We start from the raw sequence: 230,686 nt of genomic DNA on the forward strand, positions 1-230,686 counted from the left end.
GCATCATTCAAACCAAAGCCTGCATAGACCGGGGGCATCAAAAGGCGGCGAAAGCGCCCAAGTGGAAAACGGGAAGCGGCGTTAGACATGACACTTGGGTAGCGGTCAGGTTCTTGACCACTTGCTAAGGCCGCCAAGGCATAGCCAGTATACGTACCCATCGCGACACCGTTGCCATGGTATGCAAAACCGGTCAGCACACCAGGCATTCCTGGGACTGGCCCAACATAAGGCACGCGATCCCGGCTCAGACAGACAAGACCCGACCACGCATGAGTTACATCAACATGCGACCATGTCGGAAACATGGAACGGAAATCGCGCACCACTTTTGAACGCGCAGCCTTTTCCGCCTTCGGACCAGAGAGTAACCCGCCTCGCATTCCAAACAGAAACCTCCGATCCGGCATAAGCCTAAAGTAATGAAGCAGATGCCGTGTATCATAGCACATCTGATCGCTGCTCCATCCTTGATCCTGCAGCTCCGCTGCGGTCAATGGGCGCGTTACTATGACAGTTGACTGTGCCGGCATGTAACGCGCGGCCATCCACGGCAGAGTATCTTCGCTCGAATAGCCATTAGTCGCGACGACAATTTGCTCAGCACGGACAACACCTTCCGGAGTTTTCACTGTGCCAGATGTGACGTTCAGCGCAGGACTGTTGTCGTAAATCGCAACGCCGAGCCTGAGACACGCTTTGATCAGGCCATCTAAGTACTTGCGAGGGTTCAAGCCAAATCCGATGGGGATTGTGAGGGCACCATGAAAGGGTCCTGACAAACCAGCCGATGCCAATTCCGACGGAGGCAGCACATCAGGCTCAACGCCATAGTTCTCATAGATTGAAGCCGCTTCTTCTTTGAGTTGCTCAAAGGCACGCGGCTTGTGGGCAAGACATGTTTCGCCGTGCGAGTGCCGATCCACATCAATCGAAAGACTGTTGATTAGCGTCTCAACCAACTCGACTGCAAAACGTTCTGTTTTCCGCCACTCATGACGCGCAGCATGACTGTATTGCCTGTCCAGTGCCGCATCCGAGCTCATGCTGCCCCCAAGGCAACAAAACCCGCCATTGCGGCCCGACGCACCCCAGCCGGCAGAGTTAGCGTCCAGAACAATGACTTTCGCACCCCGCTGGGCCAGGTGTAGCGCCGCCGATAAACCTGTGAATCCAGCACCCACTATCGCAACGTCGCATTTTGTATCCCGCGCCAAAGCTGGTCGGACGCTTGTTTTTACCGTCTCATCCCACCAGCACCCGTCACGAGGTCCATTCCCATAGGTGTACTGCGGGAATATCCGCGTCATACGGCACGCACAGCGGCCTGTTCGTCCCGTTTGGCCCGCACAGCCGCTTGTTTCGACGCCAATGAGGCGGCGATAACCCCCAACGTCACAAGACCAATCAGTATGCTGCTCAGGGCATTGATCTCGGGGCTGACCCCCAGCCTAACGGATGACCATATCTTCATAGGAAGCGTCGTGGCAGACGGTCCCGAAGTGAACGACGCGATAACCAGGTCATCCAGGCTGAGTGTGAATGCCAGAAGCCAACCAGAGACCACTGCGGGTGCAATGATGGGCAGCGTGACGAGGCGAAACGCATCCCAGGGTGACGCGCCAAGGTCCAGCGCAGCCTCTTCAAGTGACTTGTCGAAACTAACCAATCGCGACGAGACAACCACAGACACAAAGCACATTGAAAACGTTGTATGAGCAAGAACGATGGTGAACACACCCCGGTCCAGACCAATCCCAATGAACAACAGCAGCAAGGAAAGCCCGGTAATGACTTCCGGCATCACCAATGGCGCATAAATCATCCCGGAGAACAGCGTTCGTCCAAAGAAGCGCCCGCCGCGCACCAGCACATAGGCTGCCATTGTGCCAAGTATCGTGGCGATAGTCGAAGAAATGACCGCCACGCGCAACGTCACCCATGCAGCGTCCAAAAAGGCCTCGTTCGACAGCAGTTCACCGTACCATTTGGTCGAAAATCCGGCCCACACTGTAACCAGTTTCGATGCGTTGAAACTGTAGATCACAAGGATCAGCATCGGCACATAAAGAAAAACAAAACCAAGCGTCAGCGATACGACATTGAAGGAGGACAGGCGATTCATCCCTCCGCCTCCACCTGTTTCTGCTCGTTCCGCTGGAACAAGACGATCGGAATGATCAGGATCAGCAGCAAGATGACGGCTACGGCGGACGCCACCGGCCAATCACGGTTCGAGAAGAACTCTTCAAAGAGAACCTTGCCAATCATTAGGGTGCCGGACCCACCCAGCAGCGACGGGATCACAAACTCGCCCAGCGCTGGGATAAAGACCAGGAAGCAACCCGCGATGATCCCATTCCGGGACAGCGGTATTGTCACAAGCCAGAACGCCTTGATCCGCGAGCAGCCCAAATCCTCAGCCGCTTCGATCAATGAACCGTCCAGCCGGTCAAGCGCCGAATAGATAGGCAAGATCATGAACGGCAGATAGGTGTAGACGATGCCAATATAAACGGCTGTATTGGTATTCAAGATCGTGAGCGGCGCGTCGACGATTCCGATCCACATCAGGAATTGGTTTAAAAATCCTTCGCCGGACAGGATGCCAACCCATGCGTAGACTCGGATGAGGAATGACGTCCAAAACGGCAAGATCACCAGCATCAACAAGGTGGGACGCCACTGTTCCGGCGCACGAGCCATGGCGTAGGCCATCGGATAGCCAACCAACAGCGTCAAAACTGTTGAAATTAGAGCAATCTGAAGCGAGCTGACGTAAGCTTTCCAATACAGATCATCTTCGGTCAGAAAGATGAAGTTTTCAAAGTCCAACTGGGACAGCATGTTCCAGATGCCATCCTTGGCCGTTGGCGTGTACGGCGGAATGGCCAGCGCGATATCTGACAACGAAATCTTGAAGACCACGGCAAACGGAATCAGGAAGAGCGCCAGAAGCCAGGCGTAAGGGACCGCTATGAGGACTGCCCGTCTCATTCCGCGAGCAACACCCCAGCAGTTTTGGTCCAACTCACCCAAACGGGATCTTCCCACGTGAAATTCCGGCGCGAAACACGCCGCGTGTTGGCAACCTGGGCCTTGATGATGTCGCCCGTGGGCAGTCCGACGTGATAGGTTGACAGGTTCCCGAGATAGGCAATGTCCAACACCTTGCCCTGCAAGGCGTTGTCGGCGTCAGGCTTATCTTTATGGATCGACACTTTCTCCGGTCGTATCGCCAGATGGCAGTCCTGCCCATCCGAGAACGGGCGTCCACTCACTGCTGTCACCGATGTGGATCCCGCCGCTTCGATAACTTCATATGTGTCATCGCCAATGGGCTTGGCCGCACCATGCAGGATGTTCACATCCCCAATGAAATCCGCCACATAAACACTGTCCGGCGCCTCATAGATGCGCTCGGGCGTTGCGACCTGCATCACCCGGCCTTCATCCATGACAGCCACGCGGCTGGCGACAGTCATCGCTTCTTCCTGATCGTGGGTCACGATCACAAACGTGGTGCCCGTCTTTTCCTGAATGTCCATCAGCTCGAACTGCGTGGCCTCGCGCAGCTTGGCGTCCAATGCACCAAGTGGTTCGTCCAGCAACAACAGTTTCGGCGCCTTCGCAAGTGACCGCGCAAGCGCCACGCGTTGACGTTGGCCCCCGGAAATCTGATGCGGTTTCCGACGCGCGAACTTTTCAAGGCGGGTCAGCTTGAGCATCTCTTCGACCCGCGCGGCAATGGCCGCCTTGTCCTTGCTCTCGCGCCGTAGACCAAAGGCGATGTTGTCCCAGACCGACAGGTGTGGGAACAGCGCATAGGATTGGAACATCATGTTCACGGCGCGCTTGTTCGCAGGCACACCGGCGATGTCCTGCCCGGCCAGTTCAATCGCACCTTCGGAAGGGTTTTCGAAACCCGCCAACATCCGCATCATCGTCGTCTTCCCACAGCCCGAAGGACCCAAAAGGGCAAAGAACTCGCGTTCAAAGATGTCGAGGGTCAGATCGTCAATCGCTGTGAAATCGCCAAAGCGTTTTGTGACATTACGAAACCGGATCAACGGTTTCTCGTTCGGGTCGTCCCAGGGGGCGAAAACAGTCTCTGCCAAGGGGAATTCCGTTCAATAGAAAATGGGCGCGAGGATGTCCCCCGCGCCCTGAAGTCGGCCTTAAGTGCCGGACTTGATCTTGGTCCACATCCGCGTGACCGTCCGTTGCACACGGGCAGGATACGGCGTGGTGGTATAGAGGTTCTCGAGCGTCGCCTCGTCCGGATAGATGGCTGGATCGCCGATCACATCTTCGACCAAGAACTCTTGCGAGGCTGCGTTGCCGTTGGCGTAATAAACATAGTTCGACGCCTGGGCCATGTTCTGCGCATCCAGAATGAAATTCAGGAACACATGCGCACCTTCTGGGTTCGGTGCGTCCGCGGGGATTGCCATCTGGTCGAACCACATCAAAGCGCCTTCGTTTGGCGCATTGTACGCCACTTCAACGCCATTCTCGGCTTCCGCAGCGCGATCACGCGCTTGCAGAATGTCGCCGGACCAGCCGAAGGCAACACAGATGTCACCGTTCGCAAGGGCATTGATGTATTCCGAGTTGTGGAATTTCTGCACGTAAGGGCGCACGCCCATCAGAATTGGTTCGGCCTTGGCCAAAACGTCCGGGTCGTGGCTGTCCGGGTCTTCGCCGATATATTGCAACGCTGCCGGGATCATTTCGGTCGGTGCATCAAGAAAATGCACGCCACAGGCTTGCAATTTTTCCATGTTTTCAGGCTTGAACACCAGATCTAGCGATCCCATCGGTGCATCCTCACCCAGGACTTCCTGAACCTTTCCCACGTTCACGCCGATGCCGGTTGTGCCCCACATGTAGTTGATGGAATAGGCATTGTCAGGGTCGTACTGCGCCGTCCGCGCCTCGACCACATCCCACAGGTTTTCGGCGTTCGGCAGTTTGGATGCATCCAGTTTCTGGAAAGCTCCGGCAGAAATCTGACGTTGCAGGAATGTACCCGACGGCACAACGATGTCATAGCCCGAAGACCCGGCCAGCATCTTTGTTTCCAGCACTTCGTTGCTGTCAAAAACGTCGTAAATCAGATCGAGACCGGTCTCTTCCTCAAACTTGGTCAGCAGGTCCTCGTCAATGTAGTCCGACCAGTTGTAAACGCGCACTTCATCCGCGAGCGCAACTCCTGTCACGGCAAAGGCAGCGACAGTGCTCAGCAGTGTAGTCTTCATGATGTACTCCCCGTATCACGCCCGGTGAGCCCGGGTCAGCCGATATGAAATCAACTTTTTCTTCATGCGTCCAGCACGATTGCAGATGGCGGATTGACGGCGCGCCCGCTGCCCATATTCTCGGCACGTTGTTCAACACCCGAGGTTTTCATGCCCGCCATCACAAACCACCTTCCCACGTCCGAGCTTCAGGCACTGGACGCTGCGCACCATATGCACCCCTTCACAGCCGGGGGCGAGCTGGCCGAGAAAGGTGCGCGGGTCATCACCCGAGCCAATGGGGTCTATCTGCACGATAGCGACGGGAACGAAATCCTTGATGGCATGGCCGGGCTGTGGTGCGTGAATATCGGCTACGGGCGCGGCGAACTGGCGGATGTCGCCGCCCGTCAAATGCGCGAACTGCCCTACTACAACACCTTCTTTCAAACGACGCACGTGCCTGCCATCGCGCTGGCTCAAAAGATTGCCGAATTGGCGCCGGGTGATCTGAACCATGTCTTCTTTGCCGGGTCGGGATCCGAAGCCAACGACACCAACCTGCGCATGGTCCGGACCTATTGGGCGATCAAGGGGAAACCCAAAAAGCAAATCGTGATCAGCCGAAAGAACGCCTATCACGGTTCGTCTGTCGGGTCCGGCAGCCTCGGCGGCATGGCAGCGATGCACGAACAGGGTGGCCTGCCGATTCCGGGCATCGTCCATATCGACCAACCCAATTGGTGGGCGGAAGGCGGCGACATGACCCCTGCGGAGTTTGGTGTCGCGCGCGCGAAACAACTCGAGTCTGCAATTCTCGAACACGGCGAAGACAAAGTTGCGGCCTTCATCGCCGAACCCATCCAGGGCGCGGGCGGCGTCATCATCCCGCCAGAAACTTACTGGCCCGAGATTCAGCGCATCTGCAACAAGTACGAAATCCTGCTGATCGCGGACGAAGTGATCTGCGGGTTTGGTCGAACAGGCAACTGGTTCGGTTCGCAAACCCTCGGGATTAAGCCCCACATCATGACCATCGCAAAAGGGTTATCGTCAGGCTACCAGCCCATCGGTGGGTCAGTCGTGTGTGACCAGGTGGCCGAGGTGATAGGCTCGGGCGAATTCAATCACGGCTATACCTATTCCGGCCACCCGGTTGCCGCGGCTGTTGCGCTGGAAAACCTGCGCATCCTTGAAGAGGAAAACGTGCTGGACCACGTCCGAAATGTGGCGATGCCCGCCCTGCACGAGATGTGGCACGGGCTGGCCGATCATCCACTGGTTGGCGAGACGACGATCACCGGCATGATGGGATCACTCGCCCTCACTCCACACAAGGATAGCCGTGCCAAGTTTGCAATGGATGCTGGAACAGCCGGATTCATGTGCCGCGAACGCTGCTTTGCCAACAATCTGATCATGCGGCACGTCTATGACCGTATGGTCATCTCACCGCCGCTGGTCATCTCACCAGATGAGATTGCAGAGTTGGGCCGCCGGGCGCGCACGGCACTGGATGAGTGTTATGCACAGCTCAAGGATGGTGACATGCTCAAACCGGCCGCCTGACGCAAATCAACGGTGCCAAGCTCGAGCGCGTGCAAAGCTTACATCGATGCTGCCCAGCGATGGGACGTGCATGCACTTGTGAAACTCATTCGATCGCCCCATTGATGAACTCTGCTACAAGTTTTAACCGCGTGCGATCTTTGGCGGCGATTGGAAAGGTGTTTCACGGTACCGGCATTAAACGATCCTTTTTGGGACACGATGGCGGTGCCCGCCTAAGGGTCGGCCAATCAGATTTCCGAACGGGCCGCAACGGGGTGATCCCGCCGACAGTAGATGCCGACAGTAGATAGAGTGTCGCGCTTTCGAAGTTGATCCGTTCCCAGTTATCATTCACTGGCGCATCGGTGATCAAGCCGACATCGGCAAGAAGCCTGTGCTCAAGGACGTAACGCTGTATGTTGAAGATGGCGAGCTTGTTTCACCCATCCGACCAAACCTGTCGCGGCAGAGTAATGTTCAGACCAGTCGCCGAAAGCCATGTCTTTGGGCATGAGATGTTCCATAGACCTGATTTGGGAGTGCGCCTGCGCAAAACCACACTTGTCGCACCTGTTTCCAAGCGTGGCATCGCCACCGTTGGTTGCGTCTTTCTCCGGTTGACCTTCAGGCCAACATTTGCCCGCATGACTACCCGGAGGCCTGCCATCTTCACACTTCCAAGAAACGCCAGCAGTGTCTAACGTGTCGCCCATTGGACACGGCGAACTCCAAGAGAGAAAAAGGTCCCCCTACCGCTTTGTAATCAACTCTCTCGGACGATTGCAAAAGCATTCGGCAGGCCCGTCTTCGGTAATTCGGATGCTTTCGGTTATGGCAAGGCCCCACTCCTCCATCCAAAGCCCTGGCATGAAATGAAATGTCATGTTGGGGGTCAAGACCGTGTCATCCTCTGCTCGGAACGATATCGTTCGTTCACCCCAATCAGGCGGATAACTTAGACCGATCGGATACCCGCACCGCGCCGTGCGTTCGATCCCGACCACGCGCAGCGCTCTATTCAACGCGGCGGCGACATCACGTGCCTGATTGCCCGCGCGCGCCGCATCGATTCCGGCTTCCACGCCTTCGATCACCGCCGCCTCGGCTCGTTTCATCTCGTCCGGTGGCTGCCCCAGAAATACGGATCGACACAAAGGCGTATGGTATCGGCGATAGCAGCCTGCAATCTCAAGCGTCGTCGCTTCGCCCCGTCGAAAAGGGTCGCCATTCCATGTTAGGTGAGGCGCGGCAGCATCCGCGCCCGATGGCACAAGTGGCACAATCGCCGGATAGTCCCCCCAGTCACCGCCGACGCCTCGGATCGCATCGCTATATGCAGCTGCGACGACTTCATTCTTCCGGACACCTGGCTCAATTCTCTCCGCCATCCCGTCGATCACCGCTTCAGAAATGCGTGCGGCCTTGCGCATGAAAGCGATCTCCGCATCTGATTTGACCGCACGACACCAGTTCACGAGCGAGGTTGCATCGATCAAGATCAATCCGGCATTTTCCAGCACTGCGTATGCCTTGGCGGAGAAATAGTAGTTGTCCATCTCCACCCCAACACAACCGGAAACCCGCGCCGCAAGGTCTTCCATCGGGTGATGGGCCGACGTCTGGATGTAATGTTCGCCATAGCCGACGGATCCACCCTCGCCCATCCAGGTCGTGCGAACCGCGCCAGCAACGTCTTGCAGACGTCCCCACCAGATTGGATCAGCATCATGCGTAACGATCACACCCTGATGCACATAGAACGACCATCCGTCGTAACCCGTCAGCCATCCCATGTTCGACGGATCCGTAATGAAAAGACAATCCAGGTTGGCCCGCGCCATCGCCGCACGAACCTGCGCCAAACGTGCGTGATACTCTCCAATGTCAAACGCGTATCTCATGATTCCCAGCCATTCAATGTTCCGATCTTGCAGGAACAATGCCCAAAAACGCACATCAGTGCAGTGATTCCGACCGGATTGCGCTACCAATTGTTGTTTTGCGTCATAGTTGGTTGCATTGAACCATCCACCTCGGTTTAGTTTGCAGCGAAGCGGCGGCGTAAGATCGCCAAATGAACGGGGAGCCAGATTTGGCCAACACTGCGACCGAACAGGCGTTCGTCGAATTCGAACGCGTGCAGAAGAGTTATGATGGGGAAATCCTCGTCGTCAAAGACCTCAACCTCTCAATGCCCAAGGGTGAGTTCCTGACGATGCTGGGGCCGTCAGGATCGGGCAAGACAACATGTCTGATGATGCTGGCAGGGTTCGAGACAGCCACGCATGGCGAGATCAAGTTGGGCGGCAAACCAATCAACAACATCCCGCCGCACAAGCGCGGCATCGGCATGGTGTTTCAGAACTATGCCCTATTCCCGCATATGACGGTCGCCGAAAATCTCAGCTTCCCCTTGGAAGTGCGCAAGATCGGCAAGTCCGAACGGGAAGAGAAAATCATGCGCGCGCTTGGCATGGTGCAGATGCAGGATTTTGCAGGCCGTCGCCCGGCGCAATTGTCCGGCGGTCAGCAGCAACGGATCGCGCTGGCACGTGCGCTGGTATTTGAACCGGAACTGGTGCTGATGGACGAACCGCTGGGCGCGCTCGACAAGCAACTGCGCGAAACGCTGCAGTTCGAGATCACACGCCTCGCTCACGATCTGGGGATCACGACTGTCTACGTGACCCACGACCAAACCGAAGCTTTAACCATGTCCGATCGGGTTGCCGTATTTGATGATGGGCGCATTCAACAGCTGGCGCCGCCGGATCAGCTGTATGAAGAGCCGGAAAACAGCTTTGTCGCGCAGTTCATTGGCGAGAATAACACGCTCTTGGGCAAGGTCAGCAAGATTGCGGGCGATCAGTGCGAAGTGACCCTGGATGATGGCGAGATCATAGATGCCAAGCCGGTCAACGTCACCGAGGTCGGACAACGGACCCGCGTTTCCATCCGCCCCGAACGGGTCGAAATGAACAAGGAACGGCTCAGCCCCGATGCCCACACGCTCAAAGCCGAAGTGCTCGAATTCATCTATATGGGCGACATCTTCCGAACCCGGCTGCGGGTTGCCGGAAACGACGATTTCGTCATCAAGACACGCAATGCCCCCGATCAGGTCCGCCTGACACCGGGCACCCAGATTGACATCGGGTGGTTGCCACAAGATTGCCGGGCGCTTGACGCCTGAGCATGAGGAAGAAGGCCAGGGCGACGCCCGTGGTCCGGCCTTCGCACAGATCAAACGGGCGTAACCAATGGGAGTAAGTTCATGAAACTCACCAAGACCCTACTTGCCACAACGGCTTTGACGCTTGCGTCAGGCACGGCATTTGCCGACGGCCATATGGCCAGCGATATGACCCTTGTTAGCTGGGGCGGCGCATACCAGGCCAGCCAACAGAACGCGTATGTCGCGCCCTATATTGAAAACAATCCCGGCGTCAGCGCTGTGTGGGATGAAAGTTCGGCCGAAGCCGTGGCAAAACTGCGCGCCATGAACGAAGCGGGTAGCGTCACTTGGGACGTGGTTGACGTGGTCGCCGCCGATGCCATCCGCCTGTGCGACGAAGGCCTGGCACTGGAAATCGACCCGGACGAAGACCTGGCGGCAGCGCCTGACGGCACATCGGCTGCAGATGACTTCGGCGACCTGCTGGTCAGCGACTGCTTCATTCCGCAGATCGTGTACTCGACCACATTCGGCTATCGCACCGACTTGGTTGGTGACACCGCACCGACAAGCGTTTGCGCTGTCTTCGACACAGAAGCCTACCCCGGCAAACGCTCGCTGGAAAAGCGCCCCATTAACAACATGGAATGGGCGCTGCTTTGTGACGGCGTGGCCAAGGATGACGTCTATGACGTGCTTGCAACCGAAGAAGGTCAGCAACAGGCGCTCGACAAACTGGCCACGATCAAGGACGACGTTATCTGGTGGTCCGCCGGTGCAGACACGCCCCAACTGCTGGCCGATGGCGAAGTGGTAATGGGTTCGACCTACAATGGTCGTCTGTTCGCTGCCATCGAAGAGCAGAAGCAGCCCATCGGAATGCTGTGGGACGCGCAGGTGTTTGACCTTGATGGTTGGATTATCCCAACGGGCCTGAGCCCAGAGCGTGAAGCACGTGCGCGTGACTTCATCAAGTTCGCGACCGACACGCAGCGTTTGGCAGATCAGGCCAAGTACATCTCGTACGGTCCTGCACGCGCCTCGTCTGCGCCACTGGTCGGTCAACATGCGGAACTGGGCATCGACATGGCACCACACATGCCGACCGACCCCAACAATGCCAAGAACACTTTCCTCTACAACTACGAGTTCTGGGCTGACTACCGCGACGACATCGACGCCAAATTCCAGGCGTGGTTGGCACAATAAGTCCAAGTCTGGCGGACGACACGTCCGCCTTACTGCACACCAATCGTAAGGCGGGGGTGTCCCCCGCCTTGCACCAGTAAGGGGGACGACCATGCCCAAAGGCTACATCATCGGCCACATCACCGTGAACGACCCGGAGGCGTACAAGGAGTACGTCGAAAAGGACACGCCGATCCTGCTGTCACACGGCGCGGTCCCATTGGTGCGTGGCGGTGACGCACAGTCTATGGAAGGGCCGGAGTTTTCTCGCCACGTCGTCTTTGAGTTCCCGACATACGAGGCGGCATTGGCCGCTTACAACGACCCCGAATACCAAGAGGTCATGAAGATCCGCCACCGCACTGCGACATCAATGATTGTCGTCGCAAAAGGAACCTGACCCGTGGCCGAAACGATGCTTGCCGCCGACGGCACTCCACTGAAACGCAGCCTCGCCCGTGCCTTGCGCCGCCAGAAATTGCGTGCTCTTGGGCTGATCGCTCCGCTGCTGATCTTTGTCCTGATCACATTTATCGTACCGATCGCATCCATGCTGTTCCGCTCGGTTGAAAACCAGATCGTCGGTGACACGCTTCCTATGACGGTCGAAGCACTGGCAGACTGGGACCCGAACGCGGGCACACCGCCCAGCGAGGACGTCTACGAAGCAATGTATTTCGACATGTTCCTCGCAGCCGAGGCCAAGCGCCACACACGGCTCGGAACGCGCCTCAACTATGAACAAACCGGTGTCTCGTCACTGTTCCGCCAATCCGGTCGGGCACTCGATGACATTGGCAAGGAAACGCAAAAGCCGCTCGAAAAGCTCGACGGCGCCTGGAAAGACGGCGAAACGTGGCACGGTATCTTCAATGCAACAAATGATGCGGACACCGATCTGCTTGATCAGCAGCGCAAACGGGTTGCAGCCCTGACGGGATCATCGGCCAGCGGAGAGGTCAACTTTGCACCGGATGCCGCACTGTCCAACCTGCTGCCCAGAACAACACGTGCCTACACCGCATGGGCCGTCTACACGGCCACGCAGCAGGGTCGCGACCCGGCCACACGCGACCCATGGGAAGCCGTAGCGACCGCTCTTGCGCTTGATCTGAAGACAGCTGACCTGTCAGGCTACACGGGACCGGCTGCCGACTTGCTGACCGAAGCCCAGACCGCTGATCTGCCGGTTCCGGCAATGGCTGGTGCGTTTGAAGACATGGACGAAGACTGGGCCGGAGCAACCGTCTGGAAGACAATTCAAACGCATTCCAGTACATACACCTCCGGATACTTTCTGAATGCAGTTGATGCCCAGAAAACACCTGATGGCGTGGCTTGGCAGCCCGAGGAAAAACAGATCCTGCTGACCCTCTTTGGCCGTACAATCTGGATGTCGCTGCTGATCACCTTCTCCTGCATCGCGCTGGGCTATCCCATCGCGTGGTTGCTCGCCAACCTGCCAATGCGACAGGCGAACCTTCTTTTGATCCTCGTCCTGCTTCCGTTCTGGACCTCGCTCCTTGTCCGCACGTCGGCTTGGAAAGTCATGTTGCAACAACAGGGGGTTATCAATGACGTGCTCGTCTGGGTTGGCCTTGTAGGTGATGGTGATCGTCTGATCATGATCAACAACCAGTTCGGCACCATCGTCGCCATGACGCATATCCTGCTGCCGTTCATGATCCTGCCGATGTACTCGGTGATGCAGACGATCCCGCCCAGCTACCTGCGCGCGGCCAAGTCGCTGGGCGCCACCAACTGGACCGCCTTCTGGCGAGTCTACTTCCCGCAATCAGTGCCGGGCATCGGGGCGGGGTCGATCCTCGTCTTCATCCTAGCCATCGGCTATTACATCACACCGGAAATCGTGGGCGGGACCAAGGGCGTCTTTATCTCGAACCGGATCGCCTATCACATCTCGTCATCGCTGAACTGGGGTCTCGCGGCCGCGCTTGGCACCATCCTGCTGGCCGCCGTTCTGGTGCTCTATTGGGCCTATGACAAGATCGTGGGCATCGACAACGTCAAGCTGGGATAACAGACCATGGGCCTTCCTCCATACGCCACGCTGGGTCAGCGCATCTGGTACTACAGCTTCCGGGTGATCTGCGGGCTGATCTTCTTCTTCCTTGTGGCCCCCATCGTCGTGGTCATGCCGCTATCGTTCAATGCGCAGGATTTCTTTACCTTCACGCCCGAAATGCTACGGCTTGATCCCGAAGGATACTCGCTCAAACACTACCGAGACTTCTTCACCAACCCGCAATGGCAACTGGCACTCAAGAACTCGCTGATCATCGCACCGCTCGCGACGATCATCTCGGTCAGCCTCGGCACGCTTGCCGCCATCGGCCTGAGCCAAAGCCATGTCCCATTCAAAGGGACAATCATGGCCATCCTGATCTCGCCCATGATCGTGCCTCTGATCATCTCCGCCACGGGCATGTTCTTTTTCTACGCCCAACTCGGCAACTGGATGGAGGCCACATTGGGCCTCGACAAGGGCTTTGTGGGCTATGTCAAAGTGGTGCTGGCCCACGCCGTGCTGGGCATTCCCTTCGTCATCATCACAGTCACTGCGACGCTGGTGGGCTTCGACCGCTCCCTGACCCGCGCCGCGGCCAATATGGGCGCAGGGCCGGTGACCACTTTCTTCCGCGTGCAAATGCCGCTCATCCTGCCCGGCGTTATTTCCGGTGGCCTCTTCGCCTTCATCACCAGCTTCGACGAAGTTGTGGTGGTCCTCTTCGTCGGATCCGCCAGCCAGAAAACCCTACCTTGGCAAATGTTCATCGGCCTGCGCGAACAGATCAGCCCAACCATTCTGGCCGTGGCGACGATCCTCGTGGTGATCTCCATCGCCCTACTGACAACCGTCGAACTCCTCCGCCGCCGCAGCGAACGCCTGCGTGGGATGTCACCGGGATAGAGCTTCTTCTGGCCGGAAATACCTCGGGGGAGCCCAAAGGGCGGGGGCAGAGCCCCCTAAAACATAGCGTCGCGAAGCGGCCTTTGGATCAGCGCAAACGTTTCAGCAGGCTCACCGACGCGTATCCATCGGCAACCAAACCCTGCGACTGCTGAAACGTGCGCACCGCTTCCAAGGTCTTTGGCCCAATCCGACCGTCCACACCCTGCGTGCTGAACCCCGCAGCCGTCAGACGGCGCTGCATTTCCTTACGTTCCGAAAAGGTCAAGGCACGATCCTGCAAGGGCCAGTCTGCCTTGAAGCCTGCCCCCCCACCAATCCGGTCGCTGAGATGCCCCACGCCGATGACATAAGCATCAGCTGCATTGTACCGCTCGATCACTTCGAAGTTCTTGAAGATCATGAACGCGACGCCCTGACTGCCAGCGGGCAGCAGGATCGAAGCCGAACCGTAATCGGGCACCGGCTGCCCATCGGCACCAACAACCCCAAGATTGGCCCACTGCGACGGCATGCGGGTCACCTTCCGACTGGCCGTCGCATAGTCAAAGCCGCGCGGCAGCGTCACCTCAACACCCCAGGGCTGGCCCTTGATCCACCCAAACCCAGCCAAATAGGCTGCGGTTGAGGCCAGCGCATCCGTCGGATTATCCGACCAGATGTCACGCTTTCCATCGCCCGTGAAATCGACCGCATGGTCCAGGTAGGACGTCGGCATAAACTGCGTATGCCCCATCGCTCCGGCCCACGACCCGGTCATCTTGCGTGGGCTTGTGTCACCGCTTTGCAGGATTTTCAGTGCGGCGATCAGCTGCCCTTCAAAAAACTCTCCCCGCCGCCCATCATGGGCCAGCGTCGCAAGGCTTCGCACAACGTCGTTCGATCCACGAATGGCGCCATAGCTGCTCTCGAGACCCCAGACAGCAACAACAACCTCCTTGGCGACACCGTAGCGCGCCTCAATGGCCTCCAGCGCATCCCGATGCTCTCGCACCGCCTGTTTGCCGTTGCGCACACGCCGGTCAGACACGGCGCTGTCCAGATACTCCCAGATCGTCTTGGTAAACTCTGACTGGTTTCGATCCAATCGGATCACGTCCGGATCATAGTTCACGCCGTCAAAGGCACGATCAAAGGTCGTGCTACTGATGCCTTGTGCCAATGCACGTGGCTTGAAATCCCTGATCCATCGCTGAAAATCTGCATTCGAAGTGGATGTATCCACCACCGGTGAGGATGGTACCTGCAAAGCAGCTGGGCGCAGTTGCGGGCGCACAACAGTCAGGGTTGCGACCTCCAGTGGAGACAACGTTTGTGTCCGAGTAACTGTATCCGCAACAGGTCGTTCTTCCGGCCTGATCGAAGATGGAATGGCCTGCGAGATCGCCGCTCCGGCAAGAAGAATTGCGCTGCCCGCCGCGCAAAAGGTGACTGCCCACCGCATGTTTTGCCTCATAATCGCTTGTGCCGCGTTTTCTCCAATGTAGCGAAAATCGGCCGTCCGGCAAAGGCTCAGTCGAAATGGGCGCGGTCCTTCGCCACTTCGTGCACCTCGGCCCGGATGCGCGCGAGGTGGTCGCGCAACAACGACACCCGATGCGGACGAAAGCTTTGGTCTGTCACGCACAACTCATCCATGCGGTCCAACCGGAACACACGGAAGTCCTCCCTCAGATGGCACCACGCCAGCAAAACGTTGGTGTTTTCCATATACACGATGCCCAGCGGTTTGACGGTCCGCTCGGTCTGATCGCCCTTGGCGTCCTGATAGGCAAAGTGCACGCTGACCTCGTCCCATGCCGCCTGCCTGAGCGTGCCAACATCAATGCGCGGCGGATCAGGGCGCCAGTACCGCCTTGCATCCAGTACGGCGTGTTTCAATCGGTGCGCCTGTTTCGGCGGTACACGCGCCTGAATTTTTGCCAGCGCAGACGTTGCTGCCTTAGCCAGTGCCGGGTCCGCAATGACCGCAACATCGCGCAAGCCAAGAACCAACGCTTCCAACTCATCGTCTTCAAATCCAAGCGGAGGCAGAGAAGCATCTTCGATGAGCGTAAACCCAAAGCCCGCCTCGCCATCAATCACGGCCCCAAGCCCACGCAGCTCATCAATATCGCGATAGATCGTGCGCAGTGACACATCCATTTCATGGGCAAGCGATTGTGCCGTTATGGGCGGTGTCAAACGGCGCAGCGTCTGCATCAACTGGAAAAGGCGGTGTGTTCTGGTCATGCTTCAGTCATATCACATGTGCTGCCAGTTTCTGACAGCACGGATCAGTATCTCAACCTCAGATTTCATTGAACAGGAGAGAAAGATGCTGACCCTTGTGACTTACCCTCCCGCCTTTGGCCAACCCAGTGGCAGCCCGTTTTGCGTCAAAGCCCTTTACCTTCTCAACTTGTCTGGCCTGCCCTGGCAGCGCAAAGACACGGCTGACCCGCGCAACTGGCCAAAGGGCAAGTTACCCGCGCTTTGGGTGGATGACGAAATCATCGGCGACAGCGACAATATCCGCGCTTGGCTTGAAGAACGCGGCGCTCACTTTGACAAGGGCCTAAGCGATCTGGATCGTGCCACATCGCGCGCCTTCATCCGCATGGCCGAAGAACACATGTACTTCCACGTCGTGATGGACCGCTGGGGGGACAAGGCTGTTTGGCCCCTTGTTAGAGACACATATTTCGCTGCAATCCCTGCGTTTCTGCGCAAGTTCATCACCCGTGGTATCCGTCGAATGCTCTTGCGTGGTATGGATGCGCAAGGGCTTGGTCGCCTGACCGCGGGCGAGCGCCTTGAACGGATTGAGCCCGATCTGTTGGCCATCACGGATCGCCTATGGCACGGCCCCTTCTTGTTTGGACCGAAACCCAGCGCCGCAGACGCCAGTGTCGCAGCGATGCTGGGCGCTATGGCATCGACTCCGGGTGGAACGGCCCTGTCACGCCGCGTCAAACAAGACGTGATGCTGGTCGATTACATGAAAAGGGTCGAAGCAGCGCTGGGTTAGCGCCGCTTGCGGCTCACCTTGCGCTTGGCCTTATCCGCCCGGCGCTTGGCATTGGCAGGTTTGCGGCGTGCGCTGCGGCCTGCCGGGCTGCGACGACCACGCGGCAACGCCTGTCCGTCCAGGGCCAGAAGTTCCAGTGCAATCCCGCCTGTTACCGGAACAACCTCGGACAAGCGCACGGTTGCCCGTTGACCAAGTCCGATGATCATGCCGGTATCAGACCCCATCAGCGTGTTCGCCTCGCGGTCGAAATGGAAGTATTCCGCCCCGATGGACCGCATCGGCACCAAACCATCTGCACCGCTATCATCCAGTTTCACGAAGATACCGAACTTGGCGATCCCGGCCACACGCCCTTCCAACTCGTCACCCACCCGCTCGCTCAGATAGGCGGCAAGGTAGCGATCCGTCGTATCCCGCTCGGCCACCATCGACCGGCGCTCGGTATCCGAGATATGAGTCCCAGTCTTATCCAAATTCTCAATGTCTTCCGGCGTCAGCCCATCCTTTCCCCAGCCATGTGCCGCGATCAGCGCCCGGTGTACAATCAGGTCTGCATAACGTCGGATGGGCGACGTAAAGTGCGCGTAGCTGCGCAGAGCAAGGCCAAAATGCCCAAAGTTCTGCGGGCTATAGTAAGCCTGTGTCATCGACCGCAGGGTCGAGATGTTGATCAACTCCGCATCTTCCGTATCCGCCGCCTGGGCCAAGAGCCGGTTCAGATGCGCGGTTTTCAGGACCTGCCCCTTGGCCAGTGTCAGACCCGCTGCCTGCGCCGTTTCACGGAGGTTATCAAGTTTGTCGGGTGACGGTTCCTCGTGCACCCGGAACAGCAGCGGAGATTTCTTTGCAATCAACGTCTCAGCCGCGGCCACGTTGGCCAGCACCATGAACTCTTCAATCAAGCGGTGGGCATCCAAGCGATCCTTGAACGCAACCGACCGCACAGTGCCGTCTTCGTCCAGAACGATCTGACGTTCGGGCAGGTCCAACTCAAGTGGTTGGCGGCGATTTCGCGCGTCAACCAGCGCAGCGTAAGCCCTGTAGAGAGGCAGCAAAACAGGCTCTAGCAGGGGCAAAGTACGTTCATTCGGATGCCCGTCAATGGCCGCCTGTACCTCTTCGTAGTGCAGCGATGCAGGCGACCGCATCAGCCCCCGATGGAAGCTGTGCCCAATCTTCTCACCATGCGCATCAATCTGCATCCGCACCGCAATACAGGCGCGCGGCACGCCTTCGTGGAGGGAACACAGGTCACCCGACAGCCGGTCTGGCAGCATCGGCACAACCCGATCCGGGAAATAGGTAGAGTTGCCGCGCTTCTTCGCCGCACGGTCCAGTGCTGAACCGGGCATGACATAGGCGGCCACATCCGCAATCGCGACCCAGATGACATGCCCGCCTTCGTTCTTTGGATCGTCATCGGCATGGGCATAGCACGCGTCGTCATGGTCACGCGCATCAGACGGGTCGATGGTAATCAGCGGCATGTCGCGCAGGTCTTCGCGCCCCTTCAATCCCTTGGGCTTTTGCGCATCAGCTTCGACAATCACGGCGTCAGGAAAGGCGTCCGGGATACCGTGTTCGTGGATGGCAATCAGTGACACCGCCTTGGGAGCTGAAGGATCACCCAGCCGTTCAACGATGCGGGCACGCTGCAGGCCAATGCGGTTCTTGGGGCCGGCCTGTTCCGCCTCGACCAACTCGCCGTCTTTAGCCCCATGGGTGGCACCGGCAGGGACCGACCACTCCTTGTCGCTGCCCTTGTCCACGGGCACGATACGTCCACCCTCTGCACCCGCGCGGAACACGCCCAATATGCGGCGTGGGTTGGTGCCGATGCGACGGATCAGGCGCGCTTCGTAGTTATGGTCGTTCTCTTTGACCAAGGTGAGGCGGGCAAGAATGCGGTCCCCCGGGCCAAGCGCGGGATCAGACGCGCGGGGCAGGACCAGAATCTTTGGTTCAATCCCTTCGCCCTGCCATTCCATTGGACGAGCAAATAGATCGCCGTCACCGTCGGGTTCCTCTACCTGAAGTACGCTCACAGGGGGCAGGCGGTCCGGATCCTGATAGGTCTTCTTGCGCTTTTCCAGATGCCCCTCGGCCTCAAGCTCTTTCAACAGACGTTTGAGGTCGATGCGCGCAGCGCCCTTGATCCCGAACGCCTTGGCGATGTCGCGTTTGGCAGTCAGGGTCGGATTTGAGGAAATCCAGTCCAGTATCTCGGATCTTGTGGGAATACGGCTCATCTGTTCGAGGTAGCACGCACATCCGGGGGCGTCATGGCAAATCGTCGACCGTATCGACATCCGCCAAGGTGTCGACCAGAGCGACACAGGGCAAACCAAGAGCGGCGCGGCTGTCATCCAGCGCATGTTCCGTTGACCAGCGCACACCATCCAACGCGGGCTTTCTCAATTTAGAGCCTGTTTTCACGCCAATCAGCCAGTATCCACCATCCGGCGCAGGCCCGAACACAGCGTCATGATTGCCCAGCGCAGCAAACGCCTCCGAAATACGCTTTCGGTCAATGCCTGGAATGTCCGCGCCGATCACACAGACCGGACCACCGGCGCGGCGCATCATGCGGATCATCCGGTCACCAAGATTGCCGCCGCCTTGCGGCCAACGCCCAAACCGACTTGGCCAGACACGGCTCAGTAGACCTTCACGATCCGGCGCCACGGCCAGCACCACCCGCCAGCGCGGGTCCTCGATCCGGCGCAACAATGCGCGCACCTGATGACGAAACCACCAAGCGGCAGCCACCATTCCGATGTCTCGTCCCAAGCGCGTCTTAACACGGCCAGGGCGGGGCACTTTCAACATGACCACCAAAGTGGGCTTCAAAGTGGCCGCTCCATATCGCGGTGTGGAATGCCTGCGTCGTCATAGATCGGACCAAAGGCATCAAAACCAAGCCGTTCATAAAAGGCTAACGCATGGGTCTGTGCACCCAGTTTGGCTTTCGATATCCCATCCTGCTGCCGCGCGACCTCAAGACACGCCTCGATGATTGCAGCCCCAAGGCCCGTGCCACGCGCTTCTTTCAAGACACAAACACGCCCGATCTTGGCGACAGATCCTTGCACCAGAATACGGGCGCACCCCATCGGGGTACCATCGACATGCGCCAAAACATGCAGTGCGTCACCGTCCCGGCCATCCACCTCTTCCGCCTCGCTGACACCCTGCTCTTCGATGAACACGGTACGGCGCAGCGCGTGGCACGTGGCCAGATCGTTGGTCTGTTCAATCTGCCATGTCACTTGAAGTAGTCCTTTAGGATGCGCGTGTAGATGGATTTGAGCTGACGGATATGCGCCACGTCCACATGCTCATCGACCTTATGCATGGACTGGCCGACAAGCCCGAACTCGACAACCGGGCAGTGGTTCCTGACAAATCGCGCATCCGACGTGCCCCCCGACGTGCTCAGAATCGGTTTCACACCCGTCTCAGCCTCGACCGCAGTTGCAACAAGGTCAGACAGCGGCCCCGGTGGGGTCAGAAAGCTTTCGCCAGACACTTTGACTGTTACATCAATCTCAACGCCATAGCTGCTTGCCACCTCGTCCGCCTGCGCCTTCAACCACGTGGTCAGGCTGTCACCAGAATGGATATCGTTGAAGCGGATGTTGACCGCCGAACGGGCCTGCGCCGGAATGACGTTGGTGGCAGGGTTGCCAGTATCAACGGTCACCACGGCCAAGGTTGATGCATCAAAGTGATCCGTGCCCTGATCCAACTCATGGCTCGCCAACTGGTCCATCAAACGCATCAGTGGGGGCAGCGGGTTGTTGGCGCGATGCGGATAGGCCGAGTGCCCCTGCACGCCTGTCACAGTGAACCAAGCCGTCAGCGATCCACGCCGCCCGATCTTCATCATCTCACCCATGGTTTCCGGGCAGGTCGGCTCACCGACTAGGCAGACGCTCATCGCCTCGCCTTCCGCCTCCATATGCGACAGCAAGGCGGTCGTGCCATCAACGGCATCCCCTTCCTCATCCCCAGTGATCGCCAGAATGATCGCACCATCGGGCGGGGTGTCCGTCACAAAGTCGATTGCAGCGGCAGCAAAGGCAGCGACGCCAGATTTCATGTCCGTCGTGCCGCGACCGTACATGACGCCATCACGTTCCTCGGCACCGAACGGGGGCATCGTCCAGTCCTCGGCAGTGCCGATCGGTACGACATCCGTGTGTCCGTTGAAACCAAAAGTCCGCGCATGGCCCTTGGCCCCGAACCGGGCAAAGAGATTGCGAATGCCGCCACGATCCGCCCATGCACATTCAAACCCTGCCGATGACAGTTGATCATGCAGGATATCCAAGGCCCCTGCATCCTCTGGGGTCACCGATGGACAACGCACAAGCTCAGCGGTCAGGGCGACTGGATCAACGGGTTGCATGAACAAATCCTTTTGCAAGCATGTGGCGAAAAGGACGCGTTGCGAACACCTTACGCCAGCCAGACAGTTAACAGGCCGTAAATTCCTGTGCTAGGGTTGTCGCAATAATATGACCCGAGGCAGGGCATCAGCAGTCCGGTCGCCAACGTGCGGCCACCCAAGTGCATAAAAAGGCACACAAGACGCGCGGATCAACCGCGTGCGCTGCGCTTGTTCTGTCCGCAACTATTGGGGTGGGGCAAACATGCCGGCAGCAGAGCTTCCGATTCAAACGGTGCGCGAAGGCGTTGACGCGACCGATATGGCAAACGCGATCTTCGGCGATGGCGTGCAAGTGGTGTCATCGTCCTATACAGGCGACATCGACAGCGCAGGCATCTATTCGAATGGTGACAGTGTCTCGCCCGGGGTGACCCCCAGCGATACCGGCGTCATCCTGTCGACAGGGAATGCCGAGGATTTCACAAATTCCTCCGGCCAGGAAAACCAGGCGACCAATACGTCGACCAACACCTTCGGCCAGAACAACAACGGTCAGTTCAACGCAGCCGCAGGTGCGCGCACATTCGACGCCTCGTATCTGGATGTGGACTTTATTCCGGATGGAAATCTGATGACGATGCAGTTTGTCTTCAGCTCCGAGGAATATCCGGAATTCCAGAACTCAATCTATCAGGACTTCGTTGGGGTTTGGGTCAACGGTGATCTGGTCGAAATGGAAGTCGGGGATGGGGACACTGATCCCGGCAACATCAACACCACCAACAACATCAACATGTTCGTCGACAACTCGAACGACGCCTTCAACACCGAAATGGACGGGTTCACGATCACGCTGACCCTGACCATGGTCGTCAACCCGGATGTCGTGAACTCGATCCGCATCGGGATCGCTGACGTATCGGACAGCCAGTTTGATTCCAACCTGCTGATCGCCGGGGATTCCGTTCAGACATCTTTGGTCGCCGTTGGCGACGACGTGAATGTTTTCCCCGAAGGCGTGACCTCGTTCAACGTGCTCGACAATGACGTTTCGCCAGTGGGCAGCACTCTGACCATCACCCATGTCAACGGCCAGCCGGTCGCGTATGATCCAGTCACCGGGATTGGGACGACAATCACGCTTCCAACCGGCCAGCAAGTTACGATTGGGCCGAATGGCGAACTGACCGTTGCGGGCGACGGTGACGAAGAAGACTTCAACTTCACTTATACAGTCACTGATGGCACCAACACGGATGTCGGGTTCGTCAACGCGACATCCGTCCCGTGTTTCGTCGCAGGCACTTTGATCTCGACTCCGGATGGTGACGTTCCAGTCGAAAGCCTGAGCGAAGGTGACCTTGTCCTGACCCAAGATGATGGCGCGCAACCTTTGCGCTGGATTGGAACGCGCACCGTGCCTGCACAAGATCAGTATGCCCCGATCCTGATTCGGGCAGGCACGTTCGGCCAACATGACGATGTCATGGTGTCTCCGCTGCACCGTGTTCTCATCCGTGACAGCCTGGCCGAGCTTTTGTTTGGTGACCGCGAAGTTCTGGTGGCTGCCAAGGATTTGGTCAACGATCGCTCCGTCACTCGGCGTGAGGGCGGCACCGTTACCTATGTCCACCTGATGTTCGACCGGCACCAAGTCGTTTTCTCAGGCGGGTTGGCCACAGAAAGTTTCCTGCCTGGCCCCCAGACAACCAAGAGCTTCGAGCGCGAGATTGTGGAGGAGATTTGCAGCATCTTCCCTGAACTCAACCCGGACACCGGCGAAGGATACGGCCCTGCCGCACGCCGCACGTTGCGTGGATACGAAGCCGGTTTGTGGCGCAAGTCGCGCATTGCGGCATGAGTTGGATCGGCATCAACGACCACGAAGACGGTCGCTTTTCAAAAACCGGTTTTGACAAGCGCGCGCCCATTCCCAAGAGGGGCCCAATACTGGAACGTGGCACTCTGATGTTCGAAACCCAAGTGGCGGGGCACGAACGCACCCACGAACTGTTGGGAATCGCGCATCCATTCCCGTGGCCGCGTGAACTGTCGTTTCGCGCGATACCGGGCGGCGGCATCTCTATGCTGCACAGACACAATACCGACATCACCCATGCCGCCATTCGCTGGGCCAATGACGGACGCACCCACACACTGCGCGTCACGTACGCTTGGAACGCGCCGGATGGGTGGGGGCGGCTTGCTCTGGAACGGCCCGAAGGCAACAGCATCGTCAGCCGACCCGTTCATATGCCTCGCCCATTCATGACCGACGATCTGCGGGATTTAGTGTTGGCCCATCCCGCCCGAACACTGTCGAAAGAGTTGCTGTTCAGTGCCATCAGCACCGACATCCTTCCGATTGGCCCAATGCCGTCGCTGCACCCGGCCACACCCATTGCAACGCCGAGTGGCTATCGCGCTGCGGAAAGTTTGCAACGCGGTGACACCGTGGTGACGGACAATGGCGACATAGTTCCTGTTCTGCACACCGTCCGCCACACGGTCCCGGCACGTGGCAGCTTTGCCCCGGTGAGGTTGCGCGCACCCTATTTCGGCCTGCAGCGTGATATCATCGTCGCTCCTGAGCAGAGGCTTGTTCTGAGAGGGTCCGAAGTCGAATACATCTTTGGTCAGGAAGCAGTTCTTGTGCCCGCCCGACATCTGGTGAATGGGCACGCTGCGATCTGGAGTACAGCCGGCAACACAGCGGACTATGTGCAAGTGATCCTGCCTGGGCATGAAGTGCTCATGGCAGCCGGTTGCGCAGTCGAAAGCCTTTACATTGGACGTATTCGCCGGGACACAGATCGATTGGATGCGAGTGTTTTGGCCAACACTCCAAGCCGTCTATTGCCAGAGCATGCGCGGCCCATCCATCAGGTCCTTGGCCCGTTCGAGGCGATCACACTGGTCGATCAACGCGCCGCATGAACCTGAATGTTCAACTGGCGTAGTTTGACCCTTCCTCGTCCAGAATGGCCTTCAACTCGGCCAGATGGCGCAAATCCTGCTCGGGATAATCCTCGATCTCTTGCGCTGTCTTTTCGGCAACCTCATCCGGGATCAGACGCAACGGCTTGCCGGTCTGCAACGCCAGCAGATAGGTCTGACAGGCCCGCTCGAAATAGAACATCCGGTTGAACGTTTCAGCCACCGTATCGCCAATCACCATGATCCCGTGATTGCCCATGACTATCACCTTCTTCTTGGGATCATCGAACAGCTTGGCACAGCGTTCGCCTTCTTCCTCGAAGGCGAGGCCACCATAGTCGCCATCGACCACCACGCGATTGTAAAACATGCACCCATTCTGATCGACGGGCGGCAAAGTGCTGTCAGCGAGGGCCGCAAGGGCGGTCGCATAAGGTGAATGCACATGCATTGCGCAGCGTGCTTGGGCACAATGGCGATGCATCCCGCCATGCAGCCCCCATGCGGTTAGATCAGGCGCGTCCGGCCCTTCTATACTGCCCGGGTCATTGGCATCCACCACAATCAGGTCCGACGCCTTGATGCGTGAAAAGTGCATCTGGTTGGGGTTCATCAAGAACTTCGTCCCGTCATCATTGATGGCAAGCGAGAAATGATTTGCCACTGCTTCATGCATGTTCAGGCGCACGGTCCAGCGGAAGGCTGCGGCGAGATCAACGCGTTCCTGCCAATTGTCCATGTTTGGGCGAATCTGTGTGACGGTCATGATGCTCTCCCACTTACTGCGAACAAACCTGCACGGACGACACAGGTTGGATCAACACTAAACCCGTTTTGAAGGAAGCCTATTTGGGTCGAGATGGCACCCAAGCGTAACCGTTCTCACACAGAATGTATGCTTCGCGCAGGCCGTGGGGCTTGTCCGCAGCTTCTGCCAGTATCGTGGCACCTGCCGCTTTTGCCCGCATCACCGCCCCATCTGGGTCCGTGTTGTACAATTGCACTTCGATCCCGGCGCCGCGTGGCGGATTTTCCGGGAGCAGCCCCAATAATGGGTGTGAATGATAGGTACCATCACTATGCAATTGGAACAATTGGTCCCCGTAAGTCATGATGGCAAAATCATTGGTCGGCTGATGGGACTTCATCCCAAAAACAGCTTCGAGAAATGCGACTTGGGCCGCGACGTCTCGTACCAACAGGTTCAAACCTATGCCTTTCAGGCTGCGACCAAAGCTGTCAGCGTCTATCGTATCATAGTCCATAAGGTCAGCCTTGCTGATATACTTTCGTCGGTCAAGTCCCGCTTACTACAGTCCACCCGCTGCACGGTATCTGCGCGATCCCTCTTGCACCTCCCGGAGAAACTTGATCATTTAGGACATGGAATATGACCTTTTCCCTTCTTGGCCCGATGTCGCTCCTGATCTTGTAAATGTTGCTGCCGGTCGTGCACCAGCTGACACTGTGTTGCGTGGTGGTATTTGGGTGAATGTCCACACGCGCGAAGCGCTGCCGGGTCATGACATTGCCATCAAACACGGTCGCATCGCCTGTGTCGTTCCAGATGCGACCGCGCAGATTGGACCCGAGACCGAGATCATAGAGGCCAACGGCCGCTATATGGTTCCGGGCCTTTGCGACGGGCATATGCATATCGAATCCGGAATGCTGACACCTGCAGAATTTGCCGCTGCCGTCATTCCGCATGGCACAACCACGATGTTCACCGACCCGCATGAGATCGCAAATGTGTTGGGCCTCGAAGGGGTCCGCCTGATGCACGACGAGGCGCTGATGCAACCCGTGAACATCTGGACGCAGATGCCGTCCTGCGCGCCATCGGCTCCTGGGATGGAAACAACAGGCTATGAGATCAGCGCAGAGGATGTGGCCGAAGCAATGTCTTGGCCAGGCATTGTCGGCTTGGGCGAGATGATGAACTTTCCCGGCATGGCCAATGCCGACGCCCAAATGTTGGCCGAAGTCGCGGCAACCCAACGGGCAGGCAAAACCGTAGGCGGACACTATGCATCCCCTGACTTGGGTCCCGATTTTACCGCTTATGTTGCCGGCGGCCCTGCAGATGACCACGAAGGCACTTGCGAGGCGGATGCAATAGCCCGGATGCGCCAAGGTATGCGATCAATGATCAGGCTTGGCAGTGCTTGGTATGACGTGGAAACGCAGATTACGGCAATCACAGAAAAAGGGCTCGACCCGCGCAATATGATCCTGTGCACAGATGACAGTCACTCAGGCACGTTGGTCAACGATGGTCATATGAACCGAGTGGTGCGGCACGCCATCAATTGTGGCTGCGACCCGCTCGTAGCGCTTCAAATGGCGACGATCAACACCGCCACCCATTTCGGGTTGGAGCGCGAGATCGGATCGCTTACCCCGGGCCGCCGGGCCGATGTGATCCTGACCTCCGATCTCAAAACGCTACCCGTAGAACAGGTCATCGCACGTGGAAAAACGGTCGCCGTCAATGGCAAGTTGACCGCCGCATGCCCGCATCTCAACTGGCCCGCCAAGGCACGTCAGACCGTGAACATGGGCGCAGTCAAAACCGCCGCTGACTTCGAGATTGCAGCACCCGAAGGCCGCAACTCCGTCACCGCCAACGTCATCGGGGTGGTCGAAAATCAAGCCCCGACCAAGGCCCTGAAACGCGATATGCCTGTCAGCGATGGCAAGGTCGAAAGCCACGGTGACACCTGCCAGATCGCACTGGTCGAACGACACCATGCCACCGGCAGCGTAACCAACGCGCTCGTGTCCGGGTTCAACTACCAGGGCAAAATGGCCATGGCCTCGACCGTGGCACATGACAGCCACCATATGATCGTCGTCGGCACTGACCGTGATCAGATGGCCCTTGCCGCCAACCGGCTGGCCGAGGTGGGTGGTGGCATCACGATCTTCCGCGATGGCGAGGAACTGGCGCTGGTCGAACTGCCCATTGCGGGCCTCATGTCCGACAACCCCGCCCGTGACGTCGCCGCCAAAGCCGACAAGATGGTGCAAGCCATGGTCGATTGCGGCTGCACCCTGAACAACGCCTACATGCAGCACTCGCTGCTGGCACTTGTTGTTATTCCTGAACTGCGCATCTCTGATTTGGGACTGGTCGATGTCCGCACGTTTGATTTCATTCCAGTCCTCGAGCCAACAACATGAGAACATTAGAACAAGCCGGTCACGGCCACACCGAATTTCACGCCCCTCAAGCCGCCGTCGCTCACCTGCGCGAGCTTTATGAAGACGCGGTCCAATTCCTGAGCCAGCAATTCCAGCACGCAATGGAACATGGCGCACCCGAGGGGCGCGTGCGCGCGTACTACCCTGAAATCCGCTTTACCACGTCAAGTTATGCACAGGTAGATACGCGTCTGAGCTTTGGGCATGTGTCGGACCCGGGCACATACGCAACCACCGTCACGCGGCCTGACCTGTTCGAAAACTACCTGACGCAACAGATCGGGCTGCTGATTACAAACCACGGGCAACCCGTCGAAATCGGATATTCGAACACACCCATGCCCGTTCACTTCGCGGTGGCAAACAACCCCAACATCACGGTGCCTCAACAGGGTGCCGCCGCCTTTCCGCTGCGCGACGTCTTTGATGTCCCGGACCTGAGCAACACAAACGATGACATTGTAAATGGAACGTATGAAGCGACTGATGGCATTGGCCCACTCGCACCATTCACTGCCCAACGCATCGATTACTCGCTGGCACGGCTTGCGCATTACACTGCGACCGATGCAGACCATTTCCAGAATCATGTTCTGTTTACGAACTACCAGTTCTACGTGTCCGAGTTCGAGGCCTACGCCCGCACACAACTGGACGACCCCGACAGCGGATACATAGCATTCGTATCGACAGGAAATGCCGAAATCACGGCGGGCGACCAAGAGCTTCCGGCCAGCCCCAAGATGCCGCAAATGCCGACCTACCACCTCAAGCGCGCAGATGGGTCCGGGATCACGCTGGTGAATATCGGCGTAGGACCCTCGAATGCCAAAACAGCAACGGACCACATTGCCGTTCTGCGCCCCCACGCTTGGCTCATGGTCGGCCATTGCGCGGGTTTGCGTAACTCGCAAGCTCTCGGCGACTTCGTTCTGGCCCACGCCTACCTGCGGGAAGACAATGTGCTCGACACCGACTTGCCGCCATGGGTTCCGATCCCGGCGCTGGCAGAAATCCAGATCGCTTTGGAAGAAGCTGTGGCCGAGACCACACAGTTAAAAGGCTACGAACTGAAACGCATCATGCGGACTGGCACGGTCGCCAGCTACGATGATCGCAATTGGGAACTGCGTGACCAGCACGGGCCGGTGCAACGCCTGTCCCAATCGCGCGCCATCGCGCTGGATATGGAGAGCGCCACCATCGCGGCCAACGGATACCGATTCCGCGTGCCTTATGGCACTTTACTCTGCGTTTCGGACAAGCCACTGCACGGAGAACTGAAGCTTCCAGGCATGGCTTCCAACTTTTACAAGGAACAGGTTGCGCGTCATTTGATGATTGGAATCCGCGCAATGGAGCACCTAAGGACCATGCCGCTGGAGCGTATCCACAGCCGGAAATTGCGGTCTTTCGAGGAAACAGCCTTCCTGTGACGGCGAAAAACAGCGGAAAACCCCTTATTTTGGCTTGCCATAAGCCACTATTCGTTGTGTGTTCGCACAACATTCCGTTATATTGCGGATCAGAGGCCCAAGTTGTCGGGCAGACGAAGGAGACCATGAAATGGCAAAACCAATGACAAAAACCCAACTCGTCGCCGCGCTGGCCGAAGAAATGGGGACAGACAAGAAATCCGCAGGCGGCGCACTTGACGCGATCTGCGGCCTGATCACCAAGGAAGTGTCGGGCGGTGGCGCAGTCACTTTGCCGGGCGTTGGCAAGATCTACTGCCGTGAGCGTCCCGAGCGTATGGTGCGCAACCCTGCCACGGGTGAGCAGTTCAAGAAAGAAGCGGACAAGGTCGTAAAAATGACCATCGCCAAAGCGCTCAAAGACAGCGTGAACGGCTAATACCGCGTCTCTCGACGTATTCAGGGTCGCCCACGGGCGGCCCTTTTTTATGGGTTGTACACTGTGGCCGCATCACCAAGGTAGTTGTCCCAGGCAAACCAATAGCTGATGTGGCCTGCGACGCGTTCCAGCCTCTCGCCATCGGGTCCAAACAGCGCATCCTCGGTGACACGCCACGCAGCGCCGGATTGATCCGAAATCTTGCCACCCGTTTGGGTGAACGTCCTGTCCCCACGTTCGTAGGCCCGGACACTGCGTTTCCCGACATCTCCGATCAGCAGCAGGGGTGTATCCGCAATCCCGTCGTTGATGATAGGCTGACCCTCAAACGCATTCAGCGGCCAGCCACGCGCGGCCCCGAACTGACGCACAGCAAAGATGTAGTCCTTCTGCGCATATTGTCGTTGGTCCACCTGTGCTGGGAACATCAGATCAGGCGAAGCGAAATAGTCGTTGTAGACGACGCCCGACCCATAGTCGCGACGATGCCCCGTGTTGACGCTCAGCACTTTTGTCGTGGGATTTGACGTCTTCCAGCTGTCCCACGTGGTGATGACCACCGGGCGCTGCTGCAACTCGATCCCGCTGTCCACCAGGGGCCCAACCACCGGCTTGCCCGTCCATTGGTTCCACAGCGAATGCGTCTCACGGTCGAACATCAGCTTGTTCGAGCGATAGAGGAACCCGGACGACCCAAACACCAGCGGCTTTGACCGCCCCGGGGCATCTGTCTCAAACAGGATGCCTGAGCCGCACAACGTGCAATAGGCCAGTGCCACCGGAACACCGCCAATCACCTCGTTGAACATCTCGTGCCAACCCATGATCCGCAGGGGATAGGCCCGCACATCGCCGTTGATAGACACGCCAAAAACCAGATCGTCTCCACGAAGATATTCGGCGTCGCCGGCGTCGATCAGATCGGGATTGTCCAGTGACGGTATGCCATCCTTCACCACCCCGCCCCAAGCAATCTCCTCCAGCCGAATACGCATCTGGTCTGGCTGGATATGCTCAGGCCGCAGGAACAGGTCGAAATTGTCGTCGATCCGCAGCATCACCTCGCGCTTGTATGTGGGGAAATCGGGGTGAGGTTTGATCTGAGGGTTTTGTTCCTGCCACAGCATCCACTGGAACCAGTCGGTAAAGAAGTCTTCGCCGGTGACGGCCGTCAGCACATCAGCGATCTGCGGACCTCGTGATCGGGAAAAACGCAGGGACGTGATCAATGGGGCTGCCATGTCAGGCGATCCGCGTTCTTTTATCCACGCCAGCGCTTCTTCGAATTCGGTGGTCGGCGCCGACAAAGGTGCGCGCATGGCATCCAAGGCGCTTATACCTTGAGACAAGGCAGCGTTGGGCAGCAAGGCGCCGGACAGGGTCAGGCCGCCAAAGGCACGGCGGGTCAGGGTCATGTCGGTCCTCCATTGCTTCGAGCCCTTTGTGCACCGAAACGCGATCACATACATTGCAAAGGGCCGTGAACAGCGCCTTGCATCCCCGCCCGAATTCCCCGAACGTCCGCGCGGAACAAAAGGGACGGTCATGGACATCCGCGCACTTCTGATGGGCCTGACCTTTGCCCTGATCTGGTCCTCTGCCTTCACTTCGGCGCGGATCATCGTCACCCACGCACCACCGCTTGCTGCATCGTCGCTGCGCTTCTTTATCGCTGGCTGTATCGGTGTAGCCATAGCCCGAATGATGGGCCAAACATGGAACCTGACGCGCGACCAATGGCGGGCCACCCTGATCTTTGGCCTGTGTCAGAACGCAATCTATTTGGGCCTCAACTTCTATGCCATGCAAACGGTCGAGGCGTCGCTGGCCTCCATCATCGCATCGACCATGCCGCTGATGGTGGCCTTTGCGGGTTGGGTCGTGTTCCGTGACAAGCTGCCGCCGCTCGGGATCATTGGGCTGATCCTGGGGATCACGGGCGTCATCCTGATCATGTCGGCACGGCTGGATGCGGGTGTTGACCTTTATGGCGTGGCACTGTGCGTCATCGGCGCAGTCGCCCTGACCATTGCAACACTGTCCATGCGCACCATGTCATCGGGGGGAAACCTTATGATGGTGGTGGGTCTACAGATGTTCGTGGGCGCGGTGGTTCTGGGCATCGCGTCGGCCATGATCGAAACGATCGAGGTGACACCGACACCAGCACTCTATGCCGCCTTCATCTATACCGTCTTCGTCCCGGGTCTTGCTGCCACGTGGATCTGGTTCGCACTTGTCGCCCGCATCGGAGCGACCAAGGCGGCAACTTTCCACTTCCTTAACCCGTTCTTCGGCGTGGCCATCGCTGCGGCACTTCTGGGCGAACGTCTGGGCCCCCAAGACATCCTGGGTGTCGCCATCATCACGGCCGGTATTCTTGCGGTGCAATTGTCACGGCAGACCAAAACCTGACCCCTGCCACTTGCACCCGCGTGCACCCGCAATATTGTGTCCCGAGATTTCAGATTTCGGAGCCCATTTGATGCGCCGCCGCACTTTTCTTCTATCCGCTGCCGCTTGTGCCGTGCCATCGCTCAGCGCGGCCTATCCAGCGCAAATGTTCACGCCTGCGGTGTGGCGCGATCTGCGTCAGACCGACCAAACAGTGGTCATGAATTTTCGGGCACGCTGGTCGCTGACCTGCCAGATCAAATCCGACCTGATTGCCGAGGCTCTGGCCGAAAACCCGGCATATGCGAACCTCACATTCGTTGATGTGGATTGGGATACATTCGGCCCCTCGCAAATGACCCAGCGGCTCAAGGTTGAACGCCGGTCGACATTGCTCGTGATGAAAAACGGCAATGAGGTGACACGCCTTGTGAACGAACCCTATGCCCGCAAGGTCCGCGCGCTTCTGGACGCTGCTCTTGCCGCCTGAGGCGACGACCCCAAGGCGCTACGCCTTTTTGCTTGTTCCCGGCTATTCCCAACTGGGCTTCGCCTGCGCGCTCGAAGCACTCAGCCTCGCCAACCTGCACCCGTCAGGCCAGACATTCTATACGTGGCGCGTGATCGGAGAAACGGGTGATCCCGTGCCCGCGTATAATGGGATCACCACCGCCGTCGATACGGCGCTGCCGGAACTCTCCCGCGATGAAACACTTGTTGTCTGCGCAGGCAACCGTGCAGCCGAGGGCAGCACACGGCCCATCCTCAACTGGCTGCGCCGCGAGACGCGCAAGGGTATGGATTTCGGCGCCCTTTCGTCCGGCACTTACACGCTGGCGCTTGCCGGATTGCTGTCGGGCAAGACGGTGACGACGCATTGGGAATACCGCGATGCGCTGATTGAATTGCTGCCCGACGTGATCATCGAAAACAGTCTCTATTCAAAGGACGGGCGCATCTTCACCACGGCGGGCGGGGCGGCGTCCATGGACATGATGCTGGACCGGATCAAATCGGAATACGGCGTTGATCTTGCGACATGGGTTGCGGACCAGATGGTCTACACCGACCCACGTGCAGCCAGCCACGGCCAACGCCTGTCGCGCCGCGCGCGCCCTGACATGGCGCACGGCAAACTGGGCATGGCGCTACAAATCATGGAGAATAATCTTGAGGACCCGCTGCGCCCGGACGAAATCGCCGATCTGATCGAACTCAGCACAAGGCAATTGGAAAGGGTCTTTGCCAAACATCTGGGCATGTCCCCCAAGCGCCACTACCTGCAACTGCGGCTGGAAAAGGCACGCGGGCTTTTGCGCCAGACCAATCTCAGCGTCACCGACATCTGCGTAGCCTGCGGGTTCCGATCCCTCTCGCATTTCTCCAAAAGCTACCGGGGCACCTTTGGCCTGAGCCCGGGTCAGGAAAAGCGCGGCACTGGATCGATGTGGCCCACGCAACCATGATTGCGGCCTCGCACGGCGCCATGTATCCCAACCCAAAAGGAATGAGGGGCAGATGAACTTCCTGTTTGTGCATCAGAACATGCCGGGCCAGTACCGCGAGCTGATCCAATGGCTGGCAGCACAAGGTGGGCACCAGATCGTCTTTCTGACCCAACGCCAGAAAGCACCGCAATTCGAGGGTGTCCAAACGGTTGTCTACAAGTCGCACCACCAGGCCAAGGAAGACGCCTATGGCCTGTCCCGCACATGGGAAAACGCTTCTGGCAACGGCTTTGGCGCGGTGCTTGCGCTGCGCCAGCTGGTCGACAAAGGCTTCACCCCTGACATCGTCATCGGCCATGTCGGATGGGGCGAGATGTCGTTCTTTCGCGAAGTGCTGCCCGACACGCCAATCATCGGGTTCTTTGAGTACTACTATTCAATCCACGGCGGTCCGGTCGGATTCGACCCCGATAGCCCGATCAGCGATCACGCACCATTCATCATGCACGGCCACAACGTTGTCCCGCAGGTGAACATCAATGTCGTCGATGTGGCCCACAGCCCAACCTATTGGCAGCGCGACCGGTTCCCCAAGCACTTCCACGACAAGATCTATGTCTGCCACGATGGCATCCGCACCGACAAGCTGAAGCCGAGCAAGAAGGCACAGGTGACGCTTGGCCGGATCGGGCGTCCCCTGACCCCCAAGGACGAGATCGTGACTTTCATGTCCCGCAATCTCGAAACGACACGCGGCTATCATCAGTTCATGCGGGCCGTTCCAAAAATCCAGAAGGCGCGGCCAAACGCTCGCATCCTGGTGATCGGCGGCAACGATGTGTCCTATGGCGGCAAGAACAAGCACCCCGGCGGGTTGCGCGGACAGATGGAGGCCGAGGTCGGCCACTTGATCGATTGGGACCGGCTGCATTTTCTGGGGCAAGTCCCCTACGACAGCTACCAGAACATCATCCAGATCAGCTCGTGCCACATCTACCTCTCGATGCCTTTCGTGCTGTCATGGTCCCTACTGGAAAGCATGTCGATGGAGGCAACGATTGTGGCCAGCGATGTGGCCCCGGTGCGCGAAGCGATGGAACACGGCAAGACCGGCCTGCTTGTCGATTTCTTCGATCCCGACGCCATTGCCGCGCAAGTGGCGGATGTGCTGGCAAAGCCGGTCGACTATGCCCATCTGGGTCCGGCTGCGCGACAGCACGTGATCGATACGTATGATTTCAAAACCATCTGCCTGCCGGAACATATACGCCAGATCAACGCGCTGGTCCCGGCGGACAAGCAGATCACGATGGGTTAGGCGATGCGGATCGTAATGCTTGGCGCAGGCGGCAAACTGGGCCAGTTGCTCAAACCGCGCTGGCCGGGCGCTGCCACCTGGACAACCCGCTCCGATGTCGACATCGCTGACCCTGACGCATTGGCACGTGCGCTCAGCGGGGCAGATGCGGTCTTTTGCCTTGCAGGCGTCACGCACGGGTCCAACGCCCCGATGGAATTGAACACAACGCTGGCTCGCCAGACACTGGACGCTGCGCACGGCGCACATGTCTTTCTGTTTTCATCCGCCGCTGTCTACGGCGCTTTGCAGGGGTTGCTGAGCGAAAATGGTGCAACCTCAGCGCAAAGCCAATACGGCATATCCAAGCTCGAGATGGAGCGGATGGCGGCACAGCACCCCAACCCAAGCACATCGCTGCGGTTGGGCAACGTGGCCGGAGCAGACGCGATCCTGGGGGGATGGCAGCCCGGCTTTCAATTGGATCAGTTCCCTGATGGCTCAACACCGGTCCGAAGCTACATCGGCCCGGGGAAGTTGGCAGAGGTGCTGAACACACTCGCGCACAGCAACGATCTGCCACAAGTGTTGAACATCGCAACACCAAACACCGTACATATGGGCGATCTTCTGGACGCCGCTGCGCTGGAATGGACGCCGCGACCGGCAACAGACCGCGCGATTGCAAGCGTACATCTGGACACTGCCGCGCTTGAACGGTTCACATCATTCACTGACTCTGACAGCACGGCCAACGGGATCGTGGCGGACTGGATGCAAGGAACACACACATGACATGGCGCAAGCGCATCTTCGACCTGTTCTTTGCCAGCCTCCTGGTGATCATCCTGGGCCCGATCATCCTGTACCTGATCTGGCTTGTCTGGCGAAAACAAGGCAGGCCCCTGTTCTATGTGGCCGAACGGATGAAGTCGCCAACAGAAAGTTTTGGACTGTGGAAATTCCGCACCATGACCATCGACACCAATGATCAGGGCGTTTCCGGAGGTCACAAACAGACACGGATCACCCCGTTTGGTGCCAAGCTACGGGCCAAGCGGCTGGATGAATTTCCACAGCTTTGGAACATTCTGAAGGGCGATCTGTCCTTTGTCGGACCGCGTCCGCCATTGCGCGAATATGTCGAAAGGTTCCCGGAAGTATACGGTAACGTATTGAAATCACGACCAGGTGTCACCGGTTTGGCCACAATCCGTTTTCACAAACACGAGGACCGACTTTTGGCGCGGTGCAGCACGCCAGAAGAAACGGACAGCACTTATTGCCGCATTTGTGTACCACGCAAAGCGCGCCTCGACCTCATTTATCAGAAGAATCAGACCACCTGTTACGACTTTGACTTGGTCTTTCAAACCATTGGCAACCTCTTTCGACGCGGCCGCTAACGCACGCAAATCGTTGTTTCATCCCGCATTATGTGCAATTAGTGCGTCTGAACGGTTAAATTGTAAGCGTTTTGGGCGCTTTTCCGCCGGGAACTGGGCAGCTTTTCTGCATCTGCAAAATAGTTGCACGATCTCGGGAATTGTTCGTGTTAGCGCTGTTGGCAGCTTGGCAAAGCGACCGACTAAGGGGGCAAAATGCTGGATCTGCTGAAGCTGCTGTCGCGCACGCAGAAACGAAATATTCTGATCGTTATCGACACGATCCTCATTCCCGCAGCATTGGTATTCGCTTTCAGTCTCAACTTATCCGGACAGACGGCGCTCGCAAATTTCCAAGCCTATCTGCCCATTCTGCCATACCTTTTGATCGTGGCGGCTGGCCTGTCGCTTTGGCTTGGCATCTGCTCGACCACACTGAACGAATATGAAGCCGCTTCAATTGGACGGACGGGCGTCTTCGCCGCACTTTTGACCATGACGTCGATTTTGCTGACGACAGCGGCCAATATGCCGCTACCGATGTCGACACAGATCACCTTCGGCATTTCATTCTTTGTCTTCTCGATCATGAGCCGTGCGATCCTTTTGCAAGTGGTACTTGCCATCTACCGCAGCGGCGCAAACCGGTGTCGGGTGCTAATCTATGGTGCGGGCACGACTGGAATGCAGCTTGTCTCTGCCCTTCGCAGTCATGAACTCATCGAACCTGTTGCTTTCGTTGATGATAATCAGGCGCTTCACGGCGTGAACGTGCTGCGGCTGCCCGTCTACAGCCCTGTTCGGATTGCAGAAATCGTTTCCGAAAAGAAAATCGATCGCGTGCTTCTGGCCATCCCATCGCAAAGTCATCCCAAACAGATGCAGATCGCCAGACGCCTGCAGAAGATGGGCCTGGAAGTGCAAACGCTTCCATCGTTCTCCCAGTTGATCGGTGAAGAAGCGCTGATCGAGAAACTGACCCCCATCAATCCACGGAACTTCCTTGGCCGCGATGAAGTCATGGCAGCTCAAGATGGTGGCGACGAAGCCTATGCCGATCGACGCGTCCTAATCTCGGGCGCGGGCGGATCGATTGGCTCGGAACTCAGCCGCCAGGTACTGGAATACCGCCCGCAGAAGATCGTTCTGTATGAGCTGAGTGAACTTGCACTGTATCAGATTCATCAGGAGCTGACCCAGCTGGCCGAAGGCAGCAACATTGAAATTGTCCCGCTCTTGGGATCCGTCACGGACGCACGTCAGGTCCGCGGTGTGTTGAAGGACCATGACATCCAGGTTGTGCTGCATGCAGCTGCCTACAAGCATGTACCTCTTGTTGAATTCAATCCACTTGCCGGGCTGGCCAACAATGCCTTGGGCACGCAAACCCTGGTCAGCGAGGCCGCCGCAGCAGGCGTTGAGCGGTTCATGCTTATTTCGTCGGACAAAGCCGTTCGTCCTACAAACATGATGGGCGCTTCCAAACGTCTGGCCGAGTTGGTGGTACAAGACATCGCTCAACGCATCGCGACGCCAAACGGTTTGAAGTTCTCGATCGTGCGTTTCGGGAACGTGTTGGGCTCATCCGGGTCCGTTGTGCCGCTTTTTCAGGAACAACTGCGTCGCGGCGGTCCTTTGACCGTCACACACCAGGACGTGTCCCGGTACTTCATGACGGTGCATGAGGCAGTTAATCTGGTTCTGCGGGCGGCTTCCATGGCCAAGGGTGGTGAAGTGTTCGTTTTGGATATGGGAAAACCTGTCCGCATTGAACAACTTGCCCGTCAAGTCATTGAAAGCGCAGGGTTCACAGTGCGTGACGCAGACCACCCTGATGGAGATATCGAGATTGAGTTCACGGGGCTCCGGCCGGGCGAGAAAATGACGGAAGAGTTGACACTGAGTGGCACGCGGATCGGTACAGGTCACAAGAAAATCTTCTTCACCGTCGAGGACTGTCTGAGCGAGATTGAAGTGGCCTCCGCCATGCGCTCACTTCGTCAGGCATTGGCATCAAGCGATGAGGAAGAAGCCCGCGCCACCGTCAAACGATGGGTCGAGGGATATCAAAACTCCAAAGATGCAATGGAAACCAACCGCGAAGTTGTCACGCCTGTATCCTGAATGCCGCGCTTCATCGCAAGTTTGAGGCGCGACTTTCCACGACATTGTTTAACCAATGCGCCCATGTTTTAAGGCGCTAACACATAAAAGACCGGACAGTGAAACCTATGCCTCAGCGGATTAGATCGCTTGTTTTGGCCAGTATTGGCAGCCTCACCATCGGATTGATCGCGCCGATGGCACACGCCCAAAACGCGAACACGCAGAAACCCAAGGTGGTCACATCATCACCAAGCCTGAACTTCTATGGTGTACCGGGTTTGATTGATACGCCATCAGCCGAGCCGCTGCCTGACGGGCAACTGGCCCTTGGCGTGTCGCATTTCGGGGGGCAAACACGCACGACCCTGACTTTCCAGCTGGCGCCACGCATTTCAGCCAGTTTCCGATACATCGGCATTCGGGATTGGAACTCTGACGGGTTCGAAACCTATCGCGACAGAAGCTTCGATGTCCGGTATCTTCTGTTCAGGGAAGGGCGCTACCGCCCGGCTGTCAGTGTCGGTCTGCAGGATTTTGCGGGGACGGGCATTTACGCCAGCGAGTATCTTGTTGCAACCAAGAATTTCACGCGCCCTTTCCGGTTGCCGGGCGAGGTCAAGGTGACGGCAGGGTTGGGCTGGGGACGCCTTGGGTCCTCTGGATCAATCGGCACGTTGATTGGTGATACGCGCCCGACCTTCACACCGGGCGATACAGGCGGTGATCTTGCAACGGATCAGTGGTTCCGCGGGCCAGTATCACCCTTTGGCGGGATTGAATGGCAGTATAATGACCGTCTCGGTTTCAAGCTTGAGTACTCGTCAGATGCCTACGAGCCGGAAACATCCCGCGGAGTGTTTGACCGCGATTCCCGGGTAAACCTCGGTGTCGAATATCAATGGACCAATGCATTGCGGGTCGGTGCGTACTACCTTTATGGATCCGAAATCGGGATCAACGCCCAGCTGCAGTTCAACCCTAAACGTCCTGCAACACCGTTTACGGTTGCAGGCCCACGCCCCATCATCGTGCGGCCCACACGCAGTGCCAGCCCCGAAGCCTACGATACAGCTTGGGCCGGCTCGACAAGTTCGTCGGTCTTCATCCGGGACGTGGTCGAACCGGAATTGACAGAAGACGGAATTCGTCTGGAAAGCCTCACTGTTACTGCCAACAGAGCCGAAGCGAGAGTTTCGAGCATCCAGTTCGACAACCTGGCCATCGTCGTTGGCCGCACCGGACGTGCGTTGGCGCGGCAACTGCCGCCCTCGGTGGAAATCTTCGACATCGTATTGGTCAACGAAGGACTGCCGATTTCGAAGGTCACAGTGAACCGCCGGGACTTGGAGACGCTGGAGTTCCGGCCTGATGCGGCGAACACCCTCTTGGCAAAGTCAGAAATTTCTGACGCGGACCCGAGACCTACGGCGGGCGCGGTCGACGGCACCTTGGCCTATCCGCGCTTCAGCTACTCGGTCGGCCCGTTTATCCGCCCCAGCTACTTTGACCCCGACCGGCCCATCCGGTTGGACGGCGGCATTTCAGCCGGTGCACAATATCGCTTTGCGCCCGGTTGGACACTCAGCGGTGAAATCCGTCACAGGTTGGCTGGTGACGTCGAAGATGGACGGTTGTCAAACTCGGTGCTTCCGCGCGTTCGCACAGACGCAGTACTGTATGCTCAAGCTGCAGACACAACGATGGAAAACCTGTTCATCTCCAAGCAATGGAAACCGGGCAAAAACACGTACGCTCGCGTAACCGCAGGCTACCTTGAACAGTTCTTTGGAGGTGTTTCGGCAGAGGTGTTGTGGAAACCCGCGACGAGCCGCCTTGGTATCGGAATCGAAGCAAACTATGCGAAACAGCGGGATTTTGACCAGCGCTTCGGCTTTCAGGACTACGATGTCGCGACAGGTCATGTGTCGGCGTACTACGATTTCGGCGGTGGCTACTACGGACAGATGGACGTCGGTCGATACCTTGCCGGAGATGTTGGGGCGACCTTTACGCTTGAGCGCCAGTTCGCGAACGGGTGGCGTCTTGGCGGATTCTTCACGCTGACCGATGTCAGTTCGGAAGAGTTCGGCGAAGGCTCTTTTGACAAGGGGATCACCATTACCATACCGACAAGCTGGTTTACCGGAAAACCAAGCCGTCAAACCGTCGGTACAACCATTCGGCCCATCCAACGCGATGGCGGTGCACGCCTTGGCGTTCCCGGTCGTTTGTACGGACAAATCCGCGATGGGCATGCCACTGATCTGAACGCGGATTGGGGAAGGGTTTGGGAATGATGAAGCGACTAACATCACTGGCACTCGGGACCGCAATGCTTGTTGCCGGATGTTCGGGTGGCACAGATACACAAACCGATCAGGCCACCAAGTTCAAAAGCCTGTACGATGCATTCCGTGCATCCCGTACGGCCCCGGCAGAGTTGCCCACTCTGACCCCTGCTCTAATTGACAGCCTGACTGTCCCTTCTCTGGAAGTGACAATTGAAAACCGCGACGCAACCGCATTCTTGATTCCGTTTTCAGAACGCCAGGATTCAGGGCCCGGACTCGTACGGACATGGCGCAGCGCGAACGATGCCCAGGTAACATTACGCAAAGGCGTGATTGCCGCAACGCGTGGCATTGGCTTTGACATAGGATCGGTCGACGCAGACCCAGCCGTCCAAGCCATACAGAAACGCACGCCGATTTCTGGGGATCACACGCTGTACATCAAGAACGGCAACAACGGCATTGATGAGATTTCTTTGCAATGTGAGATGCGCAAGGTGGCCGATGAAACCCTAGAAATCGTGGGGAAATCCTTTCCCGTTGTTCATCTGCAAGAGAACTGCACCGGATGGAAAGGCGTTGTTGCCTTTGATTACTGGGTCGACAGACGAGATTCGACCGTGTGGCAAACCCGACAATGGTCCGGGCCTGACCTGGGATACATTCGTACGAGGCTGCTGAAAAAATGATCATGTTGCGGCAACGCAGCACAAATTTATCAGGTTGAATATTCAAGCCCTATTGCTGATTGTGTTTTCACAGAAACTGACCTAACTAATTTGCAGTCGTCATAGGAGTCATAACATGACCAAAGCATTCAAACTGATTTCCACAGCCGCTGTATTGGCAGCAACTTCGACCGTTGCTCTGGCGCAGGGCGTTCCGCTGAACACAACCGTTTCCGGTGGTCAAGGCGCTGAAATCCAAGCTGGCCAAGGCGAAGCAGGAGCTATTGCACTGACACCAGTTGCAACTGCTGGCCTTCTTGCAGCTACTTTGGCGATTGCAGCCGGGGACTCTTCCTCCTCGTCCACAACCGACAACTAAGAAATCTCATCAAAAAAGAGATTTGTGAAGGGCTTGCTTCGGCAGGCCCTTTCTTTTTCACCTGCCAAGAACTTGATCAAACGAACCGGACCAGCGTCCATCAACTTCGAGAAATTCTTGCCGTGCGCGATGTTTTGCAAGCTCTGCACGGGAAAAGTGGCGAGTGTATTCCGGTTTTTGACGATGCCAGACACCTCCCTTGAGACTAGGTATCACTTGCTCGAAACGTGTGTGCCTAAGTTCTCAATGGAAAGGTTTCCAAACAATGATTCGCACACTCGTAGCTGCGACTGCTTTGACAACTGCACTTGCCATCGTGCCAGCTGTTGCCCAAGACGCGCCACCTCCTGGCCCTGCGGCAAATACCGAAACCGCTCCAACCGAGGGTCAGCTTTTCGGAGGTGAGCTTACACCGGCTGCAACGGCGGCTGTTGTTGGTGTTGGAATTGCGATCATCGCACTAAGCTCTGATGGCAGTGACGGAACCACGACTTCGTCGACAACAACCTCCTCGACGACCTCGACAACCCGTTAAATTCACTCACGAAACAGCTCTGCCTCGATCGCGCGCCGAATAGCGGCCGCAATCGGGGTCGTGCGTGAGCCCCATGTCCCGGCTACGGCACCATCCGTACTGATCAGAACTTTGTTGAAGTTCCAGGCCGGGACAAATCCCGCTTCTGCCTTGAGCGCCCTGTAAAACGGATGGGCGCTTGGGCCTTTGATCCGTGTTATGTCTGCCATCGGCAAATCTAGACCAAAGGTTATTTCGCAAAAGGCGCGGACCTCGTCAGCACTGTCCAGCTCTTGTCGGAAATCGTTCGATGGCACAGCCAATACGATCAGACCATCATCGCGATAGGTGTCATAGAGGTCTTGCAGTGCTTCATATTGGCCTGTGAACGCACATTGCGACGCGGTGTTGACGACAAGAATTGGCTGACCTTCCCAGTCGGACAGGTTCAGTACACCGCCGTCAATCGACTCGAACTGCGCATCCCGGACATCCGCCGTCGCCAGACCTGCGAACGCCAAAAACAGACCAAAAAACAATACGCGCATCGGACACATCTCTTTCGCATCACATCATAGTTAGCCCACTGCGATCATCTGTCATGCTCTTTCAATTTCCGGCCACGGCCCCAAGTATAGGGCAACGCAGAACGGAAAATTTGAACATGACCACCTACATGAAGAACCCTGACGTCATCGCCACCCTCTCGCCCGAAGAGTACCACGTCACCCAGGAAAGCGGGACGGAACGCCCCGGCACTGGCAAACTGCTCAACAACAAGGAACCCGGTATCTACGTCGATATCGTGTCGGGCGAACCGCTCTTTGCATCGTCGGACAAGTACGAAAGCGGCTGCGGCTGGCCCTCGTTCACCAAACCCATCGAAAACGTCACCGAACACCACGACTCCAGCCACGGCATGATCCGGACAGAGGTGCGCTCGAAACACGGCGATAGCCACCTCGGCCACGTCTTTCCCGACGGTCCCCGCGACCGCGGCGGCCTGCGCTACTGCATCAATTCCGCTTCACTCCGCTTTGTCCACCGTGACGATATGGAGGCAGAAGGCTATGGTGCCTACCTGAACCAAGTGGAGGATGTCGCATGAACGACCAACGCGCAGTACTGGCAGGCGGATGCTTCTGGGGCATGCAGGACCTGATCCGCAAGAAACCCGGCGTGAAATCCACACGCGTCGGCTACACCGGCGGTGATGCCCCCAACGCAACCTATCGCAACCACGGCACCCACGCCGAAGGAATCGAGATCATCTTTGACCCCGCCATCATCTCGTTCCGCGACCTGCTCGAGTTTTTCTTCCAGATCCACGACCCCACCACGCCGAACCGGCAGGGCAACGATGTGGGCCTCAGCTACCGCTCGGCCATCTACTACGTGGATGATGCCCAGAAACAGGTGGCACTGGATACGATCGCAGACGTGGAAGCCTCAGGAATCTGGCCCGGCAAAGTGGTGACCGAAGTTGAGCCGGTCAGCGACTTCTGGGAGGCCGAGCCGGAACACCAAGACTACCTCGAACGCATCCCCAACGGCTACACCTGCCATTTCGCACGTCCCAATTGGATCCTGCCGAAACGCGCAGCCGAGTAAACGCAGCTACAGGGCGATACCCGGTCGCCCTGTGGCCTCGGTCACCAGCTCTGCCTCGACAAACACCTCGCGGGCTTCGGCTTGGGCCGTGCGTATATCCCGCGCGACCCGTAGCTCAATATCAGATGCGCCAGCGGCCAATGCCGCTGCACGCGCATCTTCACTCAAAACAGTCTCTAACCGGGCCAATGCAGGCTCTGACGCAGCAAAATCCTCGGGCCCCGAGGGTAAATGCACCCGGAACAATCCCTCCGAGGGCGAAGTCACCGTCCCCGTCCGACGCACGGTCACACGGCCCACAACGGCGCCAATCGCATTGGCCACACCGCCATCCTCGGGCAGCTGCATGTCGCACCCCAATCGCGCACCCACCGCAGGGTAATACGCCCGTGCCGACGCACCCAATCCAACCACGGGTACATCCAACCCGGTCGACACCCGCACCAGACCTGTCGCGCCGGACAAACCCCGCTGCATCAACACATGGGTGGCCAAGCCCTCATCCATCCCGTCCTCGGCCAGGGCGGCCTCCAGCAACGCAACGCTGGTCTGATGGGTCAACTGATCCACAACCATCTGTGCAAGCTGTTCCGCCGTGTCAGCCAACCGCTCACCAGCCCCGGTACGACGGCGGCCAAACAGAACACACGCCATCTGTGCCGCCTCAGCATCCCACGCGTCCAAGCGACCCAGCACATGGCTCGCATCTGATGGCGTCAGGCCGGCCACTTGCACCAGCCCACGCCCCACAAGACGTTTGAGCGCCCCATGCTCCATCCGCGTGCGCAAAACATCACCCAGCCCACGCACATCTTCACCAATGCGCGCCAACAGATCGGCATCCCGCGTCGGCAAACCATCCGCCTGCACACCCGGCACCGCGCGCACAAAACGCCCATCATGTTCCCCCGGCGTGGTGCTGCGCATCTGCGCCTCAAGCAGCGGCAACACCACGTCCGGCGTCTCCTGCGCCAGTAAGGACACGGGCAACACCCGGCGCGGCCCAAGGGTGACACCGCCGCGCAAACCTTCCGCCACGAAATGCACCTTACTGTCGCCGCCCAAGCCGCTTGTGCGCATGGCGACTGCCTCAACCATGGTGCGATGCGGACCAACCCGCGCGCCATTCGGATCAATCACGGGCCGACCACCCCGCAACACGGCCACATCGGTGGTCGTCCCGCCAATATCGCTGACCAAGGCATGATCGGCTCCGGTCAGCCAACGCGCGCCTACGATGGACGCTGCCGGACCGCTCAGGATCGTCTCGATGGGCCGCGTCCGCGCCTGCGCGGATGACATCAGCGCCCCGTCACCCCGCACCACCATCATCGGCGCGCGGATACCGATATCGCGCAACTCGGCCTCGGCCCGTCCAATCAGCGCATCAATCATCCCGATCAGTCGCGCATTCAAAACAGCGGTCAACGCCCGTTTCGGCCCACCCAGCTTTGCTGACAATTGGTGCGACGCAGATACGGGCCGCCCGGCCACATCACGTACCAGTTCCATGACCCGCACTTCATGGGCCGGGTTACGAGTGGCAAACTGCCCTGCCACGGCAAACCCGCTCACATCGCGTTTATGTGTGTCTAAAAAGGTCAAAAGGGCCGCTTCATCCAAAGATGCCGCTTCTGACCCGTCGTGCTTGTGTCCCCCGGCCAAAACACAAACCGGATCGCCCCCCAGCGCATCGGCCAGACCCTGCGCCTCCAGATCCTGTTCCCGAAACCCGATATAGATCAGCGCAACGCGTCCCCCCTGCCCTTCAACCAGGGCATTGGTGGCAAGGGTGGTGGACAGGGATGCCATCCCAACCTCTGCCGGATCAACGCGCGCCTCGTCCAGAACGGTGCGCACAGCACGACCGACGCCAACGGCAAGATCATGGCGCGTGGTCAGCGCTTTGGCGCGGGCCAGAACCCGTGCCTCATCCTGCATCAGAACTGCATCGGTATAGGTGCCACCCGTATCCACACCCAGCAAAATGGCCATGCTCGCTCCCCGTTTTCGTGCAGCCCTACAGCGCCTGTTCGCGACCCGTCGCGCTCAATTGCGTCACAGCCCAGCGCGCCGCGTCGGCCACCGCTGCATCCGGGTCGTCCACAAGCGCCTGCACAGCGGGCAACAGGTCCGCACGCCCCGAATTGCCGATGGCATAGGCCACATTGCGCACGAACCGGTCCCGCCCGATCCGCTTGATCGGAGAGCCCGAGAACCACGCGCGAAAGCCCGCATCGTCCAGCGCCGCTAACTCCGCCAGGGGCGGTGCACCGACGGCACCCAGATACCGCATATCGCTGGCCTCAACCGCAAACTTGTTCCATGGGCACACGGCCAGACAATCATCACAGCCATAAATCCGGTTGCCAAGCCCTGGGCGCAACTCTTCGTCCACAGGGCCCTTGTGCTCGATCGTCAGGTACGAAATGCAGCGCCGCGCATCCAGTTGATAGGGGCCGGGAAAGGCGTTTGTCGGACAGATATCCAGACAGGCCCGGCACGACCCACAATGATCGATTTCGGGGGAATCTGCATCCAACTCCAAAGTGGTAAAAACAGACCCTAAAAAGGCCCAGCTGCCCCACTCCCGACTGACAAGATTGGTGTGTTTGCCTTGCCAACCCAACCCTGCCGCCTGTCCCAAAGCCTTCTCAGGCACCGGGGCCGTATCGACAAACACCTTCACTTCGCCGCCCGCTTCTGCAATCAGCCAGCGCGCCAACCGCTTCAGGCGTTTTTTGACGATGTCATGATAATCCCGCCCCTGCGCATAGACGGACACAGCCCCCAGATCGGGCCGCTCCAACACGGCCAAAGGATCATGCTCCGGCGCGTAGCTTTCGGCCAGCATGATGACCGATCGCGCCTCGGGCCACAGCGCCGCCGGGTTGCCACGCCAATGCATCCGCTCGGCCATCCAGCCCATCTGCCCGTGCCGCCCTGCCTCGACAAAAGTCTCAAGCCGCCCTGCGACCTCCGGCACAGCATCCGGTCGGCACACACGCGCCATCACAAAGCCCTCTTCCAGAGCGCGCCCTATGACCCGCTCCTTCAGGTCCATCTCTTCCCTGTTTCAAAAAAATCCCGGGGGTCCGGGGGCTGGCCCCCGGTCCGACGCAAAAGATCAGAAATCCAGATCATTATAATGCCGCGGTGGCGGGAACCCCGGCACCTGATCAGCCAGGATACTCCGAAACGCAGGGCGCGACTTGATCTTGGCATACCAATCCTTGACCACCTCCGAACGGTTCCAATCCACGTCCGAAATATAGTCCAAAGCAGACAAATGCGCAGCCGCTGCAAAATCGGCCAGCGTCATCACATCCCCCGCCAACCAGCGCCGATGGTCCAGCAACCATGTCATGTAGTCGAGGTGATACTTGATCGCCTTTGCCCCGTCCTTGACGTTGCGACTGTCGGGAAAGCCCTGGCCCATGACCTTCTTGTTCACCCGCTCATAGAGCAGCTTCGACGTCACTTCGTGGTGAAACTTGTCATCGAACCACCCCACCAGCCGACGCACCTCCAGCTTGGCCGCCGGATCCGATGGCATGAGCGACGGTTCGGGCCGCGTCTCCTCGATATATTCGCAGATGGCCGCACTCTCGCTCATCATCACGCCATCCAAACGCAGGACCGGCACTTTTGCGGCGGGGTTACGGCGCAGGAAATCCGGGTCCGCCTCCCAATAGCGTTCCTCGACCAGCTCAACCTCGATCTTCTTCTCGGCAAGGCTCAGACGCACCTTACGGCAGAACGGGGACAGGGGAACGTGGAACAGGCGGGCCATGGTCAATCCGGTTTGGTCAAACGTCTGGCATCCATGCACGGCTGGCCCACGATTTTCAACTCTGGAAACACCGCGCACGGCCATCCGCGCGGATCGTGGCCGCCCCATCCAGGATCTGACCGGCCCGTTTGCGCACGAAAGACGACGGCTGACTGGCCGACCGACCCTTGGGATTCGGCAGGATCGCGGCCAGACGGGCGGCCTGCACATTCGTCAACGCATCCGGCCCCACACCAAAGTAATGACGCGCGGCAGCTTCGATGCCAAAAACACCCTCATCGAACTCCGCTACGTTCAGATAGACCTCAAGAATCCGCCGCTTTGACCACAACGCCTCGACCAGCGGAGTCATGGCGGCCTCCATCACCTTCCGCACCCAGGATCGGCCATGCCACAGGTACACGTTCTTCACGACCTGCTGGCTGATGGTGGACGCACCCCGGCTGGCCCCCGCATCAATGGCGCGGCGAATGGCAACCACGTCCAGCCCCCAATGCAGACAAAAATTGGCGTCCTCGGCGGCCACAGCCGCCCGCGCCATGATCGGGGCGATCTCCTCCATCGGGACCCACTCATGGTCGACACCGCCCAAACGGCGGGACTCCTGCATCATGTAAAGGGTCGTGGGCGGGTTGATGACAGACCACAGCAGAGCCGCCACAACGGCCACCAGAAACACCACGCTCACCCCGCGCAATGTCCACCGAAACAGCCAGCGGCCCGGCCGAAACCGACGCTTCACCTTGGCTTTTGATGTGCGTTTACTGCTCTTTCTTGCCATGCGCCCAGCTATAGAACGCAGAACATGCCAAGTGAACTATCGCGCCAGAGATTGGGCAAGATAGGTGCCAATACGACGCGCTCCTGATGGGGAAGGGTGGATGCCGTCAAAGGCATATTGCGACCGAACGGACGGGTCCATCACGTCTTCGCTGTCCACGAAACGCAGGCCCGGGGTCGCATCAGCCAGCCGGGCAAGGCGGGCGTCATATTCCACCAGATAGGGACGGCAGCCAACAAAAGGGCCTGATCGGGGACTGGCATAATAGCCCATCCAGATCACCCGCGCCCCGCTCTGTCGCAGACGGGCCAGAAAGGCCGGCACCTCGCCCGTCAGATCCGGCGCAATCAAACCATCCAGAACAGCGTCACAGGCACTGCACCTGCAATCGCTCAGGAAATCATTGGCCCCGCCATTGATCAGGATCACATCCCAAGCCCCCGCCCGGTACTGCGCACGCACATCAAAGCCCGTAGCACGGCCAAAAGACGAGTCGTTGGAAAAACGCGCACCCGCCACCGCACTGTTTTGAACCTGTGCATTCAGCCTGTCGCCCATGACAGACGGAATGTCCCGCCCGGTCCACTTGTGCCAGGCCAATATGCTGTCCCCGATGGCCAGCACCCGCAAAGGCTCTGCCGATACCGCACCGGCCAACATCCAAAAAACAAGAACAAGCAATCGCATGGGTGTAAGATATGGCAGGCGCATGCGAAGACCAGACCGCAAGACTTCGTTCATCAATTCATCAAAAATTAAACTTAATTACAAAGCGTTAATCACTAAGGCGCGTTAACGATGTCTGCTATTTTTGCCGTGGTGGAGGCACTCAACCCTGCACGGAGATAGGAGATGATCGAACCAACAACCGAGGCCCGCCCGGGGGCCATTGCACAACAATACCGCGTGCTCAACGCAGCCGACGCAGCCCTTGTCTGGGTGCTGAAATGGTCTGGCGATGCCAACCACGTCATTGCAAACAAGTTGGGGACAATGCCCACGCGGGTCGCGGACATCCTTGCTGAAAACACGCATCTGGGCAGCAAGGAACAGGCGGCTAGGATGGTTGATTCACGAAATTGATGCATTCCAAAGTATTACGGTTCTTTGGTCTTCAACAACTTCATAGAGTACTCGGTGCATAGGAACGATGCCTGCCCGATCTATTGCGCGAAGCCAAAATTCACGTCCATCAATTACAGCGTGCCTACTTCCGTAAATCTTTGGATTGAACTCCAGCGCTTTTTCCAACGCTTCCAGAATATCAAAAAGGATGCACTTATCAAACTCACCGCTATCAATTGCGCGAAGCCATGCGCGCTCGTAGAGTACCTCCTGTACGACCCTCCAAGGTCGATGGTTTTCTAGGTCTTCTTTCAGAAGCAATTTCTTGAATAGCCCGATCTGCCCAAATTTCGTGTTCCGGTCTGTCAGACACCGGAATCATGTTTATCGCTAGAGCATAGTCTATATGCTGTCCCATTTCCACACTGTGCCACACAATATCGTGCGAAAACTCACTAATCGATGAAGCAGTGTGGTTACGACAAACAAACTGGATTGTTCTAGAAATTAGTTGGCTTTCATTTGCATTCAGCGCCTTAGAATTCGGTGTCTCTAAGCTAGTATATTCGCTTTTTCGGTATCCATAGTAGTTAGTCGAAGTACAGGTGATTTTTTTACTGTCGACAAGCCGATCCACAGTTTCCAACAATTGCTCGCAAGTCGGACCAAAGGGACGCTTTTTATACGTTGCCCCAGTTAGCGGCCGACCACTATTCAGATATGAAAGCATGTCTGCATAATACAAGCATTTGTGAAGCTTCACTTGTCCAAGTTCAACGGGTTCACACTCATCAATAATGGTGTGAACTATTAGCTCTAGCTTCTTTCTATCAACCTGAAACTTCATACAAGGATTCTATATATATCTGGTAAAGAATCAATGACTTAGCGACCAACAAGACTGTGTGCCGCTAAGTGATTCATTTTATGAAGTTTATTCCGCCGGAATGGCCGCCTCTTCCAGGCTGATCGGGTGTTCGAGCTTGCCCAGCATCTCCTTCGGACAGATCTGAAGGAAATTGTGCTGCTCAACATCCCAGTGCTGCAGGAGGGTGGCCGCCTTGGCGCTGCCTGTTTCCTCCAGATGACGTTCCAGCAACGCTTCAAGCTGCGCCTTCCAATGGTCCACGGTCACCGGGCAGGTCACCAGCGTTTCCATGTTCATCAGCGCCTGTGACTTGCCCTCCGGATCATACAGATAGGCCATGCCGCCGGTCATACCCGCACCAAAGTTGGCCCCGATCTCACCCAGAATGACGGCGATGCCGCCGGTCATGTATTCGCACCCGTTCGATCCGCAGCCCTCGATCACCACCTTGGCGCCCGAGTTGCGCACGGCGAACCGTTCGCCTGCGCGACCCGCCGCAAACAGGTAACCATCTGTGGCACCATACAGAACGGTGTTACCGATGATCGTGTTGTCCGCAGCCACGATGGGCGATGCCATGGGCGGACGCACCACGATGGTGCCGCCCGACAGGCCCTTGCCCACATAGTCGTTCGCGTCCCCCGACACTTCCAGCTTCAGCCCCGGTGCTGCAAAGGCGCCAAGGGACTGTCCCGCCGATCCGGTCAGCTTCACGGTCAGGTGGTCGGGTTGCAGCGTGTTGCGCATTCCGAACTTGCGCACGATGTGGCTGGATGTGCGGGTGCCCACGGTCCGGTGGGTGTTCTGCACCGCATATTGCAGTTGCATCTTCTCACCGTCCTCAAGGAACCGCGCCGCATCGCGCACGATCTGTGCGTCCAGTGTGTCGGGCACCGCGTTCCGTTCGCGATCGCGGTCATAAACGATGTCCGCCGCCCCATCGACCGAGATCAGCATGGGGTTCAGGTCCAGATCATCCAGATGGGCCGACCCACGCGACACCTGCGCCAGCAGGTCCGCCCGGCCAATCACCTCGTCCAAGCTGCGCGCGCCGATTTCGGCCAGCAGCTCGCGCACCTCCTGAGCGTAGAAGGTGATCAGGTTCACCACCTTGTCCGCGTTCCCGGTGAACTTCGCGCGCAGGCTTTCGTCCTGCGTACACACGCCCACGGGGCAGGTGTTCGACTGGCACTGACGCACCATGATACAGCCCATCGCGATCAGCGCCGCGGTGCCAATGCCGTATTCCTCGGCCCCCAGCATCGCCGCCATGACAATGTCACGACCCGTGCGCAGACCGCCATCGGTCCGCAAGGTCACGCGATCCCGCAGGTTGTTCATGGCCAGCACTTGATGCGCTTCGGTCAGGCCCATTTCCCATGGCAGGCCAGCGTATTTGATCGACGTCGCAGGCGATGCACCGGTGCCTCCGTTGTGGCCGGAAATCAGGATCACGTCGGCCTTGGCCTTCGCCACACCGGCGGCAATCGTCCCAACGCCCGAGGACGCCACCAGCTTCACCGTCACCTTGCAGCGTGGGTTGATCTGCTTGAGGTCATAGATCAGCTGCGCAAGGTCCTCGATCGAATAGATATCGTGGTGTGGCGGGGGCGAAATCAGCGTCACGCCCTTGGTCGAGTGCCGCAACCGCGCGATCAGGTCCGTGACCTTCATGCCGGGCAACTGCCCACCCTCACCGGGCTTGGCACCCTGTGCCACCTTGATCTCCAGCTCTTCGCACTGGTTCAGGTACTCGGCGGTCACGCCAAAGCGACCCGACGCCACCTGCTTGATCTTGGCCGACGGGTTGTCGCCATTGGGTTCGGGGTGGAAGTGGGCCGGATCTTCTCCGCCCTCGCCACTGTCCGACTTCGCGCCAATCCGGTTCATCGCGACATTGAGGGTCTTATGCGCCTCGGGCGACAGCGCGCCTAGGCTCATGCCCGGCGTGACAAAACGCTTGCGGATCGAGGTGATGCTCTCCACCTCTTCCAGCGGCACAGGCTTGCCCAGCGGCTTGATGTCCATCAGGTCGCGCAGGTGGATCGGCGGGTTCGACCGCATCTTGGCCGAATACTGCTGCCACATCTGGTAGGACGCCCGGTTACACGCCATCTGCATCATGTGCATCGACGTCGCTTCCCAGGCGTGGGTCTCACCCGATTTCCGCGCCTTGTAGAACCCGCCAATGGGCAGAACGTTGGTGCCGGTCCAGCCCTGCGCGTGAACGTCCTCCACCTTGGACTGAATACCGGTCACACCGATGCCGCTGATGCGGCTGGTCATGCCGGGGAAGAACTCAGCACACATGGCACGGGACAAGCCCACAGCTTCAAAATTCAGACCACCGCGATAGGAGGACACAACGCTGATCCCCATCTTCGCCATGATCTTGAGCAGACCCTGGTCGATGGCATTGCGATAGCGCGCCACGTTCTCTGTCAGCGTGCCGTCCAGCAGCCCGCGATCAATGCGGTCCGCCAGTGAGTCTTCGGCGAGGTAAGCGTTCACGACGGTTGCACCACAGCCAATCAACACGGCAAAGTAATGCGGATCGATGCACTCGGCACTGCGCACATTGAGCGAGCAGAAGGTCCGCAAGCCCTGCCGGGTCAGATGCGAATGCACGGCAGAGGTCGCAAGGATCATCGGCATCGCCACCTTGTCCGCATTCGAATGCTGGTCGGTCAGCACGATGTGCCCCGCACCCGACCGCACGGCATCTTCAGCTTCGGCCCTGATACGCGCCAACCCCGCGCTCAGCGCGCCTTGTCCGGGCTCAAACGTACAGTCAATTTCGACCAGATCGGCATTCAGATGCGTGATCAGCTCATCCCACTGCGCATTGCCCACAAACGGGCTGTCCAGCGTGATGATCTCGGTCTGTGCACTGCTTTCATCCAGTACGTTCTTGAGGTTCCCGAACCGCGTTTTCAGGCTCATCACCCGATATTCGCGCAAGCTATCAATCGGCGGGTTCGTCACCTGGGAAAAGTTCTGGCGGAAGAAATGCGACAGCGGGCGGTACTTCTTGGACAACACGGCAGAAGGCGTGTCATCCCCCATCGACGCCAGCGCCTCTTTCCCGTCCTCGGCCATCGGGGCCAGAATGCTCTCCAGCTCCTCGATCGAATAGCCAGCCGCAATCTGACGCCGGCGCAATGCCTCACCCTCGAACAGCGCCTTCTCGGTCACGCCGGACAGGGCGGCCTCAAGATCGGTGATCTTGCCAACCCACTCGCCAAAGGGCTGAGACGCCGCCAGTTGATCCTTGATCTCGGTGTCGTGGAACAGTTTGCCCTCGACCATATCAACCGCCAGCAACTGGCCCGGGCCCAGCGCGCCCTTTTCAACGACACCAGCTTCGTCCAGCGGCACCATCCCGGTCTCGGACCCGGCAATAACCATCCCGTCATTGGTCACAACATAGCGCATGGGGCGCAGACCATTCCGGTCCAACCCGGCACAGACCCAGCGGCCATCGGTCATCGCCAACGCAGCCGGGCCATCCCACGGCTCCATCACCGAGTTGCAGTAGGAATACATGTCGCGCCACGCCTGCGGCAGCTCCACCGCCTGCTTCGACCACGATTCGGGCACCAGCATGGTCTTGGCCATGGGCGCATTGCGGCCCGCACGCACCAGCATCTCGAACACGGCGTCCAACGCCGCCGAGTCACTCGACCCGCTGGCCACGATGGGCTTGATGTCCTCGGCCATCTCGCCAAAGGCGCCAGACGCCATGCGGATTTCGTGAGATTTCATCCAGTTCAGGTTGCCCTTCAGCGTGTTGATCTCACCGTTATGGGCCAACATGCGGAACGGCTGCGCCAGCCACCACTGAGGGAAGGTGTTGGTGGAATAACGCTGGTGATAGATAGCAAAGGCACTCTCGAACCGCTCGTCCAGCAGGTCGGGATAGAACTCCGCCACCTGCTCTGCCAGCATCATGCCCTTGTAGATGATCGACCGGCACGACATCGACGCGATATAAAGCTCCGGCACCTGCGCAGCAGCAGCGGCCTTCTCGATCCGGCGGCGAATGACATACAGCTCACGCTCAAACGTCTCTTCGTCCACACCCTTGGAGTTTGAAATCAGGATCTGCTCAATCTCGGGCCGGGTGGCATTCGCCTTCTCGCCCAGACATTCGATGTTCACCGGCACATGGCGCCAGCCATAGATGTAATAGCCCATGCGCAGCACTTCGGTTTCCACGATGGTCCGGCAGGTTTCCTGCGCGCCAAAGTCGGTGCGGGGCAGAAACACCTGACCGACGGCAACCATCTGATCGCGATTGGGCGTGTGACCGGTGCGTTCAATCTGATCATAGAAAAACGCTTCGGGGATTTGCACGTGAATGCCCGCGCCGTCGCCGGTCTTGCCATCGGCATCGACGGCCCCCCGGTGCCAAATGGCTTTCAGCGCCTTGATCCCGTTTTCAACAACGGCCCGGCTTTTCGTGCCATCGACGGACACAACCAGACCCACACCGCAAGACGAATGCTCCTCGGCTTCCGAATACAGACCATTCTCGGCCATAAACGTGCGCTTGGCTTCCTCACGGCTGACCCAGTCGGCATCATATTTGGTCATTGGTCGGTTCCTTTCTTCGGGCTTGCGAAACGCGCCAGCGTCGGCTCGCACTCATATAGCGGCGTTTTGGTGAAGAACCCGGGCTCTCCGGGGTACACAAAGTCGATCGGTGAATTGTCCCAAGAGATGGGTTCGTCAGTGTCGGTGCGGGTGTAGTTGCCGCTGATGAAACGGCGCAGACGCGGAATGATGTATTCGTTGCCTTCCAACTCGAAAACGGTGCCGTCGGCCAACTCGCTGCGCATGGAAAACTGCGTCTTCAACAGCGTTTCGCCATCAATCACCACTTCACCCGGCAGAATGCGGTCGAACCCGACATAACGGTTCAGCCCATCAGGTCCCTGCTGCTGGAAATCCAGACTGTCGATGCCCGTCTCAAGCAGCTCTGTCATGTTGGCCGGATCGGCGGGCGGCTCGACCAGAACAAACCGTCGCATCGGAAACAGCTCATAGCTTTCGATCCACTGGGTTTCGTAGTCGATCTTGCCCAGGTTGTTTGGCCCGTTCGCGTCAAAGGTGATGCCCCACTGCTCCCCCTCGGCATCGGCCTCGCATGTGTACATATGCGTCACTTCGCAGCCCCGGCTCTGAACCGTCAGAACCTCGGTGCAGCCCGCAGGTGGGTAGAAACGCGATGCGTCCTGTTGCCCCAAAACAGGGACAGCGGTGACGCTTGCCAATGCGATGGTGATGCCTGCGCGCAGCTTCATGACGCACCTACAGTCGGATTGATCGCAACAACATCATCACGTGTCAGGCGCTTTTGGCCGCTGTCCTCCAGACGCAGGCCAGCCGGGGCGTGATCCACAAAAATCTCGTGGCTCAACGTAAAGGCATCCGGCTCATCAAAGATGCCCAATGGCAGATCGGTGCCGCCAAACCACTTGTCCTGTTTCGTCTGCCGGAAATACAGGTTGGTGCCACATTCCCGGCACCACGCCCGCTCCGCCCAATCGCTGCTGGCACGGGTGGCGATGTGTTCAGTGCCGGTCCAACTCAGGTCATCGGTCTTTATACTCACTTCACACAGGGCCGATCCGGTCCACCGGCGGCAGGACGGGCAGTGGCAGACGCCGAAAGTGGTCGGCACGTTGCGCGCAACAAAGCGAACCGCCCCACACAGGCAGCCTCCGGTCGCTTTATCCAACATGTCGCTCATCTTTAGACGTCCTTAACCTTCCAGGTTATGCGGGTCAGCTATGCTGCCTTATTGCCTTCATCTTTTGCTCAGCTTCCGGCCAAATCCAAAACAGCGCGGTTTGAGCCGGAAAATGTGCAGTTTTCCAAAACTGTCGGGAAACTGCGTGATTTGAGAGATACCAAACTTCGCGGTTTTGGGTCGAAACTTCGCAGTTTACTCCGCTGCGATCACCTGCGTGGTTGCATTGAACTGCTCAAGGATCGCGTCTGCACAATCACGGCCATCGCGGATCGCCCACACAACCAAAGATGCCCCGCGCACGATATCACCCACAGCGTACACACCCTCCAGAGCGGTCTTGCCCGTGGTGTATTCTGCCTTGATCGTGCCCCACCGGTTCACTTCCAGACCATCAGTATCCCACAGTGTTGGCAGGTCCTCCGGTTCAAAGCCCAGCGCCTTGATCACAAGGTCGGCCTCTTCAACATAGTCAGCACCTTCGATCACCTCGGGGGCCTGGCGGCCCGTGGCATCGGGTGCACCCAGACGCATCTTTTGCACCATGACACCAGCCACCTTGTCACCCTCGGTGGTAAAGCCCTTGGGCGCGCTCAACCATTCGAACACGACGCCTTCCTCTTCGGCGTTCTGCACCTCGCGTTGCGACCCGGGCATGTTCGCACGGTCGCGGCGATACAGGCATTTGACAGATGTCGCGCCCTGCCGGATCGACGTCCGCACACAGTCCATCGCCGTGTCACCACCACCGATGACGACAACCCGCTTGCCCTCGGCATTCAAGCGGCCACTGTCAAAGTCTGCGACCTCATCGCCAAAGCTCTTGCGGTTCGATGCAGTCAGGAAGTCTATCGCTTTCTCAATGCCCTCCGCTTCGCCGTTAGGCATTGAAAGATCACGGCTTTTGTAGACGCCGGTGGCGATGATAACGGCGTCGTGCTCAGCCCGGATCGATGTGAAAATGTCTGCGTCCACATCGCAGTTCAGCACGAAGTTCACGCCGCCAGCTTCAAGCTGTTCATTGCGACGCATGACCACGTCCTTCTCCAGCTTGAAGCCGGGAATACCATAGGTGAGCAGCCCACCCGCGCGGTCATAGCGGTCATAGACAGTGACCTGCACACCGGCCCGGCGCAGCACGTCGGCGGCAGCTAGACCGCCAGGGCCTGCTCCGATGATGCCCACGGATTCCGCACGCTCGGTCTTGGGTGTGATGGGCATGACCCAGCCTTCTTCCCAGGCGGTATCCGTGATGTATTTCTCAACCGACCCGATGGTGACGGTACCATGGCCGGACTGTTCAATCACGCAATTGCCTTCGCACAGGCGGTCCTGCGGGCAGATGCGACCGCAGATTTCGGGGAAGGTGTTGGTCGCCTGACTCACCTCGTAGGCTTCCCGCAAGCGCCCCTCTGCAGTCAGTTTCAGCCAGTCAGGGATGTTATTGTGCAGCGGACAATGCGACTGGCAATACGGCACCCCACATTGCGAACAGCGCGACGCCTGCTCCTTGGCTTTGGCGTCGGCATACTCGGCATAAATCTCGTGAAAGTCCTCACGCCGCACCCCCGCCTCACGCTTCTCCGGCATGTCCCGTTCGATCTTCACGAATTTCAGCATCGGTTGTTCAGCCAAAACATATCCTCCAACAAGCGGTCCGAGCCGTTTATGGTATCGTGAGGGGAATTAAAAGTCAGCATTGCTGACTTTGTTTCAGATTTTTTGCGAAATCGTACTGTAGGTTTGGGAAATTTGGCACAAATATACATCCGAGTCGGACCTATATTACTGCTTTACGTTCAGAATCAAAGGCTTGTAACGTCACTATATCATAGGACCAGGCGCAAGATGACTCTTTTTCAACTTCTGATGGTGGCCATCATCCAAGGCATCACCGAGTTCTTGCCTGTGTCATCATCAGGGCACTTGATCTTGTTGCCAACATTGACCGGAACACCAGATCAGGGTCTCGCCATTGATGTTGCCGTGCATGTTGGCACGCTGCTGGCGGTCATCCTGTACTTCTGGGCCGACGTACGAACTGCCGCGCACGGCCTGACCCGCCTCGCACAGCGCAAGGTCGATACCCAAGGCGCATTCCTGGCCCTGTGCCTGATCACGGCAACGATTCCAGCGGTGATTGTTGGCCTTTTCATCAAAGTGACCGGACTGGACGAAGCCATGCGCAGTGCGGCGGTCATCGGATGGACCATGCTGATCTTCGGTCTTGTCCTTTACTGGGCCGACAAACGCGGCCCGACCGACCGCACAGCAGAACGATGGACCATCAAGCACGCGGGCCTGATGGGGCTTGCACAATGTCTGGCGCTGATCCCTGGCACATCTCGGTCAGGCATTACGATCACAGCAGCACGCGCCCTTGGATACGAGCGTGAAGGGGCGGCCAAACTGTCCATGCTGATGTCGATCCCCGTCATCATAGCGTCAGGTGCAGTGTTGAGCATTGACGTGGTAAGCGATGCAAACTGGTCTGTGATGCGCGACGCGATTGTCGCTGCCGCGTTTGCTTTTGTCGCCGCTCTGGGTGCACTCGTTCTGATGATGCGGTTGTTGCGCAGCGTTAGCTTCACACCTTACGTGATCTACCGCGTCGTTCTGGGGATCGGACTGCTGATCTGGGCCTACAGTTAGACGCGCAGGTTCCGCGCGCTTTCCTTGATCGCATCGTATTGGCCAGAGGGGCGGAAGCGCCAAAGATAGTCTGGCAGCACCGAACTCATTGCAATCGGATCAATCCCGAGATCCTCGAAGCCCTTGGCGCCATTGGACACCACGTTGTCATTGCGCAGGTTGCGCACCTGATCGCGCGTGATCTGGGCCGGGACCAGCCCGAGCGTCAGCGCACTCAGCGTGTCAAAGCCGAACCCCATGATGGATGCGGCCCAAAACGGAATGTTCACAACGGCACGGCGGCGACGGATCACCTCGAGCATCAAAGTCATCAGTGCCCGGAATGTGCGCACGTCCGGCCCGCCAAGCTCATACACACCGGCAGGGACATCGGTTGTCAGCGCACGTTCGGCAGCTTTGGCAACATCATCAACATAGACAGGCTGGAACCGTGTATCCGCACCGACGACAGGCAGGATCGGGCCCAAACGGGACATCGATGCAAACCGGTTAAAGAACTGGTCCTCCGGCCCGAAGATGATGGAGGGGCGCAAAATCACCGCCTCCGGCATGTGCTGTAGAACAGCCGCTTCACCTTCGGCTTTGGTCCGGGCATAATCGCTGGCGCTTTCGGCATCCGCACCGATCGCAGAGACGTGGATCATCTTTTCGACGCCCTGCTCAGCTGCGATGCGCGCAATCCGCTCCGCCCCTTCCGCCTGCACGGCATCAAAAGTGTTCTTGCCCTGTTTGGCGAGGATACCAACGCAATTCACAACGGCATCTGCGCCCATCATCACCTGCGCAACAGACGCATCGTCGCGAATGTTGCACAGGACAGGCTCAACCTGTCCCACAACACCATAGGGTTTGACAAAGATCGCCTCATTCGGACGGCGCACGGCGACACGCACACGCCAACCTGCCTTGGCCATCCGTCTTGCGATGTACCGCCCTACAAAACCGGATCCGCCATAGATCGTGACCAGCTGGGACATGTCTTGCTCCTCGCGCACAGGTTCGAAACGGGTCTATCTGCCGCTTGGCGCGCAGACAAGACGCCAAATTGGCACGGCAAAGGCCGGAATTGAGGTTTTTCAAAGCGGTTGCTCAGAAGACCTGTGCCATACTCTGACGATCATACAGAATCGGATTGACACCCCCAAGCACCACGCTTAAACGACGCTCCACCAACCCGTGCCCAGATGGCGGAATTGGTAGACGCGCTAGCTTCAGGTGCTAGTGTCCGTATGGACGTGGAGGTTCGAGTCCTCTTCTGGGCACCAAAATCCCGAACAATATGCTGATGTACGCAAGATGGCATTTCGTCGTTTGACCGGCAATCACATGAACGGTTTTGCCGGGGAACACCTTTAGGGTGAGCCAACTCCCCTCTTCAGGCCATCGTTCGGGAAAAAGCGAACCGATGAATAGACGTCAGCCGCATGCCTATTCGCTAAAAACTTAGGCGGAATGGGGCCATTTGCATAGTTTTTGCACGACTTCGTCAATCACTTCGCTAACGGGTACCTCAGTAAATAGAATGTCCCGCCAAATACCTACTAGTAGGCAGCATGGAGACTGGCATCCGAATACTAGTCGTCGAACCCGACGAAGACCGGTTGCGCGACATTGTTGATGCTTTGCATGATGCAGGTTGGCAGGACGTCAAAGCCCTTGCACAAATCTCTGCCATCGCGCGAACGGTAAAAGAGTATGAACCGGAAATCGTGCTTATTGATCTGGCGAACCCTGATCGTGACACGCTTGAGCATATAACGTCAGCAACCGACACGGGCAAAAGGGCCGTCGCGCTTTTTGTAGATCAAACGGATGCGGCATTGACCAACGCAGCGTTGAAGGCCGGAGTCAGTGCATATGTTGTAGACGGCCTCAAAATGAACCGCATCAAACCGGTGCTGGAAACCGCGATCGCGCGCTTCAAGGTCATCCGCCAGATGCAATCAGAACTGGATGCGGCCAAGCAAGCACTGGAAGATCGAAAAACCATCGATCGTGCAAAAGGCTTCCTGATGCGGCAGCGCAAGATGACCGAAGAGGAGGCCTATAGTCTATTGCGAAAAACGGCGATGGATCAGGGTCGTCGGGTTATTGACGTGGCCCAAGCCCTGGTTACAGCTGCGGACCTCTTGTCATGACCCGTTCTGTGCTGAATTGCGGGTACGTCGCCCTTGTGGACAGCGCTCCGCTGATCATCGCTCAGGAACTTGAGTTCGCGGCAGAAGAAGGGGTTGAGCTCAATTTGGTTCGGCAGCCCTCTTGGTCGGCCTTGCGCGATATGCTGGCTTTGGGTCATCTGGATGCGGCACAAATGCTGTCGCCCATGCCGGTTGCCATGTCTTTGGGTATGGGAAGTTTGCCGGCAAAAATAGATGCGCTGATGGTACTTTCCGTGAATGGAACTGCTTTCGGCGCGTCAAACAGGTTGTCCGCTCGGCTTGATGGAGTCCCCTTTGGTGACCCGGGCGCAATCCTGAAAGCAATCGCCAAACGGGTCAGCGGCCCCATACGCATTGGTGTCCCATTCCATTTCTCAATGCACCGCTTGCTTCTGTCCTACTGGGCCTCGACCTTGCCTGAGTTGCAAATCGAGGAAGTGACTGTGCCCCCTCCCCGGATGGCTGACGCAGTGGCCGATGGGCATGTGGATGCTTTCTGGGTTGGTGAACCTTGGGGCAGCGTTGCTGTGCAGCGCGGTGTGGCACAGCTGCTAATGGCGGGACGAGACGTTTGGCAGTTTGCACCTGAAAAGGTCCTCGCTGCACGTCATGACTGGATTTCGCAAAATGAATTGGAGGCCCGTGCGCTGATGCGTGCGGTTTATCGTGCCGCCGGATGGTTGGATGCCAATCAAAACAAACCGCTGGCTGTCGAGATCCTAAGTCGCAGTGAGCATCTTGATCTTCCGGCTGAACTTATCGATCCGGCGGTCACCGGCCACATCACACCAAAGATCGGCACTGCTCCTGTTCAGATCCCAAGGTTTCTACACTTCCACAAGTTCGCGGCAAACTTTCCGTGGCGCAGTCAAGCAGCATGGATTGCCAGGCAACTCGGGGCTGATGGAGCTGGCATTCAAGGCGCCAAGACCTGCTTTCGAAGCGATCTTTATCGGCGACATCTTTTTGGTGTGAATGCTGACCTTCCCGGCGCGTCGGAGAAAGTCGAAGGAAGCTTGAAGTTTGAAACGGCTGTCGCGTCCACTCGTGGCCATATGATTCTTGCACCTGACGCCTTCTTCGACGGCAGCACCTTCGATTTTAGCTGATTTTTGATGAATTCTTGGGCAATTGCTGCATTGCCGCAAAATTCCGTGCTGCAATGCAGTCATTCTTTTGCATTCGGCTGTCCGTTTGGTGAAAGTGATCTCAACAGGGCATTGGCGTCCTAGAACACGCATCCGCCAGCGTTGGCAGGTGCAACACTTCAAGAGCAAAGCCGCTCGTTTAGAACACGGACCTCCTCCCCCGTGACCTAAACGCGCGGCTTTTTTCATTTGTGCCCCGGAAGGGCGGAAAAAGGAGACCATAGATGAAAACCTTGCGTGCAATCGCACTCGCAACAACCAGCCTGATCGCCACATCGGCTTCGGCTGAACTGTTGGACCTCGAGAAAGAAGACCTCACCTTCGGCTTTATCAAACTGACGGATATGGCCCCTTTGGCTGTCGCATATGAACTGGGCTACTTCGAAGACGAGGGGCTGTTTGTCACGCTCGAAGCGCAGGCAAACTGGAAAGTCCTTCTTGATGGCGTAATCAGCGGGCAACTGGATGGCGCGCATATGTTGGCAGGCCAACCGTTGGCCGCGACGATTGGCTACGGCACCGAGGCTCACATCATCACGCCATTTTCCATGGACCTGAATGGCAACGGTATCACCGTGTCGAATGAGATATGGGAAGAAATGAAACCCAACGTGCCGCTGATGGATGACGGGCGACCACAGCACCCAATCAGCGCCGCCGCCTTGGCACCCGTCGTCGAAGACTACAAAGACCAAGGCCTGCCGTTCAATATGGGCATGGTGTTCCCGGTCTCTACGCACAACTACGAAATTCGCTACTGGCTGGCTGCTGGCGGTCTTGAGCCCGGATATTACAGCCCGCAGGACATCTCGGGCCAGATTGGCGCTGATGTTTTGCTTTCGGTGACACCTCCGCCGCAGATGCCTGCGACAATGGAGGCCGGTACAATTTACGGTTACGCCGTGGGCGAACCTTGGAACCAACAGGCTGTCTTTAAGGGCATCGGCGTTCCCGTGATCACCGACTACGACATGTGGAAAAACAACCCGGAAAAGGTTTTCGGTCTCACGAAAGAATTCGCGGAAGAGAACCCGAACACGACGCTGGCTTTGACCAAGGCATTGATCCGCGCGGCGATTTGGTTGGATGAAAACGACAATGCAAACCGTCCTGAAGCGGTCGAAATCCTGTCCCGTTCCGAATACGTCGGAGCAGATTACGACGTGATCGCAAACTCAATGACGGGTTTCTTTGAGTTCGAAAAAGGCGACGTGCGTCCAGCGCCAGACTTCAATGTCTTCTTCCGTTACAATGCGACGTACCCGTTTTATTCCGACGCAATCTGGTACCTGACACAGATGCGCCGCTGGGGCCAAATCCCGGAGACGAAGTCGGATGATTGGTACTTTGAAACCGCGGCAGATGTGTATCGCCCGGACATCTACCTGAATGCGGCGCGTCTGCTGGTGGATGACGGTCTGGCAAACGAAGCCGACTTCCCCTGGGACAGTGACGGTTTCAAAGCAGCAACACCCGCGACCGACATCATCGATGGTATTCCCTATGACGGTCGTACCCCGAATGCGTACATCGACAGCCTGCCCATCGGCCTGAAGTCAGGGCAGATCATCGTGGACAGCGAAATCCAAGGATAAGTCACCTGTTCCTGCCCTGCCTTAATGGCGGGGCAGACACCTTACCTACTCAGAACGCACAGACTGGACATTCATCATGACCGCGATTGGCTCTCACACTTACGACGCAGAAGCACGCCGCGCGCGAAGTTTTGCCCGCATAAACAAAGCCGACGCATGGTTCCGCGTGCTGGGCCTTGCTTGGCTGACCCCAATTCTAAAGGCCGCCGCTGGCGACAATCCGAAAGCGCAAATCGGTGAGATTTGGCGACTGCTGGGGGTTCCGCTCGCCGCGATTGCCGCTTTCCTGATGTTGTGGGCCTCGCTGGCGCCACAGGTTCAGACATCGCTTGGCGCAATTCCCGGTCCGGTCGAGGTCTGGGAACAGGTTGGCGAGCTGCGTCAGGACGCGATCCGGGAAGGTGAAAAAGAGATCGCATTTTATGAGCGCCAGGAGGCGCGGAATGTCGAACACATCTCAAATGGTGATACCGATAAGGTTCGCAATCGCGTCTACACAGGCAAGCCAACCTACTACGACCAAATCTGGACATCGATCAAAACCGTCTTCTTTGGCTTCCTCATCGCGTCCGTTGTTGCAATACCCTTGGGCATCGCGGCGGGCCTGTCAGTGACAGCGAACGCCGCATTGAACCCGTTGATCCAAGTCTTCAAACCGGTTTCACCGCTGGCTTGGCTGCCGATCGTGACCATGGTTGTGTCTGCCGTTTACACAACAAATGATGGAATGTTTTCGAAGTCTTTCCTGATCTCTGCCATCACGGTGACGCTGTGTTCGCTCTGGCCAACGCTGATCAACACCGCGCTTGGCGTCAGCAGCATCGACAAGGATCTTGTGAGCGTCAGCCGAGTCCTGAAAATGAACACCTACACAAAGATCACCAAGCTGGTTTTGCCGTCCGCGCTGCCACTGATCTTCACCGGACTGCGCCTGTCTCTTGGCGTTGGATGGATGGTGCTGATCGCCGCGGAAATGCTGGCCCAAAATCCCGGCCTTGGCAAATTCGTCTGGGATGAATTCCAGAATGGGTCGTCCCAATCTCTCGCCCGCATCATGGTGGCTGTCTTCACCATTGGCGTCATCGGCTTCCTTTTGGACCGCGTGATGTACGCGCTGCAGTCGATGTTCACATTCTCAAACAACCGGTGATCTGAATGAGTTTTCTGTCCTTCAAAGACGTCTCAAAGAACTACGGGGATACGCCGGTTCTGAACGGCATCAATTTGGATGTTTCAGACGGTGAGTTCGTTGTCATCCTTGGATTCTCCGGCACCGGTAAGACCACTTTGGTCAATCTTATGGCTGGTCTGGAAATGCCGACATCTGGAACCATCAGCTACAAGGGTGAGCCGATCACTGAGCCCGGGCGCGAACGCGGGGTGATCTTCCAAAGTTACTCGCTGATGCCGTGGCTGACGGTAAATGGAAATGTGGCGCTCGCCGTCGACACGATGTTCCCCAACTTGTCGAAACAGGAACGTGCGGACAAAGTTGACCACTACGTCAAGATGGTCGGCCTGAGCCACGCAACCTCGCGCCGACCTACGGAGTTGTCTGGCGGAATGCGCCAACGGGTAAACGTGGCGCGCGCACTGGCCATGGATCCGGAGATGCTGTTGCTGGACGAACCATTGTCCGCGCTTGACGCACTGACCCGCGCCAATCTTGCTGATGAAATCGAAGCAATTTGGGACAAAGACAAGAAAACATGTGTTCTCATCACGAACGATGTAGACGAAGCGATCATCCTCGCTGACCGTATCATTGCGCTGAACCCGGACGGTACGCTGGGCGAAGAATTCGCGGTGTCGATCCCCCGCCCTCGCGACCGGATGGAGATGAACAATAACGAGACCTTCAAACGCTTGCGGCGCGACGTGACAAAATACCTGATGGATGTGGGTATTGAAGCCAAGGTCGAAGGCTCTCGCTCACTACCGGATGTCACGCCGATCCATGGAATCCCTGCGGCAGTTGCCGACGCACAGAAAGGAATGATCCAAAACCGGTTCCTGGATTTTTCTCAGCTCGACAAGGTCTATCCCACACCCAACGGCCCGCTGACGGTGGTCGAGAATTTTGACCTCAAGGTCGATAAGGGTGAATTCATCTCTCTGATTGGCCACTCAGGTTGCGGCAAGTCCACCGTCCTCACAATGGCCGCCGGGCTGAACGAAATCTCGAAAGGGGGCATTCGTTTGGATGGTCGCCATGTCGAGGGAGCGGACCCGGAACGCGCCGTGGTGTTCCAGTCTCCCAACCTCTTTCCATGGCTCACGGCCAAGGAAAACGTCGCCATCGGCGTGGACAAGGTCTATCCCAAGGCATCGCAAGCCGAACGCCAGGACGTCGTCGAATTCTATCTTGAGCGCGTAGGTCTTGCGGACAGCATGGACAAGTCCGCCAACGACCTCTCGAACGGGATGAAGCAACGTGTCGGTATCGCGCGCGCTTTTGCCTTGTCACCCAAACTGCTTTTGCTCGATGAACCTTTCGGCATGCTGGACAGCTTGACCCGTTGGGAACTGCAGGAGGTTCTTATGGAGGTGTGGTCGCGCACCAAAGTGACAGCAATCTGTGTGACACATGACGTTGACGAGGCGATCCTGCTTGCCGATCGCGTCGTGATGATGACGAACGGCCCGCAGGCAACGATTGGCAAGATCGTTGACGTTGACCTGCCGCGACCACGCACGCGCAAGGCGCTGCTCGAACATCCGGATTACTACAAGTACCGGCAGGACGTGCTCGATTTCCTTGAGGAATACGAACACGGCGCAAAGCCCAAACCATCACCCAAAGCCATAGCAGCGGAGTGAATGACATGACTAAGAAACTGATTGTCATCGGCGCTGGTATGGCCTCGGGCCGCGCGCTCGAACACTTGTTCGATGCAGGTGGCGACTATGACGTTACCCTGTTCAATGCAGAACCCCGCGGCAACTATAACCGCATCATGTTGTCACCCGTGCTGGCGGGCGATCAGACGTACGAAGAGATCGTGACACATGATGACGCCTGGTATGCCGAACACAACGTGACCTGCAGGTTCGGCGAAGCGATCACACGGATTGACCGTGACAAAAAGACAGTAACCGCGGCAAACGGCGACGTTCTGCCTTATGACAAGTTGCTTTTCGGCACCGGTTCGAACCCGTTCATCATCCCCCTTCCCGGCCATGATCTGGAAGGTGTGATCGCCTACCGTGATCTTGATGATACCGAGCGCATGATGGCGATGGGGCCCGACAACAAAGTCGTCGTCATTGGCGGTGGTCTGCTGGGCCTGGAGGCAGCCGCAGGAATGGCTGCGCGGGGCGCCGACGTGACCGTCGTGCATATCATGGGCCACTTGATGGAGCGTCAGCTTGACGAAGCAGCCGGCTACCTGCTTCGCAAGGCGCTGGTCGACAAGGGCATCACCGTGCTGTGCCAAGCAAACTCGAAAGAGATTGTAGGCGATAACGGCCATGTCAAAGCGTTGATCCTTGATGATGGCACCGCGTTGCCCTGTGACCTCCTGGTGATGGCGGTGGGCATCCGTCCAAATGTGGCCTTGGCGCAGGACGCTGGATTGGCCGTTGGAAAAGGCATTCATGTAGACGATCAGATGCTGACCTCCGATGAACACGTACTGGCCGTCGGGGAATGCGTGGAACACGACGGCGCAGTCTTTGGTTTGGTCGCCCCGCTTTACGATCAGGCCAAAGTTGTCGCGAAAACTCTCATGGGTGAACAAGGCGCCTTTATTCAGAAAGAGTTGTCGACCAAACTGAAAGTCACAGGGTGCGACCTGTTTAGTGCGGGTGACTTTGCCGACGGAGACGGAAGAGAAGACATTGTTTTCCGCGATCCAGCGCGTGGCGTCTATCGCCGCTTGGTGATCAAAAATAACGTAGTCATCGGTGCGGTCATGTACGGCGACACGACGGACAGCAACTGGTTCTTCGGCCTGATCAAAGACAAAGCCGATATCTCCGATATGCGTGATACGCTCATCTTTGGTCCGGCTTATCAAGGGGGGACCCCCCTGGACCCTTTAGCGGCTGTTGCAGCCTTACCGCCTGAGGCGGAGATCTGCGGCTGCAACGGAATCTGCAAAGGTGACATCGAAGAAGCGATCACAGCAGGCGCCACGGATCTCGGCGCCATCAAAGCCACAACAAAGGCGTCCGCCTCTTGTGGCACTTGCACAGGCCTCGTCGAACAGGTGTTGGCCGTGACTTTGGGTGATGATTTCACAGTCCCCACCACGCAATCCATTTGCGGCTGCACGGATATGACGCACGAAGACGTGCGCCGCATGATCAAGAGCCAAAAGCTGACCTCTATGGCCGCTGTTTGGCAGGAGTGCGGATGGAAGACCTCTTGTGGCTGTCACGTTTGCCGTCCAGCTCTGAACTTCTACCTGCTGGCCGATTGGCCCTTGGAATACCAGGACGACCCGCAAAGCCGGTTCATCAACGAACGCAAGCATGCCAACATCCAGAAGGACGGCACCTTTAGCGTCGTGCCTCGCATGTGGGGCGGGATCACAACGCCAAACGAGCTTCGCGCCATCGCCGATGCTGCCGACAAATACATGGTACCGACAGTGAAGGTCACCGGTGGCCAGCGCATCGATCTTCTGGGTGTCAAAAGCGAGGATCTGCCGGACATCTGGGCAGACCTGAACGCGGCAGGCATGGTTTCTGGCCACGCCTATTCCAAAGGTCTGCGCACGGTCAAAACCTGCGTCGGCACCGATCATTGTCGCTTCGGCACCCAAGACAGCACTGGTCTTGGGATCAAGCTGGAAAAAGAGCTTTGGGGATCCTGGACACCGCACAAGCTAAAGCTTGCCGTCTCGGGCTGCCCGCGCAACTGCGCTGAGGCGACTTGCAAAGACATCGGCGTCGTATGCGTCGACAGCGGTTTTCAAGTCAGCATTGGCGGCGCTGCCGGAATGGATGTGAAAGAGACAGAGCTTCTGGTGCAAATCCCGACGGAAGAAGAAGCCGTTTTGGTCATTAAGGCGGTTACCCAGCTTTATCGCGAAAACGCCAGATATCTGGACCGCATCTACAAATGGATGGGGAAGGTCGGGCTCGACTGGATCAGAGAGCGCATTGTCGAAGATCTGGACGAACGGGCTGAATTGGTTGCGCGGTTCGAGCTGAGCCAATCCATCTATCGCAAGGACCCTTGGGCCGAGCATGCCAATACCAAGGCTGACCGATATCGCCCGCTTGCAAACTTGGCGCTGGAGGCTGCGGAATGAGCGTTTGGATCGATATAGGCGCACTGGAGGATGTACCCCTACGTGGCGCGCGGATGATAAAGACGCCGATGGGCTGTGTCGCTGTGTTTCGCACCAGCGAAAATGAAGTCTTTGCTCTGGACAATGCCTGTCCACACAAGGCTGGTCCTTTGGCCGAGGGCATTGTGCACGGGAAATCCGTGACCTGCCCACTGCATAACTGGGTCATCTCGCTCGAAACAGGTGAAGCACAAGGCGCAGACGAAGGTCGCGTTGCAACCTATCAGGCACGCGTAGAAAATGAACGCATCCTGCTGGACCGCGCCTTTCTCAGGGCCCGGGTCGCCGCATGAAGTGGACCAAAACCACATGCCCGTATTGCGGCGTTGGATGCGGGGTCCTTGCCGCGGCAGACGGCTCAATCAAGGGCGACCCTGAGCATCCTGCCAATTACGGGCGTTTATGTTCCAAGGGATCCGCTTTGGGCGAAACCATAGACTTGGAAGGGCGCCTGTTGCACCCCAAGGTCCATGGACGGAAGAAAGATTGGGACACGGCACTGCACTTGGTCGCTCAAAAATTCAGTGCCGCAATCGCAGAGCATGGTCCAGACAGCGTTGCCTTCTACGCATCCGGTCAATTGCTGACGGAAGACTACTACGTCGCCAATAAGTTGATGAAGGGCTTTATTGGATCGGCCAATATCGACACGAATTCGCGGCTTTGCATGGCGTCCTCGGTCGCCGGACACAAACGAGCATTTGGCACTGATACTGTGCCCGGTTGCTATGAGGATTTGGAACAAGCGGATTTGATCGTACTCGTCGGGTCAAATTTGGCATGGTGCCACCCGGTGCTGTACCAACGCATAGCAGCAGCAAAAACAGCACGCCCGGAGATGCGCGTTGTCAATATCGACCCGCGCCGCACTGCCACGAATGAGCTGACAGATCTGCACCTACAGATAAAACCAGACAGCGACGTGGCGCTTTTCAACGGACTGCTGACACATCTGGCGGATCAGGGATACGTTGATCATGTGTATGTTGACGCCCATGTGAACGGGTTCAAGGACGCAGTTTCAAAGGCCAGACAATCAAACCCGGCTGATACCAATGTTGCAGATACTGACCTGGCCACATTCTACAGCCTATGGGGACGCACTGAGAAAGTCGTAACTGTCTACTCGCAAGGTGTGAATCAATCCAATTGCGGCACTGATAAAGTCAATGCGATCCTAAATTGCCATCTCGCCACGGGACGCATTGGCAGACCTGGCATGGGTCCTTTTTCCGTTACCGGTCAGCCGAATGCCATGGGCGGCAGGGAGGTTGGCGGTCTGTCGAACATGCTGGCCAATCACCTTGAGTTGGGCGACCCGGATCACCGACAGGCAGTGCAGGGTTTTTGGGACAGCCCCGCCATGTGCTCGAAACCGGGCCTCAAGGCGGTTGATCTGTTTGATGCCTGTGCAAAAGGCGAGATCAAGGCGCTGTGGGTGATGTCCACCAATCCGGCGGTGTCCTTGCCCAATGCAGATGGAGTAGCCGCCGCCATCCGCAACGTGCCTTTTGTCGTGACGTCCGACATCATCGAAAAAACCGACACGAATGATTTGGCACATGTATGCCTGCCCGCAGCTGGATGGGGCGAAAAGAGCGGCACAGTGACCAACTCGGAACGTCGCGTGTCGCGCCAACGTGCTTTCCTACCTGCGCCCGGCAATGCACGACCAGATTGGGACATCATCAGCGATGTGGCCAGACGCATGGGATTTGGAGACGCCTTCAAGTACCGATCGCCCAAAGACGTCTTTGCTGAATATATCGCCTTGGACGCTGCGGCTTCCAGATTTCATCGGGATTTGGACCTGAGCATCTTTGCAGATGCCGATTACGCAGAGTTGATCCCGACCCGGTGGCCACAAAACGACAAACGCTTCTTTGCGGACGGTCAGTTTTACCACGCAGACCGCAAGGCCAGGATGATCCCGGTGTCGCAATCCGCCCTAAACAATTCGCGGTTTGAGCTGAACACAGGCCGAAATCGCGACCAGTGGCACACAATGACGCGCACCGGCAAATCACCTCGCCTTGGTGCGCATCTGGCCGAGCCTTATGTCGAGATCAATCCGCAAGACGCCATGGCGCTCAACGCCCGTTTGGGTGATCTGATCAAGGTCGAAAGCACCTTTGGTACCGCGCTTTTGCGGGCGCTAATCACGCCGCGGGTCAGCCCCGGCGCGCTTTTTGCGCCCATGCATTGGACGCGGCAACAGGTCGGCCGAGGCACGGTCAACAGCGTCACGATCCCTTCGACAGATCCTGTTTCCGGACAACCCGCGTTAAAGTCTTCGGCGGTCAAAGCCACGGTCTACCGCGCCAAATGGTATGGCTTTATCGCAAGCGCGGCCCACATGATCCCTCAAACACCCTACGCCGCAATTGCACGCAGCCAAACTGGCTGGCAGGCGGAACTTGCCGGTGGGAAAATCCCAGAGGATTGGGTGAAGGAAGCCCGTCAACTGAGCGGTATTCAAAACGGCGATGCCACATTGTTGGAGGACCCAGTCACAGGACTTCATCGCGTCGCGATTGTCGTTGGAAAACAAATCGCGGCCCTGTTTTTTTCTGGACGCAAACCTGTGGTTCTATCACGCCCCGCCGCCATTTCATTGATCGGTACACAAAGCTCGGCATTGGGCGCTTTGGCAGGCCGCGCACCGGCGGATCAACCCGATCCCGGCGCGACAGTCTGTGGCTGTTTCAACGTTGGGCAAAACACACTGCTCGACGCCATTGCCCAAGGCGCTCGGACCGTTACGGCATTGAGCGAGGCAACATGCGCAGGCACGAATTGCGGATCATGTCGTCCCGAGCTCGCAGCGCTCTTGTCCAAGATTCACAAACCCATGGCGGCGGAATGAGCCTGGCGCCCTTCATCCAGATCGTCGCCAGGGGCAAAGGGCGCGCCAGGACGATGAGCTTTGAAGAAGCCGAGGCAGCCATGGCCATCATCCTGAGCGGCAATGCCGCCCCAGAAGCCATCGGCGCTTTGCTCATGGTCATGCGGCTGCGCGGGGAAACCGCCGAAGAAATCGCAGGTTTCACATCGGCCCTACGAGCCCGTGAAAAAGGCACCATGCCACGCGCTGATCTTGATTGGCCGGTCTATGCAGGAGGTCGCAGCCGAGGTGCTCCTTTGTTTCTAGTGGCCGCGAGGCTTGTTGCACAAGCAGGCTACACTGTCGCGATGCATGGCTGGAACTCCCATCACTCGGACCATTGTTCGATACGGACGGTATTAAAATGGGCTGGCCCCGGGGTGCACTACTGCCCACTTGAGACTCTCTGCCCCGAGGCTTTCAGCTTGTTGAAGTTGCGCAGTGTTCTGGGCCTACGATCTTGTTTCAACACTGTCTTACGCATGTGGAACCCAAGTGCAGCGCCCGTGACCGTACAGGGCGTATTTCACCCTTCGTACAGAAGCCTTCAAGCGCAAGCTGCCCGCATACTGGGACAACAAGACCTGACTGTCATCAAGGGCGGTGGAGGAGAATTTGAACGCCACCCCGGCAAGGATATCGCCGTATTTGGGTTGCGCAACGGCCAGCACGTTGCCGAAACCGCACCCGCCGTTCTGAATGACAAGCGACGCTTGCATGACGTGAATGCGGAGCTCGATCTTGGTGCACTTTGGCGCGGGCAATGCGTTGATCCATTTGCGGTCGCCACAATCACCGGCACAGCAGCCATTGCCCTGTGGTCACTGCATGACACGCAGACCTTGCCAGAGGCCGAGACCAAAGCTCGCATGCTTTGGCAAACACGTCATTCCACCGAAAGCCTGAGCGCATGAAAACATTCCCTATGTTCCTCCAAATGGCCGATCGCCGCGTTGTTATCGTGGGCGGAGACGAACAGGCTGCTCAAAAAGCACGCTTGATCTTGAAGACCGAAGCGGATGTCACGTTGCTGGCCCCAAAGCTGGATGCCGAATTGTCAGGTCTTGTGGCAGCTGGCCGCGTGAAACACGAGATGGGCAATATATCTCCTGCCAGTTTTAGGAACACAGCCCTAACCTTCATCGCAACCGGATGCCCCGGCGCAGATATGGCCCTACATGCCTTGGCCAAAGAAGGAGGTGCAACTGTCAACGTTGTCGATCAACCCGGCCTTTGTGATGCACTCACCCCTTCAATCGTGGACCGTGACCCAGTCATCATCGCGATAGGTACCGAAGGCACTGCGCCTGTGCTGGCACGGCAGATCAAAACCAAGCTTGAAGAGGTCCTTGAACCGCGCCTAGGGGAACTTGCCGCATTGGCGGGACGTCTACGTACCGCTGCTGCAGCGAGGCTTGGACCGCGCAAGCGCCGAGATCTTTGGCGTTGGGTATTCAATGAAAGACCGCGCCAACTGTACAAAAAAGGTTCAGAACGAGAAGCGGCAAGGCTGATCAAAACGGCCATCCAAACTGGCAACTTCGGCGACAAGACGGAAGGGACCGTGAGCCTGGTTGGTGCCGGACCGGGTGCGAAGGACTTGATTACCTTGCGCGGTGTGCAGCGTTTGCAAGAAGCCGACGTGATTTACTACGACCGCCTCATCGATCCGGACATGCTGGAATTGGCACGACGAGATGCCGAACGAATTTATGTGGGTAAGGCACCCGGATGTCATTCGTGGCCGCAAGAAAAGATAACACGAACGTTGGTTGCAGCCGCTCAGCAAGGAAAACGCGTCGTACGATTGAAATGCGGCGACCCCGGGATTTTTGGGCGCGCAACGGAAGAGACTGATGCTCTGAAGAAAAGTGGTGTTCCGTTCGAAATCGTGCCCGGCGTCACAGCTGCATGTGCGGCCGCCGCAAGCGTTGGGAAAGCTTTGACGGAACGTGGTGCAATTGACACGTTGGTATTCTCAACTGGCCACAATCGGAATGGCCATGTGGTACCTGATGCCGTACGCCATATTGCACCCGGGACTTGCGTCGCACTTTATATGGCGGTCGGATCGGCATCGCGGTTGGCAAAAGAGGTCGAAGCATCCAATTCGGCAAGTCAGATAAACGTTCAGGTCATCACGAAAGCCGAACGCAGAGGCCAATGCGACTTTGAATGCAGGCTACAGGATTTGCCGGAAACACTCGCGCGAAACGGCGTCAAAGGAGAAACCATCATTCTGCTTCGGAGACCTTCGGAAACCAGTCAATCCATCGTGAAAACTGCATCAGTGCAACGGTTACAGCAAGTCGCAATCTAACGACCACGAAAGACCCACTACTCGTCGAAATAGGTTCGATGCGTTGTATAAATCGCGTCGATGATTGGATCGAGACGGTTCAGGTGTTGGCGAAGAACCAGTTCCGCAACCCCTGCATCCTCTTCCTGCAACGCTTGAACCAATGCCTTGTGATCTGCGTACAGCGTCTCCATCGCTTCGGTGCTGGTGAGAGACAACACACACAGTCTGTCAACCTGGGCTTTGTTGGTTGCGATTAGGTCGAAAGCAAAAGGACGGCGCGCGGACAGGCAGAGCAAACGGTGAAAGTCGTAGTCCAGATCGTGAAACGCCTTTGTGTCCTCAGCCGCAATTGCATCCTGCTGGGCACGCAGGCTCGACTTGAGATCGGCGTCGACTGCCACGTCTCGTGACTGGGCGGCGTTGCGCACCACTTCAAGTTCAATTGCCGCGCGCACGAAACGGGCGTTTGCAATCAAATCCCGCGAAAATGGACGAACAATCGTGGCCCGCTGCGGGCGGATAAGTAGCAAGTTCAGATTTGCAAGGCGAGTGAAGGCTTCGCGCACCGGTTGGCGCGAATATCCAAAGGATTTCGCAACATCTGTTTCGGAAATCTTCGTACCGGGAAGCAGATCAAGCCCAACGATTCGAGCATACAATTCCTCAAAGATGCGGTCTGTGCTGGTAACGCGATCGACGGTCTCTGTGGATGCCATTGGTATTTGTCTTTCCGATATTCGATTGGCGCATTGTGCCAAAGATACAAGGCTTGGGAACCCCCAGATTTTGCATACTAGGCAACAGTTGGTACGGCGCCCCACACTGCTAAAAATAGCCTTATATCATCAAAATGTAAACTTTCTTGTTGACTAGTATGCAAGTTTTCGTGTTGCCTATCCGCACTTCAGGAAGGGACAGGATCATCAGGTTGACAGGGGTGACGATCAACGGGGTTTCGCAATGGCTGAAGGTAGACAGCCAGGATTTTTCTCCATGATCACGCTCCCGACCCGTCGGCCCAGGCCTTCCACCATGGTTTCCGTCTGAGGAGGGCGGCAACCACACAACAAGACCAGAACATGAATGGGAGGTTCACATGTTTAACTTTTCACTGAAGGCAGCGACTGCTGCCGCTGTCCTGATCGGTGGCGTTTCCATCGCGCAAGCCGATGTCACCCTGCGGGGCGCGAGCATGTTCGATGAAGAGCACGCGTTTACCCAAACCCTGCGCCAATTCGAACAGCTGGTTGCCGACAAATACGACGGCGAGGTTGCTTTTGATCTGCGCCTCAACGGGGAACTGGGTGTCGAATCTGATTATGTGACGTATCTCAACCAGGGTGTGGCCGTTGACTACACGATCCTGGCGCCGTCCAACATGGCCGTTTTTTCGGAATCGATCCCGTTGATGGACATGCCTTTCCTGTTCCGGGATCTCGACCACTGGAACGCAGTTCTGTCATCTGACGCGCTGCAACCGCTTGAGGATGATCTGCGCGAAGCAGCCGGAATTGTCATCGTTGGGTATCACGGCGGTGGGGTACGCAACCTCGCTTCAGCCGAACCGATCACCAATATGGAAGAACTGGCCGGACACCGGATGCGGGTGATGGGCGCGCCAATTCAGGCTCAGACGTTCTCGGCAGTAGGCGCCGCTCCATCCGCCATCGCCTACAACGAGGTCTATAATGCTATCCAGACCGGTGTGATTGCAGGCTTTGAAAACGAAGCGGCATCCATCCAGAACCTGAAGTTCTACGAGGTCGCTCCGCATATCTCATTGACGCAGCACACCATCACCGTGCGTCCAATCGTGATGTCGGCCAAGATCTTTGACGGTCTGCCCGCCGACCTTCAGGCCGCCATCATGGAGGCAGGGGCCGAGGCTGGCGCTTTTGGCCGTGCCCTTGAAAGCGGGCAGGACGGTGAAAAACTGCAGGCGATGGCTGATGCTGGCCAGATCAAGGTTCACGACTTTGCCGGGCGTGAAAAGATGCTCGAACTCGTGCAGCCAGTACAGGATGCCTATGCCGCAGAGCTGGGCGCAACCGAACTGCTTGAGCGCATCCGCGGGATGTAATGTCTTGATGGCGGGCGGCAGCTTTTGAGGTTGCCGTCCGTTGCTTCATTGACCCGATTTCGGGACACTCCGGCATAGGACAGAACATGGTTGGACGATTTCTGGACCGGTTTTGCATCGGCCTTCGCATCTTGCTCGGCGTGCTGATGGGCGTTTTGGCCGTCCCGGTCGCGATGCAGGTGATCTCTCGCTACACCGGCCTGATCCCCACGTATCTGTGGACCGAAGAACTTGCGACATTCATCTTCATATGGATCGTCATGATTGGATCAATGGTAGCTGTCTGGGACGGTACGCATTTCGATGTGCGGGTGATCCCGGATGCGCAGCGGCCTGTGCTGCGCCTGATCCAAAACGGGATTGTGCATCTCGCGATCCTCGTATTCGGGCTGCTGTTTGCAATCTACGGGATTGAATACGCCGAGTTCGGCAGCAACCAGCGGTCTGTGATGATGCGCGCCAATCTCCTGATCACCCACATTTCCTTGCCAATTGTTGGTGTGGTCTGGTCGATATTCGCCAGCTACCGGCTTGTGCAGGAGTTCGCGGTGTTCCGCCAACCCGCCGGAGACACCCAATGATCCTTGATACTGCCACGGCAAGCCTCATGCTCATTTTGGGCTTCCTTATCCTCATCCTGATCCGAATTCCGGTGGCCTTTGCGCTTGGCTTGTCCACGGTACCGGTCGTGTTGATTGAGCTGCGCCTCACACCCTTCATCGTGCTGGACCGAATGTTCCAGTCCTACAATTCTTTCATCCTTCTGGCCGTGCCGTTTTTTCTTCTTGCGGCAAATCTGATGAACAGCGGCAAAGTCACCGATCGTTTGATAGAATTGGCCCGCGTTCTCACTGGCTGGCTGCCGGGCGGACTTGGGCATGTGAACGTGGCCGTGTCCATGTTGTTTGCCGGCATCTCCGGGTCCTCGACGGCTGATGCTGCCGGGATTGGCAAGATCCTGATCCCCGCCATGCAGAAAGAGGGGTATGACACGCGCTTTGCCGTTGCGATCACCGCCTGTTCATCCGTGATGGGGGTGATCATTCCGCCGTCCATCTTGATGATCGTCTGGGGCGGGGTGATGCAGGTCTCGGTCGGAGCACTGTTTCTGGGCGGTGCCGTGCCGGGTCTGATGATCGGACTAGCCCTGATGGCAACGGTCTATGGCTTTGCGAAGGTCCGCGGTTATCCGGTGACGGCGCGACCCGACTTGCAAGAATTCCTCGCGGCTTGGAAAGGGGCGGCACTTGCGCTGCTCACACCGATTTTCGTGATTGGCGGCATCGTGGGTGGCATCGTCACACCAACCGAAAGCGCCATCATCGCAGCAGGCTACGCCCTGATCCTTGGCATGTTCGTTTATCGAACGGTCAAGCCGCGCGATCTTGGTTTCATCCTGTACGATACCGCTCGGTTTGCTGCCATTTCTCTGTTCGCCATCGGGACAGCAACGGCTTTTGGTTGGCTCTTGTCCTTTTACAACGCCCCGCGCCTGATCGTCGGTATCCTGACCGCGTGGGAATTCGGTCCGTTTGGCACCGCGCTCGTCATTGCAGCGCTGTTCTTGATCTTCGGGCTGTTCATCGATGCGATCCCGACAATCATCATTCTTGGCACAGTTTTGATGCCGGTGGCACAGGCTGGCGGGGTCGATCCAATCGCGTTCGCGATTATCGGGATCGTGTCGCTGGCATTCGGATTGGTGACGCCACCCTACGGGCTGTGTCTGTTGATCTCATCAGCCATCGGGGGCCTGAACGTGGTACAGGTGCTGCGCGAAGTGGCGATCATACTCGCCCCGATGCTGGCGATCCTGATCCTGCTTGCGGCCGTTCCTGACATCATATTGTGGCTGCCCAGAATCCTCATGCCCGGAGCATTCCCGTGATCCCGGAAACATCATTCATCCCGAACCCCCGGGCTGCTTAGCGCCCGCCCTGACAGGAGAGAACTTTATGAAACTTGCAGGCAAAACCGCCATTGTAACCGGAGGTGGCCGCGACATTGGCCGGGCCGTTGCTGTGAAACTGGCCTCCGAAGGAGCCAATGTCGCCATCAACTATTTTGCCAGTTCAGAAGGTGCAGAAGAAACAGTGGCGCAGGTCGAGGCGATTGGCGGCAAGGCCATTGCGATTCAAGGCGACCTGAACGAAGCGGCAGATGTGGACGCACTGGTGGCTAAGACGGTCGAGACCTTTGGCGGTTTGGACATCCTTGTAAATAACGCCGGGGGCCTGATCGCGCGCAAGACCATTGCAGAGATGGATGTAGATCATTGGAACGCTGTCATGTCCCTGAACCTGACAAGCACTTTCTTGATGACGAAGGCGTGCATTGCCCACATGTCGCAAGGGGCCATTGTCAATCTGGCCAGCCAAGCAGGACGTGACGGGGGTGGACCAGGTGCCGTGGCCTACGCCACGTCCAAGGGGGCCGTCATGACCATGACGCGTGGTCTGGCCAAAGAATTGGGGCCCGACATCCGCGTCAACGCGCTTTGCCCCGGTATGATTGACACCGATTTCCACAACATCCACACACCCGACGCTGGCCGACGTGGGTTCGAAGCAAACGCCCCGCTCAAGCGGCAGGGCCATGTGGATGACGCGGCGAACCTCGTGCTTTTCCTGGCTTGTGATGACAGCGCTTTCCTGACCGGAACAAACATCGATATCAACGGTGGAATGTTGTTCTCATGACGCGTTCGGACAGCCACCCGGTCGTCGAGACAGGCGAAGGCGTCACACGGCAAGTGCTGGCGGATCACCCCGAGATGATGGTCGTGGCCTTCCGTTTCTCGGCGGAAGGCGCCATCGGCGCGCTGCATGATCATCCTCACGTGCAATCCACCTATGTTGAAAGCGGGTGGTTCGAATTCACACTCGGCAACACCAAACGCATAGTTGGCCCGGGTGACAGTTTCGTCATTCCATCGGGGCAGACACATGGCTGCGTCTGCTTGGCGCCCGGAACGCTGATCGACGCCTTTACGCCTCGGCGCGACGATTTCCTGTAGCGTTCCTGCGCACGCCTCGCATCCCTTCGCAAAATCCGGGCTGTCGCATCAGAGCGTTGGTGCGCCACCCAGGTTCGAAACATCCCACCAATGACAAATTCATGCGGAAAACGTGAACCGTTGATACGCGGTATGGCGCAGCCCAAGAGAGCCCCGCGCGACGCCATTTAGGCAGTCAGGGAGCGGAACTGTAACAATTCTTGACACCAAAAAGTTTGTCAGAACACGTTTTGCGGGAATACTGTCGCGTGTAGACAATCTGGGGGATTGCTGATGTTCCGGGCAAGTGTTTTCGTTTTTGCATTGCTTCTACTGCTGCCGACGGTCAGCGCGACCACAACATTCGCAGCCGGCGAACCGACCAAGTCCCAACCTGCCGATCTTCCCCTACCATCCAGTCTTCCGCTTATCGATTACGAAAAGGTGCTGTTCCCGTGGATCGCCAAACGCGAATATGTCGGCTTGGGTTGGAAGCGTGACAAAAGCTGGAGGGATACCGGCCCGTTTGTCTTCAACATGAGCTTTGGCATCCATCCTGCTGTGCGCATGTACTACTCCCCCGAAATCATGTCTTGGCTGGAAAACGGGCGTGAGGGGGCAATTGCGGACGGAGCAATTGTTGTGAAGGAAATGGTGAATCCACCTTCGGTCAGATACAATGAACACCGCGAGGCGCTTGTCGAAAAGTACAAGGACGACCCCGAAAAAGTCGCTAAGGAAATGGCCAATTATGCGTACGATACCGGCGGGCTGAATTGGACAGTCATGGTCAAGGACAGCCAGCTGTCGCACGGCGGATGGTTCTTTGCCTCGGTCTATTTCGCTGACAAGGACGACATGAAGGCGCGCAAGCCGGTCATCGACAATTTCGAGCCACCCTATAGCCCGCCACTCGGAGCAGGCGGCGATGGGATGTGCATGCGCTGCCACGCATCCGCTGCCGAAGAGCTGATCTTTTCCGCACTTGAGAACATCGAAGGGTACCCGGATGAGCCAGTAATCTTCCGCGTCGACGAAAGCTGGCGTGACCTGCCCAAGCAGCAGAAACCTGCGTTCGGTGTGGATCTGACGACGTTGATCGAAGCCTATTTGAACGACCCCCACGATCCGGCTGCCATGCGCGCCGCACACGTGGCTGCAGCAACTGCCTCTCCCGTCGATCAGAACCCTGACTTCACCGCCACGTTCCCCGGCACAGGTGGGGTCGATATCACCCGGGCCAACTTGCAGACCCTGCCAAGCGAATGGTTGGATCATGTGCCCGCCCGGCCCAATGACACGCAACATTTCCTGACCTCCGACAACTGTCTTGGATGCCATGGTGGCCTGGGTGGTGCGCCTTCAGGCGTGACCATGTTCATCAAGAACGGCCCGGACTATGGCGACGGTTACAACATCTCGGAATATGGCGAATGGCGCTGGTCGCCGATGGGTCTGGCCGGGCGCGACCCGATTTTCTATGCGCAACTGGAATCGGAGTTTGTACTGCTGGAAGAGGCCGGTGTTGGCGACTTGTCTGGAAACCTGGATACGACATGCCTGTCCTGTCATGGTGCTATGGGACAACGTCAGCTCGAGATTGACGCTCATGACAATCCCGCGCTCGGACTGGATGGCAATAATTTCAAGCCTGAATACGTTCTGTTGCACGACCCGCTGACGCTGGAGGAAAAAGACCGGCAGATTGCGGATGGCACCTATCCTTATCATGAATACGGGAACCTCGCGCGCGAAGGTATCTCTTGCGCGGTGTGCCATCACATCGCGCCACCAGAGCGCGCGGATGGACAACCAGATTACAACAAGCTCGACACCTACTTGATGAACGGCACGACCGGCGTGTTCCGCATGAACGCTGCGGATGAGCTGATCGGTCCCTATTCTGATGTCCGAGAAAAACCGATGCAGAACGCAATGGGCATCACACCGCTGCACAATGACTACATCAAAGACAGCGAGATGTGTGGCGCCTGCCATACGATCAACTTGCCCAACGTGGATGCCGCGACGGATAGGCCATTGCCCGGCTTCACCTCTGCGGAACAGGCCATCCTGAACGACTCTGCCGAAAATGCGGTCGCGTTCCTAAAGGACGAATTCGGCGTCACCTATCGCGAACCGTTGGTGCAGTTCCAACACTCGGTTGAGCAGGCGACATTCCTCGAATGGCAAAACAGCGAATTCGCCGACGCAGGAACGGCGCAGTCCTGTCAGGATTGCCATATGAAAAGCAGCTTCGAAACGCTGGATGGAACGGTGAATATCGAAAGCCTCACCACGCAAATTGCATCAATCCAGGACACCAACCTGCCAGAGGTGCCCAACGCGTTGCCGCATGAAGAGATCGATGTGCCGTTCCGCGACACTTACAAACGTCACAACTTTGTCGGCCTCAACGCCTTTATGGTGAAGATGCTGTCGCAGTTCGACGAGGAGATGGGATTGGGGCCGAAGGACCCCATGACTTACGCCACAAACGGGGCGCAACTGTCGCTCGATACGATGGCGCTGCAGGCGCGGGATGAAACCGCAGATGTCGCGATTGAAAGCCTGACGGAAAGCAACGGTACGCTCGAAGCCGTGGTCAGTGTCGACAACAAGACCGGTCACCGTTTGCCATCCGGCGTCGGCTTCCGCCGCGCATTTCTTGAAGTTCGGGTCACAGATATGAGTGGCACTCAAGTATGGTGTTCCGGCTGCACAAACGGCGCCGGGGTCATCATCGGTCCGGACAAACAGCCCTTGAAAACTGAGTTTCTGGACTTTGTACCCGAAGGTGCGACCGAGGCGCTTTATCAACCGCATTACGATCTGATTGATGACGAGACACAGGTGCAAATCTACGAAGAGTTGACACAGAACGCCAAAAAGGAATTCACAACCAGCTTCGTACATCGGGTTTACCACCCCAAGGACAACAGGTTGCTGCCATGGGGAGCGGCGGAACCCGGCACCGAAGCGTTCATCGAGCGGTTTGGCACATCAGAAGTCACAGCTGCCTTCATGAAAGCAACAATGCCCGAAGGGCGGGCAGAACATGATGAAGGCGTAAAGGCTGGCAAAGACGAACTGACCTACATGATCGCGCTGCCGTCCAATGTCGACGCCAAGGATGTGACTGTTTCGGCAACTCTCTATTCTCAGGCCATTCCGCCCTACTACCTCAAGCAGCGCTTTGAAACGGCGCCGAATGGTCCAGCGACGCAACGCCTGTATTATCTAGCCAGCCGCCTGAAAACCAAAGGTACGCTGATCGAAGACTGGAAGCTGAAAATACAGGGGGACAGTACAAGCCTACGCTGATCCGCGTGACGGTTCAAAAGACCAATACCACCCGGCCAAAGACTACACCTATTGCGAAAGTTGATACATCTTATGGTTGATTTTACCTGCCGTTCCGTAGACGATCGTGGCGAAGGATGTGTTTTTTAAGAGGTGTAGTGTGTCAGATCGTTCAGAATTCAAATCCCGTCGCCAATTTCTTGGCATGGCTTCTAGTGCAGCTTTGATTGCAGGCGCGCCTTGGCCCGCTCGAGCAAATATTAATACACAGAACGTCTATGACCTTGCAGCATCTGATGCCGCTGTAGCTAAAGTGCGAATTTATCCCGCGTTGGGGATTTGTCGCGTGGGTGGTTCATCCAAGTGGTTCTATGCGCCGGAAGTGCCGGGACTGCCGCCGCAACCCGAGGACGGCAATTTCAAAGACGGGCTTGAGACGATCAAAAAACAAGTCCAGCGCTTTCGGGTCTATGCCTTTGACGCGGACGACAAGATCATCGGAGAAGTCACGGGCGAGGACATCACATGGGGTGTTCAATTGGCCAATACAAAAGCCAATTGGTATGGTTTCAACAACCCGCTCGACAATGGCGATCTTGCCCCCGGCTTGCCTTCCCAAAAGCGCAATCAGTACTTCGTCTCGGACTCAGACCGAGAAGAGAACCTGATCATCGACGGCGGTGCGCTAGAAATTTCGGGGATTGATACCAATCAGTCCGGCACTGACCCCGACTATCAATTCGAAGGGACGTTCTGGGGCGGGCAGGCTGACGCAATCTCGGTCGGTTTGGGGCAGCTTCGCACTGACGACGCAGGGCGCTTGCTGGTGGTGCCGCCGGATGGCGTGTCCAACTCGCCCAGCAATGCCGCAATCACCAGCTTCGCAGACAACAACGCGTGGCACGATGATTGGTGCGATGGTCCCGTCACTGCACAGGTACAAATTGGCGATCAGGTGCTGGAGGCTGAACCGTCTTGGGTGGCTTGTGTCGGTCCAAACTTTGCGCCTGAAATTCCCCCTATCACGACGCTGTATGACTTGGTGTCAGACTTGAACGTGCAGGAAGGTTGGTCTGATGCGCCAGCGCTTCCGATCTCATTCATGACGTATATCTACCCAACCTTCAGACGGGTTGCATTGATGGAGTGGGTGACCCAGGCCGCAAACTTGCGTCAAGGCTGGATGGCGATTGGGGACCTCAGCGACCCTGCCTATGTGGCGCAACTTGCTGACCCGTCGCCGGAGAATGCCGCATTCAGGCAGTCAATATTCGATCTGTTCCGCGACCCGTACAACCTGACCGACACGTCCTACATCGAGGAACGACTGAAGATCCCCTACATGCTGGGCGACGGCGTGAATTACGACGGCAGTCCCTTGCAATGGTTCCAGTTCCCCAAGTTGCAGTATGACTATCTGGCAGCTTGGGCGGCGGGCGACTTTGTCGACGATTATGACGGACAATCCGCAGAGGATCCGATAGCAGACTACCAAAGCTTCGACGAAATTCCGCTTGAACTGCAACCGGGCGCGCTGACTCAGGCGGCACTCGAGCCATGTTCCGGAGGGGCGTTTCACCCCGGTGTGGAGCTGACCTACTACCTCCGGCTCAAAGAGATGTATGCCCGCAACTACGATGACACAGCCGAGCCGTTCCGCATTGCGCACGGGGATCGGCCAAGTTTGAACCAGAACCTTGGTCGGTTGCTGACACCAGAGGTTGCGTTCAACGGGTTCGAAGATACTCCACCCGCGATCGGACCACAGATGGCAGGCGACCTTACGCGGTGGATGGGCCTGCCCTGGCAGTGCGACGCGTTCAGTTGTCAACAGGTGCTGCTACAACAAAACTATCCGACAGCAGTGTGGTGGCCAGCCTTGCTGCCCATCGATGTGTTGCCCGAACCATACTACACTGCCAGCCTTGATGAGTCCTTGACCGAGGCCGAGCGGGACAAGTTCCTTACAAGCCGTGCAAGTTGGTCAAGAGGTGTCGCCGGCATCGGGTACCATGCCAACGCGAGCTATTGGGACGGGATCACCAATATGATCACCGTATGGCAACGTATGGGTTTTGTTGTCAGAATGCCGTCACCCCAAGGTGATGTCTTTGTCGAGATGCAGCATGCCGACAACATGGAAACCCGGTTCGATTGGAATCCGAGCCAAGGGATGTTGCCCAATTGATCCACCCGGTTGCCGTCCTCGGTGGCGGGATTGCTGGGGCGGCGGCAGCATTGCGTTTGGCCCAGGGCGGTATTCGTCCCGTTTGGATTGCACAGAACCGACAAGATGCGTTCAAGCCGGGCGAACATCTCAGCGCGGCTGCCACTCCGCTACTGAAGACACTCGGATCGGATGCGATGCTGCGGTCCGAAGTGCACCGGCATGCCCACAGCACCTATTCAGCATGGGGCAGCGACACGCTGGTCGAACGCAATGCGATCATTCATCTGGAAGGTCCACCGACCGTTCTGGATCGCGGCGCGTTTGAGGATGCGCTGACTGCGCAGGCCATCGCAGCAGGCGCGCTGCGGATTGATCAGGACGTCGGTGACCTGCGTATCGCCGACGGTCTTTGGCACCTTGATACCCGCGAAAATCGGATCGAAGCCGGTTTCGTATTCGATGCCACGGGACGGAAGGCAATTGTCGCATCCAAGTTTGCAACCCGGTTTCAAGCCGACAAACTGAGCTGCCAATACGCCCTTTTTACCAGCGCGGACCAGGACAGACCCAGACCTGTCACATTGATTGAAACCGAAGCGCGCGGATGGTGGTACATGTCGGTCTTGGCCGACCAGCGCGTCATCGTGAACTTCTATTCCGACGCGGACCTGCCCGGTTTTGCGAACGCAGAGCTTGAGGAAAACACGCAACAAACCAAAGCCATATCTGCTTATCTCTCTGACTATGGTTACAAGATCAGCGGCAAGACCAAGCGGATCACGGCGAACAGCAGTTGGATCGCGCCAGCCATCGGCGAAGGATGGGTTGCTATTGGAGACGCCTCTGCTGCCTTTGATCCGCTTTCATCGCACGGTATGACAACAGCGCTTTGGTCCGCTATTCAAGCCGCCGACGCCTTTGTCGCAAAAGACCGGAGTAGAATGTTCGCCTATGCCGACAACCTTGCAAAGGGCGTCGAAGACTATCGCACGGCGCTTCATCGCGTTTACGCTTCGGAGAAAAGGTGGGCGAATTGCCCGTTCTGGGCACGCAGAATAGAAGCAAGTACCAAAACAGACTGACCACCATAGACGCAGAATGCTTTTTGATTTTCTCGGCCCGCCGGGTAAACGAACCCATGGGCAGGTCATCTGCCAGTCTTGAAACAGCTTTCAGGTGCCACCATGCGCGCTGCCGTTGTCCGAACTTTTGGCGAAGACCTTTCCATCGAGACGGTTGCAGATCCAGTATGTCCCGACAACGGCGTCGTGCTTGAGGTTGCGGCCTGTGGTGTCTGTCGGTCCGACTATCACGGATGGACAGGCGAACATCCTCGTGTTCTAGACGGCTCGATCCTCGGTCACGAATACTGCGGCACTGTGGTAGAGGCAGGACCAAAGGCGAAACACGCACTGGGCGACCGGTTGATCGCACCATTCATCCTGTCTTGTGGTGATTGCCCGGCCTGCCACACCGGCGTGTCCAATACCTGCGAAAACCAGGTTGTGCCAGGTTTCGGCGAGCCGGGCGCCTATGCGGAATACGTGGCCGTGCCATTTGATCACAACCTTGTTCATCTGCCCGATACGATGACACCTGCGCTGGCCGCCGGGCTGGGATGCCGGGTAACTACAGCGTGGCACGCGCTGACGGATCGGGCCAATGTGCGGGCAGGTGAGTGGGTCGCCGTGCATGGCACAGGGGGCATTGGCCTTGCCACGTTGCTCTTGGCCAAGATGCTTGGGGCACAGGTGGTTGTCGTGGATGTGGTGGATGAAAAGCTGACCCACGCCAAATCCCTTGGCGCGGATGCAGCAGTGAACGCGGCCAACACGGACGCAGCCGCGGCGATCCGGGACATCACCGGCGGCGGTGCGCATGTATCTGTTGAAGCACTTGGAATCGAAGCGACCACCAATGCATCAGTCGAGTGCCTGCGCACCCTAGGTCGCCACGTGCATGTCGGCATGCCGGCAGGCTCGGGCATGATGCAGGTGAACATGCGGGCCATCTATACCAAGCAGCTGTCATTCTTCGGTACACGTGGCATGCCCGCCTGGAAGTATCCGTCACTTCTGTCGATGATCGAACGAGGCGACGTGGACCTAAGCCCGATGGTTGCGCGCGAGGTGCCTTTGTCAGGTACCAGCGCGGAATTGCGGGCGATGCACGGCCCGACCCCGCCAGGCACCGCTGTAATTACCGACTTCCAAGTCTAGCGGTCTAGTCGACGCAAAAGCCCTGTTTGCGAAGATACGCGCCAAAATCAGCGCGCTCCGACTGGCTGTATTGGCGCACCTTGTCGTCTGACCAGCCGTATGCTTCCGCTTGCCCAAAGAATTCGACAAAACGCTGCGTGGCGTAAGGCTGCACTTTGGCACGATCAGCGTCATAGTTTTTGACGGCGTCGCGCAGACCATCCTCCTGATACCGATCCATATGGCACGTGACGCTCAACGGCAGTCGTTTTGCAATCTCGGGCGCCTCGCTCGGATACCCTAGCGCAAGTCCTGCGAAGGGGAAAACGTGATCCGGCAGCCCAAGCAGATCTGACACGGCTTGCGCTTCGTTCCGCACGGCGCTGATTGGGCAGCACCCCAGGCCCATCGCCTCGGCGGCGGTGACAAAAGCTCCAAGGGCAATCGCCGCATCCGCCGTCGGGTTGATGACAGCGTCCATATGATCATTGGCAAACGGCACGTCATGCCAAGTGTGCAACAACCGCTGACGCCGGTTGTTTCCGCAAAAGACAAGGAGCGTGGGCGCCTGCGCAACCCACGCTTGGCCGGACACAAGCTTTGCAAGCTCTGAACGCACTCCGGGCGATTTCATCACAATGATGTCTCGCTGCTGCAAGTCGCTTTTTGTTGGCGACGCGAGCGCAATGGCGCAGAGCATTTGCAAGAGGTGGTCCGGAACTGGCGTCGCTTCAAAGGTGCGGCACGAACCGCGGCTGGCCATCAATTGCAGTAGGGGCTCCGCTACTATCCCAGTATCGGGCGCGTCGGAATAACGTTCAGCCAATGCCGAGTTCAGGTCTGGTTTGGAGATGTGCGTCATCCAGTCATCCGGATCGAAAAATTGTAAGCGTTACTAACAGGATGGTTCAGAAATTATCGCGTTCATTAAGCATTCCTGTAAGCTACACTCTGACATGAAACATCCAGCCCGGGAAAGCCCCAGCCAATCATGAAAGCGCATATGCTCAAGGTCACCATTGAACGCGGCCCGGACTCGCGGGATGTGTTTGACGTTCCGGCACATGAAAGCCAGACGGTGCTCGATGTCGTGTCGTGGGTGCAGCAGAACGCCGATCCAACGCTCAGCTACCGGTTTGCGTGCCGCGTCGGCATGTGTGGCAGTTGCGCGATGATGGTAAACGGGGTGCCTCGCTGGACCTGTCGCACGCACATGTCCAAAGTCCTCAAGGACAACGCGGTGACCATTGGCCCTTTGCGCAACCTGCCGGTGGTCAAAGATCTGGTCGTCGATATGGACCCGTTCTTTGACAAGTGGGTCGGGGCCGAAGGCGTGCACCATGGCAGCCTGACCCGCGACGACCCGATTGCGGCAATCGATGAAACCAGCGAAACACGGGTTGAGGCAAATGCGGGAATCGAGTGCATCAACTGTTCGGTTTGCTATGCGGCCTGTGACACCGTTGCGGGCAACGCTGACTACCTTGGCCCAGCCGCGCTGCAACGCGCATGGACCCTGCTCAATGACGCAAAGGACGAAGGGCGTGTTGCCATTCTCGACGCCGTCTCGGGCAGCGGCGGCTGCCACAACTGCCATTCAATGGGGTCCTGCACCACCTACTGTCCGAATGATCTGGACCCGATGACCGCCATAGCCGGTCTGAAACGCGAAACGGCCAAATCATTTTTCCGGAGGGGCCGTTGATGCTGAGCCTGCGCCTTTACATGTTGCAACGGATCACCGCCCTTCTGATGGCACCGCTCGTTCTCGGCCATCTCGCCGTGATGATCTACGCAATCCAGGGCGGGTTAAGTGCGGCAGAAATCCTGGGGCGAACCCAAGGGTCCGTGGCGTGGCTTCTGTTCTACGGCCTGTTTGTCATCGCTGTGTCGATCCACGGCGCCATCGGTCTGCGCACAGTCGCGCATGAGTGGGGCGGTTTGAAAGGCACAGCGCTGGACGTTTTCATGTGGGCCATGGGCTTCGGCCTGTTCGTGTTGGGGGCACGCGCCGTCTGGGCCGTGACATTCGCATGAGGGCAGCAGGGATCACATCACGGGCGCACCCCCTTTGGCTCGCCTACATCCTGCATCGGCTGTCGGGGCTCGGCCTCGCCCTGTTCTTGCCCTTCCACTTCTGGATCCTGTCGCTGGCCCTGACAAACCCTGCACGGCTGAATGGTTTTCTGGCCTTCACCGATATCGGCGCGGTCAAACTGGCAGAGTTCGGCCTTGTTTTCCTGCTGGCCGTCCACATGTTCGGTGGCTTGCGCCTCATGGCGATGGAATGGCTGCCGTGGACACCGCCACAAAAAACACTGGCGGCGGGTGCGACAGCCCTGTCCTTCCTGATTGCAACGCTCTTTCTGATGCAGGCGGTGTGACATGAAACTGAGCGATATCGAACGTCACGATACAGACATCCTGATCCTCGGCACCGGGGGCGCGGGTCTGTTCGCGGCGCTGCACGCGCAACAGACCGCTCCTGAAGGCACCAAGATCACAATCGCAGTCAAAGGGTTGATCGGCAAATGCGGCTGCACGCGCATGGTGCAAGGCGGTTACAACGTGGCGCTGGGCGGTGGCGACACGGTCGAGCGGCATTTCATGGACACGATCAACGGGGGCAAATGGCTGCCGGATCAGGACATGGCATGGCGGTTGTGTGAACAGGCGGTCGTGCGCATCCGGGAGTTGGAAAACGAGGTCGGATGTTTTTTTGACCGCAATCCCGACGGGTCGCTGCATCAAAAAGCCTTTGCCGGCCAAACTGCCGACCGCACTGTGCACAAGGGCGACCTGACCGGCATCGAGATCATTAATCGCTTGATGGAAAAGGTGCTCGCCAGCGGGGTTGAGAAACTTCAGGAACACCGCGCCGTGGGTCTGATCCCGACCAAAGACCGCTCGGCATTGGCAGGTGTGCTGATGATTGACATGCGCACGGGCCGCTTCCGTCTGGTGCGCGCCAAGACGGTACTGATGGCCACGGGCGGAGGCCCGACCATGTACAAGTATCACACGCCATCAGGTGACAAGACGATGGATGGCCTTGCCATGGCCCTGCGGGCGGGCCTGCAATTGCGCGACATGGAGATGGTGCAATTCCATCCCACAGGTCTCCTGGCGGGTGAACATACGCGCATGACTGGAACGGTGCTTGAAGAAGGGCTGCGCGGCGCAGGCGGGCAGTTGATCAACCACGCCGGTCAGCGCTTCATGTTCGATTATGACGGCAAGGGTGAACGCGCCACCCGTGATGTCGTCAGCCGCGGCATCTATGCCGAGATGCGCAAGAACAACAATCCGGATCAGGAGGGTGTGTTCATCTCAATGTCCCACCTTGGACCGGACTGGGTGGCGCAGAAATTCAAAGGCATGGTCAAACGCTGCGCCGACAGCGGTTTCGATCTTGCTGCGGGCAATGTCGAGGTCGTGCCAACCGCCCACTACTTCATGGGCGGCGTTATCGTCGATGTGGATACGCGCACGGCGGTGGAAGGGCTGTATGTCGCGGGCGAAGACGCAGGTGGCGCGCATGGCTCGAACCGGTTGGGTGGCAACGGGGTCGCCAACTCGACCGTCTATGGCGGCATCGCGGGCGACACGATGGGCCGCGATGTGGTGGGCATGACCCTGCGCGACCCGGACGAAAACGTACTGGCCGCCGAATTCGAACGCGCGACCTATCCGCTGACCCGCAAACCCGACCTTATCTTGCCGCTGCGCAAGCAACTGCAGGACCTCATGTGGGAAGAGGTTGGCGTGATGCGGACCGCGGCGGGGATGAAACGCGGGCTGAGCGGTATCACACAGGTGTCGGGCGCTCTGATGGACGTGGGCGTGGACGATGGCAACCTCGCCTTCAATCTCACCTGGCACGATTGGCTGAACCTGCGATCACTCTGTGATGTTTCCGAGGTGATCACCAAGGCCGGGATCGCCCGCGAGAATTCCCGTGGAGCGCATTTCCGCGAGGATTTTCCCGAAGACGGTGGGCTAGAGAACAGCGATTTCACAGTCGCGACGCAAGACGACGAAGGCGTCAAGGTCACCCGCGAACCCGTGCAGTTCACCATCGTCCGTCCCGGCGAAACGATCTTGCCGGAGGGTGAGCCAGACACGTTGGTGGCGGCGCAATGAACAAACGTAGCTTTGCCAAAAAACCTTTGTACCGACAGGTGAACACTCGAACGCATGGCGTCCGCCATGGCGGTGGCCATGCGCGATGGGATCGAAACACAAAGGCTGCGGGCAGCGCACATGCCAGTAAAATGAAGTCCGGTGTCCGCCATGGGCTAGACTACACACCACTGTACAAGTTTCTCTTGAAAAAAGTCGGCCAACCTTGGTCAGAAGTACATTCAGAAGCGGTGTCGCGACTGCCCGACGAAGACCCTATTTGGTACATTGTCGCATCGGCAGGCAGTGTGCGCGAACCAATTTATCGAACCGGCGAAAGCAGTTACTTGAGCGGGCTGTACCTAAATGAAACGGCACACCTTGCCCTGGTTGTACCAAGTCTTTCAAACAACATGCTCTGGCCCAAATGCGCTTGTTGCACGCATTCGTTTAACGGAACTCCTTTCGTGAACTCATTCGACCCCTCTCGTGCCGACGATATGTTCAGAGTGTTATCTGAATGGCACCGAACCGGAGCGATACGGACATGATCCCCATCTCCCTCATCCAATCCACCGCTGAGGTCCTCATGGACAAGGCCGCAATCGAGATCCCCCAAGACTACCTGGACGGTCTTCAACAGGCCGCCAAGACCGAGGACGGCGACCTGTCCTCCTTCGTTCTCAAGGCCATGCTCGAAAACTACGAAGCGGCCAAGGAAGACCGCCGCGCGATGTGCGGCGACACTGGCGTGCCGCGCTGGTTCGTCAAAATGGGGAACGAGGCGCGGGTCGAGGGTGGCATGGTTGCCCTCGAAGCCGCCTTGCGCCGCGCTACGGCCAGTGCCACCAACGGCGTGCCTTTGCGCCCCAACCGCGTGCACCCGCTCTGGCGGACCGATCACGACAACAACGTGGGCATCGGCGCGCCCGAGATCGAATACGGGTTTGAGCCGGAAGGCGAGTGGATCGACCTGATCACGGTGCACAAAGGGGGCCTCTTTGGCACGGACTACCGCATGCTGTTCCCGAGCGATGGCATCCAGGGGATCAAACGGTTCTACCTCGACAGCCTCATGGCGTTCGGCAAACGCGGCCTTGCGTGTCAGCCCGCCATTATCGGCATTGGTCTGGGCGGGTCCAAGGACATCTGCATGACACTGGGCAAACGCGCATCCACCTTGCGCATCGTGGGCAGCCGCAATTCCGACCCGCGGATTGCCGAGATGGAGGATGAGTTCAAGGAACTTGGCAACTCCATCGGCATGGGCGCGATGGGCTTTGTGGGCAAGAACATGGTGATCGATTGCAATATCGAGGTCGGGTACTGCCACACGGGCGGGATGCCGATGTCGGTCCACGCCTTTTGTCTTTCCTCACGCCGCGCAGCCGCCCGCATCCATGCGGACGGTCGGGTCGAACACCGCACCGACCCGGACTGGTTCACCGATTATCAGCGTCGAGAAACGGTCGAATGGGAACCGCAACGGGAGGCTGCGGAATGACTGAAGCCACTAACCTCGCCCTGTTCAGCGAAGCACTCAAAGCGCGATTGGCTGAAGATGAGGTGCACGCCTTAGAGCATCTGAACAAAGCCTTTGAAAACATGCACCCGAAAGTGCGCAGGTTGGACGTCTGCATTCACATGGACCAAGACGCAGAAGGCGCAATATCGCTTATGCTACACCCTGAAGGCCCCGATGTCTTTGTTCTGGACAAAGCAATCGCAGAACATCGCAACACTTTTGATGCGTTTGTACCAACTGGCCTCGAGCCCGACATGCCATTCGAACGAACCGAAGCAACTGTGGCTCAGGTCATAGAAATTTGCGGCGCGTGGGTCTCGGATCTTTGGCAAAAACTCCCCACAACTGCTCGGCAGCTTCCCGCAACCGTGGTATTCAGAGAAGCGGCCTTGGCCGATCCCATTCCGCGCTGGTTGATGAGCCCAGGGCAACACGACGATCTAGCTTCGTAAATCTCCGCCCGTGTTGCGACACGATGTGCCTAAACCGTCCCAAAGGAACAGCTCCTGTGACCATCCGCGAAGTCCGCCTTTCAACCACGCCAAGCGATGAATCGATCGCTGATCTGCGTCTCGGCGACATCGTCTATCTTGACGGCCTCATGTATACGGCCCGCGAGGGCGTCTATATGCGCGCGCTTGACGACAAGGCGAACATCCCCATGGAGTTGCCCAGTCAATCCGCGGCGAACTTCCACTGTTCACCTGCCGCCCGCATCAACCCCGATGGCAGCTTTGACATGGGAGCAGTGACGGCAACCGCCTCCTTCCGCTTTGCCAAATGGCTGCCCGAATGGATGGCAAAGACCGGGGCCAAGCTGATCGTGGGCAAGGGCGGTATGTCGTCTAGGGACTACAAGGAATACTTCGTGCCAAACGGTGCCGTATACCTGTCCACTGTTGGCTATGGCACCGGCGCTTTGCTCGGTCGCGGTGTGGAAAATGTCGAAGCGGTTCACTGGAACGAGGAACTGGGACTTGCCCAGGCTATGTGGGTCATCAAATGCAACGGCATGGGTCCGTTCATCGTAGCGTCCGACCTGAACGGCGACTGCCTGTTCGAACGTGAAAACGCCAAGATTGCCGAGAATGTCGCGCGGGTGTACGAGGGTACGAAACCTGCCGTCCTCAAGCGCTACGGCGAAAGTGATGACCGCACGGACGAGGTAATCTGAAGCGTCTATGCCCGACCTGTCCCTGATTGCGTTCGCAAGCGCCGTTCTGCTGCTGGCAGGTACGGTGAAGGGTTTCATTGGGTTGGGGATGCCCACGGTGGCCCTGACCCTTCTCACTTTTCAGCTTGATACCAGGTCGGCTGTATCATTGGTCGTAGTCCCCATGCTGCTCAGCAATGTCTGGCAGTTCTGGCGCGGTCCGGACATGTTGGGATGCGCCAAACAGCATTGGCGGTACGCGGCGATATTGATCCTGTTTGTTGCTGCAACCGTCTGGTTCAGCCAATCCGCGCCCGACGCTCTTCTGCGTGCGGCGTTGGGTGTTTTCGTTCTGGCCTTCTGCTTCTTTAGCTGGCGCAACATGGTGCCTCCTATTCCACCTCATCGCGTGCGCCTGTTCGAAGGGTTGAGCGCCATAGTCGCCGGCTTGATCGGAGGGTTGACGGCCGCATGGGCTCCACCTTTGGCAATGTATCTGACTGGCCTCCGGCTCGATCGCGATGCCTTTGTGCAGGCACTTGGGTTCCTGATCACTGCGGGCAGTGTGTCGATCTTTGTTATGTTCATCGCGGTGGGGCACAGCTCCGGCCCTGATCTTGCAATCTCAACTTTCTTGCTGATCCCTGCGCTTTTGGGTTTTTCGGTGGGTGAGCATTTGAGACATCGCACGGACCCGGAGAAATTCAGGGTGCTCTTTCTGGGCGCGTTTTCGATCTTGGGTGCAAATCTGGTGTTGGGCACGCTTATGAAGTGAGATGCCTAAGTCATTTCGCTCAATAACAAACCCGCCCCCATCGCAAGGGTTAACAGGATCAATAAACGACGAAAGCCAGTATCGCTCAGCCGGCGAAAAACTATGATCCCAACCTGTGCAGCGATCAACCCGCAGGGAATTGTGATCATTAGCGCGTTCAATGCAGTCTGATCATAAGCTCCCTTCAGGAAAAGCAGCGTGACTGTGGTGGATAGAATGACCATGTTCAACGGTTGCATCACGGCGCGTGTCTCGGATTTGCTCCATGGCCGCACAGATAGCCACATGGCGGGCAAGGCACCTGACACGCCTGCCGTGCCACCAAGAACTCCGCCCAGAAACCCAACAATCACATCAATAACAGGCGTTTTGCGTGAGAATGACGGCAGAGCAGCGCGAAATCCAAAATATCCGCCGTAGACAATCAGAAACATCGCAATCCCGGTGCGCAACGTCCCGGTGTCAATGACATCAAGTAACGACAAGCCAAGCGGCACGCCCACAAGCCCGGGCAAGATGAAACGTGCCAAACGGTCCGGGCGCGCAAAGATAGATGCACGTACAATCCACAAACCCTGCAGCCCGACCAGGACGGACATCAAGGCCACAATGGCAACTGACGTCGTGGGCGGCAGAACAACGAGGTAAAAGCCCAATGCGAACAATGCGGTACCAGTTCCGGACAAACCGTTGATAAACCCGCCGGCGGCAGCCCCCAGCACAAGAAACAGGATCATGTCAGTGGTCATGATGTGGTGTCTGTACTCTGTGGTTGCGCAGCCCCAATGACCCCGGCCAGGGCGTCGAAAATCTCGTCAATGGCGCGCATCTTGATCTGATCCTCGGGGAAGGCCAGCCCCAGCACTCGGGTCGGCGCATCTGCACCAAGATTCAAGCGCTTAACGGGTACCGTGTCCAGTGGCTTCACAGCAAGATCAGGCACAATCGACACACCCAGATTGGCGTGTACCATGCTGACAATGGCTTCGGGTGTGTCCAATTCCATCGCTTCGGTCACGCGAATGCGGTTTGAACTGATCCAGTTGTCGATCAAGCCGCCCAGCACTGCGTTCCGGTTGAATCGGATGTATGGTTTGGTCGCAAGAAGCAACATTGGGTCTTCTTCCGGCTCTTCGAGGGAGGCAATCAATTGCATCGGTTCTTCGATCAACGGGCGAAACGCGATGCCCATGGGCATGAGGTGAGGTTTGGTTATGATCGCGGCATCCAGATGACCGCGTTCAATATCGGCGAGCAATGTGCCTGTCAGCCCAGGCCGGATGTGCAAGCCAACCCGTGGAAAGCGGCCTTTGAATATGGCCATGGCCTTTGGGGTTAGCCCCGTCAGCGTCGTACCCAATGCGCCCAGTTTCAGCACACCGCTCAACCCGCCATCGGCCAGCACAGATGGGACAAGGTTGTCGTAATCTGAAATCAACTTGCGCGCCTTCGCCACAACTTCATGCGCAACAGGTGTCAGCTCGGGGGTGCGCGTTGAGCGGTTGAATAGGGCAAGACCAAGTTCAGCCTCTAAAGCGCGCATTTGCTGACTGACTGCCGCGTGGGTGACGTGAACGGCATCAGCCGCAGCGCTAAATGTCTTGTTGTCCGCAACCGCAACCAAGGTACGCAGCAATCGAATGGTCATTTTTACACACCGTCTGACGGCCAGACTTACAAAACTCATGGCTAACGCGGGAATGGCACAAGATCAAATTTCAAGACGGCTGCCCTTGTCCGGGTGATCGACCTGCCTGCGAGGTATGAAGTTGTTACCGCACAGTAGTCCGCCAAAAACACGACTCGAATAAAAGGACATCGAACGAATGCCATCTGTTTTGGAATTAGTTTCTTTTGAAGCAGATTCGACACTCGTATTTCGGGAATTACGTGGACTCGCACGTGGTTTTTCACAAACCTCTGGTTGAACTTAATTTGGATAAACCGGAACACGAAAAGAAATCCTTTCAATACACGCCGTGTGTTGCTTACTCTCCAAAACATAGTGCGGCTCCGTATGTTCCGTCTCAATTCGGTTAACAGATTACTTTTGGAAGGTTCTAGATATGCCAATTACCCAGGCTCAACTTGACGCGTATCTCGCTGGCAACTCCGTCGACTTTAACTTGACACCCGACCCGGGGCCGACCAGCACAAACGGTATATTTTTTCAGAATGTCTTTTTCGACACAGCGACAGGTGACTCCAACTCAACACCGCAAGGCCTGGCAACGCTGACCGCTCTGAACGACATCAGCAACTTCAACCAAGACGACACCAGTTTCATTGTCCGCAATGCAATTGTGAATGTCGGAGATGACTTCGGCACTACATTCGGAACGGACAGCATTCTGTCGATCTCGGGACCGTCGGCTGTTCTGAACATGACCGGCCAGCCTGGCAACTCCACACGCTTCCGCATGGCATCTGAGGATGGGAATACAACGACCGCGACCGCTTATATTAGCGACGGCGCACAGGTAACCATCGATAACGCAGATCCAAATGCGGGTCGCGGTTTTCAAGTCGGCACCAACTTTGGTGCTTTTGACGACAATGGCTTGGTGCGACCCGGCGGCCAAAGCGTAAGCGCAACTTTGGTCATTGAAGGCTCAAATACAGTAGTGTCTGTTTTGAATACCGCAGGCGGGGATCGCGGCAGCCTTGATATTGGTCGTGTGTTTCGGCCAGATGATGGCGTGATCGACACGACAACAAATCGCTCGGCTGAAGGGCGCGTTATCGTGAGCGACGGAGCAGAGTTAAATGTTCACCAGTTCATCGGAATCGGCACAACGGATGGCATTGCCGGAGCGACTGCTGAGGGTGCCTTGGTCGTCGAAGGCGCAGGCACCGTTGTGAACGTCGGAAACTCAGACGGATCTGGCGAAAACGGTTTCATGCGCGTGGCCGAAGAAGGCGGCACCGGTTTTTTCATTCTGCGCGATGGCGCCGAGTTCAACATGTTCAGCGGCACATTTGATGCCGGTATTCAGTTTTCCGGGGGAGGAGATCGGGAAGGTGGCGATGCTACTGGCATCGTAACAGGTACTGGCACCCGTTTGTTCGTCGAAAATGGCTTTATTGAAGTCGGTCGCAACATTGGCACCGCAAGTCTGACCATTTCTGATGGGGCCGAAGTCGAAACACGTGGAATGGCCGTTGCTCAGGCAGGCACTTCCGACGTTGTTGTTGAGGGGACAGGAACACGCCTCATTCTGGCCAGTGGGACCGAAGGGTACCTCGACATTGGGACATTCGGCAACCAATCCAACTTTATCCCTTCAACAACCGGAACAATGACCATTCGCGATGGCGCGGAAGTAAATGTGCGCCAATTTGTTGGTATCGGCGATACCCAGGGGAGGGATGGCGCAACCGCGACCGGGACATTGATTGTCGAGGGTGCGGGCACGATCGTCACGGTTGGTAGCGAAGATCGCACGGGTCCCAATGGCTTCATGCGTATTGGCGATCAAGGTGGCACAGGGTCGTTCATCCTGCGCGATGGCGCGACATTCCAGCTGCTCGCCGGTGACGAGTTCGGTGGCGGCATCCAAATGTCAGGCAGCTCCGAAAACGAAAATACAGGAGGGTCCGCTACAGCGTTGATTACTGGTGCGGGCACGCATCTGATCGCGGAACAGGATGTGATCTTTGTTGGACGCAATGGTGGTACGGCGACCATGACGATTTCCGACGGGGCGACTGTCGACGCCTTGTTTTTTGATGCCGGACGTGGAGGTGAAGGTCACGTCATCATCGAAGGCGAAGGCACAACCGTTAACCTGTCCGGGGCGCAGGTCACCCCGGAGTTTGGGGCGTTTATGACCGTCGGTCGAGATTCCGAAGGCACAGTGACGATCCGTGATGGTGCAGATATGACAATCACCGGAGACGGGGGACAGTTTCCTGGCTTCCAGGCCGGTCGCAATGATGGCTCGAATGGCACGGTTACTGTCACCGGCGCGGGCTCAAGCATCACAATCGAACGCGGCGGAAACACAAATGTGGACGGGGGAGAAACCGGGTTTATCCGCGCAGGGCGCAGCAGTGGATCCGAAGGAACGATCAACGTTTTGAATGGCGGCGTCGTGACAAACGACAGCGAAGGCCTGCTGATTGTTGCAGAAAACGAAGGCTCGCAGGGTTTCGTGAATGTCAGCGGATCAGGCAGCATTTTTGACTTCGGTGCAACCGCGTTGCTGTCGCAAGATGCACCGGGCATGCGCGGCAATTCCGTGGTGACTGTGAGCGATGGCGGGCTTCTTCGCGGCGGTGAAATCATCAATAACGGCATACTCGACATCACGAGTGGTGGGATGGTTGAGGCTGACCTTGTTCAGGACAACATCATTCGCAGCTCGACGGGTGTTGAGGACGTGGCGATTGACGGGGACCTAACCGTCAGAACCGCCGGCTTCGGTCTGGATGTTCTGGGTTCAGGACTGTCGCTGTTGCATGACACCTATTCTGCAACTGGCCATGTGTCTTTGGAAGGTTCTATCGCGATCCTTGGAACATCCCTGGACGCTCTGAGAGGGCTGAACCTGGAGCTCATTTCCGGGTCAAGCCTGTCGGTCAGTGGCGAATTCACGGTACGTTTTGTGGAATTCGACGCGAATGGACTGACGCAAGTTGACGCTGCCGATCTCCTTGCTGCTGACGCCACCGCGGTCAGCTTGAGTTTTTTCACAAGTGCTACCGGGTTGATCGTCGATTTCGGGTTCTTTGAGCAAATCGGCAATGGAGCGAATGAAACCATCACTGGCTCGGCTCTGGATGATTTGATCTCTGGCCTCGGGGGGAACGACAGTATTGCAGGTCTGGATGGTGCTGACAGCCTCCTCGGCGGCTTTGGCGCCGACACGCTTGATGGTGGTGTGGGTGCAGACACCATTGAAGGCGGGTCCGGCAATGACAGTGTTGAAGGTGGAGCCGGGAACGACAGCCTGGATGGCGGTGTTGGTTTTGACACGATCCGAGGTGGTGCTGACAACGACACGATCAATGGTGGGGATGGCGCGGATTCGTTGTTTGGCGATGATGGCGACGACCGCATTGTGGGTGGGCAAGGCTTTGACCAGCTGTTCGGCGGTTCGGGCAACGACACATTGCTGAGCGGCGACACGGCGGACCGTGTTTTTGGCGGTGATGGCAATGACGTGATCCGGGGCGGGTCCAACGTGGGCATCACGGTGGATGGCCTGTTTGGCGAGGCCGGTGATGACACGATCTTTGGCGACGGTGGCTTTGACCTGCTGGACGGCGGCGACGGCAATGACAGCCTGGACGGTGGCAACCAGGCCGACAACCTGTTTGGCCGCGGAGGCGAGGATACGCTGATCGGGGGCCAGGGCTTTGACCGGCTGTTTGGCGGTGCCGAGAACGATGTGCTGATCGGCGGCCAGGGCACGGACGGGTTGTTCGGCCAGCAGGGCAACGACGATCTGAACGGAGGGACGGAGAGCGACCGGCTGTTTGGCGGAGCGGGCAACGACACGCTTGAGGGCGGCGCGGACAATGACGTGCTGTTTGGCGGGGCCGGGTTCGACACGCTGTTTGGCGGCCTGGGGGATGACACGCTTGAGGGCAACTTCAACGCGGATCTGTTTGTGTTCACGGACGGTCACGGCGCGGACACGATTACGGATTTCGCGGCGACGAACAACTTTGAGCGGATTGATTTCTCGGGCCTGTCGACGATCAACAGCTTGGCGGATCTGAACCTTGGCAGCGCCACGCTGGGGGCGGCCACGCAGGTGGGCGGCGATGTGCTGATCGACACGGGCGGCGGCAACAGCATCCTGCTGTCAGGCGTCAGCCTCGGCGATCTGGATGCTTTTGATTTTGTGTTCTAGACGGAGTTCCTTGAATTCCAATGTATTGCTAGTGTCACCGCGTCCAAAAATGCGGTGACTACCAGTGCGCTTCACTGTGTGAGTGGTTGGCAGGGAGACATCTCGAGCCAAGTACCTCGAATCCCACCATAAGCATCACGTTGGGAAAAGACTGTGCGCGAACGATATCACGTTTAATTTCAATGTTTCAGATGTGCTTTGCACCGAAGGGATACGGCACGCATAAGAAAAGTCTGCGCGGACAAGCATAGCATACGACAAGAGCATCGACGCGCCGTTGATTTTCAGTTTGTTGGCAGACCATGTTAGGGGAAAAGCCAAAATAGTTGGCTTTTACAACTAGCAAGCCAACCTTGCAGGGACAATCATTTGTCAGTTCCTCATAAGAGTGCGGCTTTCCCTTTCCCTATGAGATTTGTAAGAGGTAACTATCTGAAGGAAAGTAAGAAAATGGAGCCGCGCTGATTGTGTACTCATAAATCTGCTGAGCTTACCGATAACCCTGCAAATCCGTGTCACGAACCAGTCGAAGTCCTTTACTATTTGTGAACTCTTATACCGTGAAAATGCTGGCTTTGAGCTCGGCTGCACCTTAGTCAGCTCGCCCAGAATGCGTGGCTGTTCCTCTAACCTGTCAAAACTCGATGACAGCACTCAAAACAGGATTCAAATTTGCAAGGGGCAGTTCTGAGAGCGCTTTTCCATGACACTCCTGCACCTACCAAGCAAGCGTGCGGGACTCTCGGAAACCATCGATTTTCGGATAGAAGTTCATATGCACATCAGAGCGCTAGCTGCATCAAAAAAGTAAGAAGCGGAACCGCGGGACTACCGGAGAAAGCTTAAAAACTGGGCTAGCATGCCCACACAACACAGGCGCCTAATCTGTTTCGATCGACTAAATTTCGACGTAAGATGTGCATGTCTAGGCAGGCAAATCGCAAGCATCAAGAACATGACCCGTCGCCAACAAAAAGGCCTTGAGCCTTATAAGTTGGGCAGGACTCCAGGCCTTCGGGTCCCTCGCGTGAAAAGATAGGAGCCATAGAGTATGTAGAAACGAAGCCATTGCATACTCTCGCTTTGACCCATTCTCATGATTCAAAAGATAATACTGTCTCAATAGGTCTACGAGATCGTCGCCCGCAAAGCTCAGATGACTGCGAGAAAAATGCCGGAAACGCTTCCACCGATCAATTTCTAAACTAAATAGTTCACTAAAATCATCGCCTGTCTCTTCAATGGGCTGCAGGGTCCGAATACTGCCTTCAAGTGAACAGAAGTCTCTTGCAATATGATGATAGCCAGTGTGCCTAAAATCAATAAATGAGAACTCTGAGGAGCCTTCAGCCACTAAGATATTTCCGCCATTGAGATCACCATGAGAAAGACAAAGACGCGTCTCATTTACATCATCAATTTGAAGCACGCGAGTTAACATATCGCCCATTTGAACACTAAACCCCGCTACCTCTAATCGACCATCATCAAATCTTCCGATAGGGACGCATCCGTCGAAATTAGAGACCTCTTCTAGAATTTCCTCAACGGTTTCCCTACGAGCAGTTTCATTGGACTGCTCGGTGAAATAAGGCGGATTTTCGAGAAAGTACGATGCTAAAGGTTTGTTTTGAATTTCTTGCTGGCTGTACCAAGCTTGGCTATCAGAGTCAAAAACTTGAGCAAAAACTCTTTTTACTCGTTCACGCTCCACCTCGCCTTTGGAAATGAGCGAGTTCAGTGTCAGCGGGTCCCCAGAACCTCCATGAGCAAACGAGTAGCAAACCGCCCCAAAGGTATCCGTTTGTCCGGTTCCGATAAGGTCGACGCGCCACCTGTAGGGCAGTACCCATTTTGCAAATTTCGCATGATGGCGTGCTTCCAGAATGGCGTCTTTGCTTCCCATTATTTTCAGTACAGCAGGGACCTTGTACTCACTGAATTCGGTCTTTAGGTACATTAGGGAGACTGCAGCACCTGACTTGCCACCAATCAATCGAGTAAGCCGAACACCGTTGACAACGTTTTCACTAGGCAATCCGCCAGTATAACACACCTGCTCGATAAGTGATCGAATTTCCCATTCAGATGGAGCGCGGCGCTTCTTGTACACATCTGGGACCTGTAGACGCTCCAACGCCTTTCTCGAACCGGACACATCAATCTGATCTACACGTGCCCTCGTAAGAAATTTTGATATCTCGCCGTAAACCCATTCACGATAAGGCCCATCTGATTGAGAAAACCCACGCTTTTCTATGAAGATATCAGCTTGAGGGAACTGAGATCGTAACGATGGTCCAGAGATATTTAACTTAGTCAAAAGTATGAAAACTGAATCAGGAAATTCGATCTTGAGCTCGGAAATTCTCTCTTGCCCAAACATTCCTCGGGTTGATCCAGATCCAAAACTATTGTCGAACACAATAATTTCCGGACGGTACTTTCTAATTTCCTTTATGTCTTTTTCTTCCCAGCCCTCAATCAGACGTGGCTGAACATCTACAGTCTCTCCTCGAGCTTCGAAAAGGTTCCGAAAAGCTTCTTCTGCCGAATCTAGTTCGTCTTGTTGGTCATCAAACAAGAATATTTTGATTGCATGCATTCAATTGACTTCCATAGACACCGGTAGAGCGATCACGAGTTGCAGTCTGTGCAATTTCGCACCAACTTCCCCACCGTGTTGTACATACAAAAGTCCGTTAGCAGACCTCACCATCTCACCTAACAGGAAGGCACCATATCGGACCCCCCCATCCTTTTCTATGGGCACACTCCCGAAGGAGCGAAGGATCGATGCCTCCACGTTGGGTACATGAGACGTGTAGCGGACAAAGACAAATGGCCGCCCCCCGCGAATCAAACCTCTAACTTGTATAGTACCACGATTTAGCCCAGTATGTTTTCCCGCGTTAGCTACGAGCAATTCAATGATGGCCGATAGGTTTGCTATCTCTGCTGCTGAGGCAGTGAACGAGCCGTTGTCATCCGCAAAAAACACACTCACGTTACGCTGGAAGGCATCTCGATTCCATTGGCCAAACGCCTCAAGGATCCTGGTGGGTACGTACTCGACTAGATCAATCCCGTCCTGATTAGGACTCTGTAGATTTACAGGAGTTCTGAAGTTTGAGACATACGTCTGCCACCCTTCAATGATTTTCTGTTCAGCGATCGGACGATCTATTTTCATAGCTTCAAATTCAAGTGGATCCGCATCTAAGGTCCCATGAACCGAATATGCCAGCGTAGCCAACTGAGATATGGCTTCGCTGGGTAGCAACGTAGCGACATCTCCAAACAACTCGGAAAGTTGTACAGACACACTCCCGAGGAAATCTCTCATGTTTTCGATTATTCGAGTTGAAATGCCTTCGACGTTCATTGTTCCGAATGGCACACCTGCTTTCCAGATCGAAAAGCAGCATTCCCAGTTTGACCTTCTCGGGTTAAGTGTTAAGTCGCCCGCCTTTCGCAAGTCGACAAATTTACTCTCGCCAACAGGAAGCTCCTTAAAAGCTTGAACATTTACCGACTTTGTATCTGATACACTGATGTCACTTGAGAAGCCTCTATCTCTAGCCCCCCTATCCGTATAGCTCTCGCAAAAAACACTGAGGACCTCTTTAAACGGGTCGTAAGTTCTAATTGTCAGGCTATGAGCCCCAGCGATTCTCCTAACCCGCTCAATTACTTCCGGCAAATTCTGAGACAGAAAATGACTGCGTTCAAACTCAGTTCGTAAGGTTCCGTTTCTAGTTAGAGATACCAATTTACGGCGAAGGGTTAAGATTTCTCGCGAAATTGCTCGTTCTTCAACGGCTATCAACTTCTCACCGACCTCGCGAGCAGAATACTCAAGAAACCTTAGTGCACGCGAATCTATCCCTGCCATACGAGTAATGAGCACGATGCCGGCATTACCTCTTTCATCAGTCAACTGCTCATCAAAAGCTTCTGGGGTGGGCACGATAGCAAAGTGGGTAGGTTGTCCATCTAGGTTTACAAAGCCATCTGTCGTTCGATTCCAACCCAAGGACTTTAAGAATGCATTGGCTATGGCTGGCGGCAAGCTGCGCCAACCCCCACTAGAGTTTGCTCCTATACCCTCAACGACAGACTTCTCTTTGTTCTGCCGCCTACGAATAAGACTTACCTCGACCCGCCCATCGAAGTGTCTAGCTAGGCTCTTGGCAAGACCGACAAAGCTTGGCTTTTTTGAAAGATCAAGAACATTTCGCGAGAACTTTCGAGCGGCAGAGTACTCAAGGTGCGGTAAAATTAGAGACCGGAAAGCTCTAGAAAGCGGTTTTACGATCTTCTCTACCATTTCCATTTCTGCTCGGTTCAAATTTCCCGCCGCCAATACGACGACATTCTCCACTTCGTGCACGACTTCCTGTTCACTTTTGGCGCTGGCCTCGATTTCCTCGAGGTCTTCAAACCTTTCAACTTCTCCATCTCGCAGCCGGAAGGAAGGATGGGGCAAATACAGTCTCCGACTGTTTTCGGCGTCGAAGAAGGAATTTTGATAGAAAAGAAAATCGCAGTTCCCCATGAACCCAGCAATGCTAGCGATCCTATGTATGACGAAATCGAAGCCGACCCTTTGGGAGGCAGTCGTGGATATTTCGTCTAGTTCAAGTGCTAGTTCGCCAACTTCTCTTGGGATGCTCATAAATCGCTCAATGACTGTTACTATCAGGGGACCCTACTCGATCACTGGGCAAGGCAAAGAGTTTTTTCTGAGCAAGAGAGACGTCGGAGCTTTCGATGCTAGCAGAAGCGATCGCAAGCGTCTTAGAACACTTTGCTATTCCGCTAGCATGACATTGATTAGAGAAGCTAGAGAGCATCTTTTCCCTTTCTTAGCCACGCGGACAGTATGGCCTCGCGGTCAAAGTACTTCTCATACTCGTTGATCGAGAACGGAGATATTCGTGGACTTAATTCCTGCGTTTCGGTGAATGCATGGCAAAAGTGTGCAGACGTTATGGAGGCCTCCTTTGCAGAGACAGCTTCGACCAGCGCGTCAAAGAGAAGATTGATGACCAGGCCCCACCGGTTGGAGCATGCAAAGGCCAATCTGCGAAAGAAATCTGAGTTACTCAGATCAGTGAAATCCACTTCGACCCGGTCAGCATAGGCGAAACATAGTCTGTTGAGCTCAAGTAAATCTTCTTCGCTGCTCGGGTCGATCTCATCATAAGTAACGGTCTTGACCAGAAACCGAAGCTGCTCCTCCCTCATGATAAATTCTCGAAGCTCTTTCACGCCGGAGAAGATCAACATAAGCGGCCAACTGGGCTTCTTGAGCAGAGACTTGAAACTATCAATGAGAATGTTCTGGGCCTCGGCGGACTTGTCTTTGAAGATATGTTGGCACTCATCGTAGTGAATACACACCACGCCGTGTTCTTGGGCATGTTTTGCAACTAGGTTCCAGATCAAATCTTGATTTGCGTTTTGCGGAACCTGGATTGGAAAACCAAGTTCGGTCAGCGTGCTCGAGCCGAGCATTTTCCAGGTCACGAGGCCGCTTAGAGTCACCTTGATCATCTTTGCTGTTCTGCCATCGGGCAGCACGATTTGAGCCGAATTGAACTCTCTGCTCAGTTGTTCGAGGTCAGCCGTTTTCCCGACCCGAGAAGGCCCAATCAGCAGTAGTGCGAACGCCTCAAATCTCTTTCCACCTTGCTCCCGAATGCCTGCCCGCGTCAGATAATCGGTCACAATATGTGTAAACACTCGCTCCAAGCGACGAGTTCTCGGGAACTCATAGTGAACCGAAGCAAGTTTCTTTAGGATCGCAGCCCTTTCATCATTGACGAACTTCACTTGAGGTTGCCTTGAGATTTAGGGCGGCCAAAGTGCCTCTTCTCGGTGGCCTCCGACGTCGCGGGTGGTTCATCTTTGTCAGAGTCGATTGGCCCGTCGAACCCAGATCCAACCTTGAATATGCCACCTGTGGGAGACAGCGCGGAAACCTCGCCAGGCGATGCTGTACCAGACAGTGGTTCGTGCCGAGCATTTCGAACCTGAATGATGGTTTGAGCCTTTGTCTCTGCTTCGGCGATCGTCATGAAGCTTCTTGGCAGCTTCTTTTCGAGACCCTTCCTTTTAACATCGTCGTGGCGCCTCTTGCGCGCTTTCAAAAGGCGCGTCTCGTAGTCAGCTGCGCCATCGGTCGGTTCCGAACAAGCGTAGGCCTGAAACTCTATAGCCTCTGCTACCGTTAGGTCACTCATCATTGTCCAAGTCAGCTCACCAAGTACTGGCGTGTCATTTCCCTCCTGCAAAACAGTCACTTCGTTAACGCAATCGGGATCAGAGAAGACGGTAACCTTCCGATTCTTGCTTTCTGCTATGACCTGTATCGCTTCGGACGAGTAAGGAAGACCAAAGACCCTCACGCCCTCATGAGTGACCGTAGCTTCGGAACGCCACCCCAAATGAATCCGACGTGTCATCTCGGGGATTTCTGCCACGCACCCGTAATTGTCATTGGCATAGTTGTAGGCTTCAATCGGACGCATACCGCGCATCGTTGAACCGCCATGTCGCCGGAAAGGGTATTCGTCTACGAAGTAGCGGGTTATGATCCCAAAAAGCTCATCCGCGTCAAATACGGCGTTCTTTATCGGATCATAGCCCTTCAAATGACCCGCTTTCCGGCCCGTATATCCATGAATGAGGTTGAAGACCTGGCTTTCATTAGAACCGAAGAAGCGTTCAATGTAAGGTCGGTCTCCAGAATGATAAGATCGACAGTCGACTGATTGAGCTAAGATCCCCATCGTCGCCATCTTTACCGGTCCGTTTCGCAGGCCTGCGCCATTATCCGTCTTAACTGCGAGGAGACCCACTGCAGGCGCCGGATCAGACTCGCAGTCGTACAAAACTTTTTCTTTCGTCTTGTCTCTTGTGGCCATTCGCAGAACGTCTAGCGTCGCCTCGTGACCGGGGTTGTCGGTTAGGGTCCACCCCAAGGGCAAGCGGGTAGCAACATCGAATGCAACGATGAGCCAAAGCCGGGTCGCCAAGACCTTCTCAATCTCCTCGACTACGCATTTCTCTTGTTTTGAAAATTTCTCCCACCAGCCTTTCTCTTTGCACACTGTCATCAATGAGAGACGGCATTCGTCAAGTTCAATCTGTTCGCCAAACTTGAGAGCATGTGTTTCAGTCAAGCCCCGCAAATGGTCGTTTTGCGCGGCTCGCTTCCCATCGCGGGCAACAGCGCGGGCAGTTGGACTTATTTTCTTGATCTCCCGACGTACCGTTTGCTGCGATACCATCTTGAACGACGCCAGACCGATTTGCTTGCGTCTTTCGTTTTCATCCATGAAAAGCGTTTCCAAGTACGCATATACCGCAGCTGGGGATGCACCTTTCTTGTCCATGTAAATTTCGTCGACGGCCTGTCGGATGAGCTCCCACATGCGGGGGCTGACGCCGTGATTTGAACGATTACCCTTTAGATGATCTTTGTCCGCCAGTACCAATTCGTCGCAATCATGGTCGTAATAGCGTTCGCGGTACTTCCAAATTGTGCGGCCACCAGGCACGAAGTTGGCGTCTCGGCGTGATCCTCCTCTTACCTTTGACTGTTCAGTTTGCAGCCAGACGATTGGACGGGTCGTGTAGATCTTCTCAGCAAATTTGATGACGCGATGCACTACCTCTTTCTTGTCTAACGCAGCTTGATAAATGGCGATGCCTTCAGCTTCGACGGCATCGACCCCCAAGATGAGTGCTTTGCGAAAATCAATCTGATCACGACAAGCAGGCGACAACGTGTCTTTATAAAGTCGCTGTCCAGCTCGAAGCGCGGTTGCGGCACCAGAGACAGACTGAATAAGCTGCGCTGCTGCTACGCCCGGCATCTTTAAGAAGCTCAGAACTTCGTTGATGTTCCAGATGCAGTGTGTCCCTGCAGTTTCGTTGAAGACGTCGTATGTTCCATCGCTGCGGCGCTCAATACTCCTCGTCTGTCCAGCAAGAATGAGCTGCGTACGATCTTCAATCGTGTAGTTTGGTTTCTTCATGCTGAAGCCTTCCAAACTCTGGAATGGTGACAAATAACATTGTCCAGATTTGCGCCTAACTGCCCGTTGGCGAGCAATCTCAAACAAGTATCGAAGATTCGGGCTCTCGACAGGTCGACGACCTTGCTGATGTCGGACATGCGCCAGAGTGCAGAAATGTCCCACAAAGCGTCCGTGACGATTTGATCTGCAATAGGGTCCGGTTCGAAGCAAACGGCCCGGTGCATACGGCGCAGGTTTTCGCGACGCGGTCTTGAATAGGCGTCCGCCTCTACGACGGCAAATTCGTGTGCCTCGGATGGAGGCGTCGCCAACCAAATTGCTTCGATCTCTTCCTGAGTTTCAGGCTTCCGCAAGCTGGCGCGGTTCCTCACAAATACGAACCGCCGTAGGCCGTTCCTGAAAGTCAGACGCAGGTCAATCGTATGCTTACGTTTCCGACCAGCAGGATAACTATACTCGAACTCAACCGGCTGAAACTCCACATCGTAAATGTCAGGTGAAATCAACGCTTCTTCGGCTACTGCCGCCTCAGCGGCACTCTCCGCAGCGCCAACTCTTGGCATCCAGTTGTTTGCCTCTGTTTTGTAGGGAAGCATGACCTTTTGAGAGGTGCTACTGACGGAGATTGGATTCCGGACCCCCGTAAATGGCAGCACGCCATGGATGGGCCCCAACTCGATCTTACCGGCTGATCTGGTCTTAGGTAGACCGTATGCCCAAGTATCATGATCGATTGTATTTTCATCAATCATCGGCGCTCTCCCGAAAGGTTGGGCTGCGTCAACAATTGAGGCCGAGAGGTGGTCCGAAGCTCGTTGTCGAGCCGCGTCATCATCGCTTCGAATTGTTGATTTCCTGATCTGATCCTGAAGCCGCAATCAGCGATGTCAGAGCGATGATAGATGAGGCTGTACTTTGGGCTTTGGGTGAAGGGGATCAGGTCTAATCCTCTAAGCTTGGCGTAAATCGCTTGGCCTTGAACACCTTCATCAGCTGCGATCAGGCCGAGCGTGACATAACCCTGTACAAACTGTTTCAGCGAGCCGATTCCGACCATCCCGATAGCGCGCCTATGGCGACTTCGCTTGATGGTTTTCATTTCAAGAAATCCCTCTTCGACGAGAAGTTTCACAGTGCTGTCGTTGATCCGTAGAAGCGCTTTAAGTTCCGTCTTCGTGATACCGGTCCACGGATCAAACGGGAGCGCTTCCCAGACCTCTTCCGGATCCGCAAATATGCTTCGGAATCCTCTGTCCGATGCATCGCTACAAAGCGATTGGATCTTGCCGCTAGCCACCAATGCTTGCAGTTCTTCGATCGGGCATTTGGTGCGAATACAGAGCGCCAGTAAGTCTTCATAGTTGCTGGAGATGCCAGAAACTATCTTCGCGTGGCGTTTGGTTTGATTCAGAAGTTCGAGGATGTCGGAGGGGTGGTAGCACGGGGCAATCCCAGGAAGTTCAAACTGAGGCCGTAGCTTTTTTGACCGGTGCAGACGCTTGAAGGCATCATAGCCGATTCCAAGTCTGGCGGCCGCCTCCTTGGCCGAAAGGCACTCCGCAAACCTTTGAATTTCTGAGCCATAGCGGTCTATCGGAAAAACCATCCCTTTACCGATCGAGTCCTGAGGCAAGTCATTGGCTCGAAGGAACCTTTTTAGCCGAGGGCTATCGACACTAAACTCACGCGCTGCGCTAGAAAGTCGATGGATCTTACGCGTAGTGCGCTTGCGCCCAAACACTGCCTTGTCGGCAGGGATCGGGTAATGCGCAAAGGCAAAGGCTGACAAAGTATCCAGCAATACAGCCAGCCTCGGACTGCGGTGATCCACCCTCGACAGCCAAGCAGAAATAGCGCCGAAGTCCTTATGGAAGTTTCGCCGGTCCGTTTCTGATCTGAGCGCGATCTCTTCAAGTAAGTCATAGAAATCTGTGGCAGATCTGCCTGCTGCATCAAAGGCAACCTCTTCGCAGATCGCAAGCTCATCATCGCCAAGCTTGGAAAGACGGGCGTCTGAGCCATGCTCAAGAACCGCACCTGCGGCCCGAAGGAACTTTAGCGCAACATCCAAATCGAGTTGATCAATCCAACGGTTGGGAACCGCGCCTTCCAAGCGCTGAATGATGTAGTTTTCAATCTCAAGGCTAGCGCCTTCCTTCGCCTCACAATGTGATTTCGGGTCGCACCAAACTCTGTGGTCGAACAACCTACCTGAGAAATCGTATGGCGACCGGGGGTACGCTGCCCGCGGCAGCGTGATGAGATTGAGCTTATGGACAGGGCAGACACGAAAACTCGAGAGCTGCCATTCAGCACGACCGTATGCTCTGTGTTTGCCATTGCTGAGATCTGCCGCAATGCACGCCGGACACACCCTTTGATCATAGCGCTTTGCAATTTCTGACGAAAGGACTTGGCCATTCACACGGTAGATATGATGACTGTCCAATCTGACGGCAAATTTGCCTAACCGTTTTGCATCGACACCACAAAGGTCTGAAAGCGCATCAATGGATGCTGGATCACCATTCACTAGCGAAATCCATCTCATATCGAAGAACCGGCAGAGGTCCTGAGCGTATTCTAGTCCGTTTCGCTTGGTCAGGCGTGAGACGTAAGACTGTAGAGTTTCGCGGTCATAGAGCGGTACCGTAAGCGCCAGTATGCGACTGCTCGGTTTAATCGTCCCCGTCGGCGACTGGCTATGTACGCCATCATGTGATGCCGGTTTGAGCTGCGTGTTCATTCTCATCCCCAATGTCTTCATCAGGCGTTTCGGCAGCCCAAAAGGGCAGCCAAACACTTGACTGCGTCTGCGAAAACGGGGATGAAGGACTAGACAAAGCGGCGTCCTTGATGCCCCGACTATGTTAAGAACTCAAAGGTTGCCGCCTTTGGGTTCTTTTCGTTTCGGTCTAACTTGTTATTGGTCCTCCTCTGCGGTCCGGTAGCGCTCTGGCCACAGGTCGCTTGGCTCGCAATCCAATTGCCTGGCGATCTCGTTCTCGACCAATGCGCTTTTGGTCCGTCCTTGACAGGTTGCTGTGACGTGGGACTTCGACTTCTTCAGTGTACGGCTGATCATTCCAAGAGAGACGCCGCGCTCATGTAAGCGCTCAATGATCTGCTTATGGCGGTCTATATTTAGTACCAGCAAGGTCAAATACTCCCCAAGAAATGCCGTTCAGCTACACACCTGAATTCTTGATTGCATGGAGATGATTCGTTGCGCAAGAACTTTCTGTATTGGGTTCCCAGTTCAACAAAGACAGCATAAGTTAATAATAAAAACAATAATTTACGCTATGTCTGGCATGGCCAAAGTAGCGTATCTTTTTCCTGGCGGAATACTCGCTACCAACCCATTGAATCTCTTCGGATTGTTCATCGCATGATCAGCCCGGACGCGAACCAATAAAGGATGTAGCACTATATGCAGTAGCTGACCTTCATCACCTGTCATCGAGTTACTGCGAACCGTCAGAACTTCAGTTAGCGATTCTCGACATTCTAGAATTAGCCCAGAAGGGATGTAGATCAGATAGGTATCGAATGGAGCGTAGCTTTCGCGGAGCAGGAGTTGACTGTTCTTCCGTAGAGGACAAGAGCTGATAGTGCGGATCGCGCTTGGTCGAGACTGATACGTTTGTGCCAAAGGCAAAAAAAAACCTGATCTCGAACCAGAGATTGGCTCCTGGAACACAAGCCAAGCTATAAAAACAACTCTTTGGTCTGCTGTCGAGACAGTTCTACACCGATTGATGCTGCTAGCTTGGTGTTTAAATCTACGTACGCCGGGAGCAGTATCTGCCTACGATATGACGGTTCGAGCTCTTGGGGAAGTCTCTGGGAAATCCACTCTCGGCGTTTGTCTTCTTCCATAAAATACCTCTGCCAATCTTCCGGCAGCGAAGTATGTTCTTGAGCATATCTACGCGGATCACCCCTAAGGCGTGGAGAAGTGTTTCGGCCAGACTTGGTTTGAAAGCAAGCGTCGATGAACTCTTGATAGGCCGTCATTACTTCGGACCCCCAAATTGGAAGAGCTTCGATCATTGCCTGGTCTACTCTGCGTTTGGCCTGTAACACCTGGTCTGGGCCAATAGATCGCCAATTACCGACTAAATAGCAGGACAAAAAGATCTGATTTACATCGCTCTTGATGTCTTCAAAGAGCTTTGCACGAAGATCAGCAACTCTCTCCTGACTCTTATTTGCGAGCTCTATGACCTTAAGGCTTTTATTAAATCTGCTCGATAAAAGAAGAACCAAGATAGTGATGAGACTCGAAACAAGCAACGAAACTATAGACATTGCAATTGACCAAAACCAGTATTGTTCCTGATGCAAGGCGTCCACTATTCCACTCCAATCTCATCCCAATCAAATATCTGGATAGGTGTCTTTCTCATCAACCCACGACGAACGCCGATCTTACGTACTAAGCCCTGTACGTCGTTCTTCCATCCTTTAGGGCAGATGATATGATCAATGATAGAGTAGATATTAAGAGAACTTGAGCTCGCCACGACATCTAAGCCCCAATGCATCCAGAAATTTGAAAAATCAATTGGAGACTTACAGCCTTTATTTCTATGATCAGCAACCTTGCAGACGTGAGATCGAGCCTTTTCGGAGTACTTCTTGTTATAGAAGCCGCGGACGCTATACGGATCACGCTGTAGGTCTAGACAGCTTATGATAGTTCGATCCGATATTGAGCGTACTAAACGCCACTCCTGCTGATCATAATAGTGAAATGGCACAGAGCGCGACGACGCGCTTATACTCTGAAAGAGGGATTGGATGATCTCCATTTTTCCCGCAAGGTCATACATGGACTCACGATAAAGGTCCGTAACGTCAATAATGAATTTCGCATTTTCCGGAGATAGAGATAGGGCGTATTGGACTAGTGAATCATCGCCTTTCTTTACTGGGTTTTTTATCTGAAAAATTTCAGATGTTAGTGCGTCTAAGGACGAAATCTCCTGCCTTACATTTTTGGGCTGCGCTTCTCGTGATTTTGACTCAACTATTGCAAGTATACGTAGAATGTCTGTTACTTGTGTGAACTGTGCATTCACTGCACTAATCGTGCCCAGGAGGTCGTGCTCGGCATCATCCTTTCTTTGATCATACCCAAGATCAATATCGTCGTGAGAGTAGAGGCACGGATGCATCCCTAGCATCTTTGCTAGATGAGTTGGAACGGCGACAGCAATATCCCCAAAGAGATCGCGATGCGATTGACGAAGAACGGGGTAATCTGAAGTTAAACCTCGTGCATCCGAAAGCGTAAATGAGCAACGGCATTGCTCATAAAACTGCACCACGTCTTCCTCGGCCGTACCCGACAAGTGAACTCTTAGCATTTTGTCTTCAGGCCGAAGTAAGAAACCAAACTCGAGTACTCCCTGAAGAACCAGCGTACACAGCTCTTTGTACCAATCGTCGCCTGTTCTATCGGCGCAACCAATCTCCGTTTCTTCATCCCTAGATAACCTGCTAAAGCAGTGGTACATGAACCTCATGGTTCAATCATAGTTGTCAACATGAACGTTCACAGCGTCAACAAGTGGTCCATATTGCTGAGAGGACCAAGTCCGAAAGATTGCAGCGACGGCGAATGCTCTCAGTGCTCGGACGCTAATTTGTTCACTATCACTGTCAACTAGGCTAATCGGAAACGATTCACAGACAGCAAAGATATGCGGCAGTTGGCCCTCGGTTCTGCGCCAGCGGTAGCGCTGCGGCTGCCCTTCCACAACATAAAACTGCTGTTCTGAAGGACTAACTCCGATGACATACCGCTCATCAAAGTCGATGTTTACCCAACTCTGTCGATATTCGGAGGAGGCGCTGGATCTGGGGTCAACGGTTGTGATTCCGTACTCAACATTGAGTTCGGCTGCCCGTCTCAAGGAGCATGTCGACTGATCGAAAGACCCCCAATTGAAGTCTATTAGTCGCATCATCTCAATAAGTTCGGTGCTGTTCAAAGATGTATGGATAAAATTGTTCCCGCAACCGAATTGGAGTTCTCGCCCAACATCGATAAGGCCATCTGCAGTCAAGATTTTCTGAATCCTTCTTGAATCCGCCGTCTTGTCTACACGGGTGCAAGAGAAGGCACGCCACGTGCCTTGGGCCACCCAGTGCGCTATGCGCACCGCGTTCTCTAAGCTTACGCCAAGAGACCAACAATTTTCTTCGATTTGGATACATGCCACGCCATTTCTATCTGAAATCGAAGCTTTGCTGAAATCCAAGGTGATTTGTGCCGAGTTTTCAGCATCCACAAACTCGCGTACGAGTCCCTGAATTCCAATACCAAGTGTAGAATCGACCGCATCAACACTTTGGAAGAACTCCTCATTGGAAATGCGTTGCTCGGGAGAGACAGCGCTCCGCGCCAGTCGTGTGAGAGCTGATGCACTTGTAGCAACAAGAATAAGTGCCAGAATTGGAAGAATGGCTTTGGCCAAGAAGTTCATTCTCATTGGACCTCCAATAATAATTTCGGGTATGCCGAGCCCATACAGGTACGCGCTCCCTTCACCACATCAATGATGTTTATACGTATCAGAAAATCGAAGGCCGAGCCACTATCAGTGCTTTGTTTAGGCAAAAGAGATAACACGCCTCACGACTTCCTTTGCTCTCGTTCCGAATTGCAGGCTTCCGCCTCACAAATCTGCCACGTGGTGAACGCGGGAGAGGGCGAGGCAACCTCATTCGGTGGCAGTGGTGCAGCCCGCAGCGCGTGGGTTCGGTGCCGTCGAATGGGTTCATGCCACGACACAGAGAGACAGAGCCGGTCTCGATCATCATCCGCTCCATCAGCTCAAGAAGAATCCGTGAAACGGATACTGCAAGTGCAGCATGGCTTTAGGACCTGCGCCGCCAGTGCAGTTTTCTAACAGTCTCAGTCAATAAATTGCCTTAGAAGGCCGCCCAATTAGCCTGATTCAGCATGAATTAGATTTGAACAGCAGACCTATTTTGTGTGCCTCGGGAGCTCGCAAAACCGTACATCCATCTGATGCTCGGAAAGCCTTGAGTTCAACTGTATTGCGTTGTTAGGGTTGAGTAACGATATCTACACAAACTGTACGAACAGTCCTTTTTGATACTGAGATTTTTACTGAGAATTAACAATGAAAAATTTGGTGTTTTTTGCTGATGGCACATGGAACAGTAACGACAACCCTGCGCGTTTGACGAACGTCAATTTACTATGGAAGTTGTGCAAATCAGCTAATGTGCCTGAAGCCGACCAGATGATCGAATATCAAACCGGCGTTGGAACGACAGGCGGATTCGTCTCTCGATTGACCGGTGGGGCATTTGGCAAGGGCCTCGATGCGAACATTGTCGACGCCTATATTTGGCTGGCGAAGAACTACCGCCCAACTGATCGCATTATGCTCTTCGGCTTTAGCCGAGGCGCGTACACAATTCGGAGCCTTGTCGGAATGATCAATGCTGCGGGTTTGCTTGATCTATCCTCGGGCGATCTTACGAAATACGAGCGACGGGAATGGTCTGAAGTTGCTTTCTCGCGTTACAGGGACAGGGGCATTGATCAATCGAAAATTGCCAACGTCCCTACCCATCCGACGCCCGATATCCAGTTTATGGGTTGTTGGGACACTGTGGGTGCCCTCGGTATTCCAGATGAGGTGCACGTCATCCGGAAGTGGTTCAAACCCGAGAAACACCAGTTCAACAATACGACACTGTCAGACAATGTGCGGGTTGCACGGCATGCATTGTCCATCGATGAAATGCGCCGATCTTATGCACCGACCTTGTGGGACGAGACCCACGGCAACGCAGATAGGGACATGAAACAGGTTTGGTTCCCAGGGGTGCATGCCAATGTTGGCGGTGGGTACCCTATTCGTGATCTGTCTGATGTTACTTTGGAATGGATGATAAGTGAAGCCAAGGCCGCCGGTCTGCTACTTAGTCCGTCTTACAAAGACACCTTGAGCCCTCGCCCTGTAGGACAACTCGAAAACTCCCGCAAAGGGTTTTTCGGAAGGCTCAAGTCGCGTCCGAGGGCGGTCCCAAATCTTCTACGTGCTGCAACAAATGAAAGAATCAGTGATGCAGCTCGTATTCGGCACATGTCCAATCAGGGTTACTGGACCACTACACATTTGGCCACGGGCGAAAGCATCCTGTTGGAGGTGACATCCAAACAGCAGTGGGTTCATACCAACCTATTTATCGAAGACGGCGAAACCTACCGGTTCACAGCCGATGGTCAGTGGTTTGATGCAAAGGTGGCTCATGGGCCCAGCGGCACTCCTCAAGACAAACGTCAAACAGGACATAAGGTTGGTGATTGGTGGTCCAAGCTGGAGCAAAAATGGGCGAGCAATCCACCTGAGCCAAGCACGTATTCACCCGCTCGTAGATTTGAGAACGCAAACTGGTTTTCGTTGATCGGTGTTATTGCAAACGGTTTTGGCGTCGATGGAGTTAAAAAGGAAATCAACGAACACGAAGCATTCCTGATAGGGGATGAGAGAACTAAGCAGATTGAATCCGGCGGCTATCTATATTGCTACGCCAACGATGCATGGAGGTTTTACTTCAACAACAATGGCAGCGTGACCCTTCGAGTAGAACGTTTGTCCTAAGTGTTTTGGGGGGAGATTTAACATGGCTATCTTCAGTAGAAAGACTTGGCGCGCACGCGAAATGAACCTCCCGACCATGACAGGAGCGGCCCGCAGCAGGCGCCCCGGAAAATTGATTAAATTGCGCCATGGCTATACACACTATCAATTAGATGAAGACACAGACCTACCCATACTGATATGCGCCCATGGTTGGTCGACATCAAGCTATGTTTGGGACCAGCTGAAGCCGTTGCTACGCGAACGAGGCTACCGTCTTCTGACTTACGATCTCTATGGCCGCGGGTTCTCGGACCGCCCTGATACGTTGCAAACACCGGGATTTTTCACTCAGCAATTGACCGAGCTATTGTCGCGACTGAACCTGAGCAATCAGCGATTGAATATCTTGGGATACTCGATGGGTGGTGCTATCGCGGCGCACTTTGTCAGCCAAAACGTCGATGCAGTAGACAGGATGCTTTTGGTGGCACCTGCAGGAATGATCGTTCGTTTCCCAATCACACGGCGTGTCGCGCACAGTTTTCCTAAGGTCTTTGACCCTCACCTGCTAGCGGTCTTGCCTAAAGTGTTGCCGAGCCAATTCGACAACGAAGCTCAGGGATTTGCACATCTCCCAGAAGTGGCACGCGTTGTTCAAAGCCAAAAGCGTGAACTCGTGTATCGTGGTTACATCCCATCACTTGTGTCTTCCCTAAATGGCGTTTTGGCCTCGAATATGAAAGCGGAGCATCGCAAGATCGTCCGCTCGGAATTGCGAATAAGGGCGGTGTTTGGAGCCGACGATTCTACCATTCCATCGCCTTGGGCTAAACGGCTGTTTGATCATTGGTATCCGACCGGCACCAGCGTGGAAATCAGGGGCGCTGGACATGGGCTGACCTATACGCACTTTCACGAAGTCATGAACGAACTGGATGAAGTGCTGCTGCAATGAACTAAAAATAGTTCCATTGTGAGGTAAGCTATCTCCATCTGAAGACAATTTAGCGCCCCTTCCAAATTGCGATCTTGAGCAGCCCAAAGCTTCCCTTTGGATTCTACAGCACGCCGCAGCGTGGCTTCCCCAGATCAGTCATTCGTGCTTGCCGCAGATAGTTGCGCGGTACAATGTATTCCATGTGATTTGAGGCGCCTCCTCTAGGCGCAAGTGGATTAAAAGCAATGACTATTAAGTACAAGAAAGATGGGTCGGGATGGCATCGGTGGGATCTCCATCTTCACGGGCCGGGCACCAAACTGGCAAATGGCTACGGCGATACCAGTGAGGAGAATCTCCGCGCCTATCTCGACGTTCTAGAAAAGTCGGACGTTCAGGTATTTGGGATCACAGACTATTTCTCCTTTGACTCTTACTTGGCCGTTTCACAGGCGTATGAGCGCTTTTACCCAGACGGCACAAGGATCTTTATCCCGAATTGTGAGTTCCGGCTCACGGAAACCGTGAGTTCGGACGGCCGCAATGTTCACACCCATGTCCTGATCGACCCGGCGCTTGCTTCCGAAACGAAGCTGCGCACCTTGCTCAGCGATCTGCATACGCACAAAACTCGGGAAGGTCTGCGCCTTCGCTGCAGCGAGCTCACCTCGCGCGAAGAATACGAACAGGCCACAATTAGCCTGTCCGATCTTCAAACGGCTCTCCAGAAGGTGTTCCCCGACGAGACGGCCTATATGATCGTCACGGCGGCCGGCAATGATGGTCTGCGCGGCGTTGACACGAAATCTGCCCGCAGCAAATCGATCTCGGATGAGCTAGACAAGGCCAGTCACGCTTTCTTCGGGTCAGACAAGAGCACGGGCTACTTCCTTAGTACGAATCGCTACGAGGACGGCCGCCCTTCCGAGAAGAAGCCCGTTTATTCAGGCTCGGACGCTCATGCGATGGCCGATCTTGTCAGGCTCTCCGGCGACGAGACAGGATACCCGCCGACCTGGATCAAGGCCGATTTGACGTTTAGAGGACTCCGGCAAACGCTTTTTGAACCAAAGGGTCGCGTGCATATCGGTGAGCGTCCCAGCGTTTTGGAACGGCTCAATCAGGATGCAACCCGTTTTGTCGCGGGGCTGCACATTGATCAGATTGCGGGATATGCAGGAGCCAACGGCTCTTGGTTCAGGAATGTTGCGATACCCTTCAACCCTGAGCTAACTGCTATTATTGGCAACAAGGGGAGCGGCAAGAGCGCTATCGCCGACATTCTTGGGCTCCTCGCGGAGTCGCGCCAACAAGAGCATTTCTCGTTTCTGACCGACGAAGCCCGCAACCGAAAATTCCGCCAAAAAGGCTACGCCGAAAATTTTACGGCAACTCTGAAATGGGCGAGCGGAACCGAGCGCACGAAAAAGCTCGATGAAGATGTTGATGCGCTCCGGCCAGAAGCCGTCAAGTACCTTCCCCAGAACTATTTCGAAAGCCTAACGAACGAGATCGAGGTCAAAGCGTTTCGCAAGGAGATAGAAGAGGTTGTTTTCTCGCATGTGGAGGAATCCGACCGCATGGGGAAATCAACGTTTTCAGAACTCGAAGACCTGAAGACGGCCCAGAGCAAGAGCGACATTAGCGCCCTAAAGGTGCGTCTGCGCGAGCTAAACATTGAAATCATTGAACTTGAGCAGAAAGCAGATCCCTCGACCAGCGCCCGGTTGAAAGAGCAGCTGAATCAACGGCGCGAAGAGTACCACGTCCTTGAGAAATCGAAACCAGCGGCTGTCGAAAAGCCGGAGGAAGAAACGCCCAAACAACGTGCCGTATCCGAGGAGATAGAACGAACGCGAGCCCTTCAAGCGACCGTCACGGAACGCGGCAAGCAGGAAGTCGACCGACTATCGGCCATCAAGACTGACCTAACTTCGCTCGGATCGCTCAAGGAGTCCATCAACGCTCTCGACGCTCACGTGAAGCAAGGCAAAGAAGAGCTTAGGCCCAGCTGTACACGCTTTGGTCTGGATATTGACCTCATCGTTTCCCACAAGATCAGCACAGCAAGCATCGATGCCAAGGCTACCGAACTTGCCGCCGAAGTGAAGGCGTTGGAGGCCGAACACGCCGGCGAGTTTACCGAGGGCACGGACTTTGCTGCGGTCACCAGCGTTCCCTCTTTACGCAAAGCCCACCAGTATCTCGCCGATAGACTGAAGGACTTGCAGGAAACTCTTTCCGCGCCGCAGCGCCGCTATCAGCGCTACCTCCAGACCATTTCGGAAATCACGAAAAAGATGGAAGAAGTCATGGGGGAAGATGAGAGCCCCAAGCCTGGCACCGTCAAAGACTTGGAGGCCCGTATTCGCTACATCGAGGAAGACCTGCAGGCGCAACTTGATACCCGTTATTCCGACCGCGACGATCTCGCGCGTTTGATTTTCAGCGCCAAGGAAAAGGTGCGCTTTTTCTACGAAGGCCTGAAATCCAGCGTCGAGGAGAAGCTGGCAACCGTTAGTTCGGAGGCATTTGATGTATCGATCAACGCGTCATTTGTTCCGTCGCAAGATTTTCCTGGGCGTTTTCTGGAACTCGTGACCCAGACGGCACGCGGGCCGTTTCGCGGTGCCGTAGAGGGGCGCAGCGATCTGGAAAAGCGCATGACAGACGTGAACTGGAATGATGTTGAAACCATCCTGAGCTTTGCCAAGACCATCATTGCCGACATCAAAGCGGAAGATATCTCGAAACAGATCAAGGATATTAAGCGTCTCTACGATCTGCTTTTCTCTCTGGAATACTTCGAGCCGCGCTATGAGCTTCGATTGGGCGGAAAAAACTTGAACCAGCTTTCCCCAGGCGAAAAAGGTCTATTGCTGTTGGTGTTCTACCTGCATCTCGACAAAGAAAAAACACCGCTGATCATCGACCAGCCGGAAGACAACCTCGACAATGATAGCATCTTTACTGTGCTCGCGCGTTGCATTCGCGAGGCAAAGAAATCTCGACAGGTGGTATTGGTCACTCACAACCCAAACCTTGCAGTCGGGGCCGATGCCGAGCAAATTCTTTACGTGACGCTCGACAAGGCCAACAACTACAAATTCACCTATGAAAGTGGTTCGATTGAAAACCCGCGTATCAACGATGCCATCGTCAGAATTCTGGAAGGCTCCAGACCCGCGTTTGTTCAGCGACGACTGAAATACCAGATAAAATAGAGTGTCCGCATAAATGCGTTGATTTGATGCTTCCACGAAAGTCCGCGTTGTAACCGTGCTGCAGAGGCAACGCGGCATCGCCGCACATAGAGCACCAAGACCGCCCTAGTTGATGACACGCGTCAAGATTTGCGAGATATTGGCCAAGCCGATTAGGGAGTTCAAGAATGCGAGATGTAAGGAAGACTATGAACCACGTGATAGGGCCCGCTTCTGTGGTCCTTTTCATGGGGTCATCGATACCCGCAGCTTCGGATCACTATACAAGCGGGTGCAATTTTGACAGAAGGACCAATATTTCGATTGTCTTTGATGATGTTAACGAAGAAGGGCATTCATGTCTAAACGTCGAATTGAATGAAACGAACGAGGAAACGGGCGAGTTTAAGCTCAAAGATGGCGTGACCTTGGTCTGTCAAAAGCTCGAATTTGATGGATGGTTCAATGCGAACGATAGGAGGTTTGAGCTCCACATCGAAAACGGTCACTGGGATGACGATTCACTGGTACTAACCGTCGAACAATGCATCGTCACGAGATAGCTTCAGGTGATAAAGAACAAGTCGAGTACGATTGCTAGCATAACCGTTATTGGGCAGAGCAAAGATAGGATTGCTGACGTCCAGAGAACCCAAGTTTTCTGAGAAGAAATTTTGTGTCCCGTTTGTTCAAGACGAATTTTAGCCGCCTTTGCAGCTTCAGAGGTCACTTGGTCGCCATCGCTCATGAGATCAGCTTCTATGTCGGTAAGCAATGCTACGTTTTGGTGCAGAGTCAGGAACAGGATTTGTTGATGGGCATCTTTTGCTACCAAGTCGGACCTGACATTGACCCAATGGAATAGACTAACAGCAGATATTGCTATGAAAACAAATAGCGCCAATAGGACATCACCTCCTTCGGAAATGGAGATTTTTGCGCCAAAGACTTGAACTTGCGACACATCAAAAACGTAAAACGCAACTGCCAAAAACGTCGCTAGGAGCATCATGTTCCTACTTTTTTCGACGTCTTCTCCTAGAAGCTCACCAACATTCATCTGTTTGATGTCATTCAAAGCGTTGCTTTGAATTTCATGGACTCCCTGGGGGCCAATTCGTCCTTTTCTATCTATGTCTTGCGACAATTTCTGCGCCTCCCGAGAATTCTCCAAAGCAGAATCGGCTTCTTGAGAAATTCTAGCCTCAATTAAGAAGCATTGTTAGCAGTGTTGCGATTGGTTATCCGCACGAGCAAAAGGGTAGGCAAGGACACTACATCCGCTTTCGCAAAGAGGTTAAACTGAAAATTTTTCGAGTTGTGGATCTCCCAATCGACGTAGGGAACCGCGCTGTTACACAGGAGCAAACTGAAGAGTTTTGGACGTTTCAACAACTTGCGGTGAATTATATCGCCACAAAGCATTTGGAACTTGCAATGTCCACTTCGTAGTCGGTTCTCGTTGACAGTGCGATTACAACGAGTGACCGTTTTCTTGAAAAGTGTCCCGAAACAGGAAGATGCTGCAACATCGCCTATGAAGGTCCGCTTTCACGTTCCTCGCAGGTTCATGTTGCATTGCAGCGAATTCACACTTCCCGCACCTCACGTTGGCTCTACGTCATTCCAGTGTAAGTTCTCAGGCAACTCCAAGGCTCTAGCAGCAACATCATCGAATTGCACAGGCGCAAAATCCCAAACATCGACGCCGAGATTCACAGAATTTCTCGAACCAAACCAGTTGTTGTGAACGTGACCGAACATTTGAATAGCGCTACGTCGGGCGTGGTTCCATGTAATCATTGGATAGTGGCAAAGCGTGTTGGACTGCTTGAGCGGGCCGTCACGGAGCTCAACAAGTGGAGACACAGTATCCCACGGCAGCATTAAAGTCGGTTCGCGATCGTGATTCCCAACGATCAAGTGCTTTCGAGCGCCCGGCAGCTGATCGAATATCCCTTTAAGGTAGGCAGCATCCTTTGACCTTGGGCCGAAAGCGAAGTCACCAATGATCCAGAGATCATCGTCCTCGTGAACCCTTTCGCACATGTTCGCGATCAAGGCGGCATCCATCTCCTCCACGGAGGAAAAGGGGCGATCACAGAACTTCATAACGTTCTCATGACCGAAATGCGTATCGGCAGTGTACCAGTGCGCCATAGCTGCTATCCGAGTTTCCCTGATTTTTTCGTAGGATAGCCGGTCATGACCACGCCGCAACATCGGCGATGTCCGTTCACAACGCTATCTTCAGCGATAGTGGCCAAAGCGCCCAATCTGCACACTTATGCGTAAATCCGCACTCTTATGAGTAAATGACATCATTTGGTGCAGTGGTGAGCCGTGCAGGGTTCGAACCTGCGACCCACTGATTAAAAGTCAGTTGCTCTACCAACTGAGCTAACGGCCCACTAGGCGGCCTATCTAGAAAGGGTCGGCCAAAGGGTCAAGCCGATTCTTGGATGTTTTTCTGCGACATACTGGATTCCGTGAAAGCCCGGCTTTATATGCGCGGCATGGCGGATATGGCGACCACTCACTGGCCCTTCATGAAAATGCACGGGGCGGGCAACGACTTTGTCGTAATTGACGGTCGCGATACACCTGTTGACCTGACAGAATCGCTGGTGCGCGCACTGGCAGACAGGCATCGGGGCGTCGGGTTCGATCAGCTTGCGCTGATCACTGAAGGATCTGACCTGACGATCACCTTTTACAACGCGGATGGCTCACAGTCAGCGGCCTGTGGCAACGCAACCCGGTGCATCGCCGCGCGCGAGCTTGCACAGCGCGCTGCAGATCACCTGGAAGTCCATGTGACCGGGCGCGGCATGCTCAGTGCGGTGCGCAATACTGATGGCAGCACAGCGGTCAATATGGGCCATCCACAACTCGGCTGGCAAGACATTCCCTTGTCAAGGGACGTGGACACGCTATCGCTTCCCATTGACGGCGACCCGGTTGGCACCGGCATGGGCAACCCGCATTGCACCTTCTTCGTCGATGAGATGTCGACACTCGACCTCGCCACCATCGGCCCCAAGATCGAACATCACCCACTCTTTCCAGAACGCACCAATGTGCAGTTTGCGCAGATTGTCGGACCTGACCATATCCGCATGCGCGTCTGGGAACGCGGGACCGGAATTACCTTGGCGTCGGGGTCATCCTCCTGCGCAACGGCAGTGGCGGCTGCCCGGCGCGGCCTGACAGGGCGCAAGGTTCAGATCGACCTCGATGGCGGCACCCTGCACATCGACTGGCGCGACGACGGCGTCTGGATGTCCGGTCCGACGGCCCATGTGTTTGACGGCACTCTGACCGCAGAGTTCCTGCAAAGCCTATGAGCGCGCCTGTCTTCTCCAATCACGGCTGCCGCCTGAACGCTTACGAGACCAAGGCGATGGAAGAACTCGCCGCTCAAGCGGGTGTTGAGAACGCCGTTGTGGTCAACACCTGCGCCGTCACGGCCGAGGCCGTGCGCAAGGCGCGGCAGGACATCCGCAAACTGCGGCGCATCCACCCGGATGCCAAGCTGATCGTCACGGGCTGCGCCGCTCAGACGGAACCCGACACCTTCGCCAACATGGACGAGGTCGATGCCGTCATCGGCAACACCGAAAAGATGCAGGCGCAAACCTGGGCCGGGCTCGCAGGCGACTTCGGCACCGAACCGGTGCAGGTCGACGACATCATGTCGGTCACTGAAACTGCCGGACACCTGATTGACGGGTTTGGCACCCGCAGCCGGGCCTATGTGCAGGTCCAGAACGGCTGCGACCACCGCTGCACCTTCTGCATCATCCCCTACGGGCGCGGCAATTCCCGCTCGGTGCCTGCCGGCGTCGTGGTGGACCAGATCAAACGGCTGGTAGACCGGGGTTTCAACGAAGTGGTCCTGACGGGCGTCGATCTGACTTCATGGGGCGCTGACCTGCCCGGTGAGCCGCAACTTGGCGACCTGGTGATGCGCATCCTCAAACTTGTACCCGACCTGCCACGCCTGCGCATCAGCTCCATCGACTCGATCGAGGTGGACGAGGCGTTGATGCAGGCCATCGCGACAGAACCGCGCCTGATGCCTCACCTGCATCTGTCGCTACAGCATGGCGATGACCTGATCCTCAAACGGATGAAACGCCGCCACCTGCGCGACGACGCCATCCGCTTTGCGCAGGAGGCACGCAAGCTGCGACCGGACATGACCTTTGGCGCGGACATCATCGCGGGCTTCCCGACCGAGACCGAAGCGATGTTCGAAAACTCACTCAAGCTGGTGGAAGACTGCGACCTCACATGGCTGCACGTCTTCCCCTACTCGCCTCGCCCCGGCACACCCGCCGCGCGGATGCCACAAGTGAACGGCAAAGCGATCAAGGAACGGGCAGCGCGCCTTCGCTCCGCGGGGAGCGCACAGGTGACCAAACACCTTGCGGCGCAACAGGGCAAAACCTATCATGTCCTGATGGAAAACCCACACATGGGCCGAACCGAACAATTCACTGAAGTGCAGTTCGACACGCCGCAAACCGAGGGTCAAATCGTCACTGCGCGTATTTCCGGCACGCGGGGCAATCAGCTGGTGGCCTAGGCCTTGCGGCCAACAAACAGGCTCAGCAACGTCACCGCCGCCGGGATCGCCTGAGCATACAGGGTCAGCGGCAAAGTCAGCGCGCCATACAAACCGGCGGCCAGAACACACAGCATAAAGTAAATCGCGATATTCCGCTGCCATTGAACCGAGGGCACAAACAGCGCCCAGATCAATCCACCCGCCAGAAACAGGTTGTATAGCCCCTGGTTGGCCGCCAGATCCTTCGTGGGTGCGAACAACTCCGGCGCGAGGAAGGTAAACACCTCTGGTCCGCGCGTTTCCCACGCATACATCTCAACAAAGCAGAAATACACATGTGCAAGCGCCACCAGCGCGACGAGGATTTTTGAAATCGTGGACATGTATCCTCCAGCGGACATGAATAGTTGAAACCTGCGAGGACTTCTTGGTCGTTATCAAGGAAATTCTGCACAAAGAAAAAAGCCCCACCAAAAGGCGGGGCTCTAACTACTTAGTAAAAGAGGAATTACTTCTTCTTGTAGCGTGCCTTGACCGGCGCCCACAGACGCTTGTTGGTCAGGTACAGCATGACCGACAGGATGGTCAGGAAGATCACGCCGACAAAGCCCGCCTGCTTGCGGGCCATCATCTTGGGTTCCGCCGTCCACATCAGGAAGGCCGCAACGTCCTCGGACAGGTGATGCAGGTCAGTTGCATGGCCGTCGTTGAACTCAACGTCATCCCCATACAGCGGCGGCGCCATGGCGATCCAGCCACCAGGGAACGCCGTGTTCTCATACAGAACGGCACCCGCCTCTTCCTTTTCCTCACCCGTGTAGCCGTTCAGCAGGGCTACGATGTATTCGGCACCGCCAATACCCTTGAACAGCTGGTTGATGCCCAGACCGTAAGGACCATGGAAACCGGCACGTGCCTTGGCCATCAGGCTCAGGTCAGGTGCATTTTCAAGGGCCGAACCGGGGAAGTTGTCCGAAGGACGTGCGGCACGGAAATCATCGATCTCCGCGTCGAACACTTCGTAGAACTCGGCATAGGCGCGCACCTGATCTTCGGGCAGGCCGGGGCCGCCATCGTCGCTCAACGTCCGGATCGGCACGTATTGCAGGCCGTGGCACGATGCGCAGATCTCGGTGTAGATCTGCAAACCGCGCTGCAGCTGGTTCTGGTCGAACGATCCGAAAGGTCCGTCAAAGGAAAAGTCGACATCCTCAACATGACCGGCACCGCCAGCGGCGAAGGCTCCGGTGGTCAGCGCGAACGCTGCCACCATGCTTGCTGCAAGTTTCTTCAACATCTGCAGTCTCTCCTTATTCCGCGGGCTGAGCCGAGGGGGACGCCGAACCGGCCTCACCCTTGCTCGCCTTGGCGGCAAAGTCTTCTTCGATGGTCGCAGGCTGCGCATCCGGCTTCTCGATCACGCCGAGCAGAGGCAGGATTACGAGGAAATATGCGAACCAGTAGGTCGACCCGATCAGGGCGATGTAGGGATAGATCCCCTCGGCAGGCATAGCACCCACCCACATCAGAACAAAGAAGTTCACGACAAACAGCCAGAACCACCATTTGAACATCGGACGATAGCGACCGGAGCGTACCGAAGACGTGTCGAGCCAAGGCACCAGCGCCATCACAACGATGGCACCGAACATCGCCAGAACCCCAAAGAACTTGGCGTCGATGATGCCGCCCGTCAGGGTCGATGCGATGATCACCACCCAGACGTCGCCGTCAAAGGCACGCAGGATCGCGTAGAACGGCAGGAAGTACCATTCCGGAACGATGTGCGCCGGCGTCGCAAGTGGGTTCGCCTCGATGTAGTTATCGGGGTGGCCCAGGTAGTTTGGCATGAAGCCTACGATGGCAAAGAACACCACCAGGATGACCGCCAGCGCGAACAGGTCCTTGATCACGAAGTAGGGCCAGAAGGGCAGCGTGTCTTTCTCGGCTTCTTCCTTCGACGTCCGGCGCACTTCAACACCGGTCGGGTTGTTGTTGCCTGTGGTGTGGAAGGCCCAGATGTGCACGATCACCAGACCGGCGATCACGAAGGGCAGCAGATAGTGCAGCGAGAAGAAGCGGTTCAGCGTGGCATTGTCCACGGCAGGCCCGCCCAACAGCCACGTTTGCAGTGCATCACCGATGAACGGGATCGCACCAAACAGGCCGGTGATCACGGTCGCACCCCAGAAGGACATCTGCCCCCAAGGCAGCACGTAGCCCATGAACGCTGTCCCCATCATCAGCAGGTAGATGAGCATACCGATGATCCACGTGATCTCGCGCGGGGCCTTGTAGGACCCGTAGTAGAGACCGCGGAAGATGTGGGCATAGACCGCGACAAAGAACAGCGACGCGCCGTTCATGTGCAGATAGCGCAGCATCGCGCCACCGTTCACGTTGCGCATGATATGCTCAACACTGGCAAAGGCCAGATCGACATGCGGCGTGTAGTGCATCACCAGAACGATGCCGGTGATGATCTGCAGCGCCAGACAGAAGGTCAGAACGATGCCCCAGATCCACATCCAGTTCAGGTTCTTGGGTGTCGGGATCATCAGCGTGTCATAAAGCAGGCCAACAATCGGCAACCGCTTGGCAAGACCCTTTTCCCAGGCCGCCTTCGGTTCATAATGGTCGTGAGGAATTCCAGCCATCAGGTCTCTCCCTTAACCCAGTAGGATCGTGGTTTCGTCCACGAATTCTGCAACAGGAACCGGCAGGTTGGTCGGGGCGGGCCCTTTGCGGATCCGACCAGACGTATCGTAGTGCGAGCCGTGGCAGGGGCAGAACCAGCCGCCAAAGTCCCCTGCTCCATCGCCCAAGGGCACACAACCCAGGTGGGTGCAAACACCCATCATCACCAGCCACTCGCCCGCTTCATCCATCGCGCGGTTACTGTCCGAGGCGTCAACTTCGCCCAGGTTGTCGTTGCGTGCGATGTCGTCGGGCAGGTCCGCCAGATCAACGTCGCGGGCCGCCTGAATTTCTTCTTCCGTGCGACGGCGAATGAAGACGGGCTTGCCCAGCCATTTCACTGTCAGCTGCGTGCCCGGCTCGATGGCGCTGACATCAACGCGGATCGACGACAGGGCCAGAACGTCCGCCGACGGGTTCATCTGGTTGACCAACGGCCAGATCGCTGCACCCGCGGTCACGGCACCAGCACCGGCCGTGGCATAGTACAGAAAATCGCGCCGGGTGCCTTCGTGGTCTTCTTCTACGTGGGACACGGGGGACTTCTCCAGTTTCCAGCGACCCCGAAGGGCCAAATCAAATGACGACACAGGCCACGCGCACGCGCAGCCACTTTGTCGCGCTATCTAGCTGGGTCACCCGCCCACGTCCAGCGCGCAATCTGACACACGTGGTCGCAGGTGGGTTGAATTAACCCATTGATAAGATTCGAGACCGCACGGTCCGTTAACCACGCCTTTGGCGCATGGACGGTGTACGGGGGGTGCACAGGGGGTGTACGGATGTCACCGCCCTCATTCGCCTTGATTTGCTGGCGTTAACCCCGATTCGGGCACGTTTGGTGCAAAACACCCACCGAACGTTGCGCAAAATCAGGCTGCGGGGGCCGTCGCCTCCATCGACGGTCGGGCGGCAAATGCCTCATACCAGCCCGCCAATGCATCCCGGCCCTTGCGCCAGTCCCGATCGCCATGGCGGAAATCCAGATAGCCCAGCGCACAGCCCACACCGATATGGCCAATGTCCATTTTTCCGGCCAGATGCCCCATCCAGCGGGCGTTCAAAGCGTCCAACGCGCCTTCAACCTTGCCCCACTGCGCTTCGACCCACTTTGACGATTGCTCTGCCTCGTCCCGGAACCGCTTTTCGTAAACCATCAACACGGCCGCTTCCATCATCGCATCCGCCGTGGCCTCCAGCACCAGCGTCTCCCACCCTTTTTCGGGATAAAGACCCGCCTTGGCCCGATCGTCCAGATACCGGCAGATGACCTTGCTGTCATAGAGCGTCGGCCCCTCATCCCGTACCAAGGCCGGGATCTTGCCCACAGGGTTGGCCGCCTTCAGCGTCGCATCAGCGCCACCGGGCGCCGCCGTCACCTGCACGGTTTCAACATCGTCCGCCTGCCCTGTTTCATGCAGCAAAACCAGAACCTTACGCACAAAGGGGCTGGGCCCCGCCATCAACAGCTTCATCGCGATTCTCCGTGTGAGTTCGGGCGCAGCCTAGGCCCCGCGCATCAGGGCAGCAAGGATGCGCGTCTCTTGCCCGATTCCATAGGCGTCCACGTAGTCAGAGGCGCGCAACCTCACCTCATCCGGCTTGTTCTGGTTCAGCTTCCAGGTGCCATCGACCGCCTCAATCGTCATGCGACACGGCACGATCTGGCGCATCATCTTGTCCAGCACCTCGGGCGTCATTTTGTCGGTCTTCCACGGGATCTTGGGCAGCAGTTGATCCTCGAAATGCTTCGATTGCCGGTCCAGCATGTCGCGCATCTGCTCTTGCGGCAGCCGCTCAAGCGTGCCAGTCAGATGGACGGCGATGTAGTTCCACGTGGGCACCTGATCATCCACGCCATACCAGTCGGGTGAGATGTATCCGTCCGCCCCGCTCACAGCGATCTTGGCCTTCATCGGTGCCTTCAAAGCCCGCGCAATCGGATTCGACCGTACAAGGTGCAGATCAACCTGCGCGCCCCGTTCATCAATCAGAAAGGGGATGTGCGACATCATCGGCCCATCTTCTCCGTTCACGGCCAACACGCCAAAGGCACGTTCGCGCACAAAGGCGATGTTCCGGTCTTCAGCCTCGGTATGAAAGATCGGGTTCGGGTGCATGAGTCTGGTCCGTGATACGTCGCGTTCCTCTTGCCTTGGGTGACTTCACTTGGCAACCTGACGCTGTTCTCAGGGCGGGGTGAAATTCCCCACCGGTGGTATGCGGGCCCAATCCGCGAGCCCACGAGCGCCAAGATTATTCGTACGAATAATCTTGGGTCCAGCAGATCAGGTGAGACGCCTGAGCCGACGGTTACAGTCCGGATGAAAGAGAACGTGCATCGTCAGCGCCCAAACGGGTGCATATGGCGCTGTGCGCAATCGCCTTGGGTGACGTGTCTCGGGGGAAACCGGCTTAGCCAGAATATCTTCCGAAAATCGCGTTCGAGCGCATGCGAGAGGCAGTGATTTTCGGTGCTGGTTTGCCGGTTTCTCCCCAACGTAAAGGAGATTGATATGACACACACCCGTTTCGCCTTTGTCAAAGCCCAGTGGCACGCCGCCATTGTCGATCAAGCTTTGCAAGGTTTCACCGAAATTATCGCATCAAATCAAGTGGATGTCTTTGATGTGCCCGGTGCGTTCGAAATGCCGTTGATGGCCCAAACGCTCGCTGAAACAGGCCGGTACAACGCTATAGCCTGTGCAGCCCTGGTCGTCGACGGTGGCATCTACCGCCACGACTTCGTTGCGTCCGCCGTCGTGGATGGGCTGATGCAAGTGGGCCTGAAAACCGGCGTGCCGATCCTGTCGGTGTCCCTCACCCCACACCACTTTCAGGAAACCCCGCACCACATAGGCATCTACGCCGATCACTTCGTGCTCAAGGGACGCGAAGCAGCCCAGGCCGCGCTTGGCATCGTGGATACGCGACAAAGCCTGCGCTCAGCGGCCTAGATAGGCACGCAGCGCTTCGGGCGGATTGGCCATAACCTCAGCCACCGGCCGGGGCGCCTCTGCCCGGCCCCCATCGACAAAGATCAGATCATCCGCCGACCGTTCCGCATCCTCGGGCGCGTGGGTGATCATCAGAACCGTCGCCCCGGCATCCCGTGCCACCTCTGACGTCAAATCCAGCATCTCCGCGCGCAGGGCAGGGCCCAACGCAGCAAAGGGTTCATCCAGCAAGAGCAAAGGCTTTGCTTGCACCAGCACCCGTGCCAGTGCGGCCCGGCTTTGCTGTCCGCCTGACACATCCCCGGGCTTCCGATCCGCGAAGTCGCGCAACCCGACCCGGCCCAGCGCATCCATGACCCGATCTGTTTCAGCCTCGCTCAACCGCAGCGCAGGCCGTATCCCCAGCCCGACATTCTGTGCCAAGGTCAGGTGCGGAAACAGGTTCCCATCCTGAAACAGCATCGCGATGCCACGCCGGTCAGGCGGTGCATTGGTCACGTCCTGCCCATCCACCTCGATCCTCCCAGCGGCAATGTCGATATACCCACCGAGGGCGTTGAGCAGCGTGGACTTGCCCGCTCCTGACGGCCCGATCACGGCGACCCTGCGCCCGCGCAGCACCTCGAACGCCGCGCTTAGGGCAAAGTCCCCCTGCGTGATCCGCAGTTCCTCAACTCGCAACATGCCGTCGCCCCCACGCATCACATATCCAGAACATCCCAAACGCCAACGTCACCAGAACCAGCGCCGCGCCCGACGCCGCCTCGGTCCGATAGGCACCCATCAAACGGTACATTTGCAACGGCAACGTCGCCACATCCGGGTCCGCGAACAATGCAACCACCCCAAGATCCCCAACGCTCAACGCTGCGGTCAGCCCAGCCGCAAAGCCGATCTGCGGACGCAACCGGGGCGCCAACACGATACGCCACAGCATCACCCCGCGCAGCCCGACACCCATGGTCAGACGACCATAGTCTGTGAACACCTGCCGCATCGGCGGCAGCAGGATGCGCACGGCAAAGGGCAGCGCCATCATCGCGTTGATCAAGGCCGTAACGGGCAGCGCAAAAGCGGTTGGAGACACGTAGGGATAGATCAGGATGAACCACCCCGTCCCGATCATCAGGGGCGATGCGACAAGCCCCAACAACGTCAACGCCTCGGCTCCACCCCACTTGGCCTGCGCCAGCCACGCCGCCATCGGCAGCGCAAGCACCAGCAAAACAGCGGTACTGACGCAGGCAACCCAAATGGTTGTCCATGTCGCAGTCAGCACGGAAAGTGGCATGTAAAACAGACCGACAAGACCGGACAGCGCAATGGACAGAAGCGGCAACAACAGGAACCCGGCGGCGAGCGTGATCCAGAACGTATCCCCCCACGGGCTTGGCACATCCCACCGGCGCACCACCCGGTCGCGCCCGGTTTGCAGGGCGATGGGCGGCAGAATCCACAGGGCCAGCACCGCTGCAGCCCCAGCTACAGCCAGTTGCAGCAGGCTCAGCACCGCCGCGCGCCCAAGGTCGAAATCGAATTTGAATGCCTGATAGATGGCAAGCTCAATCGTCGTCGCGCGCGGCCCACCGCCAAGGGTCAGCGCAACCGCAAAACTCGTCAGACAAATGACAAAGATCAGGGCAAAGGCCCCCGGCACCACCTGCCGCAGGATCGGCCATTCGATGATGCGAAACACCATGCGGGGCGACAAACCAAGCTGCCCCACCATACGAAATTGCTCAGACGGAACAGATTGCCAGCCCTGCAGGATCAGGCGCGTGGCCAGCGGCATGTTGAAGAACACGTGAGCTAGAACAACACCATGCGCGCCATAGATCGACACATCCGGCAGCCCCAACAGGTCAAGCCCTGTGTTTAGCCACCCATTGCGACCGAAGATGGCAAGCAACCCCAGCACAGCGACAATCACCGGCAAGATGAACGGCGCACCCAGCAAAGTCACCAACAACGTATGTCCTGGGACCCGCCGTCGCGCCAACGCCCGCGCCACCGGCACGGCCAACAACATGGAAATCAGCGCTGACAAGAAGGCCTGCCAGACGGTAAAGCGTACCGCCTGCCATTCGGCAGCGCGCAGGCCAGTGGTGCTCTCAATCCGCTGGCTGATGCCGACAAAGGCGGCAATCACCACCGCGACGATGAAACCCGCCGCGATGATGCCAACCCAAGGGCTTACTGGCTGAGCGCGGCGCGCCATGTCTCAATCGCGTCCGCTTGCAGGTCCGCCGCTTCCGTTTCCGAGTAGAACAGAACCTTCTCGGGCAGCGGCAATTCCGACCACCCTTCGGGCCAATCTGCCTGCGGCAATGCCGATGGCAGCGACCAGTTGGCGGTTGGAATGATGGTTTGGAAATCACGCGACATTACAAAGGCCAGGAACTGGTCTGCCAGCTCAGGCTGGTCCGTTCCCGCAATCTTGCCCACGGTTTCGACCATGAAATAGTGACCTTCGGGGAAGATCGCCGCCTTCTTGGTGAAATCCTCTTCGGCGAACATGTGGTACGCGGGCGAGGTGGTGTAGCTCAGGACCATATCCGCCTCACCATCGGTGAAGAGGCCGTAGGACGACGACCAATCCTTCGTTACGGTCAGGATGTTGTCGGACAGGCTTTCCCATACTTCAGCGGACTTGTCGCCATAGACAGCCTGCACCCACAAAACCAACGCGAGACCCGAGATCGACGTGCGCGGGTCCTGAATGACGATCTTCACATCATCGGGCAGTGCCAACAGCTCCTCAAAGCTCGCGGGGGGCGCGTCCATCGTCGTCTCGTTGTAGATGAACGCCGTGTGGCCGTAGTTGAAGGGCAGGAACGTGTCGTCCGTCCACTCAATGGGCAGCGTCAGCGCGCTGTTGTCCTGCCCATGCGGCGCGAACAACCCGGTTGCGCGTGCCTTGGCCGTCACATCCGATGTCAGACCAATCACGACATCCGCCTTCGTCCGCTCACCTTCCAGCAACAGCCGCGGAACCAAATCGCCGGTGGACCACTCCAGATCGCACGCACAGATCTTTTCAAACTCCGTCTCGAGCGTCGGGCCAGGTCCCCACTCGGACGTAAAGTAGTCACCTGCATAAACAGTCAGAACGGGGGTGTCGGCCAGCGCCGTCGTAGCACCCAGCGCAGCGGCCAAGGTCAAAGCGTATTTCATCGCATCCTCCAATCAGAGAGGCGGCGGGATAAGGATCTTGGGATAAGCCAAACCTTCCCTCCGCCGGTGTTAACCGGTTCAGGTTCAACGGGTTCGCTTCTTGCATCTCAGCCCTGTCGGACACCCCGAGGTGAACGCAGGTATAGGAGGGCACCCGCCAAGTGGCAAGCGCCCTCACGTTTCAGTCACGTTCTCTGAAAGTAGTGGTCTCGCCAACTGCCGTCATACCGTCCACTGCGCAGGCAACAGCGTTTGAACCGTTTGCCCGAACCGCACGGACACGGATCATTGCGACCAAGCTTCTCACGAAGTTCCACATCGCCCATGCACCGTGCGATCACCGGTCTTGACCTGAGTCTCGGACGGGAACGAACGTCTGCGTTTAGAGATCACCTCGAAATGAGGGGCGGTCCTGGGGATCAATGCGTTTTGCCATGTCAGCCTCCATCGGTTTTGCGTGGATCGCTCTGTTAGAATGGCGCGGCGTTCAAAACAACAGATTTTCAATGGACTTGGCATCGCATCCTACGCGGCGTATGTCCCCGTGAACCTTGTTGGAGCAGTCCCATGTCAATCAACAGTTTTGGCCATCTCTTCCGCGTGACCACGTGGGGCGAAAGCCACGGACCGGCGCTCGGCGCAACTGTTGACGGGTGCCCGCCGGGCATCGAGGTCGACGAAGCGATGCTTCAGCACTGGCTGGACAAGCGCAAACCGGGCCAGAACAAGTATACAACCCAGCGGCGCGAACCGGATGCCGTGAAAATCCTGTCTGGCGTGTTCGAGGGCAAGACCACCGGCACCCCGGTCCAGTTGATGATCGAGAACACGGATCAACGCTCAAAAGACTACGGCGACATCGCAGAGAAGTTCCGCCCCGGCCATGCCGACATCACCTACTGGCAGAAATACGGTATCCGCGACTATCGCGGTGGTGGCCGATCGTCGGCCCGCGAAACGGCGGCGCGTGTTGCTGCCGGTGGTCTGGCGCGTGCGGCCCTAGACACCTTGGTGCCGGGGATCGAAATCAAAGGCTACATGACCCGTATGGGTGCCCATGAAATCGACCGCGCACAGTTCGATTGGGAGCAGATCGACCAAAACCCGTTCTGGGTGCCTGACGCCAAAGCGGCAGAGACATGGGCCGACTACCTCGACGGGCTGCGCAAGTCCGGCTCGTCTGTTGGCGCTGTGATTGAGGTCGTCGCGCGCGGCGTGCCGACCGGCCTTGGGGCCCCCGTGTATGGCAAGTTAGACACTGATCTGGCCGCCGGGATGATGTCCATCAACGCCGTCAAAGGGGTGGAGATTGGCGAAGGCATGTCCGCCGCCATGCTGACAGGCGAGCTGAACGCCGATGAAATCTCGATGGGACCTGATGGCCCCGAGTATTCATCCAACCATGCAGGTGGCATCTTGGGTGGTATCTCGACCGGGCAAGACATCGTTGTACGTTTCGCCGTCAAACCCACATCGTCGATCCTGCAAACCCGCAAGACCATCACCAAGTCGGGTGAAAAGGCTGAAATCATCACCAAAGGCCGTCACGACCCATGTGTCGGCATCCGCGCCGTGCCGGTGGGCGAGGCCATGATGGCCTGTGTGATCCTGGATCACCTGCTGCTCGATCGCGGTCAGACGGGTGGCGTGCGCGGCCCCATCGGCTAGGCCAGCATCACACCAACCGAACGCACGATGTTGTGCAGCGTGTCGTGATCGATGCGCGCGCGCGCCATGGTGCGCAACCCGACATATTGCGCAAGAACCATATCGGCCAACGCACCGCGTTCGGCTTCGCTCAATGTCGCATGTCGTGGCGATGCGCCTAGCGCCACGTAAATACCGTCACGCAGTGTGCCCAACCCGCGTGAGACAGACTTGGCAATCTCTTCATCATAGTTACAGGGCCCCGCGGCAGCCGTGCACAACAGGCAACCGCGCGCGTCACCCTCGACCACGTTTTGGTACGAACCCTTGAACATGGCCATGATACGCTCAGCGCCGTTGGGAGCAGTTGAGTCGCTCAGCATTGCAACACCTGCTTGCACAGCTTGGGTTTCATACCGCTCCAACACTTTGAGGAAGAGTGTCTTCTTGTCAGTAAACGCTTTGTAGAGACTGCCCCGCGTCAGCCCCATGCCATCCAGCAAGTCCGGCAGCGATGCGCCTTCATAGCCACGCTCCCAAAAAACATGCATCGCCTTTTCAAGGGCGTCATCTGTGTCAAAGGATCTGGGGCGTGCCATGTGAAATCTCCGGTGTCTGACCTTCTATATAGCATTCGGAACCAAATAGTCCAGAACTCACGCTTTCGTGTTTTGTACCATTCAGTTCCCAATGCTATCGCTCAGTTAGGAACCAATCAGTCCAAAACGGAGATCAACATGTATAGCGTACTCAAATCATTTGCCCTGACACTCGCGATCGTCATTGGCTTTGCCGCCGCACCCGCATCTGCCGAAACAGTTTCTACCGGCACATTCACCGGCGCATCGGACCACATCACGACCGGCGCGGTCGAAGTGATCAAGAACGCAGACGGCAGCCATACCATTGTATTGGGTGATGACTTCAGCCTCGACGGTGCACCCGATCCACGTGTCGGCCTGGGCAAAGACGGCTTTTACAACGGCAACACCGACTCGGGCGTGCTGGGCAATCTGACCGGCGCACAATCCTTTGTCGTTCCGGCAGGCGTGGATGTGTCCGAGTTCAACGAAGTCTACATCTGGTGTGAAAAGTTCAGTGTTCCGCTTGGTGTCGCCAAACTGAACTGATCGGCTTGCCATTCCTCTCCCGACCCGACAAGGATCGGGGGAAATGAAAGCTCCCACAACTCAGAACAAACCCGGCACCGCCATCGCCTTGAAGCTGATGGCGGTGTTTTTGTTCATGGTGATGGCGGCCATGATCAAAGTAGCGACCCAAAGCGTGCCGGCAGGCCAGGCGGTGTTCTTCCGCTCTCTCTTTGCCATGCCAATCATCATCGCCTGGATCTGGAACACGGGTGAAGTGCGCGAGGCCCTGACCCCCAAGAACCTGACGGGTCATATCTGGCGTGGGTTGTTTGGCACGACAGCCATGGCTCTCACCTTTGCCGGGCTGGCGCTCTTGCCGCTGCCCGAAGTCACGGCAATCGGCTATGCCACACCGATGTTCACGGTCATCCTGGCCGCAATCATGCTGGGCGAAAAGGTACGCCTGTTCCGCATCTCGGCCGTCGCCCTAGGTCTGGTCGGCGTTATGATCGTGATGTGGCCGCGTTTGTCAGTCGATCCAGAAACGATGGGGGCCGCCGGAACAATTGGCGCGCTGATGGTTCTGGGGGCATCTATCTTGCGTGCGTTGGTGCAAATCCACATCCGTACACTGGTCAAAACCGAACACACGGCAGCAATCGTCTTCTATTTCTCGCTGACGGCCACAGTTCTGAGCTTGTTCAGCTTGCCGTTCGGATGGATCATCCCATCGCGGCTGGATCTGATCTTGCTGATCGGCGCGGGACTGATCGGGGGCATTGCACAAATTCTGGTCACATCCAGCTTCCGCTTTGGTGCAGCCTCGATGCTGGCGCCGTTTGACTACGCATCGCTCATATTTGCAGCCCTGATCGGCTACGTCATTTTCTCGGAGCTGCCGACGTCAGCGACCGTGGTTGGTGCCTCACTCGTGGTGCTTGGCGGTGTGATCATCATCTGGCGTGAACGGCAGCTTGGCGGTGGCCGCAATCGGGCACGGTCAGTGACTGACCCCAAGGGGTAGCGCGCCGGAAAACCGGCGCGCCCCTGGATCAAAGGCTGAGGCCCTTTGGCTCAAGCGTCACGCGATACAATTCCGTGTCAGCGCGATCCATCAGGCGCACCGTCATCTCCTGCGTTGCACCATCAATGTCGACAAGACCAAAGAATTGCAGACCAGCACTCGGCGGCAGGTTCACCCCCTGCTCCTCGGTTGGGGCCTTTACGAACTTCACTTCGGGGCCAAAGGTGCCATCCAGCGCGTTCGGGCCAAATGTACCGGCATGTAACGGGCCCGATACAAACTCCCAAAACGGCTCAAAATCGCTGAATTGTGCTCTGTTAGGGTCGTAGTAGTGCGCTGCTGTGTAGTGCACATCGGCGGTGAACCACACAGTGTTGGAAATGTTCGCCGTCTTGATGAAGCGCAGCAACTCAGCCACCTCCAGCTCGCGCCCCTTGGGTCCCGCACTGGTGCCATCCGCCATTCCTTCGGACCCGGCCTGTTCGCGGAAATTGTCCCACACGATCAACCCGATGGGCTGATCCGCTGCGATCACCTTCCACGTCGCTGTGCTGTTCGCCAACTCCCGCTTCAGCCACGCCATCTGCTCGGCCCCGATCACGCGCGTGCTATCATCCAGCGTGTCGCCCTGCGGGGCGGCGTTCGGGCCGCGGTAGCTGCGCAGATCGAGGAAGAAGACATCCAGCATTGGACCGTAGTTGATCTTGCGATAGACCCGGTTCGGCTCAGACGGTGTGATGCGCAACGGTGTCATCTCGTGGAAGGCGCGCGTGGCGCGGGCCTGCAGGACATGCACGGATTTCTCGGTGTACCGGTCATCGCCCACCAGGTCCTTGCTGTCCGACCAGTTGTTGGTGACCTCGTGATCGTCCCACTGCATGAAGGTTGGGACAGAGGCGTTCAACGCCTGCACATGGGTGTCCATCATGTTGTATTTCCACTGATCGCGGAACTCTTGCAGGCTTTCGGCCACCTTGCGCTTGGCATCGATCAGCGTGGTGTTTTGCCAGATCACTGACCCATCCTTTTCCACCGAATCCTCCATCGGCCCATCGGCATAGACCGTGTCGCCCGAGTGGATAAAGAAATCGGGCTCGTGCCCGGCCATGGTGGCGTAGGTCAGCATGCCCTCGTCATCGATCCCCCATCCCTGACCAGCGGTGTCACCAGACCACGCAAAGCGGATGTCGCGGCGCGACGCGGGCGCGGTGCGAAACCGCCCAACCAGCGGCTCAGAGGTCGCATTGATGTCTGACAGGTCCATGGCGGTGAAGCGATAAAAGATGTCCTGATCAGACGGCAGCCCATCCACCAGGCGCTTGACCGACAGATCGCTGCCGGGGATCGCATCCATCGGCGCAAGACGGCGCGCGTTGGCAAAGCTCTCAGTCGTCGCCACCTCCATCTCGATCCGGGCGGGACGATCGGTGCGGGTCCAGATCATGCCCGATGTCGTATCGACATCGCCGGATTGCACTCCGTGGGTGAAGACTGGCCGATCAGCGGCGCGACTGATCGCGGGTGCCGCCAGAAAGGCGGTTGTTGTCGCCAGAAAAGCGCGGCGGGTTGGGCGAATGAGTGGCATGGTGTGCTCCCTGTTGGTCGAATGCCGCCAGACAACAGGGTTTGGGTGACGTGCGATTGGCGTGCACGTAACAGAACAGGCAAGGTTTTATGACGAGCGGGAATGCGCCGAGGTGCTAGGCCCGCCCCTGTGGCTTGTGACACGCAGATGCCTCAACCACCAAGCCGTCTGGCCCGAATCGCAACGTCTCTGCTGCCAGCACATCACGTTGGTTGCGGTAAGTGATCACCAGCATACCGTGCCCGTGCAACACGTCCACCACCACAAAGGACAGGTCAGGTTGAGCTACCAGCGCGCGGCTCCAATAGTCGCGCAACGCCGCCTTGCCCCTCAATTCACCATACCCGACCAAACGCATCGCCTTGGTCGATCGGAAAATCACATCCTCGCTGTAATGCGCGAGGATGCGATCAAGGTCGTGAGAGTTCCAGGCGGTCTCCCACTCAACGGCAAAGGCGTCGAAGTCCACGCTATGCGCGTACCATCTTTTCGTAGCTTTCCGAAATCTCCCGGGTGATCGCGCCAACTTCGAAATTGTAGTCGGCAATTTCACCAACCGGCGTGACCTCGGCCGCAGTGCCGGTCAGCCAGCACTGTTCGAATCCTTCCAGCTCATCAGGCATGATCACACGTTCATGCACCTTGATCTGGCGATCTTCCAACATGCCGATGACAGTTTGCCGTGTCAGACCATTCAGGAACACATCTGCCTTGGGTGTATGCACCTCGCCATCCTTGACGAAGAAGATGTTGGCGCCTGTGCACTCCGCCACGTAGCCACGGTAATCCATGAACAAAGCGTCCGAACATCCTTTGGCCTCTGCCGCATGCTTGGATGTGGTGCAGATCATGTAAAGACCCGCCGCCTTGGCATGGACCGGGGCCGTCTCGGGCGAGGGCCGCTTCCACTTGGCGATGTCGATCTTGGCGCCCTTGTACTTGGCGTCGCCGTAGTAGTTGCCCCACTCCCAGGCCGCGATGGCCAGATGAACCGGGTTCCTGGCAGATGCGACACCCATATCTTCACCTGCACCGCGCCAGGCCACAGCCCGTACATAGGCGTCGGTCAACCCGTTCATGGTCAGCACTTCCTGCTTGGCCGCTTCGATTTCATCAACTGTGTAGGGGATTTGGAAATCCAACTCACCAGCCGAGTAGTGCAGGCGCTCCGAATGCTTTCGGCTCAGAAAAATCTTGCCATCATAGGCGCGCTCGCCTTCGAATACAGACGACGCATAGTGCATGGCATGCGTGAGAATATGGACATTCGCCTGCCGCCAGTCGACCATTTGGCCGTCCATCCAGATTTTCCCGTCGCGATCATCGTAGCCAGCCATGGCACCCTCCGAATTTGCATTTGTTGCGCGACTAGGACCGATGCGGTCATAAAGTTGCGCAAAACCTGCGATTCGATAGCCCTTCACCCTTGGAATGTCAACAAGGCTGACTTAAACTGCCACAAAAGACGACCAGAGATGGGGACGGGCATGGCCGACGGACGCGGAACTGCTACTGCGGGTGGAGAGAACCTGCTTTTCCTGACGGACGAACAGTTGCGTCAGGGGATCGAGGCAATGTTCTTTGCCTATCGCGGATTTACCGCCGACCCCGATCGCATCCTGTCGGACATGGCGTATGGCCGCGCGCATCACCGCGCCATTCACTTCATAAACCGTGCGCCCGGCACCACGGTTAACAACCTGCTCAACATCCTTGGCGTGACGAAACAATCCCTGAACCGGGTGCTGCGGACGCTGATAGAAGACGGGCTTGTGGAAAGCCGGGTCGGCAAGACCGACAAACGGGAACGGCACCTGTATCTGACCGAAGATGGCCATGCGCTCGAAGGGCGGCTGTCTGATGCACAGCGCGCGCGGATGCGCGCCGCTTTCCGCGATGCAGGCCCCGAAGCAGTGGCAGGCTTTCGCACCGTGCTCGAGGCAATGATGGACACGGAAATGCATCGCACCTATCAAAGACTGAAGGAGAGCGGTGCATGACTGAATTCGACACCCACCTGCTGATCGTCGATGACGACGAACGCATCCGTAGCCTCTTGCAGAAGTTCCTGGTGCGAAATGGCTTTTTGGTGACAGCGGCGCGTGATGCCGCCCACGCACGCCGGGTCCTGTCCGGGCTCGATTTCGACATGATCGTGCTGGATGTGATGATGCCAGGCGAAGATGGTCTCAGCCTGTGCCGCAGCCTGCGCGAAACCCATGCCACACCCATTCTGTTGCTAACAGCAAAGGGCGAAACCGAAAACCGGATCGAAGGGTTGGAGGCCGGAGCCGACGACTACTTGCCCAAACCGTTCGAGCCCAAAGAGCTGCTCTTGCGTATCAACGCCATCCTGCGGCGCGTGCCCGATGTCGCTCCGGAAGAGGCGGCTCCGAAAATCCTGACCCTCGGTCCCATCCGCTACGATATGGAGCGGGGCGAGATGTGGCAGGGCGAAGACCTCGTGCGGCTAACCGCCACCGAAATGCAGTTGATGAAAATCTTCTCGGCTAAACCCGGCGAAGCCATCAGCCGAGCCAAGCTGGTCGAAGACCTTGGCCGCGATCGTGGTCAAGCACAGGAACGCGCCGTGGACGTGCAGATCACGCGGCTTCGGCGCAAAATCGAAAGCAACCCAAAACAGCCCCGCTACCTGCAAACCGTGCGCGGCGCAGGCTACATGCTGGCGCCGGATTGATAGCATGCGCTTCGTAAGCTGTTTTACGATTGTTCCTTTGGTGCGCTTGAACCTACACATGGCACGCATGCATCCCGTTGCCCTTGACTTGCTGCTTGGTGATAAACTGGCTGGCTTTCGTCCAGACCGCACCAAGCGCGGCATCAGCCTCAACAGCCTATCCTGTCTCCAAAACGCATGTTTCGACCCGAGACTGTTTCCCGTTCATGTTTTGGCAGATGAATTCGTCGTGAAACATATCAAACACGTGCGCCGCAATCTGTTTGTGGAGTTCTTCGCATTTCTTGGCATCGTCATCCTTCAGTAAACTGGTGAAAATGCAAACAGCCCTCCTTACCCATTCAGACGGCCTCCTGCACGTCACGCCCCCCGGCATGCCCGAACAAGTTGCGCGGCTCGACTACATCCAGCGCGCGCTCGCCGACCTCGACCTGGTCCGCGTCGATCCGCCATTGGCCGATGACGCATCCATCGCGCTGTGTCATCCGCAGGACTATATCGACTTCGTGCGCACCAAAGTGCCTGCCGACGGCTTTGCCGGTTTGGACCGCGAAACCGACGCCGAAACCTTCCTTTCGCCCACATCTTACAACGCAGTCTGGCGCGCTGCGGGCGGTGCGGTCAAAGCCGTCGACATGGTGCTGGACGAGGAAGTCACGAACGCCTTCGTCGCTATGCGCCCACCTGGGCACCACGCAGAACAGTCTCTACCTATGGGGTTTTGCATCTTTGGCAATGTCGCCATCGCTGCTAAACATGCACTCGAAGTGCATGGGCTTGAACGGGTCGCCGTGGTCGATTTCGACGTGCACCATGGCAACGGCACCCAAGCGCTGCTCCAAGACGACCCGCGCGCACTCGTCATCACCTCACAACAGATACCGCTTTGGCCAGGAACAGGACAAGCTTCGGATCGTGGCCCACACGGCACCGTCCTGAACATCCCGCTTGCTCCGCATACAGATGGCAACCACGCCATTGCCGAATACGAGCGGCAGGTGATCCCGGCCCTGATCAAACACCAGCCCGAACTCATCCTGATTTCTGCCGGTTTCGACGCCCACCAAGACGACCCGTTGGCCCAACTCAACTGGACGGCAGACACCTACACCAGCCTCACCGACATGCTTGCGAAAACTGCACGAGACCTGTGCAAGGGCCGGGTGGTGTCCGTTCTGGAAGGGGGCTATGATCTGGACGCGCTGGCCGCTTGTGCCCGCGCCCACGTGCAATCGCTGATGAAGGCCTCCACATGACCGACCGCCCTGTAGACGAAATGAGCTTCGAAGAAGCAATGGCCGAGCTGGAACAGGTATTGGGCCAGCTGGAGCGGGGCGACGTCGCACTGGACGATTCCATCAAGCTTTATGAGCGCGGCGCTGCACTCAAAGCGCGTTGCGAGAAGAAGCTGAAGGAAGCTGAAGAGAAGGTTGCCGCCATTACCTTGGATGGCGATGGAAATCCGACCGGACTGAAACCAGCAGGCGATCTGTAATCCATGTTCCGCGACCGGCTGAGAGACGCGGCTGTCGCCATACAGGCGCATTTGGATACCGAGTTGAAAGGCTTGGAACCGATACCCGTCGTTGACGCTATGACGCACGCGACAAACGGCGGCAAACGGATACGCGGCTTTCTGGTGCTGGAAGGTGCGCGTCTGCACGGAATAGACCCTAAAAAGGCAATTTGGCCGGCCTGCGCTATCGAGGCCGTACATGCCTATTCCCTTGTTCATGATGATCTGCCCTGCATGGATGACGATGACCTGCGCCGTGGAGTGCCGACGGTGCATATCAAATGGGATGAGGCGACGGCGGTGCTGGCAGGGGACGCACTGCAAACGCTCGCCTTCGAAATGGTCGCGCATCCCGCGATTGGTTCGGGTGATGTGCGCGCAGATCTTGTCCAATCACTCGCAATGGCGTCAGGTGCACGTGGAATGGTACTCGGTCAGGCGCTCGACATTGCAGCCGAGACCGCGGCGACGCCGCTGACACTTGATCAGATTATCGCATTGCAGCGCGGCAAAACCGGTGCGCTATTCGAATGGTCCGCCACCGCTGGCGCACGACTGGCACAAGCCGACATCACGCCTTTGCAAACGTACGCCCGCGCCCTCGGCCTCGCCTTCCAGATTGCCGATGACGTTCTGGATGTAACCAGCGATGCCGTCACCATGGGCAAGGCGACGGGCAAGGATGCCGATGCGGGCAAGGCCACCTTCGTGTCGCTGCTTGGGCTAGACGAGGCGAAACGCCGCGCTGACCAACTCGTGACCGAAGCTTGCGATGCCTTACATGTATATAATGCGGACGCCGACGTATTGCGGGACGCCGCCCGCTTTGTCGTGACCCGCACCAGCTAGAGAGCCAATGTCAGATCGCCCCAACACCCCGCTTCTTGACACCGTGCATCGTCCTGCGGACCTGAAACGCTTTTCGGACGCACAACTCCGGCAAGTGGCCAACGAAGTCCGCGCTGAAACAGTGTCAGCGGTGTCGGTGACAGGCGGACACCTTGGTGCAGGGCTTGGCGTGGTTGAACTGACCGTCGCTTTACATGCTGTTTTCGATACGCCACGGGACAAGCTGGTGTGGGACGTTGGGCACCAATGCTACCCCCACAAAATTCTGACCGAACGGCGCGACCGCATCCGCACACTGCGGATGAAAGATGGTCTCAGCGGCTTCACCAAACGCAGCGAGTCCCCCTACGATCCCTTTGGCGCCGCGCACTCCTCGACCTCAATCAGCGCTGCGCTCGGCTTTGCCGTCGCACGCGATCTGGGTGGACAACCGCCAGAAGGGTCCGGCGACGCCATTGCTGTCATCGGCGACGGATCGATGAGCGCAGGCATGGCCTATGAGGCCATGAACAACGCCGGACACTTGGGCAAACGTCTTTTCGTAATCCTGAACGACAACGAAATGTCCATCGCGCCTCCCGTCGGGGCGATGTCGTCCTACCTGTCACGGCTCTATGCCCAAAACCCCTTTCAGGATCTCAAGGCCGCGGCAAAAGGGGCCGTCAGTCTGTTGCCAGAACCCTTCCGCGAAGGAGCGAAACGCGCCAAGGAGATGCTCAAGGGCATGGCCGTCGGCGGAACGTTGTTCGAGGAGTTGGGCTTTAGCTATATCGGTCCCATTGATGGGCACGACATGGACCAGCTTCTTCCGGTTTTGCGCACCGTCAAGGAACGCGCAACAGGCCCCATCTTGATCCACGTTCTGACAAAGAAGGGCAAAGGATACGCTCCCGCCGAAACCGCCCGCGACAAGGGGCATGCGACAGCCAAGTTCGACGTGATCACCGGCGAACAGAAAAAAGCCCCCAGCAATGCGCCCAGCTACACCAAGGTGTTTGCCGAACACCTGATCAAGCAGGCCGAAGCGGACGACAAGATTTGTGCTGTGACGGCCGCCATGCCCGATGGCACCGGCCTGAACCTCTTTGCGGAACGGTATCCCAGCCGCTGCTTTGACGTGGGCATTGCCGAGCAACATGGCGTGACCTTTTCAGCCGCTCTTGCCGCCGGGGGGGTGAAACCCTTCTGCGCAATGTATTCGACCTTCCTGCAACGGGGCTACGACCAGGTCGTGCACGACGTCGCAATCCAGCGCCTGCCCGTCCGCTTCGCCATAGACCGCGCAGGCCTCGTGGGCGCCGACGGAGCGACGCACGCAGGAGCCTTCGACGTCGCCTATCTGTCAAACCTGCCCGGCTTCACCGTCATGGCCGCAGCGGACGAGGCGGAACTGGCCCACATGGTCGCCACCGCAGCCGCCCATGATGAGGGCCCCATCGCCTTCCGCTTTCCACGTGGCGAAGGCACAGGTGTCGACATGCCCGAACGCGGGGAGCCGCTGGAAATCGGCAAGGGCCGCATGATCCAAGAGGGCAAAGGCATCGCCCTCCTCTCTTTCGGCACCCGACTGGAAGAAGTGCAGAAGGCCGCGGAAAACCTCGCCGCTAAGGGGATCACCCCCACCATCGCAGATGCCCGATTTGCCAAACCGCTCGACCGCGACCTGATCCTTGAGCTTGCCGCCAATCACGAGGCTCTGATCACAATCGAAGAGGGCGCAGTGGGCGGCTTCGGCAGCCACGTCGCCCAGCTTCTGGCCGAGGAAGGCGTGTTCGACACCGGCCTCAAATACCGCTCCATGATCCTGCCCGACATCTTCATCGACCAAGCCAGCCCAGCAGACATGTACGCAGTTGCAGGCATGAACGCCGAACAGATCGAGGCAAAGGTGCTGAACGTACTTGGCGTAACGTCAATCGGCGAAGCACGCGCCTAAGGCTTGCTTTGAAAGGCCCGCGTCGGCCAGTGTCAGAGCCACATTTTGAAAGGCTTTGACCGATGGACATCCACAGCCGCCCCGTCCTGCTGTATCGCTGGGTCGTTTTCCTTCTCGCGGCAGGCTACTGCCTGTACCAACTGATCCTGGGGTCATGGGGCGGTGTGGGCGGACCGTTTCGCTACCTGACCATCTGGGCACTGTTCCTGTCCTTCTATTCCGCCAGCCGGATGCTTGCGCTTAGCGAACACCGGATCACCCGCAAGCACGAGGTGACAGCGATGTGCGCTGCCGTCCTGAACGTCATGGTCGTGTTTCTCTACTGGCGGCTCTACCTCGCTGACCCTTCCCTGGTGAACGGCGGAAACCCGATCATCTGGTGGCTTGAGTACTACCTGCATGCGCTGGGACCCCTCCTGCAAATCATCGACGCCCTGTTTATCGGTGCCGTGTTTCGCAAGGTGTGGCGGGCGGCGTTGCCAATGGTGGCCATCATCGCGGCATATGTGGCCTGGTCCGAACTGTTCGTGCAGCGGTTCAACTCCAAACCCGAAGGCACCGTGACAAGTGGCCTGCCCTACCCCTTCCTCAATTCCATGGAATGGCCGGACCGCGTGAACTTCTACATCGCGAATGGTGCCATCGCACTGGGTCTGCTGGTGGTCTTCGGCGTTTTGGGCGCTGTGCTTTACCGGATTCGTCGCTCTCAGGCCGCCTGAGCCAGCCATAAAACGGCCAGAACCTGTGCGGCTACGGCGATGTGGCCGGCCAGCACATACATCCCGTCATGTGTCAGCAGGCCAAAGGCCATCAAGGCCAAGGCACCCGCGCCAAAGGACGTGACAAAGGGAAAAAACTCAAGGAATGGCCACTGCAACGGCATGGCCATGCATAATATCAGGGTCACGAGACGCAGCGGGTGGCGCGTGAGGATACGCAGACGCGGATGCGAATGGCGGTCGATCCAGCCCGCAGGGCGGCGCAGCCATCCGGTGGCCACATGCAACCTCTCGGCCCGCACGCGTCGGTTCCGCAGGAACGGTGGCAGCCAAAGCTGTTTGCGCCCAACGGCCGCCTGCAAGATCAGGATCAACAGAACCAGTGACGACAAGGTCGGCATGCCCGGAATGCCAGACAGCGGCGACACCAGCAGGATCGACACGACCAGCACAATGGGCATGATCGACTGCTCGCCAATCTCATCCAGAATGTCCTGAACAGACACGACCTCACCCGCGCCAGCCTCGTCGACCGCATCCAGCAGATGCGTCAGCGTGCGAGGATCATCCCCCGTCATTCCGATTGCTTCAGCAAAGCGGTCAGACCAACCTTGTATGTCGGATAGATCAGCTCCACACCCAGCTCATCCTTGATGCGATCATTCCGCACCCGCTTGCTTTCGGCGTAAAAGCTGCGGGCCATCGGCGTCATCTCGGCGGTCTCAAAGTCTTCGGCTGGCGGCGTCGGCAGACCCAACAGCTGCGCCGCATACTCAATGACATCCTGCGGCGGGGCCGGATCATCATCACAGACGTTGTAAGCTGTGCCCGGCGCAGGCTGTGCAATCGAAGCCGCTACAATCTGGGCAATATCTTCCACATGGGTACGCGAAAACACCTGGTTCGGCTTGATGATCCGCCGCGCCGTGCCCGCCCGCACCTTGGCAAAGGGGCCGCGCCCGGGGCCATAGATGCCAGCCAGCCGAAAGATATGCAGGGGCAGTCCGGGTATCGCCTGCCACGCCGCTTCGGCCTCCTTGCGCCACTGCCCACGGCGGGTGGAGGGGGCCAGCGGCGTGTCTTCGTCCACCCAGTCCCCACCATGATCGCCATACACGCCCGTGGTCGACAAATAGCCGACCCATTCAAACTGATCCGCACGGGCGCGTATCTGATCCCCCACTGCGCGCAGAACCGGGTCGCCGTCCGCATCCGGCCCGGCCGAAATCAGCAGATGCGTCGCCGTTTTGATAGCGTCGCTCACGTTGTCTCCGGGAAAGATCAGCGGCTTCACCCCGGTCGCGGCCAGTGCGGCAGCTTTGTCCGCGCTGCGGGTGGTTCCGATCACCCGCCAGCCCTGCGGGATCAGCAGTTCGGTCAGTGCCTTAGCCGAATAGCCGTGGCCAAAAGAAAGCAAAGTCTTGGTCATGCCCCATAGGTGGCGCGCACGCGGCCCGCACACAAGCCCCTTGCCAAGCATGTCGCAGCGCCGCCTAATCGGCAGATGGCAGACGATCCATCCCTCGACAGCGCCTATGCGCTCGAAACACCCGAAGACTCGGTGCAGCTATATTCCGCTTGGGCAGACACCTACGACAGCGATTTTGCCCGTGTTAGTGACTATATCCTGCACGAACAGGTAGCACGTCACTTCGTGAATATCGGCGGCTTTGGCCCTGTTTTGGACGTGGGCGCGGGCACCGGCCTGTGCGGCACGGCATTGGCTGCACGCGGGGTCGAGCCGATAGACGGCACCGACATCTCGGCCGACATGCTAAAAATTGCAGCAGCCAAGGACATCTACCGCACCACGCGGGTCGAAAACATCTTTGACGGGCTGGCCACTCCAGATGGGCTGTATCAGGGGGTCGTCAGTTCCGGCACCTTCACCAAAGGGCATGTGGGTCCAGACGGGATTGATGCGGTGATCGCAGCGGTACGTCCACGCGGTTGGATCGTGCTGTCGGTAAACGCCCAGCACTTCGCCGCATCTGGCTTCCACGAAAAACTGACTGCGTTAGAGAATGATATCGAAGGCCTCAGCCTAACCGAGGTTGCAATCTACGGCCCCAACGCAACCGGCGATCATGCAAAGGATACAGCACTCCTGATCGCGTTCCGCCGGGTCTAGCCCTTGTCAAAAAACGGCGTAACCTGCGCGACAATCACAGCATTCTCATCCAAGGCCCGCTGCATCAACGCACGCTCTTCGCCCTCAATCTCATGCCCTTCGGCCAACCGCTCATCCAGCGTGCCATAGCCAGTCACATCCAGCGGCGCAGTATCCGCCTGCTTGAGCAGCGCCACCGTCTCGCGCACGGCCTCCGCCTCGTCCACACCGCTGGCAAAACACATCAACGCCGCCCCTGTCGCACCATCCGGCAGGCCATCCCCATCTTTGCGCCCAATCTGCACCAACAGGGTATAGACCTGCTGCGGTTTCTTTGGCTTGGCGGTTTTTGGTTTGGACTGCGCCATGATGATCCCCTGCTCAGACCGCAATGACCTACACCGGACAGTTGCAAAACAGAAGCAACAACAAACTGCAAATGGGCCGCACATGCGTCCCGACTTGGCGCAGCCCTGCATCTAACCTAAGCCATGGAACCAACGTTCAAAAGATGGCGGATGGATATGCGCACGCTTCTTCTTTCGATCTTGATGACCCTGTGCCTGGTCTTGCCGGGGCTGGCACAGAACAGAACACTGGTCTTCGCAACCGTCGAACGACCTCCTTTCACGTTCCAGAACGAAGGTCAGGTCGACGGATTCAGTGCGGACTTGATCCGAGCCATCGGGCGCGAGATTGGCACCGACATCTCATTCGAGATGCAATCGAGCTTCCCCGAAATGCTGCGAGAGGTCGAAGACGGCGCTGTCGACGGCGCAATCGCCAACATCTCGATCACTGGCGCACGGGAGGCGGTGATGGACTTTACCCTGCCGATCTTTCGCAGCGGGTTGCAGATCATGGTTCCCACCGTCGACAACGCGCCCAGCTTGTGGTCCGCCATTCTCAACCGGGATCTGGGGATCGCCATCCTTGGGGCACTCGGCTTGCTGATGGTGATGGGCATGCTCATGTGGGTCTTTGAACGCAAACGGCAGCCCTATTTCGACCGCCCGCCGGGCAAGGCCATCTTCCCGGCCTTCTGGTATGCACTGAATCTGTTGGTACGGGGCGGGTCTGAACAAAATGTCCCGAAATCCGGATTTGGTCGGCTCTTTGCCGTGATCCTGGTGGTATCCGGATTGTTCATCGTTTCGTTCTTTGTCGCCAACGTGACAAGCGTGATGACAATACGGGCATTGGGTGAACGCATTGACAGTGTCAGCGATCTGGAAGGGCGCGAGGTTGCGACGACCAGCGGCTCGACCTCCAGCGAGTTTCTGGTTCAACGCGAAATTTCCCACAACACATTTGTCGACTTCAATGCCTTGCTCTGGGCGTTTGAAGACGGAGAGTTGGACGCTGTCGTCTTCGACAGTCCGGTCTTGGCCTACTACGTCAAAACCGACGGGCGCGGGAAAGCGCGCCTCGTCGACCGTGTGTTTCGGCCCGAAGACTACGGCATCGCTCTGCCTCAGGGCAGCGACTTGCGCGAACGCATCAACTTGGCACTACTGAACCTGCAGGAATCGGGTGAATATGACACCCTTTACCTGCAGTGGTTCGACCGGGGCAGTTAGTCGCGCAACAGCTCGTTGATCGACGTCTTGGATCGGGTCTTTTCGTCGACGCGCTTCACAATCACCGCGCAATACAGGTTCACACCGTTCTTCGAAGGCATCGACCCTGCGACGACAACGGAGCCGCTTGGCACTTCACCATACATGACCTCGCCCGTCTCGCGGTCCACGATCTTGGTCGACTGGCCGATGAACACGCCCATGCCCAGAACCGACCCCTCGCGCACGATGCAGCCCTCAACCACCTCGGACCGTGCGCCAATGAAGCAGTTGTCTTCGATGATGGTCGGCCCCGCCTGCATCGGCTCCAACACACCGCCGATGCCAACGCCGCCAGATAGGTGCACGTTCTTGCCGATCTGCGCGCAGGACCCAACGGTGGCCCACGTATCAACCATGGTGCCCTCGTCCACATAGGCGCCCAAGTTCACAAACGACGGCATCAGCACCACGCCCGGCGCGATGAAGGCCGACTTGCGGACCACACAGTTCGGCACCGCACGGAAACCGGCGGCTTGCCACTGGTTGTCGCCCCAGCCCTTGAACTTGCTGTCGACCTTGTCCCACCAGCCGCCGCCTTGCGGGCCGCCATCCTGCTGTTCCATGTCCTTGATGCGGAAGCCCAGCAACACAGCCTTTTTCGCCCACTGGTTCACATGCCAGTCGCCGCTGTCCTGCCGCTCGGCCACGCGCAGGGTACCACTGTCCAGCGCATTCAGCGTATCCTCGATTGCCTCGCGCGTCTCGCCCGTGGTGGCGGGCGTGATGGTGTCGCGGGCTTCCCACGCGGCTTCGATGGCAGTTTCAAGCTGAGCGTTGGACATCGGAATCTCCCCTGATTGATCGCGGCGCTTAGACAACAAACCGGGAGGCCTTGCAATCATATCTGGGCAATGCCCCTATGGCACGCTACGCCTAGTCGAAGCCTGACAGGAGCAGACAGAATGAAAGACGACCACCGCAGCCCGTTCCGCGACGCCTATACCGACCGCAAGGCGGCAGAGGGCGCACCAGACACAGCACAAACGCGATCGCCCGCCTATCCATTGGCCTTTGCCGATCCTGAATTTCTATGCCGCGACGAACTGCGCCCGGTGCGGCTGCAGCTTGAACTGCTCAAACCCGAGATGTTGATGAACGAACAAGGGATCGAGTCGACCATCGTCCTGTTCGGCGGCGCCCGCATCCCTGACCCGGTGAACAAAGACAGCGCACGCACCCAAACGCTCGCCGACCTGTCGTCGTTCTATGACGAGGCACGCACCTTCTCACGGCTGATGACGGAAAAGTCGCTGGAAAGCGGTGGCCGTGAAAACGTGATCGTCACCGGCGGCGGCCCTGGCGTGATGGAGGCCGGAAATCGCGGCGCCGTTGACGCAGGCGGGCACTCTATCGGGCTCAACATCGTTTTGCCCTTCGAACAGGCCCCCAACCACTACGTGACACCAGATCTCAGCTTCAACTTTCACTACTTCGCCATCCGCAAGATGCACTTCCTGATGCGTGCACGCGCGATCTGTGTCTTCCCGGGTGGCTTCGGTACGTTGGATGAGCTTTTTGAATCCCTTACCCTGATCCAGACAGGCCGCATGGAACGCGTGCCCTTCCTGCTGTTCGGCAAGGCGTTCTGGGAGAAGATCATCAACTGGGATGCGCTATCAGACGCCGGAACAATCTCGGCCGACGATCTGGACCTGTTCCGCTTCGTGGACAGCGCGCAGGAAGCGATGGAAGTCATCGACAACTGGGGCCCGACAACCAAGCGCGGCGAAGTCCCCGGTCGGTAACACCGGCCTTGGCCGCGCAGCACGCGACCAATATCAAAAAGTATCTGGCGGTCAGGCCGCCAGTTCAGCAGGCAATTTGCACACAGCCACACGATGCGGCAGCGTTTCCACAACGTCACCCGCCTCGGTTTCACGAATGCAATAGCCGTATCCGGCCAAGCGGTGCATCCACTCACGCCGGGACAGCGCCTGGCTGCGTTCGCGGTTCACCAGGTCCAAAACCTGCGCTTCAACAAAGCTGTCGTTTCCAAAAATCATCGACATAACAGTCACTCCATTCCCTTTTCCCTGAGCCTGTCATGCAGGCGCACCATGGCGCTATTGGTGCGCAAACAGGAAAAGATTGTGACCATTTCGCGAACAGTGTGCCGCTAGTACTTGATCAACTCGTCGATTTGGCGGTGCAATTCCTTGATCTGTTCTTCAACATCGCTGCCGTCATAGGTGCCAAATTCACGCAGCTCCTTGATGTGTTTTTCGATGATCTGAACCCGACGCTTGGCCTCTTCACGCTGCAACTGCCGACCACTCGGACCGGACAGGTTCACGCGCACGCTGTCATAATACCCCACCCGGCCCAGATAATATTCGAACTTGCCGCTCTCCAGACAGAACCCCCATGTGGCCGAATGGAACGAGGCGCTCATCGGCACCAGCAGAAACACATCACCCGGCAGTTGCGTCCCCTGAATCGTCAACCGATAGGCCGCCATGACAGGATCGACCGTCACATCGTAAAGCTGGTGGCGGTTATGGTTTTTCTGGATCTCAGCCCATGGCACCGGAATGCGGTCAAGGCCCAGCGCCTTGCCAAACGCCTTGTCCAGATCGGGCGGTGACTGGACGCCAACGGCCTTCGCCAGTGCCTTATATGTTTCAACAATGCTTTTCTTGCTGGGACGCTGCGACGCCGTGCCCTTGCCATAGATCACAAGGATCGGATCCAGCGCCAGCCGACCCGAGGCATCAATCCTGCGCCGCTTTTCGCTTTGGGTGCGACAATCATATTCATAGATGACCCAGTTTGTCTGTGCATGCAGGGCCTTGGCAGCCAGAAAGTCAGGGCTCGCGGGCGACGGGGCTGGAACAAATCCCCCCATCCCCAGAAAACCTGCATCAAAGGGTTGGGTATCAATAGTCGCCTGTCCAACGTTCACGGTGCATCCTTTCACATAAATCTATGTGACCCAGAATTGCTTTGATCTGTCGGATACAAAAGGCAGGAATTCCTGCCTTTTTCGCTTATTGAAGCCCAGCTTCCGCCGCGATCTCCTTGCGGCTCTTGCGCGCCCGCTCGGTGGCCGACTTCAACTGTCCGCAGGCCGCCAGAATGTCCTCGCCCCGCGGGGTGCGGATCGGGCTGGCATAACCGGCTTGATAGATGATGTTGGCAAAGGCCCGGATACGGTTGTTCGATGACCGCTTGTAAGGTGCACCGGGCCATTCGTTGAACGGGATCAGGTTCACCTTGGCCGGAATGCCCTTCAGCAGCTCCACCAGCCGGTGCGCATCCTCATCCGTATCATTCACCCCATCCAACATCACGTATTCAAAGGTGATGCGCTCCGAGTTGCGGCCCCGCGGATACGCCTTGAGGGCCTCCAACAGCGCTTCGATGTTCCAGCGCTTGTTGATCGGGACCAGCGTGTTGCGCACCTCGTCCGTGGTGGCATGGAAAGACACGGCAAGCTGACAACCAATCTCGTTGGCCGTCCGTTCGATCTCCGGTACAACGCCGCTGGTCGACAACGTGATCCGACGGCGGGACAACTGAATGCCCTCCTCATCCATGCAGATCTTCATCGCGTCACGGACGTTCTCAAAGTTATACAGCGGCTCACCCATCCCCATCAGAACGATGTTGGACAGCAAACGCGTCTCGTCTTTCGGCGCACCGGGCACCGGCCACTCGTCCAGATCATCCCGCGCCATCATCACCTGACCAACAATCTCGGCAGCGGTCAGATTGCGCACCAGCTTCTGCGTGCCAGTATGACAGAACGAGCAGGTCAGCGTGCAGCCGACCTGGGACGACACGCACAGCGTCCCACGATCTTCCTCGGGGATATAGACAACCTCAACCTCATGCCCGCCAGCAATACGCACCAACCACTTGCGCGTGCCATCAACGCTCACTTGCTTGGACACGACCTCGGGGATTTCGATAACAAACTTCTCTGCCAGCTCTGCACGATAGACCTTGGACAGGTTCGTCATCGCCTCAAAATCACGCACGCCCCACTGATAAATCCACTGCCAGATCTGCCCGACGCGCATCTTCGCCTGCTTCTCGGGCGTGCCATGGGCGATCAACACCTCCCGCAACTGCGGGCGAGTCAGACCCACAAGGTTCACAGGTCCCTCCGGCAGTTTCCGGGGAATCGTCAATACATCCTGCGTGATCGGCGCGTCAGCCATGGCTCAGTCCATCGTTGGGGTGATGCGCCCCTATATAGGAAAAGCCGAGGCAATCAAAAGGATTCGGCCCAAATGAAAAAGAGCAGCGGTCCGAACCACTGCTCTTTCTTCTGGCTGAAAATACCTCGGGGGTCTGGGGGCTGGCCCCCAGTCCAACGGCTCACTCAGCAGCGACAGTCTTTTTGGGTTCCCATGCAAACGGGGCAAAGGCCGCGTCAGTGGGCGTCTCGAACAACGCGTTGGTGAAGTTCGACATGACCTTCTGCGCATAGATCAGAATGGTATCGAGGATGGCGCGCTCACCGTACCCGGCAGTTTCAAACGCGGCGATGGCATCCGCACCGGGCCGGCCATGGGTGTCACGGATTGCCAGCGTGAAGGTGCGCAAAGCTTCCAGCTTCGCAGGCAACGGCGTCTCGTCCCGCAGCGCGTTCACGATGTCTTCGTCGATCTTTTCCATCTTGGCGATGCCAGTATGTGCAGGCACACAATAATGGCAGGCATTGGCGACATTCACGGTCATCCAGACCACGGTCCGCTCCTCGGGCGTAAAGGCGGTGCCGTTGATCGCAAGGCGATGCAGTTGCTGGTACCCTTCCAGCAAGCCGGGGCTTTCTGCCATCACGCCATGCAGGCTAGGCAGGCGACCAAAGGCCTTGATCGAGTTTTCCAGCAAGGGTTTCGAGGCATCCGGGGCGGTCTCAAGTGTGTGGACTATGGTTTTGGCCATGGGTATCTCCTTTTCGCGTTGGGACGCATTGGGAGATAGTAAGGTACCATGCAGTTCCAAACTGCGGAGATAGCCAAAGGGGCCGTGCATCACTGCACAGCCCCTCTCGGTCTTGTGAATTGCAATCGGGCGGAAAATCAGCCGCCGCAGCGTGCCTCGGCATCCTCAACCGCGGCGGTGAATCCAAGCAAGGAAAACGTATCCTTTGTTGTGGTGCCACGGCTGGACAGGCCCGTCAGAACCGCCTCGGCACCGCGCTTCATAGCGGTGACAATTTTCGCATCATCTGCAGCCGTCGCGGGCCATGCCCATTCACCTTCAGTGAACAGTTCAAACTCGTTGCCACTGATGTTCACGTTCACGGTCGACCCGGACCGGAACGGATACCCGCCGGTAAACGCCACCTGACCCTTGGCCTCGGCACTGGGACGATAGAACACCATCAAAAGAATCTGTCCGCGCGTCGCGGCGACAACGCGACCCTCACGGGTGTTCACCACTTCCTTGGGCGTTGCCACGCCCCAGCATTCTGTCGGGTTATCCTCGACAAACACGCTCCAATCGGTTTTTGCCGCAACGCGGTTCGTGCTCTGATCCTGCGCAACGGCCATTCCCGCCATAAGCGAGAGCGCGCCGACAAAACCAATCACTGTCTTCCTAAATGCCATAACCACAGCCTCCAAGCTGTCCGAAACCTCAATACCTGCACCGTCCCCCGGGCGCACCGTTTTTGGCGCATTCTCTTGCAAGGGCGGCGTTTCTTCTCGACAAGTGGCACATTAGCGCGAAACGCGCGACGCAGGAAAGAATAATTGGCATGAAATCGCCAAGATGTGAGGGAAAAGATGACGCATCCGGCACATGGGGCTGTCACATTGGCAGAAATCTGGCGCGGTCCCTTCCTTGAAAGCGCGCACCAAGGCCATGCCGTGATCTGCGATGACACTGGCCAGATCGTCGAAGCCTGGGGTGTGCCGGAAACGGTTGTGCTGCCCCGCTCATCCGCAAAAATGATCCAGGCTCTTCCGCTTCTGGAAAGCGGCGCGGCCGCAGCGCACGCCCTGACACCGGAACATCTCGCGCTCGCCTGTGCCTCGCACCAGGGCGCGAAAATCCACACCGACAAGGTTGGCGCATGGCTCCAAGCAATCGGCAAAGATGATGATGACTTCAAATGCGGGCCGCAAGAATCGCGCGACAAGACCGTGCGCAACGCGATGACCTGCGCGGGCGAATCCCCCTGCCGCATCCACAACAACTGCTCGGGCAAGCACACCGGCTTCCTGACGCTTGCCAAACATCTCGACGCAGGCCCCGACTATGTTGACCCAAACCACCCAGTGCAAAAAGCGTGCCTCGAGGCCTTCGAACGCACAACACAGGAAACCTCTCCGGGCTTCGGCATCGACGGCTGTTCCGCCCCGAACTTCGCCTGCACCCTGCACGGCATGGCGCGCGCCATGGCCCACTTTGCCGCCGCACCGTCAGACAGCCCGGAAGCACAACTTCGACATGCCATGGCCACCCACCCCGACCTCGTCGCAGGCGAGGTGCGCGCCTGCACAAGGCTGATGCGCGCCATGAACGGCAAAATCGCAATCAAAACCGGGGCCGAAGGGTTTTTCATCGCCATCCTGCCAGACCAGAAAATGGGCGTGGCGCTCAAGATCACAGATGGCGGTACGCGCGCAGCCGAATGCGCCATCGCGCAAATCCTCGTCCGGTTGGGCGCACTCGATCCCAACCACCCCGAGGCGCTGGCCTACACCAGCGCACCCATCAAAAACTGGGATGGGCTTGAAACGGGCCACATGCGCGCCGCGCCCGCCCTGCTCTAGGGCGGACGACACGTCCACCTTACAGTTGGTTTTGCGCTGCTCAGGCGGAGGACACCTCCGCCTTACATCTCAACAATCGGTGCCACTTCCACGGATCCGGTGCCATCCGCCACCATTGGGCAGCCTTTGGCCAGCTCACACGCAGCCTCAAGCGTATCGGCCCGCACGATGGTGTAACCGGAAATGGGGTTGGCCCCACCATCGCCAGCCACGCCACCAGCTGTCACAGTCATTGACTGGCCTACCGGGTTACCACCGTTAACAACGGCCGCGCCCATGTCCTCGAACCACTTCCCCCGGCCGCCATGGCCTTTTCACCCTCTTCCTGGGTCTCGGGGATCGTCCCCCCATGATAGGCAAAAATGAAATCCGGCATCTGCGGTCCCCTACTGTTTGCTGACCCCGGACTACCACGATTCGGCTATCCCGTTTCTTCTGACCGAAAATACCACGGGGTGAGGCCGCAAGGCCGAGGGGCAGAGCCCCTCAGGCGTTCACAAATTCAGACCGCGCATAACCCTGCAGGTACAACAGCGCGGTCAAATCCCCAAAATTCACCCGCACATCGCACTGTGCAGCGACAGCAGGCTTTGCATGCAATGCCACGCCCAGCCCCGCACGCCCCAGCATCTTGAGGTCATTTGCCCCATCACCCACGGCCAGCACATCCGCCTCCGCAATGCCCAACCGCGCGGTGATCTCCTCCAACGCATCCACCTTGGCCTGCTGCCCCAGGATCGGCATACCAACCTCGCCCGTCAGCACACCACCGGTCGCCAGCAACGTATTGGCACGGTTCTCATCAAAGCCCAACTTGCCCGCCACAGCAGAGGTAAAGGCGGTAAACCCACCCGACACCAACGCGGCATATGCGCCATTGGCCTTCATCGTCGCCAGCAAAACCGGCCCGCCGGGCATCAGGGCAATCCGCTCCTCCAGCACCTGCCCGATGACGGCTTCAGGCAGATCTTTCAACAGCCCAACCCGCTCGCGGATCGCGGCCTCGAAATCCAACTCGCCATTCATGGTACGGGCTGTGATATCCTTCACCCGATCACCGACACCGGCGACATCGGCCAGCTCGTCGATGCACTCCTGCTGGATCATGGTGCTGTCCATATCCGCCAGCAGCATCTTCTTGCGGCGTCCCTCCTTGGGCAGAATGATCAGATCAACCCCCAGCTTCTGCAGATCGGCCCACACATCCCACCGGTTGTCCGGCACCGCCTCCAGTGAAAAAGCCGCCGCCTCATCCACGGCCAACCACTGCACATCACCACCACCCCACGCATTGCGCAGATTGTCGATCAGGGCAGGCTCCAGCGACGGGTTCGCGGGGTCCGTTAACAGGGTACAAACAAACATGGGGGTCCGTTTCCGATACGCGACAGGAATGTCGCAAATAAATGTTCCAGCGGCGCTATAGCCCCGGATTCCCGGTTGCACCACCCCACCCGCACCCGTAAATGCGGCGGTGGGACACCCTTCCCCAACGAAGGGCGCATATCTGTAAGGATAACATCAGATGGCTACTACTGCTCCGGCCACGCGGCCGGCAAATCCGCGTTTTTCGTCTGGCCCTTGTGCCAAACCCCCAACCCATACACTCGCCGCCCTCGCTGACGCGCCCTTGGGTCGCTCGCACCGCGCCGCCGAAGGCAAGTCCAAGCTCAAGCAGGCGATTGAAGAGACGCGCGAGATCCTCGGCGTCCCCTCTGACTACAAAATTGGCATCGTGCCCGCTTCTGACACCGGCGCCTATGAAATGGCGATGTGGTCTCTGCTGGGCGAACGCCATGCCGAGATGGTTGCTTGGGAAAGCTTCGGCGCAGGCTGGGTCACGGACGTGGCCAAGCAGCTGAAAATCGAACACACCGTCCACACCGCGGACTACGGGCAAATCGTGGACATGGCCGCCCTAAACTACGACCATGACGTCTGCTTCACCTGGAACGGCACCACGTCAGGTGTGCGGATGGCTAATGGCGATGCGATCCCGGCAGACCGCGCAGGTCTGACGCTCTGCGACGCAACCTCCGCCGCCTTCGCCATGGACCTGCCCTGGGACAAGCTCGATGTGACAACGTTCAGCTGGCAAAAGGTGCTGGGCGGCGAAGCGGCCCACGGCATGCTGATCCTCAGCCCCCGCGCCGTTGCACGGCTGGAAAGCTACACACCGCCATGGCCGATGCCCAAAATCTTCCGCCTGACCAAAGGCGGCAAACTGATCGACGGCATCTTCGAAGGGGCAACAATCAACACTCCGTCCATGCTCGCGGTCGAAGATTACTTGTTCTCGCTTGCATGGGCCCGCGAAGTGGGCGGCCTCAAGGGCCTGATCGCCCGCGCCCAGGCCAACGCCCAAGCGGTGTTCGACTTCTGCGAGGCGCACGATTGGATCGACAACCTCGCCACTGATCCAGCGACACGGTCCACAACCTCCGTCTGCCTTAAATTCACCGATGACCGGATCACTGACGGCGCAGCCTTCGCCAAGGCCATCGCCAAACGGCTCGCGGATGAAAACGTGGCCCTCGACATCGGCGCTTATCGCGACGCCCCTCCAGGCCTGCGCATCTGGTGCGGCGGGACCGTTGAAACAAGCGATATCGAAGCGATGCTGCCCTGGTTGGCATATGCGTTCGACGCGGAAATCAGTGGTTTGTCGGACGCAGCCTGATGGCCTTCGACGATCCGTTGGTCCAGCAGTTGGTGGCCTTTGTGGAAAGCATCGGACTCAAGGTGCGTGCCGAGGACATGCCTGATGGCACTTTCCTTCCCGGCCTTGACGTGCGCGGTGGTGCGCTTTGCATCGACACCGGACGCTTGGCATATCCCGGTGACATCCTGCACGAAGCCGGTCATATGGCCGTCGCCGATGAAGATCGGCGCATGCAGCCGGATTTCAAGCCGACAAAGGCCGAGGAAATGGCAGCAATGGCTTGGTCTTATGCCGCTATTCGCCATCTCGGCCTGCCACCGGAAACCGTGTTTCACGGCGACGGCTACCAAGGTGGGTCCGGCAACCTAGTCGATGCATTCGAGCAAGGCAACGGACCGGGCGTCCCCGTACTTGCCTGGCTGGAACTGACAACTGATCCGAACGGCCTCGATACCCAAGGCAAACGCTGCTTTCCCAAAATGGACCGCTGGGTCCGATGATCGCTGCATCGCAATAGCAATCGACCCGCTAAAGGGCCGAAACATATTTCCAATGCGCGGCAACGTCCGCAAAAAACCTGGAGCCTCAAATGCCCAAAGTACTCATCTCCGACAAACTCTCCGACGCCGCCGTCCAGATCTTTCGTGATCGGGGGATCGATGTGGATTTCGAACCCGATCTCGGGAAAGACAAGGAAAAACTGGCCGAAGTGATCGGCCAATATGACGGCCTCGCTATCCGCTCCGCGACCAAGGTGACACCGACGATCCTGAAGCACGCCGACAAGCTCAAGGTCATCGGCCGCGCAGGCATCGGCACCGACAACATCGACAAGGACGCGGCCAGCAAAAAAGGCGTGATCGTCATGAACACGCCCTTCGGCAACATGATCACGACAGCTGAACACGCCATCGCCATGATGTTCGCCGTCGCCCGCCAGATCCCCGAAGCGTCGGAATCGACCCATGCCGGCAAATGGGAAAAGTCCAAGTTCATGGGGACCGAGCTGACGGGCAAAACCCTCGGCGTCATCGGCGCAGGCAATATCGGTGGCATCGTCTGCGACCGCGCACGCGGGCTCAAAATGAAGGTCCTCGCCTACGACCCCTTCCTCGGCGAAGAAAAGGCCGACAAGATGGGCGTCGAAAAGGTCGAGCTTGAGGACCTGATAAAGCGCGCCGATTTCATCACGCTACACGTGCCCAAGACCGAGCAGACAGCCAACATGATCACCGCCGAACGCATCGCCATGATGAAACCGGGCGTGCGGATCATCAACTGCGCCCGTGGCGGCCTCGTGGACGAAGACGCATTGGCCGAGGCGCTCAAATCCGGCCACGTCGCTGGCGCTGCCTTTGACGTGTTCGCCGAAGAACCAGCCAAGGAAAACGCGCTGTTCAACCTGCCCAACGTCGTTGTCACACCGCACCTTGGTGCTGCCACAACCGAAGCGCAGGAAAACGTGGCCCTCCAAGTGGCCGAGCAGATGTCGAACTACCTGCTCACCGGTGCTGTCGAAAACGCACTCAACATGCCCTCCGTCACGGCGGAAGAGGCCAAGGTCATGGGCCCTTGGGTCAAGCTGGCCGGTCACCTGGGCAGCTTCACCGGCCAGATGACGGACGAACCAATCAAGGCGATCAACATCCTCTATGACGGCGTCGTCTCGGAAATGAACCTCGAAGCGCTGAACTGCGGTGTTATCGCGGGCATCATGAAGCGGGCGAACCCCGATGTGAACATGGTCTCCGCCCCGGTTGTCGCCAAGGAACGCGGCATCCAGATCAGCACCACGAACCAGGAAAAGTCCGGCGCGTTCGATGGGTACATCAAAGTCACCGTTGTCACAGACAAACGCGAACGCTCCGTCGCAGGCACAGTCTTCTCCGATGGCAAGCCACGTTTCATCCAGATCAAAGGCATCAACATCGACGCCGAGATCGGGGCCAACATGCTCTACACCACGAACGAGGACGTACCGGGCATCATCGGCCTCCTGGGCAATACGATGGGCAAGAACGGTGTCAACATCGCGAACTTCACCCTTGGCCGTGCGACCATCGCGGGTGAAGCGATCGCATTGCTCTATGTCGACGATCCGATTCCCACGGACGTGCTGAAAACGCTCGAAGGGACAGGCATGTTCACGCAAGTAAAACCGCTGGCCTTCGACGTGGTTTAATCCAGGCCTGACATGCGAGGCGGAGGACACCTCCGCCTTACGATTGTCACCGAACTGAACTAAAGGCTTGGGCGATCCACGATTGGAAACGCCCATGCCACCGCCAAACGCCTACATCCTGTGCACCAGCCCTCGCAGCGGCAGCACTTTGCTCTGCGCCTTGCTGCGCGACAGCGGCGTGGCAGGCCACCCGAAATCTTATTTCCACCAACCCGACCTCGACAAATGGCGCACCGGTCTCGGCCTTGCACCGAACACACCGCGCCCTGACATCTTTGCCGCCGCCATCACACAAGGGCGCGGCGATACGCCCATCTTTGGCTTGCGCCTCCAACGTCACAGCGCGCCGTTCTTCCTTGATCAGTTGCGCGACGCGCACCCAGACGCACCAACGGACAAAGCCGCTGTGGAAGCGCAGTTTGGCCCAACGCGCTTCATCTACCTGCACCGCGCCGACAAGGTGGCACAGGCCGTATCACTGGTGCGGGCCAGCCAAAGCGGGCTCTGGCACCGCAACGCTGACGGGTCGGAACTGGAACGCTCCGCACCCCCGCAGCCGCTGCACTATGATCATGCGGCTATCGCGAAAGAGGTCGAGACGGTCAAAGCCTATGACACAGCGTGGGAGGATTGGTTCGCGGAACAGGCCATCACGCCCCTGCGCCTCGACTACGACACGCTGTCCGTAGACCCTGCCACGACGCTCACACAGACACTCGCCTATCTCGACCTGCCGCAAGGCGCACCGGTCCAACCCGCGGTATCCAAACTCTCCGACAGCATCAGTGCCAACTGGATCGCCCGCTTCAAATCCGAAACCCACACCTGAGTGGCTTGCACAACGAAGCCCAGCGCCTAAGGTCATCTCATGCCCGGTTTCGACACACTGCTCGCCTTCATCATCGCCACCGCGATCTTTGCCTACATTCCCGGCCCTGCCATGCTTTACGCCACAGCGCAAACGCTGGCCCGTGGGGCCCGCGCCGGACTGATGGCGGCGCTGGGCATCCATGTCGGCGGCTATGTGCATGTGCTGGCAGCAGCCTTCGGCCTTGCCATCCTGTTCGATCTGGTGCCGCCGCTCTACATCGCACTCAAACTGATCGGAGCTGCGTATTTGATCTGGCTCGGGCTCCAGATGATCCGCACCCGCAATGCCCGGGTGAACGCCGTACCACAAGGCGGCCGCGACCCGGTGCGCGCCTTCCGGCAAAGCATGACGGTCGAAATCCTGAACCCGAAAACGGCACTCTTCTTCGTGGCGTTCCTGCCGCAGTTTTCCGATCCCACAGCCGCACTGCCGATCTGGGCACAACTCCTGATCCTCGGCACTGTGGTCAACATCGTGTTCTCCAGCGCCGACCTCGTCTGCGTGGCCCTGGCCCACCGCATGTCACGACTTCTGACGCGCACGGGCCAAGCGACGGCACGCGCCAAAACGCTAGGCGGTTCCATCCTTGTCGGCCTCGGCTTGACGGTTGCCCTCGACCGCTAGGCTCAAACCGAAACCCCGTAAGGCGGAGGTGTCCTCCGCCCCTCCCGAAAGGCTGCCCATGACCCCCATCTACGCCATTGGCGACATCCACGGCCAAAAGGCCGAACTGGACCGCGTCCTGTCGCTGATCGAAGCCGATGGGGGAAGGGACGCAGATGTCGTCTTTCTGGGGGACTATACAGACCGGGGACCCGACAGCCGTGCCGTGCTTGATACCCTGATCGAGGGACGGGACGCAGGCCGGAACTGGACGTTCCTCAAGGGTAACCACGACCGCATGTTCGAATGGTTCATGGCCGACCCCATCCGACACGATCCGTACATGATGGTCGAACTCTACTGGCTGCACGACCGGCTGGGCGGCAACACAACACTGGCCTCGTATGGTGTCGATGCCAGTGGAATGCGCCGGGAAAAGGACGTACAGGCCGACGCGCGCGCCGCCGTCCCGCAAAGCCATCTGGATTTCCTGCGCGACCTGCACCTCAACCATATCGTCGGCAACTTGATGTTCGTCCATGCTGGCATCCGCCCAGGTGTGGCCCTGGAACTGCAAACCGAAGAGGACATGCTCTGGATCAGGCAGGAATTTCACCACTGCACCGACCCGCACCCGAAGCTGATCGTGCACGGTCACACACCCGTCGATGCGGCAACGCATTGCGGCAATCGGATCAACCTGGACACTGGCGCGGGATATGGCAGACCCCTGACGGCGGCTGTGTTCGAAGATGATACAGTTTGGCTTCTGACCGACACGGGGCGCCTCCCGCTCACGCCGTAAGGCGGACGTGCCGTCCGCCCTGGCGCATCAAGATGCGCCTTACGTCCAGTCCAGAACAACCTTGCCCGAAGACCCCGATTTCATCGCCGCAAACCCGGCCTCGAACTCCGATGCCTTGAACCGATAGGTGATGACCCCGGACACATCCAATCCGTTCTGCAACATCGCGATCATCTTGTACCACGTCTCGAAAATCTCGCGGCCATAGACACCCTTGATGGTGATCGCCTTGAACACGATACGCGACCAATCCACCGGAGATTTTCCGGGCGGAATCCCCAGCATCGCAATGCGCCCTCCCATGGTCATCGCCTCGACCATCTGGTCCAGCGCAACCTGGTTCCCTGACATCTCAAGGCCGACATCAAACCCCTGCGTCATACCCAGTCCCGACACAACCTCGGCCAAATCCTGATGCGCGACATTCACCGGGACGACATCCGCTACATGAGTGGCCAGACGCAACCGGTCCGCATTCACATCCGTAATCACCACATGCCGCGCGCCTGCATGCCGGGCCACGGCAGCGGCCATGATCCCGATGGGGCCTGCACCCGTCACCAGCACATCTTCTCCGATCAGATCAAAGGACAGGGCGGTGTGCACGGCGTTCCCAAGAGGGTCCAGTATAGCGCCAATATCGTCATCAATTTCATCCGGCAAAGGCACCACGTTGAAGGCAGGCAAGCGCAGGTATTCAGCAAATGCCCCCTGCTCGTTCACACCAATCCCCCGCGTGGCCGGGTCCAGATGAAACTTGCCCGCGCGGCTCTGGCGGGATGTCTTGCCGATCAGATGCCCTTCACCCGAACAGCGCTGACCAAGGGCCAGACCATCCACATTCCGACCCATATCCACGATCTCACCTGCGAACTCATGGCCGGTGATCAACGGCGTCGGCACGGTGGCCGAAGCCCACGCATCCCAATTCCAGATGTGAATGTCTGTCCCGCAAATCCCGGTCTTCTTGACCCTGATCAACACATCATCCGGCCCGATCTCGGGCACTGGTGCCGAAACGCACCACAGCCCTTCACCGGGGTGCGTTTTCTCCAGTGCCATCATACGGTTCATGCCTGCGCTCCCTTCTCGAGCACCAACCAGGTCCACGTCACACCAGCCGCTGTGTTGGCTTCTTGAAGCGACCCTGTTTCCTTGCGCCGCAGCAGGCGCAAACCCAGACAAGCGGCATCGGAAACGGTGGCATCCACGTTAATCACCGCAACCGGGCGATCAGGATGACCCGGGCCATGACGCAGGGATAGAACCATGCGCCCGCGCTCAGCCAGCAAACCGGCCAATCGGGCCAGCGCTTCGGGTCGGTCAGCTGTGTCAATATGCTGCCAAACGGCATTCACCAGGATCAAATCGTACTGACCCCGCACCGACCGCAATCGTGGGAGGCGATCCCGAAGAATGGTCGCTGCGGGTGCCCGACGCATCGTCTCGGCAACAAAGGCAGCAACGGGATCCACGGCAGTCACATCATACCCGAGGGCCGCGCACCACTCCGTATCGCGCCCGTTCCCAGACCCCACGTCCAGCACCCGTACCGGTGCTACCGGAAACAGGTCACGTACAGGGGCGTAGATCGTGTCAGAGGGCACATTGTCATATTGCGCAATCAGCGCGGGCGCCTGGGCTGCATAGCCACGCTCGACATTACCGGAAAGTGTCATGCCAACACTCCCACCGCCTTACCGGCGACTTCAAACGCCTCAAGGCCCCGGTCCAAATCAGCGCGTGTTAGGGCCGCATTCATCTGCGTCCGAATACGTGCCTGCCCACGCGGCACAACGGGAAAGAAAAAGCCCGAGACATAGACGCCCTCGTCAAACAACCGTGCCGCCATGTCCTGTGCCAACTGCGCCTCGCCCAGCATGACCGGAATGATCGGGTGCTCGCCGGGCAGCAGCTCGAAGCCCAACCGCTCCAGCCCCGCCCGCCAATAGGCGGCATTGTCGAACAGCTGCGCCCGCAAATCGTCACCGTCTTCTACCAGACGGATCGCCTCAATCCCGGCAGCCACAACAGCGGGCGGCAGGGAATTGGAGAACAAGTAGGGCCGCGCACGCTGTCGCAACAGGTCAATCACCGGCTGGGGTCCCGCGATGTAGCCACCGATGGACCCGCCCAGCGCCTTGCCCAAAGTGCCCGTCAGAATATCCACGTCCACGCCTGCATGGGCCGGGGTCCCTTCCCCCTTCGGCCCCATGAAACCCGTCGCATGACAATCATCCACCATCACCAGCGCACCAAAGTTCCGCGCCAACGCGGTGATCTCGGGCAGTTTCGCCAGATATCCATCCATGGAAAACACGCCATCGGTCGCAATCATGATGTGCCGCGCCCCATCGGCCTTGGCGGCACGCAACTGTTTTTCCAAAGAGTCCATGTCGCTGTTGGCGTAGCGATAGCGTTTCGCCTTGCAGAGCCGTATCCCGTCAATGATCGACGCATGGTTCAGCGCGTCCGAGATCACCGCGTCCTCCGGCCCCAAGAGCGGCTCGAACAACCCGCCATTGGCGTCAAAACAGGCAGCAAACAGGATCGCATCATCCTTGCCCAGAAAACGGGCCAGACGCTGCTCCAGCTCCCGGTGCAAATCCTGCGTCCCACAGATGAACCGGACCGAGGCCATGCCGAATCCATGCGTGTCCATCGCACCCTTGGCAGCGGCGATCAGATCGGGGTGATCGGCCAGCCCAAGGTAGTTGTTGGCGCACAGGTTCAGCACTTCAAGCCCACCCACGTCGATCCGACCACCTTGGGGCGAAGTGATCTCGCGCTCGCGCTTCATCATCCCGTCCGCCTCGATCTGGGCCAGGGTATCGATCACATGGGTGAGAAACGCGTGGGTCATTTCGGATGCTCCTTTGCAGGAAAATCTAACATACCGGAGATGATTCCGGTAGAGCGGATTTCATAATTACGGACAAAAATCCGTGAAAGCGGATTTACGCCTAGGCGTCCTGCACCACCAGGAATGCGCGTGCGGGCCGATCCGCCTCGATCCGGTGTGGGACATCGGCGGCATAGCGGGCGGTGTCGCCCTGGCCCACCTTCTCGGATGCGCCACCGCTGGTCACACGCAGCTTGCCCTCGATCACGGTCAGATGCTCGCGCGCACCACGGGCATGCGGCTGGCTGTCCAGCACCCCACCTTCAATGAAACGCAGCTCATAAACCTCGTGACGCCCGGCCTCTTCCGGTGGGCTGAGAATACGGATGGTGCAGCCCGCGCCCCGATTCTCGATGCTTGGTACATCCGCCGTGCGCAGCACTTCGATCCGCTTTGCCGCGCCCTCGTCCAACAGGCCCGCAAAGTCCACCTGCAAGGCGCGGGTCAGGTTCCAAAGCGTCGCAATCGTGGGCGAGGATTCGCCCCGTTCAATCTGGCTTACCATCGACCGGGACACGCCCGACAGTTTCGCCACCGCGTCCAAGGACAGCCCCTGCGCCCGCCGCGCATCCTTCAGGCGCGTCGGCAAAAGCGACAATATAGCGTCAGTATTCTCCGTCATGACGGAGTAGTGCCAATGCCGTTGCGTCCAAGTCAAGCCCGGGGGCTGACATGGGGCGGGCGCGTCGTCATATCAGGAGGCAAAGGGAGGATCATCATGACCCAAGACATCGTACTTCTGGATGGCGCACGCACGGCCATCGGCACCTTTGGCGGATCGCTGGCAGGTACCACGCCCATCGATCTCGGTACCGTCGCTGCCAAGGCAGCGCTCGAACGTTCGGGCGTCGAAGGTGGCCAGATCGATCACGTCGCCTTTGGTCATGTGATCAACACCGAACCGCGTGACATGTATCTGAGCCGCGTCGCGGCCATGCAAGCAGGCGTGCCAGACACGACCCCGGCCATGAACGTGAACCGACTGTGCGGGTCTGGTGTGCAGGCCATTGTGTCGGTGATTCAGTCTCTCATGCTTGGCGATGCGGAGTTTGGCCTTGCTGGCGGGGCCGAGAATATGTCGCGTTCACCCTTCATCATCCCCAGCCAGCGCTGGGGCGCCAAGATGGGCGACGTGAAAACACTGGATATGATGCTGGGTGCACTGAACTGCCCCTTCGGCACCGGGCATATGGGCGTAACGGCCGAGAACGTGGCGGCGGAACATGGTATCTCTCGTGACGATCAGGATAGCTTTGCCATGCAAAGCCAGGAACGTGCAGCAGCGGCCATCGCCGATGGCCGCTTTGTCAGCCAGATCGCGCCGGTCGAGGTGAAGGTGAAGCGCGACACCGTTGCCTTTGAAGTCGACGAACATCCCAAGGCGACCAGCATGGAGGCGCTGGCTGGGCTGCGGCCAGTGTTCCAGAAGGACGGCTCGGTCACGGCGGGCAACGCCTCGGGCATTAATGACGGCGCCGGTGCCATGGTGCTGGCAACTGCGAACGCTGCCGAAAAGGCAGGTTTGAAACCCAAAGCACGTATATTGGGCTATGCTCATGCGGGGGTTCGCCCGGAAGTCATGGGCATTGGCCCCATCCCAGCCGTCCGCAACCTGCTGGATCGTACGGGCCTGTCGCCCGAGGACTTCGACGTTGTCGAATCGAACGAAGCCTTTGCCGCGCAGGCCTTGGCCGTGTCAAACGACTTGGGCTTTGATCCAGCGCGCGTGAACCCCAACGGTGGCGCAATTGCTTTGGGTCACCCTGTGGGTGCGACCGGTGCAATCATTACTGTGAAAGCTTTGTATGAGTTGGAGCGGATTGGCGGATCCAAAGCGCTGATCACCATGTGTATTGGGGGTGGTCAGGGGATCGCATTGGCGATTGAACGGATCGCTTGAGGCATGTGCGGGACTGGGGGCCAGCCCCAGTCCCCCGTGGTATTTTCGGCCAGAAGAAGACTAGAGCAGCGTTTCAATCAAGAGGGTCAGACCGCCCCCAGCCAAAAGGCCAATGACCGCCGCCAGTATGATCCAGCGCCAGAAACCGTTGCGCTTTTCCGGGGCAGGATTTGATTGTGCGATGAGCGCCTGCTCGACAAGGCGCGGCAAACGCGGACCAAAGCGGGACAGGACGCGCGCGGTGTTGTACAGATCTTTGACCACCGCGCGCGGGCCTATGGATTTCTGGATGTAGTCCGTCACCACGGGCGACGCGACCTGCCAGATGTTCATGTTGGGGTTCAGGGATCGTGCGACCCCTTCAACCACAACCATGGTGCGTTGCAACAGGATAAGCTCGGTCCGAGTCTCCATCCCGAAGCGTTCTGTCACCTCAAACAAATAGGCCAGCAGCCGGCCCATCGAGATCTTGGACGCGTCCATGCCAAAGATCGGCTCACCCACCGCGCGCAGGGCACGAGCGAATTCATCGACATCCTTGTCGGCTGGCACGTAGCCCGCTTCGAAATGCACCTCGGCCACGCGTTTGTAATCCTTGCGGATGAAGCCAAAGAGTATCTGGGCATAAACACGGCGGGTATATTCGTCGATATGGCCCATGATCCCGAAATCATAGGCAATGATGTCCCCGTTTGGCGCGACCTTGAGGTTGCCCTGGTGCATGTCCGCGTGGAAATAGCCGTCGCGGAGAGCGTGCAGCAGGAACAATTTCAGGACTCGCTCGCTGAGGTCCACGCGGTTGTGACCGGCGGCATCCAGAGCGTCGTTGTCCCCCATGGGGACACCGTCCGCCCATTCCAGGGTCATCACCCGGCGGCCTGAGTACTCCCACCGGATCTTGGGCAGCGCGAACCCTTCGTCCTTTTCGGTGTTGGCGGCAAACTCACCCGCAGCCGAGGATTCAAGACGCAGGTCCAATTCGCCCTGCACAACACCATCAAAATGCTCGATCACGTCCATCGGCTTAAGACGTCGTGCACCGGGGGCAAACAACTCGACGATCTTGGCGGCGAAGTAGAAAGCGTCGATGTCTTTCTGGAATGCCTTCTCAATACCAGGGCGCAAGACCTTGACCGCGACGAACTTGTCTTCGTCCGCCAGCTTCGCCTTGTGGACCTGCGCAATAGAAGCGGCAGCAACAGGTTCGCTGAATTCAGAGAATAGCTCGTCCGTTGGCACCCCCAATTCGCGGGCGACTTCGGCCTTGGCGTCGCTGGCAGGGAACGCAGGCAGCTGATCCTGTAGGACCCGCAATTGGACAGCCAATTCGTCTCCGACCACGTCGGGTCGGGTGGACAGGATCTGACCAAACTTGATGTAGGCGGGGCCCAGCGCAGTAATTGCGCGGATTGCAGGAGGCATGGACGGATCGCCCTTATAGCCAAGCCAGCGGAAGGGTTTGGCCAACGCTTTGGCCACGATGCGCAGGGCAGGCGGCGCTTCGAAAGCGTCAAGCACGACATTCATGGCCCCGGCCCGTTCCAGGGTCGCGCCTGTTCGGATCAGGCGGATGATATTGTGCGGCCCTCTCACGCGACTGTCCCCGCGGGGACAGGGCGTTTTGAAAGTGTCCCCGCGGGGACACTTGCGCTTAACGCATTTTTAACCACAAGATGTTGAAAAATCATCAGATTTTCCACCCGGAGTGCAGGCAAGCCACGCCCATCGTCAGATTGCGGTACTTGGCATTCTCGAAACCGGCATCGCGGATCATGGACAAAAACGTCTCTTGATCCGGGAACTTGCGGATGGATTCGACTAGGTACTGGTAGCTGTCGCGATCATTCGCGATCATCTGACCCATGCGCGGGATCACGTTGAAACTGTAAAGGTCATAGAGCTTCTGCATGCCTTCATTCGGCAGCTGGCTGAATTCCAGCACCATGAGGCGTCCACCGGGTTTCAACACGCGGTAGGCCTCGGCCAAGGCATCCTGCGGGCGGGTCACGTTCCGGATGCCGAAGCTGATCGTGTAGACGTCGAACGTGTTGTCCTCGAACGGAAGAGCCATCGCATCGCCAACAACCCAATCGAGGCTGTCGGCCATCTTATCGGCTTCAGCCCGTTTGCGGCCTTCGACCAGCATGGGTTCGGTCAGGTCCAATACGGTGGCATGGCCATGGCCCGCACGTTTCAAGAACTTGAACGAGATGTCGCCGGTGCCGCCCGCCACATCGAGCAGCTTTTGCCCGGGGCGCGGGGCCAGCCAGTCCATCATTGCCTCTTTCCAGATGCGGTGAATGCCGACACTCATCACGTCATTCATGATGTCGTATTTGGAGGCGACGGAGTTGAAGACCCCTTGCACGCGCCCCGCCTTTTCCCCTTCAGGCACGGTTTCAAACCCGAAATGCGTGGTTTTGTCATCGGTCATGAGAAGAGGCGTCTTTCTGTTTTTTCAGGCCTTGTTATAGGCCGCTCGCAGGCATACACAACGTAGCCCAATTGCCGCAGGGAGCCGCACACATGCCCGAACTGCCCGAAGTTGAAACTGTTCGCCGGGGATTGGCCCCGACGATGGAAAGGGCCGTAATCGCGCGGGCGGATGTGAACCGGCCTGATCTGCGGTGGCCATTTCCTGAGAAGATGGCAGAGCGATTGACCGGGTGCCGTGTGCTAGGGCTGAGGCGGCGATCGAAGTATATTCTGGCCGATCTGGGCAGCGGTGAGACGTTGTTGATCCATCTGGGGATGTCGGGTCGGATGCTCGTGTCGGGCGATCCGCTGGGGCAGTTTGTGCACGAGCATCCAGCGCCTGAAAAGCATGACCATGTTGTTCTGCACATGGACAATGGGGCGCGCATCACCTTCAACGATCCGAGGCGGTTCGGGGCGATGGATTTGCTGGACACAGCCACAGCGGATCAGCACAAACTACTGGCCGTGCTGGGGCCGGAGCCTTTGGGCAATGCGTTTAATGAAGATCACCTGATTGCTGCCTTTGAGGGCAAGAACACACCCGTGAAATCGGCGCTGCTGGATCAGAGAATCGTCGCGGGATTGGGCAACATCTATGTTTGTGAGGCATTGTACCGGGCTGGCATCTCGCCCACGCGCAAGGCGGGGCGGATTTCCAGGCAGCGTGTTGCGGCCCTTGTGCCGATCATTCGGGACGTGCTGGCCGAAGCGATCGAGGCCGGTGGGTCGAGCCTGCGCGATTTCCGCCAAGCCGATGGAGAGCTTGGGTATTTTCAGCATCGGTTTGATGTTTATGGGCGCGAAGGGGAACCGTGCCGCACCGCGGGCTGTTCGCATGAGGTGACGCGTATTGTGCAGTCAGGACGGTCGTCTTTCTACTGTAGGTCGTGCCAATCTTGACTTGAAACAGTCCCCGCCCGTGATAAGCGTTACCAACTGAAACATAACAAACCAAAGGCAGACCCATGGCCTATGAGACGATCATCGTCGAAGTAGAAGACCACATCGCGAAGGTCACCCTGAACCGTCCCGATGCGCTGAATGCCCTGAATGATCAACTTCTGTCGGAATTGTCAGACGCACTTGGCGGCTGCCAGACCAATGACAAGGTGCGCTGCATCGTCATCACCGGGTCGGAAAAGGCGTTCGCCGCCGGGGCCGACATCGCGATGATGAAGGACAAGTCGTACACCGAGGTGTTCACCGAGGATCTGTTTGGCCCGGAAACCGATGCGATTGTGCGGGTCCGCAAACCTGTTATCGCGGCGGTCAGCGGTTATGCGCTTGGCGGTGGCTGCGAGTTGGCGATGATGTGCGATTTCATCATTGCGTCGGACACTGCTAGGTTCGGTCAGCCCGAGATCAACCTCGGCGTGATGGCCGGCATTGGCGGGACACAGCGCCTGACCCGCGCCGTGGGCAAGGCCAAGGCGATGGACATGAATCTGACCGGTCGCTTCATGGATGCGGAAGAGGCCGAACGGTCCGGGTTGGTCAGCCGTGTGGTGCCCGCCAAAAAGCTGATGGATGAGGCGATGAACGCCGCCGCGAAAATCGCAGAGAAGTCGATGATTTCCGTCATGGCGGTCAAGGAAGCGGTGAACCGGTCATTCGAGACGCCGCTGCGCGAAGGGCTGTTGTTCGAACGCCGTGTGTTCCATTCGCTCTTTGCCACTGAGGACCAGAAGGAAGGCATGACTGCATTCCTGGAAAAACGCGAAGCGCAATTCCGCGACCGGTAAGCACCGTGCAGGAGGCGGTTACAGCACCCTGCACAAGCTGTCGTTTCAAAGTGCGCGTTATTTCTGGTTGGCGCCCCTGATCAGGCGAATCGATGCACGGACTTTGCGCCAGTCTTGCGCCTCGTTCATTTTGCCGGCTTCGATTGCAATCCGTTCGCGTTGCGCGACCTCGGCTTCGGCCTTGTCACCATGGGCGCGATACAGGGCGTGCGCGTATTGAGAAGTGGCCAAGGGTTGTGTCATGTCTTCCTCCGTCAGATTCTCGCTATGGTGGACAATACCACATCGTGACGACGTTTTCTTGATTCAAAGCAAGTGCAGCCAACAGGCCGTTGACTCTGGTTGGCAAAGGGCCTATCTGCGCGGCTTCTGAAACTACCGCACCAATAGATTGGGACGAGATAACATGGCAAATTCGCCTCAGGCCAAGAAGCGGGCCCGTCAAAACGAAAAACGCTTCCAAGTGAACAAAGCGCGTCGTTCGCGCATCCGCACTTATCTGCGCAAAGTCGAAGAGGCGATTGCCTCGGGTGACAAGGACGCAGCGTCGGCAGCCCTTAAAGCTGCGCAGCCCGAACTAATGCGCGGTGTCACCAAGGGCGTGTACCACAAGAACACTGCATCGCGGAAAATGTCGCGCCTATCTGCACGGGTAAAAGCACTGGGATAATTCCCCTAGTGCACGAAGACACGAAGCGTCGCAATTTTGCGGCGCTTTTTTTGTTTTTCCTATGAAAACAAGGGGTGCAGAGATTCTTTTTTCAGAATCTCTGAGTCAAGTTTTAAGTTCTGTGGACGGCGCGCTTACGAACTTGCTACCAACCTTAGTGCGAGTCGTAAGACCGCCTTGGGGGGACAGGCCAGAGACTGATGTGCATGGTACGCACATGGTATCTGGGTAGGGGACGACACAAGTTGTCTGATCCGATTTTGAGCATGGTGTCTGCCATGCCCGACCTGTCAGAAATATTTGGTGTGCGGACGGCACGTGCGGAAAACCCGGTTAACACGGGAACGGCATGTGCCAAATCTGTAAATATCCGAATGGATCAAAGCTACGCCGTTGGCAGTGGCCAGGTTTTGATCATCCTGAGACTTGGTGCGGGCTGAGCCGGCGGGCCGAAGATCGCCGGGGCATGAAATGGCAGAAGGGACGGTTGGTAGCGTATGACACAAGAAAAATGGGGACAGCTGAGACAACGGCTGCTCAAGACGGTAGGCCAGAATAACTATAAAACATGGATCGAGCCGCTGCAGTTCCGAGGGCTGCAAGACGGTATAGCCACATTCGATGTCCCCACGAACTTCATGGGGAATTACGTGAGCCAGAACTTCTCTGACCTCATTCTCCACGAGTTGAAATCCGAGGATGACAGCATTCGCCGCCTGAGCTTTGCTGTCCCAGCCAATTCTCAGAGCCGCCCTTCAGCCGTGGATGCACCAATGACCGAACCCACTATGCCCACCGCCGGGAAATCAACCCGCGCGGCCCTGTCCGCTGCACCGCTGGACAAACGCTTTACCTTTGACAGCTTTGTTGTCGGCAAGCCCAACGAGCTGGCCCATGCCGCCGCCAAGCGTGTCGCCGAGGGTGGCCCCGTGACCTTCAACCCGTTGTTTCTGTACGGCGGCGTAGGTCTTGGTAAAACGCACCTCATGCACGCCATTGCGTGGGAGTTGCAGACCCGCCGTCCTGACCTGAACGTTCTGTACTTGTCCGCTGAACAATTCATGTACCGCTTCGTGCAAGCCCTGCGCGACCGCAAGATGATGGATTTCAAGGAAATGTTCCGCTCTGTCGACGTGCTGATGGTGGACGACGTCCAGTTCATTGCCGGTAAGGACAGCACGCAGGAAGAATTCTTTCACACGTTCAACGCCCTTGTGGACCAGAACAAGCAGATCATCATCAGTGCCGACCGTGCCCCGGGTGAAATCAAGGATCTTGAAGAGCGCGTGAAATCCCGCCTGCAATGCGGGTTGGTCGTTGACCTGCACCCAACCGACTATGAACTGCGTCTTGGCATCCTTCAGTCGAAGGTCGAGCAGCAAATGGCCACCTACCCTGACCTCAAGGTCGAAGATGGCGTGCTGGAATTCCTGGCCCATCGCATTTCAACCAACGTGCGTGTGTTGGAAGGGGCGTTGACCCGTCTGTTTGCCTTTGCCTCGCTTGTGGGCCGCAAGATCGACATGGACCTGACCCAGGATTGTCTGGCGGATGTTCTGCGCGCCTCTGAGCGCAAGATCACGGTCGAAGAAATCCAGCGCAAAGTATCCGAGCACTATAACATTCGCCTGTCCGACATGATTGGCCCCAAGCGCCTGCGCGCCTATGCCCGTCCGCGTCAGGTAGCAATGTACCTCGCGAAACACATGACCTCGCGCAGCTTGCCCGAGATTGGCCGCCGTTTCGGAGGCCGAGACCACACCACTGTCATGCATGGTGTGCGCCGCATCGAAGAACTGAAGCAGTCGGATGGTCAGATTGCCGAAGATCTGGAACTGCTGCGCCGGTCACTCGAAGCGTAAAGTTACCCAATTTGCAGTCATGGGGGCGTCCTTTGAGGACGCCCTTTTTTGTTTTAGAGATGACGGTCTTCCTCACCCCTCAACGCGTCAGAGACGAATTCTTCCGGGTCTACCGTAAAGGCCTGATAAAGCTTGAAATGTGACGTACTGCGATAGTCGATCTCAGCAAAACCATGGCGCGCCACTTCCAATACGCGCGCTTCGGGAACTGCCATCAGGATGGGTGAGTGCGTAGCTATGATCACCTGAGAAGTCGCAGAGCGCTGCACCCCGTCCAAAATACGAAGCAACTCCAGTTGGCGCCGCGGCGACAGTGCGCTTTCCGGCTCATCCATGAAATAGATGCCCTGGCGTGCCATGCGTTCTTCAAAAAAACGTACAAAGCCTTCACCGTGACTCCATGACAGAAAGTCCGGCGGGGCGCCTCCGCCTTCTCGTGCAACGTCATCCAAGTAGCGGGCGACGGAAAAGAACGACTCGGCCTTAAAGAACCAACCATCCGTGACCTTGGGCAACCAGCCCGCGCGCAGGACATCGGCCAGCAACGCGCCGCTCTTGTCGATTGCATTGGCATGATCGACGGGACGGTATCCCTTGCCGCCACCAGCTTCATCATAGCCGCTAAGCGCAGCAATCGCCTCGATCAACGTTGATTTTCCAGTGCCGTTTTCACCGACAATGATGGTCACGGGCGTGGTGAAATGCAGCTCAAATTCTTCCGCATCCAACCAGGGGATGTTAAACGGATATCCCGCTTGCCCATCCAGCTTTTCACCCAAAACGGTCAGCCGCTGCAAAAATGGCGCGGGTAGGTTGGTTTTGGGTCTTCGTCTCGCCACGTGCGCGTCCGATGTTGTGCTGCTCTGTATTATCCAGAAAATGTGGTCAGAAACCGACACAAATGTGCATCGCGGACAGATTTTGACACCACGCCCGTGGGCACGGCTTGACGACCCCGGCGTTCCAACCGACAAGCAATAAAATGCTTGTGAAGTGCTGTGGTTGGGCTAGTCTGCCCGTCCCGGTGCCAAGGTGGGGAGACAGACCATGAAGATCAGTGTCGAACGCGGTGTGCTGCTGAAAGCGGTGAGCCAGGCCCAGTCCGTGGTCGAGCGTCGCAACACCATACCGATCCTTGCCAATGTGCTGATCGAGGCCGAAGGCTCTGATGTCACGTTCCGTGCGACCGATCTGGACATCGAGGTGGTCGACAAGGCCCCCGCCCAGGTTGAACGCGCCGGGGCGACCACGGTTGCGGCGACGACGTTGCACGAGATTGTCCGCAAACTGCCTGATGGCGCGCTTGTCACCCTGACGGCCGATACGGCCGCTGGTCGTTTGACGGTTGAAGCGGGCCGTTCGAATTTTTCACTCGCGACCCTGCCGAAAGAAGACTTCCCGGTCATGGCGTCGTCGGAATACGCCTCCAACTTCTCGGTCGAAGCGCCCAAGCTGCGGCGCCTGTTCGACAAGTCGAAATTCGCGATCTCGACGGAAGAGACGCGGTACTACTTGAACGGTGTCTACATGCACATCGCGGATGGCGATGACGGCAAGGCGCTGCGTTGCGTGGCGACCGATGGCCACCGTCTGGCCCGCATTGACAGCGATCTGCCCGACGGCGCCGCCGACATGCCGGGTGTCATTGTCCCCCGCAAAACCGTGGGTGAGCTGCGCAAGTTGCTGGATGATGACGACATGAAAATCGCCGTGTCGGTGTCCGAGACCAAGGTGCGCTTTGCGACCCCGGACATCACGCTGACATCGAAGGTGATCGACGGAACGTTCCCCGACTACACGCGCGTTATTCCGGTGGGCAACACCCGCAAGCTGGAAGTGGACGCGTCTGATTTTGCCAAGGCCGTGGATCGGGTTGCAACCGTGTCGTCCGAACGGTCCCGCGCAGTGAAGCTGCAACTGGATGAGGATCGGCTGGTTCTATCCGTGAACGCGCCGGACAGCGGTGCAGCCGAGGAAGAGCTGGCCGTCGCCTATGGCGACGAACGACTCGAGATCGGGTTCAACGCAAAATACCTGCTCGAGATCGCATCACAGGTGGACCGCGAGAACGCGGTGTTCATGTTCAACTCTTCAGGCGATCCGACCCTGATGCGCGAAGGCACGGACCAGTCGGCGGTCTACGTCGTCATGCCGATGCGCGTCTAAGATTTTTCGGCGAAAAATCTTGCCTCCGGCGGTGGTATTTTCAGTCAGAAGAAGTGAGGGACAGTCGTGATGCTGTCCCTTTCTGCTTTGACCCTGTCGCATTTTCGATCGCACAAGATCGCTCGGCTGCAACTGGATGCGCGGCCCGTCGCGATCTTTGGGCCCAACGGTGCGGGCAAGACCAACATTCTTGAGGCCGTGTCCCTGTTTTCGCCAGGTCGTGGGCTGCGCCGATCCTCCGCCGAGGATATGACACGGCGGCCCGAAGCTGTTGGGTGGAAGCTGTTCGGTGTTCTGCATTCCTTGCAGCAGGTGCATGAAGTTGAAACCTGGTCCGAGGGGGGGGCGGCGCGGCAGGTGAAGATCGATGGCAAGGCTGCGCCTCAGACAGCGTTGGGCCGTATTGCGCGTGTTCTGTGGTTGATCCCGTCGATGGACCGCCTTTGGATCGAAGGGGCCGAGGGTCGGCGGCGGTTTCTGGACCGGATGACACTGTCCTTCATTCCCGATCATGCGCAGGTGTCCTTGGAATACGAAAAGGCGATGCGCGAGCGGAACCGCTTGCTCAAGGACATGGTGCGTGATCCGCATTGGTATGCCGCCCTTGAACAGCGCATGGCCGAAACCGGCACTGCAATTCATGCCAACCGATTGCAGGCTTTGGAGGCTTTGGCGACGGCTCAAGCCGATGCGCAGACTGCTTTTCCGGCGGCGGACCTGTCTTTGCAACCCGGTGAGCTGGGGATGCCCAAAACTGCAGAGGATATGCGCGGTGCACTGGCGGACGGGCGTGCCCGTGATCTGGCGGCGGGACGAACATTGATTGGACCACATCGGGCGGACCTGTATGGCATCTACGCAGCCAAGGGTGTTCCGGCCAAGGAGTGTTCGACCGGGGAACAAAAGGCGCTGCTTGTGTCCCTGATCCTCGCCAATGCGCGCGCGCTGGCGCAGGATTTCGGGGCGCCGCCGCTGTTGCTGCTGGACGAGGTGGCCGCGCATCTGGACGCGAACCGGCGGGCAGCACTCTATAACGAGATTTGTGCGCTGGGCGCGCAGGCGTGGATGACCGGGACCGAGACGGAGTTGTTCGACAGTCTTGGGGATCGCGCGCAATATGTCGAAGTGACCGAGGCGGAAGGTGTTAGCACGGTGAGCGGGCCGTGACGCTGGGCGCTTGGGACCTTGCCCTCTATGCGGGCGCGCTGGCCGTGTTGTTCCTGACGCCGGGGCCTGTCTGGGTCGGGCTGATTGCCCGTAGCTTGTCTGGCGGATTTCAGGCGGCTTGGCCCTTGGCGCTAGGCGTCGTAGTCGGTGACGTTCTGTGGTCGCTTTTGGCGATCTTTGGCGTCACGTGGATTCTGTCTATCTATGGCGGTTTCCTGGGTGTCCTGAAGTGGGTTGCGGCGGGAATTTTCCTGCTGATGGGCGCATTGGTCATACGCGCAGCCGACAAAAGCATTGGAACGGACAATCGCCTGACCCGGCCCGGCATGTGGGCAGGATTTTTGGCCGGGCTGGCGGTGATCTTGGGCAATCCCAAGGCTGTTCTGTTCTACATGGGCATGCTGCCTGGGTTCTTTGATCTGACGCGGCTGACCGCGTGGGATGTGCTGATCATCGTAGTTCTGTCGATGATCGTGCCGCTGCTTGGCAACCTCACCATGGCGCTGTTCATCGACCGTGCGCGACGGATGGTATCGTCGCCCGATGCGCTGCGCCGGATGAACCTGATTGCAGGTGCCTTGCTGATCTGCGTCGGCCTGATCATCCCCCTGACCTGACACGCAAAATCTTGTGCCACTTGCGTGACATCCCCCCCGAAAAACGGTATATTTTGCGGAATGACTTAAGGGGCCCATAAATGGCAGATAACGAGCAAACCCCCGAAGATTACGGCGCGGATTCTATCAAAGTTCTCAAAGGCTTGGAAGCAGTACGGAAGCGTCCGGGCATGTATATCGGTGACACCGATGACGGCAGCGGTCTGCACCACATGGTGTACGAGGTTGTCGACAACGGCATTGACGAGGCTTTGGCAGGTCACGCAGACGCAGTGACGGTCACGATTCACGCGGATTCTTCGGTTTCTGTCAGCGACAACGGGCGCGGGATTCCAGTGGGGATTCACGAGGAAGAGGGCGTGTCCGCGGCCGAGGTCATCATGACCCAATTGCACGCGGGCGGTAAGTTTGACTCGAACTCGTACAAGGTGTCCGGCGGTCTGCACGGTGTGGGTGTATCGGTGGTGAACGCGCTGTCGGTTTCGCTTGATCTGCGCATCTGGCGCGATGGCAAGGAACACGTGGCGCGCTTTGCCCATGGTGACACGGTCGAGCATCTGAAGGTGGTTGGCGATGCAGACGGGCGCACGGGCACCGAAGTGCGTTTCCTCGCCTCGACCGACACGTTCTCGAACCTCGACTACTCGTTCGACACGTTGGAAAAGCGCTTGCGCGAACTGGCCTTTCTGAATTCGGGCGTGCGCATCATCCTGATCGATGAACGGCCTATCGAACATTTACGGTCCGAACTGTTCTACGAGGGTGGCGTCAAGGAATTCGTCAAATACCTCGACCGTCACAAATCCTCGGTCATGCCTGAGCCGATTTTCATCACCGGCGAGCGGGACGAGATCGGCGTCGAAGTCGCCATGTGGTGGAACGACAGCTACCACGAAAATGTGCTGCCCTTTACCAACAATATCCCGCAGCGCGATGGCGGCACACATATGGCGGGCTTTCGCGGTGCGCTGACGCGGACGATTAACAACTACGCGCAATCCAGCGGTATCGCGAAGAAGGAGAAGGTGAACTTCACCGGCGACGATGCGCGTGAGGGGCTGACTTGTGTGCTGAGTGTCAAAGTACCGGACCCCAAATTCTCGTCCCAGACCAAGGACAAGCTGGTGTCGTCCGAAGTGCGCCCCGCGGTCGAAGGATTGGTGAACGAAAAGCTGGCCGAGTGGTTCGAAGAGAACCCGAACGAAGCCAAGATCATCGTTGGCAAGATCATTGAGGCCGCTCTGGCCCGTGAAGCTGCACGCAAGGCGCGGGAACTCACGCGGCGCAAGACGGCGATGGATGTGAACTACCTTGCCGGCAAGCTGAAGGACTGTTCCGAGAAGGACCCATCCAAGACCGAAGTGTTCCTGGTCGAGGGGGACAGCGCCGGTGGCTCTGCCCAGACAGGTCGGGACCGGTTGACCCAAGCCGTTCTGCCGCTGCGTGGCAAGATTCTGAACGTGGAGCGGGCGCGCTTTGACCGGATGTTGAGCTCTCAGGAGATTGGCAACCTTGTCATGGCGCTGGGCACCGGCATTGGCCGGGACGAATTCGACATCTCGAAACTGCGCTACCACAAGATCGTCATCATGACGGACGCCGACGTGGACGGCGCACACATCCGCACACTGCTGCTGACCTTCTTCTACCGGCAAATGCCGGAACTGATCGAAGGCGGCTACCTCTACATCGCGCAACCGCCGCTTTACAAAGTGAGCCGGGGCAAGTCCGAGGTTTACCTAAAAGACCAGATGGCGCTGGACGATTATCTGGTCGAGCAGGGCACGGATGGTGCAATGCTGCGGCAGGGCAATGGCGAAGAGATCGTGGGCCAGGACCTTGTCCGCGTGGTCGAAGACGCGCGCCAATTGAAGCGCGTACTGCAAGCCTTCCCCACCCATTACCCGCGCCACATTCTGGAACAGGCGGCCATTGCGGGTGCCTTTGTTCCCGGGGCCGTCGATGCCGACCTGCAAGGTGTGGCCGACAAGGTGGCCGAGCGGCTGAACCTGATTGCCCTTGAATGGGAGCGTGGCTGGCAGGGTCGGATCACGCAGGATAAGGGCGTGCGTCTGGCGCGTATCCTACGCGGCGTCGAAGAAGTGCGCACGTTGGACGGGCCGATGCTGCGGTCGGGTGAGGCGCGCAAGACCGGGTCGTTCACCCAAGGGCTGCAGGATGTCTATGGCACCCCCGCCACGCTGATCCGCAAGGACCGGGTGCAGTCGATCATGGGCCCGATGGACCTGCTGAACGCCATTCTGGAAGAGGGCGAGCGCGGCCTGTCCCTGCAACGCTACAAAGGTCTGGGCGAAATGAACCCCGATCAGCTTTGGGAAACCACTTTGGACCCCGATGCGCGCACCCTGTTGCAGGTGCGGGTCGAGGATATGACCGAAGCCGATGACCTGTTCACCAAGCTGATGGGCGACGTGGTAGAGCCACGCCGCGAGTTCATCCAGAAAAACGCTCTGAGCGTGGAAAACCTGGATTTCTAATTGCAAAGGGCATCGCCTGACCTCGGGTGGGCGTGAAGCGTCCTCCCGTGGGGGAGGTCGGGCGCTGCCCGGCGGAACCGCCGGGCGGAACATCTGAAAGGACAGCACCCATGTTCTCGAAGGACAAGCTGGAATACCGTCAACTTCCCCTACCGGATCGTCAGCATCTGGATGATGCCGAAATGCTGAAGCGCGTGGAGGAATTTCGCGACTTCCTGGCTCAGCGCCACACGGTGCGGGACTACTCTACGCGACCGGTGGCCCAACAGGTGATCGAGGCCTGTGTCGCTGCCGCAGGTACCGCCCCGTCCGGTGCCAACCACCAGCCCTGGCATTTCGTGGCCATCAGCGATCCGGCGATCAAACGCCAGATTCGCGAAGCGGCAGAGGAAGAAGAGCGCAAATTCTACTCCGGCGGTGCCAGCGATGAATGGATCAAGGCGCTGGAGCCCATTGGCACCAATGCCGACAAGCCACATCTTGAGGATGCGCCGTGGCTGATCGTAGTCTTTGCCCAGCGCTATGGCACCTTTGACGACGGCACGCGTTACAAGAACTACTACGTGCCCGAAAGCGTGGGCATTGCAACGGGGATGCTGCTGACTGCCCTGCATACGGCGGGTTTGGTGACGCTAACCCATACACCGAACCCGATGAAGTTTCTTGGCGACCTTCTGGGTAGACAGGAAAGCGAAAAGGCCACGATGATCATCGCAGTTGGCCATGCGGCAGATGATGCAACCGTGCCCGCCGTTGCCAAGATCAAGAAGCCATTAGACGAAATTCTGTCCGTCCGCTGACGGCGCCATTCTTGTTTCGTTAACCTGCCCCATTTCTGCCGCTAATTCGCGTCAGGATAGAAACCATTGATTTATCTAGAGGCTTTTCATGGCACAGGGACATGACGTATTTGCAGCACGGCTTGCTCGGCTGAACGAAACCCACGCAGAGCATCAGGCGCGACAAAGCGCTACCGCCAAGGCTGCACGCGGTTCGACGCCGGATTGGGTCCGCAACCTTGTCTATCCGGGATCCATTGTCGGCGCGCTGTTTGTTGGCATCCTTACCGTGGTGTTATCCCGCTACGTGTTCTTCCACATAAACGGTGCACCAGACCCGAACGCTGACGCTGACCTGACGATGATCATGGACGGGGGTCTGGCCCTCGCCATTGCCTTTGTCCTGCGATCAGCTTTGCACCTGACAGCCAAAGAGCATCTGGCAGCAAAAACCGCCGGTATCTGGATCGCTTTGACGTGCATGCACAACCTGGTCCATGCCTATCCGGCTGTTTGGGCCACAGCCTTTTCCCCGGAATGGGTGGAACGCACCACAGCAATGACAGAACCGCGGTCATTCTTCATACGTGGGATCACTTTCACGTTCGATGACATCGGGGGTGCTGACAAAGCGGACGGGTCCAGCAATTCCGAAGCTGCTTCGAATAGCAAACCTGAGATCAAGATCAACCGCTACTGATTCATATGTCGGCAATCTTTTGACGGGGAAAAACATATGAACTTTTTCCTTTGTTTTGGCACCCTTGCTGCACTAACCTCCCGTCCAAGGTCATAAATGGTGGCCAAGTCCAACTGGTGGGAGACAAGATATGGGCAAACGTGACGATCTGATCGCGCAATATGCAGACGATCTGAAGAACAAATGTGGCATGACGCCGGACATGGATCTGCTGACGAAAGTCACGATTGGGTGCGGCCCGTCGATCTATGACGCCGATGCGTCCACCGTTGCAGCCAGCCAACCGGCTGAGCTTGAAACGGTCAAAAACAACTTCCTGATCAAGAAGCTGGGCCTTGCAGATGGTCCCAAGCTGGATGAAGCGATTTCTTCCGTCATTGAAACATACGGTAAATCCGAGCGGAACAAATACCGCGCAGTGGTCTACTACATGCTGACCAAGCACTTCGGCAAAGAGTCCGTTTACGGTTAACGCTGCACCCACAGCGTTTATCAAAAGGACACCCGCGTTAAGCGGGTGTTTCTTTTTTGGATCGAATCTCACCTACTATGGATTTGAGATTGTGGGTCCGGTCTGCTAATTGTTGAGACATCCGACCAGAAGGTCAGACCCGATATTCAGTTTACTTGTGGTGGCTCTTGGGAGTGTCCGCCGGGGTGAGGAAGGGTTCTGACCAAACCGGGTCAGAACCCTTTTTTCTTAGAACAGCGTCAGAACGGCCCCGATCACGGTGCAGCCAAAGGTGGCATATCCGCCGTCGATCAGGGTCAGGCGAAATGGCCGCGCGCCAAAGGCATAGAATGTGGCGATCCAAGGCGTCACCAGAAACAGCCCGATGCCGAAGCCCGAGACGAGCCCCTCACCAAAGCTGTCGATCCCGCTCAGCACAAATGCGTGGCGCATCATGCCGGCCACCAGAATCGCACCAACGATACTGGTGATATACGGCAAGGGGTCCTTCTGATTGGCTGGCGCGTCACCTGCTTCGTTCAGCGCCACACCAGACGCCGCCATCCACGGCTTGGCCAACACAGTGTACCAGATCGCGCCAAACATGAATCCAGCGACGCCCGCCACCAAAACTGCCAAAAATCCCATGTGTCCCTCCACTTTCGGCTATTTGTGCCGCCAGCCTGCCAGAGGATGGGAAAATTCCAAAGCGTTTAGGTGCTCACACCGGCCATCTCGCAAACCACGGCCCATTCAGCATCGGTCACCGGCTGAACCGAAAGGCGTGAACTGCGCACCAGCGCCATCTCGGCCAGACGCGGATCGGCCTTGACCATTTCGAGGGTCACGGGCGTTTGCACGGGGCCAATGGCCTTGATGTCCACGCATTCCCAGCGCGGGTCATCAATGGTGCTGTCCGGGTGCGCCTCTGCGATCACTTCGACAATGCCAACTACGGCCTTTTCTGTTTGCGAGTGGTAGAAGAAACCGCGATCCCCCACCTTCATCTCGCGCATGAAGTTACGGGCCTGATAGTTGCGCACACCATCCCATTCTTCGCCTTCATCACCCTTGGCAACCTGCTGGTCCCAGCTCCAAGTCGAGGGTTCGGATTTGAACAGCCAGTACCTCATGCCCCGATCACCTGCTTCCACGCCTTGATCTGGACGTCCTGAAACAGGCCCGCTTTGGCATAAGGATCATTGTCGGCCCATGCTAGCGCTGCGCCTAAATCTGCCACATCCAACACGATCAGTGACCCGCACGGATTGCCGTCTGCATCCAGGAACGGCCCCGCCTGTTTCACCACACCGGTGCTGTCGAGGTAGTCGAGATGGGCCGGGCGGTTCTCCATCCGCACGTCCAGCGCGCCCTCTTTATCATGGGCCATCAGGGCAAAAAGCATGTCATTCCTCCTTCAAAGGGCGGGCCATCAGGCGGGTCATAGCGCTTGGCACATCCACCTTGCCATCCACTAAGTCCGCCACCGTGTCACAAATCGGCAAGTCGAGGGCGTGCTTCGCCGCCACTTGCCGCAATGCGCGGGCGGTCGCGGCCCCCTCGACCGTTGTGGCGGCATCAAATTCCGTTCCCGCGCCAAGGGCAAGCCCAAGACGGTAATTGCGCGACTTGTCCGACGTACACGTTAGCGTCAGATCGCCCAAACCGCTGAGACCCATCAAGGTTTCGGGCTGCGCACCCAAAGCCATCGCAACACGCTGCATCTCGGCAAAGCCACGGGTCAAAAGCGCGGCGCGCGCGCTGTCGCCCAACCCAGCGCCCATCACAGCACCGCAACCGATGGCGATAACGTTCTTGAGCGCACCGCCCAGTTCGACACCAGCCACATCCGTGGTGCGATACAGACGCAACAGCGGTGTCGACAACACATCCTGCAACGCGCGGGCGGCATCGGCGTTTGCGCAGGCCAGCGTCAGCGCAGTGGGCAAGCCGCGCGCAATATCGACGGCAAAGCTGGGACCGCTCAGGACCGCTGCATTCCGTGCACCGGAGAGGATGGCAGACGGCCCAAGGCCAGTCGCCACCTCAATCCCCTTGCAGCAGGCCACCGCGTCGTGATGCGACAAATCCCGATGATCAATCAGGTGGCGCAGGCTTTGCATTGGCACGGAAAACAACAGCGTGTCGCAGGCAAAAGCGGTCTCTAAATTGGCTGAAACAGCGATACTGTCCCGCAAATCAACGCCGGGCAACCGGCGGTCATTCCGGCGCTTTGCCTGCATGTCGTTCGCATGATCGGCGTCTCTCGCCCATAGGGTAACAGGCTGATGCGGGGCAAGGGCCACCGCCAAGGCCGTACCAAAGGCACCTGCGCCGATAACGGCCACGCTCATGCCTTGGCCCCTTTTTTGCCCGATCCCAGCATCGCGGCACTCTTGGTATCAAGCGGCATACGCGGGCGCGCCGACAGGCCCATTCCATCCGGTGCGCGCAACGGCATCTGCTCAATCCCCGCAGCGGCGATCATCGCAGCATTGTCGGTGCAGAGCGCCAGTGGCGGTGCATCAAAAGCCACATCAGCCTTGGCACAAACAGTCTCTAATGCTACTCGAATGGTCATATTTGCTGCGACACCGCCCGCAACACAGAAGGTCGGTGTGGTTGGCGCAAGATCAAGATATGCCTCCAGTGCGCGTGTGGCCTTGCCCGCCAGGCTATCTGTTACCGCCGCTTGGAAGGACGCAGCCAGATCGGCCTGATCCTGCACCGTCAGACCGCCACGCTCGACCACTATTTCATCCCGCGCCCGCAGCACCGCTGTTTTCAGCCCCGAAAAGCTTAGGTCACAGCCCGGTTTGTTGGACAGCGGCCGGGGAAAGGCAAAGCGCTTGGCATCTCCGTCCCGAGCGATCTTTTCAATCGCGGGCCCGCCCGGTTGGCCAAGGCCGAGCAGCCGCGCGACTTTGTCAAAGGCCTCACCCGGGGCGTCATCAATCGTGCCACCCAGCCGGGTGAAATCGTCCGACCCACGTGCAATCAGGAACTGGCAGTGCCCGCCGGACACCAGCAGCATCAGGTAGGGAAAGGAAACACCCGACGACAACCGCGGCGTCAGCGCGTGTCCGGCAAGGTGATTGATGCCATAGAGCGGTTTGCCCGTTGCTGCCGACAACCCTTTGGCGGTCATAACACCGGCAACAACGCCGCCGATCAGACCCGGACCGCAGGTGGCGGCGATTGCATCAATATCGCTCAGCCCGATACCAGCCTGCTCCAAAGCCTGCGACACACTCACATCCAGACGCTCGGCATGGGCACGGGCGGCAATCTCGGGCACGACACCACCGAAATCTGCGTGCAGGTCAGATTGCCCGAAGACCACAGATGACAGCACGTCCATGTTGCCCGGCATACCTCGGACAACAGCCGCCGCGGTATCATCGCAACTGCTTTCAATTCCCAGAACTGTGGCGACCTGTGTCATGACCCATCCGTTGCACCAAAGGCGCGTGCGGGGTAACAGCATAAGCCGTGGCAAACAATGCATCTCACCCACCGGTCACTCTGCTAATGACCAGACCGCGCGCAGCAGCAGAACGGTTCGTGGCAGACATGCCAGATGCTCTGAGAGCGCGGGTCAATCCAATCTACAGCCCATTGTTGTCCATAGTGCCCGTGTCGCATTCAGACCCAATCACCGATGATGAAACGGCAATTTTTACCTCATCCTATGGAGTGCTCAACGCGCCCAAAGGTGCAGGGCGCAGAGCCTATTGCATCGGCACTGCAACAACAGAACGGGCAAAGCAGCACGGGTGGTTGGCACAAATGGCAGGCCACACAGCAGATGAAGTGGTCGCCACGCTGACCGAGCACCCGGTTGATCACAAACTGGTGCACATTCGCGGGCAACATACGCGCGGGAATGTAGTCGCCCGCCTACAGGCTGCGGGAAAACGGGTGCGTGACTGTGTTGTGTACGAGCAGCTTCTGCTCCGGTTGTCAGACGCAGCCCGCAACGCAATTTCGCGGGAAGAGTTGACCATTGTTCCCCTTTTCTCACCCAGAACCGCCGGGCAATTTGCCAGCGAGGTATCGCGCACCACATCCATCCATGTGGTCGCACTAAGCGATTCTGTTGCCGAGGCAGCCAAACCTGTGCACTCAAGCAGCGTTGCGGTGCGACCTGACGCCACGGCGATGTACGAAGCGATAGAGCAAGCCATTGGTGCGGGTTGAGGGGCGCGGGGGCGCAGGTTAGAGTTTAGCGCGGTGCAGAAACCGCACAGAAGAATCGGAAGGGGAATTCCTTGGCCAAACGCAAATTTCCGGAGAAGGGCCAAAAAGACGACCCCAAGGCCGAACCCCCCGTTGTGCCAGACCCAGACGCCACGGAACTGGACACCGCGGAACCGGTTCAAAATACGGTATCCGAAACCGATGACGCGCTGGCGCTTCCTGAAGAAGCGCGGGTCGACGAAGATGAGTTGGACGCTCAGGCCGTAGAGCCAGAGCCAGAGCCAGAGCCAGAGCCAGAGCCAGAGCCAGAGCCAGAGCCAGAGCCAGAGCCAGAGCCAGAGCCAGAGCCAGAGCCAGAAAGTGCTGCACCGCCCGCACCGACGCAACCCGCGCCTGAACAACGCAGCGTCGTTCCCATGATCTTTGCGGGGATCATTGCTGCATTGGCGGGGTTTATCGCGGCACGGTCCGACATCCTTGAACCGATCTTCCCTGGCCTTGTCACACAGGCAGGCGCAGACCCTGAGCTGGTTGAGCAGTTGAATGGAACCGTCGCAGATTTGACCGCGCGTCTCGACCAATCCACGGAACAGATTGCAACACTGACAGCCCAAGTCGAAACCCTGTCCCAAGCTGACGCGCCGACGGACCTGGGACCGCTGGAACAACAACTTGCTGCCTTGTCCGACCGCATTGATGGCATTGGGTCACAAACAGGCACGGCAACCGTTGTGCCGGATGAAGCGATCGACGCAGCCCTGTCGGACCTGCGCGCCACGGCATCTGCGCAACAGGCGGAAATCGACAGGCTTCTGGCTGATGCGAGGCTTGCCCGTGAAAACGCCGAAGCATCTGCCAGCGCGACATTGGCGCGTGCCGCGATCAATCGGGTCCTCGCTGCCGTTGACAATGGCGGGCCATTTGCGGCCGCGCTTGGCGATCTTGAACAGGCTGGGGTGTCCGACATTCCCGACGCGCTGCGTTCGGCGGCCACCGACGGGGTGCAGCCGTTGTCAGAGCTGCAGGCATCTGCGCCCGACGCGGCCCGCAACGCGCTGGCCGCAGCCCGCAACGCGGAAGAGGGCGGCGGGCTGGGCGCCTTCTTTGAGCGTCAGCTGGGCACTAGGTCGATTCTGCCAACCGAAGGATCAGACCCCGATGCTGTCCTGTCGCGCGTCGAGGCAGCCGTGCGGGATGGCCGCTTGAACGACGCATTGGCCGAAGCCGAAACATTGCCCGAAGCGGCACAAGAGGCGCTCGCGCCCTGGTTGGAACAGGCGCAACAGCGTCACGAGGCGGTCACCGCCGCAAACGCATTGGCGCAACGCCTGTCGGCACTCTGAAGGGGCCTTTCATGATCTGGTCATTGGTAAAAATCATTATTTTTGTTGTTGCGGTCGCTGCCCTCGCGCTTGGCGCTGGTTGGCTTCTGGAAACCGAAGGCGGCATCCAAATCGTGGTCGCGGGCAAAGAATATACGCTGGGACCGCTGCAATCTGTGATCGCATTGGTCGCATTGGTCATCGCTGTCTGGATCGGGTTAAAGCTGCTCGGCTTGCTTATCGCTACATGGCACTTCTTGAATGGCGACGACACGGCCTTGTCCCGTTACTTCGAACGGCGCAAATATGCGAAGGGTTATGATGCTCTGGCCGAGGGCATGATGGCCTTGGCCTCGGGCGAAGCGCGCACAGCGCTTGCCAAAGCGGAAAAGGCAGACCGCTATCTTGATCGTCCTGAACTCACCAGCCTGCTGACGGCACAAGCCGCTGAAATGGCAGGGGATCGGAAAAAGGCTGAAGAAACCTATCGCAAGCTGGTGGAAAACGATGCGACCCGCTTTGTCGGTGTACGCGGGATCATGAAGCAGAAACTGGCCGACGGAGACACCGATACCGCCCTCAAGTTGGCGGAAAAGGCCTTTGCGATCAAACCGAAACATGAAGAGACGCAAGACATCCTTCTCAAGCTTCAAGCAGAGAAAGAGGATTGGACAGGCGCGCGCGAAACACTGAGCGCCAAGTTGAAACATGGGTCATTGCCGCGCGATGTACATAAACGGCGCGATGCCGTGCTCGCCCTGAGCGAAGCCAAGAAAGTTCTGGGTCAGGACGAAACAATAGAGGCGCGCGAAGCCGCCATCGAAGCAAACCGCCTGTCGCCTGACCTGATCCCTGCCGCAGTCATGGCCGCGCATGGGTACATTGAAAAGGGTCAAAAGCGATACGCCACACGTATCCTCAAGAAGGCTTGGAATGCCCAGCCACATCCAGAACTTGCGGCCGCCTTTGCGGACATCGAGCCAGAAGAGGACGCAACCGCGCGTCTCAAGCGTTTTGCAGGTCTGACCAAATCCAATGCGGACCACCCGGAAGCACGCATGTTGCTGAGTGAACTGAACATCGCGGCCGAGGATTTCCCGGCCGCTCGGCGTGCCTTAGGTGATCTGTCCGAAAGCGATCCAACCACACGATCCTTGACGCTCATGGCCGCAATCGAACGAGGCGAAGGCGCAAGCGATGCGGTGGTGCAAGGCTGGCTTGCCCGTGCATTGACGGCACCCCGTGGACCGCAATGGGTGTGCGACAATTGCCATAACATTCACAACGAGTGGGCTCCCACATGTGGCAATTGCGGTGCCTTCGATACGCTTGCGTGGAAGCGCCCTCCGAACGCTGAACTCAGCTTGCCCGGCGGGACTGAAATGCTGCCGCTTCTGGTAGGCTCTTCTGCTGAAAAAAAAGACGGTGAAATTACAGTTGTAGACAATGAAAATGTGATTGAGGCAGAGGATTTAGGCAATCCAGCCACTCAAAACACATGATCTGGTGTGAGTTCCTATTGTCATCGGGCAACGTTTTCGGCAATTGACCGCCCGTGGCAGAGATTTCTTTGTGTTCCGCCGATGTTTCCGGCTAAACGTGCTCTGAATACGCTGCCGTTGTCGGCCCAGGGGGACATATTGTGCGACATCCAATTCGCTTCTTAGCGTCTTTGTTTTTTATTGCGGCGGTTTCCGCTTGTTCACTGCCCCGCGGTGCTGCCGTCGAAAGCGAAATTATTCGCAACCAGAATAATGAGGATGCGGCCTTTTCCGTCGTGCCCATCACACAGGAAAACGTGGCACAGCTTGCCACTTGGCCCGCTACAGGTTGGGCGGGGCACTACCATTGGTTCACCCGGAATCCCGGGCCCAAATCCAACGTCATCCGACCTGGCGACCAGATTGACCTGGTCATCTGGGACAACCAAGAAAACTCACTACTGACCGGCGATCTTCAACAGAATGTCGCACTGCCTGGCATTACAGTCTCACCAAATGGCATGATTTTTGTGCCTTATATCGATCAAGTGAACGTCGCCGGATCAACCCCCGACGCGGCCCGTCGGCAGATTGAGGACAAGCTGCGCGTTGTGATCCCTGACCCGCAGGTGCAGTTGGCCGTCGTGTCCGGTCCGGACAACTCGGTTGACGCTGTCCGAGGCTTCAATGCACCGGGCAACTACCCTTTGCCCAATCGCAATTATTCAATCCTTAGCCTGATTTCGACCGCCGGTGGCATCGCGCCATCTCTGCAGAACCCGCTGGTGCGCGTCATCCGCGGCGGCAACTCTTATGAAATCCGGGCCGGCGACTTGTTCGAAAAACCTTCGGCAAATGTCATCTTGCGCGGCGGTGATCAGATTATCGTGGAAGAGGATGAACGGTATTTCGTGGCCCTGGGCGCAACCGGTTCTGAGACCATCGTGCCATTCACCAAGGAACGCATCAACGCCATCGAAGCGCTGGCGCTTGTGGACGGCATCGATGATGGACGGGCAAACCCCAAAGGTGTGCTGATCCTGCGCGACTATACCCGCAAGGATTTACGGGCTGATGGTTCTGGACCCGAAAAGACACAAGTGGTGTTCGCGGTAGACCTCACTTCAGCGGACTCACTCTTTGCCGCACGCAAATTTGACGTGAACCCCGGCGACCTCGTGATGGCAACCGAAAGCTCGGTCACGTCAATCCGCACCGTGTTTGGCTTGGTTGGATCAATCGTCGGTGTCGGCAACGCACTCGACAACAACTAAAAAAGGGCCGCGCATCGCGCGACCCTTTTGCAAGCGACAGGGCGGGGAAATCCCCGCCCTTTTTTTGTTAGTAGCGATAGTGCTCGGGCTTGAACGGACCCTCGGGCTCAACACCGATATAGGCGGCCTGTTCGGGGTCCATTTGCGTCAGCTTCACACCAATACGGTCAAGATGAAGGCGCGCCACTTTCTCATCCAGATGCTTCGGCAGGATGTAGACCTCGTTCTTGTACTCGTCGCCCTTGGTCCACAGCTCGATCTGCGCCAGCACCTGGTTGGTGAAGGATGCCGACATCACAAAGGACGGGTGGCCCGTGGCGTTGCCAAGGTTCAGCAAGCGACCTTCGGACAGCAGAATGATGCGATTGCCGTTCGGCATCTCGATCATGTCCACCTGTTCCTTGATATTGGTCCACTTGTGGTTCTTCAGGCTGGCCACCTGAATTTCGTTGTCGAAGTGGCCGATGTTGCCGACGATGGCCATGTCCTTCATCTCGCGCATGTGCTCGATGCGGATCACATCCTTGTTGCCGGTTGTGGTGACAAAAATGTCTGCCATCCCTACCACGTCTTCCAGTGTAGTGACCTGGAAACCGTCCATGGCCGCCTGCAGCGCGCAGATCGGGTCCACTTCGGTCACGACCACGCGAGCACCGGCACCTGCAAGCGACGCAGCTGATCCTTTGCCCACGTCACCATAGCCCATCACAACAGCGGTCTTACCTGCCATCATAGTGTCCGTGGCGCGGCGAATGCCGTCCACCAGTGATTCCTTACAGCCATACTTGTTGTCGAATTTCGACTTGGTGACGCTGTCATTCACGTTGATAGCGGGGAAGGGCAGCTGCCCGTCACGCACCAGCTGGTACAAACGGTTCACACCGGTTGTGGTCTCTTCCGAGACACCCTTGATCTGGTCGCGCATCTTGGTGAACCAGCCGGGGCTTTGCTGCATTCGCTTGGCGATCTGCTTCTTGATCACCTCTTCCTCTTCCGAGGTTGGGACCGGAATGATGTCTTCGCCCGCCTCAGCACGTGCACCCAGCAGAACATACAGGGTCGCGTCACCGCCATCGTCCAGGATCATGTTTGGGCCATCAGGGAACTGGAACGACTTGTCCAGGTAGTCCCAGTGCTCTTCCAACGATTGCCCCTTGATCGCAAAGACAGGCGTGCCGCCTGCGGCGATCGCCGCCGCTGCGTGGTCCTGCGTAGAAAATATGTTGCACGATGCCCAGCGCACATTGGCCCCCAACTCCACCAGGGTTTCGATCAATACAGCGGTCTGGATTGTCATGTGCAGCGAACCGACGATGCGGGCACCGCTTAGCGGTTTGCTCTCGCCATACTCCGCACGACAGGCCATCAGCCCGGGCATTTCTGTTTCGGCAATATCCAGTTCCTTGCGGCCATACTCAGCCAGCGCAATATCCTTAACGACGTAATCCTTTGCCATCCGTTTTGTCCTTTCAAATCGGGTTGAACCGCAGATAGCATTGCGCCCCAAGATGGGCAATCACGGTCAGAGCGCGCGCAGCGTGGGAGAATGAAAGATTCCCCAGATAAGAGAAAAGTCGCCTACTCCGCAACCAGGCGTTGCCTGCCTGCCTTCAAGGAAACTGCAGCATTCACACGGATGCTTTCAAGCGACCCATCACTGCGCTAGGACAAGGCAACACCGGAGACTGAAATGCCCAAACAACCCCGTGCGTGGCAGCGCATGCTGTCGGGCCGCAGGCTGGACCTGCTGGACCCAACCCCCATGGATATCGAGATTGAGGACATCGCCCATGGTCTCGCTTTTGTTGCGCGCTGGAATGGGCAAACCGCAGGGGACTATGCCTATTCCGTGGCAGAACATTCTCTACTGGTTGAAACGCTTTTTGGACGCATCGCCCCCAATGCGCCTTCCAAGTGGCGGTTGGCCGCACTTTTGCATGACGCGCCTGAATACGTGATAGGCGACATGATCTCGCCCGTGAAAGCGGCGGTTGGTCCGGGGTACAAAGTGCTGGATGAACGGTTGGAAGCGGCGGTGCATATTCGGTTCGGCCTGCCGGCAAAAGTGCCACAAACGATCAAGCGGCAGATCAAGAAGGCCGACAGGATCAGCGCCTGGATGGAGGCCACCCAGATCGCCGGGTTTACCGAAGGAGAGGCCAGCAAGTTCTTTGGAAAGCCGGATCAGACCTTGATCGACGGGCTGCAAATCGTACTGCGCCCCCCCGTAGACACCCGCAACGCGTTCACTGCCCGTCACACAGAACTGCTTGAGAGCTGCACATGATCAACGTCCGTCCCGCCATCGCCCTTGATGCGCCATCCATGGCAGCCCTCCTGAACGCCATCATCGAAGAGGGCGGAACGACAGCTCTGACAACCAAGGTTTCAGGCGATGATCTGGCCGATTGGATGGCAGCGAATGATGGGCGCGCGGCATGGCATGTCGCCGTAAACGCGTCCGAACAGGTCGTGGGTTTCCAATGGATCGAAAGTGCCAACTACCTGCCGCCCGAAGCCGCCGAAATCGCCACCTTCGTACAGATGGGTCAGACCGGCCTTGGCATTGGGTCAAAATTGTTCGACGCAACGCGCAAGGCGGCCAAAGACATCGGCTATGTGTGGATCAACGCCAATATCCGCGCCGATAACGAAGGCGGGCTGATCTACTACCAGTCCCGCGGGTTTCAGGATTATGGTCGGATCGACGGGTACGAGATGGCAAACGGCCAGATCGTCGACAAGATTCTCAAGCGCTACGACCTCTGAATCCGTTAACGCTTCGTTACCCCCCCCTTGTACGGCGGGGGTGTACAGGGGGTGCACGCATGGTGCACGGGGGGTGATAAGCTGGAATCTGGTTTCAGATTTCAAAAAATCACAAGAGGTTGCCCGGCGCAAAAACGCACCGGTCAACCCTTCTCTGTTCCAAAAAATCCTCGGGGGTCTGGGGGTGGAAAACCCCCAGTCAAACACCTCAACGCGGCGAGCGTTTCGCCAGGATTCGCTGCAACGTCCGCCGGTGCATGTTCAACCGTCGCGCCGTCTCTGACACATTGCGATCACACAGTTCATAGACACGTTGGATATGCTCCCACCGCACCCGGTCTGCGCTCATCGGGTTCTCTGGTGGGGGTGGCAGATCATCGCCCTTCGCAAGCAGCGCGTTAGTGATATCCGTCGCATCGGCTGGCTTTGACAAATAGTCAGTCGCGCCGATCTTGACCGCCGCAACCGCTGTGGCAATTGCACCGTAACCGGTCAGAACCACAACACGCGCATCGGGTCGTTTGTCACGCAGCACCTCAACCACGTCGAGCCCATTGCCATCTTCAAGTCGAAGATCAACGACGGCATAGGCTGGTGGGCGCGCAGTCGCGATCGCTTTGCCCGCCGTCACACTCTCCGCTGTTTCGATCTCGAAACCACGCTTTTCCATAGCCTTGGCCAGACGTCGCAAAAACGGTTCGTCGTCATCAACCAGCAAGAGCGATTTATCCTCGCCCAGCTCCGGCAGTGCTGCATCCGGCATCAAATTCTCCAGTTCCCGCTTAATATTCTGGCTGCAGTGGAATATGGCCCGTGCGGTTCATGGGGTCAAATTATTCCCGGATATCAGGCGTTTTCAACAAAACAAGCAACACGGTCGGCCATTGTATCCGCACTCACGTCGCGGCGAAAAAACTCCACAAAACCATGCTCGGGCAACACAAGATAAGTGAACGTTGAATGATCAACGAGATAAAATTCATCCGACTTATCATGTGCTTTGTAGTATGTGCGGTATGTTTTGCTGGCCGCATCCGTTTGTTCCAGCGATCCCGTCAGGCCGATCATCTTCTCGTGCAAGTTATAGGCGAAGTCGCCGACAATCTCCGGTGTGTCCCGCTCGGGGTCAACGGTGATAAAGACTGGCGTCACCGAAATGCCGCGCTCGGCCAATACATCTACTGCCTCAGCGTTTCGCGCCGTGTCCAGCGGGCAAACATCCGGGCAGAAGGTATATCCAAAGTAAATCAGGCTTGGTTCCGTGATCACATCCTGATCCGTGACTGTTTGTCCCTCGGCATTGACCAGTTCAAACGGACCGCCGATTCCATTTTCGTCACCAGCAACCTGCGTCGCATTGCATTGAGCAAATGCGCTATCCTCGCTCCCACTCTGGCTGATCCACCAAATGCCTCCCATAAAAAGGGCAGCGACAATGGCGGCAACGGGTGCAATGATACGTGTCATATTCAGCCTCCGGGTTGAGTTGGTTCTTAGCTATCAATCCCGGACGCGAGTTCAAGAAACGAAGAAGTGACACAATGGCGCAACCTGACATTGGCCTGCTGACGGGACAGCAACGATCGAACTGGATTCGTTTGCGGACAATGATCCTTTTGCGCTGGGTCGCCATTGTTGGACAGCTTGTGGCACTGACAGTTGCGCAGCGTCTCTATGGCCTGCAACTTGAACTAGGCTTGTGTTACCTGGCTGTCGGTGTGTCTGTGATCGGCAACCTTATCGCGATCTTTATCTTTCCTGAAAACAAGCGGCTGAACGAGTTTCAGAACCTTCTGATGGTTCTGTTTGACGTTCTGCAGCTTGGCTTTTTGTTGTTCCTGACCGGTGGGCTGAACAACCCGTTCGCTCTCTTGCTTCTGGGTCCGGTTACTATCTCGGCTGCCGTTTTGACCACGCGGTCCACGTTACTGGTAGGTGCCACGGCCATCGTCATCGTAACCATCTTGTCCGACTATCATTTCCCGTTGCGCACCCAGAACGGGTTCATTCTTCGGATTCCGGATTTGTTCGTATTTGGCAACTGGATCGCCCTGGTCATCGCGATATGCTTCATCGGGCTTTATTCCCGTCGGGTCACGTCGGAAATCCATTCAATGGCAGATGCTCTGTCTGCCACGCAGCTGGCCCTGTCGCGCGAGCAAAAGCTCACCGACCTGGGCGGCGTAGTCGCTGCCGCCGCGCATGAGTTAGGAACGCCATTGGCGACAATCAAATTGACCAGCGCGGAATTGATCGAAGAATTGGACGATCGCCCGGAGTTGAAGGAAGACGCCGCGCTGATCAGAGAGCAAGCCGATCGTTGCCGCGATATTTTGCGTGACATGGGCCGTGCAGGCAAAGATGACTTGCACCTACGCCAAGCGCCGCTGATGACGGTTGTGCAGGAAGCCGCGGAACCGCACACACATCGTGGAAAGCTCGTACAATACACGCACGATCCGGCTGCGGGTGATGAAATCGACCAGCCCGCGATCTTGCGTAAACCGGAAATCATACATGGGTTGCGCAACCTGGTGCAAAACGCGGTCGACTTCGCCCGATCGACCGTGTGGATTGAAGCGCACTGGACAAACCAGCAGATCACCATTCGCATCATGGATGATGGCCGCGGATTCCCCCCTCAGCTTCTGGGCCGTATTGGCGATCCATTTGTCCGCCGCCGGAGATCGTCCACAGACCATGCCCAACGGCCAGAATACGAAGGGATGGGCCTTGGCCTGTTCATCGCCAAAACGTTGCTGGAACGGTCAGGCGCGGAATTGACCTTTGCCAATGGGGCCGATCCTTATGCCACGTGGGAACAGCGGGAAAACCATATTGGCGCCATCGTTGAAGTTGTTTGGCCCAGAGAAAAAGTGGATGCACGGAGCGGTGAAAATGCAGTGTCCTTGGGCCGAAATGAACAAATCAGGGTATGAAACCACCTTGTGTTAAGGCGGCGTTAACCCTCTGCGCCAAATAGTTCCGTGGGTCAGGGAAGGGTCGTGCAATGGCACTGTTGGAAGTGGTCGTGATTTTCGGTTCGGCTGTGTGTGCAGTGACCGCGGGCATTTTCTATCTTGGCCGCGCACCCATACATAGCACCGTTCATGCCATGGACCCCGAGACAGAGGGGCTTTCTTTCTTGTTTGATGGCGTCGATCTGGAACACGCTTCACAGCATGCTGAAGCAGCGCTGAAGCGCGAGCAGGGGGCAACAGATTGGCAGGCCCTGAAAGCTGGGCTGAGTTCAAGGTTTCCCGGCCTACCTGATGCTGACGATATCCAGTCCGTTGAAACACTGACCCTACAAGCAGCACGCAAGGATGACGGTGCTGTTTTGCGCCTTCATCGGGAGGCGGGTATGACTCGTGTTGAGATTGAGGACCAAGCTGACGATGATCCCAACACAAAGCACACAATCCAGTCACTGGAAGCTGAACTGGAAAAACTACGTCTGGCCGCAACGGCCGCGCCATATCCGATCTGGCTGGCTGACGACACCGGGTCAATCATGTGGCGAAACGCGGCGTATGAGGCGCTCGAAAGGGCGGCCAAGCGTAGTGATGCAGGTGCTCATAGCACATCCGCAATATTTCAGTTCAATCCGGACGATCTATCAGGCAAATCCTCGGTCCGGGTGCCGGTTCAGATTGATGGGAATGGAACACCTGAGTGGTACAGCGTGACAACCACGCAAGCTGGGAATGCGACTGCGTATCATGCGGTGGACATCAACGCTGTCATTCAGGCCGAGGTAGCACAACGCAACTTTGTTCAGACGCTGGCCAAGACATTTGCACAATTGTCCATCGGATTGGCGATTTTTGATCGCAATTGCCAATTGGCTTTGTTCAACCCCGCCCTTGTCGACCTGACCTCGCTGCCAGCAGAGTTCCTGAGTGGGCGCCCCGATATGCTGTCGTTTTTTGATAGGCTGAGGGACAACCGTGTGATGCCGGAGCCCAAAAATTATGGGTCATGGCGGCAGGAAATTTCCGAGATGATCAATGCCGCTTCGCATGGCAGTTATCACGAAACATGGACACTGGACACCGGCCATACGTACCGGGTGACCGGACGGCCTCATCCAGATGGTGCCATCGCCTTTTTGATCGAGGACATCACCGCCGAAATCTCGTTGACCCGCAACTTCCGTGCAGAGCTTGAGCTGGGTCAGTCGCTGATGGACACACTTGAGGATGCGTTGGTTGTGTTTTCGTCAGCCGGTGTTCTGACTTTCTGCAATGCTGCCTATCGGGATATGTGGAAACTGGACCCAGACAGCAGCTTTGCCGATGTCACAATCGTGGATTGCCTGCAAGCTTGGCAGGAGCGATGTAATCCTGACCCGGCTTGGGGCGACATGCGCGACTTCGTCATGAAGTTGGGAGAGCGCGCGCCTTGGGAGGCTGAGGTACAGCATAAGGACGCGGGCGCAATCCGTGCGCAAATCTCTCCCATCGTGTCGGGCGCCACCGTGATCCGATTTTCAGAGTTGGTTAATCAGCCTGCCGCCACGGATACTGTGTCTTCCTGACCATTCATGCTTGCGGCGCACAAGGATGCCGGTAGGTTGACGGGATGACGTCTGCCGCCCTCACCTTGCATTGGCCAACTGCTGCAGAAACCACACGTGCCGGAACGACACTTGGACCCTGTCTGCGCGCGGGCGATGTGGTGTTGCTGGAAGGTGATGTGGGCGCTGGCAAAACCCAGTTTGCACGTGCGCTTATTCAGTCGGTTCTTCTGGAACCTGAAGACGTGCCATCGCCCACCTTCACATTGGTGCAGGTTTACGAAACTGAAAACGGCACGCTTTGGCACGCGGATCTGTATCGCATATCTGCAGATACCGAGATAGATGAGTTGGGCCTGTCGGAGGCTTTTGAAGATGCGATTTGCCTGGTTGAATGGCCGGATCGATTGGGTCCTTTGACACCCGAATCTGCTTTGACCATTAAGATGAAACCGGATGGAGCAGGCCGGTCAGCAACCCTGCATTGGACCGATCCACGTTGGCCGGATCGATTGGAACAGGTTGTGGCCAATGCTTGACCGCGCGCACCTGAGAACAGCTTTCATCGGCCGTTTGGGTTGGGCCGCAGCCACATCTGAGCTGGTCGCCGGGGATGCATCAAACCGAAGGTATGATCGTCTCACCATGGATGGTGACACGCGCATCTTAATGGATGCTCCGCCGCATAAGGGTGAGGATGTTCGTCCGTTCGTAAAAATCACAAACTACCTGAGAAGCGTTGGTCTTTCAGCGCCGCGCATCTATGGTAACGACGCCACGCACGGTTTCCTGCTTATCGAAGACCTGGGTGATGACTTGTTTGCCCGGCTGATCGCTGCGGACAAGGCCCGCGAAACGTCATTGTATGAAGCTGCGATTGACGTGCTGCTGCATTTGCACAGCGCACAACCGCCAGATCTGGCACGTTATGATGCGCGGTTTATGACCGATGTCGCCTGTTTGAGTTTTGACTGGTACCAGCGCGGCGCCATTGGATCAATCGATGCAGACGCACGCGCCGCGTTCGATACAGCGATGTGCGCGGCCCTCGAACCTTTGGAATCTGAAGAACCCGTGCTGGTGCAACGGGACTACCACGCCGAAAACATGATCTGGCTGCCCGACCGTGAAGGCGTGAAACATATTGGCCTTCTGGATTATCAGGACGCGATGCTGGGCCATCCTGCCTATGATCTGGTTTCGGTACTGCAAGACGCGCGCCGCGACGTGTCACCGGAAGTACAAAGCAGGATGTTGGACAGATATGTTACAGCGGCATCCGTCGACCCGACAGCTTTCCATGATGCTTACGCCTTGCTGGGATTGCAACGTAACTTGCGTATTCTGGGCGTCTTTGCACGGCTTTCACTTGCCCGTGGCAAACCACACTATATTGATCTGATCCCACGGGTCTGGGGCCATATCGAAACCGGCCTGTCACACCCGATCGCGGGTGACTTGGCACCTATCATTCGGAAGGCATTGCCAGCGCCAACCCCCAACATCCTGCAAAGCCTCAAAGACCAATGTCAGACGATTCCCCAGCCGTGATGATTTTTGCGGCCGGGTTTGGGACGCGAATGAAGCATCTGACCCGGTCACAGCCCAAACCGATGATCTCCGTTGCGGGCAAGCCGTTGATTGATCATGCGCTCGATCTTGCGAACGCTGTCCAACCGCAACGGGTGGTCATCAACCTTCACTATTTGCCGGCCGTATTGGAGGCGCATCTCGATGATCGACCCGTTACCACGTTGCGTGAACATCCCGACATACTTGAAACGGGTGGGGGATTGCGCAACGCCTTACCCCTCCTGAAGAGTAATCCTGTTCTGACGTTAAATCCCGACGCTGTATGGGCCGGGCCAAACCCATTGCGCTTGTTGCTGGACACCTGGGACCCGATAAGGATGGACGCACTTTTGACATGTGTGCCGCTCTCAAGGGTCCACGGCCGGGACAGCCGAGGAGATTTTCACCTGGACAAAGATGGCCGCCTACATCGCGGCGGTGACATGGTCTATGGTGGTGCGCAACTTATGAAGACAGAATTGCTGAACAATGTTGAGGACAATGCGTTTTCACTCAACGTTCCATGGAGCATGATGGCAGAACGGGGACGCCTTTTTGGTTTGCCCTATCCAGGTCACTGGTGTGATGTGGGCCACCCCGCAGGGATAGTGATCGCTGAAAATATGCTGCGGAACCACAATGTTTGATCCGGTGGAGCCGTACCGACTGTTCGGATGCGCCCCCGGCGTCGACTTTCCCCGTGCCGTCATGCGTGGGCTCGAAGAGCGGTTGAATGATGCGCCGCCCGAAGCGTGGGCGCGCGTGACGTTGCTGGTCAACACAACACGGATGGCAAGACGTCTGCGCACGTTGTTTGATGAGGGGCCTGCGCGATTGCTGCCACGCATTCGCATGATCACCCAACTGGACGAGTTGTTGCCCGATACACCTTTGCCTGCCGCCGCTCCGCCTTTGCGACGCCGGCTTGAACTGGCGACGCTGATACAGAATCTGATCGAACACCAACCTGACCTTGCGCCCGACGCCGGACCCTTTGATCTTGCCGACAGTCTGGCCACCCTCATGGACGAGATGCAGGGCGAAGGCGTAAGTGCCGCTGATATCGCGCGTCTGGATGTGTCGGATCAGTCTGGGCATTGGGCCCGGGCGCAACAGTTCATCGCCATTGCGCAGGACTACATCGACGCCAGCAGCAGCGCGCCAGACCCCGAAGCCCGACAGCGCAAAACGGTTCTCCGGTTGGCAGATCACTGGCGAAACGCACCGCACGCCGATCCCATGATTGTTGTCGGTTCGACCGGTTCTCGTGGCACGACCCTGTTGCTCATGAAGGCCGTGGCCGCGCTTCCACAGGGCGCAGTTCTGTTGCCTGGTTTTGATGACCAAATGCCTGACGATGTCTGGAAGGCACTGGATCAAGACCAAACTGCCGAAGATCATCCGCAATTCCGCTTCCTGAAACTCTGCCGCGCGCTCGATCTGCATCCGTCGGACGTCAAGCCTTGGACGTTGTTGCCTCCTCCCTCGGCGTCTCGCAACGCGCTCGTGTCTTTGGCGCTGCGCCCAGCGCCGGTGACCGACGCATGGCGGGAGGAAGGGCCAAAACTGACCGAGCTTGGCCGCGCCACGGACGCTATCACGCTTGTCGAGGCGGACACCCCACGCGCCGAAGCCATCGCCATCGCAATGCGCTTGCGTCAGGCGGCCGAAACTGGAGAAAAAGCGGCCCTCATAACACCAGATCGCATGCTGACGCGACAAGTTACCGCGGCACTGGACCGCTGGGACATTTTGCCAGATGACAGTGCCGGCACACCGCTACACCTGTCCCCGCCGGGACGGTTCTTGCGTCATGTCGCGGGTCTGTTCCAATCTCCATTGGACGCCGAAGCATTGCTGACCCTTCTTAAGCATCCGCTGTCGCATTCAGGCGCCGATCGAAACCTGCACCAGTTGAACACGCAAAGACTGGAACTGCGGATTCGAAAGGATGGGCTGCCCTATCCGAACGCAGACAGCTTGGTGCGCTGCGCTCTGAAAGCCGCCAAGCAAGTAGAAGAAATCGAGCCTTGGGCGGCATGGATCAGCAACCTTCTATGCGCGCGAGACTCTAGCGGAACACAGACACTTGAGGCATGGGTTTCGCTGCATCGTACGCTTGCTGAAACGCTGGCACAGGGTCCAAACGGTGCAGATGCCGGCGAGCTTTGGCAAAAGAAAGCTGGTCAGGCAGCACGAAGCGTGATGGATGGTTTGGTCGAACACGCCAGCTTCGGCGGTGAAATGTCTGCCCGTGACTACGCCGGTTTGGTCGACACAGCCTTACGCCAAGGCGAGGATGTAAGGGATCGCGACATGCCTCACCCGAACATCATGATTTGGGGCACGCTCGAAGCGCGCGTCCAAGGGGCTGACTTTGTCATTCTGGCGGGTTTGAACGATGGTACATGGCCCGAACCGCCGACACCTGATCCGTGGCTGAACCGAAAGCTGCGTTTTGATGCGGGTCTGTTGCTGCCCGAACGGCGCATTGGCCTATCCGCACACGATTTTCAACAAGCGATCGCAGCCCCAAGTGTTTGGCTGACCCGGTCCATCCGAACAGACGATGCGGAAACCGTCCCATCGCGCTGGGTGAACAGACTACGCAATCTTCTGCAAGGATTGGCAGGACAAGGACAACCCGATCACTGGGACGCGATGAAATCCCGGGGCGCGCACTGGCTGGCCCTGTCTCGAGAGCTCGAAAAGACCGAAGAAACGCCAAAGGCACAGCGCCCCTCACCTTGCCCACCGGTGTCTGCCCGTCCTCGCCGATTCACCGTGACGGAAATCCAGACACTGATCCGCGATCCGTACGCCATATACGCAAAGCATGTGCTGCGCCTGCGGGTGCTGCGGCCCTTGGTACAAACACCGGATGCGCTGTTGCGTGGCATTCTTTCCCATGACGTGATGGAACGCTTCGTGCGCGAGACTCTGACTGACAAAACGGCTTTGACCGTTGATGCGCTCATGGCACATGCCCGCGAAGTATTGAATCGGGACGTCCCTTGGCCTGCCGCCCGTGCGCTTTGGCTGGCACGGTTTGGGCGGGCAGCCGAATGGCTTGTTGAGACCGAGAGGGTGCGGCAGTCCATCGCAACGCCTACATTGTTCGAGAATGAGGCGATTGGAAAACTCACCCTGCAAGCAATCAGGACCGAGTTGGAAGGGCGCGCGGATCGGATTGATATGGATGATACGGGGTCGGTCCTTTTGTATGACTACAAAACCGGTGCGCCTCCGACAAAGGACCAGCAAAAGCATTTCGACAAGCAGTTGTTAATCGAAGCGGCAATGGTCGAGGAAGGCGGCTTCCAATCGCTTGGCCCATGCCCCGTGAGGGCAGCGCAATTCATCGGGATGGGCAACAATCCCAAAACCGAAGACGCGCCACTGGATGTTGAGACACCACGCCAAATCCTTGCCGAACTCGTCGGGCTATTGGGTGCGTATCTTGAGGGTGACAAAGGCTACACCTCGCGTCGCGCGCTCTACGAGGATCGCGAGGTACGCGACTATGACCAACTCGCGCGCTTTGGTGAGTGGGATGTGACGCAAGAACCGGCACCAGAGGTGCTTACATGACGGCAATGGCAAACGAAGCCACCCGCCGTCAGCAGGAAGCGGCACAGCCCATGCAATCCACATGGCTGTCGGCCAATGCGGGATCGGGCAAGACGCGCGTTTTGACCGACCGCGTCGCGCGCTTGTTGCTGGAAGACGTGAAGCCGCAGAACATCTTGTGTTTGACGTACACCAAGGCGGCCGCATCCGAGATGCAGAACCGGTTGTTTCAGCGTTTGGGTGCGTGGGCCATGCTGGACGACAAGGCGTTACGATCGGAGTTGGCAGAGTTGGGTTTGGCGCACATCCCCAATGCGCAAGAGTTGAGCCACGCACGTACCCTTTTCGCAATGGCAATCGAAACACCCGGTGGGTTGAAAATTCAGACGATTCACTCGTTCTGTGCGTCTCTACTAAGGCGCTTTCCGCTCGAAGCAGGGGTGAGCCCGCAATTCACAGAGATTGAAGATCGCGCCGCTGACCTTTTACGAGCGGAGCTTGTGGATCAGATGGCCGATGGTGAAGACGCTGACCTGCTTGTCCGGCTGGCCGCACAGTACAAGGGTGAAGATTTTCTTTCGCTCACCAAGGAAATCGCAGGCAAGGCGGCGAAGTTCGACGATCTTACGACTGGGGAAACGCTTTCTTTGCTTGGACAACCCGGTGATCTGACACGCGACAGTATTGTCGATGCCACATTTGCCCCCGGCGATTGGGAGATGTTGCAGGACCTGTTGCCGATTCTGGCAACGCAAGGTGTGACTGACCAAGCTGTTGGTGAAACGTTGAAGGAAATTGTTGCCCTCGACACCGAAAGCCTTTCGATTGCGGAGGCTGCGTTTCTGACCCAAGCCGGAACCCGAAAGAAACGCTTTCCCACGAAGTCGACACAACAACGGGCCGCACATCTTCTGCCGCAGCTTGAGGCCCTGATTGAACGGGTCGAAGCGGCCCGCGAGGCGCGCCTGGCCCTTGATGCGACTGAACACACCGTCGCCCTGCACCAGTTCGCTCGGCGATTTTCCCAACGCTACAGCGATGCAAAACAGCGCCGCGGCTGGTTGGATTTCGATGATCTGATCCAGAAAGCGCAGCAACTGCTGAGCGACGACAGGGTGGCAGCGTGGGTTCTGTATCGGCTCGACGGCGGTATCGATCACATCCTCGTGGACGAGGCACAGGATACCAGTCCGACGCAATGGGACGTGATCCGGCGACTTGCGGAAGAGTTTTCGAGCGGCGAGGGTGCGCGGGCAGATGTGACCCGCACGATCTTTGTTGTGGGGGACAAGAAGCAATCAATCTATTCCTTCCAAGGCGCTGACCCGCGCGAGTTTGACCGGATGCAATCAGAATTCGGCTCCAAACTGGCGGAATCGGATCAGAAACTGTGGGGTAGAAGCCTCGATTTTTCGTTCCGGTCATCGCCTGCGATCCTGGATTTGGTTGACAAGGTCTTTGAAACCGAAAAGGGTGCCGGTTTCGGCGATGGTCAGCATATTGCTTTCAGCGCTGATCTGCCTGGGCGCGTCGACTTGTGGCCCTTGGTACCAAAACCGGAAAAGACATCAGAACGGGAATGGTATGATCCCGTGGACCGGCGCAGCCCCGAACACCAGTTTCGAACGCTGGCGATGGCAGTCGCTGGGCAAATCAAGCAAATGCTGAATGAAGGCACGTTGATTCCGGACAAAGGCGGGCCAAGGCCAGTGCAGCCACGGGATTTTCTGATCCTTGTTCAACGACGTGGCGGCATCTTTCCCGATATCATCCGCGCGTGCAAAGAACTTGAGCTCCCCATCGCCGGAGCGGATCGCCTCAAGGTAGGGGCGGAAACCGCTGTGCGTGACCTTGGCGCACTTCTGTCGTTTCTTGCTACACCAGAGGACAGCTTGTCTCTGGCGACTGCACTCCGATCCCCTCTATTCGGGTGGTCCGAGCAAGATCTGTACACCCTCGCGCATCACCGAACCGAGGATGAATTATGGCGCAGTTTGCGCACAAAAACTGACGCCTACCCCGAAACGGTTTCGGTTCTGAGGGACTTGCGCGACAATGTCGACTTTTTGCGTCCGTATGATCTGATCGAACGGATGCTGACCCGGCATCGTGGGCGTCAGCGGATGCTAGCACGGCTTGGTACTGAAGCTGAGGATGGGATAAATGCGCTTCTGTCTCAGGCGCTATCCTACGAACGCAGCGAAGTGCCCAGCCTGACCGGCTTCCTGACCTGGATGGAAACAGACGACCTTGAGGTCAAACGTCAGATCGACAGCGCATCGAACCAGATCAGAGTGATGACGGTGCACGGATCAAAGGGCCTTGAAGCCCCTATCGTGATCCTTCCCGAATGCGGAAAACGCGACTTTCAAGTCCGCAACACTGTCATCGACATCGATGGCACGCCGGTTTGGAAGATGCCATCGGCCATGCTGCCGGCACGGATGATAACCCGACTGGACGATATGAAGGCCGCTCAACGGAAAGAATCGCTGAGATTGCTTTATGTAGCTCTAACACGAGCAGAAAAGTGGTTGATCGTGGGCGCATCCGGTGAGCTCGAAAGAAACGGTGATGATTGGCATCAACGTGTTCAGGCTGGCATGGAGGCAAACAAAGCAGCGCCGCTGGACACACCGGTGGGTTCGGGTTTGCGTTTGCAACATGGTGATTGGGCGTTTTCGGCCAAGGGCACGGACGGGACAGAAACCGAAGTCGCTACGCCCCTTCCGGGCATTTTCAAGTCCATAGCGCCGAGTCCAACCACTCTGCAGGAAACGTTGTCGCCCTCAGACTTGGGTGGTGCCAAAGCATTGCCGGGAGACGGGGTTGACGAAAACACTGCGAAAGCCTTCGGAACACTGGTCCACGCGCTTCTTGAGTCAACGGAGACAGGTGCGCGCGCATTGCACGAAGCTGACCTGCAAGATGACCTAAAGGCACAAGCAGTTGCGCAAGCACGCCGCATTCAAGCTGATCCTGCACTTTCATGGATTTTCGCTGAGAACATACTGGCCGAGGTACCGATAACGGCGCAGCTTGGTACACGCCGAATGCACGGAACGATCGACCGACTGCACTTAAATGCCAAGACGGTGCACATAGTGGATTTTAAGACAAATCGAGTCGTGCCGGAAAAGCCGGAACAAACGCCGGAAGGTGTTTTGCGCCAGATGGGTGCCTATGCCCATGCAATGGCTCAGATTTATCCGGATCGCGAAGTGGAATTAAGCATTCTATGGACACATACAGGGGTGCTGATGGCCATTCCGCACGATATCGTGACGTCCGCGCTGGAAAGCACGCCATATCTTGACGATGTTGTGGGGGGTACCTAGGTTGCCAGCCTACGCTTGAGCCTGGCAGGAGAACTCACATGGCAACCGTGGCAGTCACCGACGCGACTTTCGACGCCGAAGTTAAAAATTCCGATGTCCCCGTAGTGGTGGACTTTTGGGCCGAATGGTGCGGTCCATGCAAACAGATTGGCCCGGCTCTTGAGGAGCTTTCGGCCGAAATGGCAGGCAAAATCAAGATTGCCAAAGTGAACGTGGACGAAAACCCGAATTCCCCCGCTCAGATGGGTGTGCGCGGTATTCCGGCCTTGTTCATCTTCAAAAACGGCGAAGTGATCTCGAACCGCGCAGGCGCTGCTCCGAAAGCCGCTCTGCAAAGCTGGATCGAAGAAAGCATCTGAGCCAAACGACATTTTGACGTTGCAAACGGTCCCGCATGCGGGGCCGTTTTTATGTTGTACCACACGCCGATCTGGCCAGCGCAGTGATGTTTTCCAATCGGATACTTTGCCGCCAACTGCGATTGTCTGGATCCACTGGGATCGCCCGCCAGTCATTCAAAAGCTGCACGTAGGGCAAAAACCGCACTGCGGGATCGTCGCGACCGAGGACAGTGTAACCATCAAAAAAAGCGTCGAGCGTATCCTGCGATAACAGGTTTCCGTTCGGAAGTGGCTGAAACAGTTCTGCGTAGTCCATGAGAAACCGCACAATATCAAATCCCACCGGCGCCGAGCTGTGTGGCTTGAAATCCAGTCCTGTTTCGCCATTTGGACCAAGAAGGATGTTCCGAATGTTGAAATCACCATGCTTTGTCGCGGACAGGGTTTGCTGCCCCTCGGCCGCTTTCGCAAGCCTTGGTATTTCCTCGCAACACGCGATGAAGAGCTCAGGTTCTGCAACATGTGCAGGAACGTCCCTTATCTTTTGTAAAACGCGTTCGACATGCTCAACCATGAACCGAGGTTGATATGTCCGTACTTCGAGCGAGCCGCTGGAATGAAAGGCCGACAGCCATGCACCGGCGCGCTTCAGCATGGGACCATGTGCCCGGCCTTTGTTCAGGTGATCTTCAAATGTCCGTCCGGTTGCTTCGGTCATCACAATGAAATCACCGCTTTCGCTAGAAAAAAGAACCTCTGGCGCATGTGCTTTGTCATGATCGCGTAGACGCAGATGTGCGTCGCGCAGCGCATCCACCGTTTCTGTAAGTGACTTACCCGATGACGCCAGGGTGACCTGCTTGATGATCAAGACCGGTGTACCCTTCATCCGCAAGACAATATGGCTGCGGCTGGGTTCGTCCTTTTGCCAAATCAACTTGTGGCGATACGCATCCGGATCCAATCCAAGTGTCGGCGCAACCAGGCGCCAACGCTCCAATGCCTGCTTCACTCTTGGATCTGCCTGACCGAAAACCATGATCCGACAAGACCACAACGTGTGCACGGATTGAAGCCACCCGATGAACGTCGCATATAAGGCGCAACATCAAGGAGATGTCATATGGCCAATTCTGAATTTCCCGGATGGCACGGGACTACGATCATCGGTGTGAAGAAGGGCGGCGAAGTCGTCATTGCCGGGGATGGTCAGGTGTCTCTTGGGCAGACGGTCATCAAGGGGACCGCACGCAAGGTGCGGCGACTAAGCCCCGGTGGCTATGAGGTCGTCGCCGGTTTCGCTGGATCGACAGCAGACGCTTTTACTCTGCTCGAGCGGCTGGAAAGCAAACTGGAAGCCACGCCCGGCCAACTGGCTCGCGCAAGCGTTGAGCTGGCCAAGGATTGGCGCACTGACAAGTATCTTCAAAAGCTTGAGGCGATGCTTATCGTGTCGGATGGGGTGGATATGTTCGTGATCACCGGCGCAGGTGATGTGCTTGAACCCGAGCACGATGTAACGGCGATCGGATCTGGCGGAAACTACGCCCTTGCTGCAGCAAGGGGCATGATGGACAGCGACCGGACGGCCGAAACCGTGGCACGCGATGCGATGCAAATCGCGGCTGATATCTGCGTTTACACCAACGGCAACCTGACAGTGGAGACGATCAGCAAATGACCGAGATGACATATACGCGTCTGGGCAACAGTGGTTTGATTGTGAGCCGCATGTGCTTTGGTACCATGACCTTCAACCACGGGTCGGACTGGATTCCCGGTGTTGCCAAGGTCGGTCAGGATGCCGCGAATAAAATGGTGAGCCGCGCCCTGGATGCCGGCGTGAACTTCTTTGACACAGCCGATGGATATTCGAGTGGTGAATCGGAAGACATCCTTGGGAAAGCGCTAGGAAATCGCCGGAACGAGGCAGTGATTTGCACGAAACTTGGCTTTCGTCAGACAGATCAGGTGGGCGATGCCGGTCTGAACCGCAGCCATGTTCTTAAACAGATCAACGGCAGCCTAGACCGTATGGGGATTGATCACATCGATCTTTTGGTGCTGCACAAAACCGACTTCACAACGCCGATGGAAGAAACGCTGGCCGCACTCCAAACCGCAATTGAAGCAGGCAAGGTGCGCTATGTCGGCGTGTCGAACTGGCCCGCATGGCACATGGCCCGTGCCGTGCAGTACCAGCGCGACCACAGGATGACGCCCTTCGTCGCCGGACAATATCTGTACAATCTTGTAGCACGGGATATCGAACTCGATGTCTTGCCCATGATGGCGGAGATGGGCGGCGGGCTTATGGCCTGGTCACCTCTGGCCGGAGGTTTGTTGTCCGGCAAGTATGACCCGGAGAAACTTGAGGAGGGCGACGGACGGTTGAGTGAAGGCGGCGATTTCCTTGGCATCGACACCAGAACCGCCCGCACAATGATTGAAACGCTTGCCGGTATTGCAAAGACTCACAATGTGCATCCAGCGACTGTAGCCTTGGCTTGGTTGTTGGCCCAAGACCGCAGCCACAGCGTGATCTTTGGTGCATCGAAGATGAGACATTTGGATGCAGCCCTCGCCGCACCAAAATTGAAGCTAGCTGATGAAGAGCTGGCCAAGTTGGCCGACATTGCGCCCCCAGCGAAACGCTATCCGCACTGGTTCGATACGATGATGACAGATGAGCTGAACACTAGAATTCTGTCATGAATGAAAAAGGCCGCTGTTTTCGCAGCGGCCTTCCTCTTGAAAATCAGCCAGATCAGTTCAGTTTGGCAACGCCTAGCGGCACGTTGAACTTCTCACACCAGACCCAGACTTCGTTGTAGGTGGCTGCATCGACGCCAGCAGGAACATCGAACGTTTGCTTACCTGCATTGGCTTTCAGCGGGCCCATTAGCGTGTCGCTGTCATAACCGTCTCGGCCCAGCGCAACCTTGGGATCGGGGGCACCGTCGAACCAGAAATCATCCAGAAGGATCACCTGGCTTTTGCCATTCTTGGTCACCACTTCGGCACGGCCTTTGGTGACGTGATTGCTTTTGCCGGTGAATTCACCGATGCGGCCATGGCCACCGGCCAGCGCAAAAGTTGGCAATGCAGTGGACGCCATCAAGGCGGCAGACCCAATTAGGAATGAGCGGCGGTTGGTCATGGGACAGTCTCCGAGGATTCAATTCGATGGCGCCAAGGTACGCCTAAGCCGCGACAAAATAACCCAACCTCTCGCGCAAGTGATGCTGTGTTGATGAAATGCCCGTCAATCGTTGCGTTTCGCCAGTTTTCGCATAGGTAAGGCGGGAAACTTGTAACAAACGGGCCGCTTGTGACTGACCTGACCCCCCGCGAAATTGTCTCTGAACTTGATCGATTCATCATTGGCCAGAAAGATGCCAAGCGCGCCGTTGCGGTTGCGCTGCGGAATCGCTGGCGCAGAAAGCAGCTGGATGATGATCTGCGAGACGAGGTTTATCCCAAGAACATCCTGATGATCGGCCCTACCGGCGTGGGCAAGACAGAGATCAGTCGCCGTCTGGCCAAGCTGGCGCGCGCACCATTCCTGAAGGTCGAAGCAACCAAATTCACCGAGGTTGGGTATGTCGGCCGCGATGTAGAGCAGATCATTCGTGATCTCGTGGATGCTGCCATCGTGGAAACACGGGAATACATGCGGGAAGACGTGAAGGCCAACGCACACCAAGCGGCCGAGGACCGGGTCATCGAGGCCATCGCTGGCACAGATGCCCGCGACGCAACGCGCGAGATGTTCCGCAAAAAGCTGAAGTCAGGCGAACTGGACGATACCCTGATCGAACTGGACGTCGCCGACACCAGCAACCCGTTCCCGACCATGGACATTCCCGGCCAACCCGGCGGCGGCATGGGGATGATGAACCTGGGCGACATCTTTGGCAAAGCGATGGGCGGACGTACCGTCCGCAAGAAGCTGACGGTCGCGCAAAGCTATGACGTTCTGATCGGCGAAGAAGCGGACAAGTTGCTCGATGACGAAACGGTGACCAAAACGGCTTTGGAAGCCGTGCAAGAGAATGGCATCGTTTTTCTGGATGAGATTGACAAGGTGTGCGCGCGCACAGATGCACGTGGCGGGGATGTCAGCCGCGAAGGTGTGCAGCGTGACCTACTGCCCTTGATCGAAGGAACAACCGTCAGCACCAAACACGGACCAGTGAAAACCGACCACATCCTGTTTATCGCGTCAGGCGCCTTCCATATTGCAAAGCCGTCCGACCTGTTGCCAGAGCTGCAAGGTAGACTGCCCATCCGCGTCGAACTGCGCGATCTGACCGAAGATGATTTCGTGCGGATTCTGGAAGAAACGGACAATGCGCTGACGTTGCAATACACCGCTCTAATGCAGACCGAAAAGGTGACGGTGACCTTTGAACCCGAGGGGATTCGCGCATTGGCCCGTATCGCTGCAGACGTGAACAAGAGTGTCGAGAACATCGGTGCCCGCCGCCTCTACACCGTGATGGAACGGGTTTTTGAAGAGCTTTCGTTCAACGCTCCCGACCGGGCCGGAGATGAAATCACGGTTGATGCGGACTTTGTCGAAACACATCTCGGCGAACTTGCGCGATCCACAGACGTTAGCCGTTACGTGCTCTAGCTGTTTGCTTCCTGCTCCGGTACATCCCGTGGGATGATCGGGCAGGGGTATTTGATGCGCGCGATTCTATTTGTTCTGGTTTTTATCCTTGCTGCATGCAGCGATAGGACAGCTGCGCCCATTTTGCCCGAAGCCAAGCTTGTCGGGAAAAACCGCGATGTATTTATCGGCACCACGCGCAGTATGAACGCGGCTGGTGAGTTTGGGATTGGCCGATCTGCTTCGCTGAATTTGGTGCAAGCCACGGTATCGCTGCCGCCCGGTCGCGCATTGGGCAGCGTATCAGACGGGCAAGATCGCCCCAAACCGGACCGCGATTTTGCTCTCGCCGCATTGAACATCTACGAGTCAAACGATGTGTTTCGCCGCGCCCTGATGGCCGATTTGGCATCACATCCAGAGTCCGAGCGCGAAGTGACACTGTTCGTGCACGGTTTCAACAACAGCTTTACCAACTCTGCCTTCCGGATCGCACAAATGGCAGAGGACCTTGAGGTCCCAGGTACGCACGTCAGCTACTCTTGGCCCAGTCGCGGCAATCCTCTGGGGTATGAATATGATCAGGATAGCGCGCTATTTGCCCGAGACGGCCTTGCCGATCTGATGCGCTTGATCCGATCTGCGGGCCAGCCAGATATCGTCCTTGTCGCCCATTCGATGGGCAGTGCGTTGGTGATGGAAACCCTGCGGCAGCTCGACATCGCAGAGCCTGGGTGGGTCGGAAGGAACATCAGCGGTGTGATCCTTTTGTCCCCCGACATCAACGTCGATGTGTTTCGCAGTCAGTTTTCCCGGATCCAAACGGCACCGGATCCTTTCGTTGTGATGGTGTCGCGCAAGGATGCAATCCTGCGCCTGTCATCACGCCTGCGCGGTGAAAGAACCCAGTTGGGCAACATTCAAAATACGGACGCTGTTGCGGACCTGCCTGTTACCATCGTCGATGTGACCGCATTCAGTGATCGGAAGTCAGGCAATCACTTTGTTGCAGCCGGATCGCCCGCCTTGATCCAACTCCTTCGCCGCTCATCCGAACTGGACAGTGAATTCCTGCGTGGTCGGGCCGGGTCGGTACTGACCATTCTGGGCGCGCGGCGCATCCAGTCTCCGCCACGTCGGACATCCACAAGTGCAATCCGCAGTGAGGCCCGCTAGTGGCGATGCTGTCCGGGTCGGAGCCCCTGGGTCACTTTCTGAAGAGCAATCAGCAGTGGCTGGCCGCAGGTGCACTGCTCACCCTGCTATCGTCCTTTGGACAGACATTTTTCATCTCGATCTTTGCGGCCCAAATCCAAGGTGACTATTCCCTTTCCCACGGCGATTGGGGCGCAATATATGGTCTTGGAACTGCTGCGTCTGCGGTTGTTATGATATGGGCAGGCGGCCTGACGGATCGTTTCCGTGCGCGGAGCTTGGGCGTGGTCGTGCTTGTGTTGCTTGCTGGGTCGTGCCTGTTGATGGCCATAAATCCATACGCTGCGCTTCTTCCCATTGTGATCTTCGCACTGCGTCTAACGGGGCAGGGAATGACAAGCCACATCGCGATTGTCGCGATGGCGCGATGGTTCGTGGCGTCTCGGGGCCGGGCTCTTGCCGTTGCCACTTTGGGCTTTTCCTTGGGGGAGGCCGTTCTACCCCTGCTCTTTGTTGCGTTGATGGCGTTTCTGGATTGGCGTGTTCTGTGGCTTTTGGCGGCTGCCATCGCGCTATTGGGCGTACCCATCCTGTGGCGTTTGCTAGGAGAGGAGCGCACGCCGCAATCCATGGCTGGCGAAAACCAGAGCTTCGGTATGAAAGCTCGCCATTGGACACGCACAGATACGTTGGGCCATCCACTGTTCTGGTTCATGGTGCCTGCCTTGGTTGGCCCCGCCGCGTTTAACACTGCATTCTTTTTCCAGCAGGTCTATTTCGCTGAAATCAAGGGATGGTCACACCTGTCCCTTGTGGCTTTGTTTCCCATTTACACCGTCGTAGGGATCGCAGCGATGATCCTATCCGGCATCGCATTGGATCGGTACGGCACGGCACGGTTGATCCCCTTTTTCCAGCTGCCAATGGTTGTGGCCTTCGTCACCTTTTCAGTGGCTCAATCGCTGGCTGCAGCAGCCATCGGTTTCGTGTTTCTGGCCCTGACAACCGGTGCAAATTCAACATTGCCCAACGCGTTCTGGGCGGAATTCTATGGCACCCGTCACATTGGGGCGATCAAGGCGATGGCCGCCGCGGTCATGGTGTTGGGGTCAGCCATCGGACCAGGCCTTACCGGCGGGCTGATCGATTTCGGTGTCGATCTGAACGTACAATACATGGGTGTCGCGGCTTATTTTCTGCTAGCAACTGCATGCATGTGGATTGGCATTCAACGAGCGCGCGGAGACCTAACGCAGACGACGTAGATACACGTAATATGCACCGCCGCCGCCATGGCGGACATTGGCCTGACTGACCTGCAACACGACCGACGACAGCGGCGGCATGGACAACCATTGCGGCACCTGATGGCGCAAGACACCGAAACGCACGGGTATGGGGCCATCATCGTCGCGGTTCTTGCCTTTGCCCGTGACAACCAAAACCAATCGCTTTCCTTGAGACTGCGCAGACAGGATGAACCGCGTAAGTGCCGGATGCGCACGATCAAGCGTCATGCCATGTAGGTCCAGCTTGCCCTCTGGCTTGAGCTTACCGCGTTTCATCTGGGTGAACGCCTTACGATCCATCTGAACCGGCTGGGTCGCGACCTGATCCACAATCGACGGCGTCAGGTTCACGGAAGTGGATGGCTTGGATGAAGACTGTCTGCCTGTAACCGGAGCAATTTTGAATGCTGGTTTCGCGCGGGGTTTTGGAGGCGGTGTTGTGACAAAATCATCTGGATGAAACGGTTTGTTCGGATGCAACCGCTCCGTCTTGTCCGCCACTTTTCGCCACAGCTCTTCTTCGTCCGGGCGCAACTTGCGGCGTGTCATATCGCGCTCTCAGGCAGCAGGGCATAGGCGCGTTGGATTGGCATCAACACCATCATCCGGCCCGGGTCTTTCAAACGCCCGGCCTCACGGCCCGCCTTGTCGCCAGTACCAAAGAACACGTCGGCGCGCTGCGCACCCTTGATCGCTGATCCGGTATCTTGCGCGATCATCAATCGCCGCAAGGGTCCATTCCCGTCTTTTTCGATCCATACTGGTGCGCCCAGAGGAACAAAGGCCGGATCGACAGCTATGGACCGCATCGTTGTGATAGACCGGTTCATTGCACCCAACGGTCCACGATCAGCTGGAACTTCGCTGACTTCACGGAAGAACACGTAGGATGGGTTATGATACAGCAGCTCTTCGCCAACCACCGGATTATTGCGAACGTAGTTTCGGATAACCTGTGCACTGACCTGATGAGCAGCGTAAGTGCCACGGCGCACCAGCTCAGCCCCGATGGATCGATACTTGTGCCCATTGGCACCGCCAAACCCAACACGCATCATCTGACCATTGGGCAGACGGATACGACCGGACCCCTGGATTTGAAGAAAGAATAACTCAACTGGATCATCCACCCAGGCAATCTCAAGGCCCCTCCCTTGCATCACCGGCCCTTCAAGGATTTGGCGACGGGTCAACCAGGGGCGTATGTGCCGCGCTTCCGGGGGCATAGCATAGACCGGGAAACGATAGCGCGCACTGCGACGGCGTGATCCGTCCAACTCCGGTTCAAAATACCCGGTGAACAGCGCTGGCGCGCCGTCTTCGATCAGGACAGGACGAAAGAAAAGTTCAAAAAAAGCACGCGCATCCGGCACATCACCAGCCAAGGCGCATAGAGATCTCCAATCGGGGTCATCCATATCCCGACATGTATTGCGAAACGTGGTCAGTGCTGCGGCGTGATCATCCTGCGCCCAACCATCCAACGCATCAAAGCCCAGCACCGTGTACTTCAGATCAGAGGCAGCGGCGGTCATGGTCCAGAAAATCGCGCAGAATGATAAGGCGCAAAAGCGTACTACGCGTCTGTAGACACCAGTAGCCAATTCGGGTCGTCCGCCCCCATGGTTCTTGCAAAGGCCCATGTGTCTTTCTGCCGCTTCACCTCAGTCAAGCTACCTTCTACGATATCTCCGCCCTGATCGCGAACAGCAGATTTCAGTTCTGCAACATAACGGATGGTCAACTCACCTTCGCCCGTCTCGGGATCATAGGTGGCGTCCATCAGTTTCAGCTCCCGGACACCGATAAATTCGGCCTCGATGGTCAGACCTTGATCCTCGCGAGCGGCAACTCCGTCCACGAACGACTCATAAATCTCTTCCGACAGGAAAGGTTGGATGTCGGCCAGATCGCCCTGTTCATATCCCATTACAATCATCTCGTATGCGCCACGGGCACCTTGCAGGAAGTCAGACACCTGGAATGACGGCTCCACCCGTTTCATTTCTGCCAATGCCTTGGCGGCGTCGCTATCTTCATCGACATGATCGGTGATATCCAAATCAGGGCCACCTTCAATCACTTCGAAGTCATGTCGTCCCGAACGTTCGGAAACTTGTTTGGGCACGGGAGGCTGTTCGAATCCTTCGCGTGTTCCCAGCACGTTTTTCAGGCGCAGGATCAGGAAGACAGCGATGCCAGCAAGGACTAGTAACTGGATAAGCGGAGAATTCATTCATGCCTCGTCATTCGGGGTCGGGTGGCAACAGCCTTGTCGGACCCTTATGTAGGTGCACGGGGGGCGCAAGTCCACTGTACGGCCCCTTGTGGAAACGAAAGGATAACGCGGATGTGGCTGTTTCTGGCCTTTCTTCTGGTCCCATTGATCGAGATTGCCCTGTTCATACAAGTTGGCGGTGCCATCGGTTTGGGCTGGACCCTGCTGATTGTTGTCATCACGGCTGTTTTGGGCACCATGCTGGTACGTGCTCAGGGCATTCAGGCGTTGGGGCAGGTCAAATCCTCCTTCAACCAGATGCGCGATCCAAGCGAAGCATTGGCGCATGGCGCCATGATCCTGTTTTCCGGCGCCCTGCTGCTGACCCCGGGTTTCTTCACGGATGCGGTCGGGTTTGCACTGCTTGTACCGGGTGTTCGGCTTGCTGTTTTCCGTTGGGCGCGAAGCCGCATCAACGTCACCACATTTTCGACCCACGGGCAAAGACCCCAGCGCCCGGATATTGTTGACGGTGAATACACCGAAGTTGACCCCGACCGGCGTGAAGTTCGGGGGCCATCAGGCTGGACCAAGCATTGAGGCCAGTGGCCCAAGCTGATACGAAGCGCGGGATTTATAGTTTCCCTCGGAGAAAGAGCTGATGGCCGAAGAACAAGCCACACCACCCGCCGCACCGCAAATGCGCGTGCTGGGCCAATACATTCGCGACATGTCATTTGAGAATATCGTGTCGCAAAAGGGCGCAGCGCCGGACGTGCAGCCCGATGTACAGGTGCAAGTCAATCTGGACGCTAAGAAACGCGGTCAGGAGAACCAGTACGAAAGCGCGATCAAGCTGAACGTGACTTCAAAGGCAAAGGAAGGCGACACTGTCCTTTTTGTTCTTGAAATCGACTATGTCGGGATGTTCCACATTGAAAATGTGCCGGAAGATCAGCTTCATCCGTTCCTTCTAATTGAATGCCCCCGGATGATATTTCCGTTCCTGCGTCGGGTCGTCAGTGACATCACACGCGACGGTGGCTTCCCACCCCTCAACCTGGAAAACATCGATTTCGTATCGCTGTATCGGAACGAAATCGCGCGCCGCCAGAAAGAAGCAGCGCCGGCTGAGCAGCCAATCAACTGATATCTTTGAAACTATGGCAAGGCCCGGTCTTCGTACCGGGCCTTTTCATTTTGGCCACAGGGCGTCATCGCCCAGCTTGGCCACAAACCCCGCATGTGCCTCTTGCTCTTTGGCAGTAATGCGACTTGGCAAAGCTCGCGGGCGAGGTGGCAGTGTCCAGCTTTCAATCTCAACCGCGCTTGGGCCAGCTGAATTGTTTGTTGAAAGTGCAAAGTCGGGCTGACGTCCACCAATCAGTTCAAGATAGACTTCCGCCAGAATTTCGCTGTCGAGCAAGGCGCCGTGCAAGGTTCGAGCTGAATTGTCGATCCCGAAGCGGCGGCACAGTGCATCCAGTGAAGCCGGTGAACCGGGAAAACGGCGCCGCGCAATGTCGAGGGTGTCGATCGCACGATCAAAGGGGATCTGAGGTAAACCCATCCACTTCAGCTCGGCATTCAGAAACTTCATGTCGAAGGCAGCGTTGTGGATCACCAACTTGGCATCGCCAACAAAGTCCAGAAACTTTTGGCCTAGCTCAGCAAACTTTGGCTTTCCACGCAGAAAATCATCGCCCAGCCCGTGCACTTCAAATGCTTCCTGAGGCATCGAGCGTTCTGGATCGATGTACTCGTGGAACACGCTATCGGTTGGAACGTGACCGAGCAATTCAATCGCCCCAATTTCGACAATTCGGTCTCCGCTTTCCGGGTCGAACCCAGTCGTTTCCGTGTCGAGAACGATTTCACGCATGTGACAATCCGCTTTTGATCTGCTGAACTACAGAATGAACCTGAGTACGGGCATGTTCAACCGTGTCAGTTTCGATCACGAAGTCGGCCCGGTCACATTTTTCAGCACTTGGCATCTGCTTTGCCAGGATTGTTTGAAATTGGGCCTCGGTCATCGTTCCACGTGCAAGGACACGTGCCCTTTGCGTTTCCGCATCGACATGAACAACCGCAACGGCATCCATCGCCGCTTCGCCGCCTGTTTCAAAAAGAAGCGGGATGTCAAAGACAACGATATCTGGGTCTGTCGCCGCTACAAAACGCGCTCGATCATCCGCGACCAGTGGGTGCACAATGGCTTCAATTCGGGCCAGAGCGTCTGCGTTCTTCGAGATGATGTCACGCAATGCATCGCGAGAGAGGGCTCCGCCCACGACAGCGCTTGGGAATATTTTTCCAATCGGGCCGACCGCTGCGCCACTTTGGCCGTATAGACGATGCACAGCTGCATCCGCGTCCCAAACTGCGCACCCTTCGTCCTTGAACATCTGGGCTGTTGTGGATTTGCCCATACCAATGGAGCCGGTCAGCCCAAGTTTAAACGTCATCTCAATGCCGCCGCGCGGGTTGCGCTGTCCACGACAGGCCGATGCCCAAACCATCGCTCGAAAGCGGGTACTGCCTGATGCAGCAGCATACCTAGCCCGTCAACGGTCACACAGCCTGCTGCCTCGGCGGCGGCAAGTAGGTCAGTCTTTAGAGGTGTGTAGACAAGATCAGTGACGAGGGTGCCGCGCCGCAAACCGTCCAAGGGGATGCGCATTGCCGGTTTACCGATCATGCCAAGTGACGTTGTGTTGGTCACAAGGGCAGAGTCTTCGAGAATATTCCCGGCTTGAACCCAATCAACAACCGACACCTTCTTTCCGAAATCGTCAGCCAACTTTTCCGCCCGAACGCGGGTACGGTTGGTCAGTAGAATTTCTGGAACGCCAGCATCGAGAAGCGATGCAATGACAGCACGCGCTGCACCTCCAGCGCCCAGCACCGTTGCCGGACCTGCATGAGGATGCCAGTTCGGCGCGCCCGCTTTCAGGTTCTCGATGAAACCATACCCATCCGTGTTGTCCGCATGAATCTGGCCATCCTTGCGAAAGATCAGAGTGTTTGCGGCCCCAATCAGCGTTGCGCGATCCGTGACAAGATCGGCAATTTCCAATGCGGCCTCTTTGTGGGGAATGGTAATGTTCACCCCGACAAAACCGGCTTTGGGCAAGGTCCGCAAAACTGTCTCCAGATCCTGTGCCGACACATCCATGGGGATGTAGTCACCGCGCAACCCAAGCGTCTTGAGCCAGTGCCGATGCAATTGCGGTGACTTGGAATGTGAAATGGGGGATCCGATGACCCCCGCCAAAGGAATTTTATCGCTCATCCCGCATGCCTTTGATTATCCGTCGATCACGCCGCGCAGCGTCAGGAATGCCAGAAGCTCCAGCAATGGCATCCCAAGGACATTGAAATAATCCCCTTCGATGCTGTGGAACAGGCGCACTCCCTCTGCCTCTAGTTGGTATGCGCCAACTGAGTGACGAATGTCATCCCAATTCCGGTCAATGTATCCATCAAGATACGCATCCGACACATTTCGCATCCGCAGACGGACCTGTCCCACGTGGCGCCAGATGGGTTTACCTTCATGATAAATGATGGCGGCTGATAGCAGCATGTGGCGCTGCCCACGCATGGCACGCAGTTGTTCGGCAGCGTCCATTGGGTCAATCGGCTTCGACAGAAGATCGTTGTCGAAAGAAAGAACCTGATCGCATCCAATGATCATAGCGCCCGGCACCTTGTCAGCCACCTTGCGCGCCTTCATTTCGGCCAGCGCATCGGCAATGTCACGCGGTGAGGCTTCTTCGGCGATCAAGGCTTCTTTAACCGCTTCTTCATCAATTCGAGGCACCATGACTTCGAATTCTATCCCTGCGTTTTGCAGCAGCTGGGCCCGAATGCTGGAACCCGAAGCAAGAACGATGGGGGTGTTCATGTGGATATCCTTGTGTGTCACGCCTTGTGAACTGAGGGATCAAACACGTGAAAGCAAGCCGGATGTCCGGTTCATGTGATGCACCTCGCGTCACGAGCCGGTTTCACCGTGATCCTTCCCAAGTGCGAAAGAACAAATACTGTGTTGAGTGCAACAAATGTTGTTCGGTGTTACCCACAGATTAGTCCACTCCTTAAATTGGTTTATTGAAATCTAAATATTTGTTTTAAAACGATTTTTATAATAGGTTGGCAGCTTTACATATCTGGGGAAAAACCTGTCACGCTGTGCACAACCCTTTGGGAAAAACAGTAATCCACAGAAATCGGTCACCCTACAAAATCATCATCCTTTTTCTTTCTTATATTTATTTATAAGGGTGGATCGGAACAGTAAGGGCCCAACTATCATGGATATCTTGATAACCTTCTATCCGTGGATCAAGGCATTCCATATCATGTCGGTGATCGCTTGGATGGCAGCCTTGTTCTATCTACCCCGTCTGTATGTCTACCATTCAGAAAGTGTCGGGCTGCAGGGCGATACACATGCCCTCTTCCAAACCATGGAATACAAGCTGCTTAAGGTGATCATGAACCCTGCCATGATCGCAACATGGGTGTTCGGTCTTCTCCTTGCCTTGATCCCTGGTGTGGTCGATTGGAGTGCAGTGTGGCCCTGGACCAAACTGTTTGGGATTCTGGCCATGTCTGGTTTCCACGGTTGGCTGGCTGCGCAACGCAAGGCATTTGTTGCGGGTGGCCCAATCAAAAGCGGACGACAGTACCGAATGATGAATGAAGTGCCGACGCTTCTCATGGTTCTGATTGTTCTGTCGGTGGTTGTGAAATTCTGAAACCGTTGACTTAGGGCGCAACAGCCCCTATCTGCGATGTCGCACCCCGTCCGGGGACCGCATACAGCTTTTACAATTGACTGGACGCGCACCGCTTGAACCAAGCGGGCCAAGAGTATTCCCATGACCGCAGAACGCCTCGCCCTTGCTGAACTCAAGGCGAAAAGCCCCAAAGACCTCCTTGCCATGGCAGAGGAGCTGGAAATCGAAAACGCCTCGACTATGCGGAAGGGCGAGATGATGTTCCAGATCTTGCGCGAACGCGCGGATGAGGGATGGGAGATTTCCGGCGATGGTGTGCTGGAGGTCCTGCAAGACGGTTTTGGTTTCCTGCGCTCGCCTGAGGCGAACTATCTGCCGGGTCCTGATGACATCTATGTGTCGCCAGAAATGATCCGCCAGTATTCGTTGAGGACTGGTGATACGATCGAGGGCGTGATCAAGGCTCCGGACGATACGGAACGTTACTTTGCGCTGACAAACGCGACGAGGATCAACTTTGAAGAACCGGAGAAGGCCAAGCACAAGATTGCCTTTGACAACCTGACGCCGCTCTATCCGGACGAGCGCCTCAAGATGGAGCTTGATGATCCGACCACCAAAGATCGCTCGGCTCGTATCATTGATCTGGTCGTACCGATCGGGAAGGGGCAACGTTCGCTGATTACCGCGCCTCCACGGACGGGTAAGACCGTACTGTTGCAGAACATCGCGGCGAGCATCGAAAAGAACCACCCAGAATGCTACCTGATTGTGTTGCTGATCGATGAACGTCCCGAAGAGGTGACGGACATGCAGCGTTCCGTGAAAGGCGAAGTTATTTCGTCCACATTTGATGAACCTGCGACACGCCACGTAGCCGTGTCGGAAATGGTCATCGAAAAAGCAAAGCGATTGGTCGAGCACAAACGAGATGTTGTTATTCTGCTCGATTCAATCACAAGACTTGGTAGGGCGTTCAACACAGTTGTTCCTTCGTCGGGTAAAGTTCTGACCGGTGGTGTAGATGCTAACGCATTGCAAAGGCCCAAGCGGTTCTTTGGTGCGGCGCGGAATATCGAAGAGGGCGGATCGTTGACGATCATCGCAACGGCCCTGATTGATACAGGTAGCCGGATGGACGAAGTCATCTTTGAAGAGTTCAAGGGTACTGGTAACTCTGAAATTATTCTGGATCGCAAGATTGCGGATAAACGCGTGTTCCCAGCGATTGACATCCTCAAGTCCGGTACGCGGAAAGAAGACCTGTTGGTCGACAAAGTGGATTTGGCAAAAACCTTTGTTCTGCGCCGTATCCTGAACCCGATGGGAACAACGGATGCGATCGAATTCCTGATCTCGAAACTCAAGCAGACCAAGACGAATAGCGAATTCTTCGATTCCATGAACACCTGATCTGCCAGGCGGAGGTAAGGGGATGGATACAGTCTTTGCCCTTGCCACGGCGCAGGGTCGTGCGGGCGTTGCCGTCGTCCGTATTTCAGGGTGCGAAGCCAAGTCTTGCGCGGAAAAACTGTGCGGATCACTTCCAGAAGCCCGTAGGGCTGCCACGCGAATTCTACGCGATGACGCGGGCGGAATGCTCGATCACGCATTGATCCTCGTTTTTGATGGCCCGGAAAGCTTTACGGGTGAGGATGTGGTCGAGTTTCATCTACACGGAAGCATTGCCGTGATCTCGGCTGTTTTGCGTGAACTAGCCAAAAGTAACGCTCGAATGGCTGAACCAGGCGAATTCACGCGTCGGGCGCTCGAAAACAACAAGATGGATCTTGCGCAAGTCGAGGGTCTTGGTGATCTGATCGAGGCGGAAACTGAAGCACAACGACAACAAGCCTTGCGCACCGTATCGGGTGAGTTGGGTCAACGGATTGAAAGTTGGCGCAGCAAGTTGATCCGGGCCGCGGCGTTGATCGAGGTAACAATAGACTTTGCCGATGGAGAAGTTCCGGTAGACGTTACACCGGAGGTTCAAAGCCTTTTGTCGGACGTGATGCAGGACGTTTCGGATCAGTTGAGTGGGTTTAACTCGGCGGAAAGAATTCGGACTGGTTTTGAAGTTGCGATCGTTGGTGCGCCAAATGCAGGAAAGTCTACTCTGCTAAATGCCCTTGCTCGTCGTGATGCTGCTATCACTTCCGAAGTTGCAGGTACGACAAGAGATATCATTGAAGTCCGCATGGACCTTGGTGGACTGCCTGTCACTTTGCTGGATACAGCAGGGCTGCGGGAGTCTGATGATCAGATTGAGGCAGAAGGGGTCTCCAGAGCGATTTCGCGCGCGAATTCTGCGCAGTTGCGTATCTTTCTTGTGGAACCGGGAGAGCGTTTAAGTGTTCCGGTTGTGGAAGGTGACGTCGTTCTTGCCCCGAAGGCAGATGAAAGAAACGACAACGTGCCTGCAATTTCAGGCCTTACTGGACAGGGCGTTGACCAACTTGTTTCGGATATAACCGCCGCTTTGTATGAGCGAACACAAGATGCCGGACTGCTCACGCACGAACGGCACAGAGCGTCAATGTCGAACGCTTCATCGACTTTATCGTCTGCGTCAAACATGGTTGGTGCGGGGCCAGAGCACTATGATATTGCGGCAGAGGAAATCAGGGCTGCGATTCGATCTCTGGAGGCAGTTGTCGGCCGGGTAGATGTAGAAAACCTGCTAGACGAAATATTCTCCAGTTTTTGCCTGGGTAAGTAATGGAGTGTTTCACGTGAAACATTTTGATGTGGTTGTTATCGGCGGTGGACATGCGGGGACAGAGGCTGCCCATGCCTCTGCAAGAATGGGCGCTTCGACTGCGTTGATCACCATGAAAGTCTCGGGAATTGGTGTGATGTCATGCAACCCAGCGATTGGCGGCCTGGGGAAAGGTCACCTTGTTCGTGAAATTGATGCAATGGATGGCGTTATGGGGCGTGTTGCTGACGCCTCAGGGATTCAGTTTCGTTTATTGAATCGTCGTAAAGGTCCGGCAGTGCAAGGCCCACGCACACAGTCTGATCGCGCTGTGTATCAGGACACCATGCTTCGTTTGATGCAGACAACCCAAAACCTTACAATCATAGAAGGTGAGGTTGTTGATCTGAAAATGAAGGGGGATGTTGTTGAAGGGGTTTGTTTGGCCGACGGATCGGAAGTTTCAGCAACTACCGTGATCCTGACAACAGGAACATTCCTGCGCGGTACGATCCACATTGGTGACACTTCGTACGACGGCGGTCGAATGGGTGATGATGCCTCCGTTCCGCTAGCTGACCGGATTGATGGCTTTGATCTGCCGACCGGTCGATTGAAAACGGGTACGCCGCCACGACTGGATTCGCGAACGATCAACTGGGAAGGGCTGGATCAACAAGGCGCGGATGATGATCCTTCGCTCTTTTCTTTCATGTCAGAGCGAGCGCCACTGCGCCAGATTTCCTGTGGTATAACACACACCAACACCAAAACGCATGATATCATACAGAAGAACCTCCACAGATCTGCCATGTACGGTGGCCATATCGACGGCGTCGGCCCAAGGTACTGTCCGTCCATCGAAGACAAGGTAGTGCGTTTTGCCGACAAGGACTCACACCAGGTGTTTCTTGAGCCTGAGGGGCTAAACGACCATACAATTTACCCAAACGGAATCTCTACGTCTTTGCCGTCTGAGATACAGGCTGAGTATGTTCATTCGATGACTGGGCTTGAGAATGCAAAAATTCTTCAGCCAGGATATGCGATTGAATATGACTATGTTGATCCCAGGGCGTTGAATGCGGATTTGTCGGTCCGTGATGTGCCGGGCTTGTTTTTGGCCGGGCAAATCAACGGAACCACCGGATATGAGGAGGCAGCCGCTCAGGGCTTGGTTGCTGGCCTTAATGCAGTGAGACGAGTGAGGGGCGAAGCGCCTGTATATTTCCGCCGCGACCAAAGTTACATCGGTGTGATGATTGACGACCTTACGACGCGCGGCGTTGCCGAACCATATAGAATGTTCACGTCTCGGGCTGAGTTTCGACTTTCTCTTCGCGCTGACAATGCCGACCAACGCTTGACTGAGTTTGGTCGGGATCTGGGATGCGTTTCGGATGAGCGCATGTCAGTGTTCGCCCGCAAGAATGAGAGGCTTTCTGCTGCCAAGGAATGTTTATGCGCGTCGGAATTCACGCCAAAGGAAATCGCCGCACAAGGCATTCGCATCAATCAGGATGGTACCAAGCGCACGCCGTTCCAAGTGTTGGCATTTCCGGATGTGACATTCGAACAGGTTGGGGGCCTTGTTCCTGAAGCGCTGCAGTTTTCTAAAGAAATCCAGGAACAAATCGCTCGTGATGCGCTCTATGCAAACTACATCGCTCGTCAGCGGAAAGATGTTGAGAAACTGCGTAAGGATGAATTGTTGCAAATCCCGGCAGATTTCAAATACTCGGAGATTTCGGGTCTGTCCTCTGAGTTGCAAAGCAAGCTCAATCGTGTTCGACCCTCAGACTTGGCGCAAGCGGCGCGTATTGATGGTATGACACCCGCCGCGCTCGCGCTTGTTCTTGGCCGTATCAGGTATCTGGAAAAGAAGCTTGCATGATGGACCTTCCGGATTGGTGGGAAACGAGTGTTTCACGTGAAACATTCGACAAACTTGAAACCTATGCCGATCTGATCCGAAAGTGGACGCCAAGAATCAATTTGGTATCGAAGTCGACACTTTCCGATTTGGAGACCCGTCATATCTGGGACTCCGCTCAGGTGTACATTCCACGATCCGGACTTTGGGCGGATCTGGGAAGCGGTGGGGGGCTTCCCGGGGTTGTTGTTGCAATTCTTGCACAGGGAAATGGACTAAGCACATCCTTCACGCTGGTCGAAAGCGATCAAAGAAAGTCGACTTTCTTGCGCACTTGCGCACGTGAACTTGAATTGCCCATAAAAATTATGGCGTGCCGCATTGAGGCGGTTGAGGCGCTGAATGCTCAAACCATTTCCGCACGAGCGCTGGCGCCTTTGGATTCGCTTTTGTCTTTGGCCTTACCACACCTCACTCAGGACGGAATTTGCCTCTTCCAGAAGGGTGCGCAATGGCAGGATGAAGTTGTTGCTGCAAAGCAAAACTGGCGGTTTTCTTATGAAGCGATGCCAAGTAAAACAAATGCCGAAGCAGTTGTCCTCAAAATCAAGGATATTTCGCGTGTCTGATCCGACGCGCCCGTCCGGGCCCAAGATTATTTCCGTCGCCAATCAAAAAGGGGGGGTGGGCAAAACAACCACCGCCATAAACTTGGCCGCGGCACTTGTTGAGATTGGGAATCGTGTGCTTGTCGTTGATCTCGACCCGCAAGGCAACGCATCTACCGGTCTTGGGATCGAAATGGAGGATCGTGAGCATACGACATACGATCTTCTATTGGATGACATCCCACTAAAAGACGTCATTCTTGCCACGGACATCGATGATCTTGCCATTGTTCCAGCCACGGTCGACCTGAGCTCAGCAGATATTGAGTTGATTTCGAACGAGAAGCGCAGCTTTCTCTTGCATGATGCGTTACGGCAGACGGCCATGGACGCGTATGGGTTTGACTTCATCCTGATTGATTGCCCGCCGTCTCTGAATCTTTTGACTGTCAATGCAATGATTGCGTCGGATTCTGTCCTTGTTCCGCTTCAGAGTGAATTCTTTGCTTTGGAGGGCTTATCGCAACTGATGCTAACGGTTCGAGAAGTGCGGCAAACGGGCAATCCGAATCTACGGATCGAAGGCGTCGTGCTGACAATGCATGATGCGCGGAACAACCTTTCGCAGCAGGTGGAACAAGATGCTCGGGACAATCTGGGCGATATCGTTTTCAAGACGCGTATCCCGCGCAATGTCCGTGTGAGTGAGGCACCGTCCTTTGCGATGCCGGTTTTGTCTTATGACGCCACCTCAAAAGGGGCGGTAGCCTACCGTGACCTGGCTAAAGAGCTGGTCGCCAATAACGCAGCAGTGGGAGCCTGACATGGCAAGCAACGACAAGAAACGTGGTTTGGGGCGCGGGCTTTCTGCATTGATGGCAGATGTTGCGGAACCTGCTTCAACAAGCACCACATCCGGTGTCGCAGGCGAGCAACGCATCCCGATTGAAAAGATCAGGCCAAACCCTGACCAGCCACGGCGTCAATTTGATGTCGGGCCATTGGAGGATCTTGTAGCGTCGATCAAGGAAAAGGGTGTCCTCCAGCCCTTGATTGTCCGGCCAGCCGGGGACGAGTACGAAATCGTCGCTGGTGAGAGGCGCTGGCGAGCGGCGCAACAAGCACAGCTTCATGACCTTCCTGTTCTGGTGCGTGATTTCTCGGATACAGAAGTCCTGGAAGTGGCGATCATCGAAAACATCCAGCGTGCGGACTTAAACCCGATCGAAGAAGCAGCTGGGTACAAGCAACTGATGGACCGTTTCGGCCATACACAAGAGAAGATGGCCGAGGCGTTGGGCAAATCGCGCAGCCACATTGCGAACCTTTTGCGTCTGCTGCAGCTTCCCGATGACATTCAAACCTTCGTCGTTGAGGGGAAGTTAAGTGCTGGACATGCGCGAGCGTTGATCACTGCAGATGATCCCAGTGCGCTTGCGAGAAAAGTGATCGCCGGAGAGCTTTCCGTTCGGGCAACCGAAGCACTGGTTAAGAAAGCATCGGAAGATGTGGGCGATAACATCTTCAAAGGATCACCCAAACCCAAGGCACCAGCCAAAGATGCTGACACACGCGCGCTTGAAGATGATCTTTCTGCAGCTACAGGTGTCAAAGTGTCTCTGACGCACAAGCCGGATGGTGAATCCGGCACGCTGACACTGCAATACGAGAGTTTGGACCAGCTTGACGACCTGTGCCGACGACTGAGTTCCAGCTAGTCGTTCAAGAGGCTACGTAATACGGCGTTCAACAGGCTAAACCCTTGATTTGTAACGAATAAGTTCCGACCTTTTTGCGTAACGAGACCTAGATCGGCAAGCTCTTTTATCTTGGTGTCGTCCACGGATCGATTGGCGAGCCGAGTGTACCGATCCAGGTCGACACCTTCCGTCAAACGAAGGCCCATCATCAGGAATTCAACGGCTTGATCCGCGCCTGATAGTGCCTCTTCCTGCGTCCTATCGTTATCAAGCAACCAAGCTGTTGGCATTCGCAGTTGTTCTGTCGCGTGCCGCTGACCTTGCAATGTCAGTCGCCCATGTGCTCCGGGCCCAATCCCGGCATAATCACCGTACCGCCAATAAATCAGATTGTGCCGAGATTCCGCACCGTCCTTCGCATGGTTCGACACTTCGTATCGCGGCATCCCGAATTCGGCGCACACATCTTGCGTCAGGGCATACATGTCAGCCGACAAGTCATCGTTTGGCAAACC

At 57.1% G+C, this 230,686-nt stretch carries 215 protein-coding genes, 2 tRNA genes, 2 pseudogenes and 2 riboswitches (2 of these 221 only partly in view); of the genes and pseudogenes, 124 read left to right on the top strand and 95 right to left on the bottom strand.

What is annotated here, in order from left to right; all coding sequences use genetic code 11:
* The 5 genes in view from IE087_RS00815 to IE087_RS00835 are tightly spaced (at most 60 nt apart) and all read right to left on the bottom strand, a layout consistent with a single transcriptional unit that may run on beyond the window.
* A protein-coding gene (locus IE087_RS00815; protein WP_189367033.1) for an NAD(P)/FAD-dependent oxidoreductase crosses the window boundary here: on the bottom strand, positions 1-1,310 show its 5' portion. It extends 10 nt beyond the left edge of the window; 1,310 of the gene's 1,320 nt are visible here — the first part of the coding sequence; it begins with the start codon at positions 1,308-1,310; its stop codon lies beyond the left edge, outside the window.
* On the bottom strand, positions 1,307-2,125 hold the full coding sequence (locus IE087_RS00820) for an ABC transporter permease (RefSeq protein ID WP_189367034.1): 819 nt from the start codon (positions 2,123-2,125) through the stop codon (positions 1,307-1,309). The genes IE087_RS00815 and IE087_RS00820 overlap by 4 nt, the downstream gene beginning before the upstream one ends.
* Positions 2,122-2,997 (bottom strand): ABC transporter permease subunit, encoded by an 876-nt coding sequence (locus tag IE087_RS00825; protein ID WP_189367035.1) that lies wholly within the window; start codon positions 2,995-2,997, stop codon positions 2,122-2,124. The genes IE087_RS00820 and IE087_RS00825 overlap by 4 nt, the downstream gene beginning before the upstream one ends.
* A complete protein-coding gene (locus IE087_RS00830; protein WP_189367036.1) occupies positions 2,994-4,118 on the bottom strand; it encodes an ABC transporter ATP-binding protein in 1,125 nt (374 codons plus the stop codon). Before IE087_RS00830 ends, IE087_RS00825 begins: the two co-directional genes overlap by 4 nt.
* A gap of 60 nt (positions 4,119-4,178) precedes the next feature.
* Positions 4,179-5,261, bottom strand: a complete 1,083-nt coding sequence (locus IE087_RS00835; RefSeq protein WP_189367037.1) for a polyamine ABC transporter substrate-binding protein — start codon at positions 5,259-5,261, stop codon at positions 4,179-4,181.
* 150 nt (positions 5,262-5,411) lie between these two features.
* Between IE087_RS00835 and IE087_RS00840 the strand changes: the two genes are divergently transcribed.
* Entirely contained in the window at positions 5,412-6,809 is a 1,398-nt protein-coding gene (locus IE087_RS00840) for an aspartate aminotransferase family protein (RefSeq protein ID WP_189367038.1), read from the top strand.
* Positions 6,810-7,540: 731 nt separating this feature from the next.
* Here IE087_RS00840 and IE087_RS00845 read toward each other — a convergent pair.
* The gene (locus IE087_RS00845) at positions 7,541-8,692 is read right to left on the bottom strand and encodes a M24 family metallopeptidase (RefSeq protein WP_189367039.1); all 1,152 of its coding nucleotides are present in this window, start codon (positions 8,690-8,692) and stop codon (positions 7,541-7,543) included.
* 191 nt (positions 8,693-8,883) lie between these two features.
* Here IE087_RS00845 and IE087_RS00850 point away from each other — a divergent pair, with 191 nt between their 5' ends.
* The 5 genes and pseudogenes from IE087_RS00850 to IE087_RS00870 all read left to right on the top strand — a co-directional run.
* Complete coding sequence (locus IE087_RS00850; RefSeq protein WP_189368290.1) at positions 8,884-9,984, top strand: ABC transporter ATP-binding protein; 1,101 nt, start codon at positions 8,884-8,886, stop codon at positions 9,982-9,984.
* 81 nt (positions 9,985-10,065) lie between these two features.
* Positions 10,066-11,175, top strand: a complete 1,110-nt coding sequence (locus IE087_RS00855) for an extracellular solute-binding protein (RefSeq protein ID WP_189367040.1) — start codon at positions 10,066-10,068, stop codon at positions 11,173-11,175.
* Positions 11,176-11,266: 91 nt separating this feature from the next.
* Positions 11,267-11,554: a DUF1330 domain-containing protein gene (locus tag IE087_RS00860; protein WP_189367041.1), complete on the top strand. Its 288-nt coding sequence runs from the start codon at positions 11,267-11,269 to the stop codon at positions 11,552-11,554.
* 15 nt (positions 11,555-11,569) lie between these two features.
* Positions 11,570-13,195 carry an ABC transporter permease gene (locus IE087_RS00865; RefSeq protein ID WP_189368291.1) on the top strand — a complete coding sequence of 542 codons (1,626 nt, stop codon included), beginning with the start codon at positions 11,570-11,572 and terminating at the stop codon, positions 13,193-13,195.
* 12 nt (positions 13,196-13,207) lie between these two features.
* Positions 13,208-14,086 (top strand): annotated as a pseudogene (locus IE087_RS00870) (ABC transporter permease); the annotation flags it as partial.
* A gap of 88 nt (positions 14,087-14,174) precedes the next feature.
* On the opposite strand, the gene IE087_RS00875 reads toward IE087_RS00870, so the two are convergent.
* Positions 14,175-15,530: a lytic murein transglycosylase gene (locus IE087_RS00875; protein WP_189367042.1), complete on the bottom strand. Its 1,356-nt coding sequence runs from the start codon at positions 15,528-15,530 to the stop codon at positions 14,175-14,177.
* A 68-nt stretch (positions 15,531-15,598) separates the two neighbouring features.
* A complete protein-coding gene (locus tag IE087_RS00880) occupies positions 15,599-16,318 on the bottom strand; it encodes a helix-turn-helix transcriptional regulator (RefSeq protein WP_189367043.1) in 720 nt (239 codons plus the stop codon).
* Positions 16,319-16,403: 85 nt separating this feature from the next.
* Between IE087_RS00880 and IE087_RS00885 the strand changes: the two genes are divergently transcribed.
* Positions 16,404-17,096 carry a glutathione S-transferase family protein gene (locus tag IE087_RS00885; protein WP_189367044.1) on the top strand — a complete coding sequence of 231 codons (693 nt, stop codon included), beginning with the start codon at positions 16,404-16,406 and terminating at the stop codon, positions 17,094-17,096.
* Here the strand turns inward: IE087_RS00885 and rnr are convergent.
* Genes rnr through dapE form a run of 4 tightly spaced genes read right to left on the bottom strand, consistent with a single transcriptional unit; the run spans position 17,093 to position 21,510 of the window.
* Positions 17,093-19,348: a ribonuclease R gene (gene rnr / locus IE087_RS00890; protein ID WP_189367045.1), complete on the bottom strand. Its 2,256-nt coding sequence runs from the start codon at positions 19,346-19,348 to the stop codon at positions 17,093-17,095. The two genes, IE087_RS00885 and rnr, sit on opposite strands and share 4 nt — an antisense overlap.
* A gap of 31 nt (positions 19,349-19,379) precedes the next feature.
* Positions 19,380-19,949: a TIGR04282 family arsenosugar biosynthesis glycosyltransferase gene (locus IE087_RS00895; RefSeq protein ID WP_189367046.1), complete on the bottom strand. Its 570-nt coding sequence runs from the start codon at positions 19,947-19,949 to the stop codon at positions 19,380-19,382.
* Positions 19,946-20,368 (bottom strand): GNAT family N-acetyltransferase, encoded by a 423-nt coding sequence (locus tag IE087_RS00900; protein WP_189367047.1) that lies wholly within the window; start codon positions 20,366-20,368, stop codon positions 19,946-19,948. The genes IE087_RS00895 and IE087_RS00900 overlap by 4 nt, the downstream gene beginning before the upstream one ends.
* Entirely contained in the window at positions 20,365-21,510 is a 1,146-nt protein-coding gene (gene dapE / locus IE087_RS00905) for a succinyl-diaminopimelate desuccinylase (protein WP_189367048.1), read from the bottom strand. The genes IE087_RS00900 and dapE overlap by 4 nt, the downstream gene beginning before the upstream one ends.
* Before the next feature lie 244 nt (positions 21,511-21,754).
* On the opposite strand from dapE, the gene IE087_RS00910 reads away from it, so the two are divergent.
* Both IE087_RS00910 and IE087_RS00915 read left to right on the top strand, forming a co-directional pair.
* On the top strand, positions 21,755-23,353 hold the full coding sequence (locus IE087_RS00910) for a Hint domain-containing protein (RefSeq protein WP_229801219.1): 1,599 nt from the start codon (positions 21,755-21,757) through the stop codon (positions 23,351-23,353).
* Entirely contained in the window at positions 23,350-24,429 is a 1,080-nt protein-coding gene (locus IE087_RS00915) for a Hint domain-containing protein (protein WP_189367049.1), read from the top strand. The genes IE087_RS00910 and IE087_RS00915 overlap by 4 nt, the downstream gene beginning before the upstream one ends.
* A gap of 10 nt (positions 24,430-24,439) precedes the next feature.
* Here IE087_RS00915 and IE087_RS00920 read toward each other — a convergent pair whose 3' ends face one another.
* Together IE087_RS00920 and IE087_RS00925 are read right to left on the bottom strand one after the other, a co-directional pair.
* Complete coding sequence (locus tag IE087_RS00920; RefSeq protein WP_189367050.1) at positions 24,440-25,195, bottom strand: class II aldolase and adducin N-terminal domain-containing protein; 756 nt, start codon at positions 25,193-25,195, stop codon at positions 24,440-24,442.
* Positions 25,196-25,274: 79 nt separating this feature from the next.
* A complete protein-coding gene (locus IE087_RS00925) occupies positions 25,275-25,694 on the bottom strand; it encodes a VOC family protein (protein ID WP_189367051.1) in 420 nt (139 codons plus the stop codon).
* 118 nt (positions 25,695-25,812) lie between these two features.
* On the opposite strand from IE087_RS00925, the gene ade reads away from it, so the two are divergent.
* From ade to IE087_RS00940, 3 genes are all read left to right on the top strand, one after another.
* Positions 25,813-27,615 carry an adenine deaminase gene (gene ade / locus IE087_RS00930; protein WP_189367052.1) on the top strand — a complete coding sequence of 601 codons (1,803 nt, stop codon included), beginning with the start codon at positions 25,813-25,815 and terminating at the stop codon, positions 27,613-27,615.
* Positions 27,612-29,072 carry an AMP nucleosidase gene (locus IE087_RS00935; protein ID WP_189367053.1) on the top strand — a complete coding sequence of 487 codons (1,461 nt, stop codon included), beginning with the start codon at positions 27,612-27,614 and terminating at the stop codon, positions 29,070-29,072. The genes ade and IE087_RS00935 overlap by 4 nt, the downstream gene beginning before the upstream one ends.
* A 130-nt stretch (positions 29,073-29,202) precedes the next feature.
* A complete protein-coding gene (locus tag IE087_RS00940) occupies positions 29,203-29,490 on the top strand; it encodes an HU family DNA-binding protein (protein WP_039684873.1) in 288 nt (95 codons plus the stop codon).
* A gap of 47 nt (positions 29,491-29,537) precedes the next feature.
* On the opposite strand, the gene IE087_RS00945 is transcribed toward IE087_RS00940, so the two are convergent.
* Complete coding sequence (locus IE087_RS00945; protein ID WP_189367054.1) at positions 29,538-30,905, bottom strand: DUF3179 domain-containing protein; 1,368 nt, start codon at positions 30,903-30,905, stop codon at positions 29,538-29,540.
* A gap of 130 nt (positions 30,906-31,035) precedes the next feature.
* Here IE087_RS00945 and IE087_RS00950 point away from each other — a divergent pair, with 130 nt between their 5' ends.
* The 11 genes from IE087_RS00950 (at position 31,036) to IE087_RS01000 (ending at position 41,993) form a co-directional block, all read left to right on the top strand.
* Entirely contained in the window at positions 31,036-31,905 is an 870-nt protein-coding gene (locus IE087_RS00950; RefSeq protein WP_189367055.1) for a DMT family transporter, read from the top strand.
* Between the two features lie 70 nt (positions 31,906-31,975).
* On the top strand, positions 31,976-32,374 hold the full coding sequence (locus tag IE087_RS00955) for a thioredoxin family protein (protein WP_189367056.1): 399 nt from the start codon (positions 31,976-31,978) through the stop codon (positions 32,372-32,374).
* Positions 32,328-33,350: a GlxA family transcriptional regulator gene (locus IE087_RS00960; protein WP_189367057.1), complete on the top strand. Its 1,023-nt coding sequence runs from the start codon at positions 32,328-32,330 to the stop codon at positions 33,348-33,350. The genes IE087_RS00955 and IE087_RS00960 overlap by 47 nt, the downstream gene beginning before the upstream one ends.
* 52 nt (positions 33,351-33,402) lie before the next feature.
* Positions 33,403-34,650, top strand: coding sequence for a glycosyltransferase family 4 protein (locus IE087_RS00965; protein WP_189367058.1), 1,248 nt, complete (start codon positions 33,403-33,405; stop codon positions 34,648-34,650).
* Positions 34,651-34,653: 3 nt separating this feature from the next.
* Positions 34,654-35,424, top strand: coding sequence for an NAD-dependent epimerase/dehydratase family protein (locus IE087_RS00970; RefSeq protein WP_189367059.1), 771 nt, complete (start codon positions 34,654-34,656; stop codon positions 35,422-35,424).
* Positions 35,421-36,035, top strand: coding sequence for a sugar transferase (locus IE087_RS00975; protein ID WP_189367060.1), 615 nt, complete (start codon positions 35,421-35,423; stop codon positions 36,033-36,035). The genes IE087_RS00970 and IE087_RS00975 overlap by 4 nt, the downstream gene beginning before the upstream one ends.
* A gap of 195 nt (positions 36,036-36,230) precedes the next feature.
* On the top strand, positions 36,231-38,138 hold the full coding sequence (locus tag IE087_RS00980; protein WP_189367061.1) for a polysaccharide biosynthesis protein: 1,908 nt from the start codon (positions 36,231-36,233) through the stop codon (positions 38,136-38,138).
* 176 nt (positions 38,139-38,314) lie between these two features.
* The gene (locus IE087_RS00985; protein ID WP_229801220.1) at positions 38,315-40,417 is read left to right on the top strand and encodes a YjbH domain-containing protein; all 2,103 of its coding nucleotides are present in this window, start codon (positions 38,315-38,317) and stop codon (positions 40,415-40,417) included.
* Positions 40,414-41,100: a YjbF family lipoprotein gene (locus tag IE087_RS00990; RefSeq protein ID WP_189367063.1), complete on the top strand. Its 687-nt coding sequence runs from the start codon at positions 40,414-40,416 to the stop codon at positions 41,098-41,100. The genes IE087_RS00985 and IE087_RS00990 overlap by 4 nt, the downstream gene beginning before the upstream one ends.
* A 115-nt stretch (positions 41,101-41,215) precedes the next feature.
* A complete protein-coding gene (locus IE087_RS00995) occupies positions 41,216-41,458 on the top strand; it encodes a hypothetical protein (RefSeq protein ID WP_189367064.1) in 243 nt (80 codons plus the stop codon).
* Positions 41,459-41,723: 265 nt separating this feature from the next.
* Positions 41,724-41,993 carry a hypothetical protein gene (locus IE087_RS01000; protein ID WP_189367065.1) on the top strand — a complete coding sequence of 90 codons (270 nt, stop codon included), beginning with the start codon at positions 41,724-41,726 and terminating at the stop codon, positions 41,991-41,993.
* Between the two features lie 2 nt (positions 41,994-41,995).
* Here IE087_RS01000 and IE087_RS01005 read toward each other — a convergent pair whose 3' ends face one another.
* The gene (locus IE087_RS01005; protein ID WP_189367066.1) at positions 41,996-42,520 is read right to left on the bottom strand and encodes a glutathione peroxidase; all 525 of its coding nucleotides are present in this window, start codon (positions 42,518-42,520) and stop codon (positions 41,996-41,998) included.
* A 116-nt stretch (positions 42,521-42,636) separates the two neighbouring features.
* On the opposite strand from IE087_RS01005, the gene msrB reads away from it, so the two are divergent.
* Complete coding sequence (msrB, locus tag IE087_RS01010; protein WP_189367067.1) at positions 42,637-43,080, top strand: peptide-methionine (R)-S-oxide reductase MsrB; 444 nt, start codon at positions 42,637-42,639, stop codon at positions 43,078-43,080.
* Positions 43,077-43,583, top strand: a complete 507-nt coding sequence (gene msrA, locus IE087_RS01015; protein WP_189367068.1) for a peptide-methionine (S)-S-oxide reductase MsrA — start codon at positions 43,077-43,079, stop codon at positions 43,581-43,583. Before msrB ends, msrA begins: the two co-directional genes overlap by 4 nt.
* Positions 43,584-43,589: 6 nt before the next feature.
* Here msrA and IE087_RS01020 read toward each other — a convergent pair whose 3' ends face one another.
* From IE087_RS01020 to IE087_RS01040, 5 genes are all read right to left on the bottom strand, one after another.
* The gene (locus tag IE087_RS01020; RefSeq protein ID WP_189367069.1) at positions 43,590-45,578 is read right to left on the bottom strand and encodes a hydantoinase/oxoprolinase N-terminal domain-containing protein; all 1,989 of its coding nucleotides are present in this window, start codon (positions 45,576-45,578) and stop codon (positions 43,590-43,592) included.
* A gap of 25 nt (positions 45,579-45,603) precedes the next feature.
* Positions 45,604-46,647 carry a tRNA epoxyqueuosine(34) reductase QueG gene (gene queG, locus IE087_RS01025; RefSeq protein WP_189367070.1) on the bottom strand — a complete coding sequence of 348 codons (1,044 nt, stop codon included), beginning with the start codon at positions 46,645-46,647 and terminating at the stop codon, positions 45,604-45,606.
* 63 nt (positions 46,648-46,710) lie between these two features.
* A complete protein-coding gene (gene fzlA / locus IE087_RS01030; protein WP_189367071.1) occupies positions 46,711-47,376 on the bottom strand; it encodes an FtsZ-binding protein FzlA in 666 nt (221 codons plus the stop codon).
* Positions 47,377-47,431: 55 nt separating this feature from the next.
* Entirely contained in the window at positions 47,432-48,157 is a 726-nt protein-coding gene (gene mtgA / locus IE087_RS01035; RefSeq protein WP_189367072.1) for a monofunctional biosynthetic peptidoglycan transglycosylase, read from the bottom strand.
* Positions 48,158-48,193: 36 nt separating this feature from the next.
* A complete protein-coding gene (locus IE087_RS01040; protein WP_229801221.1) occupies positions 48,194-48,868 on the bottom strand; it encodes an SGNH/GDSL hydrolase family protein in 675 nt (224 codons plus the stop codon).
* A 141-nt stretch (positions 48,869-49,009) separates the two neighbouring features.
* On the opposite strand from IE087_RS01040, the gene IE087_RS01045 reads away from it, so the two are divergent.
* Complete coding sequence (locus IE087_RS01045) at positions 49,010-49,240, top strand: hypothetical protein (RefSeq protein WP_189367074.1); 231 nt, start codon at positions 49,010-49,012, stop codon at positions 49,238-49,240.
* 214 nt (positions 49,241-49,454) lie between these two features.
* Here IE087_RS01045 and IE087_RS01050 read toward each other — a convergent pair whose 3' ends face one another.
* The 5 genes from IE087_RS01050 to IE087_RS01070 form a co-directional block, all read right to left on the bottom strand.
* Positions 49,455-50,069, bottom strand: a complete 615-nt coding sequence (locus tag IE087_RS01050; protein WP_189367075.1) for a Panacea domain-containing protein — start codon at positions 50,067-50,069, stop codon at positions 49,455-49,457.
* A gap of 87 nt (positions 50,070-50,156) precedes the next feature.
* The gene (gene gltB / locus IE087_RS01055) at positions 50,157-54,686 is read right to left on the bottom strand and encodes a glutamate synthase large subunit (protein WP_189367076.1); all 4,530 of its coding nucleotides are present in this window, start codon (positions 54,684-54,686) and stop codon (positions 50,157-50,159) included.
* Entirely contained in the window at positions 54,683-55,396 is a 714-nt protein-coding gene (locus tag IE087_RS01060) for a hypothetical protein (RefSeq protein ID WP_189367077.1), read from the bottom strand. The genes gltB and IE087_RS01060 overlap by 4 nt, the downstream gene beginning before the upstream one ends.
* A complete protein-coding gene (locus IE087_RS01065; protein ID WP_229801222.1) occupies positions 55,393-55,845 on the bottom strand; it encodes a GFA family protein in 453 nt (150 codons plus the stop codon). The genes IE087_RS01060 and IE087_RS01065 overlap by 4 nt, the downstream gene beginning before the upstream one ends.
* A 195-nt stretch (positions 55,846-56,040) precedes the next feature.
* Positions 56,041-57,480 (bottom strand): NAD(P)-dependent oxidoreductase, encoded by a 1,440-nt coding sequence (locus tag IE087_RS01070; RefSeq protein WP_189367078.1) that lies wholly within the window; start codon positions 57,478-57,480, stop codon positions 56,041-56,043.
* 213 nt (positions 57,481-57,693) lie between these two features.
* Between IE087_RS01070 and IE087_RS01075 the strand changes: the two genes are divergently transcribed.
* Positions 57,694-58,497 (top strand): undecaprenyl-diphosphate phosphatase, encoded by an 804-nt coding sequence (locus IE087_RS01075; protein WP_189367079.1) that lies wholly within the window; start codon positions 57,694-57,696, stop codon positions 58,495-58,497.
* Here IE087_RS01075 and IE087_RS01080 read toward each other — a convergent pair.
* On the bottom strand, positions 58,494-59,474 hold the full coding sequence (locus IE087_RS01080; protein WP_189367080.1) for a complex I NDUFA9 subunit family protein: 981 nt from the start codon (positions 59,472-59,474) through the stop codon (positions 58,494-58,496). The genes IE087_RS01075 and IE087_RS01080 overlap by 4 nt on opposite strands.
* Before the next feature lie 201 nt (positions 59,475-59,675).
* On the opposite strand from IE087_RS01080, the gene IE087_RS01085 reads away from it, so the two are divergent.
* The 11 genes from IE087_RS01085 (at position 59,676) to cysG (ending at position 73,903) form a co-directional block, all read left to right on the top strand.
* Positions 59,676-59,762: transfer RNA gene (locus IE087_RS01085), tRNA-Leu, on the top strand.
* A 288-nt stretch (positions 59,763-60,050) separates the two neighbouring features.
* Entirely contained in the window at positions 60,051-60,635 is a 585-nt protein-coding gene (locus IE087_RS01090; protein ID WP_189367081.1) for an ANTAR domain-containing response regulator, read from the top strand.
* Positions 60,632-61,765 carry a CmpA/NrtA family ABC transporter substrate-binding protein gene (locus IE087_RS01095; protein WP_189367082.1) on the top strand — a complete coding sequence of 378 codons (1,134 nt, stop codon included), beginning with the start codon at positions 60,632-60,634 and terminating at the stop codon, positions 61,763-61,765. The genes IE087_RS01090 and IE087_RS01095 overlap by 4 nt, the downstream gene beginning before the upstream one ends.
* 263 nt (positions 61,766-62,028) lie before the next feature.
* The gene (locus IE087_RS01100) at positions 62,029-63,399 is read left to right on the top strand and encodes a CmpA/NrtA family ABC transporter substrate-binding protein (RefSeq protein WP_189367083.1); all 1,371 of its coding nucleotides are present in this window, start codon (positions 62,029-62,031) and stop codon (positions 63,397-63,399) included.
* A gap of 76 nt (positions 63,400-63,475) precedes the next feature.
* On the top strand, positions 63,476-64,549 hold the full coding sequence (locus IE087_RS01105; protein ID WP_189367084.1) for an ABC transporter permease: 1,074 nt from the start codon (positions 63,476-63,478) through the stop codon (positions 64,547-64,549).
* 5 nt (positions 64,550-64,554) lie between these two features.
* Positions 64,555-66,219 carry an ABC transporter ATP-binding protein gene (locus IE087_RS01110; RefSeq protein WP_189367085.1) on the top strand — a complete coding sequence of 555 codons (1,665 nt, stop codon included), beginning with the start codon at positions 64,555-64,557 and terminating at the stop codon, positions 66,217-66,219.
* A 5-nt stretch (positions 66,220-66,224) separates the two neighbouring features.
* Positions 66,225-68,660, top strand: coding sequence for a nitrite reductase large subunit NirB (gene nirB / locus IE087_RS01115; RefSeq protein WP_189367086.1), 2,436 nt, complete (start codon positions 66,225-66,227; stop codon positions 68,658-68,660).
* Positions 68,657-68,992, top strand: a complete 336-nt coding sequence (nirD, locus tag IE087_RS01120) for a nitrite reductase small subunit NirD (protein WP_189367087.1) — start codon at positions 68,657-68,659, stop codon at positions 68,990-68,992. Before nirB ends, nirD begins: the two co-directional genes overlap by 4 nt.
* Positions 68,989-71,565 (top strand): nitrate reductase, encoded by a 2,577-nt coding sequence (locus IE087_RS01125; protein WP_189367088.1) that lies wholly within the window; start codon positions 68,989-68,991, stop codon positions 71,563-71,565. The genes nirD and IE087_RS01125 overlap by 4 nt, the downstream gene beginning before the upstream one ends.
* Positions 71,562-72,497, top strand: coding sequence for a glycosyl transferase family 3 (locus tag IE087_RS01130; RefSeq protein ID WP_189367089.1), 936 nt, complete (start codon positions 71,562-71,564; stop codon positions 72,495-72,497). The genes IE087_RS01125 and IE087_RS01130 overlap by 4 nt, the downstream gene beginning before the upstream one ends.
* Positions 72,494-73,903 (top strand): siroheme synthase CysG, encoded by a 1,410-nt coding sequence (gene cysG, locus IE087_RS01135; protein WP_189367090.1) that lies wholly within the window; start codon positions 72,494-72,496, stop codon positions 73,901-73,903. Before IE087_RS01130 ends, cysG begins: the two co-directional genes overlap by 4 nt.
* 17 nt (positions 73,904-73,920) lie before the next feature.
* Here the strand turns inward: cysG and IE087_RS01140 are convergent, their stop codons facing one another.
* Entirely contained in the window at positions 73,921-74,601 is a 681-nt protein-coding gene (locus tag IE087_RS01140) for a GntR family transcriptional regulator (RefSeq protein ID WP_189367091.1), read from the bottom strand.
* A gap of 380 nt (positions 74,602-74,981) precedes the next feature.
* Between IE087_RS01140 and IE087_RS01145 the strand changes: the two genes are divergently transcribed.
* From IE087_RS01145 to IE087_RS01185, 9 genes are all read left to right on the top strand, one after another.
* Positions 74,982-75,965 carry a TRAP transporter substrate-binding protein gene (locus IE087_RS01145; RefSeq protein WP_189367092.1) on the top strand — a complete coding sequence of 328 codons (984 nt, stop codon included), beginning with the start codon at positions 74,982-74,984 and terminating at the stop codon, positions 75,963-75,965.
* Positions 75,966-76,051: 86 nt separating this feature from the next.
* Complete coding sequence (locus IE087_RS01150) at positions 76,052-76,546, top strand: TRAP transporter small permease (RefSeq protein ID WP_189367093.1); 495 nt, start codon at positions 76,052-76,054, stop codon at positions 76,544-76,546.
* Positions 76,543-77,853 carry a TRAP transporter large permease gene (locus tag IE087_RS01155; RefSeq protein WP_189367094.1) on the top strand — a complete coding sequence of 437 codons (1,311 nt, stop codon included), beginning with the start codon at positions 76,543-76,545 and terminating at the stop codon, positions 77,851-77,853. The genes IE087_RS01150 and IE087_RS01155 overlap by 4 nt, the downstream gene beginning before the upstream one ends.
* Before the next feature lie 67 nt (positions 77,854-77,920).
* Complete coding sequence (locus IE087_RS01160) at positions 77,921-78,664, top strand: SDR family NAD(P)-dependent oxidoreductase (protein WP_189367095.1); 744 nt, start codon at positions 77,921-77,923, stop codon at positions 78,662-78,664.
* Positions 78,661-78,981, top strand: a complete 321-nt coding sequence (locus tag IE087_RS01165) for a cupin domain-containing protein (RefSeq protein ID WP_189367096.1) — start codon at positions 78,661-78,663, stop codon at positions 78,979-78,981. The genes IE087_RS01160 and IE087_RS01165 overlap by 4 nt, the downstream gene beginning before the upstream one ends.
* A 273-nt stretch (positions 78,982-79,254) precedes the next feature.
* Positions 79,255-82,284, top strand: a complete 3,030-nt coding sequence (locus IE087_RS01170; RefSeq protein ID WP_189367097.1) for a hypothetical protein — start codon at positions 79,255-79,257, stop codon at positions 82,282-82,284.
* Positions 82,285-82,423: 139 nt separating this feature from the next.
* Complete coding sequence (gene goxA, locus IE087_RS01175) at positions 82,424-84,451, top strand: CTQ-dependent glycine oxidase GoxA (protein WP_268244626.1); 2,028 nt, start codon at positions 82,424-82,426, stop codon at positions 84,449-84,451.
* Complete coding sequence (goxB, locus tag IE087_RS01180) at positions 84,448-85,515, top strand: glycine oxidase maturase GoxB (protein ID WP_189367099.1); 1,068 nt, start codon at positions 84,448-84,450, stop codon at positions 85,513-85,515. The genes goxA and goxB overlap by 4 nt, the downstream gene beginning before the upstream one ends.
* Before the next feature lie 102 nt (positions 85,516-85,617).
* Positions 85,618-86,652, top strand: coding sequence for a zinc-binding dehydrogenase (locus tag IE087_RS01185; protein ID WP_189367100.1), 1,035 nt, complete (start codon positions 85,618-85,620; stop codon positions 86,650-86,652).
* 4 nt (positions 86,653-86,656) lie between these two features.
* On the opposite strand, the gene IE087_RS01190 is transcribed toward IE087_RS01185, so the two are convergent.
* The gene (locus IE087_RS01190) at positions 86,657-87,493 is read right to left on the bottom strand and encodes a nitroreductase family protein (RefSeq protein ID WP_189367101.1); all 837 of its coding nucleotides are present in this window, start codon (positions 87,491-87,493) and stop codon (positions 86,657-86,659) included.
* A 129-nt stretch (positions 87,494-87,622) separates the two neighbouring features.
* Here IE087_RS01190 and IE087_RS01195 point away from each other — a divergent pair, with 129 nt between their 5' ends.
* The 8 genes from IE087_RS01195 to IE087_RS01230 all read left to right on the top strand — a co-directional run bounded on the left by IE087_RS01195 (position 87,623) and on the right by IE087_RS01230 (position 94,206).
* A complete protein-coding gene (locus IE087_RS01195; RefSeq protein WP_189367102.1) occupies positions 87,623-88,336 on the top strand; it encodes a succinate dehydrogenase/fumarate reductase iron-sulfur subunit in 714 nt (237 codons plus the stop codon).
* Entirely contained in the window at positions 88,336-88,668 is a 333-nt protein-coding gene (locus tag IE087_RS01200; protein WP_189367103.1) for a succinate dehydrogenase/fumarate reductase transmembrane subunit, read from the top strand. The genes IE087_RS01195 and IE087_RS01200 overlap by 1 nt, the downstream gene beginning before the upstream one ends.
* Positions 88,665-89,015: a succinate dehydrogenase, cytochrome b556 subunit gene (gene sdhC, locus IE087_RS01205; RefSeq protein WP_189367104.1), complete on the top strand. Its 351-nt coding sequence runs from the start codon at positions 88,665-88,667 to the stop codon at positions 89,013-89,015. Before IE087_RS01200 ends, sdhC begins: the two co-directional genes overlap by 4 nt.
* Before the next feature lies 1 nt (position 89,016).
* Positions 89,017-90,774: an L-aspartate oxidase gene (locus IE087_RS01210; protein ID WP_189367105.1), complete on the top strand. Its 1,758-nt coding sequence runs from the start codon at positions 89,017-89,019 to the stop codon at positions 90,772-90,774.
* A 526-nt stretch (positions 90,775-91,300) separates the two neighbouring features.
* Entirely contained in the window at positions 91,301-92,257 is a 957-nt protein-coding gene (locus tag IE087_RS01215; RefSeq protein ID WP_189367106.1) for a fumarate hydratase, read from the top strand.
* On the top strand, positions 92,254-92,730 hold the full coding sequence (locus IE087_RS01220; protein ID WP_189367107.1) for a DUF6389 family protein: 477 nt from the start codon (positions 92,254-92,256) through the stop codon (positions 92,728-92,730). The genes IE087_RS01215 and IE087_RS01220 overlap by 4 nt, the downstream gene beginning before the upstream one ends.
* 23 nt (positions 92,731-92,753) lie before the next feature.
* Complete coding sequence (locus IE087_RS01225; RefSeq protein ID WP_189367108.1) at positions 92,754-93,452, top strand: fumarate hydratase C-terminal domain-containing protein; 699 nt, start codon at positions 92,754-92,756, stop codon at positions 93,450-93,452.
* Positions 93,453-93,459: 7 nt separating this feature from the next.
* Positions 93,460-94,206 (top strand): sulfite exporter TauE/SafE family protein, encoded by a 747-nt coding sequence (locus IE087_RS01230; protein WP_189367109.1) that lies wholly within the window; start codon positions 93,460-93,462, stop codon positions 94,204-94,206.
* Between the two features lie 5 nt (positions 94,207-94,211).
* On the opposite strand, the gene IE087_RS01235 is transcribed toward IE087_RS01230, so the two are convergent.
* Positions 94,212-94,955, bottom strand: coding sequence for a sulfite exporter TauE/SafE family protein (locus tag IE087_RS01235; protein ID WP_189367110.1), 744 nt, complete (start codon positions 94,953-94,955; stop codon positions 94,212-94,214).
* Entirely contained in the window at positions 94,952-95,854 is a 903-nt protein-coding gene (locus tag IE087_RS01240) for a LysR family transcriptional regulator (RefSeq protein ID WP_189368294.1), read from the bottom strand. The genes IE087_RS01235 and IE087_RS01240 overlap by 4 nt, the downstream gene beginning before the upstream one ends.
* Positions 95,855-96,272: 418 nt before the next feature.
* Here IE087_RS01240 and IE087_RS01245 point away from each other — a divergent pair, with 418 nt between their 5' ends.
* Positions 96,273-100,067 (top strand): calcium-binding protein, encoded by a 3,795-nt coding sequence (locus IE087_RS01245; protein ID WP_189367111.1) that lies wholly within the window; start codon positions 96,273-96,275, stop codon positions 100,065-100,067.
* 925 nt (positions 100,068-100,992) lie between these two features.
* Here the strand turns inward: IE087_RS01245 and IE087_RS01250 are convergent.
* The 10 genes from IE087_RS01250 to IE087_RS01295 form a co-directional block, all read right to left on the bottom strand.
* Positions 100,993-102,672 carry a protein kinase family protein gene (locus IE087_RS01250; protein ID WP_189367112.1) on the bottom strand — a complete coding sequence of 560 codons (1,680 nt, stop codon included), beginning with the start codon at positions 102,670-102,672 and terminating at the stop codon, positions 100,993-100,995.
* Positions 102,673-104,745, bottom strand: coding sequence for a hypothetical protein (locus IE087_RS01255; RefSeq protein WP_189367113.1), 2,073 nt, complete (start codon positions 104,743-104,745; stop codon positions 102,673-102,675).
* Between the two features lie 167 nt (positions 104,746-104,912).
* Positions 104,913-105,905 carry an AAA family ATPase gene (locus tag IE087_RS01260; protein WP_189367114.1) on the bottom strand — a complete coding sequence of 331 codons (993 nt, stop codon included), beginning with the start codon at positions 105,903-105,905 and terminating at the stop codon, positions 104,913-104,915.
* Positions 105,902-108,115, bottom strand: a complete 2,214-nt coding sequence (locus IE087_RS01265) for a TnsB C-terminal domain-containing protein (protein WP_189367115.1) — start codon at positions 108,113-108,115, stop codon at positions 105,902-105,904. The genes IE087_RS01260 and IE087_RS01265 overlap by 4 nt, the downstream gene beginning before the upstream one ends.
* Positions 108,112-108,870 (bottom strand): Tn7 transposase TnsA N-terminal domain-containing protein, encoded by a 759-nt coding sequence (locus IE087_RS01270; RefSeq protein WP_229801223.1) that lies wholly within the window; start codon positions 108,868-108,870, stop codon positions 108,112-108,114. The genes IE087_RS01265 and IE087_RS01270 overlap by 4 nt, the downstream gene beginning before the upstream one ends.
* Positions 108,867-110,864 carry a TniQ family protein gene (locus IE087_RS01275; protein WP_189367116.1) on the bottom strand — a complete coding sequence of 666 codons (1,998 nt, stop codon included), beginning with the start codon at positions 110,862-110,864 and terminating at the stop codon, positions 108,867-108,869. Before IE087_RS01275 ends, IE087_RS01270 begins: the two co-directional genes overlap by 4 nt.
* A gap of 177 nt (positions 110,865-111,041) precedes the next feature.
* The gene (locus tag IE087_RS01280) at positions 111,042-111,281 is read right to left on the bottom strand and encodes a helix-turn-helix domain-containing protein (protein ID WP_189367117.1); all 240 of its coding nucleotides are present in this window, start codon (positions 111,279-111,281) and stop codon (positions 111,042-111,044) included.
* Positions 111,282-111,829: 548 nt separating this feature from the next.
* Positions 111,830-112,432 carry a hypothetical protein gene (locus IE087_RS01285; RefSeq protein ID WP_189367118.1) on the bottom strand — a complete coding sequence of 201 codons (603 nt, stop codon included), beginning with the start codon at positions 112,430-112,432 and terminating at the stop codon, positions 111,830-111,832.
* A gap of 44 nt (positions 112,433-112,476) precedes the next feature.
* A complete protein-coding gene (locus IE087_RS01290; protein WP_189367119.1) occupies positions 112,477-113,652 on the bottom strand; it encodes a hypothetical protein in 1,176 nt (391 codons plus the stop codon).
* A 3-nt stretch (positions 113,653-113,655) separates the two neighbouring features.
* The gene (locus tag IE087_RS01295) at positions 113,656-114,615 is read right to left on the bottom strand and encodes a hypothetical protein (protein ID WP_189367120.1); all 960 of its coding nucleotides are present in this window, start codon (positions 114,613-114,615) and stop codon (positions 113,656-113,658) included.
* A 663-nt stretch (positions 114,616-115,278) separates the two neighbouring features.
* On the opposite strand from IE087_RS01295, the gene IE087_RS01300 reads away from it, so the two are divergent.
* The 3 genes from IE087_RS01300 to IE087_RS01310 all read left to right on the top strand — a co-directional run bounded on the left by IE087_RS01300 (position 115,279) and on the right by IE087_RS01310 (position 120,915).
* Complete coding sequence (locus tag IE087_RS01300; RefSeq protein WP_189367121.1) at positions 115,279-116,772, top strand: T6SS phospholipase effector Tle1-like catalytic domain-containing protein; 1,494 nt, start codon at positions 115,279-115,281, stop codon at positions 116,770-116,772.
* 22 nt (positions 116,773-116,794) lie between these two features.
* Positions 116,795-117,709 (top strand): alpha/beta fold hydrolase, encoded by a 915-nt coding sequence (locus IE087_RS01305; RefSeq protein WP_189367122.1) that lies wholly within the window; start codon positions 116,795-116,797, stop codon positions 117,707-117,709.
* Between the two features lie 227 nt (positions 117,710-117,936).
* The gene (locus IE087_RS01310; protein WP_189367123.1) at positions 117,937-120,915 is read left to right on the top strand and encodes a TrlF family AAA-like ATPase; all 2,979 of its coding nucleotides are present in this window, start codon (positions 117,937-117,939) and stop codon (positions 120,913-120,915) included.
* A 544-nt stretch (positions 120,916-121,459) separates the two neighbouring features.
* Here the strand turns inward: IE087_RS01310 and IE087_RS01315 are convergent.
* The 3 genes from IE087_RS01315 to IE087_RS01325 all read right to left on the bottom strand — a co-directional run bounded on the left by IE087_RS01315 (position 121,460) and on the right by IE087_RS01325 (position 123,304).
* On the bottom strand, positions 121,460-122,041 hold the full coding sequence (locus IE087_RS01315) for a hypothetical protein (protein ID WP_189367124.1): 582 nt from the start codon (positions 122,039-122,041) through the stop codon (positions 121,460-121,462).
* Positions 122,042-122,499: 458 nt separating this feature from the next.
* The gene (locus tag IE087_RS01320; protein WP_189367125.1) at positions 122,500-123,054 is read right to left on the bottom strand and encodes a metallophosphoesterase; all 555 of its coding nucleotides are present in this window, start codon (positions 123,052-123,054) and stop codon (positions 122,500-122,502) included.
* Positions 123,055-123,228: 174 nt separating this feature from the next.
* A tRNA-Lys gene (locus IE087_RS01325) sits at positions 123,229-123,304 on the bottom strand.
* A gap of 97 nt (positions 123,305-123,401) precedes the next feature.
* On the opposite strand from IE087_RS01325, the gene dapF reads away from it, so the two are divergent.
* Both dapF and mtaB read left to right on the top strand, forming a co-directional pair.
* Entirely contained in the window at positions 123,402-124,241 is an 840-nt protein-coding gene (gene dapF / locus IE087_RS01330) for a diaminopimelate epimerase (RefSeq protein ID WP_189368296.1), read from the top strand.
* Positions 124,238-125,485: a tRNA (N(6)-L-threonylcarbamoyladenosine(37)-C(2))-methylthiotransferase MtaB gene (gene mtaB, locus IE087_RS01335; RefSeq protein ID WP_189367126.1), complete on the top strand. Its 1,248-nt coding sequence runs from the start codon at positions 124,238-124,240 to the stop codon at positions 125,483-125,485. The genes dapF and mtaB overlap by 4 nt, the downstream gene beginning before the upstream one ends.
* Here the strand turns inward: mtaB and IE087_RS01340 are convergent.
* The 6 genes from IE087_RS01340 to IE087_RS01365 form a co-directional block, all read right to left on the bottom strand.
* Entirely contained in the window at positions 125,482-125,850 is a 369-nt protein-coding gene (locus IE087_RS01340) for a DUF1304 domain-containing protein (protein WP_189367127.1), read from the bottom strand. The genes mtaB and IE087_RS01340 overlap by 4 nt on opposite strands.
* Before the next feature lie 125 nt (positions 125,851-125,975).
* Positions 125,976-126,764 carry a cytochrome c1 gene (locus tag IE087_RS01345; RefSeq protein WP_189367128.1) on the bottom strand — a complete coding sequence of 263 codons (789 nt, stop codon included), beginning with the start codon at positions 126,762-126,764 and terminating at the stop codon, positions 125,976-125,978.
* A 13-nt stretch (positions 126,765-126,777) separates the two neighbouring features.
* Entirely contained in the window at positions 126,778-128,124 is a 1,347-nt protein-coding gene (gene petB, locus IE087_RS01350; protein WP_189367129.1) for a cytochrome b, read from the bottom strand.
* Positions 128,125-128,136: 12 nt separating this feature from the next.
* Positions 128,137-128,700 (bottom strand): ubiquinol-cytochrome c reductase iron-sulfur subunit, encoded by a 564-nt coding sequence (gene petA / locus IE087_RS01355; protein WP_189367130.1) that lies wholly within the window; start codon positions 128,698-128,700, stop codon positions 128,137-128,139.
* A gap of 336 nt (positions 128,701-129,036) precedes the next feature.
* A complete protein-coding gene (locus tag IE087_RS01360) occupies positions 129,037-129,639 on the bottom strand; it encodes a glutathione S-transferase (RefSeq protein ID WP_189367131.1) in 603 nt (200 codons plus the stop codon).
* Between the two features lie 30 nt (positions 129,640-129,669).
* Complete coding sequence (locus tag IE087_RS01365; protein WP_189367132.1) at positions 129,670-130,284, bottom strand: FMN-binding negative transcriptional regulator; 615 nt, start codon at positions 130,282-130,284, stop codon at positions 129,670-129,672.
* A 61-nt stretch (positions 130,285-130,345) separates the two neighbouring features.
* Positions 130,346-130,504: riboswitch (FMN riboswitch) on the top strand.
* 176 nt (positions 130,505-130,680) lie between these two features.
* Here IE087_RS01365 and IE087_RS01370 point away from each other — a divergent pair.
* Complete coding sequence (locus tag IE087_RS01370) at positions 130,681-131,121, top strand: 6,7-dimethyl-8-ribityllumazine synthase (protein WP_189367133.1); 441 nt, start codon at positions 130,681-130,683, stop codon at positions 131,119-131,121.
* On the opposite strand, the gene IE087_RS01375 is transcribed toward IE087_RS01370, so the two are convergent.
* From IE087_RS01375 to IE087_RS23760, 4 genes are all read right to left on the bottom strand, one after another.
* Positions 131,110-131,805 (bottom strand): thiamine ABC transporter ATP-binding protein, encoded by a 696-nt coding sequence (locus IE087_RS01375; protein WP_189367134.1) that lies wholly within the window; start codon positions 131,803-131,805, stop codon positions 131,110-131,112. The two genes, IE087_RS01370 and IE087_RS01375, sit on opposite strands and share 12 nt — an antisense overlap.
* Positions 131,792-133,339 carry a thiamine/thiamine pyrophosphate ABC transporter permease ThiP gene (locus IE087_RS01380; protein ID WP_189367135.1) on the bottom strand — a complete coding sequence of 516 codons (1,548 nt, stop codon included), beginning with the start codon at positions 133,337-133,339 and terminating at the stop codon, positions 131,792-131,794. Before IE087_RS01380 ends, IE087_RS01375 begins: the two co-directional genes overlap by 14 nt.
* Positions 133,315-134,295: a thiamine ABC transporter substrate-binding protein gene (locus IE087_RS01385; protein ID WP_189367136.1), complete on the bottom strand. Its 981-nt coding sequence runs from the start codon at positions 134,293-134,295 to the stop codon at positions 133,315-133,317. Before IE087_RS01385 ends, IE087_RS01380 begins: the two co-directional genes overlap by 25 nt.
* 38 nt (positions 134,296-134,333) lie before the next feature.
* Positions 134,334-134,433, bottom strand: a riboswitch (TPP riboswitch).
* Between the two features lie 47 nt (positions 134,434-134,480).
* The gene (locus IE087_RS23760; RefSeq protein WP_373296485.1) at positions 134,481-134,621 is read right to left on the bottom strand and encodes an SEC-C metal-binding domain-containing protein; all 141 of its coding nucleotides are present in this window, start codon (positions 134,619-134,621) and stop codon (positions 134,481-134,483) included.
* A 241-nt stretch (positions 134,622-134,862) separates the two neighbouring features.
* On the opposite strand from IE087_RS23760, the gene aroC reads away from it, so the two are divergent.
* Positions 134,863-135,963 (top strand): chorismate synthase, encoded by a 1,101-nt coding sequence (gene aroC / locus IE087_RS01395; protein WP_189367137.1) that lies wholly within the window; start codon positions 134,863-134,865, stop codon positions 135,961-135,963.
* On the opposite strand, the gene IE087_RS01400 is transcribed toward aroC, so the two are convergent.
* Complete coding sequence (locus IE087_RS01400; protein ID WP_189367138.1) at positions 135,960-136,541, bottom strand: TetR/AcrR family transcriptional regulator; 582 nt, start codon at positions 136,539-136,541, stop codon at positions 135,960-135,962. The two genes, aroC and IE087_RS01400, sit on opposite strands and share 4 nt — an antisense overlap.
* A 138-nt stretch (positions 136,542-136,679) precedes the next feature.
* On the opposite strand from IE087_RS01400, the gene IE087_RS01405 reads away from it, so the two are divergent.
* Together IE087_RS01405 and IE087_RS01410 are read left to right on the top strand one after the other, a co-directional pair.
* Complete coding sequence (locus IE087_RS01405; RefSeq protein ID WP_189367139.1) at positions 136,680-137,072, top strand: DM13 domain-containing protein; 393 nt, start codon at positions 136,680-136,682, stop codon at positions 137,070-137,072.
* Positions 137,073-137,115: 43 nt separating this feature from the next.
* Positions 137,116-138,057 (top strand): DMT family transporter, encoded by a 942-nt coding sequence (locus IE087_RS01410; RefSeq protein ID WP_189367140.1) that lies wholly within the window; start codon positions 137,116-137,118, stop codon positions 138,055-138,057.
* Between the two features lie 28 nt (positions 138,058-138,085).
* Here IE087_RS01410 and IE087_RS01415 read toward each other — a convergent pair whose 3' ends face one another.
* The 3 genes from IE087_RS01415 to IE087_RS01425 all read right to left on the bottom strand — a co-directional run bounded on the left by IE087_RS01415 (position 138,086) and on the right by IE087_RS01425 (position 140,979).
* Positions 138,086-139,642: an alkaline phosphatase D family protein gene (locus tag IE087_RS01415; RefSeq protein WP_189367141.1), complete on the bottom strand. Its 1,557-nt coding sequence runs from the start codon at positions 139,640-139,642 to the stop codon at positions 138,086-138,088.
* 115 nt (positions 139,643-139,757) lie between these two features.
* A complete protein-coding gene (locus IE087_RS01420; protein WP_189367142.1) occupies positions 139,758-140,111 on the bottom strand; it encodes a nuclear transport factor 2 family protein in 354 nt (117 codons plus the stop codon).
* Between the two features lies 1 nt (position 140,112).
* Positions 140,113-140,979 (bottom strand): branched-chain amino acid aminotransferase, encoded by an 867-nt coding sequence (locus tag IE087_RS01425; protein WP_189367143.1) that lies wholly within the window; start codon positions 140,977-140,979, stop codon positions 140,113-140,115.
* Between the two features lie 150 nt (positions 140,980-141,129).
* On the opposite strand from IE087_RS01425, the gene IE087_RS01430 reads away from it, so the two are divergent.
* From IE087_RS01430 to IE087_RS01465, 8 genes are all read left to right on the top strand, one after another.
* Positions 141,130-141,642, top strand: a complete 513-nt coding sequence (locus tag IE087_RS01430; RefSeq protein ID WP_189367144.1) for a MarR family winged helix-turn-helix transcriptional regulator — start codon at positions 141,130-141,132, stop codon at positions 141,640-141,642.
* Positions 141,639-142,340, top strand: a complete 702-nt coding sequence (locus IE087_RS01435) for a response regulator (RefSeq protein ID WP_189367145.1) — start codon at positions 141,639-141,641, stop codon at positions 142,338-142,340. The genes IE087_RS01430 and IE087_RS01435 overlap by 4 nt, the downstream gene beginning before the upstream one ends.
* Before the next feature lie 4 nt (positions 142,341-142,344).
* Positions 142,345-142,647: a hypothetical protein gene (locus tag IE087_RS01440; RefSeq protein ID WP_189367146.1), complete on the top strand. Its 303-nt coding sequence runs from the start codon at positions 142,345-142,347 to the stop codon at positions 142,645-142,647.
* A 10-nt stretch (positions 142,648-142,657) separates the two neighbouring features.
* Positions 142,658-143,596 (top strand): histone deacetylase family protein, encoded by a 939-nt coding sequence (locus IE087_RS01445; RefSeq protein ID WP_189367147.1) that lies wholly within the window; start codon positions 142,658-142,660, stop codon positions 143,594-143,596.
* Entirely contained in the window at positions 143,593-143,835 is a 243-nt protein-coding gene (locus IE087_RS01450) for an exodeoxyribonuclease VII small subunit (RefSeq protein WP_189367148.1), read from the top strand. Before IE087_RS01445 ends, IE087_RS01450 begins: the two co-directional genes overlap by 4 nt.
* Positions 143,836-143,838: 3 nt before the next feature.
* The gene (locus IE087_RS01455) at positions 143,839-144,705 is read left to right on the top strand and encodes a polyprenyl synthetase family protein (RefSeq protein ID WP_189367149.1); all 867 of its coding nucleotides are present in this window, start codon (positions 143,839-143,841) and stop codon (positions 144,703-144,705) included.
* A 7-nt stretch (positions 144,706-144,712) separates the two neighbouring features.
* The gene (gene dxs / locus IE087_RS01460; RefSeq protein WP_189367150.1) at positions 144,713-146,641 is read left to right on the top strand and encodes a 1-deoxy-D-xylulose-5-phosphate synthase; all 1,929 of its coding nucleotides are present in this window, start codon (positions 144,713-144,715) and stop codon (positions 146,639-146,641) included.
* Positions 146,642-146,703: 62 nt separating this feature from the next.
* Entirely contained in the window at positions 146,704-147,360 is a 657-nt protein-coding gene (locus IE087_RS01465; protein WP_189367151.1) for an androgen-induced gene 1 family protein, read from the top strand.
* Here IE087_RS01465 and IE087_RS01470 read toward each other — a convergent pair.
* Together IE087_RS01470 and IE087_RS01475 are read right to left on the bottom strand one after the other, a co-directional pair.
* Positions 147,348-147,938 (bottom strand): exopolysaccharide biosynthesis protein, encoded by a 591-nt coding sequence (locus IE087_RS01470; RefSeq protein ID WP_189367152.1) that lies wholly within the window; start codon positions 147,936-147,938, stop codon positions 147,348-147,350. The genes IE087_RS01465 and IE087_RS01470 overlap by 13 nt on opposite strands.
* Positions 147,935-148,789 carry an SDR family oxidoreductase gene (locus tag IE087_RS01475; protein WP_189367153.1) on the bottom strand — a complete coding sequence of 285 codons (855 nt, stop codon included), beginning with the start codon at positions 148,787-148,789 and terminating at the stop codon, positions 147,935-147,937. Before IE087_RS01475 ends, IE087_RS01470 begins: the two co-directional genes overlap by 4 nt.
* Before the next feature lie 75 nt (positions 148,790-148,864).
* Between IE087_RS01475 and IE087_RS01480 the strand changes: the two genes are divergently transcribed.
* Positions 148,865-149,491 (top strand): class I SAM-dependent DNA methyltransferase, encoded by a 627-nt coding sequence (locus tag IE087_RS01480; RefSeq protein WP_189367154.1) that lies wholly within the window; start codon positions 148,865-148,867, stop codon positions 149,489-149,491.
* On the opposite strand, the gene IE087_RS01485 is transcribed toward IE087_RS01480, so the two are convergent.
* Positions 149,488-149,838, bottom strand: coding sequence for a DUF8846 family protein (locus tag IE087_RS01485; protein ID WP_189367155.1), 351 nt, complete (start codon positions 149,836-149,838; stop codon positions 149,488-149,490). The genes IE087_RS01480 and IE087_RS01485 overlap by 4 nt on opposite strands.
* A 156-nt stretch (positions 149,839-149,994) precedes the next feature.
* On the opposite strand from IE087_RS01485, the gene IE087_RS01490 reads away from it, so the two are divergent.
* Complete coding sequence (locus tag IE087_RS01490) at positions 149,995-151,050, top strand: transporter substrate-binding domain-containing protein (RefSeq protein ID WP_229801225.1); 1,056 nt, start codon at positions 149,995-149,997, stop codon at positions 151,048-151,050.
* On the opposite strand, the gene dapD is transcribed toward IE087_RS01490, so the two are convergent.
* Complete coding sequence (gene dapD / locus IE087_RS01495) at positions 151,047-151,874, bottom strand: 2,3,4,5-tetrahydropyridine-2,6-dicarboxylate N-succinyltransferase (protein WP_189367156.1); 828 nt, start codon at positions 151,872-151,874, stop codon at positions 151,047-151,049. The genes IE087_RS01490 and dapD overlap by 4 nt on opposite strands.
* Positions 151,875-151,994: 120 nt before the next feature.
* Between dapD and IE087_RS01500 the strand changes: the two genes are divergently transcribed.
* Positions 151,995-152,837, top strand: a complete 843-nt coding sequence (locus IE087_RS01500) for an LOG family protein (protein ID WP_189367157.1) — start codon at positions 151,995-151,997, stop codon at positions 152,835-152,837.
* A 51-nt stretch (positions 152,838-152,888) separates the two neighbouring features.
* Here IE087_RS01500 and IE087_RS01505 read toward each other — a convergent pair whose 3' ends face one another.
* From IE087_RS01505 to IE087_RS01525, 5 genes are all read right to left on the bottom strand, one after another.
* Positions 152,889-153,101, bottom strand: a complete 213-nt coding sequence (locus IE087_RS01505; protein ID WP_189367158.1) for a hypothetical protein — start codon at positions 153,099-153,101, stop codon at positions 152,889-152,891.
* A gap of 107 nt (positions 153,102-153,208) precedes the next feature.
* Positions 153,209-153,994: a hypothetical protein gene (locus IE087_RS01510; protein ID WP_189367159.1), complete on the bottom strand. Its 786-nt coding sequence runs from the start codon at positions 153,992-153,994 to the stop codon at positions 153,209-153,211.
* Positions 153,995-154,079: 85 nt separating this feature from the next.
* Complete coding sequence (gene rlmN / locus IE087_RS01515; protein WP_189367160.1) at positions 154,080-155,255, bottom strand: dual-specificity RNA methyltransferase RlmN; 1,176 nt, start codon at positions 155,253-155,255, stop codon at positions 154,080-154,082.
* 160 nt (positions 155,256-155,415) lie between these two features.
* Positions 155,416-155,985 carry a carboxymuconolactone decarboxylase family protein gene (locus tag IE087_RS01520; protein ID WP_189367161.1) on the bottom strand — a complete coding sequence of 190 codons (570 nt, stop codon included), beginning with the start codon at positions 155,983-155,985 and terminating at the stop codon, positions 155,416-155,418.
* A gap of 137 nt (positions 155,986-156,122) precedes the next feature.
* Positions 156,123-156,653, bottom strand: a complete 531-nt coding sequence (locus tag IE087_RS01525; RefSeq protein ID WP_189368298.1) for an invasion associated locus B family protein — start codon at positions 156,651-156,653, stop codon at positions 156,123-156,125.
* A 177-nt stretch (positions 156,654-156,830) separates the two neighbouring features.
* On the opposite strand from IE087_RS01525, the gene IE087_RS01530 reads away from it, so the two are divergent.
* The gene (locus IE087_RS01530; protein WP_189367162.1) at positions 156,831-157,823 is read left to right on the top strand and encodes an asparaginase; all 993 of its coding nucleotides are present in this window, start codon (positions 156,831-156,833) and stop codon (positions 157,821-157,823) included.
* Positions 157,824-157,885: 62 nt separating this feature from the next.
* Here the strand turns inward: IE087_RS01530 and IE087_RS01535 are convergent.
* Positions 157,886-158,199, bottom strand: a pseudogene (locus IE087_RS01535) (YciI family protein).
* A gap of 110 nt (positions 158,200-158,309) precedes the next feature.
* Entirely contained in the window at positions 158,310-159,188 is an 879-nt protein-coding gene (serB, locus tag IE087_RS01540; RefSeq protein WP_189367163.1) for a phosphoserine phosphatase SerB, read from the bottom strand.
* Between the two features lie 160 nt (positions 159,189-159,348).
* Here serB and IE087_RS01545 point away from each other — a divergent pair, with 160 nt between their 5' ends.
* The 6 genes from IE087_RS01545 to IE087_RS01570 all read left to right on the top strand — a co-directional run bounded on the left by IE087_RS01545 (position 159,349) and on the right by IE087_RS01570 (position 164,946).
* Positions 159,349-160,503: a phosphoserine transaminase gene (locus IE087_RS01545; protein WP_189367164.1), complete on the top strand. Its 1,155-nt coding sequence runs from the start codon at positions 159,349-159,351 to the stop codon at positions 160,501-160,503.
* Positions 160,503-160,985 carry a hypothetical protein gene (locus IE087_RS01550; protein ID WP_189367165.1) on the top strand — a complete coding sequence of 161 codons (483 nt, stop codon included), beginning with the start codon at positions 160,503-160,505 and terminating at the stop codon, positions 160,983-160,985. Before IE087_RS01545 ends, IE087_RS01550 begins: the two co-directional genes overlap by 1 nt.
* Before the next feature lie 89 nt (positions 160,986-161,074).
* Complete coding sequence (gene serA / locus IE087_RS01555) at positions 161,075-162,667, top strand: phosphoglycerate dehydrogenase (protein WP_189367166.1); 1,593 nt, start codon at positions 161,075-161,077, stop codon at positions 162,665-162,667.
* Between the two features lie 94 nt (positions 162,668-162,761).
* Complete coding sequence (locus IE087_RS01560) at positions 162,762-163,496, top strand: Stf0 family sulfotransferase (RefSeq protein ID WP_189367167.1); 735 nt, start codon at positions 162,762-162,764, stop codon at positions 163,494-163,496.
* 39 nt (positions 163,497-163,535) lie between these two features.
* Positions 163,536-164,162, top strand: coding sequence for a LysE family translocator (locus tag IE087_RS01565; protein ID WP_189367168.1), 627 nt, complete (start codon positions 163,536-163,538; stop codon positions 164,160-164,162).
* A 58-nt stretch (positions 164,163-164,220) separates the two neighbouring features.
* A complete protein-coding gene (locus tag IE087_RS01570; protein ID WP_189367169.1) occupies positions 164,221-164,946 on the top strand; it encodes a metallophosphoesterase family protein in 726 nt (241 codons plus the stop codon).
* A gap of 39 nt (positions 164,947-164,985) precedes the next feature.
* On the opposite strand, the gene tdh is transcribed toward IE087_RS01570, so the two are convergent.
* The 4 genes from tdh to IE087_RS01590 form a co-directional block, all read right to left on the bottom strand.
* Positions 164,986-166,011 (bottom strand): L-threonine 3-dehydrogenase, encoded by a 1,026-nt coding sequence (tdh, locus tag IE087_RS01575; protein ID WP_189368299.1) that lies wholly within the window; start codon positions 166,009-166,011, stop codon positions 164,986-164,988.
* Between the two features lie 5 nt (positions 166,012-166,016).
* Positions 166,017-166,625: a class I SAM-dependent methyltransferase gene (locus IE087_RS01580; protein WP_189367170.1), complete on the bottom strand. Its 609-nt coding sequence runs from the start codon at positions 166,623-166,625 to the stop codon at positions 166,017-166,019.
* Entirely contained in the window at positions 166,622-167,809 is a 1,188-nt protein-coding gene (locus IE087_RS01585; RefSeq protein WP_189367171.1) for a glycine C-acetyltransferase, read from the bottom strand. The genes IE087_RS01580 and IE087_RS01585 overlap by 4 nt, the downstream gene beginning before the upstream one ends.
* Positions 167,810-167,909: 100 nt before the next feature.
* Positions 167,910-168,470, bottom strand: a complete 561-nt coding sequence (locus IE087_RS01590; RefSeq protein ID WP_189367172.1) for a helix-turn-helix domain-containing protein — start codon at positions 168,468-168,470, stop codon at positions 167,910-167,912.
* 96 nt (positions 168,471-168,566) lie between these two features.
* Here IE087_RS01590 and IE087_RS01595 point away from each other — a divergent pair, with 96 nt between their 5' ends.
* Positions 168,567-169,748: an acetyl-CoA C-acyltransferase family protein gene (locus tag IE087_RS01595; protein WP_189367173.1), complete on the top strand. Its 1,182-nt coding sequence runs from the start codon at positions 168,567-168,569 to the stop codon at positions 169,746-169,748.
* Between the two features lie 60 nt (positions 169,749-169,808).
* Here the strand turns inward: IE087_RS01595 and ubiB are convergent, their stop codons facing one another.
* Both ubiB and ubiE read right to left on the bottom strand, forming a co-directional pair.
* Complete coding sequence (gene ubiB, locus IE087_RS01600) at positions 169,809-171,341, bottom strand: 2-polyprenylphenol 6-hydroxylase (RefSeq protein WP_189367174.1); 1,533 nt, start codon at positions 171,339-171,341, stop codon at positions 169,809-169,811.
* Between the two features lie 94 nt (positions 171,342-171,435).
* Complete coding sequence (ubiE, locus tag IE087_RS01605) at positions 171,436-172,182, bottom strand: bifunctional demethylmenaquinone methyltransferase/2-methoxy-6-polyprenyl-1,4-benzoquinol methylase UbiE (RefSeq protein ID WP_189367175.1); 747 nt, start codon at positions 172,180-172,182, stop codon at positions 171,436-171,438.
* 92 nt (positions 172,183-172,274) lie between these two features.
* On the opposite strand from ubiE, the gene mutM reads away from it, so the two are divergent.
* A complete protein-coding gene (gene mutM, locus IE087_RS01610; RefSeq protein ID WP_189367176.1) occupies positions 172,275-173,126 on the top strand; it encodes a bifunctional DNA-formamidopyrimidine glycosylase/DNA-(apurinic or apyrimidinic site) lyase in 852 nt (283 codons plus the stop codon).
* Between the two features lie 65 nt (positions 173,127-173,191).
* Positions 173,192-173,968, top strand: a complete 777-nt coding sequence (locus IE087_RS01615) for an enoyl-CoA hydratase (RefSeq protein WP_189367177.1) — start codon at positions 173,192-173,194, stop codon at positions 173,966-173,968.
* A 57-nt stretch (positions 173,969-174,025) separates the two neighbouring features.
* Here IE087_RS01615 and IE087_RS01620 read toward each other — a convergent pair whose 3' ends face one another.
* On the bottom strand, positions 174,026-174,211 hold the full coding sequence (locus tag IE087_RS01620; RefSeq protein ID WP_189367178.1) for a hypothetical protein: 186 nt from the start codon (positions 174,209-174,211) through the stop codon (positions 174,026-174,028).
* Positions 174,212-174,374: 163 nt separating this feature from the next.
* On the opposite strand from IE087_RS01620, the gene rpsT reads away from it, so the two are divergent.
* The 3 genes from rpsT to dnaA all read left to right on the top strand — a co-directional run bounded on the left by rpsT (position 174,375) and on the right by dnaA (position 176,500).
* Positions 174,375-174,638: a 30S ribosomal protein S20 gene (rpsT, locus tag IE087_RS01625; protein WP_147109894.1), complete on the top strand. Its 264-nt coding sequence runs from the start codon at positions 174,375-174,377 to the stop codon at positions 174,636-174,638.
* 245 nt (positions 174,639-174,883) lie between these two features.
* A complete protein-coding gene (locus tag IE087_RS01630; RefSeq protein ID WP_189367179.1) occupies positions 174,884-175,078 on the top strand; it encodes a hypothetical protein in 195 nt (64 codons plus the stop codon).
* A gap of 57 nt (positions 175,079-175,135) precedes the next feature.
* The gene (dnaA, locus tag IE087_RS01635) at positions 175,136-176,500 is read left to right on the top strand and encodes a chromosomal replication initiator protein DnaA (protein ID WP_189367180.1); all 1,365 of its coding nucleotides are present in this window, start codon (positions 175,136-175,138) and stop codon (positions 176,498-176,500) included.
* Positions 176,501-176,553: 53 nt separating this feature from the next.
* On the opposite strand, the gene IE087_RS01640 is transcribed toward dnaA, so the two are convergent.
* Positions 176,554-177,339 (bottom strand): AAA family ATPase, encoded by a 786-nt coding sequence (locus IE087_RS01640; protein ID WP_189367181.1) that lies wholly within the window; start codon positions 177,337-177,339, stop codon positions 176,554-176,556.
* A gap of 208 nt (positions 177,340-177,547) precedes the next feature.
* Here IE087_RS01640 and dnaN point away from each other — a divergent pair, with 208 nt between their 5' ends.
* From dnaN to IE087_RS01675, 7 genes are all read left to right on the top strand, one after another.
* Positions 177,548-178,666, top strand: a complete 1,119-nt coding sequence (dnaN, locus tag IE087_RS01645) for a DNA polymerase III subunit beta (protein ID WP_189367182.1) — start codon at positions 177,548-177,550, stop codon at positions 178,664-178,666.
* A gap of 69 nt (positions 178,667-178,735) precedes the next feature.
* Positions 178,736-179,833: a DNA replication/repair protein RecF gene (gene recF / locus IE087_RS01650; protein WP_189367183.1), complete on the top strand. Its 1,098-nt coding sequence runs from the start codon at positions 178,736-178,738 to the stop codon at positions 179,831-179,833.
* Positions 179,830-180,450, top strand: coding sequence for a LysE family translocator (locus IE087_RS01655; RefSeq protein WP_189367184.1), 621 nt, complete (start codon positions 179,830-179,832; stop codon positions 180,448-180,450). Before recF ends, IE087_RS01655 begins: the two co-directional genes overlap by 4 nt.
* Positions 180,451-180,530: 80 nt before the next feature.
* Positions 180,531-182,948: a DNA topoisomerase (ATP-hydrolyzing) subunit B gene (gene gyrB / locus IE087_RS01660; RefSeq protein WP_189367185.1), complete on the top strand. Its 2,418-nt coding sequence runs from the start codon at positions 180,531-180,533 to the stop codon at positions 182,946-182,948.
* A gap of 110 nt (positions 182,949-183,058) precedes the next feature.
* Positions 183,059-183,748, top strand: coding sequence for a nitroreductase family protein (locus tag IE087_RS01665; RefSeq protein ID WP_189367186.1), 690 nt, complete (start codon positions 183,059-183,061; stop codon positions 183,746-183,748).
* Positions 183,749-183,836: 88 nt separating this feature from the next.
* Positions 183,837-184,427 carry a hypothetical protein gene (locus IE087_RS01670; RefSeq protein WP_189367187.1) on the top strand — a complete coding sequence of 197 codons (591 nt, stop codon included), beginning with the start codon at positions 183,837-183,839 and terminating at the stop codon, positions 184,425-184,427.
* Between the two features lie 130 nt (positions 184,428-184,557).
* The gene (locus IE087_RS01675) at positions 184,558-184,899 is read left to right on the top strand and encodes a DUF2853 family protein (protein WP_189367188.1); all 342 of its coding nucleotides are present in this window, start codon (positions 184,558-184,560) and stop codon (positions 184,897-184,899) included.
* A 228-nt stretch (positions 184,900-185,127) separates the two neighbouring features.
* Here the strand turns inward: IE087_RS01675 and IE087_RS01680 are convergent, their stop codons facing one another.
* The 5 genes from IE087_RS01680 to tsaD all read right to left on the bottom strand — a co-directional run bounded on the left by IE087_RS01680 (position 185,128) and on the right by tsaD (position 188,323).
* The gene (locus tag IE087_RS01680; RefSeq protein ID WP_189367189.1) at positions 185,128-185,526 is read right to left on the bottom strand and encodes a DUF1761 domain-containing protein; all 399 of its coding nucleotides are present in this window, start codon (positions 185,524-185,526) and stop codon (positions 185,128-185,130) included.
* A gap of 65 nt (positions 185,527-185,591) precedes the next feature.
* The gene (locus tag IE087_RS01685) at positions 185,592-186,011 is read right to left on the bottom strand and encodes an EVE domain-containing protein (protein WP_189367190.1); all 420 of its coding nucleotides are present in this window, start codon (positions 186,009-186,011) and stop codon (positions 185,592-185,594) included.
* On the bottom strand, positions 186,008-186,283 hold the full coding sequence (locus IE087_RS01690; RefSeq protein ID WP_189367191.1) for a YciI family protein: 276 nt from the start codon (positions 186,281-186,283) through the stop codon (positions 186,008-186,010). Before IE087_RS01690 ends, IE087_RS01685 begins: the two co-directional genes overlap by 4 nt.
* Before the next feature lies 1 nt (position 186,284).
* Complete coding sequence (locus IE087_RS01695; RefSeq protein WP_189367192.1) at positions 186,285-187,232, bottom strand: NAD(P)H-dependent glycerol-3-phosphate dehydrogenase; 948 nt, start codon at positions 187,230-187,232, stop codon at positions 186,285-186,287.
* Complete coding sequence (gene tsaD / locus IE087_RS01700; protein WP_189367193.1) at positions 187,229-188,323, bottom strand: tRNA (adenosine(37)-N6)-threonylcarbamoyltransferase complex transferase subunit TsaD; 1,095 nt, start codon at positions 188,321-188,323, stop codon at positions 187,229-187,231. The genes IE087_RS01695 and tsaD overlap by 4 nt, the downstream gene beginning before the upstream one ends.
* Before the next feature lie 86 nt (positions 188,324-188,409).
* Here tsaD and IE087_RS01705 point away from each other — a divergent pair, with 86 nt between their 5' ends.
* From IE087_RS01705 to IE087_RS01720, 4 genes are all read left to right on the top strand, one after another.
* Complete coding sequence (locus IE087_RS01705) at positions 188,410-189,078, top strand: uroporphyrinogen-III synthase (protein ID WP_189367194.1); 669 nt, start codon at positions 188,410-188,412, stop codon at positions 189,076-189,078.
* 71 nt (positions 189,079-189,149) lie between these two features.
* Positions 189,150-190,421, top strand: coding sequence for a COG4223 family protein (locus IE087_RS01710; RefSeq protein WP_189367195.1), 1,272 nt, complete (start codon positions 189,150-189,152; stop codon positions 190,419-190,421).
* Positions 190,422-190,432: 11 nt separating this feature from the next.
* Positions 190,433-191,902 (top strand): heme biosynthesis protein HemY, encoded by a 1,470-nt coding sequence (locus IE087_RS01715; protein WP_189367196.1) that lies wholly within the window; start codon positions 190,433-190,435, stop codon positions 191,900-191,902.
* A 275-nt stretch (positions 191,903-192,177) separates the two neighbouring features.
* Positions 192,178-193,155, top strand: coding sequence for a polysaccharide biosynthesis/export family protein (locus tag IE087_RS01720; protein WP_229801226.1), 978 nt, complete (start codon positions 192,178-192,180; stop codon positions 193,153-193,155).
* Between the two features lie 67 nt (positions 193,156-193,222).
* Here IE087_RS01720 and ahcY read toward each other — a convergent pair whose 3' ends face one another.
* Positions 193,223-194,611, bottom strand: a complete 1,389-nt coding sequence (gene ahcY / locus IE087_RS01725) for an adenosylhomocysteinase (RefSeq protein ID WP_189367197.1) — start codon at positions 194,609-194,611, stop codon at positions 193,223-193,225.
* Positions 194,612-194,845: 234 nt separating this feature from the next.
* On the opposite strand from ahcY, the gene IE087_RS01730 reads away from it, so the two are divergent.
* Together IE087_RS01730 and IE087_RS01735 are read left to right on the top strand one after the other, a co-directional pair.
* Positions 194,846-195,442, top strand: coding sequence for an HD domain-containing protein (locus IE087_RS01730; protein ID WP_189367198.1), 597 nt, complete (start codon positions 194,846-194,848; stop codon positions 195,440-195,442).
* Positions 195,439-195,924 carry a GNAT family N-acetyltransferase gene (locus IE087_RS01735; protein WP_189367199.1) on the top strand — a complete coding sequence of 162 codons (486 nt, stop codon included), beginning with the start codon at positions 195,439-195,441 and terminating at the stop codon, positions 195,922-195,924. Before IE087_RS01730 ends, IE087_RS01735 begins: the two co-directional genes overlap by 4 nt.
* Before the next feature lie 208 nt (positions 195,925-196,132).
* Here IE087_RS01735 and IE087_RS01740 read toward each other — a convergent pair whose 3' ends face one another.
* Together IE087_RS01740 and IE087_RS01745 are read right to left on the bottom strand one after the other, a co-directional pair.
* On the bottom strand, positions 196,133-196,687 hold the full coding sequence (locus IE087_RS01740) for an ActR/PrrA/RegA family redox response regulator transcription factor (RefSeq protein WP_189367200.1): 555 nt from the start codon (positions 196,685-196,687) through the stop codon (positions 196,133-196,135).
* Between the two features lie 83 nt (positions 196,688-196,770).
* Positions 196,771-197,391, bottom strand: coding sequence for an SCO family protein (locus IE087_RS01745; RefSeq protein WP_189367201.1), 621 nt, complete (start codon positions 197,389-197,391; stop codon positions 196,771-196,773).
* 74 nt (positions 197,392-197,465) lie between these two features.
* Here IE087_RS01745 and regB point away from each other — a divergent pair, with 74 nt between their 5' ends.
* From regB to trxA, 8 genes are all read left to right on the top strand, one after another.
* On the top strand, positions 197,466-198,863 hold the full coding sequence (regB, locus tag IE087_RS01750) for a sensor histidine kinase RegB (protein ID WP_189367202.1): 1,398 nt from the start codon (positions 197,466-197,468) through the stop codon (positions 198,861-198,863).
* Positions 198,864-198,934: 71 nt separating this feature from the next.
* Positions 198,935-200,464: a PAS-domain containing protein gene (locus tag IE087_RS01755; protein ID WP_189367203.1), complete on the top strand. Its 1,530-nt coding sequence runs from the start codon at positions 198,935-198,937 to the stop codon at positions 200,462-200,464.
* A 44-nt stretch (positions 200,465-200,508) separates the two neighbouring features.
* Positions 200,509-200,982 carry a tRNA (adenosine(37)-N6)-threonylcarbamoyltransferase complex ATPase subunit type 1 TsaE gene (gene tsaE, locus IE087_RS01760; protein WP_189367204.1) on the top strand — a complete coding sequence of 158 codons (474 nt, stop codon included), beginning with the start codon at positions 200,509-200,511 and terminating at the stop codon, positions 200,980-200,982.
* Positions 200,975-201,994 carry an aminoglycoside phosphotransferase family protein gene (locus IE087_RS01765; protein ID WP_189367205.1) on the top strand — a complete coding sequence of 340 codons (1,020 nt, stop codon included), beginning with the start codon at positions 200,975-200,977 and terminating at the stop codon, positions 201,992-201,994. The genes tsaE and IE087_RS01765 overlap by 8 nt, the downstream gene beginning before the upstream one ends.
* Entirely contained in the window at positions 201,970-202,662 is a 693-nt protein-coding gene (locus IE087_RS01770) for a nucleotidyltransferase family protein (protein WP_229801227.1), read from the top strand. The genes IE087_RS01765 and IE087_RS01770 overlap by 25 nt, the downstream gene beginning before the upstream one ends.
* Entirely contained in the window at positions 202,655-205,606 is a 2,952-nt protein-coding gene (gene addB, locus IE087_RS01775; protein ID WP_189367206.1) for a double-strand break repair protein AddB, read from the top strand. Before IE087_RS01770 ends, addB begins: the two co-directional genes overlap by 8 nt.
* Positions 205,603-208,923: a double-strand break repair helicase AddA gene (gene addA, locus IE087_RS01780; RefSeq protein WP_189367207.1), complete on the top strand. Its 3,321-nt coding sequence runs from the start codon at positions 205,603-205,605 to the stop codon at positions 208,921-208,923. Before addB ends, addA begins: the two co-directional genes overlap by 4 nt.
* 38 nt (positions 208,924-208,961) lie before the next feature.
* Positions 208,962-209,282 (top strand): thioredoxin, encoded by a 321-nt coding sequence (gene trxA, locus IE087_RS01785; protein ID WP_189367208.1) that lies wholly within the window; start codon positions 208,962-208,964, stop codon positions 209,280-209,282.
* Between the two features lie 49 nt (positions 209,283-209,331).
* On the opposite strand, the gene IE087_RS01790 is transcribed toward trxA, so the two are convergent.
* Positions 209,332-210,276 (bottom strand): phosphotransferase, encoded by a 945-nt coding sequence (locus IE087_RS01790; RefSeq protein ID WP_189367209.1) that lies wholly within the window; start codon positions 210,274-210,276, stop codon positions 209,332-209,334.
* Positions 210,277-210,387: 111 nt separating this feature from the next.
* Between IE087_RS01790 and hslV the strand changes: the two genes are divergently transcribed.
* Both hslV and IE087_RS01800 read left to right on the top strand, forming a co-directional pair.
* Positions 210,388-210,945: an ATP-dependent protease subunit HslV gene (gene hslV, locus IE087_RS01795; protein ID WP_189367210.1), complete on the top strand. Its 558-nt coding sequence runs from the start codon at positions 210,388-210,390 to the stop codon at positions 210,943-210,945.
* Entirely contained in the window at positions 210,942-211,979 is a 1,038-nt protein-coding gene (locus IE087_RS01800) for an aldo/keto reductase (RefSeq protein ID WP_189367211.1), read from the top strand. The genes hslV and IE087_RS01800 overlap by 4 nt, the downstream gene beginning before the upstream one ends.
* A gap of 52 nt (positions 211,980-212,031) precedes the next feature.
* On the opposite strand, the gene IE087_RS01805 is transcribed toward IE087_RS01800, so the two are convergent.
* The gene (locus IE087_RS01805; protein ID WP_189367212.1) at positions 212,032-212,424 is read right to left on the bottom strand and encodes a DM13 domain-containing protein; all 393 of its coding nucleotides are present in this window, start codon (positions 212,422-212,424) and stop codon (positions 212,032-212,034) included.
* A 171-nt stretch (positions 212,425-212,595) separates the two neighbouring features.
* On the opposite strand from IE087_RS01805, the gene hslU reads away from it, so the two are divergent.
* From hslU to IE087_RS01820, 3 genes are read left to right on the top strand one after another with little or no spacing between them, the layout of a single operon-like run.
* Positions 212,596-213,903, top strand: a complete 1,308-nt coding sequence (gene hslU, locus IE087_RS01810; protein ID WP_189367213.1) for an ATP-dependent protease ATPase subunit HslU — start codon at positions 212,596-212,598, stop codon at positions 213,901-213,903.
* Between the two features lie 54 nt (positions 213,904-213,957).
* Positions 213,958-215,058: an alpha/beta hydrolase gene (locus IE087_RS01815; protein WP_189367214.1), complete on the top strand. Its 1,101-nt coding sequence runs from the start codon at positions 213,958-213,960 to the stop codon at positions 215,056-215,058.
* 5 nt (positions 215,059-215,063) lie between these two features.
* The gene (locus tag IE087_RS01820; RefSeq protein ID WP_189368302.1) at positions 215,064-216,302 is read left to right on the top strand and encodes an MFS transporter; all 1,239 of its coding nucleotides are present in this window, start codon (positions 215,064-215,066) and stop codon (positions 216,300-216,302) included.
* On the opposite strand, the gene IE087_RS01825 is transcribed toward IE087_RS01820, so the two are convergent.
* The 3 genes from IE087_RS01825 to IE087_RS01835 are packed head-to-tail and all read right to left on the bottom strand — an operon-like array spanning position 216,285 to position 218,562.
* The gene (locus tag IE087_RS01825) at positions 216,285-216,875 is read right to left on the bottom strand and encodes a Smr/MutS family protein (RefSeq protein ID WP_189367215.1); all 591 of its coding nucleotides are present in this window, start codon (positions 216,873-216,875) and stop codon (positions 216,285-216,287) included. The two genes, IE087_RS01820 and IE087_RS01825, sit on opposite strands and share 18 nt — an antisense overlap.
* Positions 216,872-217,861 carry a murein transglycosylase A gene (gene mltA / locus IE087_RS01830; RefSeq protein ID WP_189367216.1) on the bottom strand — a complete coding sequence of 330 codons (990 nt, stop codon included), beginning with the start codon at positions 217,859-217,861 and terminating at the stop codon, positions 216,872-216,874. The genes IE087_RS01825 and mltA overlap by 4 nt, the downstream gene beginning before the upstream one ends.
* A gap of 41 nt (positions 217,862-217,902) precedes the next feature.
* Positions 217,903-218,562, bottom strand: coding sequence for a Tim44/TimA family putative adaptor protein (locus tag IE087_RS01835; protein ID WP_189367217.1), 660 nt, complete (start codon positions 218,560-218,562; stop codon positions 217,903-217,905).
* Between the two features lie 114 nt (positions 218,563-218,676).
* Between IE087_RS01835 and IE087_RS01840 the strand changes: the two genes are divergently transcribed.
* Together IE087_RS01840 and secB are read left to right on the top strand one after the other, a co-directional pair.
* On the top strand, positions 218,677-219,144 hold the full coding sequence (locus IE087_RS01840) for an FxsA family protein (RefSeq protein WP_189367218.1): 468 nt from the start codon (positions 218,677-218,679) through the stop codon (positions 219,142-219,144).
* 61 nt (positions 219,145-219,205) lie between these two features.
* Entirely contained in the window at positions 219,206-219,694 is a 489-nt protein-coding gene (secB, locus tag IE087_RS01845) for a protein-export chaperone SecB (RefSeq protein WP_189367219.1), read from the top strand.
* Between the two features lie 45 nt (positions 219,695-219,739).
* On the opposite strand, the gene dnaQ is transcribed toward secB, so the two are convergent.
* Genes dnaQ through IE087_RS01865 form a run of 4 tightly spaced genes read right to left on the bottom strand, consistent with a single transcriptional unit; the run spans position 219,740 to position 222,454 of the window.
* Positions 219,740-220,426 carry a DNA polymerase III subunit epsilon gene (dnaQ, locus tag IE087_RS01850; RefSeq protein ID WP_189367220.1) on the bottom strand — a complete coding sequence of 229 codons (687 nt, stop codon included), beginning with the start codon at positions 220,424-220,426 and terminating at the stop codon, positions 219,740-219,742.
* Positions 220,419-221,012, bottom strand: coding sequence for a dephospho-CoA kinase (coaE, locus tag IE087_RS01855; protein WP_189367221.1), 594 nt, complete (start codon positions 221,010-221,012; stop codon positions 220,419-220,421). The genes dnaQ and coaE overlap by 8 nt, the downstream gene beginning before the upstream one ends.
* Positions 221,009-221,839: a shikimate dehydrogenase gene (locus tag IE087_RS01860; protein WP_189367222.1), complete on the bottom strand. Its 831-nt coding sequence runs from the start codon at positions 221,837-221,839 to the stop codon at positions 221,009-221,011. Before IE087_RS01860 ends, coaE begins: the two co-directional genes overlap by 4 nt.
* Before the next feature lie 15 nt (positions 221,840-221,854).
* Positions 221,855-222,454 carry a Maf family protein gene (locus tag IE087_RS01865; RefSeq protein ID WP_189367223.1) on the bottom strand — a complete coding sequence of 200 codons (600 nt, stop codon included), beginning with the start codon at positions 222,452-222,454 and terminating at the stop codon, positions 221,855-221,857.
* A 409-nt stretch (positions 222,455-222,863) separates the two neighbouring features.
* Here IE087_RS01865 and IE087_RS01870 point away from each other — a divergent pair, with 409 nt between their 5' ends.
* The 7 genes from IE087_RS01870 to IE087_RS01900 all read left to right on the top strand — a co-directional run bounded on the left by IE087_RS01870 (position 222,864) and on the right by IE087_RS01900 (position 230,189).
* Positions 222,864-223,310, top strand: a complete 447-nt coding sequence (locus tag IE087_RS01870) for a CopD family protein (protein ID WP_373296474.1) — start codon at positions 222,864-222,866, stop codon at positions 223,308-223,310.
* A gap of 123 nt (positions 223,311-223,433) precedes the next feature.
* Positions 223,434-224,705, top strand: a complete 1,272-nt coding sequence (gene rho / locus IE087_RS01875; RefSeq protein WP_189367224.1) for a transcription termination factor Rho — start codon at positions 223,434-223,436, stop codon at positions 224,703-224,705.
* A gap of 22 nt (positions 224,706-224,727) precedes the next feature.
* Positions 224,728-226,011, top strand: coding sequence for a tRNA uridine-5-carboxymethylaminomethyl(34) synthesis GTPase MnmE (mnmE, locus tag IE087_RS01880; RefSeq protein WP_189367225.1), 1,284 nt, complete (start codon positions 224,728-224,730; stop codon positions 226,009-226,011).
* 13 nt (positions 226,012-226,024) lie between these two features.
* Positions 226,025-227,884: a tRNA uridine-5-carboxymethylaminomethyl(34) synthesis enzyme MnmG gene (mnmG, locus tag IE087_RS01885; protein ID WP_189367226.1), complete on the top strand. Its 1,860-nt coding sequence runs from the start codon at positions 226,025-226,027 to the stop codon at positions 227,882-227,884.
* Positions 227,881-228,492: a 16S rRNA (guanine(527)-N(7))-methyltransferase RsmG gene (gene rsmG / locus IE087_RS01890; protein ID WP_308425413.1), complete on the top strand. Its 612-nt coding sequence runs from the start codon at positions 227,881-227,883 to the stop codon at positions 228,490-228,492. Before mnmG ends, rsmG begins: the two co-directional genes overlap by 4 nt.
* The gene (locus tag IE087_RS01895) at positions 228,485-229,294 is read left to right on the top strand and encodes a ParA family protein (protein ID WP_229801279.1); all 810 of its coding nucleotides are present in this window, start codon (positions 228,485-228,487) and stop codon (positions 229,292-229,294) included. Before rsmG ends, IE087_RS01895 begins: the two co-directional genes overlap by 8 nt.
* A 1-nt stretch (position 229,295) precedes the next feature.
* Positions 229,296-230,189 carry a ParB/RepB/Spo0J family partition protein gene (locus tag IE087_RS01900; RefSeq protein ID WP_189367227.1) on the top strand — a complete coding sequence of 298 codons (894 nt, stop codon included), beginning with the start codon at positions 229,296-229,298 and terminating at the stop codon, positions 230,187-230,189.
* Here IE087_RS01900 and hemW read toward each other — a convergent pair.
* A protein-coding gene (gene hemW, locus IE087_RS01905; RefSeq protein ID WP_189367228.1) for a radical SAM family heme chaperone HemW crosses the window boundary here: on the bottom strand, positions 230,186-230,686 show its final stretch. 645 nt of this gene lie beyond the right edge of the window; 501 of the gene's 1,146 nt are visible here — the last part of the coding sequence; its start codon lies beyond the right edge, outside the window; its stop codon occupies positions 230,186-230,188. The two genes, IE087_RS01900 and hemW, sit on opposite strands and share 4 nt — an antisense overlap.

The sequence above is a fragment of the Tateyamaria omphalii genome (assembly GCF_014651375.1).
GTDB classification, from domain to species: Bacteria; Pseudomonadota; Alphaproteobacteria; order Rhodobacterales; family Rhodobacteraceae; genus Tateyamaria; species Tateyamaria omphalii.

What these genes read in the sequence shown, in the direction of transcription:
- IE087_RS00820 (WP_189367034.1), bottom strand. Translation starts at nt 2,125, where the DNA reads ATGAATCGCCTGTCCTCCTTCAATGTCGTATCGCTGACGCTTGGTTTT.
- IE087_RS00825 (WP_189367035.1), bottom strand. Translation starts at nt 2,997, where the DNA reads ATGAGACGGGCAGTCCTCATAGCGGTCCCTTACGCCTGGCTTCTGGCG.
- IE087_RS00835 (WP_189367037.1), bottom strand. Translation starts at nt 5,261, where the DNA reads ATGAAGACTACACTGCTGAGCACTGTCGCTGCCTTTGCCGTGACAGGA.
- IE087_RS00840 (WP_189367038.1), top strand. Translation starts at nt 5,412, where the DNA reads ATGCCCGCCATCACAAACCACCTTCCCACGTCCGAGCTTCAGGCACTG.
- IE087_RS00845 (WP_189367039.1), bottom strand. Translation starts at nt 8,692, where the DNA reads ATGAGATACGCGTTTGACATTGGAGAGTATCACGCACGTTTGGCGCAG.
- IE087_RS00855 (WP_189367040.1), top strand. Translation starts at nt 10,066, where the DNA reads ATGAAACTCACCAAGACCCTACTTGCCACAACGGCTTTGACGCTTGCG.
- IE087_RS00860 (WP_189367041.1), top strand. Translation starts at nt 11,267, where the DNA reads ATGCCCAAAGGCTACATCATCGGCCACATCACCGTGAACGACCCGGAG.
- IE087_RS00865 (WP_189368291.1), top strand. Translation starts at nt 11,570, where the DNA reads ATGCTTGCCGCCGACGGCACTCCACTGAAACGCAGCCTCGCCCGTGCC.
- IE087_RS00875 (WP_189367042.1), bottom strand. Translation starts at nt 15,530, where the DNA reads ATGCGGTGGGCAGTCACCTTTTGCGCGGCGGGCAGCGCAATTCTTCTT.
- IE087_RS00880 (WP_189367043.1), bottom strand. Translation starts at nt 16,318, where the DNA reads ATGACCAGAACACACCGCCTTTTCCAGTTGATGCAGACGCTGCGCCGT.
- IE087_RS00885 (WP_189367044.1), top strand. Translation starts at nt 16,404, where the DNA reads ATGCTGACCCTTGTGACTTACCCTCCCGCCTTTGGCCAACCCAGTGGC.
- rnr (WP_189367045.1), bottom strand. Translation starts at nt 19,348, where the DNA reads ATGAGCCGTATTCCCACAAGATCCGAGATACTGGACTGGATTTCCTCA.
- dapE (WP_189367048.1), bottom strand. Translation starts at nt 21,510, where the DNA reads ATGCAACCCGTTGATCCAGTCGCCCTGACCGCTGAGCTTGTGCGTTGT.
- IE087_RS00910 (WP_229801219.1), top strand. Translation starts at nt 21,755, where the DNA reads ATGCCGGCAGCAGAGCTTCCGATTCAAACGGTGCGCGAAGGCGTTGAC.
- IE087_RS00915 (WP_189367049.1), top strand. Translation starts at nt 23,350, where the DNA reads ATGAGTTGGATCGGCATCAACGACCACGAAGACGGTCGCTTTTCAAAA.
- IE087_RS00920 (WP_189367050.1), bottom strand. Translation starts at nt 25,195, where the DNA reads ATGACCGTCACACAGATTCGCCCAAACATGGACAATTGGCAGGAACGC.
- IE087_RS00925 (WP_189367051.1), bottom strand. Translation starts at nt 25,694, where the DNA reads ATGGACTATGATACGATAGACGCTGACAGCTTTGGTCGCAGCCTGAAA.
- ade (WP_189367052.1), top strand. Translation starts at nt 25,813, where the DNA reads ATGGAATATGACCTTTTCCCTTCTTGGCCCGATGTCGCTCCTGATCTT.
- IE087_RS00935 (WP_189367053.1), top strand. Translation starts at nt 27,612, where the DNA reads ATGAGAACATTAGAACAAGCCGGTCACGGCCACACCGAATTTCACGCC.
- IE087_RS00940 (WP_039684873.1), top strand. Translation starts at nt 29,203, where the DNA reads ATGGCAAAACCAATGACAAAAACCCAACTCGTCGCCGCGCTGGCCGAA.
- IE087_RS00945 (WP_189367054.1), bottom strand. Translation starts at nt 30,905, where the DNA reads ATGACCCTGACCCGCCGTGCCTTTGGCGGCCTGACCCTGTCCGGCGCC.
- IE087_RS00950 (WP_189367055.1), top strand. Translation starts at nt 31,036, where the DNA reads ATGGACATCCGCGCACTTCTGATGGGCCTGACCTTTGCCCTGATCTGG.
- IE087_RS00955 (WP_189367056.1), top strand. Translation starts at nt 31,976, where the DNA reads ATGCGCCGCCGCACTTTTCTTCTATCCGCTGCCGCTTGTGCCGTGCCA.
- IE087_RS00960 (WP_189367057.1), top strand. Translation starts at nt 32,328, where the DNA reads ATGCCCGCAAGGTCCGCGCGCTTCTGGACGCTGCTCTTGCCGCCTGAG.
- IE087_RS00965 (WP_189367058.1), top strand. Translation starts at nt 33,403, where the DNA reads ATGAACTTCCTGTTTGTGCATCAGAACATGCCGGGCCAGTACCGCGAG.
- IE087_RS00970 (WP_189367059.1), top strand. Translation starts at nt 34,654, where the DNA reads ATGCGGATCGTAATGCTTGGCGCAGGCGGCAAACTGGGCCAGTTGCTC.
- IE087_RS00975 (WP_189367060.1), top strand. Translation starts at nt 35,421, where the DNA reads ATGACATGGCGCAAGCGCATCTTCGACCTGTTCTTTGCCAGCCTCCTG.
- IE087_RS00980 (WP_189367061.1), top strand. Translation starts at nt 36,231, where the DNA reads ATGCTGGATCTGCTGAAGCTGCTGTCGCGCACGCAGAAACGAAATATT.
- IE087_RS00985 (WP_229801220.1), top strand. Translation starts at nt 38,315, where the DNA reads ATGGCACACGCCCAAAACGCGAACACGCAGAAACCCAAGGTGGTCACA.
- IE087_RS00990 (WP_189367063.1), top strand. Translation starts at nt 40,414, where the DNA reads ATGATGAAGCGACTAACATCACTGGCACTCGGGACCGCAATGCTTGTT.
- IE087_RS00995 (WP_189367064.1), top strand. Translation starts at nt 41,216, where the DNA reads ATGACCAAAGCATTCAAACTGATTTCCACAGCCGCTGTATTGGCAGCA.
- IE087_RS01000 (WP_189367065.1), top strand. Translation starts at nt 41,724, where the DNA reads ATGATTCGCACACTCGTAGCTGCGACTGCTTTGACAACTGCACTTGCC.
- IE087_RS01005 (WP_189367066.1), bottom strand. Translation starts at nt 42,520, where the DNA reads ATGCGCGTATTGTTTTTTGGTCTGTTTTTGGCGTTCGCAGGTCTGGCG.
- msrB (WP_189367067.1), top strand. Translation starts at nt 42,637, where the DNA reads ATGACCACCTACATGAAGAACCCTGACGTCATCGCCACCCTCTCGCCC.
- msrA (WP_189367068.1), top strand. Translation starts at nt 43,077, where the DNA reads ATGAACGACCAACGCGCAGTACTGGCAGGCGGATGCTTCTGGGGCATG.
- IE087_RS01020 (WP_189367069.1), bottom strand. Translation starts at nt 45,578, where the DNA reads ATGGCCATTTTGCTGGGTGTGGATACGGGTGGCACCTATACCGATGCA.
- queG (WP_189367070.1), bottom strand. Translation starts at nt 46,647, where the DNA reads ATGGACCTGAAGGAGCGGGTCATAGGGCGCGCTCTGGAAGAGGGCTTT.
- fzlA (WP_189367071.1), bottom strand. Translation starts at nt 47,376, where the DNA reads ATGGCCCGCCTGTTCCACGTTCCCCTGTCCCCGTTCTGCCGTAAGGTG.
- mtgA (WP_189367072.1), bottom strand. Translation starts at nt 48,157, where the DNA reads ATGGCAAGAAAGAGCAGTAAACGCACATCAAAAGCCAAGGTGAAGCGT.
- IE087_RS01040 (WP_229801221.1), bottom strand. Translation starts at nt 48,868, where the DNA reads ATGCGCCTGCCATATCTTACACCCATGCGATTGCTTGTTCTTGTTTTT.
- IE087_RS01045 (WP_189367074.1), top strand. Translation starts at nt 49,010, where the DNA reads ATGATCGAACCAACAACCGAGGCCCGCCCGGGGGCCATTGCACAACAA.
- IE087_RS01050 (WP_189367075.1), bottom strand. Translation starts at nt 50,069, where the DNA reads ATGAAGTTTCAGGTTGATAGAAAGAAGCTAGAGCTAATAGTTCACACC.
- gltB (WP_189367076.1), bottom strand. Translation starts at nt 54,686, where the DNA reads ATGACCAAATATGATGCCGACTGGGTCAGCCGTGAGGAAGCCAAGCGC.
- IE087_RS01060 (WP_189367077.1), bottom strand. Translation starts at nt 55,396, where the DNA reads ATGAAGCTGCGCGCAGGCATCACCATCGCATTGGCAAGCGTCACCGCT.
- IE087_RS01065 (WP_229801222.1), bottom strand. Translation starts at nt 55,845, where the DNA reads ATGAGCGACATGTTGGATAAAGCGACCGGAGGCTGCCTGTGTGGGGCG.
- IE087_RS01075 (WP_189367079.1), top strand. Translation starts at nt 57,694, where the DNA reads ATGACTCTTTTTCAACTTCTGATGGTGGCCATCATCCAAGGCATCACC.
- IE087_RS01080 (WP_189367080.1), bottom strand. Translation starts at nt 59,474, where the DNA reads ATGTCCCAGCTGGTCACGATCTATGGCGGATCCGGTTTTGTAGGGCGG.
- IE087_RS01090 (WP_189367081.1), top strand. Translation starts at nt 60,051, where the DNA reads ATGGAGACTGGCATCCGAATACTAGTCGTCGAACCCGACGAAGACCGG.
- IE087_RS01095 (WP_189367082.1), top strand. Translation starts at nt 60,632, where the DNA reads ATGACCCGTTCTGTGCTGAATTGCGGGTACGTCGCCCTTGTGGACAGC.
- IE087_RS01100 (WP_189367083.1), top strand. Translation starts at nt 62,029, where the DNA reads ATGAAAACCTTGCGTGCAATCGCACTCGCAACAACCAGCCTGATCGCC.
- IE087_RS01105 (WP_189367084.1), top strand. Translation starts at nt 63,476, where the DNA reads ATGACCGCGATTGGCTCTCACACTTACGACGCAGAAGCACGCCGCGCG.
- IE087_RS01110 (WP_189367085.1), top strand. Translation starts at nt 64,555, where the DNA reads ATGAGTTTTCTGTCCTTCAAAGACGTCTCAAAGAACTACGGGGATACG.
- nirB (WP_189367086.1), top strand. Translation starts at nt 66,225, where the DNA reads ATGACTAAGAAACTGATTGTCATCGGCGCTGGTATGGCCTCGGGCCGC.
- nirD (WP_189367087.1), top strand. Translation starts at nt 68,657, where the DNA reads ATGAGCGTTTGGATCGATATAGGCGCACTGGAGGATGTACCCCTACGT.
- IE087_RS01125 (WP_189367088.1), top strand. Translation starts at nt 68,989, where the DNA reads ATGAAGTGGACCAAAACCACATGCCCGTATTGCGGCGTTGGATGCGGG.
- IE087_RS01130 (WP_189367089.1), top strand. Translation starts at nt 71,562, where the DNA reads ATGAGCCTGGCGCCCTTCATCCAGATCGTCGCCAGGGGCAAAGGGCGC.
- cysG (WP_189367090.1), top strand. Translation starts at nt 72,494, where the DNA reads ATGAAAACATTCCCTATGTTCCTCCAAATGGCCGATCGCCGCGTTGTT.
- IE087_RS01140 (WP_189367091.1), bottom strand. Translation starts at nt 74,601, where the DNA reads ATGGCATCCACAGAGACCGTCGATCGCGTTACCAGCACAGACCGCATC.
- IE087_RS01145 (WP_189367092.1), top strand. Translation starts at nt 74,982, where the DNA reads ATGTTTAACTTTTCACTGAAGGCAGCGACTGCTGCCGCTGTCCTGATC.
- IE087_RS01150 (WP_189367093.1), top strand. Translation starts at nt 76,052, where the DNA reads ATGGTTGGACGATTTCTGGACCGGTTTTGCATCGGCCTTCGCATCTTG.
- IE087_RS01155 (WP_189367094.1), top strand. Translation starts at nt 76,543, where the DNA reads ATGATCCTTGATACTGCCACGGCAAGCCTCATGCTCATTTTGGGCTTC.
- IE087_RS01160 (WP_189367095.1), top strand. Translation starts at nt 77,921, where the DNA reads ATGAAACTTGCAGGCAAAACCGCCATTGTAACCGGAGGTGGCCGCGAC.
- IE087_RS01165 (WP_189367096.1), top strand. Translation starts at nt 78,661, where the DNA reads ATGACGCGTTCGGACAGCCACCCGGTCGTCGAGACAGGCGAAGGCGTC.
- IE087_RS01170 (WP_189367097.1), top strand. Translation starts at nt 79,255, where the DNA reads ATGTTCCGGGCAAGTGTTTTCGTTTTTGCATTGCTTCTACTGCTGCCG.
- IE087_RS01185 (WP_189367100.1), top strand. Translation starts at nt 85,618, where the DNA reads ATGCGCGCTGCCGTTGTCCGAACTTTTGGCGAAGACCTTTCCATCGAG.
- IE087_RS01190 (WP_189367101.1), bottom strand. Translation starts at nt 87,493, where the DNA reads ATGACGCACATCTCCAAACCAGACCTGAACTCGGCATTGGCTGAACGT.
- IE087_RS01195 (WP_189367102.1), top strand. Translation starts at nt 87,623, where the DNA reads ATGAAAGCGCATATGCTCAAGGTCACCATTGAACGCGGCCCGGACTCG.
- IE087_RS01200 (WP_189367103.1), top strand. Translation starts at nt 88,336, where the DNA reads ATGCTGAGCCTGCGCCTTTACATGTTGCAACGGATCACCGCCCTTCTG.
- sdhC (WP_189367104.1), top strand. Translation starts at nt 88,665, where the DNA reads ATGAGGGCAGCAGGGATCACATCACGGGCGCACCCCCTTTGGCTCGCC.
- IE087_RS01210 (WP_189367105.1), top strand. Translation starts at nt 89,017, where the DNA reads ATGAAACTGAGCGATATCGAACGTCACGATACAGACATCCTGATCCTC.
- IE087_RS01215 (WP_189367106.1), top strand. Translation starts at nt 91,301, where the DNA reads ATGATCCCCATCTCCCTCATCCAATCCACCGCTGAGGTCCTCATGGAC.
- IE087_RS01220 (WP_189367107.1), top strand. Translation starts at nt 92,254, where the DNA reads ATGACTGAAGCCACTAACCTCGCCCTGTTCAGCGAAGCACTCAAAGCG.
- IE087_RS01225 (WP_189367108.1), top strand. Translation starts at nt 92,754, where the DNA reads ATGTGCCTAAACCGTCCCAAAGGAACAGCTCCTGTGACCATCCGCGAA.
- IE087_RS01230 (WP_189367109.1), top strand. Translation starts at nt 93,460, where the DNA reads ATGCCCGACCTGTCCCTGATTGCGTTCGCAAGCGCCGTTCTGCTGCTG.
- IE087_RS01235 (WP_189367110.1), bottom strand. Translation starts at nt 94,955, where the DNA reads ATGACCACTGACATGATCCTGTTTCTTGTGCTGGGGGCTGCCGCCGGC.
- IE087_RS01240 (WP_189368294.1), bottom strand. Translation starts at nt 95,854, where the DNA reads ATGACCATTCGATTGCTGCGTACCTTGGTTGCGGTTGCGGACAACAAG.
- IE087_RS01245 (WP_189367111.1), top strand. Translation starts at nt 96,273, where the DNA reads ATGCCAATTACCCAGGCTCAACTTGACGCGTATCTCGCTGGCAACTCC.
- IE087_RS01250 (WP_189367112.1), bottom strand. Translation starts at nt 102,672, where the DNA reads ATGCATGCAATCAAAATATTCTTGTTTGATGACCAACAAGACGAACTA.
- IE087_RS01255 (WP_189367113.1), bottom strand. Translation starts at nt 104,745, where the DNA reads ATGAGCATCCCAAGAGAAGTTGGCGAACTAGCACTTGAACTAGACGAA.
- IE087_RS01265 (WP_189367115.1), bottom strand. Translation starts at nt 108,115, where the DNA reads ATGAAGAAACCAAACTACACGATTGAAGATCGTACGCAGCTCATTCTT.
- IE087_RS01270 (WP_229801223.1), bottom strand. Translation starts at nt 108,870, where the DNA reads ATGATTGATGAAAATACAATCGATCATGATACTTGGGCATACGGTCTA.
- IE087_RS01275 (WP_189367116.1), bottom strand. Translation starts at nt 110,864, where the DNA reads ATGAACACGCAGCTCAAACCGGCATCACATGATGGCGTACATAGCCAG.
- IE087_RS01285 (WP_189367118.1), bottom strand. Translation starts at nt 112,432, where the DNA reads ATGTCTATAGTTTCGTTGCTTGTTTCGAGTCTCATCACTATCTTGGTT.
- IE087_RS01290 (WP_189367119.1), bottom strand. Translation starts at nt 113,652, where the DNA reads ATGAGGTTCATGTACCACTGCTTTAGCAGGTTATCTAGGGATGAAGAA.
- IE087_RS01295 (WP_189367120.1), bottom strand. Translation starts at nt 114,615, where the DNA reads ATGAACTTCTTGGCCAAAGCCATTCTTCCAATTCTGGCACTTATTCTT.
- IE087_RS01300 (WP_189367121.1), top strand. Translation starts at nt 115,279, where the DNA reads ATGAAAAATTTGGTGTTTTTTGCTGATGGCACATGGAACAGTAACGAC.
- IE087_RS01305 (WP_189367122.1), top strand. Translation starts at nt 116,795, where the DNA reads ATGGCTATCTTCAGTAGAAAGACTTGGCGCGCACGCGAAATGAACCTC.
- IE087_RS01310 (WP_189367123.1), top strand. Translation starts at nt 117,937, where the DNA reads ATGACTATTAAGTACAAGAAAGATGGGTCGGGATGGCATCGGTGGGAT.
- IE087_RS01320 (WP_189367125.1), bottom strand. Translation starts at nt 123,054, where the DNA reads ATGGCGCACTGGTACACTGCCGATACGCATTTCGGTCATGAGAACGTT.
- dapF (WP_189368296.1), top strand. Translation starts at nt 123,402, where the DNA reads ATGCGCGGCATGGCGGATATGGCGACCACTCACTGGCCCTTCATGAAA.
- mtaB (WP_189367126.1), top strand. Translation starts at nt 124,238, where the DNA reads ATGAGCGCGCCTGTCTTCTCCAATCACGGCTGCCGCCTGAACGCTTAC.
- IE087_RS01340 (WP_189367127.1), bottom strand. Translation starts at nt 125,850, where the DNA reads ATGTCCACGATTTCAAAAATCCTCGTCGCGCTGGTGGCGCTTGCACAT.
- IE087_RS01345 (WP_189367128.1), bottom strand. Translation starts at nt 126,764, where the DNA reads ATGTTGAAGAAACTTGCAGCAAGCATGGTGGCAGCGTTCGCGCTGACC.
- petB (WP_189367129.1), bottom strand. Translation starts at nt 128,124, where the DNA reads ATGGCTGGAATTCCTCACGACCATTATGAACCGAAGGCGGCCTGGGAA.
- IE087_RS01360 (WP_189367131.1), bottom strand. Translation starts at nt 129,639, where the DNA reads ATGAAGCTGTTGATGGCGGGGCCCAGCCCCTTTGTGCGTAAGGTTCTG.
- IE087_RS01365 (WP_189367132.1), bottom strand. Translation starts at nt 130,284, where the DNA reads ATGCACCCGAACCCGATCTTTCATACCGAGGCTGAAGACCGGAACATC.
- IE087_RS01370 (WP_189367133.1), top strand. Translation starts at nt 130,681, where the DNA reads ATGACACACACCCGTTTCGCCTTTGTCAAAGCCCAGTGGCACGCCGCC.
- IE087_RS01375 (WP_189367134.1), bottom strand. Translation starts at nt 131,805, where the DNA reads ATGTTGCGAGTTGAGGAACTGCGGATCACGCAGGGGGACTTTGCCCTA.
- IE087_RS01380 (WP_189367135.1), bottom strand. Translation starts at nt 133,339, where the DNA reads ATGGCGCGCCGCGCTCAGCCAGTAAGCCCTTGGGTTGGCATCATCGCG.
- IE087_RS01385 (WP_189367136.1), bottom strand. Translation starts at nt 134,295, where the DNA reads ATGAAATACGCTTTGACCTTGGCCGCTGCGCTGGGTGCTACGACGGCG.
- IE087_RS23760 (WP_373296485.1), bottom strand. Translation starts at nt 134,621, where the DNA reads ATGGGCGATGTGGAACTTCGTGAGAAGCTTGGTCGCAATGATCCGTGT.
- aroC (WP_189367137.1), top strand. Translation starts at nt 134,863, where the DNA reads ATGTCAATCAACAGTTTTGGCCATCTCTTCCGCGTGACCACGTGGGGC.
- IE087_RS01400 (WP_189367138.1), bottom strand. Translation starts at nt 136,541, where the DNA reads ATGGCACGCCCCAGATCCTTTGACACAGATGACGCCCTTGAAAAGGCG.
- IE087_RS01405 (WP_189367139.1), top strand. Translation starts at nt 136,680, where the DNA reads ATGTATAGCGTACTCAAATCATTTGCCCTGACACTCGCGATCGTCATT.
- IE087_RS01410 (WP_189367140.1), top strand. Translation starts at nt 137,116, where the DNA reads ATGAAAGCTCCCACAACTCAGAACAAACCCGGCACCGCCATCGCCTTG.
- IE087_RS01415 (WP_189367141.1), bottom strand. Translation starts at nt 139,642, where the DNA reads ATGCCACTCATTCGCCCAACCCGCCGCGCTTTTCTGGCGACAACAACC.
- IE087_RS01425 (WP_189367143.1), bottom strand. Translation starts at nt 140,979, where the DNA reads ATGGCTGGCTACGATGATCGCGACGGGAAAATCTGGATGGACGGCCAA.
- IE087_RS01430 (WP_189367144.1), top strand. Translation starts at nt 141,130, where the DNA reads ATGGCCGACGGACGCGGAACTGCTACTGCGGGTGGAGAGAACCTGCTT.
- IE087_RS01435 (WP_189367145.1), top strand. Translation starts at nt 141,639, where the DNA reads ATGACTGAATTCGACACCCACCTGCTGATCGTCGATGACGACGAACGC.
- IE087_RS01440 (WP_189367146.1), top strand. Translation starts at nt 142,345, where the DNA reads ATGCGCTTCGTAAGCTGTTTTACGATTGTTCCTTTGGTGCGCTTGAAC.
- IE087_RS01445 (WP_189367147.1), top strand. Translation starts at nt 142,658, where the DNA reads ATGCAAACAGCCCTCCTTACCCATTCAGACGGCCTCCTGCACGTCACG.
- IE087_RS01450 (WP_189367148.1), top strand. Translation starts at nt 143,593, where the DNA reads ATGACCGACCGCCCTGTAGACGAAATGAGCTTCGAAGAAGCAATGGCC.
- IE087_RS01455 (WP_189367149.1), top strand. Translation starts at nt 143,839, where the DNA reads ATGTTCCGCGACCGGCTGAGAGACGCGGCTGTCGCCATACAGGCGCAT.
- dxs (WP_189367150.1), top strand. Translation starts at nt 144,713, where the DNA reads ATGTCAGATCGCCCCAACACCCCGCTTCTTGACACCGTGCATCGTCCT.
- IE087_RS01465 (WP_189367151.1), top strand. Translation starts at nt 146,704, where the DNA reads ATGGACATCCACAGCCGCCCCGTCCTGCTGTATCGCTGGGTCGTTTTC.
- IE087_RS01470 (WP_189367152.1), bottom strand. Translation starts at nt 147,938, where the DNA reads ATGACGGGGGATGATCCTCGCACGCTGACGCATCTGCTGGATGCGGTC.
- IE087_RS01475 (WP_189367153.1), bottom strand. Translation starts at nt 148,789, where the DNA reads ATGACCAAGACTTTGCTTTCTTTTGGCCACGGCTATTCGGCTAAGGCA.
- IE087_RS01480 (WP_189367154.1), top strand. Translation starts at nt 148,865, where the DNA reads ATGGCAGACGATCCATCCCTCGACAGCGCCTATGCGCTCGAAACACCC.
- IE087_RS01485 (WP_189367155.1), bottom strand. Translation starts at nt 149,838, where the DNA reads ATGGCGCAGTCCAAACCAAAAACCGCCAAGCCAAAGAAACCGCAGCAG.
- IE087_RS01490 (WP_229801225.1), top strand. Translation starts at nt 149,995, where the DNA reads ATGCGCACGCTTCTTCTTTCGATCTTGATGACCCTGTGCCTGGTCTTG.
- dapD (WP_189367156.1), bottom strand. Translation starts at nt 151,874, where the DNA reads ATGTCCAACGCTCAGCTTGAAACTGCCATCGAAGCCGCGTGGGAAGCC.
- IE087_RS01500 (WP_189367157.1), top strand. Translation starts at nt 151,995, where the DNA reads ATGAAAGACGACCACCGCAGCCCGTTCCGCGACGCCTATACCGACCGC.
- IE087_RS01505 (WP_189367158.1), bottom strand. Translation starts at nt 153,101, where the DNA reads ATGTCGATGATTTTTGGAAACGACAGCTTTGTTGAAGCGCAGGTTTTG.
- rlmN (WP_189367160.1), bottom strand. Translation starts at nt 155,255, where the DNA reads ATGGCTGACGCGCCGATCACGCAGGATGTATTGACGATTCCCCGGAAA.
- IE087_RS01520 (WP_189367161.1), bottom strand. Translation starts at nt 155,985, where the DNA reads ATGGCCAAAACCATAGTCCACACACTTGAGACCGCCCCGGATGCCTCG.
- IE087_RS01525 (WP_189368298.1), bottom strand. Translation starts at nt 156,653, where the DNA reads ATGGCATTTAGGAAGACAGTGATTGGTTTTGTCGGCGCGCTCTCGCTT.
- IE087_RS01530 (WP_189367162.1), top strand. Translation starts at nt 156,831, where the DNA reads ATGACGCATCCGGCACATGGGGCTGTCACATTGGCAGAAATCTGGCGC.
- serB (WP_189367163.1), bottom strand. Translation starts at nt 159,188, where the DNA reads ATGTTTGTTTGTACCCTGTTAACGGACCCCGCGAACCCGTCGCTGGAG.
- IE087_RS01545 (WP_189367164.1), top strand. Translation starts at nt 159,349, where the DNA reads ATGGCTACTACTGCTCCGGCCACGCGGCCGGCAAATCCGCGTTTTTCG.
- IE087_RS01550 (WP_189367165.1), top strand. Translation starts at nt 160,503, where the DNA reads ATGGCCTTCGACGATCCGTTGGTCCAGCAGTTGGTGGCCTTTGTGGAA.
- serA (WP_189367166.1), top strand. Translation starts at nt 161,075, where the DNA reads ATGCCCAAAGTACTCATCTCCGACAAACTCTCCGACGCCGCCGTCCAG.
- IE087_RS01560 (WP_189367167.1), top strand. Translation starts at nt 162,762, where the DNA reads ATGCCACCGCCAAACGCCTACATCCTGTGCACCAGCCCTCGCAGCGGC.
- IE087_RS01565 (WP_189367168.1), top strand. Translation starts at nt 163,536, where the DNA reads ATGCCCGGTTTCGACACACTGCTCGCCTTCATCATCGCCACCGCGATC.
- IE087_RS01570 (WP_189367169.1), top strand. Translation starts at nt 164,221, where the DNA reads ATGACCCCCATCTACGCCATTGGCGACATCCACGGCCAAAAGGCCGAA.
- tdh (WP_189368299.1), bottom strand. Translation starts at nt 166,011, where the DNA reads ATGATGGCACTGGAGAAAACGCACCCCGGTGAAGGGCTGTGGTGCGTT.
- IE087_RS01580 (WP_189367170.1), bottom strand. Translation starts at nt 166,625, where the DNA reads ATGACACTTTCCGGTAATGTCGAGCGTGGCTATGCAGCCCAGGCGCCC.
- IE087_RS01585 (WP_189367171.1), bottom strand. Translation starts at nt 167,809, where the DNA reads ATGACCCACGCGTTTCTCACCCATGTGATCGATACCCTGGCCCAGATC.
- IE087_RS01590 (WP_189367172.1), bottom strand. Translation starts at nt 168,470, where the DNA reads ATGACGGAGAATACTGACGCTATATTGTCGCTTTTGCCGACGCGCCTG.
- IE087_RS01595 (WP_189367173.1), top strand. Translation starts at nt 168,567, where the DNA reads ATGACCCAAGACATCGTACTTCTGGATGGCGCACGCACGGCCATCGGC.
- ubiE (WP_189367175.1), bottom strand. Translation starts at nt 172,182, where the DNA reads ATGACCGATGACAAAACCACGCATTTCGGGTTTGAAACCGTGCCTGAA.
- mutM (WP_189367176.1), top strand. Translation starts at nt 172,275, where the DNA reads ATGCCCGAACTGCCCGAAGTTGAAACTGTTCGCCGGGGATTGGCCCCG.
- IE087_RS01615 (WP_189367177.1), top strand. Translation starts at nt 173,192, where the DNA reads ATGGCCTATGAGACGATCATCGTCGAAGTAGAAGACCACATCGCGAAG.
- IE087_RS01620 (WP_189367178.1), bottom strand. Translation starts at nt 174,211, where the DNA reads ATGACACAACCCTTGGCCACTTCTCAATACGCGCACGCCCTGTATCGC.
- rpsT (WP_147109894.1), top strand. Translation starts at nt 174,375, where the DNA reads ATGGCAAATTCGCCTCAGGCCAAGAAGCGGGCCCGTCAAAACGAAAAA.
- dnaA (WP_189367180.1), top strand. Translation starts at nt 175,136, where the DNA reads ATGACACAAGAAAAATGGGGACAGCTGAGACAACGGCTGCTCAAGACG.
- dnaN (WP_189367182.1), top strand. Translation starts at nt 177,548, where the DNA reads ATGAAGATCAGTGTCGAACGCGGTGTGCTGCTGAAAGCGGTGAGCCAG.
- recF (WP_189367183.1), top strand. Translation starts at nt 178,736, where the DNA reads ATGCTGTCCCTTTCTGCTTTGACCCTGTCGCATTTTCGATCGCACAAG.
- gyrB (WP_189367185.1), top strand. Translation starts at nt 180,531, where the DNA reads ATGGCAGATAACGAGCAAACCCCCGAAGATTACGGCGCGGATTCTATC.
- IE087_RS01665 (WP_189367186.1), top strand. Translation starts at nt 183,059, where the DNA reads ATGTTCTCGAAGGACAAGCTGGAATACCGTCAACTTCCCCTACCGGAT.
- IE087_RS01670 (WP_189367187.1), top strand. Translation starts at nt 183,837, where the DNA reads ATGGCACAGGGACATGACGTATTTGCAGCACGGCTTGCTCGGCTGAAC.
- IE087_RS01675 (WP_189367188.1), top strand. Translation starts at nt 184,558, where the DNA reads ATGGGCAAACGTGACGATCTGATCGCGCAATATGCAGACGATCTGAAG.
- IE087_RS01680 (WP_189367189.1), bottom strand. Translation starts at nt 185,526, where the DNA reads ATGGGATTTTTGGCAGTTTTGGTGGCGGGCGTCGCTGGATTCATGTTT.
- IE087_RS01685 (WP_189367190.1), bottom strand. Translation starts at nt 186,011, where the DNA reads ATGAGGTACTGGCTGTTCAAATCCGAACCCTCGACTTGGAGCTGGGAC.
- IE087_RS01690 (WP_189367191.1), bottom strand. Translation starts at nt 186,283, where the DNA reads ATGCTTTTTGCCCTGATGGCCCATGATAAAGAGGGCGCGCTGGACGTG.
- IE087_RS01695 (WP_189367192.1), bottom strand. Translation starts at nt 187,232, where the DNA reads ATGAGCGTGGCCGTTATCGGCGCAGGTGCCTTTGGTACGGCCTTGGCG.
- tsaD (WP_189367193.1), bottom strand. Translation starts at nt 188,323, where the DNA reads ATGACACAGGTCGCCACAGTTCTGGGAATTGAAAGCAGTTGCGATGAT.
- IE087_RS01705 (WP_189367194.1), top strand. Translation starts at nt 188,410, where the DNA reads ATGACCAGACCGCGCGCAGCAGCAGAACGGTTCGTGGCAGACATGCCA.
- IE087_RS01715 (WP_189367196.1), top strand. Translation starts at nt 190,433, where the DNA reads ATGATCTGGTCATTGGTAAAAATCATTATTTTTGTTGTTGCGGTCGCT.
- ahcY (WP_189367197.1), bottom strand. Translation starts at nt 194,611, where the DNA reads ATGGCAAAGGATTACGTCGTTAAGGATATTGCGCTGGCTGAGTATGGC.
- IE087_RS01730 (WP_189367198.1), top strand. Translation starts at nt 194,846, where the DNA reads ATGCCCAAACAACCCCGTGCGTGGCAGCGCATGCTGTCGGGCCGCAGG.
- IE087_RS01735 (WP_189367199.1), top strand. Translation starts at nt 195,439, where the DNA reads ATGATCAACGTCCGTCCCGCCATCGCCCTTGATGCGCCATCCATGGCA.
- IE087_RS01740 (WP_189367200.1), bottom strand. Translation starts at nt 196,687, where the DNA reads ATGCCGGATGCAGCACTGCCGGAGCTGGGCGAGGATAAATCGCTCTTG.
- IE087_RS01745 (WP_189367201.1), bottom strand. Translation starts at nt 197,391, where the DNA reads ATGACACGTATCATTGCACCCGTTGCCGCCATTGTCGCTGCCCTTTTT.
- regB (WP_189367202.1), top strand. Translation starts at nt 197,466, where the DNA reads ATGGCGCAACCTGACATTGGCCTGCTGACGGGACAGCAACGATCGAAC.
- IE087_RS01755 (WP_189367203.1), top strand. Translation starts at nt 198,935, where the DNA reads ATGGCACTGTTGGAAGTGGTCGTGATTTTCGGTTCGGCTGTGTGTGCA.
- tsaE (WP_189367204.1), top strand. Translation starts at nt 200,509, where the DNA reads ATGACGTCTGCCGCCCTCACCTTGCATTGGCCAACTGCTGCAGAAACC.
- IE087_RS01765 (WP_189367205.1), top strand. Translation starts at nt 200,975, where the DNA reads ATGCTTGACCGCGCGCACCTGAGAACAGCTTTCATCGGCCGTTTGGGT.
- IE087_RS01770 (WP_229801227.1), top strand. Translation starts at nt 201,970, where the DNA reads ATGTCAGACGATTCCCCAGCCGTGATGATTTTTGCGGCCGGGTTTGGG.
- addB (WP_189367206.1), top strand. Translation starts at nt 202,655, where the DNA reads ATGTTTGATCCGGTGGAGCCGTACCGACTGTTCGGATGCGCCCCCGGC.
- addA (WP_189367207.1), top strand. Translation starts at nt 205,603, where the DNA reads ATGACGGCAATGGCAAACGAAGCCACCCGCCGTCAGCAGGAAGCGGCA.
- trxA (WP_189367208.1), top strand. Translation starts at nt 208,962, where the DNA reads ATGGCAACCGTGGCAGTCACCGACGCGACTTTCGACGCCGAAGTTAAA.
- hslV (WP_189367210.1), top strand. Translation starts at nt 210,388, where the DNA reads ATGGCCAATTCTGAATTTCCCGGATGGCACGGGACTACGATCATCGGT.
- IE087_RS01800 (WP_189367211.1), top strand. Translation starts at nt 210,942, where the DNA reads ATGACCGAGATGACATATACGCGTCTGGGCAACAGTGGTTTGATTGTG.
- IE087_RS01805 (WP_189367212.1), bottom strand. Translation starts at nt 212,424, where the DNA reads ATGACCAACCGCCGCTCATTCCTAATTGGGTCTGCCGCCTTGATGGCG.
- IE087_RS01815 (WP_189367214.1), top strand. Translation starts at nt 213,958, where the DNA reads ATGCGCGCGATTCTATTTGTTCTGGTTTTTATCCTTGCTGCATGCAGC.
- IE087_RS01820 (WP_189368302.1), top strand. Translation starts at nt 215,064, where the DNA reads ATGCTGTCCGGGTCGGAGCCCCTGGGTCACTTTCTGAAGAGCAATCAG.
- IE087_RS01825 (WP_189367215.1), bottom strand. Translation starts at nt 216,875, where the DNA reads ATGACACGCCGCAAGTTGCGCCCGGACGAAGAAGAGCTGTGGCGAAAA.
- mltA (WP_189367216.1), bottom strand. Translation starts at nt 217,861, where the DNA reads ATGACCGCCGCTGCCTCTGATCTGAAGTACACGGTGCTGGGCTTTGAT.
- IE087_RS01835 (WP_189367217.1), bottom strand. Translation starts at nt 218,562, where the DNA reads ATGAATTCTCCGCTTATCCAGTTACTAGTCCTTGCTGGCATCGCTGTC.
- IE087_RS01840 (WP_189367218.1), top strand. Translation starts at nt 218,677, where the DNA reads ATGTGGCTGTTTCTGGCCTTTCTTCTGGTCCCATTGATCGAGATTGCC.
- secB (WP_189367219.1), top strand. Translation starts at nt 219,206, where the DNA reads ATGGCCGAAGAACAAGCCACACCACCCGCCGCACCGCAAATGCGCGTG.
- dnaQ (WP_189367220.1), bottom strand. Translation starts at nt 220,426, where the DNA reads ATGCGTGAAATCGTTCTCGACACGGAAACGACTGGGTTCGACCCGGAA.
- coaE (WP_189367221.1), bottom strand. Translation starts at nt 221,012, where the DNA reads ATGACGTTTAAACTTGGGCTGACCGGCTCCATTGGTATGGGCAAATCC.
- IE087_RS01860 (WP_189367222.1), bottom strand. Translation starts at nt 221,839, where the DNA reads ATGAGCGATAAAATTCCTTTGGCGGGGGTCATCGGATCCCCCATTTCA.
- IE087_RS01865 (WP_189367223.1), bottom strand. Translation starts at nt 222,454, where the DNA reads ATGAACACCCCCATCGTTCTTGCTTCGGGTTCCAGCATTCGGGCCCAG.
- IE087_RS01870 (WP_373296474.1), top strand. Translation starts at nt 222,864, where the DNA reads ATGGATATCTTGATAACCTTCTATCCGTGGATCAAGGCATTCCATATC.
- rho (WP_189367224.1), top strand. Translation starts at nt 223,434, where the DNA reads ATGACCGCAGAACGCCTCGCCCTTGCTGAACTCAAGGCGAAAAGCCCC.
- mnmE (WP_189367225.1), top strand. Translation starts at nt 224,728, where the DNA reads ATGGATACAGTCTTTGCCCTTGCCACGGCGCAGGGTCGTGCGGGCGTT.
- rsmG (WP_308425413.1), top strand. Translation starts at nt 227,881, where the DNA reads ATGATGGACCTTCCGGATTGGTGGGAAACGAGTGTTTCACGTGAAACA.
- IE087_RS01900 (WP_189367227.1), top strand. Translation starts at nt 229,296, where the DNA reads ATGGCAAGCAACGACAAGAAACGTGGTTTGGGGCGCGGGCTTTCTGCA.